Raw genomic sequence first — 227674 nt, forward strand, 5'->3', positions numbered from 1 at the left:
TCAGGAACGTGCCGTCCACGGCGCGCTCGGGCGTCGGGATGTACGTGTCCAGGGCTTCGGCCAGCTTCATGATGGCGCCTTCGCCCAGTTCGCCCTTGTCGCCTTCCAGGGCGAGCTTGGCCGAGCCGTGGATGATGGGGGTGTCGTCGCCGGGGAATTCGTACTTGTCGAGGAGTTCGCGAACTTCCATTTCGACCAGCTCGAGCAGTTCCTTGTCGTCGACCATGTCGCACTTGTTCAGGAACACGATGATGTAGCCCACGCCCACCTGGCGAGCCAGCAGGATGTGCTCACGGGTCTGGGGCATCGGGCCGTCAGCGGCCGAGCACACCAGGATGGCGCCGTCCATCTGGGCAGCGCCGGTGATCATGTTCTTCACGTAGTCGGCGTGGCCGGGGCAGTCGACGTGTGCGTAGTGGCGGTTGGCCGTTTCGTACTCGACGTGCGCGGTGTTGATCGTGATGCCGCGGGCCTTTTCTTCAGGCGCAGCGTCGATCTGGTCGTAGGCCTTGGCTTCGCCGCCGAACTTGGCCGACAGAACCGTCGCGATCGCAGCCGTCAGCGTCGTCTTGCCGTGGTCAACGTGACCGATCGTGCCCACGTTCACGTGCGGCTTGGTGCGGGTGAATTTACCTTTTGCCATTTTTCGACTCCGAAAAAAACGTTTCCAACGTATGCAGATGGGTTGCAAAGCTGCCGTTGCAACCCCCAAAAACTGGTGCCCTTTGCGGGAATCGGACCCGCGACCTCTCCCTTACCAAGGGAGTGCTCTACCACTGAGCCAAAAGGGCATTTGTAACAAAGTTACGAATTCACATCGCCTCAACAATGAACCGAGTCTCTGGAGCGGGAGACGGGAATCGAACCCGCGTCATCAGCTTGGAAGGCTGGGGTTCTACCATTGAACTACTCCCGCATCGGGGGCACTCAAGGCACCCAAAGCGCGAAATCCAATCGCTCTTAGAAACCAAATTCATCGCTGGTGGAGAGGGCTGGATTCGAACCAGCGTACTCGTAAGAGGGCAGATTTACAGTCTGCTGCCATTAACCACTCGGCCACCTCTCCGGCGAACCTCGAAATATAGCACGGTTTTGTGACTACTCAGAAATCCAAGCATCCAGAAGATGCGGGGGAACTGCTCAAGGTGTGAGCCTACGATTATCGCCCAACTTCACCCCTCCGCCCGCTGGGCCTCCCGCCACGCACGCGCTTCACCGAAGTGGCCGCAGCCGATGAACGGCACGGGCGGGCGCAACGCCGAAAGAGGGGACGGATGATTCGACATCAGCACCTTATGGCGCTTAACGTCGATCAACGCCCGCTTACTCTGCGCGTGCGAGCCCCACAGCATAAAAACAACAGGTTTTGCACCGTCTGAAACATGGCGAATGACGGCATCCGTCAGCACCTCCCAGCCACGGCCGGAATGGCTGGCCGGCTGCGCTTCCTCGACCGTCAGGCAGGTGTTGAGCAGCAGTACGCCATGCGTCGCCCACTTCACCAGACTGCCACCCGGATTCGGGAATGCTGGCGGCGGTGTGCCCAGGTCGCGCTGGAGCTCCTTGAAGATGTTGCGCAGCGAAGGCGGCAGTGCCACGCCGGGCGCCACGGAGAACGCCAGCCCCTCGGCCTGGCCGCGCCCGTGGTACGGATCCTGGCCCAGGATCACCACGCGCACGTCTTCCGGCGGCGTGAGTTCCAGCGCCCTCAGCGGCTGCGGCGGAAAAATCACCGCCCCCGCATCGAGACGCTCGCGCAAGAAGCCCAGCAGCTTTTGCCCCACGACACCGCCAAAGAAATCGTCAACCAGTGGCTGCCAGCCAGGCGCCACCGGCCAGTCGGCAGGATCGCTGCTCGACAGCTGATCGGGCCGGCTCATTTGAACAACGCAGCGAGGGCCTCGCCGGGTTCCTTGGCGCGCATGAATGCTTCGCCGACCAGGAAGGCGTTGACACCGGCCGCACGTAGCGTGGCGACGTCTTCGCGCGTGCCGATGCCCGACTCGGTCACCGGCAAACGATCGGAAGGTAGCTTCGGCAGCAAGTCGATGGTCGCCTGGATCGACACTTCGAAGTTGCGCAGATTGCGGTTGTTGACCCCGATCAGCGCCGTCTTCAGCTTCAGCGCACGGTCGAGCTCAGCCGCGTCGTGCACCTCCACCAGCACCGCCATGCCCAGCCCGCGCGCGATGGCTTCGTAGTCCTTCATCTGCGCATCGTCGAGACAAGCGACGATCAACAGGATGGCATCGGCACCCATCGCGCGCGATTCATACACCTGGTACGCATCGATGATGAAGTCCTTGCGCAGCACCGGCAGGTCGCACGAGGCGCGCGCCTGCTTGAGATAGTCCACACCGCCCTGGAAGAACTGCTTGTCGGTCAGCACCGAAAGGCAGGCCGCGCTGATCTCGCCGTCGCCCTCGGCGTAGCTCTGGGCGATATCGGCCGGAATGAAGTCTTCGCGCAGCACGCCCTTGCTCGGGCTGGCCTTCTTGACTTCGGCAATCACCGCGGCCTGCCCGGCGGCGATCTTGGCGCGCAGGGCGCCTTCGAAGTCGCGCGTCAGCACGCGGCTCTCGGCATCGAAGCGCACGGCCTCGAGCGGCGCTCGCTTCAGGGCCGCAGCCACCTCCTGGTGCTTGACGGCAACGATCTTGTCGAGGATGTCGGACATAGCTTCTGGGGTTTCCGGTTTCTTGGGACTCAGACTGTCGTGGAGGCCTTGATCAGCTCGGCCAGCTTGGCCTTCGCCGCGCCCGAGGCGATGGCGCTGCGTGAGCGCTCCACACCCGCTTGCACCGAATCGACCACGTTCGCCGCATACAGTGCCGCGCCAGCATTCAGCAGCACGATGTCGAGCGCAGGGCCTGCCTGATTGTCGAGCACGCCCAGCAGCATCGCCTTCGACTGCTCGGGCGTTTCCACGCGCAGCGCGCGGTTGCTCGACATCTGGAAGCCGAAGTCCTCGGGATGCAGTTCGTACTCGCGGATCTCGCCGTCCTTCAGCTCGCCCACCATGGTGGCGGCACCGAGCGATATCTCGTCCATGCCGTCGCGCCCGTAGACCACCACCGCATGCTCGGCGCCGAGCCGCTGCAGCGCGCGCACCTGGATGCCCACGAGGTCGGGGTGGAACACGCCCATCAGGATGTTCGGCGCGCCGGCCGGATTGGTCAGCGGCCCGAGGATGTTGAAGATGGTCTTGATGCCGAGCTCCTTGCGCACCGGCGCGACGTTCTTCATCGCCGGATGGTGGTTCGGCGCGAACATGAAGCCGATGCCGCACTCCTCGATCGAGCGCGCGATCTGCTCGGGCTTGAGGTTGATGTTCACGCCCAGCGACTCCAGCACGTCGGCACTGCCCGACTTGCTCGACACGCTGCGACCGCCGTGCTTGCTCACCTTGGCGCCCGCCGCGGCCGCCACGAACATCGAGCAGGTCGAGATGTTGAATGTGTGCGAGCCATCGCCACCCGTGCCGACGATGTCCACGAGGTGCGTCGTGTCCGCGACGGGCACCTTGGTCGACACCTCGCGCATCACCTGCGCGGCGGCGGTGATCTCGCCGATGGTTTCCTTCTTCACGCGCAGGCCGGTGATCAGCGCGGCCATCATCACGGGCGAGCACTCGCCGCTCATGATGAGGCGCACGATGTGCAGCATCTCGTCGTGGAAGACTTCGCGGTGTTCGATGGTGCGCTGCAGCGCTTCCTGGGGGGTGATCATGGAAAGTCTCCTCGAGAGTGAATCAGCGGCCGACGCGAACGGCGGGCGCGTCGGTGAACGCGAGCTTGAGGCCGAAGCCGATGAAAAGCACGCCGGCAGCACGGTCGAGCCAGTGCATGCCCTTCTGTACGGCACTGCGGTGCGCCATCCAGCCTGCTGCCAAAGCCCATCCCACGTTGACGGGAATGGCATTCAGGTTGAACAGCACGCCCAGCAGCACGAAGGCCAACGCCTTGTTGTCGGTGCCCGGCGCGATGAACTGCGGCACGAAGGCCAGGAAGAACAGCGCGACCTTGGGGTTCAACACGTTCGTCCAGAAGCCCCCGAGAAAGATCGCCTTGAGACTGCGCTCCCCGCCCGCATCGGCGGCCGCCTTGTCGAGATCCGCGGGCGGCGCCGCGCGCGACAGCAGCATGCGCACGCCCAGATACAGCAGGTACGCCGCACCGATGTACTTGAGCACCGTGAAGGCCGCCGCCGATGTCGCCATCAGGGTGCCGACGCCGACTGCGGCGGCAAAGATGTGAACGAAGCAGCCGGCCGTGATGCCCAGCCCCGCCACGATGCCGGCGCGCACGCCGGAGCGCAGCGAATTCGTCACGACGTACAGCACGTCGGGTCCGGGCGTGAGGTTCAGCAGCCAGCCGGCGGCGATGAAAGCGAGCAGATGGGGAAGATCAGGCATCGCGTCCTCGCAGGGCTCAGGCGTTGAAGAAGGCGCGGATCGCGGCGACGGCCCGGTCGACGCCGGCGGCATCGACGTCGAGGTGCGTCACGAAGCGCAACCGGTAAAGCCCCGTCGCCAGGATGCCCTGCTGGCTCAGGCTCGCGATCAGTTCCGACGAACGCGCCTGCGCAGCCCCGGTGAGATCCGCGAACACGATGTTCGTGTGCGGCGCCTCGACCGTCAGGCCCTCGATGCCTTCGAGCCCTTGTGCAAGCCGCTGTGCCAATGCGTGGTCGTCGGCCAGGCGATCGATATGGTGATCGAGTGCATGCGAAGCCGCCGCAGCCAGCAGCCCGGCCTGCCGCATGCCGCCGCCTGCCATCTTGCGAATGCGATGTGCGCGTGCTATGAATTCACGCGATCCCACCAGCGCCGAGCCGATGGGCGCGCCCAGCCCCTTGCTGAAGCACACCGACACGCTGTCGAAGCACTGCGCGATGCGGCGCGCCTCCGCGCGGATGTCGCTGCGCTTGTTCAACGCCGCCTGCGCGGTCGCCGCATTGAAGAGCCGTGCGCCGTCCAGATGCCGCTGCAGCCCCTTGCTCTTCGCCAGATCGGTCGCAGCCTGCACGTACTCGAAGGGCAGCAGCTTGCCGCCCAGCGTGTTCTCCAGCGCCAGCAGCCGCGTGCGCGCGAAGTGCGCGTCATCGGGCTTGATGGCCGCCTCGATCTGCGCCAGCGGCAGCGTGCCGTCGGGCGCGTGGTCGAGCGGCTGGGGCTGCACGCTGCCGAACACCGCCGCGCCGCCGCCTTCCCACCGATAGCAGTGGGCCTGCTGGCCGACGATGTATTCGTCGCCGCGGCCGCAGTGCGAAAGAATCGCGCACAGGTTGCTCTGCGTGCCGGTGGGCACGAACAGCGCAGCCTCGAAGCCCAGCATCGCGGCAATCTTTTCCTGCAGCGCATTGACGCTCGGGTCGGTGCCGAAGACGTCGTCGCCCAGCGGCGCCGCCATCATGGCCTCCCGCATCGCGGGGGTGGGTTGCGTGACGGTGTCGCTGCGCAGGTCGACGAGGGAGGTGCGATCGGTCATGGTGGCTCAGTCCAGGAAGTTCTTGAGCATCGCGTGGCCGTGCTCGGTGAGGATCGATTCGGGATGGAACTGCACGCCTTCGATGCGCACGTCATGCGCGAATCCGGTGTGCCGCACCCCCATGATCTCGCCGTCATCGGTCCATGCGGTGACAGCCAGTGCCTTCGGGCAGCTCTCGCGCTCGATGGAAAGCGAGTGGTAGCGGTTGACGATGAACTTCTCGGGCAGACCCGCGAACACGCCTTCTTGCGTGGTCGTGATCTCGCTGGTCTTGCCGTGCATGAGCTGCTGCGCGCGCACGATCTTGCCGCCGAAGGCCGCGCCGATGGCCTGGTGGCCCAGGCACACGCCAAGAATGGGCAGCTTGCCCGCAAAGGCCTCGATGGCCGCCACCGAAACACCCGCTTCCGCCGGCGAACACGGCCCGGGCGACACCACCAGCCGCGTCACGCCGGAGGCGATCAGCTCGCCGATCTGCTCCACCGTGATCTCGTCGTTGCGGTGCACCTGCACATCCGCACCCAGCTCGCCGAAGTACTGGACGATGTTGTAGGTGAAGGAATCGTAGTTGTCGATCATCAGCAGTTTCATGGCTTGCTCACAATCCGGTGCACGCCCTTGACGACGGGGAACACGTTGAAGTTGATCAGAAGGCCCAGCTTGAGGCCCGACAGGCGCAGCGCGGCAAGCACCTGCGCGCGATGCAGGTCGGTCAGCACGTCGACCGCCTTGAGTTCGACGATGACAGATTGCTCGATCACGAAGCCCGCACGGTACACCTCGCCGAGCGAGCGGCCCTTGTAGCTGGCCGACAGCGCCACGTCGCGCGTGAAGCCGATCTCGCGCTCGGCGAGCTCGATGGCCAGCGCAGCCGCATAGGCCCCTTCGTCGAGCCCCGTGCCGAGCACGCGCTGCACCTCGACGGCCGCGCCGATGATCTCGTGCGAGAAGTCGTTCTGAATATCGGGTGCGGTGCTCATTCCAGGCCTTCCTCGACCAGTTCGGCGGCACGCAGGAGTGCGCGCGCCTTGGCTTCAGTTTCTTTCCACTCCAGCTCGGGCACCGAGTCGGCCACCACGCCGGCCGCGGCCTGCACGTGCAGCATCTGGTCCTTCACGATGCCGGTGCGAATGGCAATGGCCACGTCCATGTCGCCCGCGTAGCTGATGTAGCCGCACGCGCCGCCATACAGCCCGCGCTTGGTCGGCTCCAACTGGTCGATGAGCTCCATCGCATGCACCTTCGGCGCACCGGTCAGCGTGCCCGCCGGGAAGGTAGCCTTGAGCACGTCGATGGCGGTCATGCCGTCCTTCAGCGTGCCTTCGACGTTGCTCACGATATGCATCACGTGGCTGTAGCGCTCCACCGCAAAGGCTTCCGTCACCTTCACCGTGCCGGTCTTGGCGATGCGGCCGATGTCGTTGCGCGCGAGGTCGATCAGCATCACGTGCTCGGCGCGCTCCTTCGGGTCGTTGATGAGTTCTTCCTCCGCCGCCTTGTCGAGCTCGATCGATGCGCCGCGGGGGCGCGTACCGGCCAGCGGGCGGATGGTGATCTTCTGCTCACCCTCGCCCGTGTTTTCCTGACGCACCAGGATCTCCGGTGAAGCGCCCACCACGTGGAAGTCGCCCAGGTTGTAGTAATACATGTAGGGCGAGGGGTTGAGCGAACGCAGCGCGCGGTACAGCGACAGCGGCGACTCGGTGTAGCGCTTGCTGATGCGCTGGCCCACCTGCACCTGCATGAAGTCGCCGGCGGCGATCATTTCCTTGGCGCGCTCGACGGCCGCAAGGTAGTCGGCCTTGGCAAAGCTTCGCTCCGGCGGATGCGGCTGCGTGGGCTTCACGACGGGGGCGCTCACCGAGTACTTGAGCTTTTCCTTCAGCTCGCGCAGGCGGCGCTTGCCCACAGCGTAGGCCTCGGGCTGCTTCGGGTCGGCATAGACGATGAGGTAGAGCTTGCCCGAGAGGTTGTCGATGACGGCCAGCTCCTCGCACTGCAGCAGCAGGATGTCGGGGCATCCCAGCGTGTCGGGCGGGCAGCTCTTTTCGAGCTTGCGCTCGATGTGGCGCACGGTGTCGTAGCCGAAGTAGCCGGCAAGGCCACCGCAAAAGCGCGGCAGTCCGGGCCGCAGCGCGACCTTGAATCGCTTCTGGTACTCGGCCACGAAGTCGAGCGGGTTGCCCTTTGCAGTCTCGACCACCTGCCCGTCGGTCACCACTTCGGTGACGGCCTCGGCGCCGAAGCCGCTGGCACGCAGCAGCGTGCGAGCCGGCAGTCCGATGAAGCTGTAGCGCCCGAAGCGCTCGCCGCCCACCACCGATTCGAGCAGAAAGCTGTGCTTGCCGCCGCCCTGCGAATGGGCCAGCTTGAGGTAGAGGGAAAGAGGCGTCTCGAGGTCGGCAAAGGCCTCGGCCATCAGCGGAATGCGGTTGTAGCCCTGGGCGCTGAGGCTCTTGAATTCAAGTTCGGTGATCACGGATTCGTTCTCCATTTGCCTGCGGCGCTCCTTCGGCCGGCGGCAAGGTCATTCACGGGTGGTCCGGCGTCGTAGTGTGTATCGACTCGGAACCGCGGGCGCACGGCGTGCGCCGTGCAATCAAACAGTCAGCGAAGTATGGCGACGCCAGGGCCAGGCTCCCCGGCTGCCTTCACCTGTTTGAATGATGTGATGAACGAACATATGAGGCGCGGAGTTTAGCCCACGAAAACGCCAAAGCGTGCAACGGTCGCCTTCATTGGCCGCTTTCAGGGTTCCCCCGAAGCCGTGAACGTAAAACAAAAAGATACATTCGCACGACCGTTCGCAAAACTCCAAGGAGACTCCGTTGACCGCTCTTTCGCTTCCGACCGTGCTCTTCTCCCGCCTCGCCCTGGCCGCCTGCCTGGCCACCGCCCTCGGCGCCTCGGCCGCGCAGGTCGACGTGGCCGGCGTCAAGCTCGAAGACCAGATGGATCTGCGCGGCAGCCCCTTGGTGCTCAATGGCGCGGGCATCCGCTACAAGGCCATCTTCAAGGTCTACACGGCCGGCCTGTACGTGGGCAAGAAGGTGTCGACCACCGAAGAGGCCCTGGCCGCGCCGGGCCCCAAGCGCGTGGCCATCACCATGCTGCGCGACATCGACGCGAACGAACTCGGCAAGCTCTTCACCAAGGGCGTGGAAGACAACTCGCCCAAGAGCGAAATGGTCAACCTCATTCCGGGCCTGCTGCGCATGGGCCAGATGTTCGCGGACCAGAAACAGCTGAAGACTGGCGACACTTTCACCATCGACTGGCTGCCCGGCACCGGCACGGTGATCACGGTGCGCGGCGTGCCTCAACCCGACCCGGTGAAGGAGCCGGCCTTCTTCAATGCGCTGCTGCGCATCTGGCTGGGGCCGAACCCGGCCGACTGGAAGCTGAAGGACGCGCTGCTCGGCAAGCAATAAGAAGAGCCGTTACCGCAACGCAGCCGGAGCAAGCTCGGCCAGCGAATCGACGAAGCCGTCGGCATCGACGCCGCGCACCGGTTCACCGTGGTTGTAGCCGTAGGTCACGAGCACAACGGGGCAGCCCGCGGCGCGTGCGGCGCGCGCGTCGTTGCTCGAGTCGCCAATCATCAGCGTGCGCGCGGGCGTGGTGCCCAGCGCTTCGCAGGTCTTCAGCAGCGGCATCGGATCGGGCTTCTTGCGCTCGAAGGCATCGCCACCGAACACCAGCTCGAAGAAACCGTCGAGGCCCTTGTCGACCAGCAAGGGCTTTGCGAACGACGTCGGCTTGTTGGTAAGGCAGGCCAGCCGCAGGCCGCTTGCACGCAACGCCTTCAGCCCGTCGATCACGCCGGGGTACACCGCCGAGTGCTGTCCGTTGATGGCGAGGTAGTGGTGCTGGTAGCGCTCCCATGCGCGGTCGAACAAGGCCCGTGCCTTCGCATCGGCAGCAGCATCTGGCGCCATCACATGCACGAGCGCCGAATGAATCAGGTGCTCCGAGCCCTTGCCCACCATCGTCTCGATGGCGGCAGGCGCCACATGCGGCAGCGATAGGTCGTCGAGCATGCGGTTCAGCGACGCAGCAAAGTCGCCGAGCGTGTCGACCATGGTGCCGTCGAGGTCGACGATGGCGGCGTCGAAGCGGGTGTGGTCGAAGCTGATGGAGTTCAAAACAAACAAATAGAGTTCAAAAATTGCCCGGTACTTTACTGGCCCTCAAAAAATAGAGTTCCAAAAAATTTCGAAAATCCTGGGTGAAAAGCGAAGGCTGCGAAGCCGGCCTGCGCAACCTCAGCCTCCCAGCCCCTGCAGGTCGCCCGCCTGCTCCAGCGACCAGATGTTGCGCAGCAGCGTCCGCGCTCGCTCGGTGCCGATCACCGGCGCCGCCAGTTCCAGCAGCTTGTCTTCCAGCTCCGCGTCCGACAGCGGCAGTTCGGGGTCGCCCTTGCGGTCGGGCTGCAGCCAGACGTGGCGCTGGCCGTCGATCGTCTCGACCTCCACCCGGGCAGAGCGGCGGCCCGGGAAGGCGGCGTCGATCCCGGGATCGACCACGGCCGTGATGCGCGCCATCAGCGCGCGCGTGTCGGCATCCGCCAGCCGCTCGGGCGTGTACGCCGCGAGCCGCACGCTGCCATGCACCAGCGCCGTGGCCACCACGAAGCGCAGGCTGAAGCGCGCCTCGTTCTCGGTGCGCGGATCTTCGTAGCAGGCGATGTCCAGCGCGGGACCATAGGTGGCCACGCGGACGCTGCGGATATCCGCAGCCCGCAGGCCATGCCGGCGCGCCAGTTCCAGGGCCCCGTCGATGGCAGCGAAGGCATGGCCGCAGCCGATGTGGTTCTTGAAGGTCAGCCGGGTGATGTGGAAGTCGCGCCCCAGCGTGTCGCCCACCGCCGACCAGTCCGGACCGTCGCTCATGGCGCGGCCGAAGCCCGCCTCGCCCTCGAGCACGTCCAGCGAGCCCGTCACACCCTGCGCGGCCAGTTGCGCGGCGAGCACGCCGCCTTCGGCAGCACGCCCCGCATGCAGGGGCTTGGACATCGAATCCATGCGGAAGGCCTGCTGCAGCCCCGCTGCAAAGGTGGCGGCCGTAGCCATCGCATGGGCGAAGGGCGCGCCGTGCAGCCCCAGCAGGCCGGCGGCGGAAGCGGCCGCGCCAAAGGTTCCCACGGTGCCGGTGTTGTGCCAATGGCGATAGTGCGCCCGCCCCATCGCCACACCGATGCGGGTCGAGACCTCGTAGCCGAGCACCACGCCGCGCAGGAATTCAAGGCCGCTGGCGCCCCGGTCCTGCGCAATGGCCAACGCGGCCGCCACCGTGGCCGCGCCGGGGTGGTACATGGCATCGCGGAAGCTGTCGTCCACCTCGGCCGCGTGGGCCGCCGTGCCGTTGAGCAGGGCGGCCGCGCGTGCCGGCGCCAGGCGGCCATCGGGCAGGCGCGCACGGCCACGGTCGAGATCGTCGGCAAGCAGCGCGCGAAGCTGCGGCATGGGCGCAACTTCCAGGCCGGGGAACAGCGCGGCATGCCAGTCGATCACGGCGCGCTTGGCGTGGTGGAGTACCTCGTCTCCCAGCCGGGCCTGGCGGAATTTGGTGGCGTAGCGGGCGAATACTTCGGTGGCGTACACGGGATGTCCGATCGGTTCGAGAAGAAAAGAAAAAGAAGAGCCGGGCCTGTCGCTCAGGCCAGCACGACCACGCCGTCGGCGGCGCGCACGCCCTGCCCCTGCGGCAGCACGAATACGGGGTTGATCTCGGCCTCGACCAGGCGCTCGCCAAGCTGCGCCGCCATCCTGGAGAAGGCGACGATCGCATCGACCAAGGCCTCGATGTCGGCCTTGGGCCGTCCACGGAAACCATCCAGCAGCGGCCAGGTCTTGAGGTCGTGCGCCATCGATAGCGCCTCGGCGCGGCCGAGCGGCTTCAGGCCACGCGCGCCCTGCGCCAGCAGCCGCATGGTGGTGTCCTTGAAAAGCTCCGCCGTCACGCCGCCCATGCCCAGCAGGATGGCCGTGCCCAGCGCATCGCGGTGCATTCCCAGGATCAGTTCCGTGCCGCCCGCAACCATCTCCTGCACGAGAAAGCGCTGCGGATGCACGCCGGTGCGGGCCTTCACGTCAGCCGCCATGCGGCCGATGCGCTCGCCGATGGTGTCGCCGTCCAACCCGACGGCAACGCCGCCCACGTCGCTCTTGTGCGTGATCTCGGACGACAGGATCTTGAGCACGACGCGCCCACCCAGCTCGCGCGCGGCGGCTTCCGCCTCGGCTGACGAAGCGACCACGCGTTCCGCGGCGCAAGGCACGCCGAAGCGCGAGAACAACTGTTTGGCCTGCGCCTCGTCGAGTGAACCGGAGGGCAGTTCGCCGGCCTCCACCGGCGGCAAGGCCGCGGCGTCTTCCCCGGACGCCACGAAGCGCTGCACGCGCAGCATGCCGGCCAGCGCGGCGGTGCAGCTCTCGGCTGCGGTGAATGCAGGCACGCCGCGCCGCGTGAGCAGCGCTCCCACTTCGGGCGCATGCGGGCTCACGTAGGCCATCACCGGCTTGTCGGAATTCGGCAGGCATTCCTGGATGGCGCCGGCCAGCAGTTCGGGCATGGCCAGGCTGGAGGAGCCGACGATGAGCACCAGCGCGTCATAGCTCGGGCTTGCCAGCAGTGCATCGATGGCGCCGCGCAGCAGGTCGGGGCGCAGGCCGGCGAGCGTCACGTCGATGGGGTTGCGGTCCAGCACGGCCTTGCTGCCGGTCTGCAGCGCGCGCAGTGCATTGGCGGTGGCCTCGTCGGGCGCAGGCGTATCGAAGCCAGCCACGCCCAGGTCGTCAGACACCAGCGTGCCGGCGCCGCCCGTGGAAGTGAGGATGGCGACGCGCCCGCCGCGCAGCTTGCGGCCCGTGGACAGCGCGGCAGGAATGTCCAGCAGATCCGAGAAGCTCTGCGCCCGGATCACGCCGACCTGCCTGAACAGCGCGTCATACATGCTGTCGGCACCTGCCATGGCACCGGTGTGGGACACGGCGGCCTTGGCGCCCGCCTCCGAGCGGCCGATCTTGAAGGCCACGACCGGCTTGCCCATGCGCGCGGCCTTCAGGCAGGCCGCGCGGAACTTCGCGGGGTCGCGCACGGTTTCGACATACAGCGCAATCACCTTGGTGGCCGGGTCGTCGGCCAGGTGGTCGATGAAGTCGGCCAGTTCCAGGTCAACTTCGTTGCTCGTGGAGATCAGCTTCGACAGGCCGATGCCGCGCGCCGAGGCGCGCGACAGCAGCGAGCCCAGGATGCCCCCGCTTTGCGAGACCACGCCGATCCCGCCGGCCTGGAACTCATCCATCTCCAGCGCTCCGGACGGCGACAGGACGATGTTGTCCGTGAGGTTGACGAGCCCGATGGTGTTGGGACCCAGGATGCGCATCGTCCCTGCTGCCTCGATCAACTGCTGCTGGCGCCGCGCGCCTTCCTCGCCGGTTTCGGTGTAGCCGCTGGCCAGCACGATGGCGGCGGCGCAGCCCCGTGCCGACAGCTCCTTCACCGCCAGGTGCGCGCGCTCGGCTCCCAGCAGCACGACGGCTACGTCGGGCACTTCCGGCAGCGAAGCGATGTCGGCGTAGCACGGCAGTTCGCCGATGCGCTCGACCTTCGGGTTCACCGGCATGATGCGGCCTGCAAAACCGTGCTTCTGCAGATAGGCCACGGGGCGACCGGTGGTTTTCTTCGGGTCTGCCGAGGCACCGATGACGGCGACGCTGCGCGGCGACAGCAGCTTTGCGATGGCTTCATTCATGGCTCAGTCCCTGGAGGCTGTCTTGGCCAGAAAAGCTTCCACCGAAGCACGGTGCTCGCTGCTGGTGTAGCAGATGCCCTGCGCCTGGCTGCCCTGTGCGAACACGTCGTGCGAGGTCAGCTCGAAGCTCTGGTTCAGGATGGTCTTTGTCAGCGCGAGCGCAGTGGAAGACGCAGACGAGAGTTCGACCGCCCACGCCCGCGCGTCGGCGAGCAGCGTGTCCGCGCCGGTCTTGCGGTCCACGATGCCCAGCGAGAGGGCTTCGTCCACCTTGACTTGGCGGCCGGTGAAGATCAGCTCCTTGGCCTTGGGCAGGCCCACGCGGCGCGGCAGGAAGTACATGCCGCCGCCATCGGGAATGATGCCGCGCAGCACATAGCTCCAGGCGAAGCTGGCCCATTCGCTGGCAATGATGAAGTCGCAGGCCATCGCGGTGTCCGCCCCCAGACCGGAGGCAGCGCCGTTGACCGCTGCGATCACCGGCTTGGGCATGGTGTGCAGCAAGGCCTGCACGCGATGCACGCGCTGCTGGCGATGCCAGCCGTTGAACCCCACTTCACCTGCCGGAGCGTTCATGCGCTTCTGCATTCCGCTGATGTCCCCGCCGGCGCAGAAACCCTTGCCTGCACCGGTCAGCACCATTGCCCTGATGGCCCTGTCGGCGGCCACGTGCTCCAGCACGTCGATGAATTCCGTGCGCATGTCGTCGCTCATGGCGTTGCGCTTGTCCGGGCGGTTGAATGTCACGGTCGCGATGGCGTCCGTCACCTGAAAGTCGATGAGGGTGTATGTCATGTGCTTTTTCCTGGGCGGCCGATGGCCGCAGTTCAATCGGCCTTGATGCCGTTTTCCTTGATGACGCGCGCCCACCGTTCTTCTTCGGCCCGCACGTAGTTGTCCAGTTCAGCCGGCGGCCCGGCGTTGATGACCAGCCCTTCGTGTTCGATCTTTCGCACGAAGTCGGGTGCACGGGCGGCCTTGCGGCCGGCGGCGTTGAGGCGCTCGACGACTGCTGGCGGTGTACCGGCCGGCACGAACAGGCCGTACCAGCTCTCCACCAGGTAGCCCGGCACGCTGGCCGCAATGGCCGGCACACCCTTGAATGCCGGCGAGGGCTCAGCCGTGGTCACGCCCAGCGCGCGCAGCTTGCCGCTGTCGACGAAGGTGGACACGGCCGCTGCGGTGGCGAACATCATGTCGACCTGGCCGCCCAGCAGATCGGTCAGCGCGGGACCTGCGCCCCGGTAGGGAATGTGCGAGAGCTTGACCTTGGCGAGGTTGGCGAACATCTCGCCGGCCAGATGGGCGGAGGTGCCCGCGCCTTGCGATGCGAAAGTCAGCTTGCCGGGATTGGCCTTCGCGGCGGTGAGCAGATCGGCCACGGACTTGTAGGGACTGTCGGGGCGCACCACCAGCACGTTGGGTCCGCGACCGACGAGGATGACCGGCGCAAAGGCCTTGTTGCTGCCATACGAAAGCTTGGGCTGCAGCGATGGATTGACGGCGTGGGCGAACGAGGCGACCACGACGCTGTAGCCGTCGGGCGCGCTCTTGGCCACGTTGTCCGTGCCGATCAGTGTTCCCGCGCCCGGCTTGTTGTCGATGATGACCGGCTGCCCGAGGTCCTTGGACATTTCCGCGCCCAGCGTGCGAGCAATCAGGTCGGTGCCTCCGCCCGGCGCGAAGGGCACGACGAAACGGATGGGCTTGTCGGGGTAGGCGAAGGCCGTGCCGACGACTGCGAAGCCTGCGAGAAGGAAGGCGAGCACGCGTGCTCGCCCGGTGGAAGGGGCTGCCATGGTCTGATGTCTCCAGAACTGTTTGATTTGAAAGTCCGTCACATGCCCGAGTTGCAGCGCGTGACAGCCGAACTCTAGGATCAAGCGGCTCGCAAAGGTGATTGCAATTCCACTGGATGGAACACAGGCAATGGATACTTCGATTCGATCCATTCACGGTGAATCCACGCGTCGCCTGTCCGCAAGGCTCCCATGACCGAACTTCCCAACTTCAATCTCGACCACAAACCCGGACGATCACCTGCCAATCGATCGCTGGAGCGAGGCATCGAAATCCTGCGTGCATTCCGGCCAGGCTCCGAGCTGTTGGGCAATGGCGAACTGGCCGAGCGCACCGGACTTTCCAAGTCCACGGTCAGCAGACTCACGCAGACGCTGGTGGGTGCGGGCATGCTGCAGCTGGACAGCATCGAACGCGCCTATCGCCTGGCGCCCGCCGTGTTGAGCTTGTCGCACGCGATGCGCACCGGATCGCGTGTTCTACAGGCAGCAACACCGCACATGCGCGAGTTGGCGCTGCAAAAGCGCATCAACGTCGGACTGGCCGCGCCGGACCGGGACGAGATGGTTTACCTTGAATCCATTCGCTATGCGAAGCGCGTAGCGCTCCGGCACGTGGTTTCGGGCCAGCGTGTGCCGATGGAACTCACGTCGCTGGGCAGGGCTTACCTGGCGGTCGCTTCGCAACCTCGCCGCGCCAGGCTGATGGAACTGTTCGCGCAACGCCGCAGGCACTGGCGCAAGATGGAGACAGAGATCAAGCAGGCGTGGGCGGACGTGCATGCCAAGGGTTACTGCGCCGCGGCCTGGCAACCCGAGGTGGTGGCGCTGGCCACGCCACTGCAGGTGGACGACGTCATCTACGTGCTGAATGTCAGCGTCTCGACCGAGGAGTCGATCGCCGTCGTATCGCGCGAGCTGGCGTCCGCTCTGCTCGAACTGGCGCAGAAGATTCGTCACGCGCTGATCGTGCAGGAACCGCGAGGCGCCTAGATGCCCGGTGCTTTCCAAAGCATCAGGCAATAGGGCTCAAGACATCGAGCCATTCGCCAAGTATGGCTCGCGGCTCCAGTCGCTGAACTTCGCAGCATTCGCAAATCTGCCTGCTCCCGTTCGCAGGAGTTCGCCCTTTCAGTCCTTCTGCAGTCGTTGCTTTCTGCGTAGATTGCGAACCATGACGACACCCGTTGGAACAACCGAACTCCGCGAACTGGTGCTGCCGGTGCATGCCAATCACCGCGGCACGCTCTTCGCCGGCCAGGGCCTGCAGCTCATGAGCAAGGCGGCCTTCCTGGCGGCGCGCGGCCTGGCGCAACGCGAAGTGGTGATGGCCGAGGTGACCAGCGTCAGCTTTCTCTCGCCCGTGCCGGTGGGTTATCAACTCGTCCTGCGCGGATGGGTCAGCCGCATCGGCCGCTGTTCGATGACCGTGTGCGTGACCGGCCTGGCCGACGTGCCGGGCGTTCCGGCGGAAGAAGTCCTCAAGGGCGTGTTCGAGATGGTGGCGGTCGATGCCGCCGGCCGCCCCGCCGCCATCGATCGCTCTTATCTGGACAAGGAAACCGCATGACCACCACGACCCTCATGACCCCCACGACCGAGATCGCCGCACCGGCCGGCTTCAAGGCCAAGAAGTCCGTCGCCCTGTCGGGCGTGACCGCGGGCAACACGGCGCTTTGCACCGTGGGCCGCACCGGCAACGACCTGCACTACCGCGGCTACGACATCCTGGACATCGCCGAGGTCTGCGAATTCGAAGAAATTGCCCACCTGCTGGTGCACGGCAAGCTGCCCACGCGTGCCGAGCTCAAGGCCTACAAGGCACGCCTGAAGGCCATGCGCGGCCTGCCGGCGAACGTGAAGGACGCGCTGGAGAGCCTGCCCGCCGGCGCCCACCCGATGGACGTGATGCGCACCGGCGTCTCCGCGCTAGGCTGCATCCTGCCCGAGAGAGACGACCACAACCTGCCCGGCGCGCGCGACATCGCAGACCGCCTGATGGCTTCGCTCGGCTCGATGCTGCTGTACTGGTATCACTGGAGCACGCAGGGCAAGCGCATCGATGTGGAGACCGACGACGACTCCATCGGCGGCCACTTCCTGCACCTGCTGCATGGCGAGAAGCCTTCCAAGGCCTGGGTGCGCGCGATGCACACCTCGCTGAACCTGTACGCGGAGCACGAGTTCAACGCCTCGACCTTCACCGCGCGCGTGATCGCCGGCACCGGCAGCGACATGTATTCGTCCATCGCGGGCGCGATCGGCGCGCTGCGCGGCCCCAAGCACGGCGGCGCCAACGAGGTGGCCTTCGAGATCCAGAAGCGCTACGACTCGCCCGACGAAGCCGAGGCCGACATCCGCCGCCGCGTGGAGGCCAAGGAGGTGGTGATCGGCTTCGGCCACCCTGTCTATACGGTGAGCGACCCACGCAACGTGGTGATCAAGGGCGTGGCCAGGCGGCTGTCCGACGAAGCCAGCTCGACCAAGATGTTCGACATCGCGCAGCGGCTGGAATCGGTGATGTGGGAGGCCAAGAAGATGTTCCCCAATCTCGACTGGTTCAGCGCCGTGAGCTATCACATGATGGGCGTGCCCACCGCGATGTTCACACCCCTGTTCGTGATCGCGCGCACCAGCGGCTGGGCCGCGCATGTGATCGAGCAGCGCGTAGACAACAAGATCATTCGCCCGAGCGCCAACTACACCGGCCCCGAGGACGTGAAGTTCGTGCCGATCGAGGCGCGGATCTGAGCCGCACGGGAGTCTCCGAGCGTTTGTCGCGGGTTTGCCATACGGGCGCAAACTAGCGCCTGCCACCGCGATGGCACGCCGTCGCGGGAGGCATGCACAACAACACTGGAGACAACCGCATGACCCTGAATCGCCGCGCCTTTTCATCAGCAGCCCTGGCCGGGCTGGCATTGCCCGTCGCCCGCACCGTCTGGGCCCAGGATGCCTTTCCGGCCAAGCCGCTCAAGATCGTCTGTCCCTTCGCACCCGGCGGGGGCTCCGACTTCATCGCGCGCGTTGCGTCGAACGTGCTCAGCCAGCGGCTGGGCCAGGCCGTGGTGGTGGACAACCGGCCGGGCGCCGGCGGCACGCTCGGCACCGAGTACGCATTGCACACGCCCGGCGACGGCTACACGCTGCTGCTGATTGCCGGCAGCTACACCGTCAACCCGTCCCTGTACAAGCTGCGCTTCGACCCGGTCGCCGACATGACGCCGGTGATCCAGTTGTCGAAGGGTGCATACGTGCTGTGCGTCAACCCGGCCAAGGTGCCTGCAAAGAACCTGAAGGAGCTGCTCGACTACGGGCGCCAGAACCCGGGCAAGCTGACCTTCGCTTCGGCGGGCAACGGCAGCCACCTGCACATCGTGACCGAGTACATGTTCGGCATGGCCAAGGTCAAGGCCACGCACGTGCCGTACCGGGGCACGGGGCCGGCTGTCACCGACCTGGTGGCAGGCAACGTGGACATGCTGGTCGCGGGCACCGAGGCCTTGATGCCGCACGTGCAGTCGGGCCGGCTGCGTGCGTTCGCGGTGACCACTGCGCAGCGCCTGCAGGCCTACCCCAACATTCCCTCGATCGCCGAGGCCGGCGGACTGCCCGAGTACGACGTGGTGGCATGGCACGGGCTGATCGCGCCCAAGGGCGTGCCGCCCGCCGTGCTCGCGAAGCTCAACGGCGCGCTCGACGCCGGCCTCAAGGCGCCCGAACTCAACGCCAAGCTGGAGCCCACCGGGGTGTCTGCTGCAGGCGGCACGGCGGAACAGTTCGGCGCGCTGATTCGCGCCGAAATTCCGCGCTACGCCAAGGTCGTGAAAGACAACGACATCCGCTCCGAGTAAGCCGCTTCCCGATTTGCCACGATGAATTCACGACACAGAAAACAACTCCCCGGCACCACGCTGGACTACATCGACGCCCGCGCCGCGGTCGATGCACTGCGCCCCGGCGCCTGGAACACCCTGCCCTACACCGCGCGCGTACATGCCGAGAACCTGGTGCGCCGCTGCGACCCGTCTATCCTCGATGAATGCCTGCTGCAGCTCATCGAGCGCCGGCGCGATCGTGACTTTCCGTGGTTTCCCGTGCGCGTGGTGTGCCACGACATCCTGGGCCAGACCGCGCTGGTGGACCTCGCGGGTTTGCGCGACGCGATAGCGGCCGAGGGCGGCGACCCCGCGCAGGTGAACCCGGTGGTGCCGGTGCAGCTGATCGTCGACCATTCGCTGGCCGTGGAGTGCGGCGGATTCGATCCGCACGCCTTCGAGAAAAACCGGCAGATCGAAGACCGCCGCAACGAGGACCGCTTCCATTTCATCGACTGGACGAAGCGCGCCTTCGCCAACATGGAAGTGATTCCGGCGGGTAACGGCATCATGCATCAGATCAATCTGGAGAAGATGTCGCCGGTGGTCTACGTGCAGGACGGCCTGGCCTTCCCGGACACCTGCGTGGGCACCGACAGCCACACACCGCACGTCGATGCGCTGGGCGTGATCGCGGTGGGCGTCGGCGGCCTGGAGGCCGAGAACGTGATGCTGGGCCGCGCCTCGTGGATGCGCCTGCCCGACATCGTCGGCGTGGAGCTGACCGGCCGACGCCAGCCGGGCATCACCGCCACCGACATCGTGCTGGCGCTCACCGAGTTCCTGCGCAAGGAAAAAGTGGTCGGTGCGTACCTGGAGTTCTTCGGCGAAGGCACGCACGGCCTGACCATCGGCGACCGCGCGACCATTTCCAACATGTGCCCCGAGTACGGCGCCACGGCCGCGCTCTTCTACATCGACGACCAGACGCTCACCTACCTGCGGCTTACCGGCCGCGAAGACGCACAGGTCGCGCTGGTCGAAACGTATGCGAAGACAGCCGGCTTCTGGGGCGATGCGCTGGAGACCGCCAGCTACGAACGCGTGCTGAAGTTCGACCTGTCGAGCGTGGTGCGCAACATGGCAGGCCCTTCCAACCCGCACCGCCGACTGCCCACCTCGCAGCTGGCCGAGCGCAACATCGCCGTCGGTCTTGCAGAGGCCAGGCGGCAGGAAGCAGCGGGCCTGATGCCCGACGGCGCCGTGATCATCGCGGCCATCACGTCGTGCACCAACACCTCGAACCCGCGCAACGTGATCGCCGCCGCGCTGCTGGCGCGCAATGCCAACCGCCTGGGCCTCAAGCGCAAGCCTTGGGTCAAGTCATCGCTGGCTCCGGGCTCCAAGGCCGTGGAGCTCTACTTGCGCGACGCCGGCCTGCTGCACGAGCTGGAGCAGCTCGGCTTCGGCATCGTCGCCTTTGCCTGCACCACCTGCAACGGCATGTCGGGGGCGCTGGACCCGAAGATCCAGCAGGAGATCATCGAGCGCGACCTGTACGCCACCGCGGTGCTCTCGGGCAACCGCAACTTCGACGGCCGCATCCATCCGTACGCGAAGCAGGCCTTCCTGGCATCGCCGCCGCTGGTCGTGGCCTACGCGATCGCGGGCACGATGCGCTTCGACATCGAGCGCGACGTGCTGGATGTCGTGAACGGCAAGGAGATACGCCTGCAGGACCTCTGGCCGAGCGACGAGGAAATCGACGCCATCGTCGCGGCCTCCGTCAGGCCAGAGATGTTCCGCAAGGTGTACGAGCCCATGTTCGCGATCCACGCAGACAGCGGCGAGAAGGTGAGCCCGCAGTACGACTGGCGGCCGCAGTCCACCTACATCCGCCGCCCGCCCTACTGGGACAGCGAGGGCGTGGGCGCGCTCGCGGCCAATCCGCGCACGCTGCGCGGCATGCGGCCGCTGGCGCTGCTGCCGGACAACATCACGACCGACCATCTGTCGCCGTCCAACGCGATCCTGCTGGACAGCGCCGCCGGCGAGTATCTGGCGAAGATGGGTCTTCCGGAAGAAGACTTCAACTCCTACGCCACGCACCGCGGCGACCACCTCACGGCCATGCGAGCCACCTTCGCCAACCCGCAGCTCGTCAACGAGATGGCGGTGGTCGACGGCGCGCAGAAGAAAGGGTCGCTCGCGCGCATCGAGCCTGAAGGCAAGGTCGTGCGCATGTGGGAGGCGATCGAGACGTACCTGAACCGCAGGCAGCCATTGATCATCGTGGCCGGCGCCGACTACGGCCAGGGCTCGTCGCGCGACTGGGCTGCCAAGGGCGTACGCCTGGCCGGTGTGGAGACCGTCGTGGCCGAAGGCTTCGAGCGCATCCACCGCACCAACCTGCTCGGCATGGGCGTGCTGCCGCTGGAGTTCAAGCCCGGCACCACGCGACTCACGCTGGGCCTGGACGGCACCGAAACCTACGACGTGATCGGCAAGCCCGCACCGCGCGCCGACCTCACGCTGGTCGTCCACCGCATGGGCGGCGACACGCTGCAGGTTCCGGTGACCTGCCGGCTGGACACGGCCGAGGAAGTGTCGATCTACGACGCAGGCGGCGTGCTGCAGCGCTTTGCACAAGACTTCCTGGCCGAGAACAAGTCGGCAGCCTGAAGACAACCACCACTCCATTTGCCATGGCATCCGTTCCCCAGATCAAGATTCCCGCCGTCTATATGCGTGGCGGCACCAGCAAGGGCGTGTTCTTCCGCCTGCAGGACCTGCCCGCGGCGGCGCGGCAGCCCGGGCCGGCGCGCGACGCACTGCTGCTGCGCGTGATCGGCAGCCCCGACCCCTACGCCAAGCAGATCGACGGCATGGGCGCGGCCACCTCCTCCACATCGAAGACCGTGATCCTGTCGCGCTCCACGCGGCCGGACCACGACGTCGACTACCTGTTCGGCCAGGTCTCCATCGACAGCGCCTTCGTCGACTGGTCGGGCAACTGCGGCAACCTGTCGGCGGCGGTCGGGCCGTTCGCAATTGCGCAGGGCCTGATCGACCGGACGCGCGTACCGCAGAACGGCACGTGCACCGTGCGCATCTGGCAGGCCAACATCGGCAAGACCATCGTCGCCCACGTGCCGATCGCCCGAGGCGAGGTTCAGGAAACCGGCGACTTCGAACTCGACGGCGTGACCTTCCCCGCGGCCGAAGTGCCGCTGGAATTCATCGACCCGGCCGACGAGGGCGACGGTGAAGGCGGCGGCGCGATGTTCCCGACCGGCAGGGTGGTCGAAGAGCTCGAAGTGCCCGGCGTGGGCACTTTGCGCGCCACGCTGATCAACGCGGGCATTCCGACCATCTTCGTCAACGCAGGCGACATCGGCTACACCGGCACCGAGTTGCAGGACGCGATCAACAGCGATGCGAAGGCACTGGCAATGTTCGAGACGATCCGCGCGCATGGCGCGGTGAAGATGGGCCTCATCAAGGACATCGGTGAAGCCGCCAAGCGCCAGCACACGCCCAAGGTGGCCTTCGTCGCAACGCCCAGGGACTACACGGCCTCCAGCGGCAAGGCAGTGAAGGCCGCGGACGTGGACCTGCTCGTGCGTGCGCTGTCGATGGGCAAGCTGCACCACGCCATGATGGGCACGGCCGCGGTCGCCATCGGCACCGCAGCGGCGATCCCCGGCACGCTGGTGAACCTTGCGGCCGGCGGTGGCGAGCGCCAGGCAGTGCGCTTCGGCCACCCATCGGGCACGCTGCGCGTCGGCGCCGAGGCCCGCAAGGTCGATGGCGAATGGGTGGTGACCAAGGCCCTGATGAGCCGGAGCGCCCGCGTGTTGATGGAAGGCTGGGTGCGCGTGCCTGGCGACAGTTTCTGATCGACAAGCCGGAGTGGGACGCGCTGGAAAGGCGCTACACCTGACGCGCCAGCTCGACAAAGGCCTTCAGGTAATCGACGTCGGTGTCCGCTTCCCGCGCGCCAAGAAAGATCTGCTTGGCGATGCCGCGCGAGCCCAGCCGGACCGGGACGATTTCCATCTTCTCCGCGTACTCCTCCACCAGCCAGCGAGGCAGCGCGGCCACGCCACGGCCGCTCGCCACCATCTGCAACATGATGTCCGTTGTCTCGATGGCCTTGTGGCGCTTGGGCGTCACGCCCGCGGGCATCAGGAACATGTTGTAGATGTCCAGCCGGTCCGTCGCAACCGGGTAGGTGACGAGAACCTCCTCGGTCAGTTGCGCGGGCTTGACGTAGGGCACGTTCGCCAGGCGGTGGCCGCGCGCGACCGCGAGCACCTGTTCGTAGTCGAACACGGGCTCATAGTGCAGGCCTGGCTTGTAGAGCGGATCGGGGGTCACCAGCAGGTCGATCTCGTAGCCGAAGAGCGCGCCGATGCCGCCGAACTGGAATTTCTGCTTCACGTCGACGTCCACGTCGGGCCATGACGCCAGGTACGGCGACACCACCTTCAGCAGCCACTGGTAGCAGGGATGGCATTCCATGCCGATGCGCAGCGACCCGCGTTCGCCCTGGGCGAACTGGCGCAGGCGTTCCTCCGCCAGCGTGAGCTGCGGCAGCACCCGGTTCGCTACCGCCAGCAGGTACTGGCCCGCCTGGGTCAGCCGCAGACTGCGCCCTTCGCGCTGCCAGATCTCCGTTCCGAGCTGGATCTCGAGCTTGCGGATGGAATGGCTCAAGGCCGACTGCGTCAGGTGCAGCACCTCGGCGGCGGCCGTGAGCGAGCCTTGCTTGTCCACTTCCTGGACGATGGCCAGATGCGTGCGCTCCAACATGACTAATGAGCAGTATTCATGGATACGTGAAATAAGACCATTTTACTTCAAGAGTCGTCAAACCTAGGATCCACCCTTTCTCTGACTGCCCGGACGTTCCGATACCCATGACCACCACCCACAACCTTGGCTTTCCCCGCATCGGCGCCAGGCGCGAACTGAAGTTCGCGCTCGAGTCGTACTGGAAGGGAGAGTCCTCGCGCGACGCACTCAAGGCCCTCGGCGCCGAGCTACGCCAACGCCACTGGCAAGACCAGGCCGGAATCGACCTGGTGCCGGTGGGCGATTTCGCGTTCTACGACCAGGTGCTGGACATGAGCTTCACGATCGGCAACCTGCCCGAGCGCGTGCGCGGCTTCCACGGCGACACCCTGGACAACTACTTCCGCGTGGCGCGCGGCCGCTCGGCGCAGTCCGCCGAAGACCACGCGGGCTGCTGCGGCGGCGTGGCCGCCGGCGAGATGACGAAGTGGTTCGACACCAACTACCACTACATCGTCCCCGAGTTCACTTCGGCAACCGAGTTCAAGCTCGACGCATCGCGCATCCTGGAGCAGCTCGCCGAAGCCAAGGCGCAGGGCGTGAAGGCCAAGCTCGTGCTGGTCGGCCCCGTGACGTACCTGTCCATCGGAAAGGCCAAGGACGACTCCGACAAGCTCGCGCTGCTGCCGCGCCTGCTGCCGGTGTACGCGGAACTGCTCGACGCACTGGCGGCACAGGGCGTCGAGTGGGTGCAGATCGACGAGCCCCTGCTCGTCACCGAGCTGGACGCCGACTGGCAGCACGCCTTCAACACGGCCTACCACCATCTCAAGGCCGCCAAGGTCAAGATCCTGCTCGCGACCTATTTCGGCCAGCTGCTGGAAAACAAGTACCTGGCCGCCAACCTTCCGGTGGCGGGCCTGCACGTCGACGCCATCAACGGCCGCGACGACGTGGTGCCTCTGCTGAGCATGCTGCCCGCGCACAAGGTGCTGTCGCTCGGGGTCATCAACGGCCGCAACATCTGGAAGAGCGACCTGACCGCCATCCTCGACTGGCTCGAGCCGCTGGCGCAGCGCCTGGGCGAGCGTCTCTGGATTGCACCGTCGTGCTCGCTGCTGCACGTGCCGGTGGATCTGGCCAGCGAGCAGAAGCTCGACGCCGAGGTCAAGTGGTGGCTCGCCTACGCACTCCAGAAGCTCGAGGAGCTGAGAGTGCTGGCCACCGCCCTGCGCCACGGCCGCGATGCCGTGAAGGATGAGCTGGCAGCCAATCAGGCCGCCGTTTCCGCCCGCCGCAACTCGCCGCGCGTGAACAACCCCGGCGTCAAGGCCGCCATCGCCAGGCTGAACGCAGCCTTGGGCCAGCGCAAGAGCGTCTACGCCCAGCGCGCGCCCAAGCAAGCCGCCCTGCTGAAGCTGCCGGCCTACCCGACCACCACCATCGGCTCATTCCCGCAGACCGCGGAAATCCGCCATGCGCGCAGTGAGTTCAAGGCCGGTCGCCTCGATGCAGCAGGCTACAAGGCCGCGATGCAGGCCGAAATCGGCCGCAGCGTGAAGGAACAGGAAGTCCTTGGCCTGGACGTGCTGGTGCACGGCGAAGCCGAGCGCAACGACATGGTCGAGTACTTCGGCGAGCAACTCGACGGCTACGCCTTCAGCCAGTTCGGCTGGGTGCAGTCGTACGGTTCGCGCTGCGTGAAGCCGCCGATCTTGTTCGGCGACATCAGCCGTCCGAAGGCGATGACCGTGGAGTGGATCAGGTACGCGCAGTCGCTCACGCAAAAGCCGATGAAGGGCATGCTGACCGGTCCGGTCACCATCCTGAACTGGTCTTTCGTCCGTGACGACCAGCCGCGCTCAGTGTCGTGCCACCAGCTTGCGCTGGCCATACGCGAAGAAGTGCTCGACCTGGAGAAAGCCGGCGTGCGCGTGATCCAGATCGACGAGGCGGCGCTGCGCGAAGGCCTTCCGCTGCGCAAGTCGCAGTGGCAGGAGTACCTCGACTGGGCTGTCGAGTCCTTCCGCATCACGGCCAACGGCGTGCGCGACGAGACGCAGATCCACACGCACATGTGCTACTCGGAGTTCAACGACATCATCGCGTCGATCGCCGACATGGATGCCGACGTCATCACCATCGAGACCTCGCGTTCGGACATGGAGCTGCTCGATGCCTTCGACAACTTCAAGTACCCCAACGAGATCGGCCCAGGCGTGTACGACATCCACTCGCCGAACATCCCGAGCCAGGAGCACATCGTGCAACTGATGAAGAAAGCGGCCGAGCGCGTTCCTGCCGAACGCCTGTGGGTCAACCCCGACTGCGGCCTGAAGACGCGCCAGTGGGCTGAAGTGGTGCCGGCGCTGACCAACATGGTGGCGGCCGCCAAGACGCTGCGCGCATCGGCCTGAGCTCAGCACGGACTCCACCGGCCCCTTCTAGGGATGCCAGGTGGAGACCACCGCCGGAGTCTGCGCGGTGGGCCGGCCGGCCAGTGCGTAGGAGAGTTCGTTCGCGGCCTTCATGATCGTCTTCGCGTGGCCGAGCAGCTTTGCCTTGGGCAACCGGTCCGCGGGGCCCGAGATGCACACCGACCCCAGCAGCGCCCAGCGCAGGCCGAAGACCGGCGCCGACACGGTCGCCACGTTCTTCTCGCGCTCGCCGATGGAGAAGTGATAGCCCTTCTTGCGGATGTCTTCGTACAGCTTTCCAGGCTCGCCGGAGAACGCAAGAATCACCCGCCCCGGTGACCCTTTTTCCAGCGGCAGCATCGCGCCCATGCGCGCGTGATGCCGGATGGGCTGCGGCCCTTCCACGCGCGCCAGGCAAGTCCTGGAATTTCCTTCGCGCACATAGAACGCTGCGCTCTCGCCCGTTGCATGCGACAGGGCAAGCAGCATCGGTTCCACGACATTGTTGGCATCGAAGCTGGCTTGGTAGCGGGCTCCGAGCCAGCCTGCCGCAGGTCCCAATCGCCATTCGCCGTCGTCACGCTGCACCACGTAGCCGGCAAGCGCCAGCGTGCGCAGCAGCCGCAGCGCGGTTGTCTTGTGCATGTGGCTGCGGCGGGTCAGCTCGGCCAGCGAGAGGCGCTCGTCCTGCATGCCGAAGGCATCGAGCAGCTGCAGGGCGCGGGTGACGGCGGTCACGCCACCCGTGGCGCCCGCGTCCACTTCACGCGGCTCTTCGATGACTTCGGTCGAGCGCTTTGCCGTCAGCAACTTGTTTCGCACAGTGGTCCATGGTCCGTTCAGTGGACCACCATTGTATGGAGCGGAACGCAAATCTAAAGTCGCTTCATGCCTCGGAGCACCACCGCTCGCAGGCACTGATTGATCGAACGATTCCGGAGACAACACAAATGCGCACCTCGAGCCCCAGCTCCATTCCTCGCCGCGCGGCCATCGGCCTCGCCCTTCTACTTTCTTGCGGCGTGACGCTGGCTCAAGGCTATCCGGCGCGCCCCATCCGCCTCGTCGTGCCGTTCCCGCCGGGCGGCGGCACGGACATCATTGCCCGCGAGGTGGCGAACAAGGTCGCGACCTCGGAGGGCTGGACCATCGTCATCGACAACAAGCCCGGCTCCGGCGGCAACATCGGCGTCGACGCGGCAGCCAAGGCCAACCCCGACGGCTACACGCTGGTGCTGGGGCAGACCAGCAACCTCGCGATCAATCCGACGCTCTACGCCAAGCTGCCCTACGACCCGGTGAAGGACCTCGCAGCTGTGGGCCTCGTCGCCTCCGCACCGCTGGTGCTGGTGGTCTCGGCCGCATCGCCCTACAAGAAGCTCGCGGACGTGGTCGCCGCCGCAAAGGCCAAGCCCACCGCACTCAACTACGCGAGCTCGGGCAACGGCACGGTGGCCCATCTGGCCACCGAGCAGTTCCAGAAGGCCGCGGGCGTGCAGTTCACGCACGTTCCCTACAAGGGCGCATCGCAAGGCCTGACCGACCTGGTCGGCGGCCAGATCCAGATGTACATCTCGTCCGTGCCGACCCTGATCGCGCAGATCAAGAGCGGCCAGCTGCGCGCGCTGGCCGTGACCTCTCTGCAACGCAACCGCGACTTGCCTGATGTGCCCACCATGGCCGAGTCGGGCTACAAGGATTTCGAGGCCGTCACATGGTTCGGCGTGGCGGGCCCTGCAGCCATGCCGAAGGACGCAGTCACCAAGCTCAACGCAGCTTTCAACAAGGCGCTCGCCACGCCCGAGGTGCAGAAGAAGCTCGCGGCGCAAGGCGCGGAGGTGATGTCCGGCCCGCCCGAGAAGTTCGCATCGCTGATTCGCACGGACGGTGTTCGCTGGGGCGCCGTCGTCAAGGTTTCGGGCATCAAGCTGGATTGAGCGCCCTTCTTTATTCCATCACTTCTGAAAGCACCCTCATGTCATCGCCCCTCCCCGACATCGTCCGCAACTTCGAGCGCGTGCCCGCGCACATCGTGGCGCAGGCTGCCGAATTCCAGCCAGCCATCCTGGCCGACGTGGCCGGGCGCCGCGGCGCGGTGGACGGCCGCATCAAGGCGTTGCGTCCCCGCATGAAGCTGGCCGGCACCGCGATCACCGTAGAAGTTCGCCCCGGCGACAACCTGATGATCCATGCCGCCATTGCCATGGCGAAGCCCGGCGACGTGCTCGTGATCGACGGCAAGGGCGACCAGACCTCCGCGCTCATGGGCACGATCATGATGACCGCCTGCAAGCAGGTCGGCATTGCCGGCGTGGTCATCGACGGGGCCTGCCGCGACAGCAACGAGATCGACGAGATGGACTTTCCGGTGTTCTCGGTCGGCACCAATCCGAACGGGCCCACCAAGAACATCGGCGGGCGCATCGGGCATCCGGTGTCGATCGGCGGCGTCACGGTGCATCCGGGCGACTTCATCGTCGGCGACGGCGACGGCGTGGTCGTGGTGGAGCGCGAGAAGATCGAATCGCTGCTGCCTCTCGCCGCGAAGAAGGTGAAGGACGAGGCCGCGCGCATCGCCGCCATCAAGGACGGGGACACCGCCGCCAAGTGGCTCGATGCAGCGCTGCGCACGGCCGGTGTGCTGAAGGAGGGCGAGACGCTGTGACAGCCATCCTGGTGACGGGCGCCGACCTCGCGCCACAGGCACTCGACCTCCTCGAGGGATACGAAGTCATCTACGCCGGCAAGACGCCGACCGAGGACGACCTCGTGGCGCTGTGCCGCGCCCACGACCCCGTGGCCATCATCGTGCGCTACGGCAAGGTGGGCCCGGCGGTCATGAACGCGGCCCCTTCGCTCAAGGTGATCTCCAAGCACGGCAGCGGCACGGACACGATCGACAAGGCAGCCGCACAGGCGCGCGGCATCGAGGTCGTCGCGGCCGTGGGCGCCAATGCAGCAGCGGTGGCCGAGCAGGCGCTCGCGCTGCTGCTGGCCTGCGCCAAGTCGGTGGTGGCGCTCGATGCGCGCATGCATGCCGGCCACTGGGACAAGGCAACGCACAAGAGCCTCGAGCTCGGCGGCCGCACCATCGGCCTCATCGGGCTCGGCGCCATCGGGCTTCGCTTTGCGCGCATGGCCGATGCGCTCGGCATGCGCGTGCTTGGGTTCGATCCGTACGCCAAGAATCTTCCGGCGTACGTACAAGCCGTGGACCTGGCGACCATCTGGGCCGAGTCCGATGCCATTTCGCTGCACTGCCCGTTGACGGACGACAACCGCGGGCTGCTCGACGAGCAGACGCTGGCACGATGCAAGCGCGGCGTGATCGTCATCAACACGGCACGCGGCGGCCTGATCGAAGAGGCCGCGCTGCTGGCGGCGGTCCGCTCGGGCCAGGTGGCCATGGCCGGGCTGGACAGCTTCGCTGTCGAGCCGATGGCACCCGGCCATCCGTTCCAGGGCGAAAAGAACATCGTGCTGAGCCCCCACATCGGCGGCGTCACCAGCGATGCCTACGTGAACATGGGCGTGGGCGCAGCGAAGAATCTGCTGCAGGTGCTCGCCCGCCAGACGACGAGCGTCTGAGGCGCAGCCGCAAGGCGGCACCATCCGGACCAGAACAAGGAGACAAAAAAATGAACAGAGGCAAGAACGCCCGCCGGGCGGTGGCCGTGCTCGGGCTGTCGGCCACGCTGGCGGCAGTAGCAACGGCGCATGCACAGACCTGGCCGGCCAAGCCCGTGCGCATCCTCGTCGGCTTTTCCGCAGGCGGCCCCACCGACGTGGTGGCGCGCGCCTTTGCCGACCACGCATCACGCGCCCTGGGCCAGCCCTTCATCGTGGACAACAAGCCCGGCGCCAACACGATCCTGGCGGCAGAGGCAGTGGCTGCCGCGCCGGCCGACGGCTACACGCTGCTGCTGGGCGCGACGAATCACACGATGATCCCGGCGCTCTACAGCCAGCGGGTCAAGTTCGACGCCGTGCGGTCGTTCGCCCCGGTGTGCTCGCTCGCCGTGAGCCCGACGGTGCTGGTCGTCGGGCCGTCGATGCCCGTCAAGTCGTTCGGCGCGTTCCTGCAGGCGGTGAAGGCAGAGCCGGGCAAGCGCACCTATGCCACGCCGGGCTCGGGCAGCTCGGGGCACTTCGCGAGCGCGCAATTCACGCGGCTGACAGGGACGTCGATGAACCACATCCCGTACAAGGGCGCGGCGCAGGCGACGACCGATCTCATGGGAGGCCAGGTCGACAGCTCTTTCGCTACGCTGGGCTCGGTGCTCACCCAGGTGCAGTCGGGCAAGCTGACGGCCCTGGCCGTGGCGGCGCCGAAGCGCTCGGCACTGCTGGCGGACGTGCCGACTTTCGAGGAGGTGGGCGTAAAGGGCTACACGGCCGACGCCTGGTACGGCCTGCTGGCACCGGCAAAGACGCCGCCGGAAGTCCTGGCCGTGCTGCGCCGCGCAGCCACCGAGTTTGCGCAAGCGCCGGCCACGCAGGAGAAGCTGCGTTCGCTCGGCATGGAAGCACAGAACACCTGCGCCGATGCCTTCGGCGCGCAGCTGGCGCGCGAGGTCAAGCTCTATGGCGAGTTGGCCCGAACGCTCGATCTCAAGACCGAATGAACGCACATCCCAGGAAACCAGAATGAAAGCCATCCAACGCATGCTCGCCGCGTGCCTCTTCGCTGCTGCCGCTTCCGCCCAGGCCGCCTTTCCGGACCGCCCCATCACGCTCGTCGTGCCGTATGCGCCGGGCGGCTCCGCGGACGCACTGGCGCGCGTGCTGGCGGTGCGCATGGGCGAGAAGCTGGGCACCAGCGTGATCGTCGACAACAGGCCCGGCGCCAGCGGAACCATCGGTGCGAGCTTTGCGGCCAAGGCCGCGCCCGACGGCTACACGGTGCTCTACGACGCAACTCCCTACTCGATCAATCCGCATCTCTTTCCCCGGATGCCGTACGCGGGCAATGCCCTGCAGCCGCTGGCGCTCGTCTCGCTGGCGCCCAACATCGTGATCGTCCGCGCGGAGTCGCCGGTGAAGAGCATCAAGGACCTCGCGGACAGAGCGAAGGCCGAACCCGGAAAGCTCAACTTCGCATCGGGCGGAAGCGGCACCGTGCAGCGGCTTGCGGCGGAATTGCTGCGCCAGCGGCTCGGGCTCGACATGGTGCATGTCGGCTACAAGAGCGGCGGCCCCGCCATCTCCGATGTCATGGGCGGACAGGTCGACTTCATGTTCAGCACCATCGCGGCGTCGTATCCGCTCGTGTCCTCGGGCAAGCTGCGCGCGCTGGCGGTGTCGTCGCCGCAGCGCTCCGCACGCCTGCCCGATGTGCCGACCATCGCCGAGACCGTTGCGCCCGGCTACGAGGCCTACGAGTGGAACGGCCTGCTCCTGCCGGCCGGCACGCCCGCGCCCATCGCCGACAAGCTCCACAAGGCGGTGGTCGATGTCCTGAAGAATGACGAAGTGAAGCGGCGCTTCGTGGACGTTGGCGTGCAGCCGGTCGGCTCGACGCCATCCGAGTTCGCCGACTTCCTGAAGAAGGAAGATGCGAAATGGGCGGAAGTGATCCGCAAGGGCAACATCAAGCTCGACTGAAGACAGCCATGGACCACACCTCTGACGCGCAGCCGGTTCCCCATTCGGTGGGGACGAACCGGCCCGCGACTGCACTGCCTGCCGACGCCTGCGACAGCCACATGCACATCTTCGACCCGCGCTTCGCCGCGTCGCCGCACTGGAAGCGCCAGCCGCCGCGGGCCGAGGTGGCAGCCTATCGGCTTTTGCAGCAGCGGCTCGGGACCTCGCGCACGGTGGTCGTCAATCCCTCGACCTACGGCACGGACAACGCCTGCACGCTCGACGCACTCGCGCAACTGGGCGAGAGCGCGCGCGGCATCGCAGTCGTCGGCCAGGACGTAGCCGACGACGAGCTCGACCGCCTGGCGGCGCATCGCGTCTGCGGCTTGCGCGTGAACTTCGTGACGCCGCAGTCCTGGGGCGTCACCACGGCGCAGATGCTGACGACGCTGGCGCGAAAGGTGGCCCGGCTGGGTTGGCACATCCAGGTCTTCCTGCAGCCCGAACAACTGGTGGAACTCGCGCCGATATTGGCGGCACTCCCGGTGCCGCTGGTGATAGACCACATGGCCCGCATCGACCCAGCCGACGGCGTCGATGGCGCCGCGTTTGCCGTGGCGCGCCGGCTGCTCGACGGTGGCAACACGTGGATGAAGCTGTCGGGCGTCTACATGCGATCGCGCGACGGGGCGCCCGCCTACCAGGATGCCTACGCACTGGGCCGTGCGCTGGTCAGGGCAGCGCCGGAACGGCTGGTCTGGGGCAGCGACTGGCCTCACACCACGGAGACTCCAGGCACCGTCAACGATGCCGACCTGGCCGACGTGCTCTCGGCATGGTGCGATGGCGCCACCGCCGTGCGCGACCGCATCCTGGTCGACAACCCGGCGAGGCTCTATGGCTTCGCGATGACCTGATTGCAGAGGAGACCGACTTGTACCTATTGCAAGCGCCCCAGGTGCTGGACCTGCAGACCTTCACCAGCATGCCCGAGTCCTTCCGCCGCCCGGAGCCCAGCGTCTGGGCCGATGCCAACCGCGGCGGCCAGGTGACCGATTCCTTTCTCGAAGGCCCTGTGTTCGACGACGACGGCAACCTCTACGTCACGGACATCCCTTTCGGCCGGATCTTCCGCATCGACACATCGGGCGAATGGACGCTGGTCGCCGAGTACGACGGCGAGCCGAACGGCATGAAGTTCGTCGACGCACACACCCTGCTCGTCACCGACTACAAGAACGGCCTGATGCGGGTGGATGTGCGAACCGGCCGCGTCACGCCGCACCTTCAGCGGCGCAACACCGAGAGCTTCAAGGGCGTGAACGACCTGGTGCTCGATGCGCAGGGAAACGTCTACTTCACGGACCAGGGCCAGAGCGGGTTGCACGACCCTTCGGGCCGCCTGTATCGCCTGAGGCCCGACGGGCAGCTCGACCTGCTGCTGTCCAACGTGCCCAGCCCGAATGGCGTGGCCCTCTCGCCGGACGGCAAGGTGCTCTATCTCGCGGTGACGCGCGGCAACTGTGTCTGGCGCGTGCCGTTGCTGGCCGACGGGAGCGTTGCCAAGGTGAGCCAGTTCTTCACGTCCTACGGACCCAGCGGCCCCGACGGGCTTGCGGTCGACACGCAGGGTCGGGTGCTGGTGGCCAATCCCGGCCTGGGCTATGTCTGGGTGCTCAACGCGCGCGCCGAACCCGTCATGGTGCTGCGCGGGCCCACCGGCGCCTCGACGACGAACATCGCCTTCGGTGGCGCTGGCAGGTCGACCTTGTTCGTCACCGACTCCACGCACGGCAACGTGCTGAAGCTGGCGCTCGACGCTCCTGGCGTGGAACTTCATCGCTGGTCGTCCTAGCCCCCAAAGCCCTTCCTGCAGGCTCGCAAGCGTCGATGGGCCGGTCTTTTTCGATTTGTTTCAAAAAAGGCCTTTACCTCCCGAAGGAAACTTTTCCCGGTCTTTTGCACACCTACCACGCATTGTTTGCAAAACCCAACACCGAGGAACACTCCATGCGTCTCACGACGAAGGGCGGCTTCGCCTTGACGGCCATGATCGATGTCGCCATGCGCGAACGGGATGGCCCCGTACCGTTGGCGTCGATCAGCCGACGACAGCACATTGCCCGCTCGTCGCTCGAACTGCTGTTCAGCAAGCTGCGCCAGCATGCGCTGATCAAGGCAACGCGCGGACCGGGCGGCGGCTACACGCTGACGCGCAGGGCGTCCGAAATCACCGTGGCGGACATCCTCGCTTCGGTCGATGGCCAGCCACTGGCCGACACCGAAGCCTCGCCGAACAAGGAAGACGCCGGCGGCAGCAGCAAGGGCTGCTACTCGACCGATGCGCTGTGGGCCTCCGCCAAGCACCATGTCATGGAATTCCTGGGCTCCGTCACGCTGCAGAGCCTGGTCGAAGACCAGCTGGCCAAGGGCGTGCGCGTCGAGCACGAGCCCCCGAAGAAGAAAGAAACCCCACCGAGCCCCGCAGCCCTGCCGATGCGCGTGAACGCGCCGAACTCGGTGTTCGCGTGGAACGGCGTGTTCGCCAAGCGCTGAAGACGAAGCAGGCTTTACATGGCTGACTGACCTGAAACGCAAGGCGCATTACGGGTTTTGAAAACTCGTACGGCAAGGGATCGATGCTTCCGGAAAACGCCGGAGGCCCTTGCCGGAGATCGCCTTGGTTTCTCTTTCTGCACGCCCACGCGCGGCCTGTGTCCGCCTGTCCGACATCGCTTTCACGCTGCTTGCCATCCTTGCGATCGGTGCGCTGGTCCCCGCCTGCGGAGGCGACAGGGGCAGCAGCAATAGCCACAGCAGCAGTGCCCCGACCCGTCCGGCGGCGTCCGCGAAAGCGCCCGACGACGCACCCCGCGACTGCACCGTCACCCTGGAGGGCGACTCGATCCTCTATGGCGCCTACAACAACAACCAGCGCTTCGACGAGCCGCCCGCGGCGATGCTCAAGCGCATGCGGCCGGCCTACACGGTGCTCGACAACAGCGTGGCGGGGTCGACGGCCGCCCAGCGCGCGCCCGCCTTCTCCAGCACACCGCTGACCACGCATTTCGTGGTGCTGCAACACGGCATCAACGACGGGCAGTTCGGCCAGCCCTACGAGCCGGCGCTGCGCCGCATGGTGGCGCACGTGCAGGCCCAGGGGCGCACGCCGGTCGTCACCGGCCTCAGCCGCCAGACGCACCCCGCCCCGGGCAGGGACGCGGCCGACACCATCGCCCGGCGCGTGGCCGGCGAGACCGGCGCGCTGTTTGCCGACTGGGGCGCCGTGTCCTTCAAGCCCGCCGAGATGGCGGACGTGCTGCACCCAGCCCCGGCCTACAGCGAGCGGCTGGTCGGGCGCATCGTGGCCTTGCTCGACCAGGCCGCGCCCGAGTGCAGGTACTGACACCCGCAACTTTTTTCGATACGCCATTACGGGTTTTGACGGCTTCGTTCGGCAAGGAAGTGCATTCACCTGAGACCGAAAGAGGAGCCGCCTCGCCATGCTTCAGAGCACTTTCCGCACGTCACCGCCATCGCCCGAATCGCCCCCGTCTCCCCGCCAGGAGGCGGCCCGATGAGCGCAAGCAGCCTTTGCGTCGTCGCGACCGCCTTCTTCGCGCTCGGCGTCGTCTGGTTCACGGGCAAAGCGCTCGGTGTGCGCACCGCGGGCACGCCGCCGGCCCACATCGGCGCCCGGCCGGAGCCTGTCGCCACGCGCGAGCGCATCGACCTGCGACAGCCGCTGCGCGCGCTCGCCGTCACCCACGGGGCAACGCTGGCGCAACGCGGCATCGGGCTCGACCTGCGCCTGCCGGAAGACCCGCTGCCGGTGGCCGTGATCGCGGGCGACCTGCCCCAGCTCATGGCGCACATCGCCGACGCGGCGGCTGCCACCTTGCCGCAGGGCGCGACGCTGCATGTGCTGGCGCGCGCCGAAGGGCACCAGGCGGTGATCAGCTGGCGCGAGGCCACTGTCGACAGCGACACCGACGCACCCCGCCTGTCGCACGCCTTCGAAACCAGCGCCAGCCGCGCGGCCACACCCCGCATCCATGCCTGCCAGGCCATCGTGGCGCGGCACGGCGCGCGCATCTATACCGCGCCCTCGCCCCTGGGCGACGGTTGTCTCACGCTGCGGTTTCCGCTGTACGGCGACCGCGCGGTACGTGCCCCGAAGGGGCTGCTGTGATGGCCGCCCCGTGGCTCTTCGTGCCGCCACCCACCCGCGTACGAACACGAGCGCGAGCCACCGTCGGCGCTCCAGGCTCCCTGCGCTCCTGGCTGGCCAGCGCGGGCTGCCTCGGTGCGGCGGCGGGCGGCCTTGCGCTGTCGATCGGCCTCGGGCGCTGCGAGGCTGGCAGCACCAGCGCCGCCAGCCTGTCCACGCTCGCGCCGATCATGCAGACCCGGGGCCATCCCCCGGCGGGATGCAGCCGCGGCAGTAAAGCTTTCACAAATGCCAACCCAGTGAGATAGATTCATGCCTGCAACGCTCGCTGCGTTCCCGAACGACTTCTCTTTCCCTTCCATGCCGGACCGTCCTCCCACGCGCAGTGTGGAAACCCTCTACGGCGACCACCACGGCTGGCTGCTCGGATGGCTGCGCCGCAAGCTCGGCCATGTGGGCGACGCCGCCGACCTCGCGCAGGACACATTCGTGCGCGTGCTGGGCCGTCCGGGCGATGTCGAAGAGGTGCGCGAGCCGCGTGCCTGGCTCACCACCATCGCGCACGGCCTCGTGGTCGACCACGTGCGCCGCCGCACGCTGGAGCGCGCCTGCATGGAAGCCATCGCGGCCCTGCCGGAGCCTCAAGCGCCCTCGCCCGAGACGCAACTGCTGCTGGTCGAGGCGCTGGTGCGCATCGACACCATGCTCGACGGCCTCCCGCCCAAGGCGCGCAGCGCCTTCCTGCTCTCGCGGCTCGACGGCCTCGGCTATGCCGAGATCGCGCAGCGCCTGAACGTGAGCCTGAGCTCGGTCGAGAAATACATGGCAACTGCCATCCGCCACTGCCTGGCGCTGCGATGAAACCTGCATTCCCCTCTTCTTCTCCTTCGTCCGGCGACGGCGGCAACGCCTCCGACCTGCTCGAACAGGCCATCGCCTGGGTCGTGCGGCTGGGCTCCGGCAGCGCGGACGAAACAACGCACAGCGCCTGCGACGCATGGCGCGCCGCGCACCCCGCGCACGAACAGGCCTGGCAGCAGGTGCAGGCCGTGGAAGACGCCTTCCGCCAGGTGCCGCGCATCGGCGGCAGTATGAGCAGCGACATGGGCGACGCAGGCGGCGCGCTGGCCCACGGCGCGCTGCAGGCCGCGGCCCTGATGCGCGCGCAACAGCAGCGGCAGCAGCAAAGCCGGCGCCGCGCGCTCGGCGTGCTGGGCCTGGCTCTCACGGGCGGCGTCGTCGGCCTGTTCGTCTGGCGCGAAACGCCCTGGGAGCAACGCACGAACTACGCCACCGCCGTGGGCGAGCGCCGGCGCGTGACGCTGGCCGACGGCACCGAGCTGAACATCAACACCGGCTCCGAGGTGCAGGTGATCTTCTCGCCGCGCCAGCGGCGCATCGTGCTGAGCCGCGGCGAGCTCTTCGTGCGCACCGGCGCCGACAGCGGCGCGCTGCTGGGCCACCGCGCCTTCTGGGTCGAGACGCCGCATGCACGCTTCGAGGCACTCGGCACGCGCTTCGGCGTGCGCGAACAGGACGACCAGACGCGGCTGTCGCTCACCGAAGGCCGCGTGGCCATCCATACCGAAGGCGCGCCGCCAGTGGTCGCACAGGCCGGCGACGGCTACATCGTGCGCGGCGGCGCGGCACAGCCGCAGCGCATCGTGGACCGCAGCTTCGAGCCCGACGCCTGGACCGACGGCGCGCTGGTGGCCCGGCAGATGCGCCTGGACGCCTTTGTCGCCGAACTGGCGCGCTACCACGGCACTCCGCTGCTGTGCGATGCGGACGTGGCCTCGCTGCGCGTGTCGGGCGTGTTCCAGCTCAACGGCCCCGACCCGGTCGGCCGCGCGCTCGAAGCGCTGGTTCGCACACTGCCTGTACGGCTCGAACATGGCACAGGAGGCACATTGACTGTTGCGCGACGTTGAGACGGCTTAATCCGGACCGCCCTCCCGGGTTCTGGCGGTTCCGGCCGGCAAGGCCCACCCTGCTTCCCGCGCTGCTGCTGGGCGTCGCGGCGGGATGGGCTGCGCCCGCAGGATCCGCACGTGCACAGGCGGAGGCCTCCGCACGCGCCGGTTTCGATGTTCCGGCCGGCGCGCTCGAAGACGCGCTCAGCACCTTCGCGCGCCAGGCCGGCATCACGCTGTCTTTCGATCCGGCGCTGGTGCGTGGCAAGAACGCGGCCGCGCTGCAGGGCAGCCGCACGGTGCCCGAAGGCCTGGCCGAGCTGCTGTCGCCCCACCAGCTGGAGGCCGTGCCCGGCAGCAGCGGCGCCTATGCGGTGCGCCCGGCCGTGGCCACGGCGGCAGCCCCGGGCACCGGCAGCACGCTGCCCACGCTCACCGTCACCGCACAGGGCGAGCGCGCTGACGGCCAGGTGCAGGGCTACGTGGCGCAGCGCAGCGCCACCGCCACACGCACCGACACGTCGCTGCTCGAAACGCCGCGCGCCGTCACCGTCGTCACTCGAGCGCAGATGGACGACCAGGCCGTGCACACCGTCGAGCAGTCGCTGCGCTATTCCGCCGGCGTGCTCACCGAGGTCAGCGGCTATGACCCGCGCTTCGCGTCGCTCACGGTGCGCGGCTTCACGCCCGCCGAATACCTCGACGGCTTCAAGCTCCCCACCACCAGCCTCGTCACGCGGTGGCTGGTCGAGCCGCAGGTGCTGGAGCGCGTCGAGCTGCTGAAAGGACCGGGCGCGGTCTACGACCCGTCGGCGCCGGGCGGGGCCATCAACATGGTGTCGAAGCGCCCTTCGGCGGAGGCGGTGCGCGAGGTGAGCCTTTCGGTGGGCAACCGCAACCGCTACCAGGGCAGCTTCGACCTCGGCGGCGCGATGAACGCCGACGGCAGCCTGCTCTTCAGGCTCAACGGCGTGCTGCGCAACAGCAACGGCCAGACCGACTTCTCGCGCGACGACCGCAACTTCATTGCCCCGTCGCTGACGTGGACGCCATCGCCGCGCACCAAGGTCACGCTGATGGCCGAGGCCACGCGCGACCGCATGACGCCCAAGAGCATCTGGCCCGAAGGCGCCCTCATCTCGCCCAACCCCAACGGCAGCATTCCGCGCGAGCGCTTCATCGGCGAGCCCGGCTTCGACCGCTACAACCGCGATGCGTTCTCGCTCACCTACCTGCTGGAGCACCAGCTGAACGACAACTGGACGCTGCGGCAGAACGCGCGCCACGCGACGCTCGACATCGACTACCGGCAGATCTACGGCACCGGCTTCGAGAGCGACCTGCGCACACTCGACCGCTCGGTGGTGCGGATGAAGGACAAGAGCCGCACCACCACGCTCGACACCCAGCTCGAGGGGCGCTTTCGCACCGGGCCGGTGGAGCACACGCTGCTGATGGGGCTGGAGTACCAGCGCCAGAGCAGCACCACGCAGACCAGCGTCGATCCGGCCTCCTCCATCGATGCCTTCGCACCGGTCTATGGCGCGCCCGTGCCCGAGCCCGCGTTCTCCGTTCAGTCGACCAACGGCATCACGCAGCGCGGGCTCCATGTGCAGGACCAGATGCGCGCGGGGCCGTGGTCCCTCGGGCTGGCCGTGCGGCAGGACCGGGCGCACAACAGCGCCAGCCCGGGGCCGCAGGCGGCGGCGTCGTCCATCGGCCTCGACACCAACACCAAGACCACCTACAACGCGGGCCTGCTCTACCTCGCGCCGAACGGCCTGGCGCCCTACTTCAGCTACTCGACCTCGTTCACCCCGCTGCTGGGCACCATCGCTGGCGGCGACCTCCTGAAACCCGAGCTCGGCCGGCAGTTCGAGGTGGGCCTGAAGTACCGCCCGCCGAACGTGGACGCACTGTTCACCGTGTCGGTCTTCGACCTGAAGAAGAACAACTCGCCCACGTTCACCCCGTATGTGCTCAACCCGGTTTCGCAGATCGGCGAGGTGCGCACGCGCGGCCCGGAATTCGAGGCGCGCGCCTCGCTGACCCGCCAACTCAAGCTGGTGGCCAGCTACACCCTGCTCGACGCAAAGATCACCCGCAGCCTGAACCCCGAAGAAGTGGGCAAGCAGCCGCTCAACACAGCGCGCCAGACCGCCGCGCTGTGGCTCGACTACCGCTTCGGCAGCCCCGAGCTGCAGGGCTGGAGCGTGGGCGGCGGCGTGCGCCGTGTCGGCAAGGTGCCGGCCAGCGTAGACAACAGCAGCTACAACCCGGCCTACACGCTGGTCGATGCGGCCATCCGCTACGAACGCGGCCCCTACAGCTTTGCGCTGAACGCCACCAACCTCTTCGACAAGAGCTACGTCGCGGGCTACGGCCAGTACTTCGGCCAGGGGCGCACGGTGCAGGCGAAGCTCACCTACCGCTGGTAGGCACCATGGCTCAGCGCAGCGTCGCGTGCGGATGCAGCGGATGCGCCAGCGTGTCCGCAATCAACCGCAGCGCCTGATCGCACTGCTCGCGCGACATCGGCCCGCCCAGGCAGATGCGCACCGCATCGGGCGGGTCACCATCGGTGGAAAAGGCCGCGCTCGCCACCACGCCCACGTTCTGCGTGCGCAGGTACGACGCGAACTCCACCGGGCTCCACCCCGGCGTGAGCGGCAGCCACGCATGAAAGCCCTCGGGGTGCGCCTGCAGGCCGCTGTCGCCCAGGTAGCGCGTGGCCAGCAGTTGCCGCGCCACCGACTCCGCGCGCACCGCCTGCAGCATCTCTTCGGCCGTGCCGTCTTCCACCCACAGCGTGGTCAGCGCATTGGTGATCGGCGACGCCATCACCGTGGTGGCGCGCATCGCGCCCGCCAGCCGCTGCGACTGCACCACGGTCGGCGAGCACACGTACGCGCTGCGCAGCCCCGCGCCGAAGCACTTGGAGAACCCGCTCACGTAGTACGTGAGCCCCGGCGCCAGCGTGGCCAGCGACGCGGGCGTCTGGCGCGGCAGCATGCCGTAGGCGTCGTCCTCGATGATCGGCACCGCATAGCGCAGCGCCACGTCGGCCAGCGCCTCGCGCCGTGCGCGCGACACGGTGGCGGCCGTAGGGTTCAGCAGCGTGGGGTTGCAGTACAGCGCCTTGGGCTTGAGCGTCTTGCAGGCGTGCTCGAAGGCATCGGCGATGGGGCCGTCGTCGTCCATCTGCAGCGCGTGCAGCTGCACGCCGAGCTGCGCGGCGATGGCCTTCACGCCCGGGTAGGTGAGCGTTTCCACGCAGATCAGCTCGCCCGGCCGCGCGAGCTGCGAGAACAGCGCGGTCAGCACGCCGTGGATGCCGGGACACACCAGGATGCGGTCGACGCTCGCGTCGGGCACGAAGGGCCGCAGCCAGTGCATTGCGGCGGCGCGGTCGTGCGCGGTGCCGCCGAAGTCCTGGTAGCGCAGCAGGTCGTGGAAGTCGACCTGTGCGAAGGCGCGGCTGGCGCTGTCGTGCAGCCGCGCCATCAGGTGCTCGTCGTCGGGCTCGGGCGGCATGTTCATCGTCATCTCGGCGCCGCTGCCGCCGCGCAGCCGCAGGCTCGGGCTGCCGGAGCGGATGAAGGTGCCGGTGCCGGCGCGCGAGTCGATCAGCCCGCGCTTGCGCGCCTCGGCGTAGCCGCGCGCCACCGTCGTGTAGTTCAGTTCCAGGTCGGCGGCCAGCTCGCGCAGCGTGGGCAGGCGGTCGCGCACGCCGAGCCGGCCGGTCTTGATGTCGTCGGCGATCAGGTCGGCCAGCAGCAGGTAGGCCGGCCGGGCGGTGTTGCGCAGCTGCTTGCGCCAGTGGGCGGTGATCGTGGTCATCGGTGATGGTCCGGCGAAGTTGATTGCATTCATTGATTGCATCTGGCCACCGATCAACATGCAGGATCCGCGCCCGCGCCAGAGGGGATGAATGCTTCGATCAGGTGCGATCAACCCCATTGATCGGGTGCATTGATCGCATGGCATGTGCGTCGTCGCGGTGCAGAACAGGCCACGCGGGCCCACCCCGAGGCGGCGTTTTCGGGTACCGGAAAAATTTTTGCGTGCACGCAGCCCGCACTGCTGCACGTTGATCGCGCATTGATCGCATGAACCCGGCAAACCGCTGGCACATCGCCTGCGAAGGAAAAGGCACGCAACACCTGCGTACCCATCACCCAACCGGAGTACCTCATGCCCAAAGTCACCCGCCCCCGCAACGAAAAAGGCGAGTTCCTCGTCGACTACGAAGAGAAGGTGTTCGAAGACGTCAAGGCCGAACCCGGCCAGAAGGCGCTCGTCACCTTCCACACCGTGGCCTTCGAGGGTTCGATCGGCTTCGTGAACCTGCTGCAGGCCACGCGGCTGCGTCGCAAGGGCTTCGAGACTTCCGTCCTGCTGTACGGCCCCGGCGTGACGCTGGGCGTGCAGCGCGGCTTTCCCACGCTGGGCGACGAAGCCTTTCCGGGCCACCAGAACTTCAACAAGCAGCTCGCCAAGTTCATGGAAGAGGGCGGCAAGGTGTACGCCTGCCGCTTCGCGCTGCAGGCGCTGTACGGCCATGGCGAAGGCGCGCTGATCGAGGGCATCACGCCGATCAACCCGCTCGACGTGCTCGACCTCGTGCTGCTGCACAAGAAGGCCAACGCCGTGGTCATCGACACCTGGACGCTGTAAGGCAGCACGAGCGATGGCTTCCACCTCCCGCATCGTGCGCGCAGCGGCGATCCAGATCGCGCCCGACTTCGAGCGGCCCGACGGCACGCTCGACCGGGTGTGCAGCGCCATCGACGAGGCCGCATCGAAGGGCGCGCAGATCGCGGTCTTCCCCGAGACCTTCGTGCCCTACTACCCCTACTTCAGCTTCGTGCTGCCGCCGGTGCTGCAGGGCGCGCCGCACCTGCAGCTGGTAGAGCGCGCGGTGGTCGTGCCCGGCCCCGTCACGCAGGCGGTGGCCGAGCGGGCCCGTGCGCGCGGCATGGTGGTGGTGCTCGGCGTGAACGAGCGCGACCACGGCAGCCTCTACAACACGCAGCTGGTGTTCGACGCCGACGGCACTCTGGTGCTCAAGCGCCGCAAGATCACGCCCACTTATCACGAGCGCATGGTCTGGGGCATGGGCGACGGCGCCGGCCTCAAGGTGGTCGACACCGCCGTCGGCCGCGTCGGCGCGCTGGCCTGCTGGGAGCACTACAACCCGCTCGCACGCTACGCGCTGATGGCGCAGCACGAGCAGATCCACTGCGCGCAGTTTCCCGGCTCGCTGGTCGGCCCGATCTTCGCGGAGCAGATGGAAGTGACCATCCGCCACCACGCGCTGGAGTCGGGCTGCTTCGTGGTCAACGCCACCGGCTGGCTCACCGACGAGCAGATCCGCAGCGTGACGCCCGACGCCAACCTGCAGAAGGCGCTGCGCGGCGGCTGCCACACGGCCATCGTCTCGCCCGAGGGCAAGCACCTCGCACCGCCGCTCACCGAGGGCGAAGGCATGGTGGTTGTCGACCTCGACATGGCGCTGATCGCCAAGCGCAAGCGAATGATGGATTCGGTCGGCCACTACGCGCGGCCCGAGCTGCTGTCGCTTGCCATCAATGACCGGCCGGCGCAGACCACCGTGCCCATGCACCTCACGCAACCTTTTGCCCAACGGAGCCCCGACCATGACGACAACACCCACGACGATGCAGCCGCAGGACAGCCGGCAGCTGATGACCGAGCTCCAGTCCTTCGGGTTGCGGCTGGTTGACCCTTCGGCCGGCGTCTCGAGCCGCCGCGGCGGCGCGGGCCCTTCGGACCACAAGGCCGTGACGGTCGACGGCCACACGATCATGGTGCCGGTCCACACCTCCACCGCCTGGCACTCGCCCTTCACCGCCGAGCCGCCCGACGCCACCGGCATGAGCCGCGTGATGCGCGGCAGCATTCCCATTGCGAGCATCAGCTTTCCGAAGCAGCCGCGCTTCTACGCGATGCAGACCTTCGACGGCGTGCCCTACTCGCACATCGCCACGCTGCACGGCAGCGACGTGCTCGCCACCACCGTGCTGCAGACCTGCATCCGCTACGAAAGCCGCAGGAAGAGCTGCAAGTTCTGCGCGATCGGCCAGTCGCTCGCGGCCGGCCGCACCATCGCGCGCAAGACGCCAGAGCAGCTCGCCGAAGTGGCGCGCGCCGCCGTGCTGCTCGACGGCGTGAAGCACATGGTGATGACCACCGGCACGCCCAACGCCACCGACCGCGGCGCGGCCGTGCTGTGCGAGAGCGCCTTCGCCATCAAGGCCGCGGTCGACATTCCCATCCAGGGCCAGTGCGAGCCGCCTGACGACGACCAGTGGTTCCACCGCATGAAGGCCGCTGGCATCGACACGCTGGGCATGCACCTCGAAGTGGTCACGCCCGAGGTGCGCGAACGCATCATGCCGGGCAAGGCCAGCGTGCCCGTCTCACGCTACATGAGCGCCTTCGAGGCGGCCGTGGGCGTGTTCGGGCGCGGGCAGGTCAGCACCTACATCCTGGCCGGGCTGGGCGACACGCGCGAGGCCATTCTCGACACCTGCGACCAGCTGCTCGCGCGCGGCGTGTACCCCTTCGTCGTGCCCTTCGTGCCGATCAGCGGTACGCCGCTCGAAGACCATCCCGCACCCTCGCCCGAGTTCATGAAGTCGCTGCTCGCGCCGCTGGGCGAACGCGTGGTAGCGGCGGGCCTGCGCTCGGCCGACATCAAGGCCGGATGCGGCAAATGCGGCGCGTGCTCGTCGCTCTCCGTCTACGAAAGCTGAACATGCTGTGCATCGACGACCTCTGCGAGATGCGCGAACGGATGGGCGACCACTACGCGCCCGTCGAATACCTGGTGCGCGAAGCCGCCCAGCAGTGGGAGCGCGACGAGGCCATGGCGCTGCGCCGCGCGGTGTTCTGCATCGAGCAGGGCATCTTCGTGCGCGACGACCGCGATGCCATCGACGACCATGCGCGCTTGCTGGCGGCCATGTCGTGCAACGGCGGCATGCCCGAGCAGGTGGTGGGCACTGTGCGAATCCATCGCGGTGAAGCCGAAGGCGAATGGTGGGGCTCGCGGCTGGCCGTGCACCCCGCGTTCCGCAGCCAGGGGCACCTGGGTGCGACGTTGATACGGCTGGCGGTGTCGCGCGCCAACGCGCTGGGTTGCGATACCTTTCTCGCGCAGGTGCAGATGCAGAACGTGCCGCTGTTCAACAAGCTCGGCTGGACGGTGCTCGAAGAAACGAGCGTGCACGGCCGCCCGCATGCGCGCATGCAGGCCGACCTGGGCCGCTATCCGCCCTGCCACGACCCCGTGAGCGGCTTCGTCACGCGCGCGAAGGTGCTGGCATGACGACGAACGTCCACGAGATTGCAGAAGCCTTGCGCGCCACGCGCGGCTTCGCCCTCAAGCGCGACATCAGCGACGTGGTGTCGGCGCTGGGCCGCTCGCTGCCCGGCGGCCATGCCGCGCTCGCGCAGGCCGTGCCCATCGGCGACGACTGCGCGGCCATCCCCGACGGCCATGGCGGCTACCTGCTGTTCGCCATCGAAGGGCTGGTGGAAGACTTCATCGTGCGCATGCCGTGGTTCGCGGGCTACTGCGGCGTGATGGTCAACGTGAGCGACATCTACGCCATGGGCGGACGCCCCACCGCTGTAGTCGATGCGCTTTGGAGCAGCGGCATGAGCCCCGCCGACGACGTGCTGCGCGGCATGGCCGAGGCCGCCGTGCGCTACGGCGTGCCCATCGTGGGCGGGCACAGCAACAACCGCAGCGAGCGGCCGCAGCTGGCAGTCGCCATCCTCGGCCACGCGCGCCGGCTGCTGACCAGCTTCGACGCGAAGCCGGGCGACCTGCTCGTGATGACCGCCGACCTGCGCGGCGCCTACGAAGAGCCCTTTCCGTACTGGAACGCCTCGACCCGCGCGCCCGCCGCGCGGCTGCGTGCCGACCTGGAGCTGCTGCCGGCCATCGCCGAAGACGGCCTGTGCGGCGCCGCGAAAGACATCAGCATGGCCGGTGCAGTGGGCACGGCCATGATGCTGCTCGAGTGCTCTGGCGTTGGCGCGCGCATCGATCTCGACGCGCTGCCAAGGCCCGATGGCGTGCCGCTGTTGCGCTGGCTGTCGACGTTTCCGAGCTACGGCTTCGTGCTCAGCGTGGCACCCGTGCAGGTGGCTTCGGTGATGGCGCGCTTTGCCGCGCGCGACATCGCCTGCGGTGTGATCGGCGAGGTCGATGCCACCCGGCAGGTACGGCTGCGCGCCGAAGGCGAAGAAGCGCTGCTGTGGGACTTCGGCAGCGACGCCTTCATCCAGCCACCTCTCGCCCTGCTGGAGCCCTCCGCATGCCTGTGATGCACTTCCGCGTGCGCTGGCCCGACGCCAGCGAAACACGCTGCTATTCGCCTTCCAGCGTGGTGCGCGACTACATTGCGCCCGGCGAGCGCTACGCCCTGGCCGACTTCATGCGGCGCACGCGCGAGGCATTGGGCATGGCCTCGGAGCGGGTTCGTGCGAAGTACGGCTTCGCCTGCTCGCAGGCCATGGACCAGCTCGCCGAGATCGAACACATCGCCGCGCGCTTCAGTGAAACCGCAGAGGCCCAGGTCACCGTCGTCGCCTTCGACTGACTGTCCCCACATCCAGAGAGAGAAAGAAACCCATGTCACACCCTTACGGCGGGCGCAGCCACTACAGCGTCGTCATCGTCGGCGGCGGCCAGGCCGGCCTGTCGCTGAGCCATTGCCTGCAGCAGCGCGGCATCGACCACCTCGTGATCGAGAAGCGCAGCCTCGTGCACACCTGGCGCACGCAGCGCTGGGATTCGTTCTGCCTCGTCACGCCCAACTGGCAGTGCCAGCTGCCGGGCTGGGGCTACATCGGCAGCGATCCGCACGGCTTCATGGTCAAGGACCAGATCAACGAATGGCTCGCGGGCTTCGTCGAGCACGTGAAGGCGCCGGCCATCGAAGGCGTGACTGTCGAACGCGTATCGCGCGATGGCGAACGCGAGCGCTTCAGCGTGCAGACCGACGCCGGCCTCTACACCGCCGACCAGGTGGTGGTGGCCTCCGGCGGCTACCACCGCCCCATCGTGCCGCGCCTGGCCGAGAAGCTGCCTGCAAGCGTGGCGCAGTTCCACTCGGCGCAGTACCGCAACCCGGCGCAGCTGCCCGAGGGCGCGGTGCTGGTGGTGGGCTGCGGCCAGTCGGGCGCGCAGATTGCCGAAGACCTGCACCTGGCCGGCCGCAAGGTCCACCTGGCCACCGGCAACGCCCCGCGCTGCGCGCGCTTCTACCGGGGCCGCGAGGTGGTCGACTGGCTTGCCGACATGAAGTACTACGACATGCCCGTCACCGAGCATCCGCTGCGCGAAGGCGTGCGCGACAACACCAACCACTACGTGACCGGCCGCGACGGCGGACGCGACATCGACCTGCGGCGCTTCGCACTCGAAGGCATGAAGCTGTATGGCCTGCTGAGCGGCTTCGACAACGGCAGCTTCGAGCTGCAGCCCAACCTGCGCGACAACCTCGACCAGGCCGACGGCACCTACAACCGCATCAACGCATCGATCGACAAGCACATCGCCGCGCAGGGCATCGAGGCGCCGCCGCCTTCGGTCTACGCGCCGGTGTGGGAGCCGCAGGAAGAACGCACGCGGCTCGACCTTGCGGCGGCGGGCATCACCAGCGTGGTCTGGTGCATCGGCTTCTCACCTGATTTCGCATGGGTCGACGCGCCGGTGTTCAACGGGCGCGGCGCACCGGTGCACCTGCGCGGCGTGACGAACGAGCCGGGGCTTTACTTTCTCGGGCTGCCCTGGCTGCACACCTGGGGTTCGGGTCGCTTCTCGGGCGTGGCGCGCGATGCCGAGTTTCTGGCCCAAGCCATTGCGCAGAGAAAAGAGGGGTTGCGCGGCAGTGCCGGTACCCCGGCGCCCGAATTGCGCGCAGCCTAGGCCTGCTGCGCCTCGGTCAGCGCCTGCGCAGCCACCACCGCCTCTGTGCGGTTGCGCACATTGAGCGCCCGAAAGATGGCTGCCAGGTGGATCTTCACGGTGCCTTCGCTGATGCCCAGGCTGCGCCCGATCAGCTTGTTGGGCTTGCCCTGCGACAGCAGCTGCAGCACCTCGACCTGGCGCTCGGTGAGCACGTTGCGCAGGTGCTCCAGCGTCTGGGTGCCGCCATTGCCGCCGCCTGCGCCGCGCGTCAGCGCCTCGGTGGCCGCCTGCGGCGCCATGCCGGCCACGATGCCCGGCGGCAGCGCCGTCAGCATCATCGGCGGCACATACACGCCGCCGGCCAGCACCAGCCGCACGGCCGACAGCATGACCTCGGGCGAATACGCCTTGGGAATGAAGCCGAGCACGCCGCGCTCGAGCGCGCTGCGCATGATGGCCGGGTCTTCGTAGCCCGACAGCACGATCACCGGCACGGCCGGATGGCGGCGGCGGATTTCGTCGATGTGGGCCTGGCCGTCGGCGCCTGGCATGTTGAGGTCGATCAGGGCCAGGTCGAGGTCGTCGGTGGCTCCGGCAAGCAATTCGTCGACGCTCATCGTCAGAACGAATTCGATGCCAGGCTCCAGCTCCGACAACTTGGCTTTGACCGCCTCGATGACGAGCCGGTGGTCGTCGGCGATCAGGATTTTCATGATGTCTTTCCCCGTGTCCCAGCGTGCAGTGCACTTGCAGACGCTGAAGATACCGGCGAATGCCCCGCGCAGCAAGGCCGCCCGCCCCACCAACGGCATAGACCCCAAGCGATATGGCGCCCGCCGCGCCCCCTTTGGAAGAATGAACGCCTACTCGAAGGAACCGGGGACATGGGCATGTGCCATCGCAGCAGACTCTGGCGCCGGGCATCCTTCGCAACGCATGGCTGAGCGGGCCCGCCCATGGCCCGCCTTCTAGACTGCTTCTCCAGCTTCATCTCGTTCGGCCTCGCACTGGACGCATCGATCGCGGCCGGCTCACCCATGCTGGCGCACGATGCTGCACAGCAGCAGGCCCGCCAGCGGCTCGATGCGGCCCGCGCCGCCGCCGAGGCCTCGGGCACGCCCGCGGGGCAGATCGAATCGGCGGCTTTCGCAATGGTGGCCTGGATCGACGAAATCCTCGCGCGCCACCCCGAGGCCACCTCGGCGGCAAGCACGGCGGCCCCGCTGCAGGTGCAGCTCTTCAACTCCAACAACGCGCACAGCGAGTTCTTCCACCACCTGTCGGCCCTGGGCGCGCGGGACGACGCGGTGCGCGAGGTGTACTGGCATGCGCTGGCGCTCGGCTTCAAGGGCCAGTACTACTTCGAGGACGGCGACCAGGGCGAGCTGGGCAAGCTGAAAGACCTGCACGGCAGCCAGCTGCTGCTGCGCCCGCTGTCCACCGGCAGCCTGGTGCAGGACCGCATCACGCCGCAACCCTACGAGGTGCCCGACCCGCGCGGCCCCAACGACACGCGCCGGCGCGACCGCACGCTGCTGCTGAGCAGCGCCGCGCTGGCGCTGGCGCTGCCCCTGCTCTACCTGCTGTGGCTGTGGTCCACCGGTCCGCCCGCGGCCGCCACCGGCCTGAGCCAGCGCGTCGAGCAGCACCTGCAGACTTTCGCCTGCGCCGACCTCACGGCCACCGTCGACCGGGACGGCCGCACGCAAGTGACCGGCTTCGTCTCGCTGCCGGGCGACCTGCCGCGCGTGGAGCATGAAGTGAGCGCGCTGCCCGGCGTGAAGGCGCCGCGCTTCGACATCGGCCTGCGCGTATGGCCGCACTGCGAGGTGTTCGCCATCCTCAAGCCCTACCAAATGCGCAACAACGAGAAGGTCTACGGACTGGACGTGACCGCGCCCTCGGCCCGCGAAGGCCAGCTGCGCGAGGGCGACAACGTGCGCGTGCAAGTGGTCGCGCCGCGCCACGACAGCTACATCTGGGTCGACTACTACACGGTCGACGGCTCGGTCATGCACCTCAATGCCGGGCAGGTGCCCACGCGGCTGCACGCCGGCGAAACGCTGGAGCTGGGCCGCGACATTCCGTCGAGCTGGCTGGTGAGCCCGCCCTTCGGCAACGTGCTGGTCACCGTGCTGTCGTCGCCGACGCCATTCAGCGAAACCTCCGACCGTCCGCCCTACGAGCTGGCCTCCGCCTACCTGCTGCGGCTGCGCGAAGCGCTCGCGGCCGGCAAGAGCAGCGAGCGGCTGATCGCCGACTTCGTCTTCCTCGAGACCGTTTCCCGATGAATGCCCTGCTCTCACCCACCCATCGCTTCTGGCTGCTGCTGGCGCTGTGCCTGCTCGGCTTCGGCCTGCTGTACGCGGTGGTGCGCGATGCGGGCCGAGGTGCGCGCAGGCGTGGGCTGCAGAAGCGCATCGCGGCGCTCAGCGCGCCATCCACCGGCGCCGACGAGGCTGCCATCGACGCCCTGAGGGACGGCATGACGCAGGCGCAGCAAGCCCTGCGCCGCTTGCCACGGCCGAACGCCGTGGTGCCCGCGCCGTGGTTCCTGTGCTTCGGCGACGCTGCGGCCAACCTGGCCGGCCTGTTCGCGACGGCGCGCGCCGACCGCGTGCCCCCGCCTGAACCTGCGAGCGGAGGTGGCGGCGAACCCTTCGGCGCAACGTGGTGGCACTGGTGGCTGACAGGCGCGACGGTGGCCATAGAGATCCATCCGGGCGCGCTCGGCGACACGGCCGGTACGCCGCCGCTGCGCGGCCTGTGGCTGCAGTCGCTGCTCGCGCTGGCCGAGCGGCGCGACCGGCTGCCGCTCAACGGCCTGGTGGTGGGCGTGGCGGCGGGCGAGTTGCTGCATGCCGATGCCACGGAGCTGAAGTCGCTGGCCGCACGGGCGCGCCGCCTGCTCGACGAAACCAGCGACACCCTGCGCCTGCAACTGCCCACCTACCTCGTCGTGACCGGGCTCGAACAACTCACGGGCTATGCGGCCCTGCGCGGCGCGCTGCCGCCCGAAGTGCTGGCGCAGGTGCTGGGGCATCGGCTGACCGATGCCTCGCCCTTCATCGAGACACCGGCCGGCGAGCGGCTGGATACCGTGTTCGATCCCATCGCGAAGCACCTGCACGCGCTGCGCATGGCACTGCTGCGCGAGCAGCCCGGCGCCGCGGGCCGGCTCGCCATTCACGAATTCGTGGAGGCCGTGCGCGCGCTGCAGCCCGGCCTGCGCCAGTTCGCGCAGGTGCTGTTCGAGAACCACGGCAAGTCCTCGCGCACGCCGCGCTGGCGCGGGCTCTACCTCACGGCAGCCGCATCGGACTCAACCGGCGGGGCCTTCGTGAACGATCTGTTCGAGCACTTCCTGCCCGCCGACCAACCGCTGGTGCGGCCAGGGCGGCCGTCATGAGCCGCCCCCGGGGCAAGGTCCGGCGACTACTTCGCGTCGATACGGATCGCGCGTGCGCCGAAGTTCACGTCGAGTGCCTGCGCCTTGCCCGTGGTGACCGGGCGCACTTCGCGCCAGCGCGCTCGGTCGAGATCGCGGAACGCCGCCATCACGCCGATGGACTTCGCGTCGGGCGGCAGGTTGAAGTCGAGCTTCTTCGTCTCGCCGGGCCGCAGCAGCACTTCTTCGCGCTGCACGAGTTCAGCGCCGAGCGTGGCCTGGTCTTTCTCGAACAGCGAGAAGAAGTCGGCACCCTCGAACGGGCCGGGCGACTTCAATGCATACACGCGCACGGTGAGCGGCGAGGCCCGTCCGCGCGCATCGGGGTTGGCATCGGCGCCCGCCGTGAGGGTCACGGCCACCGTGGTGACCACCGGTTTGCTCGCGCAGCCCGCGATGAAAAGACCCGCTGCAGCAAGGCCAAGAGCTGCGATGCGGCGCCGCGTTGCCGCGCCAAGGAGGCCTTCATAGGACGAATGGTGTGTACCCAGCGTGCGCATGCTATTCCCTTCGTTGCATTGACCGGTCAAGACGCATCTTTGATTATCACCAGCGAACTCCAACAGGCAACATGCTGACCAACGAACTCGCAGCCACACTGCTCGCGCCCATCGGCGAGGCCTCGCCGTGCGGCGACGATCTCGAGTACGACGCGGACTTCATGACGCTGGTCTCGGCCGCGCAGGGCAAGCCCGAGCAGCAGTTCGGCGACACCGTGATTCCCGCGGTCGAACCCGAGTGGCGCGAAGTGGGCGAACGGGCCGACGGCATCCTGCGCCGCAGCAAGGACGTGCGCGCCGCGGTGCTGCTGCTGCGCGCATCCACCCGCATGCAGGGCGTGGAAGGCTTCGCCGCCGGGCTGGGCCTGCTCAACGGATTGCTCGACACCTTCTGGGAAGGCATACATCCAAAGCTGGATGCGGACGACGACAACGATCCGACGATGCGCCTGAACGCGCTCGCGCCGCTGACCGACGAGAGCATGGGCCTGCGCGACCTGTACGAGGCGCAGATCGGCATCGCGCGCGGCGTGGGCCCGATCCGCGTGCGCGACATTGCCATTGCCCACAACACGCTCACCGCCGTCGGCGGCGAGGCCACGTACTCCGCAGCGCAGGTGCATGGCGGGCTCGAAGCCATCCAGGCCGAGCGGCCCGAGGCGATCCAGGCCGCCCTCGGCGTGCCCGCGCTGGTGGAGCAGCTGAAGAAACTCGTCGCCGATCACACCGGCCGCGCCGATGCCGTCGACCTCGAACCGCTTCGCACCATCGCCCGCGTGCTGCAGAAGGCCTGCGCCGCCGCCAGCGGCGCGCCGGCCGATGCCGCTTCGGATGCCTCCGGCGACACGGCCGCCGATGCACAGGCGAACGGCAGCGCGGCCGCCCGCCCCGCCGGCGCACGCGGCGAGATCCAGAACCGGCAGGACGCGGTGCAGATGCTCGACCGCGTCATTCGCTACCTCGAGCAGGCCGAGCCGGGCAACCCCGCGCCGCTTCTGATCGAGCGCGCCAAGAAGCTCATCGGCGTGAGCTTTCTCGAAATCATGGCCAACCTCGCGCCGAACGCGATGGACACCATCGAAACGGTCACGGGCCGCCGCCCGTCCGAGTAAGCCAGCACCACCCCACACCCGCCCCCATTCACACCCGCAAGGAGCATCTCCATGGCCAAGAGCAGTCAGAAATTCATCGCCCGCAACCGGGCGCCCCGGGTCCAGATCGAATACGACGTGGAGCTCTACGGGGCAGAGAAAAAGGTGCAGCTGCCCTTCGTGATGGGCGTGCTGGCGGACCTCTCGGGCAAGCCGGCAGACCCGCTCGCGCCGGTGGCCGATCGCAAGTTCCTGGAGATCGACGTCGACAACTTCGACTCGCGCATGAAGGCCATGAAGCCGCGCGCGGCCTTCGCGGTGGAGAACTCGCTCACCGGCGAGGGCGACCTGAAGGTGGAGCTCACCTTCGAGAACATGGAAGACTTTTCGCCAGCCGCCGTGGCGCGCAAGGTGGGTGCGCTGAACAAGCTGCTCGAAGCACGCACGCAGCTGTCGAACCTCGTCACCTACATGGACGGCAAGGGCGGCGCCGAAGACCTGCTGGCCAAGGTGCTCGAAGACCCGGCCCTGCTGCAGACGCTGGCCGCGAGCAAGAAGCCCGAAGACGCCGGCGGCACACCCGCCGCCTGACGACGACACCCATCCGACCGCCACACAGGATCACGAGGAGTAAACCACCATGGCCACCGAAGCACTCGAACAGAGCGCGCTGAAAGATGTCGCGTATGCGGGCAGCGACTTTTCGTCGCTGCTGCAAAAGGAATTCAAGCCGCGCAGCGACGAAGCCAAGAGCGCCGTCGAAGCCGCGGTGCTCACGCTGGCGCAGCAGGCGCTGGCCAACAGCACCGTCATCGGCAAGGACGTGACCAAGTCGATCCAGGCCATGATCGCCGCGATCGACGCCAAGCTCACCGACCAGGTGAACAAGATCATCCACCACCCCGAATACCAGAAGCTCGAGAGTGCGTGGCGCGGCCTGCACTACATGGTGAACAACACCGAGACCGACGAGAACCTGAAGATCCGCGTGATGGACATCTCCAAGACGGATCTGGCCAAGAGCCTGAAGAAGTTCAAGGGCGCGGCCTGGGACCAGAGCCCGATGTTCAAGAAGATCTACGAGCAGGAGTACGGCCAGTTCGGCGGCGAGCCCTTCGGCGCGCTGGTGGGCGACTACCACTTCGACCAGAGCCCGCCCGACGTGGAACTGCTCGGCGAAATGGCCAAGATCGCCGCGTCGGCGCATGCCCCCTTCATCACCGGCGCCAGCCCCAACCTGATGCAGATGGAGTCGTGGCAGGAGCTCGCCAACCCGCGCGACCTGACCAAGATCTTCCTCACGCCCGAGTACGCCGGCTGGCGCAGCCTGCGCGAGTCGGACGACTCCAAGTACATCGGCATGTGCATGCCGCGCTTCCTGGCGCGCACGCCCTACGGCGCCAACACCAACCCGGTGGAAGAGTTCGACTTCGAGGAAGACACCGCCGGCGCCGACCACAGCAAGTACGCCTGGGCCAATGCGGCCTACGCGATGGCGACCAACATCAACCGTTCGTACAAGCTGTACGGCTGGGGTTCGCGCATCCGCGGCATCGAGTCGGGCGGCGCGGTGGAGAACCTGCCGCTGCACACCTTCCCGAGCGACGACGGCGGCGTGGACCAGAAATGCCCGACCGAGATCGCCATCAGCGACCGGCGCGAGGCCGAACTCTCGAAGGCCGGCCTGCTGTCGATGATCCACCGCAAGAACTCCGACTTTGCCGCTTTCATCGGCGCCCAGTCGCTCAACAAGCCGGCCGAGTACGACGACCCGGACGCCACGGCCAACGCCAACCTGGCGGCGCGCCTGCCCTACCTCTTTGCCTGCAACCGCTTTGCGCACTACCTCAAGTGCATCGTGCGCGACAAGGTCGGCAGCTTCAAGGAGCGCGAGGACATGCAGCGCTGGCTGAACAAATGGATCATGAATTACGTGGACGGCGACCCGGCCAACTCGTCGGAAATCACCAAGTCGCAGAAGCCCCTGGCGGCCGCCGAAGTGGTCGTCGAGGAAGTGGAAGGCAACCCGGGCTACTACACGTCCAAGTTCTTCCTGCGCCCGCACTACCAGCTCGAAGGCCTCACGGTTTCTTTGCGCCTGGTGTCCAAGCTGCCGACGGCCAAGGGCGCCGGCTGAAAAAAATCTAGGGATTCTTCTTGAATTCCCGGTTCCGTTTCGTTCTATGAGTAGCTGCCGGGCATCGGAACTTACCTCCCACCGCCGGCAGCCATTTTTCTCGTTTCGATCATCAACCGCCCGAACGCAATCGGGTTCCAAGGAGTAGGAACATGTCATCTGACTTTCACATCAAGCTCGACGGCGTCAAGGGCGAGTCTTCCCACAAGGACCACAAGGACGAGATCGAGATTTCGTCGTGGTCCTGGAACGTGGCCAACTCGTCGGGCGCAGGTTCTGGCGGCGGCTCGGGCAAGGGCAAGGCCACGCCCGGTGAATTCCATTTCACGCACACCTACGACAAGGCCTCCCCGGTGCTGGCCAAGAACTGCGTGAGCGGCAAGCACTTCAAGGACATGGTCCTGACCTGCCGCAAGGCCGGCGAAGGCCAGCAGGAGTACCTGAAGGTCACGATGAAGGAAGTCTTCATCTCTGCCGTGAGCCCCGGCGGCGCGCAGGGCGGCGACGTGTACGAACAGGTGATGTGCTCGTTCAAGGACATCGAGTTCGCCTACAAGGCCCAGGACGACAAGGGCGCCGGCGGCGGCGAAGTCAAGTTCGGCTGGAACGTGGCGACCACCGAAACCCGCTGACGGGCGACGGACCGCCGGGCACGGCATCGGGCGCGCCAGTGCCCGGTGCGGTTTCCATGCGTCCTCACCGCACCGGAGCAATGCAATGGCATTCAGCACCCCAACCATCAGCAGCAGCGGCGCGCTGCTCACGACCTACAACACCGACTGGTCGGTCGGTCGGATCGGCTCCAACACACGTGAAGACGTGATGCTCGTGCAGGCGCTGTTCAAGATCTTCTACTACGAACTGCTCGGCTTCAACCACGATCTGGAGCCGCCTCCCGGCCAGACAGAGGTGATCGTCGTGGACGGCTACTACGGGCAGATCACGCAGAAGCACATTACGCACTTCCAGACGCAGGCGATAGCGCTCGGATACAAGGTTCTGCCGGACGGCATCTTCGATCCGTTCCGGGAGCCCGGTGCGTCCAGCACGATCAGCAAGACACGCTATGCGCTCGACCTGCTCAACAACGCCTGTGCCAACTGCTGCAAGGAGCAGGGCATCGACAACTACACCAACCTGCCGAACCGGGACGACATGCCCCTGTTGCTGCGCAGCGCGTTGAAGAAGGTCAAGAAGACGGCCAGGAAGTACAGCTGAGCGGCCCCAGCGACCGCCAGCCTGGCGCCCGTCCGATGGACGGGCGTTTTTCTTTTGGGGCTCAGGTGTCCGTCGATGCGGCGTTCTCGGGCATCAGCCGCGTCGCGTCGTCTTCGTCGTCCTCGATCACCCACAGCGTGAGCGCCGTGTAGTTGTCGTAGCCCGGCTTGGCATTCGCCTTGACCTGCGCATCGATCAGCTCGGTCCACTGGCTGGGTGTGCGCGAGGCATGCAGCGTGTCTATCAGGCACTCGTCGCCCAGCGGCTCCCACACGCCGTCGCTGCACAGCAGCAGCACGTCGCCGGGCAAGAGGCGCATGCGGTCCGACACCGCGATGTCGGGCGCCTCTTCCACCGAGCCCAGTGCCGACAGCAGCATGTTGCGCTGCGGATGCAGCCGCGCGCCTTCTTCGTCGAGCATGCCGCCGGCCACCATCTGCTGCACCAGGCTGTGATCGGTGGTGCGCGCCACGATGGCGCCGCCACGAAACAGGTAGGCCCGGCTGTCGCCGCTGTGCACCCACGCCAGAGCCTGGCTTTCGAGGTCGATGGCCGCGAACACGATGGTCGAGCGCATGCCCGCGAGCTTGCCGCCCTCGGCCTGGCGCGCCACCACGTCGAGGTTGGCCTGCTCCACCAGGCGGCGCAGCGTGGTTTCGTCGAGCCCCGGCGCCGCCGAGAAGCCGCCGAGCATGCTGCCGCGCGCGGTGGCCGCCGCCACGTCGCCGCCGCCGTGGCCGCCCGCGCCGTCGGCCACCAGGCAGGCGACATAGCGCTCGTCGTGCCAATGGCCGTGCACGTCCTCGTTGTAGGTGCGGCCTCCCTGCCGGGAGAGCGTGACGATTTCGATTTCCAAGCGGGGTGCCTCGCGGGTGCTGGGGTTGTTTTGATTCTTTTCAGGCGTCGGACTTCAGGCGTGCCATCTGCTCTTCGTAGGCCTCGAGGAAGGCCTTGCCGAAGAGGCTGTGGAAGTCGTCCTCCGCCTCGCTCGCGATGCCGCCATAGAGCGACACGAACTGGTCCCAGAGCTTGGCCTTGCGGTTGGCGCTGAAGAGCGCGTCGAGCGCCGACTTCGCGCTGATCTTCTTCTCCAGCTCCGCCGGCTCGAAGCGCCCGATGACATGGGCCAGCGCCGCGCGCATGCCCACCATCACGCCGAATTGATGCGCGCGCAGGTCGTTGAAGGCATCGCGCATCGCGGCCTCGGGCGGCATGAAGCCACGCACGCCGGGCCCCAGCAGATGGGCCAGCGCCACCTCGACCGTGGGCGAGAACTTCAGCGGGTTGTTGGCCTGCGCCGCGATCATCGTGACCTCGGCGCGCACCTCGCGCTTGAACTCCTGGCGCGTGAGCAGCAGCTGCAGCGTGCCCTCGGTGGCGCTGCGCAGCATCGAGCCGATGCGCTCCATCAGGCCCGGCGTGAGCATCTCGGGTGGCTGGTGCGTGCTGGCCAGGCCGCGCAGGAAGGCGGCGAGCAGCTCGTCATCGGTGGCGATGCGCTCTGGCGGCGGCGTTGCCGCGGTGCGCCTGGCTGGTGGCGCAGGCGCGATGTCGATGGGCGGCGGCAGCGACTCGGCGGGCCTGCCGGAATTCTCCGGCCCGCTGATGCGTATCGGCTGGCCGGTGATGTCGTCGAACTGCGCCAGCGCTTGCACGGGCGCCGGCGCAACTACCGGAGGCGGTGCAGGCGGCGGAGGCGGCGGTGGCGGCTCGATGGCCTTCGGCGGCGTGAAGCCGAACTGGTCGATCGGCAGATGGTCGGAGCGCGGCGTGGGCGTACGCGGCGCCGCGTGCTGCAGCGCGGCCAGCGGATCGGCTTCGGAAGCGGTGTTGGGCTGCAGCAGCGGATCGGCCAGCGGCGACAGCGCAAGCGGATCGCCGCCGATGCCGCCGCCACTATTGCCCATGCCGCCGAACAGCTCGTCGATGCCCGCGGCCTTGCCGTGCGCGGGCGGCGCGCCGAGGTCGGAGAAATCGTCGAGCGCGCCAAGACCGGCCGCCGGCGTCGACGACGGCGTGGGCCCCAGCAGGTTCGCGAACGGATCGATCTGCGCGGCTTGCACGTTGCGCGATCCGCTTTCCATCGGGTCGGGGAACAACAGCGAATCAGGCAGTGCCGTGGCAGGGGTTGGGGCGGGCGCTGCCGCTGGTGCTGCCGGCGGCGCGAGGCCCGCCAGCAGGTCGGCAAAGGGGTCGTCACTCGAAGGTGCGGCTGGCGCGGCCATGGCAGCCCCTCCAAGCACCGTGTTCGGGATGGCCAGCGACGGCGGCGCGGCGGCCGTCACGCGCACCGTGAGCTCGAAGCTGCCCACCACCAGCCGCGCGCCATCGGTCAGCGCGGCCTCCTTGCCCGAGCCCAGCGACACGCCGTTGCACTGCATAGGGTTGCTGCCCCGGTCGATGACGAAGTACTGCCCGTCGCGGCACAGCACCTGCGCATGCACGCGCGAGACCGTGCGGTCCGGGTCGTCCAGCACCAGCGTGTTGGTGTCGGCCCGGCCGATGGTCCCGCCATTGGGTCCGAAGTCCGCGGCAATGGCCTGCCCCGCCGGAGCGCCTTGCCGGGTGATGACAGCGATATGGATCATGAATCGGCCCCCGAAGGCTCTGTGCCTGAATGCGCCCGAACAAACTCGCAAGGAGTATTCATTCCGTGGGACATGTTGGCAATCTCGCCTTAAGAGGTATGCCATTGCAGCCAGGCAGCCACGGCGGTGAAGATGAGGGCGATGAGGAGCCAGGTGCGGGTGGCGGAGTCGACTCGGCGTGGCACGCCGCGCAGCCACCGCGCGGCAGCCGCCACCGCGAATGCGATGGCCACGGTCGCGAGGATGAACGGGGCGCGCATGGGTATTCAGGCCTCCGACTCGTCGAGCCAGCGCTGCTGGCGCCAGGCTGGCACATCCGTCGGGAAAAGCATCGTGCCGGGCCGCAGCAGGCACAGATATTCCGACGCCGCGCGGCGTTGCCGCTGGCAGCCCTCCTTGCGCACCCGCAGGGTGTGCTCCCACGATGGCGGCGCGCCCATGAAATGGCGAACGCCCGCCGTAAAGCTCTGCGCGCGGGCGGCCCACCAGTCGGCGACTTTCCCCGCATCGGGCCAGGGCAGGCCGTCGTCCTCGTCCAGGGCCCCATCGCCGTCCGCGGGGTCGTCCACCGGTCCGGTCTCGATGCCTTCGGGCGGCCTGCACTCCAGGTCGTGCACCGCGAGATCAATGCCGGTGATCAGCGTGAAAGACTCGCCCGCCAGGCGCGACAGCTCCGGGGCTTCCATCCGGTCGATCAACCACGGAACCCATTGCGGATCTCCACTCACGCCGAGGCTGCGGATCAATGCGCGGACATCCGCCTGCGCCTCGAACAGCGACTTCAGGATCGGCACCGCCTGCTCCGGTGCTGTGAGCTTGAGCAGCAATGCGATGGCTTGCGCGCGATGCGGTCGGCCTGTCTGCGCCTCCTGCTGCAGCACTTGGGTCGCCGCGTGCCGGTCGCAGAGCAGGACCGCCGAGCGCGCGGCCTGAAAGCGGCAGCCGGCGTCATCGTCGGCAAGGGCGCGCACACAGGCGTGTTGCAGATCGAGCCTGCCGCACTCGCCGGCAACGCGCAGCGCCTGTGCACGCAGCAACGGATCGGGGTCCCCGAGCGCCGTCACCAGCGCCGCGCCCGGATCGACGCGGTGCGCATCGCAGGCCAGGATGCCGACCATGCGCTGGAACGCCACCGGCGAGGCCAGCAGCTTGCCCGTGATGCCGCGCAGCGACGGCGCGGACACCCATGCAAAGGCCGACAACACGCCGGGCCGGCACTCTGGCAAGGCCTGCGCCAGTGCCAGGACCTTGTCGAGACAGGGCCCGTCATGCGTGTCGAGCGCCAACGCAGTGGCCGCGAAGAGTTCGCCGGGGCCGGGCGTGGCCAGCGCCTTCGCACACAAGTGCGCGCCGTACTCACCCGCCACGGCCAGCCCGTCGAGGTGCGCAGCCAGCCGGTCATCAAGGCGGCGCAGGTGATGCAGCCTGACATGCGGCGCGTCGACCATGCGCGCTCGCACGTGGAAGAGCACCGCGCACTCTTCCACATGCTGTGCAACGACAGCCGGAACGGGCCTGTTCAGGGCCACGCCGACCGTGTCCGCCGCGCCGGAGTTCATGGCCTTGCGCTCATTCCCAGCGGCGCCACGCGGCACCGTCGAACGAACAGATGTTCTGCTGCCCGATGGACCACAGCACGCCTTCGGCATCGGTGAGCTTGTAGCAACTGTCGGGCGCGTCGGGGCCGAAGTCGACCGGCACCAGCACGTCGCCCTGCAACTCGTACAGCGCGCTCATGCTCGCCACGTACAGGCGGCCCATGAACCAGCGCAGGTCCCAGAAGTCGTCGATCAGGCCGTCGGTCTCGAGCACATCCCAGTCCTGCCCCCGGCCGCGCAGCAGCGTGCCCGACTGGCCGCAGGCGTAGACGTTGCCGTCTCCGGCGCAGCACACGCCGCTGAGCACGACGTTCACCGGGCTCGGCCCCTGCGTCCACGCGCCGCTCTGCCAATGCCAGATCTCCCCTTCCCAGCCGACCGCATAGAGGTCGTCCGCGCCGAAGCCGTCGATAGCCTCGAAGCCCGCGATATCGTCGTCGCCGTCGGCACCGGGCGCATGCATCGCGGTCCATTTCCCTTCGCCCGCGCGCCGGAACACCTCGCGGTTCATGCCGCAGGCATAGGCATGGCCGTCGATGGCGGAGCAGGCACGCAGGTCGAAGGCGTCGCGGATCTTCTCGCTCCCTTCCTGTCCGCCTACATAGGTGAAGACCTTGCCGTCGCCCGACACGGCGACGAGCTTCTCGGCTGGCTTGCGCACGAAGCACATGCCCGCGGCGCGCCAATCCACATCGCCGGCGCCGCCGACGGCTCCCTTGTAGATACCGCCGATGCGGGTGTGCGGCACCTCCTTCTTGTGCAGTTTCTTGTCCTGCATGGCCACGTACACCAGCTCCGCCGTGCGGGCCGCGGCGCGACTGAACAGGTTGGCCTTGGCCATTTGCAGCGTCTGTGGTTTCGCCATCGTTCGATCTCCGTTGAATCAGGGAAGCGGCGGACCCAGCGCCTTGAGCGGGTTCAGCTTGGCCTCGCTCGCCACGTCCGACCCCGAGGGCGAATGCTTCACCTCGGCGTCCTTCAGGTCCTTCGAGCACATGTCCTTGTGCCCTTCGTTCAATTGCGCCTTCAGGCACTTGTTGCTGCAGTTCGATGACTTGAACACTTTCTGCGCGCTCTTCACGCAGAGGTTGAGTTCCTTGGCGAACGACTGCGTCGTGCCGGCACCCACCTTCTTGCCCATGAACTTGTGGGCGGCATGGCGCAGGCCGTGGCTGCCCTCGGTGTTGCTCGGCCCCTCGGCGCACATGCAGGGTGCGGCGCTCATCTTGTATTTCTTCCAGCCTGGCAGCTTCTTGCCCTTGGAGACCGAGCCCGTGTAGAAGGAGCTCTTCGGAATGACGTGGTCCGGCGTCTGGCTCGGGCAGCAGCCCTTCACGCCGTCTTTCTGCGCGTTGTAGGGCACCAGCCGGCACTTGCGCGCGCGCAGGCACTTGTCGGCCGCTTCCTTGCCCTTGATGGCATCGAGCGACATCTTGTTCCAGTCGGCGCCGCGTCCGCGCTGCTTCTTGATGCCGATGTTCATGCCCGCGGCGGCGCACACGTTCTTCGTGCCCTGCTTCTTGAAGTCCTTGCAGGCAGCCTTCTCGCGCTTGACCTCCTTGTCGCACGCCGCCTTGGCCGCACCGGGCGCCATGGACTCCAGGTGTGGCCACGGAATCGATTCGTTGCCCGGGTACGAACTGTGGTTGTGCGTGGTGATGTCGAGGTGACGCACCACGTTCTCTCCTTCCACAAGCACGTCCATCGACCAGCGCGAGAAATAAATCTTGCCCGTGTTGGTGCTCGTCAGCAGGCCCTTCTTGGGCGCACAGCCGGCTTCGTCGCCGCTGCTGCGCTTGAAGTAGCTCTTGTTCTTGAGCATCACCTGCTGACCGGAGATCTCGACGGTGGTCGAGCCGTCGGTGGTGTCCGACGAGAAGCCCGTGTTCGGATACGGCAGCGGCACGCCCGGCGGGGTGGCTGGCGTTTGCGGCGGGGTGAAGCAGACATCCGGGAATGCGCACATGGTCTTGCCGCTCGCGGCCTTGCACGAGATCTCCATGGCATTGGCGAAGACCTTGTTGCTCACCGGACGTCCTCCGCCGCGTCGCGCCACATCACAGCGCAGGCCCGCTGCCCTGAATCGTTCGCCATGTGCGCCAGCACGACTGGCCCGGGCGCATACCCCCGGCGGCATGCGGCATCTGCCACCGCCAGCACCGCGACGCCCGCCACGGCCCCCGCTTCGCCGATGCACTCCGCCGGATGCCAGATATCGAAGCTCTCCTTGCGCTGGCGCAGCGTGCGCGCGAGCGCAAGCGTCGCCTCCTTGAAGTAGTACTGCTCGCCCGAGAGATCGGTGACGCGGTAGTCGATGTCGTGCATGGCGCAGCCGGCTTGCGCCAGCCCCGCTTCGATGGCCGCGCTCAAGCCGTCGCCGCGCAGTGGCTCTTCCGTATCGATGTGCGCCTTCTCGATGCCGAACCCGATACCGGTGCACAGCAGGCCGCCCTCGCCCCCCGGCAGCCCCAGCAGCAGCGCACCGGCGCCTTCGCCGGGAATGAAGCCGTTCGAGTTCTCCGCGGTCAGCAGGCGGTGATCGCGATCGTAGGCGCCGAGCGTCGGCCAGCTCAGCAGGCTGTCGGCGGCAACCACCAGCACCTGCGGCACGCCTTCCTGTCCGATCAACCTCTGCGCCTGCGCCAGCGCCACCAGTGCGCCCACGCGACCATGCGCCACCACGAGCGAATCGCTCGAGAAGCGCGCGCCCAGCAGGTCCTGCAGTTCCTCGAACAGCAGGTCGTCCAGTCCTTCCAGGCGTCCCGGCCGCTCCTGCTCGGCCACGCACAGCAGCAGAGGAATTTCATCCCACCGCTCGCGCGCCACGCCTGCCAGGCATTCCTGCGCCGCCAGCGCTGCCATGCGCACGAGCTTGGCGCGCCCGCGCCACGGCTTTTCGAGCGGCACCTCGTGCGCCATGATCCGCTCGCCGTCCGAGTCGATGAAGCGCGTCTCGCTCGGGTTGGTGACCTTGGCGCGGATCGCCGCGCAGGACGCGGCCGCATTCAGCCCCACACTGGTCACGAGGCCGGTGCGCCGGATGGCGATGGCGCAGGGTTGCGTCGTGCTCATGCCAGTTCGTCCTCCTCGGCGTCCTCATTCTCCATCGGCACCATGATGACGGGGATGGGAAACGGCGTGGCATCGCGCTGCTGCCACCACTCGCGCCCCTTCTTGCCAACCATGACCTGCGCGATCTCGAAGATGTCCTTCCTCAGCGGCCGCGTCATGCGCCACGTGAGGCTGAAGCGTCCTTCGTCGGGCTCGATGACCACCGTGTCCAGCGTAGCTGTGTGGTCTTCGCGTTCGCCGTCGCGGGTGAACACATGCACCGGCGCCATCAGGTGCGGAATGGTGAAGCGTGTCAGCCCCTCGGGCGTCAGGTTGGCCAGCAGCACCTCGACCGGGCCGTGGCGGAAATGATCGAGCGGCACCTGCTGGTCGAGCGGCGCTGCCTGGAAATACTGTTCGTCGAAATCGGGCGGCAGGAAAGGAAAGTGCTTCTCCTGCCACGCCTGGTCGTAGGTGCCGGCAAAGCGATAGCGCGGGTCCCATCCGCGCCCGACCGGCCCGAGGGCCATCGGCCGGTAGTTGCCGTCGGGGCTGCGCACGGCACGGTCGATTTCTTCCGTAGCAGGCAGCGGCTGGCCTTCGACCCACTCCACCCGCATGTGCCTGTGGAAACCGCGGCCGACAGGGTTGGCCATGAAGGCGGCGTGCTGGCCCGGGTCTTCGTGCATCAGGTCGGTGCCGCCGAAGGCCACGTCGTATGAAACCGGCTGCCGTACGAACACGCCCGGCGGCGTGGCGCCCACACCGGCCAGCCCGCACTCCCACTGGCGCGGCCCCACCACGGCGAACGTCTTGCTCCAGTTGCCGACCCGCAGGCCCACCTCGACGCGCGCCGCGGGCCGCCCGCGCGGTGCGTACGCGCTGCCGAGCAGCAGGATGTCGCAGCGCGGCTTGCGCGGCGCGAAATCCACTTCGTACACCGGTGCGGACAGCCCCGGCGCGCCGGTGAAGGTGTCGGCCATCACCAGCGGCAACTGCGTCTCGTGCAGCGCGATGCTGTCCGGCGCATCGGGCGGCGGGATGCGGAAAGTGCCCTTGGCAACCACCACGAGCAGTTCCCGTCCGCTCTGCTCGACGCCCAGGTTGAAGCCCGCGACCATGCGGGTGGCATTGAGAAGTTCCACGCGCCGTCCTTCGCGCTCAGTTCAATTGCACCGAGCCACCCTTGACCCGGTTGACGCCCGTCGAGCGGCTCGACACATAGCTGCCCTGGATCAGCACCTTGCCAGCCCGTGTGAGCGTGATGCTGGCCTTGCCGCAGCGCAGCACCAGTTCGTCCTTCGCGCTCACCAGCATGCGCTCGCCATCGGCATCGACCTCCACCTGCGCCGGCGCATCGGGCAGCGGCCAGCCCTGCGCGCCACGCAGCACACCCATCACGATCGGGCGTGCCGGATCGGCGTGCTCGAACATCAGCACCACGCGCTGGCCGATATGCGCGCCGTGCAGGTCCACCACGCTGCGCGCACGCACGGCCGCCGTGCCGGGCTGCCCTTCGAACATGACGAGCGGCGTTAGCCCCTCGTCCGCGATGGCGATCAGCTCGCCGGTCGCCACCGGGCTCCATGGCGCGATGGCCGCGGGCTCTCCCACCACCGCCCCCAATTGCGCTTCGATCAGGTCCCTGCCACTCATGGTCGTTCTCCTTGAATGCCGTCAGTTCTGAAGGATCTTCGAACCCTTCATGAGGATGTTTCCGCCCGCCTTCTGGTTGATCTTTCCCGAGGCATCGATCGTGATGTCCTTGCCCTTGATGACGATGGTTCCGTCCTTCTTCATCGTGATGCTGGCGCTGCCCGTGGTGATGGAGATGGAATCGCCCGCCTCGATCACGAGGTTCTTGCCCACGGAAAGCGAGTCGTCCTTGCCTACGCTGGTGGTCCGCCCCGCGGTCACGGCGCGCGACTCGTCGGCGCCCACGTTGGTCGACAGGTTCGCCCCCACGTCCACCGACCGGTTGGCGCCGATCGTGCTCGACTGGTTGGCCCCCACATTGATCGTCTGGCTCGCCCCCACCGTCACCGCCTGCATCGCCCCCACGGTGATCTCCTGCGCCGCGCCGACGGTGATGGTCTCGTTGATCCCCACCGTATGCGTGCGCTGCAACGCCACCGTGGCCGTCTCGCTCGCCCCGACCGTGATCGTGCGGTTCTGACCGATGGAGATCGTCTCGTTCAGATCCACCGTCTCCGTGCGGTTCTGGTGGATCGTGATGGTCTCGTTCTTGTCCACCGTTTCCGTGCGCTGCCCGTGCACGGTGATGGTCTCGTTGTTGTCGACCGTCTCGGTGCGGTCGTGCTTCACGTGGGTGGTCTCGTCGTGGTCGATGGTCTTCGTGCGGTCGTGGCCGACCCAGTGCGTCTCGTCGTTCTCGACCTCTATGTCCTGGTTCTTCTCGGCATGCAGGTACACCTGCTCCGCGCCCTTCTTGTCCTCGAAGCGGAACTCGTTGCAGTTGGCCGCGCTGCCCTTGGGCGTGGAGCGCGTGCGAAAGCCGCTTTGCGTGTGGGTGCCGAAGGGAATGGGCTGGTCGTCGTTGTAGACGCGGCCGGTAATCAATGGCCGGTCGGGGTCGCCGTTGAGAAAGTCGACGATCACTTCCTGCCCTATGCGCGGGCAGAAATACCCGCCCCAGCCCTTGCCGGCCCAAGGCTGCGACACGCGCACCCAGCAGGTCGACTTCTCGTTGCTCTTGTCGTAGCGATCCCAGTGAAAGTGCACCTTCACGCGGCCGAAGTCGTCAGCGTGGATCTCCTCGCCGGCCGGCCCGACCACGATGGCCGACTGCGGCCCCGGCATCACCACGCGCGGCGTGAGGCGCGGCGGGCGGAACGGCATGTCGACCGGAAACACCGTTAGCAGGAAGGCGCTCGCGCCCAAGGCACCGGAGCGCAGCGACGGCATGCGCTCGGCCACGGCCTCGAACGCGGGCAGCGTGCCGTCGAGCACCGCGTCGTCGGCCAGCGCCTCGCGCAGCAGCTCGACCACCGGGGTGCGCGGCGTCTCGACGTCGGCGCCTTCGTAGCCGGGGTGGCTGACGACGAAGGTGCAGGCGGCAATCACGTAGTCGCTGTCGCGTGTGCCGTCGGGGTCGTTCTCGAACTTGAAGCTGCGGCCCGCCGCCGCGTCGGGCCACGGCGTAAGGGCCCAGTGGCGCTGGCGGCGCGCGCCGATTTCCTCGCCGCGCAGCTTGCCCTTGTCGTCGGCGTCGCCGCCGGTGAAGTAGCCGCCCGCGAACTCGAAGGCCTCGAACTCGGCCAGCTCGTGTTTGTCGGGCTCGCCTCCGGCGGCTTCGAGCTTCTTCTTGATGGCCTTGAAGTCGCTGTCGGCCGAGGCGTACTTGCCGGTGTCGAACTGCCGCTCGCTGACCCAGCGCGACACTTCGTTGAAGCGTGCCTCGGCCGCGTCGCCGGACACATAGCGCAAGGTGCTCGCCGCGGGCAGCTTGTCGTGTGCCATGTCGCTCGCATCGGACAGATGCATGGTGCCAGGCGCGTCGTGCGCGTCGAACCAGTAGTAAATGCCTTCGTCTTCCAGCAAGCGCGATACGAACTGATAGTCGCTTTCCTGGTGCTGCACGCAATAGCGGCGCGGCTTGTGGGTGCCGACCACGTTGTCGGTCCTGGTTTTCTTGAAGCGCTTGATCGGGCTGTCCTCGAACACCGCGTCGAGCACGTCGAGCACCGGCTTTTCCTGCAGGATGCGCGAGTTGCTGCGCTTGGTGAGCAGCCAGAACCACGAGCGCAGCGTGAAGCGGTATTCGAAGTAGCGGCCCACATGGCCCGCGCGCACGAAGCGCACCGCGTGGCCCTGGCAGTGCCGCTCATGCTTGCCGCCGTCGATGTCCTCGAAGTCGATCACCACGTCGAACGCCCGCCCGAGGATGTCCTTGGCGTCGATGGCCTTGTTCTCCGACAGCACGGTGAGTTCATACGTCGACGGGCGTGCCAGCGCCTCGTGCCCCACGATGCGCCAGAACATCAGGTCGTCCTTGGCGGGCGAATCGCTTTCGATGCGGAACTCATGATCAGCCATTTGCGGCTTTCTCCCCTTGCGCCGGTACGGCGGCCCGGCTTCGCTCTGTCAGTTCCTCTATGGCGCCAGCAGCAGCACCAGCGTCTGGCTGGGCACCACGCGCACACCCGGGCAGTTGGTGCTGTTCTGCAGCGATACGCTGGTCAGGCGCGTGGCGGGCATGCCGTTGAGCAGCACCGTGAAAGCGCCTGTCAGATGGCGCGAAGGCCCCATGACCGAGCCCGAGGCCACGCCCATGTTCACGCCCGCGTTGTCGCCATTGGTCATCGGGATGGTGGTGCCCAGGTTGTGCGCCGGCGTGCACATGAAAAGAATCGTGGGGCAGTTCGGAATGGCCATCGGCCCCATCGCGATGTTGGGGTACGGAATGGGCACTGGGCCTGCCGGCGTGGGCGTGAGGCACACGTCGGGAAAGCCCATGTCGGTGCCCATCATCTGGGTGTTGGCGAACATGGGATGGCCCTAGCCCAGGTGGATCTGCGCGCCGCGCGCCTTGACCAGCTTCTCGCCGTCGATCAGGGCGTGTTCGCTGTGGATCTGCAGCAGCTGCCGGGCCTGCAGTTCCATGTGCCCGGCCTGTGTGCGGTCCAGCCCCTCGGTGCTGCGCATGTGCTGCTGGCTGTGGTGCTGCACGCGGTCGAACAACGTGGAGAGCGTGGCGCCGATGGCCTTGACTGCGCTGCCCACGAGGTTGAGGCGCTCGCCCGTCGCATCGGCCTGCTCGCAATTCAGGCGCACCTGCGGCGCGGCCAGCGACAGGGTGTCCCGCGCGTTGACGCTGACCCGTTCGGCACACAGCTCGAGCGCGCCCTGGCCTTGCAACTGCATGTCCTGCGCTCCGCTGCGTTCGAGCACGGCCATCACCCACCACTGCTGCTGGTCGTCGAGCAGGGCGGCGACGGCATCGCCCGCCTGCAGTGCAACCAGGCAGCTGAAGGCCTGTCGTGCCTGGACCTGGCGGTCGCCGACGTGCAGCGAAACGGCCTGCGCCGAAACCTCGCGCACCAGGGCGCGGTGCCAGCCGGCTTGCGTAGAGGGCGGCTTGTGAGGCTTGTGCGGCGTGGAGGCCGCGCGGCGGGTGGAAAAGGTGGTGCTCATGATGGCCTCGGAGTGAATGGCATTCGATCGATGTGATCGGTCAGGCGGGCGCCCACTGCTCGGCCCGCGCGAGGTCGGCGTCGGTGCCCAGCGCCTGGGTGCGGTCCGTGAACTGCGCGTCTTGCAGCAGTGCGCCATGGAAGGCGGTGCGAAACAGCTTCGCGTCGCGCAGGTCGGCGCCTTGCAGGTCGGCGTGCTTGAAGTCGACATAGGTGCAATCGGCCTGCACGAACAGCGCGCGCGGCAGTTTGGCTTGCGCGAAGTGGCACTGGTGCAAATGAGCCGCGGCGAAGTTGGCGCCCGGCAGTGCGGCCTGCGTGAACAACGCCTGATGCAGACGGGCCTTTGCGAACCGCACCGATTCGCCCGCGACTTCGCAGAAAACGGCATGCGGTGCGTCCACATCGCTGAAGTCGCAGCCGTCCAGGGTGCTGCCCTGGAAGTTGCATTGCGCGAGCTGGGCGCCGGAAAAGCTGCTGCCACTCAGGTCAGCGCTCGAGAACTGGCAGGACGCATAGTTGCCGCCCCCGAAGTGCTTGTTGCGCAGGCTCACATTGGAGAAGACCACTCGGGTCATCGGCGCGCCCATCCATGTCATCTGGTCGAGATCGCACTCGCTCACCACCGTGTGCGTCCAGCGCGACTGGTCGGCGTTGACATCGATCAGCCGGCATTTCGACAGCACGGTGGCATCGAGCTGCGCACGCTGCATGCCGGCATGGTCGAGCGCACAGGCATGCAGCTTGGCCATGCCCATCCATGCATCGCCGAACTGCGCATGGGTCAGGTCGCACTCGTTGAAGGTGGTGGCATGCAGGTTGGCACCGCGAAAGTCCGCGTGGTCCAGCTTGCAGCGGTTGAACACCGCATGGCGCAGGTTGACGCCGGCGAAGAGGGCGCCGCCCAGGTCGCACTGGTCGAACACGGTTTCGCGCGCGTCGGCTTCGCGCAGGTCTGCACCGCCCCAGGTGCAGCGCGTGAAGATGCCGCCGCCCAGGAACGCCTTGGCATAGTGGCCGCCACTGAAGTCCTGGGCCTCGAAGGTTTCGCCCAGGCCCGCGCCCAGCGAGAGGAGTTCGGCGCTCACCCTCATGACGCACCGCCCCGGGCAGCGCTGCGGGTCGCGGCGAGCGCCTGTTGCTCTGGCGTCAGGCGCGGCCATGTGCGCGAACGCGTGATCAGCGCACCTTCGAACTGCGTGTCGCCGCTCAGGGCCACGCGCGTGAGATCGGCGGCGAACAGATTGGCTTTGCGAAAGTCCGCGCCGATCAGGTCGGCATGCGAAAAGATCGCGTCCTGGCAATTGATGCCCGCCATGCGTGCCTGGGCGCAGCGCGCCTTGCGAAAGAGCGTGCCCCTGGCAGAAGCCAGTCGCAGATCGGCGCCTTGCAGGTCGGCCATGCCGAGGTTCGCGGCATCGAGCCTGGCCCGGGGCGCACGCAGCCCTATGGCGCTGCACTCCCCGAGGTTGGCGCCGGTCAAGTCGGCGCCGCTGGCGTCCAGCCCGTCGAGGACGGTGCCTTTCACGAACACCACGCCCTTGGCCTGCGCGCCGACCATGCGCGCGCCTTGCAGCCGGCAGGTGACGAAGGTGGCTGACTGCAGCGTGGCCCCAGAAAAATCCACTCCGCGCACATCGCACTCGATGAAGCTGGCGCCGCTCAGATCGGCTTCGCGCAGGTCCAGACCTTGCAGGTCCAGCTTGTAGAAGACGCCGCCGGCCAGTTGCGCGCAGCCCCAATCGGCCGGGCCCCATGTGGTTTCGAGCAGGTTCGCACCGGCCATGGTGGCATGGCGCATCTGGGTCTGCGCCAGTGCGGTGTGCATCAGCATCGCGCCACCCAGGTTGGAACGGTCGAACACCGCGCCGGCCAACTTGGCGCGCCCCAGGTTCGCGCCGGTGAAATCCGATGCCACGGCAATGCAGCCCTGCATGTCGGCATGGGCCAGCACGGCGCCCGTGAAGTTGCAATCCGAGATGTTGGCACCGCGCAGGTTGGTGCTTTCCAGCCACGCGCCGGAAAAGTCGAAGCCGCTGAGGTCCAGCCCCGAGAGATCGACGCCCGTGAGATCCATGCACGGCAGCGTGCGGTGCCCGTGCTCCGCCAGCCACTGCGCCTCCTGCCTGCGCCCTTCGCCTTCCTTGCCTTGCAGCGGATACGCCGGCGGCTGCATGTGGGCCGACTGCAGGTAGCCCAGGCGCTCGACGCCTTCCTTCTGCCGCAGCTTGGCCAGCAGTTGCGCCTCGGGCATCGGCAGCCTGCCGCCCTGCGCCTTGAGTTCGGCCAGGTGCCTGTCGGCGGTGTAGAGCGGCGGTCCGCGATGCACCAGGTCGGCCAGCTTCACCTTGTGCTCGTCCTCGAAGCGCAAGACCTTCTCGAGCTGGGCGACCATGTCGTCCACCGCGGCCCAATGCTGCTGGTCGGCCTCCTTCTGCTTCGCCTTGATGTACGCCGGCAGTTCGCCCATGCCCGGCGGCTTTTCGCGCATCGGCATCTTCAGGCCCATGGCGTCGGGGTCCTTGCCATCGGCAATCAGCTTCTCGCGCGCCAGCGCCACGTCGATCTCGGCACGCCGGAACTGCGCATCGCCCTGCAGGCCGTCCATCTTGAAGACGGCGCTGGCCTGATCGAAATCGGGGTCGGTGGTGTCGATGCCGTCAGGCAGCAGGTCGGCATCGTTCAGGCTTTCGATGCCGCCATGCACCGGGTCCAGCCGCTTCGCAAGCACGTCGGCGTAATGAGCGTCGCCACGCGGCTCGCCAAGGCGCTCGACGGCGCACATCAGGTGCGCGATGTCGGTGCCGTCGTGCTCGGCCACTTCGGCCAGGCCGTGCCAGACCAGCACCATGCGTTCGGCCTCGGGGAAGAACCACACGGTGGTCAGGCGCATGGGCACTTCCTTGAGCTTGTGCACCTCCGCGCTCGAAGCGACCTTCTCGGGAGGCAGTCTGTAGTTGGCGAACACCCGCACCTTCAGGCCCGGCAGGTTGCCCTGCAGCAGAGGCGTGGCAGGGTGCATGTTCTCCAGCGCGAATGCTTCGTCGCCGCGCAGAGGTGCGTCGAGCCACTGGTCGCGCGGCGCCATGTTGAAGTGGCGCCAGTCGACATCGGGTGGAAAGCCCGGCGCATGCGTCTTCAGGTAGCTGTCGTCGTAAGTGCCGCGCAGCGCGGCGCGCTGCGGGTGCATCACATCCAGCGCGCCGAAGCCCGCGGGCCGCACCACGTCGCCCGGTGCGCTGACGCGCGAGTCCGGCAATTCGAGCAGGGGCAGCGCATGCACGCCGTCCACGGGGGCCGCCCCCATGCCCTGCATGTTGTCGGCAAAGCCGGGGCCGCCGTAGGCATGGGCCCAGTCCAGCGCCACGGGCTGGTAGACCTCGGACTGCACGACGCGGTCGCCGTCCCAGTGGCGCGGTGAAAAAGCCAGCACCGACTTGACCGCATTGCCGAGCCGCGCGCGCGCCACGGCGCCCCGTGCCTTCGGGTCGGCGGCATGGACGCGGCCGACGATCATGAACTCGGACGTCAGCTTGGCGACACCTTCATCGATAAGCGGCACCGCCATGTGCTTCGCCACGCAGTCCCACATCGACTGCTCGCGCAGCAGGCCGCCGGACGCCGACATCGGAACGAACAGCATCGTGCTCAGGCACAGGCCGGCCTTCGACCGGTACTCGATCGGCCTGAAGCTCAGCGCAGCGGTGTTCGGCTTCTGTATCTGCATCTCGCGCGTGTCCCTGCTATTCGGGCGCCGAGGGCAGCGCCTGATTGCCGGCCGGTGCGGGGGCCGATACCGGCATCGGCGGCGCCGGCACGGTGCTGCCAGGCGGTGCGGCCGGGCCTGACACGGCGTTGACCGGCGCGCTCAACGGGTTCCCGTCGGTCGTGAATGCCGCGGCGCGATCGGCGGGGTCCGAATGCAGCCTGGCGTTGTCCGGGTCGTACCAAGCCCTGTCGCGCCGCGCATCTGTAATGGACTTGGCAGCGGCCAGCCGCGCCGACAGACTGCTGAGCCCGAGGGTTTGCGCCTGGGCCGCCGCCTCATTCAGCGCCTTCGAGGCGTTCTCGTACTGCTCGTAGGTCGCGTTGATGTCGACCACCGAAGACACGGCTGAGTAGGCCACCGCACCGATGGCGGCTCCGATGGACGCGCCCATGGCAAACGCCCCGCCCGCGCCTCCGCCGGCACCGCCGCCCGGCATGATGACCTTGGTGGCCCGCTGCTCCACGTCCACCGGAGAGATGCTCAGGTCCACGCCCGCGAAGCCGAGCTTGAGGGCCGCCGCCGTCTCCATCTGTAGGGCCAGGCAGGAGGCCATGCTCAGGCCCATCATGGTGTCGATGGACAGCCCCATGAAGGTCGAGCGCGCCATCCCCATGTTGGCTTCGCTGTTCACGCCGATGTAGCCGCTGGAATTGGGCCCCAGCACCGTGGTGTTGGAGCCGGCCGACGTGGCGTTGATGTTGCCCACTGCGATCAGGTTCAGGTCGGAGTTCGACACCGCCTTGATCGCATTGGAAAAGATGCTGTGGCTTCCGGCCGATGCGTCGGTGCGATCGGCGTTGGTGGTCATCTTCATCGCGCCGACCGAGGCCATCGCGACGCCGGCGCCCGATGTCAGGTTGACCGCCGCCACAGAGTTGATCGTGATCGACTGCGAAGTCTGCGAATAGGCGCCCACGCTCGTCAGCGCATACGTGGCATTGGTGTGCGTCGACACCGCGCCCACGACCACCGTGCTCTGCGTGCCCTTGGTGCCGATGGTCTGGTTGCCCAGCGTGGTGGTGAAGGTGTTGTCGTCGAACTTGTTGGTCTGCGCCTTCACCACGTGGTTCATCTGGGTCTTGAGGACCGTGTGGCTTTCCTTGCCCTCGACGGTGATGGTCCGGTCGTGCTGGACGGTCAGGCTCTGGTCGTTCTCGACCACGGTGCTCATGTTCTTCTCGGCGTGGATGTTCAGGGCCTCGCTGCCCTTCTTGTCCTCGAACATGATCTCGTTGTAGTTGTTCACGCCGCCGCCGGGCGTGGAACGCGTCTTGAAGCCGCTCTGCGTGGGCGACTTGTAGGGAATGGGCTGGTCGTCGTTGTAGACGCGGCCCACGATGACGGGCCGGTCGGGATCGCCGTTGAGAAAGTCGACGATCACTTCCTGCCCGATGCGCGGCGCGAAGTACCCGCCCCAGCCCTTGCCGGCCCATGGCTGCGACACGCGCACCCAGCAGGTCGACTTCTCGTTGCTCTCGTCGTAGCGGTCCCACGGAAAGTGCACCTTCACGCGGCCGTGCTCGTCCACGTGCAGCTCATCGCCCTTGGGGCCAACCACGATGGCGGTCTGCGGGCCCGGCATGGTCACGCGCGGCGTGAGGCGTGGCGTGCGGAACAGCCGGTCCGTCGGGATCACCGTGAGCAGGAAGGCGCTGCTGCCGGTCTGCGCGGCATGGAGCGCGGGCGTGCTGGCGATCAGTTCGTCCAGCACCTGCAGCGTGTCGGCGTTGACTGCATCGTCGCGCAGCACATTGGCCAGTGCGCTGCGCACTGGCTGTGCCGCCGCGCTCGCGCTGACGCCTTCGTATCCGCGGTGGCTGGCGACGAAGGTGCAGGCCGCGATGATGTATTCGCCGTTGCGCGTGCCGTCGGGGTCGCCCTCGTACTTGAAGCCCCGGCCCGCGGTAACGTCGGGCCAGGTGGTGATTGCCCAGTGGCGGTCGCGGCGCGCGTTGAGTTCGTCGCCGCGCAGCTTGGCGCGGTTCTCGGCATCGTCGCCGGTGAAGTAGCCCCCCGGAAACTCGAAGATTTCTAGGCCCGCCAGTTCGTGCGAGGCCGATGCATCGATGTCCGAGCCCAGCTTCTTCTTGATGGCCTTGAAGTCGCTGTCGCGCGAGGCATGCTTGCCGGTGTCGAACTGGCGCCCGCTGACCCAGCGCGAGATTTCGTTGAAGCGCGGCTCGGCGGCGTTGGTGGCCATGTGGCGCAGGGTGTCGGCAGCGGGCAGCTTGTCGTGCGCCATGTCGCTGGCGTCCGAAAGGTGCATGGTTCCGGGGGCGTCGTGCGCGTCGAACCAGTAGTAGATGCCTTCGTCCTCGAGCAGGCGCGAGAGAAACTGGTAGTCGCTTTCCTGGTGCTGCACGCAGTAGCGGCGCGGGTTGTGGGTGCCGACGACGTTGTCGGCCTTGGTTTTCTTGAAGCGCTTGATGGGGCTGTCCTCGAACACGGCATCGAGCACTTCGAGAACTTTCTTTTCTTGCAGGATGCGCGAGTTGGCGCGCTTGGTGAGCAGCCAGAACCACGAGCGCAGGGTGATGCGATATTCGTAGTGCCGTCCCATGTGGCCGGCGCGCACGAAGCGCACGGCATGGCCCTGGCAGTGGCGCTCGTGCGTGCCGCCGTCGGCATCCTGGAACTCGATGACCACGTCGAAGGCATGCCCGAGGATGTCCTTGGCCTCGATGGCCTTGTTCTGCGAGATCACCGTAAGCTCGTAGGCCGACGGACGCGCAAGCGCCTCGTGGCCGACGATGCGCCAGAACATCAGGTCGTCCTTCGCGGGTGAATCGCTTTCTATGCGGAACTCGTGGTCGGCCATTTTTTTCTCTTGATGGTGGTGGCGTGTCAGTCAGTCAGGAAGACATTCGGGGTGCGTGCGAATGACACCGGGTACTCCCCTCCGCGAATGTCCCCCGCCTTCGGCTCCTCCTTTATTTCGCTGCGGGGAGCACCCGATGCCATTCGCACATGGACGCGGCTGTGGTGCTGGCCGATCAACCACCGATGCGAACAACGATCACGCCGATGGGGTGCCTTGCGCAGCGAAATAAAGGAGGAGGCCGCAGGCCGGGGGACATTCGCGGAGCAAGGCACCCCGTCGGCGTGATCGCACCCCGAACCAGCGCAGCGAATAAAAGAGCAAGACGACATCTCAGTCGAACGCGTAAGTGAAGTCCGCATCCTTCACGTCCAGCGCAACACGGCGGATCTCCCCACCAGAGGCCAGACGCTGCAGATACTCGACAGAAATCGTAGGCAGCACGGTGTTGGTAAGGATCGCGTCGATCACGCGCCCACCCGACTCCGGGTCCTGGCACCGCGCGACCACCTGCTCGACCACCGCTTCGCTGTACTCGAAGGGCACGCCGTGATTGGTCTCGACGCGCTTCTTGATGCGCCCGAGCTGCAGCCGCACGATCTTCTTCATCATCTCGGGCGACAGCGGGTAATAGGGAATGGTGACGATGCGGCCCAGCAGCGCGGGCGGGAACACCTTCATCAGCGGCGCCTTCAGCGCATCGGCTAGTGCGTTGGAGTCGGGCAGCAACTCGGGGTCGCGGCACATGCTCATCACCAGCTCGCTGCCGGCGTTGGTGGTCAGCAGGATGATCGTGTTCTTGAAATCGATCATGCGGCCCTCGCCGTCTTCCATCCAGCCCTTGTCGAACACCTGGAAGAAGATCTCGTGCACGTCGGGGTGGGCCTTCTCGACTTCGTCGAGCAGCACCACGCTGTAAGGGCGGCGGCGCACCGCCTCGGTCAGGATGCCGCCTTCGCCATAGCCCACGTAGCCCGGAGGCGCGCCCTTGAGCGTGGAGACGGTGTGCGCCTCCTGGAACTCGCTCATGTTGATGGTGATGATGTTCTGCTCGCCGCCGTACAGTGCCTCGGCCAGCGCCAGCGCGGTCTCGGTCTTGCCCACGCCGGAGGTGCCGCAGAGCATGAACACGCCGATCGGCTTCTGCGGGTTGTCGAGCCGCGCGCGCGATGTCTGGATGCGGCGCGCGATCATTTCCAGCCCGTGCTTCTGGCCGATGACGCGCTGGTTGAGCGTGTCGGCGAGCTTGAGCACCGCCTCCACTTCGTTCTTCACCATGCGGCCGACGGGAATGCCGGTCCAGTCGGCGACCACCGAGGCCACGGCCTGTTCGTCGACCGAAGGCAGGATGAGCGGCGACTCGCCCTGCACCGCGTGGATCCTGGCCTGCAGCTCGTGCAGCTCGGCGAGCAGCGCGGCTCGGTCGTGCGCGGGCTCGGCGGCGGCTGGTGCCGCATCGGTGGCAGCAGCAGGCGTATCCACCGGCTTGTTGCCCGCGCGCAGCTTGCTGCGCAATTCGAGCAGCCGGTCGACCAGCCCCTTTTCTTCCTGCCAGCGCGCATTGAGCGCATCGAGCTGCACCTTCGATTCGGCCAGCAGCGCGGTGACCTGTGCTGCGCGCTTGGTCACGTCGATGCCGATGGCTTCTTCGCGGCCGATGATTTCCTGCTCGACCGTGAGCCCTTCGATGCGGCGCATGCAGTCTTCCACCTCGGGCGGCGTTGCGTGCTGCGACACGGCCACGCGCGCGCAGGCCGTGTCGAGCAGGCTCACGGCCTTGTCGGGCAGCTGCCGCGCGGGAATGTAGCGGTGCGACAGCTTCACGGCCGCCTCGATGGCCTCGTCGAGCAGCTGCACGCGGTGGTGCTTCTCCAGCACGCTGGCCACGCCACGCAGCATCAGGATCGCCTTGGTCTCGTCGGGCTCCGGCACCTGCACCACCTGGAAGCGACGGGTGAGCGCCGGGTCTTTCTCGATGTACTTCTTGTACTCGGCCCACGTGGTGGCACCGATGGTGCGCAGGTTGCCGCGCGCCAAAGCCGGCTTCAGCAGGTTGGCCGCGTCGCCCGTACCTGCCGCGCCGCCCGCACCCACCAGTGTGTGGATCTCGTCGATGAACAGGATGATGGGCGTGGGCGAGCTCTGCACCTCGTCGATCACCTGGCGCAGGCGTTGCTCAAATTCGCCCTTCATGCTCGCGCCGGCCTGCAGCAGGCCGATGTCCAGCGTGAGCAGCTTCACGTCTTTCAGCTGCGGTGGCACGTCGCCGCGTGCGAGGCGCTGCGCAAAGCCTTCGACCACGGCCGTCTTGCCGACGCCGGCCTCGCCGGTGAGCAGCGGATTGTTCTGGCGGCGGCGCATGAGGATGTCGACGATCTGGCGGATCTCTTCGTCGCGGCCCGTGACCGGGTCCATCTCGCCCTTCTTGGCCTTCTCGGTGAGGTCGACCGCGAACTTCTTCAGCGCGTCGCCCTTGCCCATGGCGGCCGGCGCCATCGCGCCCGAATCTTCGCCGGGTGCGCCGCTGCCCATGCCGGTGCCGTCCTGCGCGCGCATCTGCGATTCGGGCGAGGCATCGCAGATCTTCGCGAAGTTGTCGGCCAGGTCTTCGACCTTGACCTTCTCGAACTGCTTCGACAAGCCGAACAGCGGGTTGCGCAGGCTCTGCGTCTTCAGCATGCCCACCAGGATGTAGCCGGTGCGCACCTGCGCCTCGCCGAACTGCAGGGTGGCATAGGTCCACGCGCGCTCGATGGCGTTCTCGATGTGCGGAGAAAAGTCGCTGATGGCGGTGGCGCCGCGCGGCAGGCGGTCGAGCGCGGTGGTCATGTCTTTCGCAATGACCGACACGTCGAGCCCGTAGTGCTGGATCACGCGGTGCAGGTCGGAGTCCTGCGCCTGCAGCAGCTGGGCGAACCAGTGCTCCAGCTCCACGTACGGATTGCCCCGCATCTTGCAGAACACGGTGGCGCCTTCGATGGCCTTGTAGGCCAGCGAGTTGAGTTTGCCGAAAAGGGCGGTGCGGCTGATTTCACTCATGAGGGACTCCGTATCTCTTCTGAACGAATGAAGATGGGTTTGTTGAAAGACTGGTTGCCGATGCGCACGTCCGCCGCATCGCGCGAACGCTTGCGCTGCCCGAGCCACGACACCCAGCCCAGGCGCGGTGCATTGCCCTTCGCGTCGCCAAGGCGCGTGAGCGGAACCTGCGCCTTCTCGAGCACCAGCTCGGCGTCCCACTCAAGCTCGTCGCCGAGCAGCTGCTGCATCCAGCGCTGCAGCACGGGGCGCGCATTTCCGATGGGAAGGAACATCCGGTACTGCTCCAGCGTGAGCGGGCCCAGGTGCAGGCGCACGCGGTGCTGGCGGTCCCAGGCGCGGGTGCCGAGCATGGCGCCCATGCCCATGGAGCGCGAGCTCTCGCCCTGCCCCAGCCGCGTGAGCTCTGCCACCGGCAGGCTCATCCAGTGGCCGACCCAGCGCTCCAGCTTCACGGGCACGCCGAAGTAGCTGCACAGCACCGACTCCACGCTTTCCACGTTGTGCACGCGGCGCGCGAGCCAGCCCGAGAAATGCAGGCGCGCGTCGTCATGGATCTCGTCGCGGTCCACGCGGCCCGGCGTACCGATGCCGACCAGCGCACCGACCTGCAGGCGGAAGCGGTCTTCGCCCGGCCGGTCGAGTGCCACGGCCGGCCGCGACTGTGCCCACGCGCGATAGAAGTGCAGCGAGAAGCGGTGCGAAAAACTGTCTAGAAAGGCCAGCCACGTCGGGTCGCCATGGTTCAGGCTGCGCTCGCGAATGAAGTCGCTCAGGTGCACCGGCAGCGGACCATTGGGGCCGATGTAGCTGAAGAAGTGCTGGCGCAGGCGCGGCGGCGAATAGGCTGTGGCGGGCTCGAAGCGGCTGAAGCTCGCGGGCGCGAACGAGAGCGATGGCTCCTGCCCCACGCGCACCGGCTCGGCGCTCGGCAGCAGCGCGCGGCCCCAGCGCGGCGTGGTCTTCGCGACGGACTCCAGCCGGCGCATGACGGCAAAGTAGTCGAACGACCACGGCTCCGCGGACCACCCGCGCAGCGCGTTGTCGACGCGGGTGCTCACAGAATCTGTCGCGTCCCGCACAGCGGCCTCCAGCGCATGGTCTCGCCCTTGCCCGCGATGCGCAGCACGGTCTCGACGAAATGGTTCACCTCCACATGGCGCGACAGGAAGCGCGCCAGCACGGCCCCGAACAGGAATGCGCTGTGGCCATGAAAGGCGTCCTTGTCGACTTCGAGCGTCACCTCGAGCCCGCGCCCGAAAGCGATCGGCCCCTTCAGCGGCAGGCGGCGCGCAACCGGCTTGCACTTCACCGACAGCAGGCCGCGCACCTGGCCCTGGCGCATCTCGTCGGCATGCACGGCATAGAGCATCAGCGTTTCGCGCAGCGCGGCCGCGCCCTGCTCCGGCGTGCTGTCGGACAGCGACAAGTAGTTCAGCGCAAGGTGATCGACCACGCGCCACCCCAGCCCCTGGCTCACCACCGGCGACACCGGCCGCGACGGCCCGCGCACCATGCGCACGCGCTGCACGGGAAATGAATCGACGCAGTCGAAGTCGTTCTCGCGGCCCAGCGGCATCAAAAGCGGCAGGTCGCGGTTGGTGCACAGCGCCGTCACCGCCAGCTGCCGCAGCGTGGCCGCATACGGCGCCTGCTGCGGATCGACGATCTGCATGTAGACCTCGGAGCCGATGTGGCTGCTGCGGTTGCCCTCGGTGCGCTGTCGCACCGACAGCATGCGCGGCTCGCGCGTGGTCGTGAAGTAGGCCGGGTGGCTGTTGCGGCTGCCGTGAAAGGCCGAATAGAAAGGCCTGAAAGGTTGCTCGGCCGCGACCGCATCGGCACCGGGCGCGCCGTGGCCGATGACCTCGGTGATGGTGTGCACCTCGAAGTCCTGGGGGCGCGTGCGATCGGGCACCAGGTGGAACTGGCTCACGCCCTCGGTCATGGGCACGCGGTCGAGCCGCTTGCTGAACAGGTTGACGGCGGGCACGCAGTGCAGCTGCACGTTGTCGGCGCTCACCAGCTTTTCGAGTGCTGCGTCGCCGCGCGAGAACAGCAGCACGATTTCGACGTCGGTCACCGGCATGGCCGCGAGCAGCGCCTGGAGCCCGCCGATGCGCACGAACTGGAAGCGCTGCGGAAACGCGAAGTACTCCTGCAGCAGCCTGAAGCCCGAGAAGCCGGTGGCGGTGGTGGGCAGCAGCGCTTCGTCTTCTTCGAAGCCGACCGCGCCGATGGCGCTGGCGGGCAGGCTCTGCGCCGCGCCTTGCAGCGCGCCGCTGGGCGCGAGCGGCCGCACCAGCACGCCGATGGGCTGGCCCAGCGCGCATTCGTGCAGTTGCCAGGCCACGTCTTCGGCACCGCCGAAGTGCAACACCAGATCGTCGAGTGCGATCTGGCTGAAGTTCAGGCCGGCCGTGGCATGCAGCGCAATGCGCAGGCCGCCGCGGATGGAACGCGACTGCGGGTGCGTGTTCAGCGGCAGGTCGGGCGCGTAGGTGAAGTACTGCGCGCGCTGCACTTCGATGGGCCAGATGCGCAGCGCACTGGCCGTGCGGAATTCGCAATGCGTGTTCTGCCCCACCGCTTGCCGTGCGCGCAGTCCGCTGCCGCGCGGCAATGTGGGGCCGGTCGCAAGGTTCGCGTCGTCGGGGTCGGGCACGAAAGACACGACCACCATCGCCGGCGTGGGCGAAAGAAAGTGCGGATAGACGATGTCGAGCAGGTGGCCCGTAAAGCGCGGGTACTCGGCATCGAGCTTCAGGCCCACCCGCGCCGAAAGAAACGCCGTGGCCTCGATGAGCCGCTCCACATACGGGTCGGCCACTTCCTGGCCCTCGATGCCAAGTCGATGCGCAATCTTTGGAAATGCCCGCGCGAACTCGGAAGCGCTTTCGCGGAAGTAGCGCAGCTCCTGTTCGTACAGGCTCAGCAGCCGAGGGTCCATGCGGGACTCACCTTGGGTTTTGCGCCATGTCCACTATCTCGATGCGTCCTTCTTCCAGGTCAACGCGGCTTCGCATCAGGAACTCCAGCGGCACGGGCTGTGCCCACAGCATGCCGCGTATCTGCAGGCCGATGCTGTTGTGGGAGTCCAGTGCCGGGCCTTCCATGACGAGTTCCACTTCGAGTGTGCGGGACAAAATGCGCGGCTCGAACTGCAGGATTGCGTTCTTCAAAGCCTGTTCCATGCTGACACGCTGCACCGACGAGGTGAACTGGCCAGACAGCATAGGCAATCCGTAGTTGATGACCGAGCGCGCCGCATTCGGGTATTGCTTGTCGTCCATCGAGAGGCCGTAGCCGGTGGCGTTGAACAGCCAGCCGAGGTCGCGCAGCACGGCCTGGCGCAGCGCCTGCTTGGTCAGCGTGCGCTTCTCGTCGCCCTCGCGCTTTTCGTCGGGTGCGTTGTCGACGAGGCGATCGAGCAGCGAGGGCTGCAGCCGCTCCTGCGCGGTGAGCTCAGCCATCGACGCTGCCCTCGGCCTCTCCGGCCTCTGCAGCGCTTTCGCTGGCCTGCGTGAACAGGATCTCGCGCACGTCCATCAGCGCGTACTCGCCCGCGTCGCTGCCGAGCACGCGCTGGCCGTAGCCGGCCCAGACTTCGGGGCGCAGCTCGCGCCACTCGGTCTTGCGCGCGAGACGCAGCTCGCCGTCTTCCACCTTCTCTGTGCCCTCGTAGCGCGTGGGAATCAGCGCAAGGGTTTCACCGCCGTTCTCGAACTGCAGGTGCGCGGGCATCCACACGCAGTCGCGCAGGTCTTCGGGCGGTTCGATCTTGATGTGCGCGAGCCGCGCGTACGGAATCCAGTAGTACTTGCCGTTGACGAAGGCCTCGAGCACCGGGCCCAGTCGCATGTCGGCATCGGCCAACCATTCGAAGGGTGCGCCATCGATGGTGCCGCTGATGGCGGGCGCGCCGTCGAAGGCGCGCTGGCGCAGGTCCTCGGCCAGTTCGCTCTCGCCGCGCCCCTGGCGCAGCAGCGACTCGATGAGCAGCGCCAGCCATTGGTCGGGCTGGCCGAAGATCATGGGCGTGCGCGTGCCGGCGAACACTTCGGCGCGCAGGCCCTCGCAGCGCACGGCCTCGCCGTAGACCTGTTTCATGGGCACGGCGAGCGCGTCGAGTTCGGCCGCAACGGTCAGCTGGTTGAGCGCGCGCTCCCACTGCCCGAGCACGCAGAGCAGCTGCGCCATGAACACGCGGTGCTTGCTGTCGGAAGGCTTGGCGCGCACGTCGTCGCTCAGGGCCTTGAGGGCGGCGGCCGGATCGGCGGCCTTGAGGAATTCGGCGGCGGTCGTCATGGTGTGCGGCTCCTGGGTGGGGTGATGAGGCTCAGGCGCGGGTGAACTGGCATTCGCGCACCGCGCCGCGCAAGCCGGTGGTCTTCTGCGGTGCCGACTTGACCTTCACCGTGCGGTAGCTGATGGAGATCAGCTCCGAGGGCACGCCCCAGTGGCCGCCGGAGTTGAGCACCAGCCGGCAGATGCGCGCGTTCTCCAGCACCAGCTCGAAGGTCGACTGCGCATCGGGCGAGCGCTCGTCGCCGCCCGACTTGAAGGCGCTGATGACGACCTTCAGGTCTTTTTCCTGCGCGCGCAGCAGGCTGGCGATGGTGGCGGTGGCCGCGTCGCTGCGACGCGCAACGATCAGGTTGTTGGGCACGACCTGGTTCTGGCTGGAAGACTCGGGCACCTGCACCGACCAGTAGTAGCCGCCGATGTTCATGCGCGCCTTGCCGTCGTCGAAGGGGCGGTCGAGTTCGCCTTCGACTGGCGCACCCTTGTTCTCGATCAGCATGACCAGGTCGGTTTCGGCTGAGCCGGTGCCGATCAGTTCGTAGAACCGCTGGGCGTCTTCAGGGCTCCAGGAGCCGTCGTCTAGAAATGCCATATCACCTCCGGAAATCGAAACAGGAAAAGGAAACCGTGATCTCGGACCGCGCCGTCATGGCCGGGCTCCGCCGTCCACTGCGCCGCCGCTCCTGCGCAGCAGGGCCGCGAACACCTGCCGCTCGCCGCTCTCCGCCGGCGGCTGGCCACCGCGCACGCGCACTTCGGACACATCGGCCTGCGCATAGGCCACGCCGAACAGGCGCGGCGCGCTGTAGGGCGTGGCGGGCACTGCCATGACCAGCAGTCGCGCGTCGCCGGCGGCATCGAGCCACGGCAGGTCGAAGCGCTTGACCGAGGGCTGATCGGGCGTGCCGCGCTTGAAGCGGTTGGTTTCGCCGACGAGCTCGTCGGGGTAGACCGACTGCAGGTTGCCGCGCGCGTCGATGCCGGCGATGACGAGGTCGAGCGAACGGCCGCTGGTGTTGCGCACGTTCAGGCGCAGGCGCTCGCCGGCGCGCAGCGAGGGCAGCGCGTTCGCCGCTTGGGCCTGAACTTGAACGATGGGCGTGCTGCGCAGCATGCGGTCAGCGCTCCACACTTCGAGCGCGGCATCGAAGCCGTCGAGTTGGCCGTCCTTGCCGTAGGCCTGCAGCTGCGCGAGCCACTTGAGCTGCGCCAGTGCCTGCAGGCGGCGGCGCAGCGCGGCGGTGTCGGGCAGCACCACGGTGGAGACAGTGGCGCCGAACAGCGGCGAGAGCAGTTCGAGGCGCTGGCCCGAGGGGCCGAGGTCGGTCCAGCGCACGTCGGCGGTGGCCGCATCGTCGGCCGGGCGGATCGCAGCCGGGTAGTCGAGGCTGAGGCCGGCGGGCAGCGGCTTGTCGGCGCGCACGCGCAAGGCGGTGGCGGCCGGTTCGCTCATGGGCGTGACGCTCCAGAACGCAGCGCCCGACACATCCTTCAGCGCCGTAGGCACGGCCAGCCACGCGCCGCCGAGCTTGATCTGCGACACGGTGGCCGGTGCGCTGCGCACGGCGCCGTCTTCGAGCGTGGCGAGCACGCGCAGCTCCTGCTGCTGCGCGAGGCCGTCGAGCAACCCGGCCTTGATAGCCAGGCTGTCGCCGCTGCGTTGCGCGCGCCATACGGGGCGCGTGGATGCGGGCGCGCCGCTGTTGGCGAACAGCGGCGCATCGAGGTTGCCTTCGGCCACCGGAGACGGCAGCTCGCGCGTAGGAAAGCGCTGAGCGAGCTCTTCGATGACCGGTGGATACTGCGCGAGCACGCCGTCGAACAGGTCGCGCCAGGTGGCGGGCTTGCGCGACAGCGCTTCGACCACGGCCCAGGTCAGCAGGCCCTGCGGCCGGGCATTGCGCGCCTTGCGGGGCAGGCGCAGCTCGGGCGTGATCTGGTGGCTTTCGGACGCGAAGAAGGCGACGTAGCGGGCGCGAGGCACGGCTTCGGCCGGCACGGGTGGCGTCTGCGGTCGCGCGGGTGGTGCCCCGCCGGTCAATTGCGTCACGCGCAGGCCGCGCCAGCGCACTTCGTCATCTGGCGGGCCTTCGGCTGTGGCGGGTGCATCGGCCGTGCCGCGCGTCATGGAGTTGGCCGAGCAGGTGTCGAACACCGAGGCGACGAACACGTTCTTCGCGAGGAAGGACTGGATCCACGCGTCGAAGTCGACGTCGCGCAGGTCGCCCGTGAGCACGTTGTCGCTGCCGAGCGTGCCGCGCACGTCGCGCGCGAGAAAGTTCTCCGACAGCCCATCAGGCTCCTGGTAGCGCTTGGCGATGTCGCGCAGGCGGGTGCCGTGGCCGGAGAAATACAGCAGCACGAAGTCGCCGCTCTTCGACTGCGCGAGCAGCCTGGCCAGCGCGTCGTGAATGGCTTGCGATTCTGGCAGCGCGGCGCCGATCACGCCGTCGGCGAGCACTGCGATGTCGGGCGCCGCGAAGCCCTGCCTGAGCAGCGCGTCGCGCATCAGCATCACGTCGTTGCGAGGCGCCTGCAGCCACAGCGCCTGCGGCTGGTTGACGAGTTCGGAGACGCCGACGAGCAAGGCGCGCTGGGTGGCGAAGGCCAGGGTGCAGCAGGCGAGCAGCCACAGCACGAGCAGCACCTGGAGAAAGCGCAATTGAGTGACGCCCTTCCCCTTGGGCCGCAGGTGAAGGTGCAGACGGGCGGCATGCCCGAGGGCCGCGGCGCGTGTCATGGCCGCTGCTCCCCAGCCGGCCCGGCTGACTCGACCAGCGGCGAAGCCGCGAGCACCGCCAGCGCATCCACTGGCTCCGGCACCCGCAGCCGCCATACGCCATTGCCACCCGGATCGCCCGGCCCGCCCACCACGTCGGCCGATATCGATTGCAGCAGCCGGTCGGCCTCGTCCATGCGCACGCCGGCTTTCCAGCGCATCACCAGGTCGGCGCGCGCCGGCGCGGGTGCGGCTGGCACGTCGCGGAAGCGCACCTCGTCTTCCTCGGGAGCACCGCGGCCGCCGAGCAGCCCGACGTTCTGGATCACCACGAACAGCGCCAGCACCGCGAAGGCCGGGCGCGTCCAGCCTTCCGCGCCGAACCAGCGGCGGATGCTGCCCCACCAGCCGCCTTCGGGCCTGGGCTGCGGCCGTGCAGGCGATGGAGCGGGAGAAGAAGAAGCCTCGTCGCCCTGCGGCCGCGTCAGCGCCTTCCCCAGCTGCAAGCCCACGTCGCGGTACAGCTCCTGGTAATCGGCACGCGGGTCCTGAGGCCCGAGCGGCGTGCCCGACAGCACCGAGAACACGCCGCCCACGCCGCGCAACGCGATGCGCCCCGGCTCCGGCGCAATGGCGAGCGATGCGTGCGCGGCCCACTCGTCGTGCACCGCGCGGATCGCGGCGAGCCGCGTGGCCGAAACCTCGCCGAGCACGCGCGCGCAAAGCTGCGGAGCAGGTGCCAGCGTGAGCACGTTCCAGGCCTGGATCACGCCGAACATCGGCTCGAAGGGCTCGTCGTCAGGCTCCAGCAGCACGTCGAAGGCAGATGCCCAGTCGGCCTCGCCGGCGGCCATCCAGCCCTGCCAGAGATCGCCCTGGATGCAGCGGTCGAGCAGCACGCCGAGCAGCCGCCCTTCGTGCACCACGCTGACAAGGCGGCCCGGCGCCCAGCGGGCCGGAAAGGCACGCTGGGCGACAGCCTCGCGGCGCCGGGCCAATTCGACAAGAGGCAGCAGCAGGTCGGATGCGGCGGCGGCCGGGGCCGGTGCTGCGCCCGTTGGAGGGGACGTGCCCGGCATGGCCACTGTGGCCGTGCCGGGTGCGCTGTCCGGCGCATCGTCGGGCACGGCCGCGCCGGTTTCCAACGCGTGGCGGATCACGCTGAGCGGGGGCCAGAGGTCGTGGGTCATGGCGTCTGTTCCTGAATGGCTATGTCTTCAGGCATAAGACGCTTCAGCACCGAGGATTTTAAAAACCTGCAGGATCGCGGCCATGTTGTCGGGCTCGATGGCGATGCCCAGCGTCTGCTGGAGCCAGCCGCCGATCCGGGTCTTGGCGTAGTCCGCGGTCAACCCCTCGCGCTTGTGCACGAGGCCGAGCCGGCCCGCGCGGTAGTGATAGGAAGCAATGGCGTGGCGCGAGGCAATGCCCGACAGCCCGCCCTCGGCCTCCTTGCCGAAGCCCTCGCACAGCAGCAGGCGCTCGGGCTCGGGCAGTTCGGCGATGAAGGCGCGCGCGGCCAGTTGCACGGCCTGCGCACTCAGGCCGTGCTCGGCCAGGCAGCCGTCGAGGTCTTCGCCCGCGCCGATCTCGTCTTCGAGCTGCGCCTCGGTGATCTGGTCGCCGATGGAGAGCTTGCGGCGGAAGGAGCTGGCGCGCGTGCAGTCGATGAGATAGCGGCGGAAGTAAGCGCACAGGGCAAAGGCGGTGGAAGGCGCGCTGTGGCTCGCGCGCTCGTCGGCTTCGTCCGGGTCGGCATCGAGCCGCAACACCTTCACATAGATGAACTGCGCCACCAGCTCCTGCCGGCCCTCGCCCAGCACCTGCAGCTCTGGCGGATTGCAGGCCACCAGCGCATCGCCCACGATGCGGTACATGGCGCCCATGTCGTTCGGAGACAGCGTCTGCCTGCGCCGCCAGAGGCGGACGAGCTCACTGCTTTCCGCGGACGAAAGGGTTTCCTGCATGAGGAGTCAAGGCGCCCGATCGATCAGTCGTCGACGCAGCTGCCCTCCGAAGGAACCAGGCACTGCGGCAGGTTCGCGCCCACCGGCCCGCCGCGCGTGCGGATGGCCGACGACACCGCGGCCTGCGCAACGGCAAGGCCGCGCGGCAGCAAGATCCACAGCTGGCCACGCTCCTTCATGCGGCGCGCGTTGGTCGCGGCCTGCTGGCCGTTGCCGAAGAAATAGTCGGCCCGCACCGCGCCGCGGATGGCGCCGCCGGTGTCCTGCGCGATCGTCAGGCGCTGCATCGGCGCGCCGCTGCCGGGCGTGCGCGTCGACACGAACACCGGGTAGCCCAGCGGCGTGCTGCGCGGATCGACGGCAATCGAGCGCCCCGCCGACAGCGGCACGCCGAAGGCGCCCACCGGGCCGCCCACGGGCGAGGTCGATTCCTTGAAGAACACATAGCTCGGGTCCTTGATGCCCGAGCCCGACACCGCGCCGGCCGCGCGCCGCCCCGGCACCACGACCGGGCCGCTGGCAACGGGCCGCGCGAGCGTGAAGCCGCGCGTGCGGATGGTGCCGCTGTCGACCGCGCCGACATCGTCGTCATCGCCGTCGTCCAGCTGCAGCTCGATGGACGAGCCGCGCACCTTCACCGGACTGCGCGGCTTGCCGTTGGCGGCCTGCGCCAGCGTCGGGCGGAAGGGCTGGCCGTTCTGCTCGGCGTAGGCGACGCGCACGATGTCGCCGTTGGCCAGCTTGATGCGCCCCGAGCCCTGGATCTGCATTTCGTACAGCGCGGTGGCGCTGCTCACGAAGGCCAGCACCTTGGCGTTGGGCGCGCCCTTGGTCTCGATTTCTTCGCGCGTGTAGTACGGCAGCAGCTGCTTGCCCTCGACCCGCAGGCGCACCTTGCGGTCGAGCGTGTCGCGCGAGATGGCCGAGAGGTCGAGCGCAAAGAGGCCCGGCGCGCCCATGTCGCGCGTGCTGAGACCGGTCTGCACCACCACGTTGCGCCCTTCCACGCGGGCCGCCACCGTGCCGTTGCCGGCGGGCAGCTTGCGCGCGTCGGCGAACAGCATGTCGTCGGGCTGGCCGTACACGGGGTAGATGAAAGGCGCGCCGTACTGGCGGGCGCCCGCGATCTCGGGCTCGAAGTAGCCGGTGACCACGCCGTCGGGCTTGCGGTCGTCGTCGCGAATCTGGTAGGCCGAGAACTCGCCCTCGAAGAAGCCCCGGATGGCGTTGTTGTTCTTGCCGTCGACCTTGAGCGCGCGGTCGCACACCTCTTTCCATTCGGCGCCGCGCCCGGTCAGCACCTTGCAGCTGCCGAGAAAGGCGGGCCAGCTTTCGGAGAAATCGTCGCGCGACCAGCCCGGCACCGAGTCGAAGCCAACCGAGGTGTAGGTGGCGAGCTGGGTCGAGAAGGTGCGCGCCTGGCCGGCCACGCTGGCGCCGGTCGGCGGTGGGCGCGAGGCGCTGCTGCTCGTGCCGGCGGTGTCGGTCGTGGCCGCGCCGGTGCCCGTGGTGGCCGGTGGCGGGGCGGTGCAGCCCGCCAGCGAGGCGATGACGGCAACAACGGCTGCAGTAGCGGCCCACTGGAGCACGTAGTTGAGGCGCTGTTGTCGTTGCTGCTGCAGTGCTTGCGAAGTGGTCATGAAAGTCTCCTTGTCCGGAAAGTGGCGACCCGAAGGGCCAACGCTCTACAGACGATTACTTCTCGACGATTTTGAAATTCCCGACGCCATAGACGTCGTTGCACGGGGCGCCGGGTGCGCACACGGGTTTGCCCAGCAACGGCGAGGGGCCGGTACCGCGCGTGGCTTCGAGCGCGGCCAGCACCGGCAGCGGGAACACCGGGAACACGCCGTCGTTCTGCACGCCGGCGGCACTGAAGTCGCGCTCGTGCTCGCTCACGAGCACCGCGAACTGGTCGGTGCCGGCCGGGCCGCCCGCATCCATCGGCCACGAGGCGCGCGGCAGAGAAAGCGAACCGCCCGCGGTGATCTTGTTGTACTTGTCGAGCAGGTTCGGGAACAGCAGGAACATCTCGCCGCCGCTGGACAGCAGGAACACGTAGACAAAACCTTCGCGCTTGCTGCGCACCTCGAAGGCAAGGCGGTCCTTGCCGATGGCGACTTCGGCCTTCTTCGGCGTAGCCGTCACCTCGAAGCCGGGTGCGGCACCGGTTGCGAGAGATTGCAGCGATTCGACGGGCGTGCGCGGGGCCGGAGGGGGCGGTGGTGGTGGCGGCGGTGCTGGAGGAGCCTCTGCGATCTTTGTGTCGGGTGGCGGGGCCGGCGTGGTGGTGACGACCTTCTTGTCATCGGCGTTCGTGTTGCCGCCGGTGCGGCCCTGGAACCACCACCAGCCGCCACCGGCCGCGGCTGCAAGCACGGCGACCGATACGAGTGCGGCAACGGTCTTGTTGCTCTTGCCCCCGCCGCCGGTGGGAGCGGGCGCGGGCGCCGGTGCCTTGCCACCTGCCTTGCTCTTTCCGCTCGCGATGACTGTCGCAGCGTCGGCGTTGCTGTTGCCGCTGCGCGCACCCGAAGGCGGCTGCGTGCGCGGCGTCGGCGCGATGCTGTGCCCCACTTCGAGATCGAGCGCGGCTCGCAGCTCGGCCATCGACTGCGGCCGCTGCTCGGGCCGCACGCCGAGGCCCGCGTCGATCGCCTCCAGCAGCCGCAGGCTGTAGCGCTGCCGCAGGATCTCGTTGCCCGCAAGCGGCACATAGCTGTCGGACAGCAGCCGCGCCACCGAAGGCGGCGGCGCGCGACCGCACACCGCCACGTGCATCACGGCCGCGAGCGCGTAGACGTCGGTCCACGCGCCCTGCGACATGTCGGGCATCTCGGCGTACTGCTCGATGGGGGCATAGCCGGGCTTGAGGATGACGGTGATCGCCTGGGTCTTGTCGGTGATCACACGGCGCGCGGCGCCGAAGTCGAGCACCACCGGGCGGCCCGAGCCTTCGAGCAGGATGATGTTGTCGGGGGCGATGTCGCGGTGGTAGCAGTTGGCGTTGTGCATCACCGCGAGCGCCTGTGTGACGCCGTCCATGATGCGGATGAGCCATGACTCGTCTACGCCTGCGGGGATGGCTACCAATGCTTCTCTCAGCGTGTCGCCTCTGTAGAAAGGCATGACCATGTAGGTGGTGCCTTTTTCTTGCCAGAAGCGGTAGACCTTCAGGAGCGACGGGTGGTCGAACTGGGCGAGCAGGCGGGCTTCGTTGATGAAGCTGCGCATGCCCAGGTCGAAGGTTTCTCTGTGGCGTTCGGACAGGGGGACTACTGTGCCGTCGTTCTGTCTTGTCGACAGTGACGTGGGGAGGTATTCCTTGATTGCTACTACGCGTTCCAGCGTGTGGTCCCACGCCTCGTAGACGACGCCGAAGCCGCCTTGGCCTATAACTCTTGTGACTTCGAATTCGGCCAGGCGGCTGCCTACCGGGAGCAGGCCGGCGTCTGTGCTTCCCGTGGCGGGGCTGGTGACTGGGGTAGCGCCTGCGGTGATTACGGTCGCGGCCGTGTCGCCGGTTGTTGTTGTTGTCGGCTGACCTGGCTTGGGGACTACGCGGGTGCGGTCGTCGTTGGAGTCGGTCATTGACTGGCTCCTTCTTTGTGTGTGCTGAGGGTTTGCTTTCCGGGGCCGGGTCTCGCCCCGGCGGGCGAGCTACTTTCTTTTGCTTCGCCAAAAGAAAGTAGCCAAAGAAAAGGCGACCCCACTGTCTGCGACCCCTTCGCTGTGCGAAGGGGCAACCTGCGGTGCTCGCGTTTCGCGGGGTCTCGCCCAAACTCGCTTCGCTCAGACAAGGGCGAGCCCTGATCCGCGAAACGCTGCGCTCCTCGGCGCAGCCAGAGGGGAGGTGGAGACAACACGGGCCTTTGCTTCGCTCGGCGCGGTGCGACTGCAGGCGCTGCGCGCCTGCAGTCGCATGGGGGCCGAGCGCAGCGATGGCCCGTTCGGTTCCCAAAATCCCTTCTGGCTGCGCCGAGGAGCGCAGACGTAGGAGGGATCAGGGCCGCAGCTGTTTGAGCGAAGCGAGTTCTGCGGACCCCCTCCGGAGTCGAGCACCGCAGGTTGCCCGTAGCGAAGCGAAGGGACGCAGACAGTAGGGTCGCCTTTCTTTTGCCTACTTTTCTTTGGCGAAGCAAAGAAAAGTAGGTCGCCCGCCGGGGCGAGACCCGGCCCCGGAAAAACAAACGAGAAGAGGCCTTCATCTCACCCCTCCTCCGCAAACCCGAAGAACAGGGCTTCAAACTGCTCATCCCGAGGCAACCCAGTACAGAGCATCCGAACCCCATGCTCAGCAGCAGGATCACTCAGCCAAAGCGACGCCCCCGCCAGCGGCAATTCCAGCGAATCGACACTACTCTCACGTCCGTCAGCAGAAGCGCCATCAACAAACAGCCGATGCAACACCGCATCAAACCGCAGCGCATCCAGATCCCCATCAAGCCCTTCCAACGCAGCCTGCGTAGCATGAGCCCACCACTGCAACGCCATAGCCAGCGCCTCCCCCTGCAGTTGCCCCGAAACGGACCGATCGAGCTCCATAGCCAGGGCAAACGGAAAGTACCGCCCCACCCCATCGACAGAAGGCATCAGCACCCCGATCCACGCCTGCTCCCCCGCCACCTGCCGCCCTAGCGCAAAGCACCAGATAGGCGCTTCGAGATATCGCTCAGTCCAATCCGCATGCCGATCCCGCAGCCGGGCCATGCCCCGCTGCAGCCATTGATCCCACACAGCACGAAACGCCTCCGGCAGCCGCCGATGCGCAAAGTCCCCCATGCCCGGCAACTTGCCGAACCACCCCGGCAACGCGGTCGAGGCAAAGAGCAGCGGTGAAGAAGAAGATGCAGCCTCGTTCACAGCCCCTCCGGACAAGAAAACTCCCGCAGCTCACGCAACCGGATCGGATGCTGCACGCTGTTCGTCGTCACCTCGAAGCGCGTCTTCCGGGCTCCGATCTGGAAGGTGATGAAGAACTTCTCAGGCGCATCGCCGGCCTCGAGCTGCCCGTCGTCGAGCGCACGGAACAGCGCCCACGGCCCATCCACAGCCGCACCCGAGCTGCCAGTGGTCGAAGGCGGACTGACCTGGATACGCACCTGGTTGCTGCCCTTCGGCCCCGGCCACTGCACGGCCATCGGCACCACAGGCCCGTGCGCGTACTTCACGAGCTGGCCGTCGACGTCGAGGATGAACTGGGTGATGCCCGCATCCATCTCCACCGGCTTGAAGTCCAGTCGCATCGATGGCCCACGGCCGCCGCCGCGGAAGAAGATGTCCTTGATGCGCGCGGCCCGCTCGAACTGCGCGAGCGCCTGCGTGGTGATGGCGCCGCGTTCGGCCACGGGCTTGTAGCGCCACGGCTTGGTGCTGGTGTCGACCAGCGCGGCCAGGCGCTTCTGGAAGAAGTCGTCCATGAGGCCACCGGGGCCGAACATCTGGCCGAAGTCTTCCGGCAGCACGTCGCGCTTGCTGGTGCTCACGAAGGGGTAGCGGCCCGCGATGGCGCGCGCGCAGAACTCGGCCACGGGGCGCAGGTCCTGGCTCAGGTTGCCGCGCTCCGCCGTCTGCGCCTGCGCGGCGCCCGACTGGCTGAGATTCTCGACCATCGAGCGCACCGGCTCTGGCAGGCGGCCCGCATCTGACTTGAGCTTGCCGGCCACGTCGCCGGGCGGCGGCGAGGTGCGGCCCTTCACGGCCGTGTCGACCGCGTTGAGGTACACGTAGACCTCGTTGAAGAGCTTCAGCGCATCGTCGATGGGCGCGGGTTGGTTGGGTCCGCCGGCGGTGACGAGGCGGCGCAGCGATTCGAAGCGGTCGTCGACGATGCTCTCGATGCGCTTGCCCGGGGCCACCTGCCGGCCGGGGTCGCTGCCGAACAGGTCTTCCAGGCCCTTGCGCGTGTTGCGCACCGTTTCGGTCGCCTTGCTGACGACGTCCTTGTTGGCGTCGGCCGCCGGGATCAGCGTGGTCTGCTTGACCACCGCGCGCAGGAAGTTCGCGAGCGGGGAATCGACGCCCGAAAGAATGCGCGCGGTCTCGATGTTCTTCTCCAGCCCGGTGGCGCGGATCAGGCGCACGTCGGCGAGCAGGGCCTCCCACTGCTTGACGTATTCCTCCAGGTACAGGCGGCGCACGCGATCGGTCAGCGCGCCGAGCGCGGCCACGTCGCGCAGGCGGTCGGCTGCGTTGCGGTCTTGCCCCAGCACCCACGGGTCTTCGTTGGCGAGCAGGCCGGTGAGCACGGTCACTTCGTTCTGGAAGCGCTTGTGATAGCCGTCGTAGGTGAACATGCCCGGCACGCCATCGGTCAGCGGCTTGCCGCTGATGCGCTCGAACACCAGCGGGCCCGAGGGGCCGGTGGCAGTGGCCACGCTGAAGGCCGGAATGTCCTTGGTGGCGCGCTGGCGCTTCAAGCGGCTGAACACGCGCTGCTCCAGCGGGTAGCTCGCGAGCACGGCGCGCACGCTGCGCACCAGGTTCTCGTCCATCTTGAGCGGCGAGCGCGGCGGGCCTTGGGCGATGAGCACGTCGAGCTGGTCTTCGAGCGCCTTGCGCTGGTCTTCGGGAATGCCTCGGTCGAGGTTGCGGGCCCAGTCGAGCGTGATCCAGGCCTTGAGCGCCTCGGCATCGAAGTGCTCGGGCTGGTAGAGCATCAGGTAGCTCTTGAGTGCCTCGTACGTGTACTCGAGGTTGTCCTTCTGCGCGGTGCGCAGCTGGTCTTCGATCCGCTTGGCGATCTGCGGCAGGAAGGCGTCGTTGAGCGCGCGCTGGTGCGTGAGCATGGCGGCGGCGTCGAGCTTGTCGCCCTGGTAGAGGCCCAGCGTCATCGACAGCGGCTCGTCGCCCTGGTGGTTGTCGGGCGTCTTCCAGATGTCGCGCAGGCTCTGCAGCACGGGCGCGACCTCGACCAGGTTCTGCACGCGCGCGGGCAGCGCCGCGAGGTTCTGCCTGGCGGGCTCGACACGGGCCTCGACCGACTTCAGGTAGTTCATGTTCTGCAGCGTGCTGTAGCCCCAGGCCGCGAGCAGGCCGACGGTGACCAGCGTCATCGCCGTCACGCCGATCACGCGCAGCGTGTGGCGGCGGCGCTCCAGCTTCACGTCGGCGCCGGCGAGGCGCTGCTCGGGGAACACCACTTCGCGCAGCAGCGAGGTGAGGAAGTAGCTGCGCCCGCTCGACTTCTGCGGCGCGAGCATGGCGCGCTCGATGCCGAAGCTGCGCGCAAGGCTGCCCATCACGCGGTCGATCGGGCTGCCTTCCTGCGTGCCGCTGGTGAAGTACACGCCGCGCACCCACGGCGGCTGCGCAAAGCGCGAACCGGTGAACACCTGCTCCAGCAGGTCGGACAGCAGCGAGCCGATGGAGCCGAACTGCGCCGGAAAACCGAAGATGGCCGCGCGGCGCGTGCCGTCGGTCTCGCGCTGCATGCGCGCGATGAGGCCATCGTTCACGCGGTTGTGCAGCAGCGCGAACTCGCGGTTGAAGGCTGTGGAGAGGCCCTTCTCTTCCAGCTGCACGTTCTCGTTGGCCGGCAGCGTGAAGCCGAAGACCTGTGCGCGCTGTTCCTTGCCGAGGTCGTCGAAGTAGTCGGTAAAGCCGTAGAGCAGGTCGCTCTTGGTGACGAGCACGTACACCGGCAGGCGCGTGGTGAGCTTGCCGTCGAGTTCGAGCAGGCGTGCGCGGATCGAGGCCGCAAGCTGGGTGCGCGCCTCGGGGCCCTGGCTCAGCAGGTCGGCCACGCTGACGGTGAGGAACACGCCGTTCAGCGGACGACGCGGGCGCGCCTTCTTCAGCAGGCCCAGGAAGCCTTCCCATGCGCTCTTGTCTTCCGACTGGTGGCTGTCCTGCGTGGTGTAGCGCCCGGCGGTGTCGATGAGCACGGCCTCGTCGGTGAACCACCAGTCGCAGTTGCGCGTGCCGCCCACGCCGCGAATGGCGCCGGGGCCGAACTTCTCGGCCAGCGGAAAGCTCAGGCCCGAGTTGACCAGCGCCGTGGTCTTGCCCGCGCCCGGTGCGCCGATGAAGACGTACCACGGCAGGTCGTACAGGTAGCTGCCGCCCGAGATCGACATCCAGTCGCGCAAGCCGGGCTTCTTGCCGGCGGCGTGCAGGCGCATCTGCTTGAGCGTGGCAACGGCTTCGCTGAAGCGCGTGTCGAGGATCTTCTGCTCGCCGTTGACCGGCGCATCGGTCTTCGCGGCCGGCGCCTTCATGAGGCCGTCGGTCAAATGCTGGCTCGCACGGCGCGCGCGCCAGCGGCGGTACAGCGCGCGCAGCACCACGATGAGCACGATGACGCCGATGACGATGCCGCGCGTCATTTCGCTTTCGAGCGGCGCGAGCGAGCCGATCTTCACCAGCGGGCCGATCCACCAGATCAGCAGCGCGACGACGATCAGCGCGAGCAGTGTCAGCAGCAGCGGGCTGAACAGGAAGCCGAAGATTTTCTTGATCATTTCGTCGCTCCTGGTGCGGGAGCAGCCGGTGTGGCAGCAGCGAGCCGATCGGGTTCGGTCAGCAGCACGATGTCGACGCGGCGGTTCTTCGCGCGATTGGCGGGCGTGTCGTTGGCGGCCACGGGCTCGGCGTCTGCCTTGCCGTCGGAGCGCATGCGCGCCGGGTCGACCAGCGTCGTCAGCGCGCCCTTCACCGCATCGGCGCGCGCGGCCGAGAGGTGCCAGTTGGAGGGATAGCGCAGCGAGCGGATCGGCTGGTTGTCTGAGTGGCCGGTGATCAGCACTTCGCCCTTCACCTCGGCCAGCGCCTGGCCGATGCGCCGCAGCACGGGCAGCGACTGCGCCATCGGCTCGGCGCTGCCGGAGCCGAAGAAGGAGTCGCCGCGCAGGCGCACCACGCTGCGGTCGGCCTCGTCGGTCACCGTGACCAGGCCCTGCTTGATCTCGGGTTCGAGAAAGCGTGCGAGGCGCGGCGTCTTCGCCGGCAGGGCGGGCGGCGCGATCTGGATGTTGGGCGCGCGCAGGCTCGACACCGCGGCGTAGGTGGTGTCGGAGCGGTAGTTGAGCGTGAGCCGCAGGCCGAACCATGCCAGAGCCAGCAACAACGCAAAGCCGGCCGCGAACACCCACAGCGGCAGCGACTCGCGCAGCCGCACCGTGCCCGCGCCCTGCCCGCGCCAGTGCGGAGAAAGCTCGGGCTCGACGGCCGGGCGGTCCTTCGCGATCAGGTCCGCGAGGCGCTGGCGCACCGAGTCGAGCTGCGCGCGGCCGTTGTCGACCACGCGGTAGCGGCCTTCGAAGCCGAGCGCGAGCACGCTGTAGATCAGCTCCAGAAGCTGGCGGTGCGTGGGCACGTCCTGCGCAAGCTTGGCAAGCAGCTGGAAGACTTTTTCGCCGCCCCAGGTTTCGTTGTGGAACTGCACCAGCAGGCTCTGCTTGTTCCAGCCGGCCTGCACGCCCCAGGGCGTGTTGGCCACGGCTTCGTCGAGCGCGGTGCACAGCACGTAGCGCGCGGCGAGCACCGATTCATTGCTGACGCCGGCGCGGCGCGCATTGGCATCGAACTGGTTGACGGCGTCGGCGGTGGAGGCGCGCAGCGCCGGCACGTTGGGCGGCTGCGCAAGGTTGCGCAGCTTGCCGATCAACACCAGCAGCTTGCCGGCGGCCGACACCAGCGGATTGAGCAGGCCGAGTTCGCCGACGTCGGCGGCGGGCGTGGGATCGGCACCGCCGAAGAAAGGCGCCGGTGCCGGCGCGGGCGGCGTGCCGCCGGGCGTGCGCGGCTTGGGCTTGATGACCGTGCGTTCCGACTCGAAGGCGGCGAAGGGGTCGGGAGGTGTGCTCATGATGGTGTTCCGTTTCCGTCAGCCCGGTGTGGCTAGGAACGAATGGCCCAGAACGCGAGGTCCAAGCCCGGGAAATCTCCGGCGATGTGCATCGCGATGCCGCCGGATTGCTCGAGCTGGCGCCACAGGTCGCTGTTGCGCGTTTCGAGTTCGAAGTAGTTGGCGCCGGTGTGGAAGGGAATCTGCCGCGGCGCGACCGGCATCGGCGTGAGCGTGACCCCCGGCAGCGCGAGGTTGACGAGGTCGCGAATGCGCTCGACCGGGCCGATCTTCACTTGCGTGGGGAAGCGCGCGCGCAGCGCTTCGCTGGGCATGTTCGCATTCACCGCGAGCACGAAGGTCGCCTTGCGCTGCAGTTCCACGTCCGTCACCATCGCCACGCGCACGCCGTGCTTGCGGTCGTGCAGCTCGATGCGGATGGCCGATTGCTCGAACACCATCGAGAGGCTGCGGCGCAGGTCGTCCATCACCGGGCGGAAGCTCAGTGCAAGGTCGTCGTGGATGTAGGGGCCGAAGCGCGCGACGCGGCGCGAATCGCGAAAGCTCGAAAGGTCGCCGGCCAGCCCCAGCGCATGCTCGAAGAAATGCTGCGGGTGCAGCATCGCGCTCTTTGCCAGGTGCGCAAAGATGGCCTCGTTGCGGTTCACGGCCTGCAGCAGCATGAAGTCTGCGATCTCGGCCACGCCGCCGGTGCCGCCCTGCGTCATGCGGCCCGCCAGCGCTTCGCCGCGCTGGCGCAGCAGGCCCAGCAGTTCGTCGAGCCAGGCACGGATGACGGCATGGCCGGCCACGTCCAGCAGCGGCGGCAGCATGGCGCGGTCGAGCTGCACCTGGTTGTCGACGCGGCGCTCGACCACGCGAGCAACGCCGATGGTGGTCCAGGCGTCGGTGGCTTCGCCGGCGCGCATCAGGCGCGTGTGGAGCTGGCCCAGCTGCAGCATCGCCGTGCGCTCGCCGGCGGTGTTCGAATCAGGCACTTCGGATTCGAGCACGCGGTGGCGCACCAGCTCTTCATATTCCTCGGCGTCGGCCTCACGCGCACCGGCGCGGCGCAGCGGCAGCGCGAGCACCACGGCCTCGTCGCGCATGGAAGAAGGAATGTCGATGGGCTCGGGCAGCGGGTCGACCGCCGGCATGTCGAAGACCGTGCCGTCGCCGAAGACGCCGACCGCCCGCACCAGCGCCAGCTTGCCCAGCGTGAGCGCGGCCGGGTCGATCTCCAGCTCGGCAAAGCCCCAGGCGTAGGGGGTGGTCGAACGCAGGAGCACATGCCTCGCATGATCGGCATGACGCTCGCTCTGCTGCAGGTGCTGAGGCTGCAACAGCATCCCCTCGCTCCAGACCACTTTTGTTCGCCAACTCATCCGCACTCCGTCAACGGCAAGGGTGCCTGAAAGAAACACGAAGTTTCCGGCGCGGGGGACGGGAGGCAAATCCGCCTTAAGGCCTAGCTAATGGCCTAGGCAGGGGGATTTGGAGCTACGGCGAAGGGACTAGGTTGAGAGTCGAACCGGGCGTTCAGCGCGCCGGAGCCGCGCGCAGGATCTCGACCTGCTCCGCATATGTCTTCTCGATGCGCTGCAGCCGCTGTTCGCGCGCCGCGTCGTTGACCCACGAGGCGGCCATGGCGCGCTGCTTGCCCAACTGGTGCTCCAGCCGCGCCTCCGGCAGCAGCGCGCTGTCGTCGGCCGCAACGTAGCCGTAGGCCGCGCGCAGGGTCTTGAGCACTTCGCGCTCGGCGTCCGCGCGCGGACCCTTGCCCTTGCCGTAGCCGGTCAGGAAGTTCTGCAGCCGCGCCTGGAACTCGGGCGGGAAGTCGCGCCGCACCACCATCGGCGCGCCAGGCGGCGGCTCCGATTGCCAGACCACCTGCAGCCGCTCGGCCTCCACCGGGAACTGCTGGCGAAAGCGCTCCAGGTCGGTGGTGTTGTTGGTGGCCACGTCGGCGTCGCCGTTGGCCACGGCCAGTGCGGTGGCCTGGTGGGTGCCGACGAATTCGCTGCGAAAGCGTGTCTCCATCTCGATGTTGTTCGGCAGGAAGAGCTGGCTCTGCGGCACGATGAAGCCGGTGACCGAACGGCTGTCGCCGCGCGCGAGCCGCCATTTCTCCGGCTGGGCCAGCACGGCTTCGAGGGTGTTGAGCGGCCCCGCCTTGCGCACCAGCAGCACGGCGCGGTGCTCGGGCACGCTGGGGTGCCGCGCGATCTGCGCCACCACCTTCATGCGCCGCTGCATCACGGCGTCGAGCGCCATCTTGGCCGAGAGGAAGGCCATGTCGATCTCGTCGCGGCCGATGGCGCGGTCGAGCTCTTCGTAGGTGGGCACCGAATAGGCGCTCACCGGAATGCCGAGGCTGCGGCTCATGTCGGCCATGAGCGGGGTCCACAGAGCGCGCGACTCGACGGTGCCGCCCAGCGGCAGCACGCCGAAGCGGATCATCCTGATCGGCACCGGCGCGGCCTTCTCTGCCGTCTTTTCGGTCGTCTTCTCGGATGATGCGGCGGCGCCCTGCGCCATGGCCGGCAGCGGCCCGGCCAGCATGGCGGCGAAGGCCAGCACCAGCACGGCAGCCACGCGCCAAGGCTTCATCACGGCGTCACGTCCTTGAGCACGCCGACCTGTTCTGCATAGCCGCTCTCGATGCGCTGCAGGCGGGCTTCGCGCGCGGCGTCGTTCACCCATTGCGCGGTCATGGCGTTCTGTTTGGCGAGCTGGTAGGCCAGCTTGGCCGCGGGCTGCAGCGAGCTGTTGTCGGCGGCCACGAAGCCGGCCAGGTCGTGCAGCGACTTGAGCACCACGCGCTCGGCATCGCCGCGCGGCCCCTTGGCGCGGCCGTAGCCGGTCAGGAAGGCCTGCACGCGCTTGCGCAGCTCGGGCGTGTATTCGCGGCGCACCACGATCTGCGCGTGCGGGATCAGGTCCGACTCCCACAGCACCTGCAGCCGCTCGGTCTCGGCCGGAAAGCGCAGCTTGAAGCGCTCGAAGTCGGCCGTGTTGTTGGTGGCCACGTCGGCTTCGCTATTAGCCACGGCCAGTGCGTTGGCCTGGTGGGTGCCCACGATCTCGCTGCGAAAGCGCGTCTCCATCGCGATGTGGTTCGGCAGGAAGAGCTGCAGCTGGGGCACGATGAAGCCCGACACCGACTGCTTCTCTCCGCGCGCCAGCCGCCAGCGCTCGGGCTGGTCGAGCATGTTCTTCAGCGAGTTGAAGGGCGGCGCCTTGCGCGACAGCAGCAGCGCGCGGTAGCCGGGCAGGCCGTCGTGCCGCACCACCTGCGCCACCACCTTCATGCGGCGCTGGGTCACGGCGTCGAGCGCCATCTTTCCGGACAGGAAGGCCATGTCGACCTCGTCGCGCTGGATAGCATGCTCCAGCGCCTCGTACGAGTTGACCGACAGCACGCTCACCGGGCGGTTGATGGCGCGGCTCAGCTCGGCCAGCAGCGGGTCCCAGTCGCTGCGCGACTCGAAGGCGCCTCCGAGCGGCAGGATGCCGAAGCGGATCGGCGCGTCCGGCGCAGGGGCGGCCTGGGCCGCGGCCCACAGCGGAAAGCCCGTGAGCAAGGCCAGTGCCGCCGCTCGGAGGACACCGGAGAAATCGACGAATCGGCGCATGGAAGCCTGCATTTGTGGTCCTAAAGAGATAGGGCCGTTGCGCATCGGCGGGTCTAACATGGGCAGCGCGGACGCCATTAAATATCAATTGCAAGCAATTTTTGTGATGTTTTTCCTGTCTTCCCGGTTCCGGACCGGCCTCCTAAGCTCGGCGCCCATGCGTCCGATGCCCCCATGAACTGGAACTTCCGCGTCCTGCGCGGCCTGGCCCGCCTGACCTTTGCCCAGCAGCTGATCCTGCTGGCGCTGGTGCCGGCGGCGCTGGCCACCGTGGCGGCCATCACCGTGCTGACGCGGCAACACCTGGGCAACCTCACGGAGCTGATGCGCGCCAATGCGCAAACGGTGGCCCTGCAGGTGGCCACGGTGGCGCAGGCGCCATTGGCGCGCATGGACCGCCGCGCGCTGGCGCGCACCGCCCAGTCGGGCACCTACCAGCCCAACGTGCAGCAGGTGCAGATCTGGACGGAAGACGGCGAGATCGTCGCCAACTCCGAAACCGTCGACCGCGCCCGCGCCGACGGCCTGCAGGTGGTGGTGCCCATCGTGGGCGACGACGGCCGCCACAACGGCCAGGTGATGGTCGAGATGAGCCTGGCCGCGGTGGAAAGCGCGCGGCGCTCGGTCTGGTTCAACGTGGGACTGGTGCTGGCGATCAGCCTCTTCGGCGTGAGCCTGGCAGGCTGGTGGGCGGCGCGGCGCATCAGCGAGCCGATCCGCGCGCTCGGCAAGGCGGTCGACCGGCTCGGCGCGGGCGAGGACGCAAGCGTGGCCATCGAGGGCACCTCCGAAGTGCGCCACCTGCAGCACGGCTTCAACCAGGCCGCGCGCGCGCTCGCGGAAAGCCACCGGCTGCTGCAAAGCCGCATCAACGAGGCCACGGCCGAGCTGGCCCGCAAGAACCAGCAGCTCGAAGTGGCCAGCCAGGCCAAGACCCGCCTGCTGGCCGCCGCCAGCCACGACCTGCGCCAGCCGCTGCATGCGCTCACGCTTTTCTCCGACGGGCTGGCCAACGGCGAGCACGACCCGGTGAAGCTGCAGCGCATCGGCCACATCCGCGAGTGCGTCGATTCGCTCGACCGCTTGTTCTCGGAGCTGCTGAACCTGTCGCAGCTCGACGCGGGCGTGCTGCAGCCGCAGTGGATCGATTTTCCGCTCGACCGGCTGTTCGATGAAATCAGCCGCAACTTCCGCCCGGTGGCCGAGCAGCAGAGCCTGCGGCTGGTGGTGCGCAAGACCGACATGTGGGTGCGCTGCGACTACGTGATGCTGTCGCGCATCCTGAACAACCTGGTGTCGAACTCGCTGCGCCACACCATCGAGGGCGGCGTGCTGATCGGTGCGCGGCGGCGCGGCAGGGGCGTGCGCATCGACGTGGTCGACACCGGCGTGGGCATTGCCGCGCAGCACCAGGCGCGGGTGTTCGAGGAGTTCTACCAGGTGGAGCCCACCGGCCGCCAGGCGGCGCGCGGCGCGCGCGGCATGGGGCTGGGCCTGGCCACGGTGCAGCGCCTGGCCGAGCTGCTCAACACGCGCGTAGAGCTGAGCTCGAAGCTGCACAAGGGCACCTGCGTGCGGGTGCTGGTGCGCTCGGCCCCGGCCGCACTGCCGCCGGCGGCGGGGTCGCAGGCCGTTGCCGCCATCGAGGAAGAAGAAAGCCTGGCCAACGTGCGCATCCTCGTGATCGACGACGAGCGCACCATCCTCGAAGGCCTGACGGTGGTGCTCTCCAACTGGGGCGCCGAGGTGCTGCCCGCACAGACCCGCGCCGAGGCGCTGGCGCTGGCCGACACCTGGGAGCAGCCGCCCGACGTGGTCATCAGCGACCTGCTGCTGCAAGGCGGCGACAACGGGCTCGACGTGATCGCCGCGCTGGAGCGCCATCCGCGCGGCATCGGCGCCGGCACCGCGCGCCTGCTCGTCACCGGCGAGACCAAGCCCGACCGCCTGCGCGAAGTGGCGAGCGCCGGCATCACGGTGCTCTACAAGCCGGTGTCGCCGCGCGTGCTGCGCCAGGCCATCCAGACGCAAAGGGCCGTCGCAGCCCTCGCGGTAGGTGCGTAGGTAGTCCATCGGACATAGGCCGTGCGGCTGCCACCGCGTGACATCCGTCACACGAGCAGGCCCTCGCCGACACGGACATAAGCCCTCCGCCTTATCGCGCCAAGCCGGGTCCGTCCTTACATTGGACTATCGCCCCTCGCTGCGGAAGCAGTCCATGTTTGTTGCCGTGAATTCCTTTCTCTCGCCCTTCTGCGGAAGGTTGCGCCGCGCCGTGCTGGCCGTGGGCTTCGTGTGGGCCGGTGCTGCTGTCTCGTCCGTCTTGTTCGCTGCCCCGGCCTCGGCCGCCAGCCTCACGGTGCTGATGGGCGACGATGCCGCGGCGTCTTCCGAGTTCGTGCAGCAGCTGCGCGCGGACCAGGAACCCGGCGGCAAGTTCGAGCTGGTGCGGCTCACTCCCGGCGGCGCCGATCCGCAACCGCCCGCGGAGGCAACGGACACCGAGCGCGCCGCGAACGCCGGCGTGCGCACGCGCAGCCTGCGCACCGCTTCCGACGCGCCGCTCACCATGGCCGTCGGCCCCGCCGCCGCGCGCGCCGCCGTCGAGCGACCAGGCCAGGAGCCGCTGGTGCTGGCAATGCTGAGCCGGCTCGAATACGAAACCCTGAAGGCCAGCAGCCCTGCCCTGCGGCGCGGCGACCGGCGCGTGGGCGTGCTGCTGCGCGACCCGGCCATGGCCGACCAGCTCGCGCTGATCACCGCAGTGCTGCCGCAGAAGCACCGCATCGGCGTGGTCGCCACGCCCGAGTCGGAGCCGCTGGTGCGCGAACTGCAGCGCGCCGCGCAGGGCGCGAACCCGCCCTGGGACCTGCGCGTGGAATACGCGCCCGACGCCAAGTCGCTCGCCAACGCCCTGCGCCAGGTGGTGCCGCTGAGCGACGCGCTGATGGTGCTGCCCGACCTGATCGGCGACAGCCAGGCGGCCACGCTCTCGGTGCTGCGCGCCGGCGCGAGCGCGGGCCTGCCGGTGTTCGGCGCAAGCGAAGGGCTGGTGCGCTCGGGCGGTCTGGCCGCGGCGGTCTCGACGCCATCGCAACTCGCGCAGCAGGCCCGGCTGCTCGGCCAGAAAGTGGCGAGCGCGGGCACGGGCAGCAGCAACAGCAATGCGCCGCTGGTGGAAGCGGCAACGCCCGCCACCGTGCGCGTCAACGCCACCGTGGCACGCGGACTCGGCCTGCGCATGCCGGAGGAACGGGAACTGACCGACCGGCTCGCAGCCCCGCGATGAGCACCGCACCGCCCTCTCAAGGCCCGCCGGGAACAAACGGGGCCGGTGCGCCCGCGCCCATGCCCACGCCGCCGCCCCAGTCGCCCCACACGCTGGTCGTGCGCGGCAACCTGCAGCGCGACCTGTTCCGTCTTGGCGTGGTGCCGTGCGCGGCGGTGGCGCTGGCGCTCACCGGCTGGTTTACGCACAACCGGCTGCAGACCCTCGAAGCCGCCTTCGACGCCGAAGGCCAGGCCGTGGCGCGGCAGGTGGCGGCCATGTCCGACCTGAGCCTCTACGCGGGCGACCTGCCGGCGCTGCAGAACGTGGCCAACGCCGCGCTGCGCGGCGGCCAGGTGACGCGCGTGGAGATCAGCAACAGCGCGGGCGTGTACGTCACGGCCGGGCCCAAGACGCCGTCGCTGGCGCAGCTGCGCATGTTCACCTCGCCGGTCACGCTGCGCGAGGCCTCGCGCGCCAGCGCCTTCGCGCCCGCCGGCTCCACCGCTGCGGGCGACACGCCCATCGGTCTCGTGCAGACCTTCCGCGACACCACCGCCTACACGCGCGAGCGCAGCCGCTCGCTCTTTGCAGGCATCGGCATTGCGCTGGTGGCACTGGTGGCCGCATGGGCCTCGGTGCGCCACATGGCGCGCACGGTGGCGCGGCCGCTGCGGCGCGTGTCGCGCACGGTGGCGGCGCTGGAGTCGGGGCATTTCGAGGTGCGCTGCGACGTGGTCGAGGGCGGCACGCGCGGCACGCACGAACTCGCGGTGCTCGCGCACGACATCGACCGGCTGGCCGAGCGACTGCAGCGCAACCGACAGGTCAGCGAAGAGCGCGTGCGCGAGGCCACCGCCGTCGCATTGCAGCGCATGGCCGAGGCCGAGCAGGCCGCGCTGTCGCGCGCGCGCTTCCTGGCGGCAGCGAGCCACGACCTGCGCCAGCCGCTGCATGCCATGGGCCTGTTCATCGACGGCCTGCTGCCCGGTGCCTCGCCCACGCAGCGCCCGGCCGTGCTGCGGCTGCAGGAGAGCACCGAGTTCATGGGCGTACTGCTCGACGACCTGCTCGAGATCTCGCGGCTCGATGCACAGGTGCTGACGCCTGCGATCGCCAAGGTGCCCCTCGCCGCGCTGTTCGACCAGCTCGATGCCCAGCACGCCGCCACCGCCGTCGAGGCCCGCGTGCGGCTGCGCTGGAGCGACCGCGGCCTGGCCGTGCGCACCGACGCGGCAATGCTGCGGCGCATCGTCGGCAACCTCGTGACCAACGCGCTGCGCCATGCGCCCGAGGGCGGCACCGTGCTGGTGGCCGCACGGCGCAGCCCGGCCGGCGTGCGTATCGAGGTGCGCGACAACGGCGTGGGCATCGCGCCGATCCATCAGGGCCGCATCTTCGAAGAGTTCTACCAGGTGGCCAACACCGAGCGCGACCGGCGCCGCGGCTTCGGGCTGGGGCTGGCCATCTGCGCGCGCATTGCCGCGCTGCTGGGAACCCGCATCACCGTGCGATCGGCGCTGCAGGCAGGCAGCACTTTCAGCTTCACGCTGCCCGAGGCGCGCCTGGCGGACATCACGCCACCCGAGCCGCCGCCGCTCGCCGTCGCGCCCCTGGCCGGCCTGCGCTGCCTGGTGGTGGACGACGACCCCGCCATCCTCGACGGCAGCCGCGCGCTGCTGGAGCAATGGGGCTGCCAGGTCGAATGCGTGACCAACGGCCCCGAGGCCATCGCGCGGCTGGGCACCGGCGACCTCCACTACGACGCCGTGCTGTGCGACCTGCAACTGGCGGGCGAAGGCGACGGCGTGGACGTGATCGACGCCGCCAAGCGCCTGCAGCCCGACGCGCTGGCGGTGCTGGTGTCGGGCGCCACCGGGCCCGAGGTGCTGCAGCGGCTGCGACATGGCGGGGTGATGCTGCTGACGAAGCCGGTTGCGCCGGCGAAGCTGCGGGCGTTGCTGACCACGCGGCGGCACGTGCACATCGCCTGACCCCGGCGCTTTCTACGCCCGCGAGAACTGCCGGCGATACGCAGTGGGCGATACCTTGAACGCCGACATGAAATGCTTGCGCAGCGACACCGCCGAGCCGAAGCCGGCGCCGGTCGCTACGCGCTCGACCGGATGGTCGGTGGTCTCCAGCAGCCGCTGCGCCAGCGCAAGGCGCTGGTTCTGCACCCACTGGCCGACCGTGGTGCCGGTGGATTCGCGAAAGCGCCGCGTGAAGTTGCGCCGGCTCATGAGTGCGCGCCGCGCGAGGTCGTCGAGCTCGTGCGGCGTGTCGAGGTGCCCGCCGAGCCACTCCAGCAGTGGCGCGAGGCGGTCGCGCTCGGCTGTTGCGGGCACGGGCTGCTCGATGTACTGCGCCTGCCCGCCCTGCCGGTGCGGCGCGACCACCATGCGCCGCGCGGCGCGGTTGGCCGTCTCGGCGCCGTAGCGCACGCGCAGCAGGTGCAGGCAGCAGTCGATGCCCGCGGCCGTGCCGGCGGGAGTGAGCACGCTGCCGTCGTCCACGTAGAGCACCTCGGGCTGCAGCTGCACCTTCGGATATTGCTTGGCGAAGGCCGGCGCCAGCTTCCAGTGCGTGGTGGCGGGCCGGCCGTCGAGCAGCCCCGCCTCGGCCAGCACGAAGGCGCCCAGGCACAGGCCGACCACGGTGGCGCCGCGCCGGTGCGCGGCCTGCAGCGCGCGGATCAGCTCGGGCGGCGCCGCGCTGCCGTCGTCGCGCCATGAAGGCACCACCACGATCTGCGCCCGGCGGATAGCCTCGAGCCCGTGCGGCACCACGAGCGTGAAGCCCGCGTTGGTCTGCAGCGCTCCGGGCTCCGGCGCGCACACCCGCATGCGAAAGCGCGGCGCGCCGGTCTCCGTGCGGTCTTCGCCGAAGACCATGCAGGGCACGGACAGATGGAAGGGGCTGATGCCGTCGAAGGCGACGACGGCGATGGTTTCGATGGCCGGATTGCGCATGGCCCGATCTTATCGATGAATGGCTTTCGGGCCACTGTCGCAAAACGGTGCAAAGGCGAAGAATCAGGCCATCCGAACAACCAGAGAGAAGGAGCCTTTCATGAGCAACAACACCGCCACAACCCCGCGCCGCGCCCTCGTCGTGATCGACGTACAGAACGAATACTTCGAAGGCGGCGGCCTGCCGATCGAGTTCCCGCCCATCGAAGACACGCTGCCCAACGTGACGAAGGCCATGGATGCGGCACGCGCCGCCGGCACGCCGGTGATCGTGGTGCGCCACCATGCGCCCAAGGGCGCACCGGTGTTCCAGGCCGACACGCACAACGGCCAGCTGCACCCCGAGATCGCGAAGCGGCCGCACGACCACCTCATCACCAAGAGCTTTCCGAGCGTGTTCACCGGCACCGACTTCGCCGACTGGCTCGCGCGCCACGAGATCGACACGCTGAGCGTGGCCGGCTACATGACGCAGAACTGCGACGCCTCCACCGTGTTCGAGGCCATGCACCGTGGGCTGAACGTGGAGTTCCTGGCCGACGCCAGCGGCGCTCTGCCGTACGAGAACGCGGCGGGCAAGGTCACGGCGGAAGAAATCCATCGCGTGTTCAGCGTTGTCTTCCACAGCAACTTCGCTGCGGTGACTTCGACCGACGCGTGGATCTCCGCGATGCGCGAAGGCCAGGTCATCCCGAAGGACAACGTCGTGATGTCCAACCGCCGCGCACGCGGCGTCGCCTGAACCGGGCGCGGATCAGAAGTCCGCGCAGCCGTTGCGCTTCTCGGTGTCCACGCAACTCGACAGGTTGGGCCGCGAGCGCACGCGCGACCATTCGCGCGCCAGCACGTCGCTGCCCTGCGTTGCGCGGTCGCCTTCCAGCGGCCCGGTGGCAAAGCAGATCGGTGGCGGGCCGATGTTGCGGTCGTACACCCAGGTGGCGGGCAGGTCGCGCAGCACATCGGGGCGCGGCAGGTTGGGCAGCCCGCCGACGAACAGGGTGCCCGGCACCACATTGACCGCATAGCCCTCGGCCGAGGTGAAGGTGCCATTGATCGGGTACGCGCCCTGCGGGCTGGCCTGCAGTGCCGGCGAGAACAGGAAGCCGGCGAAGCCCGCGCCCGTGTCGCCCAGAATGAGCCCGCCGATGCCGTAGCTGAACAGCGGGTTCGGATAGCCGAAGGGCCGGCTCGCGTTGGCGACGATCACCGTCGCCACCGGCTGCTGCGCGTAGATGAAGTGGTTGGCACCCGCGGGAATGCTCACCGCGCACAGGCCCGAGTAGGCGCAGTGGTACAGGTTGGGGTACAGCCCCGAACCCGCCAGGCCGCCGCGCGTCTCGCCCACCCAGGTGTCGGCCCACACGCGCCACGGCGCGCCGCCGATCGTGTAGCCGCCGGTGTTCTGGAAGCGCGAGGCCGCCACGAGATCGGTGCCGCTCGTGCTGCTCACGTTGGCGCCCAGCAGCAGGTCGCCGCTCAGCGTGCGCACGAACACCGTGTCGGCCGCCATCGAGGTGGCCGACACGACCTGCGGCGCATTGCCGGCGGCGTCGTAGCCGGTGACGCTCACCGAGCCCAGCTTCACGGTGTCGACATCGACATAGCGGAAGGCCCCGGCCGCGCCGCCGCCCACGGTGTCGGCGCTCACGTTGTTCGCCGCCTGGTCGAGCAGCACGCTGCCGCCGGTGGAGCGTGCCAGCAGCGTGCCGGCAGTGATTGGCGCAGCGGCTGTCTGCGTGATGTTGCCGCCCGAGATCAGCCCGACCTTCGACGCCGTGAGTGCGCCGCCAAGCTGGATGTTGCCGCCACCGCCGTTCTGCAGCGTGAGCGCGTTGGGCACGCTCAGCGGCCCGACGACGTTGATGTCTGCCGCATGGGCATTGCTGCCAGCGACGATGGTGGGCGCATCGAGCCGCGTGAACTCGTCGGCCGACACCGCGAAGCCCGTGGCCGCCGTGCCGCCCAGTGTGATCGGGTTGGCCGTGCGGTCGACCGCGTTGCCGGCAGCGTCCACGCCGCCGGGGCGAAGGTTGAGCACGTTGCCCGCGCGCACCGTGCCGGTCAGCACGAGCGCGTCGGTCGAACCGTCGTTGCTTGCGCGCAGCACCACATTGTTGTTGCCGTCGATGCGCCCGCCGGTGCCAAGGGTGATGCCCGTGCCGTTGGCCTGCGACTCGCCCGCGACGTCGATATTGCCCGCGCCGAGCGTGGTGACCAGCGCGTTGTTGGCGATCAGCACGCCGCCCGACGTGCCGCTCTGGGCACCTGGCGTCACGAGGCCGCGGATGCCGATATTGCCGTCGATGCTGCGCACCGTGACGTTGCTGAGATCGACGGCCTGCACGGCAAGCGGCCCTGTGCTGGGGTCCGTCACGCCGCTGCCGGTGCCGTAGATCGAGATGTCGCCGCTGGTGGTGAGGATCTGGCTGGGCCCGGTGCCCGCGCCGATGCGCACGCCGGTGCCGCCCGGAGCGGTGCCCGAGATCGACACGTCGCCGGTGCTGCTCTGGATGCCGACGCCGCTGAGCTGCACCGTCGCGGTGAAGCCCGAGAAGGTGGGCGTGCCGCGCTGGCCTGTGATCTGCACCGAGCCGCCGGGACCCGCATCGCCCAGCGCCGTGGTGCGCGTGTCGATCGTCGTGTTGGTCATCTGGATGGCCGTATTGCCCGTCGGGCGGGTGTCAGCCGTCATCGTGACGTTGCCGCCGTTGGTGGCGATCGTCATGCCGCTCAGGAAGATCGATCCGTTCTGACCACCCACGCCCGCGTTGAACACCACGTTGAGCGCACCGGAGTTGGACTGGATCGAGTTGTTGTTGAAGGCGTTGATGTTATGCGCCGCGTCGAGCTCGAAGGTCAGCGGCGCGGCGCCCTTGCTGCGCACGATGGCGGCATCGGCCGCGAAAGTGATGTTGCCGTCGAAGGCATTGCCGCCCGTGCCGGTGGTGATCGTCACGCTGGTGCCGCCGTCGAGCGCGTTGTTGATGTCGCCGTCCTGGATGGTCGAGTTGGCCAGCGGGTCGAAGGGGTTGCCCGTGAGGCTGCCCGAGGCGGTGCCGTGCGCGATGTTGACGTTGAACGGATCGATCACCCAGGAGCCCGCGCTGCCCACGGGCGCCGAGGCGTCCACGCGCAGGCCAGTCAGGTCGAAGTGCTGCGCCGAGGTCTCGATGCTGCCGCCGTTGCCGCCAGCACTGCCGCCGCGCGCCGACAGGCTGCCGTAGCCGCGCAGCGTGTCGCCCGCGATCACGTTCACCGTGCCGCCGTTGCCCGTGGCCGACTTCGCGTCGGCGCGCAGGCTGGCCTGATCGCTGATGGCGATGGTGCCGGTGGCGCGCACGTCGATGGTGCCGGACTGGCCCGCGCCGCCGGCGTCGATGGTGGTCACGTTGTCGAACGAATCGGTCACCAGCACGTTGCGCCCGTTGAGGCTGACGGTGCCGCCCGCGCCGGTGCTGCTCGAGACGTCGAGCACCGGCAGGATGGTGGTGCCCGACTCCAGGTCGCGCAGGTTCACGCGCCCCACGCGCACGTCGCCGCCGCGGCCGTCGATGGCAATGCGCCCGCCCTCGGCGCGCACGGTGCCGCCGGCTTCCATTCCGAGCACCACCGCCGATGCGTCGTTGCCGACGGTCGCGGCGCCGTTCGCCACGTCGAAGCCCTTGCCGCCCGCCGTGCCCGAGATCGACACGTCGCGCCCCTTGCCGGCCGTGATGCTGCCCCCGAGGATGGAAACGCCGTTGCCCGCGCCGTAGCTCACGCCGGCGCCGCCGTTGGCGGCCGATGCCGAGGTCAGGAAGGCGCTGTTCGCCGTCAGGCCCTGCATGTCGCTGCCGGTGCCGTCGATGGCCACGCGGCCGCCGGCATCGATGATCGCGCCGCGCATCGAGATGCCGCCGATGTTGCCCGTGGTCACGTCAGGGAAGGAACTGTCGACGAAGTCCACAGTGCTGCCGTACACCGCGACGGGGTCCGTGGCCGTCCAGCTGCGCGAGCTGCCGGTGATGTTCACATCGCCTGTGCCGGTGCGCAGCACCGTGTCGTTGCTCTCGGTGCCGTCCAGCAGCACGCCGCCCGCGCCGATGCCGCCCGCGCCGGTGATCGCGATGTTGCCCGCGCCGGTGGCCAGGCTGCTGCCCGAGACTTGCACGCCGTCAGCGCTCACGTAGTAGTTCGGATCGCCGGCCGAGCTGCTGGAGCCCTGCCCGCGCAGCACGATCGAGCCGCTGCCGCCGCAGGCGCCCGAGGCCATCGCGCAGGTGTTCAGCGTGCTGTCGAAGAGCGAGATGCCCGCGCGGCCGATATTCGGCCCGCCATCGGTGGGCGCGATGCCGCCGACCGCATAGCCGTTGGCCGCGTCGCTCTGCCCATAGAAGCGGATGTTGCCGCCGTTGGTGGCGATGCTCGCGTTGTTGAGCTCGATCACGCCGCCGTCGGTGCCGCCGCCTGAATTGGCGTTGAAGTCCACGTGCAGCGCGCCGCTTTCCGAGCGGATCGACGAGCCGCTGGACATCTGGATGTCGCGCAGCGAATCGACCGTGAGCCGCGCGTCGCGCCCCTGCGACTTGACGATGCTCGCGTTGTCCTGGAATCGCACGTCGTGCGACTCGCCATCGTTGGAGCCGGTGCGCAGCGTCACGTCGGTCGAGCGGCCCAGCGTGTTGCCGATGGCTGTCGTGCTGATGCGCGTGTCGGCCGTGTTCTGCGCGTAGTCCGACGGGTCGTAGGGCGGCACAGTGTTGTCCACATTGAGCGTGCCCTTCGATTCGACCACCCAGGTCCCGTTGGCACCGCTCGCACCGCCCGCCGCATCGATCTGCGCCAGCTCGGTCACCTCGACCTGCCGCGCCGTCGTGGTGATGGTGCCGCCCGCGCCGCTGCCCGCACCGCGCGCCTGGAGCTGGCCGGAGACGTGCGTGTAGTCGGCGCTCAGGTCTACCGTGCCGCCTTGCCCGTTGGCACCGGTTGCGTTCGCGCGCAGCACCGAATCGGACGACATGCTCACTGCGCTGTTGCCCGTTACCTGGATCTGCCCGCCCTTGCTGCCGCTTGCATCGGCGGTCAGGCCGGACAGGCGCACGTAGTCCGCGCTCGCGGTGATCGAGCCGCCGGCCACGCCCGCCTCGGTGCCCGTCGCGTCCAGAGTGCCGCCGAGCAGCATCTCGTTCGAGCGCGCCGGCGACTGGCCGCCGTCGAGCACGATCTCGCCGTTGCGCGTGGACAGCGAGAGAGCCCGGATCACGCCGGTCTGGCTCACCACGAGCTGGCGTGCATCGACATCCGCCGCAGCCGCCATCAGCACCACGCGACCGCCATTGGCCGTGATGTTGCTGGTGTTCATGAGCTGCGCGGTCGTCGACTTGCTCTCGTCAGCGGCCTGCAGGTCCGCGAGCTTGAAAGTGGTCTGCCCATCCAGCGGCACCTTGAAGGTCGTGAGCCCGTCGCCGTCGAAGTCGAGGTTCATCGTGAGCTTGCTGGCCGACACCAGGCCCACCGAACCGCGCGCGACGTTGATCTCGCCGTCGTTGCGCACCGAGCCGCCGACCAGCGCCACGGTGCCGCCCGGCGATGCGGTGATCGACGCGCCGCCCTCCACCCTCACCTGCGCAATGCTGCCCGAGGGACCGACGAAGACAAGCTGCTCGCTCTTGTCGAAGGCCTTGTTCTCCGAGCCCGCGGGCATGAAGTTGCTGTTGGCGATGTCCAGCGTGGACGCGACCAACCCGCCCACGTTGACCGACGAGCCCTTGCCGAACACGATGCCGCTCGGGTTGATGAGGAACACGCTGCCGCCGGGCAGGTTCGGGCTGCCGATCAGCGAAGTCTTCAGCGTGCCGTCGATGCGCGATGCCTGGATGGTGCCGCCGTCACCCACCACGCGGTTGAGCAGCACTGCACGCGTGCTCGGCTGCGCGATGTTGACCGTGTTGGTCGCGCCGATGGAGAAGGTCTGCCAGCTGGCGATACCGCGCAGGGACGGCTGGGTGATGCTCATCACGTTGCCGCTCTGCGTCATCGTGACGCCGCCGGCAATGGGCGTGAAGCCGGTGGGCAACACCTGCGCCATGGCCGGGGCCGCGCCCGCACAGATCAGCGACAGCGCGATGGGCCGCAGTTGAAGCCGCTGTGGAAATCGATTGCGTTGCTTCATGGTCAGAACGCCTTGATGAGCTGCACGTACAGCCTCGGGTTGCGGCCACCGCCATCGGTCTGCGCGGGCGGCGTACCCGCGCGCCAGGCGAGCGTGGCGTTGATCGAGAAATTGCCCGGCCGCGACCAGCTCAGGCCCACGCCGTAGCCGCGCAGGCTGTGGCTGTTGACGCCGTCGTAGGGCGTCGGGTTGCGCACGATCTTTCCGTGCGCCGCGTCGTAGAACAGAAAGGGCGTGAGCTCTTCGTTGAGCGACCAGCGCCATTCGACCGTGCCGATCACGCCCTGGTCCACCAGCAGTTCGCCCGAGGGATAGGCACGCACCGCGCGTGCGCCGCCGAGCGCGAGTTTTTCCGAGGCGTCGAGGTTCTTGCTGGCCCACTGGCCGCCCAGCGACAGGTACAGCGAGTGGCGCGGCACGATGGCCTGCAGGCGCGAGAGCTGGAAGCTCAGCTTGGTGAAGCCGCCTTCGGTGTTGTGCCCCGTGATGCTGCGATCGAAGTCGCGGCTTTCCGGGTCGCGGATCGAAAGGTTGCCGTGGTACAGCGTGCCCGAACTGGCCCAGTAGCCGCCGCCCAGAAGTTCGTCGCGGCGCTCCCAGGTCCATCCCAGGCTCAGGCCGTTGACGCGCTTCTTCGAGCTGAAGTCGGCCGCGCGCAGTTCGTCGGTGAGGTCTTTCACGTCGACACCCAGGCGCAGGAACAGGTTCTGCTGGCGCTGGCGGATCAGCGGATAGTTCAGCGAAAAATCGAGCACGTTGGCACGGCCGCGTGCATCGAGGTCGACGAACTGGCCGCCAAGCTCATAGCTCACCCGCGACAGGCCAACGCCCGCGCGCAGCCCGCTGGTGCCGATGGGCGCCTCGTAGGCAATGCGGCCGTATTGCAGCGCGTTGCTGTCGGACACCATCACGCGCATGTCGAGGTTGTCGCCGATGCCGAAGGGGCTGAGCCAGCGCGCCGTGCCGCCCACGCGGTAGCGGCCCGATTCCTTTGTGCCGTGGTTGTCGGCCTCGGCCGTGAAGGCCCAGCGCGGCGCGGCGGCCACTTCGACCGACAGGTCGGTGGTGCCGGCCTGCGCGCCTTCCTGCAGTCCCGAGGACACCTTGACGCCAGGCTGGTCGGACAGCAGCAGCATCGCGCGTTCATAAGCCGGCGCGCTCACGGCCTCGCCGGGCTGCAGTGGCGCGAGGAAGCCGCGCACGCGCGACTCGGCAATGGGCGCATCGGGCGCGACCACCACGTCGACCTTGCCGAGGCGGCCTTCGATGACGCTGATCTCGACGATGCCGTCGCGCACGGTCTGCACCGGCACCACGGCCTGTGCGAGGAAGTAGCCTCGTTCCTTGTAGCGGGCGGTGATGGCCTTCGCCAGCTCTTCGAGGTCGGTGAGCGTGACGTCGCGGCCGATGTAGGGGCCGGTGATGGTCTGCAGCTCTTCGTTGGTCAACGCTTTGACGCCGTTGAGCCGCAGGTCGTTGAGCTTGAATGTGGCGCCAGTGGGGCGCGGCGGTGCCGGAAGGCTCTGCGGTGCGACGGCGCCCGTTGCTTGTGCCAGCGGACGGTCGCAGGTGCCGCAGGGGTCCTTGATGGGCAGCAGTTCGGTGCTGTCGCCGGCATCGTTGGCCGACGTGGCTTGCGGCTCGGCCTGCGCCTGCTCCTGGGCATGCGCGCGATCGGCAGCCATGAAGAACATGGCCGACACCAGCGCGCCGGCGGCCCAGGCAACGGGACGCAGTGCGCTGCGCGGATCAAGAGCAAGAGAGCGGTTTCTTTTCATGGCATTGCGCATGGCTCAGCTCCCCACCGTCAGGCGCCAGTTACCGATCAAATTGAACGGCGCCCAGAAGAAGGGATGGGACATCTTTGGGTCCTTCAATACAGCGAGTTGCCCGGCCTGCATGGCCTTCTGGATGTCGCGTCCCTTGGCCAGCTCGCCGTAGAGCGTGCTCATGAGCACCGCGGTCGCGTCGTCAGACACCGGCCACAGCGAGGCGATCAGGCTGGAGCTTCCAGCCGAGAGAAACGAGCGCGTGAAGCCCAGCACCTCATCGCCCTGCGCGATACGCCCCAGTCCCGATTCGCAGGCCGACAGCGTGACCAGCGCGGTGCCGTCCATCGGCAGCTCGAGGATCTCGTGCGCCTCCAGAAAATTCTGCTTGCCGCCTTCGTTGGCCAGCAGGATGCGCGAGTACAGCGGATCGACCGCGTCCGCCTCGGCGTGCGCCGCCACGTGCATCAGCGGCGAGCGCGAGGCCACGTCGCGGAACTGCGTCTTGGTGGCGGCCGCGCCCATGTACACGGTGTTGCGCGGGAACAGCTGCGCGAGCTGCTTCACTTCGGTCTCGGCGCCGGGCAGGTCGTACTTGTCCTCGATGCGCGGATTGCCGAAGGCCGTGAGCGATGCGCTCACGCGCGGCGTGCGCTGAGCGAGCTGCACCGCGATGCTGATCGACGGCGCTACCGCCACCGGATGCGTCTCGATGACGTAGCGGCCATCGAGCCGCAGCGCCTGGAACGGCAGGTAGTGCAAAGGCCCGTGCGGCACCACGATCAGCCGCTGCCCCGGTGCCAGGCCGAGCGGCCCGAGCAGCGCGGCGCCCAGCTTGTCGGCGTTGGTGATGGCGGTGCGGCGGCCGCGCACGATGGAGTTGCGGAAAGTCTCGACCAGCTCGTTGAGCTCGTCGCGCTTCACCGCCACCGTCTTCTCGGTGATGTTGCCGGAGCTCACGACCCACACCACGAGCCGGTCGGGCAGCGAGTGGAACTGCACTACGCGTTCGTCGGGCGCCAGCGTGCGCTGCAGCGTGGCAAGGTCGACGGTGTTGGCGGCCTGCTCGTTGATCTTCGCGCGGCCGCGCACCGCGTCGAGCAGCGCGCGCGAGCGGCTGTGCTCGCTCACCTCGAATGCAGCCCGCGCATCGCCAGCGTCGCTGTAGACGGCCACGCCGCGCTCGAACACCGTCTGCAGGTCCGAGAACAGGCCCATCTTGAATTCTTCGCTGCGGAACTTGGCGCGCACCTTGTCGACATCGCCCAGCGCGCGGCCCACGGCCTCGGCTGCGGCCTGCTTCTGGCCCAGCGCGAGTTCGCTGCGCGCCACACCGTCCCAGGCCCAGAGGCGGTAGTACTCGGTGTCCGCGCCGACCTGGCGCGCCGTGAGCGCGCGGTACATGTCGCGCGCCTCGGCCGGCTTGTTTTCGGCCAGCAACAGACGGGCGCGAGTGCGGTCGAGCTGCGCGGTGAGCGGTGCGTCCTTCGGCGGCGCCATGGTGCCGAGCACTTCGCGTGCCCGTGCGGGGTCGCCCGATTCGATCAGCGCGTTGACCAGCGAGGCCTGCACCAGCGGCGCATAGCGCTGCGAACTGTTGGCCAGCGCCTCGTCATAGCTGAGAACCGCGCCGGAGAAATCGCCGCGGCGCGTGCGCACATCGCCGATCACCTTCTGCACGGGGCCGACCACCAGCTTGGGGTCGCGCGCCTGGTGCCTGAGCGCTTCGCGTGCGAACTCTTCGGCTTTTTCGAGCTGGCCCGAGTAGCTGTAGACGATGGCCAGGTCGCGATTGGCCATGGCCATCAGGTTCGGGTCGTTGGTGGCGTTGGCCAGGTGCAGCGCCTTGCTCGCGGCGCGCACGCTCTGGCGAAACTCGCCGGCCTCGGCCAGCGCAACGGCCTGGCTGCAGTACTGGTAGCCCGAGAGCTTGACCGCGTCCTGCCCATAGAGAACAGCGCCTTCGCTGGTCAATGCCAGCAAGGTGTCGGTGTCGGCCAGTCGGGCCTGCTCCATCTTGCTGGCCGCGGCTTCGGCGCTCGTCGCCTGCTGCGCCGATGCCAAAGAGCCGTAGCCCAGGAGAAGAATGCCAGCCAGACCGAGCGCACCTGCGAAGCCCGCACGATGACGTGCAGGGCGCTCCCATCCCCATCTTGAAAACCACGCCATTGAACCCCCTGCGTGCGGCCCATGCATCCGCTGCTGCGGATGTTCGACGCCGCGGGAGTGCGCGCCGTTCAGGCCTCGGGGGGAAAGTCTAGGAGCGGCCTCCTGCCGCGCCTATTCTCAATACGGTCTAGCGCTAAAGGACTAAGAGGGTGCTTGCGCCAGGTCAATTTACCGTGTGCGCGCCCAGGCCGTCGGAGGTGTCCTCCGGCAAACCGATCCATTGCACCGACGGATCGAAAGCGAGGCCCGGGTTGCGATCCCCCGCCTTGATATCGGGCTTGCGGCGCAGGGTCCGGTTCAGTGTGCCGACTCCGCCGACGGTCCATTCGGTTCCAGGGTCAAAGCCGACTTGACCGAAGCGATCGATGACCACGCCCGATTTTTCCAGCGTCAGGGCATCGTCGCCATTGAAGTTGACTACGCCGCTGGTGAGCGTGCCTGCGGGCTTGAAGGCAGCCGTCGCACTGGCGTTCGCCAGCACCAGAACACCACCAGCAGGCAGGGAGCCGGAAAGCACCTGGGAGTTGGTTGGCGGCGTGGCCGTGCCGTTGGAATACAGCCTGACGGTATACAGGCTCAGGTCCACCGCCGATGCGGTCGGGTTGTAGATCTCGATCGCCTTGTTGCTCGCCGTGCCTTCCACGTATTCGCTGAAGAACAGATCCGGCGCTCCGGGAGGTACTACCACGACCACCGCGCTCACGTTCACGCTGCTCGATTGCGTTGCGGTCTGGCCGGCGGAGTTGGTCAGCGTGGTCACCACGTTGTAGGTGCCCGCGGCCGCGTAGGTATGCGTCACCGTGCCGGTGCCGGGCGCTGTCGTGGCGCCGCTGCCGTCTCCCCAATCGACTGCAAGAGAAGTCAGCGTGGTCGCGCCGCCGGGTGTGGCTTCGAAGATGTTCACGCTGTAGGCTTCCCCGACCTTCGCGGCCGTCGGGACCGACGCACTGACGATGGGTTGCGTCACCGCGGCATCGGCCGCCAGGGTCAGGGCGACAAGCACAGGGTCATGGTCCGATGCCCGGAAGGGCGTGGGCGCATAGCGGTCGTCGGTCGTGAAGTCGGTGTTGTAGTCCAGCGCGGTGGGCTCGTCGGCGTTGATGTGCCACACGCTCACGCCGCTGACCTGCGAGCCCAGCGAAGACGATGCATAGGCATGGTCGAGTGCGCCGGTTTCGCCGCCGAAGACATAGGTGTACCGGTTGTCGGCGGGCATGCGCTTGAGCAGGCTTTCGTTGCCGGCGGCTTCGAGCACCTTGGTCGGGTCTTCCAGCAGGTAGCTGTTGAAGTCGCCCATCATCAGTACGTCGGTCTCGTCCTCGTCCATGGCCTTGAGCTTGGCGACGAAGCTGTTCAGTGCGTTCGCCTGCTGGGTACGCGCCAGGTTGAAGCAGCCCTGCCCCTGGTCGATGTCGCCCGTGGTCGGGCAGCTGCCCTTGCTCTTCAGGTGGTTGACCACGAACCAGAAGCCGCCGTTGTTGCCCACGGCGCTGAATCGCTGGGCCAGTGGCGGGCGTCCGCTTGCAGCGGTGTAGTCGGCCAGGTCCGTGCCCGTCGGAAGAACGGCGTTGCCCACGCGCTGGACTTTCGCGGGCTTGTACAGGATGTCCACCTTGATGGCATCCGTGCCGAACACGCCGCTGTTGACCGCGGCATAGGTGTTCGGGCCGACCTTGGCGTTGAGGGCCGCCAGCAGGTCGTTCGTTGCCACGTCGGAGTTCTGGATTTCCATCAGGCCCACCACGTCGGCATCGAGGCCTGCGATGGCGGCCACGATCTTGGCCTGCTGCCGCTGGAACTCGTTCAGGTTGTTCGCGCCGCGGCAGTTGGCCGCGGACGCGGGACCGGTGCCGAACGAGCAACCCTGGCCGGTCTGGCCCGATGAGGTTTCTCCGTTCACGAACGTGGTGAAGTAGTTGAGCACGTTGAAGCTGGCCACCTTGAGCGGGCCGCTGACCACCGGTGCGGTCGGCGAGCGCGGATTGGCCTGCGCGAACACGGGCGCCACCGTCGGCTGGATGCGATAGGCCGCAAAGTTGTGGCTCAGGATGCCGGTGATTTTCTGCGTCGTATCGCCGATGCGTCGGGTGCCGTCGGTGCCTGCTGCGCTCAGGTACGGAATGGGGTTCGGGTTCTGGCGCGATGAGCCATCGTCCAGCACGATGCGCGAAAGCAGGTTCTGCGCATGGGTTGCCGCCGCGTTGCCGTTGGTGGCGTTGAACTGCCGTCCGTTCAGTGCCAGCACCATCTGGCCATAGCGGCCCAGCTCGAACAGTTCCGTCACGGCCAGGGGCTGCGCAATTTCGACCAGCATGCCTTCGTAGCGCTCCAGCGTTGATTCGTTGGCCACCGGCAGCGTGATCTGTGTCGGGCTGATTGCAATGCCGGAAGCGCAGACGCTGATGGCCAGTGGGTCCGCTGTCGTGCCCGCAATCTGCGTGAGGCTGTCGGGCTTTGCCCCGGCGCCCGCGGTCTGGCCGAACTCGGTCACCACACCGGAGACCTGAACGAAATCGCCAACGGCCACACGTGTGGCGTTGTTCGGTGCATAGACAAAGACACCTTCCGAGGTCAGCGGATCGGCATCGGGCACGAGCTGCTGCATGAAGAATCCATTCAGCTTCACGGTCGTGATGCCGGTGTTCTGGAAGTCACCGACGACCACGCCACGCACGGTCACGGGTTGCGTTGCCAGAGGACTCGTGTCGCCCGTACCTTGAACGGATGAAATGGCCGTGACCGGGGCATTGGCCGGAACGGCGGCAGTACATGTGGGCGGTGGCTGCTCCGCAACCGGCGGCGGCGCGTCTGTCGACGGCGGCGTGTTCGGCTGCGTGGTGCCCGTAGAAGGCCCGGGGATCAGCGGGAAGGAGGTCCCGCCACCACCGCCGCCGCAGGCGGTCAGCGCAAGGACCAGTGTCAGTGCCAGAGCTTTGAACTGCCAGGTTGGCCTCAGTGCGGGATGAGTCATGTGGGTTTCTTTGAATGAAGGGGGAACAGCGAGCAGACAGCGCGCGTTTATATGGACCATGTGTGTAGCCCCCGAGAAACCCGGACTCGTCATGGGTGATTGCCTGCTTGATTGCCTGCGTCGGCGCGACGCGCCACGCGCTGCAGGCCGCATTGCGGCCTGCAGACAGGTACGTCAAAAGCTTGCTAGGCCGGTACCGCGTCGATGTTCACGCGATCCCAATGGCGATGCTTCGCGATGGCGGCGATGAAGTCATGCGCGATCTGCGTTGCGGCAGTCGCATCGCCCAGGTTGGTGACCGGCGTGGCGGCCACGATCACGCCTGCTGGAGCATCGGAGTCGGCGGCAATGCCCAGCGTCGAGAGCAGCTGCACGCCCTCGCCCACGGTGCAGATCGCCTTGCAGTGCTTGTAGGCCTCCAGCACGAAATGCACCGCATCGCCAATGCCCGCCAATGCAGCGACGCTTTCGCCGCCGGCTGGCACCAGCACCGCATCGAACATCACCGACGGCGTGTTCGCGAACGTCATGTCGACTTCGATCTGCCGCTTCGACGCGCTGGCCACGGTGCCCAGACGCGGCCCGACGACCTTGCATTGCGCACCAGCCTGTTCGAGCGCATCGCGTATCGGCTTCAGCGAAGCCGAGTCGACACCGTCGGCCACGAGGATCGCGATCTTGCGCGTGCGGATCGAACCGTCTCCGGTGTCGGCCATGCTGAGCGCGGGCGATTCGTCGATGGGCAACTCGATGCGGTGGTCACGAAAGCCCGCGCGGCCTGCCGCCGCCTTGGCATCGGGCTCGCCGATGCCAAGCGGCTCGGCCACGCGGCGCGCGAGCTTCTCGTCCACGTGCGCGAGGTTGTCGACCATGCGCTGGCGGATGGCGGGCACTTCGAGCTTCGACAGCTCGAAGCGGAAGGCCCCGATGATGTGTTCCTTCTCGGCCGCACTCTGGCTGTTGAAGAACAGGCGCGCCTGCGTGAAGTGGTCGTCGAACGACGGGCTGCGGCGGCGCACCTTGGGCGGATCGATCTCTTCGGGGAAAGACTGGAAGCCGTGCTGGCCGCCGTCCACGCGAAACTCCGTGCCGCTGCCCAGCGTGTTGGGCTCGTAGGCCACCTGCCCTCGTGCGATGGTCTGCCGGTGCATGCCGTCGCGCTGGAAGTTGTGGAACGGGCACACGCCCTTGTTGATCGGCAGCTCGTGGAAGTTGGCGCCGCCCAGCCGCGAGATCTGCGTGTCGGTGTACGAGAAGAGGCGGCCCTGGAGCAGCGGGTCGTTGCTGAAGTCGATGCCGGGCACCACGTGGCCCGGATGGAAGGCCACCTGCTCGGTCTCGGCGAAGAAGTTGTCGGGGTTGCGGTTGAGCACCAGCTTGCCGATCTTCTGCACGGGCACCATCTCTTCGGGAATCAGCTTGGTGGGGTCGAGCAGGTCGAAGCCGAGCGAGTGTTCCTTGTCCTGCGGAATCATCTGTACGCCGAGCTCCCATTCGGGGAAGTCGCCGTTCTCGATGGCTTCCCACAGGTCGCGGCGATGAAAGTCGGCGTCTTTACCCGCGATCTTCTGCGCCTCGTCCCATGCCAGGCCATGAATGCCGAGCCTGGGCTTCCAGTGGAACTTCACGAAGTGGCTCTCGCCGCGGCTGTTGACGAAGCGGAAGGTATGAACGCCGAAGCCTTCCATCATGCGCAGGCTGCGCGGAATGGCGCGGTCGCTCATGGCCCACATCAGCATGTGGGTGCTCTCGGGCATGAGCGAGGCGAAGTCCCAGAAGGTGTCGTGCGCGCTCGCGGCCTGCGGCATCTCGTGGTGCGGCTCGGGCTTCACGGCATGGATGAGGTCGGGGAACTTCATCGCGTCCTGGATGAAGAACACCGGAATGTTGTTGCCCACGAGGTCGTAGTTGCCCTCGCGGGTATAGAACTTGACGGCGAAGCCGCGCACGTCGCGCACCGTATCGGCGGATCCGCGCGAGCCGGCCACGGTCGAGAAGCGCACGAAAACGGGCGTCTTCTGGTCCGGGTCCTGGAGAAAGTCGGCGCAGGTGAACTGCGACATCGACTTGTAGACCTGGAAGTAGCCGTGCGCCGCCGAGCCGCGGGCGTGCACGGCGCGCTCGGGAATGCGCTCGTGGTCGAAGTGCGTGATCTTCTCGCGCAGGATGAAGTCTTCCAGCAGCGTGGGGCCGCGCACACCCGCTTTCAGCGAGTTGTGGTTGTCCGGTATCTGCAGACCCTGGTTGGTGGTGAGGGTCGTCGGATGCTCGACGGTGAAGCCTTCGAGTTGCTGCTGCTTGGCGTTGCTGCCGTCGCTCGCCTTGGTGGCGCTGGCGCGGCGGCCCGCAGCGGCCTTGTTCTGTGGCGTCATCGTGGATCTGCTGGAATCTTTCATGGGGTGGGCACTCAGCCTGTTTCGTTGTTGCTGTCGAGGAACATGTCGAGCACGTTGACCACGGCGACGAGGCATATGCAGCCTGCCACGGCGGCAACGGCCCACACGAGGATTTCGTCGCCCCAGGTGCTGGCGAGCGTGTCGAAAAACGATGAAAGCTCCATAGGTCCCTCCAGGGATGCAAGCGAATTGCAAGGTTATGTTTCGCACCGCGCGCGACCCGTAGTGGCCGCCCTCCCCCGTCTGTGGGAGAAAGAGTGCGTGCAAGGTAGGAGCGCACCGACAACGCATCGCACCCGCCTACGCTGCTTCGCGGGTACTGGCCGTGGAGCCTGAAAGATTCGTCGCATAGCATGGGCCCACGGGACGGCACTGATCGTGCTTGTCTTTCATCGCACTGCCTCGCGCACCGGCCGCACCGCCCGGATCCCCTCAGGGAAGAAAGAACCCCATGCAGATCAGGATCGGCTTCGACATCGAACTCGGCGTCACCGCCCCCACGGCGGTGATCTACATGCTGCAGGTGCACCCGTCGCGTGCCCAGGACCTGCAAGGCGGCGAGAACATCACCCTCAGCCCGCCGATGGCCACCGACCACTACCAGGACAGCTTCGGCAACAGCTGCGCGCGCGTGCACGTGCCCGTAGGGGTGAGCAGCGTGCGTTTGCGCAACCACGCGGTGGTGTTCGACACGGGCTGGCCCGACCCGGTGGACTTCAGCGCCAGCGAGCATGCGGCGGCCGACCTGCCGGTGGAGACGCTGCCTTTCGTGCTGCCGAGCCGCTATTGCGAGGTCGACGGCGAATTGCTGCAGTTCGCCTGGGCCAACTTCTCGAACGTGGCGCCGGGCTGGTCGCGCGTGCAGGCAATCTGCGACTTCGTGCACCGGCATCTGCGCTTCGACTACCAGAATGCACGGGCCACGCGCACCGCTTTGGAGGGTTTTCGCGAGCGCACGGGCGTGTGCCGCGACTTCGCGCACCTTGCAATCACGCTGTGCCGCTGCATGAACATACCGGCGCGCTACGTCACGGGCTACCTCGGCGACATCGGCATTCCGCCGGTGCGCTTTCCGATGGACTTCAGCGCGTGGTTCGAGGTGTACCTGGGCAACCGCTGGCACACCTTCGACGCGCGGCACAACACGCCGCGCATCGGCCGAGTGGTGATCGCGCGCGGGCGCGACGCGGCGGACGTGCCGATCACGATGGTGTTCGGCGCGAACACGCTGCAGCGGTTCGAGGTGACTACCGAGGAAGTGCTGCAGTAGCTCTTGCAGGTCAGGCCAGCGCCGCGGGCCTGGCGATGTAGCGCTCGCGGATCGCCTTGGCCGACCAGTAGGTCAGCGCCGCCACCAGGCCGGTCGGGTTGTAGCCCAGCCCCTGCGGGAAGGCCGACGCGCCGGGCACGAAGACGTTGTGCACGTCCCAGCTCTGCAAGTAGCGGTTGATCGCGCTGGTGCCCGGGTCGGTGCCCATGATCGCGCCGCCGTTGAGGTGGGTGGTCTGGTAGCTCGTCGTGTCGAAGTGCTCGCCGAAGTTCTTGACGAACACGCGCACCGCCTTCGGGCCCATCGCCTCGGCGATGCCGTGCATCTTCTCGGCCATGAAGCGGGTCATACGGACGTCGTTGTCCTTCCAGTCGAAGGTCATGCGCAGCAGCGGCAGGCCCCAGGCGTCCTTGTAGGTCGGGTCCAGGCTCAGGTAGTTGTCGTGGTAGCTCATGTGCGCGCCGTGCGCATCCATCGACATCGTGTGCGTGTAGTTGTCGGCAACGGCCTGCTTCCACGCACTGCCCCAGCCGGGTGCGCCCTCGGGCAGCGAGATGCCGCTGATCGGCTTCACGCCAGCCTGGTTGACCCACATCGGCGAGCCGCCGACGAAGCCGAACGGGCCGTGGTCGAAGTTGTCGGCATTGAAGTCGTCGATCGCCACGCCGTTGCCGCCCGCGCCGATGAAGGGGTTGGCGTACACGTCCTTGTCGAAGAAGGCCTTGATCGTCGCCATGTTCTGGTAGGCGAAGTTGCGCCCGACGGTGCCCTTGCCGGTCGCCGGGTCATAGGGCGTGCCGATGCCCGACAGCAGCATCAGCCGCACGTTGTGGAACTGGAACGCGCAGATGACGACGATGTCCGCCGGCTGCTCCACCTCGCGCCCTTGCGCATCGACATAGGTAACGCCGGTGGCGGTGCGGCGATCGGCCGCGAGGTTCACGCGCAGCACGTGCGCATGCGTGCGCAGCTCGAAGTTCGGCACCTGGCGCAGCGCCGGCAGCACATTGACGTTGGGCGAGGCCTTCGAATAGTTGTAGCAGACGTAACCGCTGCAGTAGCCGCAGAAGTTGCACGGCCCCATCTGGCAGCCGTACGGATTGGTGTACGGCCCGGAGGCGTTGGCCGACGGCAGGTCGTAGGGGTGATAGCCCAGCTTGCCCGCGGCATCGCCGAAGCGCTGTGCCGACACCGTGCGCTTTTGCGCGGGCAACGGAAAGGCGTGCGAGCGGTCTGCCGCGAACGGGTTGCCGCCCTTGCCTTCGCCCACTTTCTGGCCGGCCACGGTCCATGCGGTGCCCGAGGTGCCGAATACTTTCTCGGCGAAGTCGAAATGCGGCTCCAGCTCTTCGTAGCTGACGCCGAAGTCCTGGATCGTCATGCCCTCGGGAATGAACTTCTTGCCGTAGCGCTCTTCGTAGTGGCTGCGCAGGCGCAGCTCCGCAGGGTCGACGCGAAAGTGCACGCCCGACCAGTGCAGCCCCGCGCCACCGACACCGGTACCGGGCAGGAAGGCACCCAGCTGCCGATAGGGCAGTGCCGTGTCGTTCACGCCATGGCGAATGGTCACCGTCTCGCGCGAGATGTCCTGGAACAGCTTGCGGCGGATGTTGTAGGTGAGCTCGTCCAGCACCTTGGGGTAGATGCCGTCGGTGGCCGTGTCCTGCATCGGGCCGCGCTCGAGCGCGACCACGTTCAGGCCGGCCTCGGTCAGCTCCTTGGCCATGATCGCGCCGGTCCAGCCGAAGCCGACGATCACCACGTCGGCTTTCTTCATCGTGTTGCCGGCCATGCTCAGCCTCTCTGCCCGCTCAAGGCCACGGGTGGCAGCGGGTACTTCACGTCGCGCTCGACCCAGTCCATGAAGTCGGCGCGCGCACCGGGAAACCCGATCAGCTTCCAGCCCGCGAGACCGCGATTGCCGCCATGCACCGGATCAGCGAAGAAGCCTTCGCGCACGTTCTGCAGCAGCATCGAGAAGAACAGCTGGGCCGGCACGGCGTCGAACACGGCCTTGCCCGATTCGATTTCATGCAGCGCCGCATCTTGCGCGTCCGCCGCAAGTTGCACGAAGGATTTGCCTTGCGCCTTCTGCACGAAGCCGTTGGCGGCATCGATTCCCAGCCGATAGATCTGCTGCGGCGTGAGCTGGGACTGATAGCCCATCGTGGCCGGCGCGTCGGCGTTGAACGGCCCTTGCATGTACCAGAGCTTGCCGGTGGCCCAGGGCGTGTCCATCTGCCGGTCGATGTACTCGGGCACGCCGGCTTCCACCGCTCCCGGGCCCGATGCATCGTTCGGAATCAATCGCGCGCTGGCGGCGTTGACGAAGGCCCATTCGCCTGCGGTGAAGAAGCGCGGCGAATAGGTGCTCGGTGCCGGGTTGCTCGCGGCCGCTTCGCCTTGCGCGGCCGTCGCCTGCCGGGTGTCGCACCCGGGAAGCACCGCGACGGCGAGGGTGGCGGCGCCCAAGCCCTTGAACAACTGGCGCCTCGATGACGGTGGTTGCGATGAGTCCGGTGCGGTCACGGGCGTGCTCCTGTCTGGGTTCATGAGGCGATCGGTCAACGCGCGGGAGCGGCCTGCGCGGACCGCTCCTTCTCGATGGCGCTGCGGATCGCGCCGACTTGCGCGGCCTGCACGGCCGAAGCCTTGTTGCCCCAGCTCTGGCGCGTGAAGCTCGCGAGCTGTGCCACTTCGTCGTCCGACAGGCGCCAGCCGAAGCCGGGCATGCCGAGCTCCGATGGCGCGACGCGCGTGGCGGGCAATTTGCTGCCTTCGAGGATCAGGCGAATCACCGAGCTCGGGTCGCCAGCCAGCACGGTGGAATTGCCGGCGATGCGCGGAAACACCTGCGCGTAGCCCAGACCGTCGCTGCGATGGCAGGCCGCGCAGTTGTCGACGTACAGCTCGGCGCCGCGCGCCGAGTTGACGCCCTGCCACAGCGCCTTGGCGGTCGCAGGGTCGGCATTGAACGACGATGGCGAGTGCGCCGAGGGCGGCAGCGCCTTGAGGAATGCGGCAATCGCCTTCAGGTCGTCGTCACTCAGGTGCTGCGTGCTGTGCACGATGGCATCGTTCATCGCACCGCCGACCACTGCATGCGATGCATTGCGTGCGCTGCGCAAGGTCGAGACGATGTCGGCGGCCGACCAGGCGCCCAGTCCGTCCGCCGGATTGCCGCGCAGGTTCACCGCCACCCATCCGTCGATGAGCGGACCGCCGGCCAGGTACTCGGGGCTGGACTCGTCCAGCGCCTTCTCCTGCATCGTCGGCGCGCGCGGCGTATGGCAACTGCCGCAATGCCCCAGGCCCTGCACCAGATATGCACCGCGCGCCACCGACATGTCGGCATAGCGGGCGGGGTCGAAGGCCACTGCATCCGGCTGCGGCGCGAATGCCTTGCGCCACAGCGCCATCGGCCAGCGCATCGACAGCGGCCAGGGAATGCCGCGTGGATGCGCCTGGGATTGGGCCGGCGCCACGCCGTGCATGAAAAAGGCATACAGCGCGCGGACGTCGTCGTCGCTCATGCGCGCATACGACGGGTAAGGCATCGCGGGGTACAGCGAATCGCCGTCGATCCGGATGCCGTGGCGCACCGCGCGATCGAAGTCGGCGAGCGTGTAGTTGCCAATGCCGCTGTCGCGATCCGGCGTGATGTTGGTGCTGTACATCGCACCGATGGGCGAAGCCAGCGGCAGCCCGCCGGCGAATGGCGTTCCGCCCGGCGACGTGTGGCAGGCCACGCAATCGCCGGCCTGGGCCAGGTAGCGGCCCTTGTCGACCAAGGCTTTCGAATTGCTGTCGGACGCGGCGGCGATGTCCCGCGTGGTCGTGGGCCACAGCGCAAGAGCCAGCACTGCAATGATGATGAGTACGGTGATGCCTGCGAAAGGCCACAGAAGTTTCTTCATCGTCATCGCAGTCTCCGTTTGCCGCTGAATGACGTCAAGCAAATGATGAGCTGCAGATGGTTCTTGATGCTTTCGACTCAGGGTCGCGTTGGAACTACTGCGCCGTGCACTTCACCCCGGCTTGTAGCCGAGCAGCTTCATCGCCGCAGCAAGCCCCTTGCGGCTGCGCTCCATCGCGGCCCAGGGCTTGTTGCCGATGTCGAAGCGCTGCGCCGCATTGGCGACGGTCCACTGCGAAGCACTTGTGAGCTCGGGCAACTCTTCCCACGCAAGCGGCACCGACACGCCCAGCCCCGGGCGCGAACGCGCCGACCACGCGCTGACGGTGGTCGCGCCGAAGCCATTGCGCAGGTAGTCGACGAAGACCTTGCCCACGCGGTTGCGCGGCCCGCTCTTGGCGACGAAGCGCGCCGGTATGGTCTGCGCGAGATGCGCCACCACGGCCTGCGAGAAGCCCTTGACGGCATCCCAGTCGTACTGGCGCCGTATCGGCACGACCACGTGCAGCCCCTTGCCGCCGCTGGTCTTCAGGAACGAGGGCAGGCCAAGCTCGTCAAGCAGCGTTCGCACCAGCATCGCGGCCTCCTGTATCTGCGGCCATGCCACGCCTTCGCCGGGGTCGAGGTCGAAGGTCATGCGGTCGGGCTTGCCGATGGCGCGCGAGGTGGCGTTCCAGGTGTGCAGCTCGATGACGTTCATCTGTGCGGCGCCGAGCAGGCCCTGCTTCGTGTCGATCTGCAGCAGCGGCTCGTGGCCCGGGTCGAGCGCGGGATCGAGCAGGCGCACGCCGGGAATCTCGCGGTTCTGCACGTGCTTCTGGAAGAACAGCTCGCCGCCCACGCCCTCGGGCGCGCGCACCAGCGACACCGGCCGGCCGCGCAGGTGCGGCAGCATGAGCCTGGCCACGCCGTCGTAGTAGGCCGCGAGCTCGCCCTTGGTGATGCCGCTGTGCATGTCGATCACGCGGTCGGCGTGGGTGATCTTCTGGGACATGGGGGTGCTCTTTCTCTTTCCTTCCTCCGGCCGCTCGCGGCGGATGTCGCGCGCGGGCTTGTCGGCGCGCAGGCCTTGAAAGACGGCCTGGCGCACGCGGTCTTCGCGCGTCCATTCGCCGAATGAAATTTCAGCCACGAGTGATGGCTTGACCCACTGCGCCTTGATGCCGCGCGGCGTGGGCGTGAACGGGCAGTCTTCGGTGGCCAGCCTGTCGAGCTTCGCCTTGATGTCGGCGAGGCGGTCGGCGTCGAAGCCCGTGCCGACGTTGCCGCAGTAGCGCAGGCGCCCGGTGGCCTCGTCGTGCACGCCGAGCAGCAATGAGCCGAAGCCCGAGCGCGTGCCCTTGGGCGTGGTGTAGCCGCCGATCACGAATTCCTGGCGCTGCTGGTTCTTGAGCTTGATCCAGTCGGGCGAGCGGCGCGACACATACGGCGAGCCCTTGCGCTTGCCGACGATGCCCTCGAAGCCGATGCGCGCCGACGACGCGAGCAAGTCGCGCGGCGAGGCGTCGAAGGTTTCGCTCAGGCGCAGCAGCGCGGGCGGCTTCTTGCCGAGCAGCTGTGCGAGCCGTGCGCGGCGCTCCTCGACCGGCAGGTCGCGCAAGTCTTCGCCATCGAGAAAAGGCGCGTCGAACAGCCAGTAGACGATGGACGATGTCGCACCGCTGTCGAAGGCGTTCTGCAGCGCCTGGAAGTCGGGTGCGCCGTTTTCGCCGTCGACGGTGATCTCGCCATCGAGCTAGGCCGAATCGGTGGGCAGCTTCGCGAGGGCCTTGGCGAGCGCAGGCAGCTTCGCGGTCCAGTCATGGCCGTTGCGGGTGAAGCAGCGGACCTTGCCCCTGTCGATGCGCGCGAGCAGGCGGTAGCCGTCGAACTTGAGCTCGTAGAGCCAGTCGTTGGGGGACGGCGGTGGCGAAGCCGCGAGAGTGGCGAGCTGGGGCTGGAAGGTGGCGGGCAGTGCTGTCTTCTTCGCGGGCGCCTTCTTTGTTGCGACTTTCTTCGGCGGCTGGTCCACCTCGTCCACGTCGCGCCCAGTAATCACGCTGGCCGGTTGTTCTTCGAGCACGTCGTAGTCGTCGAGCGCACGCGCATCGCCGTCGCGCTCCTTGATGAGCAACCAGGGCTCGTGCTTCTCGTCGCCCTTGCCGTGCATGCGCACCAGCGTCCAGTGGCCGTGCAGCTTCTCGCCGCGCAGCTCGAACTTGAGCTTGCCGGCCGCGAGCGCCTTGCGCGCATCGCCGTCGGGCAGCCAGTCGCCGCGGTCCCAGACGATGACGGTGCCCGCGCCGTACTGCTTCGGCGGGATCGTGCCCTCGAAGCCGGCGTAAGAGATCGGATGGTCTTCGACGTGCACGGCCATGCGTTTCACGGTCGGGTCGAGGCACGGCCCTTTAGGCACGGCCCAGCTCTTGAGCGTGCCGTCGAGTTCGAGCCTGAAGTCGTAGTGCAGATGGCTCGCGTGGTGCTTCTGGATGACGAAGGACAGCACGCCCTTGCCATTCCTGCCGCCGGCCTTGGGTTCGGGCGTGCGGGTGAAATCGCGCTTGCCGTGGTAGCGCGCCAGCGCCTTGCGCGCGGTCGATGCGGTGGTACCCATGGCGGCAGGCCGGCGTCAGGCGGCGCGGCGATGTCGGACCGGGGCCTTGCGCGCTGCTGTCTTGGCGGCGGGCTTGCGCTTCTTCGCCGCGGCCTTGGGTGGGGGAGCTTCTTCTTCGCCGGCAGCCTTCGCCTTGCCGCGCAGGCTGCGCTGCAGCAACTCGGTCAGGTCGATGATCTTGGCGCCGCGGCCTTCGGTGGACTGCTCTTCTTCAGGCTCGGGCTGCGTCACGGTCTCGGTCTGGCCGGCCTTCACCTTCTTGTCGATCAACCGAAGGATCTCGTCCTTGAACTCGTCCTTGAATTCGTTCGGGTCCCAGTCGGCGCTCATGTCGTCGACCAGCTGCTTCGCCATCTTGAGCTCGCGCTCGCTCAGGCCTGCCTTCTTCGCATCTTCGGAGGGCAATGGCAGGTCGGTCCACGGGCGGATGTCGGCGCCCCAGCGCAACAGGTTCAGCACGAGGCCGGGGCCGACGGGCACCAGCACGGCGAGGTGCTGCTTGGTCTGGATGACGACACGCGCCACGCCCACGCGCTCGCTGCGCTGCAGGGTTTCGCGCAGCAGCGCGTACACCTTGGCGCCGCGGTTGATGGGCGCCACGTAGTACGGCCGCTCCAGGTACACGAAGGGAATGCCGTTGGCCGGCACGAAAGTCTCGATCTCGATGGTCTGCGTGGTCTTGGGGTAGGCGGCCGCGATCTCCTTGTCGCTGATCACCACGTACTCGCCGTCCTCGTATTCGACGCCCTTCACGATCTGCTCGCGCGCGATCTCCTTGCCGGTTTTCTTGTTGATGCGCTTGTAGCCGACCGGGTCCATGGTCCGCTTGTCGAGCCAGTCGAAGTCGATGCCGTGGTCGGTGGTGGCCGAATAGAGCGCCACCGGGATGTGGACGAGGCCGAAGCTGATGGCGCCCTTCCAGAGGACGCGCGGCGCGGGGGCTTTTTTCGAGACTGGCATGGGCACACTCCTTCAGTCTTGGAATGTGCGCCGCCCCTGTGCGGGCGATGTAGGAGCGCGGCGTCAGGCTTCGTCAGGCCGCGCCGGCCACCGGCCCAAGCCGGCGCTCGCTCGGGCGCGCGAAATAGAACCACTCGGCACCGGGCAGCGCCATCGCGTTGGGGAACACGATGAAGCCGTCTTCGGGCGCGCTCAACAGCGTGCCGTCGTGGCGCATGCCGATGGGCTCGCCGCGCTGCACTTCGTCGAAGGTGGCCCAGTCGCGCACGAAGCTGTCTTCCTCGTGCAGGCGGTCGGTCACGCTGGCCAGGCGCAGCAGCTTGGGAGGCTGCACCGGCGCACCCGACAGCCCTTCGGGCAGCGCCGCCATGCCCAGCAGCGCAAGCGTGCGTCGGATGGCGCGCCACGCCACCTCGGGTGCCTGCGGGTCCAGGTGCTGGCCGCATTCGAGCGTGACGCCGTAGCCGCCGCGGCTGCGGATGTATTCGTTGGTGCCGCGGCCGAAGTCGAGCGCAGCCTCGTCTGCCGGCGTGCCGCCCGCGCGCTGCGCGAGGCCGGCGGCGTAGATGTCGAGCCAGCCCTCCACCACGATGGGCGTGCCGATGTGCAGCGCGAGCTGGCCCTCTTCATACGAACGGGCGAAGGGCTCCAGCGTGCCGGTGTTGTCGCGCGGACCGATCATGGCAAAGGCCTCGCCCTCGCTCTGGAAGGAATGCAGGTCGAGCAGCACTTCGTGGCGCGCGATCAGCGGCGCCAGCACGTTGGTCACGCGGGCTTCGTAGTCGGCCGGTGCCTCGGTCGGGCGGAACAGGCGGTTGAGGTTGCGCTCGCCCTCGCGCTGCAGTCGGCGCCGTGCGAGCGGATTGGCGACGGGCACCAGGGTCAGCTCGCCGCGCCGCAATTGCAGGGTGCCGGCCTCGAACTCGCCCAGGATGCGCTCGATGCCCAGGGTGCCGGAGACTTCGTCGCCATGCACGCCGCCCATCACGAGCAACCGGGGACCGGGGTTCAGCGAGGCGAAGGCGTGGATGCGCAGGCTGTCGGTGGCAATGCCGGCAAATGGATCTGAGGGATCGGAGGACATCCGGGGATTATTGCGGAGCCCCTTCCCTGCGCGCAAAGGCGCTATTTATTTCATAGCATCATGGTGGCCCACGCCCGCCTACAGGGGCTGCCTTGCATGTCCTACCGCCCCGGCGGCAGTCGCGACACAGGCTCGTTCTTCATTGAAGGAGCCCCGCATGAGCAAGAGCAGCAAGAGCAAGACCGCGCCGGCCGATCCTCAAAAGGATGCCGGCGGCGGCAAGACCAAGGTGGAGCAAGGCGGCGAATCGGCGCCGCGCCTGCCGCACGAGCACGACCAGTCGTCCGACAGCCAGCAGACGCCGGACGGCCGTCCGACCGAGGTGGGCCGCCAGGCCCATGAAGACGTGGAGCGCGGTTTGGTCGATACCGACCGCGGGCTGGAGGCCAACCGCGTCTACAAGAGCGGGAAGATCAAGCGCTGACGACGCCCGCCAGCTGCTTGCGCATGTCGGTGATGACGGCGCCGTAGTCCTTGGCGTTGAAGATGGCGCTGCCCGCCACGAAGGTGTCGGCGCCGGCCGAGGCCACGCGGGCGATGTTGTCGGCCTTGATGCCGCCGTCCACCTCGAGGCGGATGTCGCGCCCGCTCTGCTCGATGCGCTTGCGCGCGAGTTCGATCTTGCGCAGGGCCGAGTCGATGAAGCTCTGGCCGCCGAAGCCGGGGTTCACGCTCATGATCAGGATCAGGTCGATGTCGTCGATGGCCCAGTCGAGCGCCTCCAGGCCCAGCCCCGGGTTGAACACCAGCCCGGCCTTGCAGCCGGCCGCCTTGATGGCCTGGATGCTGCGGTGCGTGTGGGGCGAGGCGTCGGGGTGGAAGCTGATGTAGTCGGCGCCCGCTTGCGCGAAAGAGGCCGCCAGTGCGTCGACCGGCTGGATCATCAGGTGCACGTCGACGGGCACCGGGGTGCCGTCGGCGGTCTTGGCGTAGGGCTTGAGTGCCTGGCAGATCATCGGGCCGAAGGTCAGGTTCGGCACGTAATGGTTGTCCATCACGTCGAAATGGATCCAGTCGGCGCCGGCCGCAATCACGTCGGTCAGTTCTTTGCCGAGGTGCGCGAAGTCGGCGGACAGGATGGAGGGCGCGATGCGAAACGGGGTGCTCATGCCCCCGATTGTCGCTTCAGCCCCGCCCGCTTGTCCTTGGAGCAAGGAGTACTTCCCGATACATTTGTGTGGCCCGCAGAGGGCGGCACTACAAGACGGGGGAGCTTCCATGGACGAGGGCTGGTGGTACGCACGGGGCGAAGACAGGCAGGGTCCGTTGTCGGTCGCGCAGATCCATGAACGCATTCGCACGGGCGTCATCGACGCGCAGACGCTGGTCTGGCGTCCGGGGCGGCTGGCCTGGAAGCCCCTGCACCAGGTCGAGGAACTGATGCTGCCCGGCATGCGCATGGAGCCCGTGCTGCTGCCGGACTTCGGGCCCGCCGCCGTGCGCGAGGCGCCGCCTTTGCCCGACGAGCAAGCAGCCTCGGACCACCCGATGCCCGCGCCGCAGTCCGCGCGCCCCGACCCGGAACCGTGGCTGTCCGACGGCCCCCTGGAGGCACCAGCACCGCAAAGGCGCGACCCCGGCCTGCCGGCGGCCGGCCCGTGGCGCCGCTTTTTCGCCCGTCTCTTCGACGTCTGGACGATGTGCTTGCCCGCCGGCTTCTTCATGGCCGCGGTGGTGGGCCGCATCTGGCCGGCCTTCGGCCTGTGGATGGAAAACCCGTCGTCCACGCCGACGCTCGGGATCATCTTCCTGCCCGTGGCGCTGGTCTTCGAAGCCATCGTCTTCGGCCTGTTCGGCACGACGCTGGGCAAGCTGCTGTTCGGCGTGCGGGTCAGGCTGCGCGACGGCGGGCGGCCAACCTTCCTCCAGTACCTGGGACGCGTGGCGTGGATGTACCTGTCCGGCCTCGGCCTGGGCATTCCCTTCGTCACGCTGTTCACCATGGGCCGCCAGTTCTTCGAGGTGAAGGAGGGCCGCCCCGCCACCTACGACGCAAAGCGCTACCTGGTGCAGGCGGCTGGAACCGGCGTGTTGCGCACGGGCCTGGCCGTGACCGCACTGGCGGGCCTCGTGGCCGGCGTGGTCTTCATCAACCAGCGCGAGGCGCAAAGAAGCATGCGCTTCTACGCCGGCTTCGAGTGGACGAACCCCGTCACGAAGCTGCGCGCGAGCATCCCGCGCGGGTGGCAATACCGGGAGCAGTCCAACACCACCGGCGACGTGGTTCACACCTTCTTCTCGGACACCGTGGTCGCGGTCTTCGCCGTGGAAGGTGGCATGGAGCAGGTGAGCCTGGACGAGTACCAGCGGATCTGGGCGATGGCGGTGCGCCCGTCGATGGAGCTGGACGCACGCGCGCGCCCCATCAACGTCAAGGGCCGCCTGGGCCTGCAGATGAAGGGTGCGATGACCGCGGACGCCTCGCGGCACGTGGACGCCACGCTGCTGAAGAGCGGCACCCAGGTCTGGCGCATCGTGCTGGTCGGCACCTCGGACCGGGACCCGGACACGGCCGCCACCGCGGCGCTGCGCGACCTGCTGTTCCAGACCGTTCCGGCCGCAGCGCCCGAGAACACGCCGAAGGGCAACACGATCTGACATCGCCCGGCGGACCCGGGGGGAGAGGGCCTGCAGTTACCATCGCGCCCATGTCACACAGCCCCTTCAGCGTGCAAGTCGAACCGCGCTACCTGGCCGAACAGTCGTCGGCCAAGGACAACATCTACACCTTCTCGTACACGGTCACCGTCACCAACACGGGGACGGTGGCTGCCCAGCTGATCGCCCGCCACTGGCTCATCAACGATGCCTCGGGCCATGCGCAGGAGGTCAAAGGCCTCGGCGTGATCGGCCAGCAGCCGCTGCTGGCGCCCGGCGAATCCTTCCGCTACACGAGCGGCTGCCGCCTGCAGGCGCCCAGCGGGACGATGCATGGCAGCTATTTCGTGGTGACGGAAGAAGGCGAGCGCTTCGACGTGCCGATTCCGATGTTCGTGCTCGAAGCGGACGTGGGCGGAGCCCCCGTCTCCCGCGTGCTTCACTAGGTACTCCCCCAGGCTTCGCGCACTTCGTGTCGCTTCGCCACCCCCCTCGCCGGGGGCAACACCTGCGGCCCGGCAAAGCCGGTTCCGCGGCGTTCCCCGGCGCTTGACGAGATCGTTCCATGGCTGCCGCATCGCGCGACTTGCAGGGGCTGCTTGCCGGCCTCGACCCGACAGCCGACGTGGCACAGCGCCACATCTGGCTCATCAATATCTTCGACTGGCTGCGCGGCGACCGCGCCTCGCCCCAGGCGGCAATCGGCCGCGTGCAGCTGCTGCTCGACGCCATCGAGGCGCGGCCCGAATTGCGCGAGCGGCTGCGCGCCTGGTGGCGCGTGTTCACGCAGGCGGTCGACCTGACCACGCTGCTGGCCGACTACGGCTTTGCGCCGCGCACCGCCTTCGCCAGCGAGCTGGGCGAGCGGCTGCGCCGCAAGATCCTGCCCGGCACGCCCGAGACCACCGACGCGTCGGACCTGTTCCGCATGGTGCTGCCCGGCGTGTTCGACGCGGGCTGGATCGCTCTGCTCGACGAAACGCAGCTGGCCCGCATCGGCGCGCTGCTGGCCGATGCGGCGCTGGACGACGACGGCGCGCCGCGCTGGCGCCACACGGTGATGGATGCCGTCACCTACTGCAGCAGCCAGGTGGTTGCGGCCGGTTTCTCGCCGGAGCTGCGCCTGCGCATGAGCACCGAGGTGCTGGGCCAGGGGCGCCCTTTCCATTCGCTGATGGCCGACCTCGACGAACTGCGCGAGCAGATGTTCGACCGGCCCGGCGAGCCCCGCGACGAGGAGGCGCTGCAGGCTGCCTTCTTGGCCTTCCGCGACCGGCTCGACGCCTGCCGGGCCGGCGCCGCCTCGGTCTACACGCACCTGGAAGACAACGGCATCTCGGTCGGCCTGGTGTTCCGGCTGCGCCAGTTGCGCGAGCGGGTGTTGCGCATTCGCGAGCTGCTCGACTGCCTGATGGCGCCCAACCCCGCGCCCAGCGTGGCGCGACTGGTAGGCCGGCTGGTGCTGGCGGGCGGCGAGCGCAACAGCATCCGCGCGCTGATCGCTTCGAACTCATCGATGCTGGCCGCCAAGGTGACCGAGCGCAGCGCCGAGACCGGCGAGCACTACATCACCCGCGACCGCGCCAGCTACCTGCAGATGGTGAAGAAGGCCGCGGGCGGAGGCGCCCTCACGGCCATCACAGTGCTGCTGAAGTTCGGCATCTACGCGCTGGGCCTGTCGGCCTTCTGGAGCGGGCTGGGCGCGGGGCTGATGTATGCGGCCAGCTTCGTCGCGATCCAGCTGCTGCACCTGACGCTGGCCACCAAGCAGCCCGCGATGACGGCGCCGGCCATGGCGGCGCGGCTGCGCGACATCGATTCGGACGGCGCGGTGAACGATTTCGTCGACGAGGTCGCGAACCTCGTGCGCTCGCAGGTGGCGGCGGTGCTGGGCAATGTGCTGGTCGTGGTGCCGGCGGTGGTGAGCATCGCGCTGCTGGCCCAGCTGGCGCTGGAACGACCGTTGCTCGACGCCGCGCATGCCGCAGCCACGCTGAAATCGCTTTCGCTGGCGGGGCCGACCGCGCTTTACGCGGCAATCACCGGCATCCTGCTGTTTTCGGCCAGCATCGTCGCCGGATGGACAGAAAACGCCTTTGTCCTGCATCGCATGGACTCCGCCATGCGTTACAACCCCCGCATCGGCGCTTTTCTCGGCGCCGCACGGGCCCGCCGCTGGGCCGATTTCATGCGCACACACATCTCAGGCTTCGCCTCCAACATCTCGCTGGGACTCATGCTCGGGCTGCTGCCCGCGTTCGCGGGTTTCTTCGGGCTTGGCCTTGATGTGCGGCACGTGACACTCTCGGCCGGACAGATCGCCGCAGCCGCGGCATCCACCGGCCTCGGGGTGCTGCAGCAGCCCGCGCTGTGGTGGGCGGTAGCGGCGATCCCGGTCATTGGCGCGCTCAATGTGAGCGTGAGTTTCTACTTTGCTTTCCGCCTGGCGCTGCGCGCGCACAGCGTGAGCCTCGGTGACCGCGCCCGCATCCGCAGCGCGATCTGGGCCCGCTGGCGCAGCCGGCCGGTGAGCTTTTTCCTGCCTGGATGAATTTGACGAGCTTCCTCAACGATCTGCTGGGCTTCTGGTCCGAATGGGTGCGCCCCTCGGCGGGCCTGCCCACCGTGCTGTGGTCGCTGCTGCTGGCGGCGGCGGCGGCTTCCGGCCACCTGGTGCAACGCTATCTTGGGTTTCCCAAGGTCATCGGCTATTCGCTGGTGGGCGCGGTGGTGGGCTTTGCCGGCTTCGAAGGCGCGATCTGGCCGCTGCGCGGCATCAGCCTCTTTCTGCTCGAACTCGGCGTGGCCGTGGTGCTGTTCGAGGCCGGCGGGCGGCTGCCGCTGCGCTGGTTCCGCCATAACCCGATGGTGCTGGTGCAGAGCCTGCTCGAAGCCACGCTGACCTACTTCGGCGTGTACTGGGTGCTCACGCTGCTGGGCCTGCCCGAGCCGGTGGCCAACCCGATCGCGCTGATGGCCATCGTCGCCTCTCCGGCGGTGCTGAGCCGCGTGATCATCGACACCCGCGCCGCCGGCCCCGTGACCGAACGCGCGATGACGCTGGCCACGCTCAACACCTTCTACGCACTGGCACTTGGCTATGCGCAGGCCGGGCTGATCGAGCGCGCGCCGCAGACGATGCTGCAGAAGCTCTATCCGGTGGCGGTGGTGCTGGGCCTGTCGTTCGTGGTCGGCGGGATCATGGCGCTGGCGCTGCGTTCGGCCCTGCGGGTGATGAGCCCGTCGAGCGAGAACACGTCGATCCTGCTGCTGGCGATCATCGCGGCGGGCGCCGCGCTCACCGCGCACATCGGCGGCTCGGCGCCGCTGGCAGCGTTGATCGGCGGCGTGCTGTTGAAGACGCTCAACCCCAAGCCCTGGGCCTGGCAGCGACAGTTGGGTACTGCCGCCTCGCTGCTGACCATGCTGATGTTCGTGCTGGTGTCGATCGTGGCGGCGCAGGCCGACTGGACATTACCCGTGGCCAGCGTGGTGCTGGCCGTGATCGGCGTGCGCCTGCTGGCCAAGATTTCGGGCGTGGCCATTGCCAACCCGGGCAGCGGCGCGAGCTGGAAGCAGGCCTTCTGGGTCGGCTGTGCGATGTCGCCGCTGTCGTCGATTGCGCTGCTCATTGCCTCCAATTTCGCCACGGCATCGCCGCTGCTGGGCACGATGATCACGCAGGTGGCCCTGCCCTCGATTTTGCTGATGGAGGTGGTGGGCGCGATGCTCGCCACGGTGGCCATCCATGCGGTGGGCGAAAGTTCGGTGCCCTGGATGCCCCAGGCGTTCAGCATCACGGAGGACACGCAGCGATGAGCACCGCAACCAACAACCACAACAACACGCCTATCGACCCGGACAGCGACGACGTCCGCTCGGCGCCGCTGCCTTCGGACCCGGAGAGCCGCGCGGTCAAGCTCGAACCCTTCAACAAGTCGGAAGCGCTGTCGCTCGGCGTGGAGCTGGAGCTGCAGCTCGTGAACACGCACGACTACGACCTGGCCCCGTACGCCGAGGACATGCTGCGCCTGATGGCGCAGACCCCGCTGCCCGGCAGCGTGGTGCCCGAGATGACGTCGAGCATGATCGAGATCTCGACCGACATCTGCCACTCGGCGCAGGACGTGATCACGCAGCTGTCGCCCATTCGCGAGGCGCTGATCCGCAATGCCGACAAGCTCAACATCGCGGTGGTGGGCGGCGGCACGCACGCGTTCCAGCAATGGCACGAGCGGCGCATCTATGACAAACCGCGCTTTCGCGAACTGTCGGAGCTGTACGGCTACCTGAGCAAGCAGTTCACCATCTTCGGCCAGCACGTGCACATCGGCTGCCCCGATGCCGATTCGGCGCTGCTGATGCTGCACCGCATGTCGCGCTACATCCCGCACTTCATTGCGCTGTCGGCGTCTTCGCCCTTCGTGCAGGGGCAGGACACGCAGTTCGACTCGGCGCGGCTGAACTCGGTGTTCGCGTTTCCGCTGTCGGGCCGCGCGCCCTTCACGCTGAGCTGGAAGGAGTTCGAGGCGTACTTCGAGCGCATGACCCGCACCGGCGTCGTGCGCAGCATGAAAGACTTCTACTGGGACATCCGCCCCAAGCCCGAGTTCGGCACCATCGAGATCCGCGTGTTCGACACACCGCTCACCGTCGAGCGCGCCGCCGCGCTCGCGGGCTACGTACAGTCGCTGGCAGCGTGGTTCCTGCAGGAGCAGCCCTTCGAGCCGACGGAAGACGACTACCTCGTCTACACCTACAACCGCTTCCAGGCCTGCCGCTTCGGGCTCGACGCGGTGTACGTCGACCCGGCCACCGGCCAGCACATGCCGCTGCGCGACCACATCCTGATGACGATGACCCAGCTCGAATGGCACAGCGAGGCGCTCAACGCCACGCAGGCGCTGGGCGAGCTGCGCACCAGCGTGGAAGCCAACCGCAACGACGCGCGCTGGCTGCGCGAGAAGCAGGGGAAAGAGCGGCTGCTGGCCGAAGTGGTGCGGCAGGCGTCGCTGCGCTTCCGCGGGCAGGCCTGAGCACGGCCTCAGCCCTTATGCTCACCCCCCATGGGTGAATTCGACCTGATCACGCGCTACTTCAAGCGCCCCGCCACGCGCTCCCCGCTGGGCGTGGGCGACGACTGCGCGCTGCTTGCGCCCGCTGCGGGCATGCAGCTCGCCGTGTCCTCCGACATGCTGGTCGAGGGCCGGCACTTTCTTTCCACCGTCGATCCGGCGCGGCTGGGCCACAAGGCGCTGGCGGTGAACCTCAGCGACCTGGCGGCCTGCGGTGCGAAGCCGCTGGCCTTCACGCTCGCGCTCGCGCTGCCGGGCGTCGACGAGCCCTGGCTCGAGGGCTTCTCGCGCGGCCTGTTCGCGCTGGCCGATGCGCATGGCTGCGAGCTGGTGGGCGGCGACACCACGCGCGGCCCGCTCAACATCTGCATCACGGTGTTCGGCGAAGTGCCGGCCGGCGCGGCGCTGCTGCGTTCGCGCGCGCGCGCGGGCGACGACATCTGGGTGAGCGGCACGCTGGGCGATGCGCGGCTGGCGCTCGAGGTGTTTCGCGGCACGATCGTGCTGTCGGCCGAGGCTTTCGAATCGACGCGCATGCGCATGGAGCAGCCCACGCCGCGCGTGGCGCTGGGGCAGGCCTTGCGCGGCATCGCCTCTTCGGCGGTGGATGTGAGCGATGGGTTGATCGGCGACCTGGGCCACATCCTCGGTTCGAGCGGCGTGGGCGCCACGCTCGATGCCGATGCGGCCACGGCCCTGATCGCTGCCGAGGCGCCCGGCCTGCGCACCGAGCTCTTGCGTACCTGCGCGCTCTCGGGCGGCGACGACTACGAGCTGGTCTTCACCGCTCCCGCCTCGGCGCGCGACGCGGTCACGCAAGCCGGCTTGAACAGCGCCACGCGCGTCACGCGCATCGGCCGCATCGAGGCCGATGCCGGCCTGCGCATCGTCGATGCAACCGGCGCGCCGGTGTCACAGCGCTTCGGCTCGTTCGACCACTTCGTCTGAGCTCTTGTCGTTGCTGCGCTGCTCCGGTCAGGAGCCGCGCACCATCGCCTGCATCTTCTGCTGTGCAGCGTTGATGGCTGCCGACTGCCCGTTGAGCTGCTGCAGCATCTTGTTGAGCTCGGCCTGCACCGCCGGGTCGGTCACGGTGACCGAAGAGCCTGCGACCTGGATCTTCGACTTGTTCTTCTCCATGAAGTCGCCGATGGCCAGCGCGCTGTTGAACACGGTGTCGAGCGCGGGGAACACTTCCTTGAAGGTGGTGGACGGCGCAGTCACGGTCTTGTCGAAGGCCTTGTCGTAGACCTGCTTCAGGTCGTCGGGTTGCTTGAGCTGCGCATGCGCGGCATCGGCCTTGGCGGTCTGCTGGTCGAGCGCGGTGCGCAAGCCGGTCAGGCCATCCTTCGCGGCCTTGAGGTCGTCGCGGCGCGCCGGCAGGTCGGCAATGGAACGCAGCGCGCCCTTGGCCATGATCTGCGTCATGGGCTGGCTCACCGACTTGTTCATGCCTTCGTTGAAGTCGGTGATCACGGCGTAGTGCTTCGCGTAGTCGCCGAACGAGGCTTTCTCTTCCTCGTTAGGCACCGGCACGCGCAGGCCGGGCTTGTCGAGCACGCGGGTCTGCAGGAAGGTGGTGAAGGCCTTGCGCTGCTCGGCTTCCTTGTTGCCGCAGGCCACCAGCGCGAAGCTGAAGGCCACCAGGAGCGACAGGGCCCCGAGACGTTGAATGAAAGTTCTCATGGGGACTGGCCCTCCCGTGTGTTGTGGATCTAAAAATTATAGGGAGCGCTTCAGAGCCTCTATGAAGGCACGCGCCGCGGCCGAGAGCGAGTGGCCGCGCTTGGTGACGATGGAGATGTCGCGCGCCACGCGCGGCGAACTCAGTATCTTGATCACCAGAGACGGATTGGCCTCCGCGCGCGCGAAGGCCGAGGGCATGATCGACGCGCCCATGCCGGCGGCCGTCATCCAGATGGCGGTCGAGAGAAACGAAACCTCGTTCACCACGTCAAGCGCCACGCCCGCATCGGCCGCGGTGCCGTCGATGAGCGGGCGCACGCCGTAGCCCGGGCGCACGGTGATGACGGGATGGCGCGCCAGGTCGGTCCAGCGCACCACGCGCGCCTTGGCCAGCGGGTGGTCTTCCCGGCACACCAGCGCAAGGTGGTCGCGCATGAGCCGCTGCACCTCGACTTCGGCGCCGGGCCGCTCGGGCGTGCCGATGCCGAAATCGACGTGCTCGCCGAGGATGCGCGAGATGAACTGGTCGGGCGCGCAGTCGTTCACCAGCACGCGCACGCCGGGGTGCTGCTCGTTGAACGCGCGCATGGCATCGGGCAGAAGAAAGGCCGAGAGCGTGGGCGTGATGGCCAGCGTGACGCGGCCGCGCTCGAGCGTGGCCAGTTCGCGAAAGTCGGCCGAGAGCGAATCGACGTCGCGCAGGATGCGCTCGACCGTGACCATCATCTGCTCGGCCGCCGCCGTGGCCTTGAGCGAACGCGTGGTGCGGTCGAACAGGCGCGTGTCCAGTCCGTCCTCGAGCTGGCGGATCAGCATGCTCACCGCCGACTGCGTAACGAACAGCCGCTGAGCCGCCGCGCTGAGCTTTTTCAGCTGGTAGACCGCCAGGAATGCACGCAGCTGGCGGATCGTAGGACTGAAGTTCGTATTCATCAGAAAAGATGATATTTCATTAGAAATATCTTGATTTACGAATGAATGCTGTCATCGTTCAATCGTTGAAAAGACACATCACATTCAAGGAGCCTCGATGGCAGTACCTCTTGCCGACGGGAAGAGCGTGCTTCGCAGGCAGCTCATGCTTGGCGCAGTCGGCGCGGCATTGACCGGCGGCTCGGCTTTTGCGCAGGCACCTGCGCCATCGCCATCTTCGACCGTCGGCGATTTCCCGAACAGGCCCATCCGCATGATCGTGACCTTTCCGCCGGGCGGCAGTGCCGATGCGGTGGTGCGCCTGATGGTGCCGCGGCTCAACGAGAAACTGGGCCAGCCCTTGGTGGTCGACAACCGGCCCGGCGCGGGCGGCAACGTGGGGCTCGCGCTGGTGGCCAAGACACCGGCCGACGGCTACACGCTGGGGCTGGGCGCAGCCGGTGCGCTGACGGCCAACGCGAGCCTGTACGCACAGATGCCCTTCGACCCGGTGAAGGACTTCAAACCCGTGGGCATGGTCGCGGCCACGCCCTTCGTGATCGTGGGACACCCTTCCCTTCCGGCGCGCACGCAGCGCGATCTGATCGCGCTGGCGAAGGCGAAGCCGGGCACGCTGTCGATCGGTCATGGCGGCAACGGCACGGCCATGCACCTGTCGGCGGCGCTGTTCGCGCAGATGGCCGACGTGAAGCTGGTTGAAGTGCCCTACCGCGGCTCGGGCCCCGCGGCGCTCGACACCATGGCGGGACAGATCCAGCTCGCGCTGGTCGACTTGCAGGCTTCGCTGCAGCAGATCCGCGCGGGCAAACTGATCGCCTTCGCGGTGACCAGCGCACAGCGCGTGCCGATGCTGCCCGAAGTGCCCTCGGTGGCCGAGGCCGGCCTGCCCGGCTACGACTCCACGGGCTGGTTCGGCGTGGTGGCGCCCGCGGGTACGCCCGCACCCATCGTTGCGCGGCTCAACGCCGAGATCAACGCCGCGCTCGCCGACGAGCAGATCAAGGCCGCGATGCGCAACCTCGGCGCGGAGCCCGCGCCGAGCTCGACCGAAGCCTTCGAGGCCTACATCCAATCCGAGACGAAGAAGTGGGCGAAGGTGATCCAGACCGCCCACATCCGGCTCGACTGACGGCACGCTCCCTTCCGCCCTCTTGCGAACATGACCGACCACCACACCGCAGCAGCACTGCAGGCCGACGTGATGATCGTCGGCGCCGGCCCCGTGGGCCTTACGCTGGCCATGGACCTCGCCTCGCGCGGCGTCTCGGTCGTCATCTGCGAGACGCGCCGTTTCGCGGAGCCGCCGAACGTGAAGTGCAACCACGTGGCATCGCGCACCATGGAGCAGTTCCGCCGCCTGGGCGTGGCGCAGAAGCTGCGCGATGCGGGGCTGCCCGCCGACTACCCGAACGACGTGGTGTTCCGCATCAGCGTGACGGGCACCGAACTCACGCGCATTCCGATTCCGTGCCGCCGCGATCGCTACACCGAGACCGAAGGCCCCGACGCGTGGTGGCCCACGCCCGAGCCGCCGCATCGCATCAACCAGATCTACCTCGAGCCCATCCTGCTGAAGCACACGGCCGCGCTACCGGGCGTGACGCTCCTGAACCGCACGCAGTTCGCGGGCTTCACGCAAGACGACGAAGGCGTGACGGCCATCGCCACCGACATGGACAGCGGCGTGACGCGCAGCATCCGATGCCGCTACATGGTGGGCTGCGACGGCGGCGCCTCCACCGTGCGCAAGCAGATCGGCGCAAGGCTCGAAGGCACGGCCGTGATCCAGCGCGTGCAGTCGACCTTCATCCGCGCGCCGCAGCTGCGCGCGCTGATTCCGGGCAAGCCGGCGTGGTCGTACTACGCAATGAACCCGCGCCGCTGCGGCACGATGTTCGCCATCGACGGGCACGAGACCTGGCTGGTGCACAACCACCTGAATGCCGAAGAGCCCGAGTTCGATTCGGTCGACCGCGACAAGTCGCTGCGCGAAATCCTCGGCGTGGGCCCCGACTTCAAGTACGAGATCATCAGCAAGGAAGACTGGATCGGCCGCCGCCTCGTGGCCAATCGCTTCCGCGAGGGCCGCGTGTTCATCGCGGGCGATGCGGCGCACCTGTGGGTGCCCTATGCGGGCTACGGCATGAACGCGGGCATTGCCGACGCGCTCAACCTCTCGTGGCTGCTGGGCGCGGTGGTGCAGGGCTGGGGCGACGAGGCCATCCTCGACGCCTACGAGGCAGAGCGCCAGCCGATCACCGAGCAGGTGTCGAACTTCGCGATGGACCATGCGCAGAAGATGATCCGCGCGCGCCGCGCCGTGCCGCCGAACATCGAGGAGCCCGGCCCCGCCGGCGATGCGCTGCGCGCCGACATCGGACGCGAGGCCTACGAGTTGAACGTGCAGCAGTTCTGCTGCGGCGGCCTCAACTTCGGCTACTTCTACAGCGGTTCGCCGATCATCATTGCCGACGGCGAGCACATGGCGCCACCCTATTCGATGGGCGAGTTCACGCCGTCCACCGTGCCGGGCTGCCGCGCGCCGCACTTCTGGCTTTCGGACGGCCGCTCGGTCTACGACGCCTTCGGCCCCGGCTACACGATGCTGCGCTTCGACCGCAGCGCGGACGTGCGGCCGCTCGAACGGGCCGCGGCCGCCTACAGCATGCCGCTCACGGTGCTGGACATCGAGACCGAGGACGTGCCCAAGGCCTACACGCACCGCCTCGTGCTGTGCCGCCCCGACCAGCACGTGGCCTGGCGCGGCGCGCACCTGCCGGCCGAGGTCTACGACCTGGTGGGCCTGCTGCGCGGTGAAGGCCTGCGAGTGCGGGCGCGCCGGCGGGCGCTGGCCTGGGAAGGCGTGGTGGCCTGAGCCTTCTCTTCTTCTAAGGCTGGCCCGCTCACCAGCCGCGCCGTGCGACGGCGCGGTACGCAAGCCACACCGCCAAGGCCGGCGCGAGCGCAAAGCTCGTGAACAGCCACACGGCCGCCGAGCGCGCGCCCTCGACGCCGCCCGGCACGGTGAGGCCCGCCGCATTCGCGACCAGCCCCGCCACGGCCGCACCAACGGCCATGCCGTAGAGCTGCACGGTGGTGATCGAGGCGGAGGCCAGGCCTTCCTCGCCCCTGGGCGCGAGCGCCATCACGCGCGTGATGAGGTGCGGCCAGCCGATGCCCACGCCAAGCCCCACGGCCGCCAGTGCGACGGCGATCAGCAATGTCTCGAAGCCGTCGGCGAAGAACCCCGGTGACGGCAGCAGCCACGCCAGCGCCGCCAGCCCCAGCGTGCAGATCACCGGGCCGGCGCGCAGCATGCGGTCGGCCCCCGTGCCGCTGCGGCCCGAGGACAGCAGCGAGCCCGCGCTCCAGCCGCCCGCCATCGCGGCGGTGAGGTAGCCCGCCGCCAGCGGCGAGTGCCCGTGCAGCAGCTGCAAAAAGTACGGCACGAAGATTTCGGTGGTGCTGCCGATCAGCAGCAGCGCCACGCTCGCGTAGATGGCGCCCAGCGGCGCGCTCATCGAATAGGCGCCGCTCGGCAGCACGCGCACAGTGGCACGACTGTCGATGCGCGTGGCCGCGAAGCCGATGGCCAGCCCCAGTGCCACGCCGACGGCCTGCCAGAGCAGCTCGGGCCACAGGCCGCTGGCCGCAATCACCAGTACCGACAGCGCGAGCAGGCCGATCTGCATCCCCGGCACGCGCGGTGGAACCTCGGGCCGCGCGTGCTTCACGCCCATCGAGGGTCGCAATTGCACGAGCACCAGCAGCGCCTGCGCCGCCGCCACTGGCAGCAGGAACCAGAAAGCCCAGCGCCAATGCCCGGCCTGCGCGAACAGGCCGCCCACAGCCGGCCCGCACAAAGTGGCGACGCCCCACATACCCGACACCAGCGCCACCGCGCGCGGCCACAGCCGCTGCTCGAACACCAGCTGGATCAGCCCGTAGCTCAGCGCCGCGAGCAGCCCGCCGCCCAGCCCCTGCACCGTGCGGCCCGCGAGCATCCACGGCATCGCCGGCGCGAGCGCGCAGCCGACCGAGCCGGCGCTGAACACCGCCAGCGCCGCCAGGCACGCGCCGCGCGGGCCGAGCACCGCGAGCAGCCGCACCGACAGCGTGGCGCCGAGGATCGAGCCGACCACGAAGAGCGTGGTGCTCCAGGCGTACCAGTCGAGCCCGCCGATCTCGCCCACCACCGACGGCAGCACGGTGGTCACGATGTGCACGTTGACGGCATGCAGCGCGACGCCGCCTGTCAGGGCCAGCGCGCGCCAGCCATTGCGGCCGCTGAACAATTCGCTCCAGGCGGCGGTGGCAGGCGGAGGACGCAGGGCGGCGGAAGAGGAAGACATGGCGCGAAGACGAAGCTTGGAAAGGAGTCCGGATACTAGGCGGCCGGCGCCAATTAAACAAGTTATTGCTTTGATAAATAAATCGCACCGAACCGGTGCCGGCGCAGATGCGCGACACTTCTGCCCCGATGCACGCCGCTTCTTCCTCTCCTTCTTCCTTGTCCACCACGACCACCGGCGCCATGCCCCAACCCCCGATGCGCCGCGCCACGCTGCGCTTTCTGCTGTCGCACCCCGCGCATTTCATCGCGCTGGGCTTCGGCTCGGGCCTGTCGCCCTTCGCGCCCGGCACCGTGGGCACGCTGTGGGCCTGGGTGGCTTTCGCGGTGATGCAGCTTTGGTTCACGCCGGCGACCATCGGCTGGATCATCGCGGCCTCGCTGCCCATCGGCTGGTGGGCCTGCACCGTGGCCGCGCGCAACATGAACGTGGCCGACCCAGGCGCCGTGGTGTGGGACGAGGTGATCGCCTTCTGGATCGTGCTCTGGCTGGTAACGCCGGCCGGACTCTTCGCGCAGGCCATCGCCTTTGCGCTGTTCCGTTATTTCGATGCCGCCAAGCCCGGCCCGGTGGGCTGGGCCGACGCGCTGTTCAAGCAGCGCGATGCGGCGCAGGTGCGCTGGTGGCGCGCGGGCTTCGGCATCATCCTCGACGACTTGGTGGCGGCGTTCTGCACGCTGCTGGTCATTGCACTCTGGCGCGCATGGTGAACCCGATGGACTCTTCCTCTACAACGGCGCTCGCCGACCAGGACACGCCCGAACTGGTCGTGGCCCTGGCCGGCTTGCTGCAGAAAAAAGGCTGGATGCTGGCCACCGCCGAAAGCTGCACGGGCGGGCTGATCGGCGCGGCCTGCACCGAGCTGGCGGGGTCGAGCGTGTGGTTCGAGCGCGGCTTCATCACGTATTCCAACGAAGCCAAGACCGAGCTGCTGGGCGTGGACGCAACGGTGATCGCGGCGAACGGCGCGGTCAGCGAGCCGGTGGCACGCGCCATGGCCACGGGCGCGATCGCGCATTCGCCGCCGTCGCGCGTGGCGCTGGCCGTGACCGGCGTGGCGGGCCCGACCGGCGGCACGCCCGACAAGCCGGTGGGCACGGTGTGGTTCGGCTGGTCGGTCGATGGCGATGTGCGCACCGAGCGCCGCCGTTTCGACGGCGACCGCGCCACGGTGCGCGCGGCCACGGTGCATCACGCGCTCAAGACGCTGGTCGAGCTGCTCTCGCGCTGAACGCGCGGGCAGGCTCCGGCCTTCAGGCCTTCAGGCCGTCATGAAGTCGCCGAGCGGCCGGCGCGGCGCGGCAGGCACCGGCGCCATCGGGTAGCCGAGGCGGCACATCATCTGCACCGTCGGGCTGTGCCTGTCGCCCGGCCGCGCGGTGCCCAGCAGCAGGTCGTGCGCGACCGCACGGCACGGCGCCATCTCCGCGAACTCTTCGAGCGGCTGGCTCATCGGGTGCATGCCCAGGCCCAGGTCGGTGGCACGCAGTTGCTGGCGCACATGGGCGCGGCCCGCCGCAATCTGCTCGGTGCGGCTGTTGCCGCGCGTGCTGAGCCAGACGAAGCCCATCGCGGTTTGGGCCTGGTCCTCGAACATCTGCAGGGCCTGGCGGAACGAAGGGCTGTCTTCGGGCGCGGGCGTGCTGCGGCTGAACTGCCCCAGCGCAACGGCGATGCGCAGCGCCGGATCGTTGACCGAGAAGCCGTCGCGGTGTTCGAGGATCTCCTGCGGGCCGATGCGCAGCAGCTGCAGGTTTTCCATCGCGGTGCCGGGCGTGGCGAGCTCCACGCGCGCGGCCGCCGCGCAGAGCCTGCGCAAGGGCAGCACGCGCGCCATCTCGACCGTGCCGGATGAGCTCACCATGCCGCCCACCGGCACCACCGAGGTGAGGCCCTGCAATATGTCGGCCGACACCGGCCGCGTGAGGTCGAAGCGCTGCTTGGGCGTGCGCCGCCGCAGCACCTGCGCGAACAGCGGATCGGGCACGCCGCCGTCCGCCAGCCGCAGCCGTGCCACCGGAATGTGCGGCCAGTGCCGCGGCTCGCCGATCAGCTCGCCCTGCGGCCATAGCTGCACGCTGGCCTGCACGCCCTGTTGCGCGAGCGCCATCACCAGCAGCTCGATGAAAGCGCCGTGGCCGATGACGACCTGCCGGCCGAAGGGATCGGACTCGGGCTGCACGCGCTCGCGGTCGCAATAGACCACGATGGCTTCGGGCTCGCGCAGGTCGACCAGCCAAGGCTGGCAGTTGTACGCGGTGGGGGCCGTGACGGCATAGGCGACGGCGCGCTTGCGCACGTCGGGCTCGTTGCCGGGGCCGTTCCATACCTCCAGCGCGGCCGCCGGCATGTCGGAGTTCAGCCACCAGGCTGCCAGCGCGGCCGCACCCGCCGCTACGACAACGCCGCCTCCCAGCAGCCGGACAAAGTTTCTTCGCTCATCCATTGCGCGGATTATCGAAAGCGCGCCCGCAGTTCACAATGCGTCAAGCTTCGATAACTGCTATTCAAAACTGAATACCGATGAGACCCGACAAGGAACTGGGCTTCGACTGGCGGCTGGTGCGCGCGTTTCTGGCCGCGCTCGACCATGGCAGCCTGCTGGGAGCGGCGCGCGCCGTGGGCGCGAGCCAGCCCACGCTGGGCCGCCACATCGCCGAACTCGAAGCGCAGCTGGGCGTGGTGCTGTTCGAGCGCACCGGCCGGGGCCTGCGGCCGACCGAAATGGCCACGCGGCTCGCGCAGGCCGCGCGCGCCATGGAAAGCGGTGCGCTCGCGCTGTCGCGCAGCGTGTCGGGCGCCAACACCGCGCTGGCCGGCACGGTGCGCATCTCGGCGAGCCAGGCCACGGCGCGGCACCTGTTGCCGGCGCTGCTGGCCCAGATGCGGCGCGAGCTGCCCGAGATACAGGTCGAGCTGGTGGCAACCAACGAAGTCAGCAACCTGCTGCGGCGCGAAGCCGACATCGCGCTGCGCATGAGCCCGCCCGAGACCGGCTCGGTGATCGCCCGGCGCGTGGGCCGGTTCGCGCTCGGCACCTTCGCCCAGCGTGACTACCTGCGCCGCCGCGGCACGCCGCGCCAGATCACCGACCTGCTCAAACACGACCTGCTGGGCTACGACCGCGACGACAGCATCCTGCGCAGCTCCGCCCAGCTCGGCGCGCCCCTGAAGCGCGAGGACTTCTGCTTTCGCACCGACGACGTCAGCGTGTACTGGGAGGCGCTGCGCCAGGGCGTGGGCATCGGCTTCGTGAGCGAGTCCTTGGCCCACACCGACGGCGAAGTGGTGCGCGTGCTGCCTTCGATCAAGCTGCCGGTGCTGCCCGTGTGGCTGGCGGTGCACCGCGAAGTGCGCACCGACCGGCGCATCCGCTCGGTCTATGATTTCCTCGCCCGCACCATTCCCCAGGTGCTGTGACCCCCCGCCAACCAACCCGAAGGCCTCATGACAGCAGCCACCAATGCCCAGACCATCGAGCGCTTCTACAGCGCGTTCGCCAAGCTAGACGCCGCCACCATGGAAGCCTGCTACGCAAGCGACGCAGTGTTCGACGACGAGGCTTTTTCGCTGCGCGGGAGGCGCGAAGTGGGCGGCATGTGGCGCATGCTGGCCACGGGCACGAAAGCCAAGGGCGCCGACGTGTGGCGCCTGACCTGGCGCGACGTGAAGGCCGACGACAGTACCGGCAGCGCCCACTGGGACGCGCACTACCGCTTCAGCGCCACTGGCCGCCTCGTCGACAACAGCATCGACGCGCGCTTCACCTTCACGCCCGAGGGGCTGATCGCGACGCACCGCGACAGCTTTCCGTTCTGGACCTGGTCGCGCCAGGCGCTCGGCACGCCGGGCCTGCTGCTCGGCTGGACACCCATGCTGCACAACAAGGTGCGCGCCACCGCCGCAGCCAACCTCGCCACTTTTCTTGCACGCCAGCCATGAGCAACAACACCGCCCTCACCTTTTCCAACAACGAAACCCAGCACCGCTACGAGGCCACGCTGGATGCCAAGCTCGCGGCCTATGCCGAGTACAACCTGCTGACCGACGCGATCATGTTCACGCACACCGAGGTGCTGCCCGAGCACGAGGGCAAGGGCGTGGGCTCGGGCATCGCGAGGCACGTGCTCGACGAGGCGCGCGCCAAGGGGCTGCATGTGATTCCGGTGTGCCAGTTCATCGCGGGCTATATCCGCAAGCATCGCGAGTACGCCGACCTGGTGCGGCCGGACATTCAGCGCGCCTTCAAGATCTGACGGAATCGGCCTTCGGCGCGGGCAGCCACGCGAAGGCCGCGATGCCAATCACCAGCAGCGCGGCGATGGTGGACAGCACGGCCGTCAGCGGGTCGCCGCCATGCGCCGACGCGACCGAAGCGGCGACGCCCGTGCCCCACTGCATGAGCGCCACGCCAAGGAACATCGCCATCGTGAACACGGCCATCGCGCGGCCGGTGAGCGTGGCCGGATAGGCGCCGCGCACGTCGGCGTATTGCCAGACGATGAAGCCCGAGAGCACGCCGATCAGCACCATGCCGGCGATGTCGAGCCAGGCCGAGTGCAACACCGCGATGAGCGCGAAGAGCCCCGCATAGCCGAGCGCGCAGATCACGATCCAGCGGCGGCGCCCGGCGCCGTCGCGGTCGAGCCGGCCGAAGAGCGGCGCGCCGAACAGCGAGATCACCGACACCGCCAGCGCGACGTTGCCGCTCTGCACCAGCGAATAGCCGTGGCGCTCCATCATCAGCGGGCCGAGCCACAGGCCGCGCAACGAGATGAAGGCGGCGTAGGTGACTGCCCCCAGCACCATGATGCCCAGCGTGTGCGGCATGGCGAACAGCGCGCCGAACTGGCGGATCGCCTCGGGGATCGACTCCTTGACCTGCGGCACGGCCGAGGCCGGCTCGTGCACCCAGTACCAGATTGCGAGCCATGCCAGCGCGGCCGCCACGGCCAGCACCAGGAAGCCCGCGCGCCATGAATAGGCCTGCACCAGCCACGCCAGCGGTGTGCCGGTCGCCAGCATGCCGAGGCCGCCGACGGCCAGCACCATGCCCGACACGGTGGCGAAGCGCGCCGCCGGAAAGTGCCGCGCGATGAACACCGTGCACACCAGGAAGGCTGGCGCGCAACCCACGCCGATCAGCGCCTGGCCCGCCACCAGCACGAGGTAGCTGGACGACACCGCCGACAGCAGCGCGCCCGCGATGGCGACAGGAAAGGCCACCAGCACCGTGCGGCGCACGCCATGCAGGTCGATGCCGATGCCCATGAACAGCTGCATGGCGCCGAACGCAAAGTGAAAAGCCCCCGAGAAGATCCCGAGGGCCTGGGCGGAGAGATGAAAGTCGGCCTGCAGCGGGCTCGCCATGATGGCGCCGACCGTGCGGAACGCCTGGCTCAGCGCGACCCCGGCGCACAGCGCCAGGACCATCACCCAGGCCGCGCGCGGCGTCAGGGGTGCACTGTCAGAGCCAATGCCGGCGCTAGGTGGCACCGTGGCACTTCTTGTATTTTTTTCCGCTGCCGCAGGGGCACGGGTCGTTGCGGCCGGGAGCAGCTTCCTTGCGGATGGTCTCGGCCTTCGGGCCCAGGCTCTTCCAGAGCTGGCGCAGGTCGTACACGGCCCAGATGGCGGCGCCGAAGTCGTCCAGCCGCTGCTGGCTCACGCTGGGCGGGGCGTCGTCGCTGTACATCGACAGCGTGGGCTTGGCGTTGTCGTCCTCGGTGAGGGCGACGATGTTGTCGAGTGCGTCGTCGAGCATGCGCGCAGCATCTTTGTCGCGCGGCGTGGCCCAGTCTTCGGGCCAGTTCTCGACCGCGTACATGAAGCCCAGCGCCCAGACCTGTGCGAAGGAGGGGATCGCTTCGCCGGCCACTTCGGCACGTTCTTCCTCGGGCAGCGAGGCGATGGCGCCGCGGGTGTCGAGCACCTCGGGCTGCCAGCTGCGTTCGTCGTCGAGGGTTTCGACGGGGGCATCGAGACCCTCTTCGATCTCGACCCAGCGGCGCTTCCAGTTCCAGACGAACTCCATGTGCTGCGCGGACGAGAAGCTGTCGCCCAGCAGCACGGGCCAGTATTCGGACGGCATGATGGGGCGGCGGGTACAGATCAGCGCGGCCATGAAGCCCTCGCAGAACTCCCATTGGGGGATTTCCTCGTCGTGCTCGCGCATGGCGTCGAGCGCCTGGTCGAGTGCGTCGAAATCGTCGGGGCCGAGGGGGGACTGGGCTGCGGAGGTGGCCTCTGGGGGCGAAATGGGGTCGGGAATGGTCGTCATGGCAAGTTCGGGGCAGCCCTCTATGATGCAGCAGGCTCCGGTCGAGACTATTTCTATGCCCACGATTATTCCGTTTCCGACGCGCTACAGCGCCTTCGCCCTGTGCGTGGTCGGTCTGGTGGCCTGCCTCGCGTTCGTGCTGGTGTCACCGCACCTGTGGCTGGCCTGGATCGGCGTGGCAGTCTTTGCGGTACTTACAGGTACCGGCGTGCACGACCTGCGGCAGGCCCGCCACGCCATCCTGCGCAACTACCCGGTCATCGGCCATTTGCGCTTTCTGCTGGAGTTCATCCGGCCAGAAATGCGGCAGTACTTCATCGAGAGCGACTCGGAAGCCGCACCCTTCTCGCGCGCCCAGCGCTCGCTGGTGTACCAGCGCGCCAAGGGCGACCCCGACAACCGGCCCTTCGGCACGCAGCTGAACGTGACCATCGCGGGCTACGAGTGGATCAACCACTCGATGCAGCCGACGAAGCTCGAGAACCACGATTTCCGCATCGTGATCGGCGGCACGCCGCAGCCGGTGGGCGCCAACCCGGCGCAGGTCTGCACGCAGCCCTACAGCGCGAGCGTATTCAACATCTCGGCCATGAGCTTCGGCGCGCTGTCGGCCAACGCCATCCTCGCGCTCAACAAGGGCGCGATGATGGGCGGCTTTGCGCACGACACCGGCGAGGGCTCGATCTCGCAGCATCACCGGGTGCACGGCGGCGACCTGATCTGGGAAATCGGCTCGGGCTACTTCGGCTGCCGCAACGACGACGGCACCTTCAACGAAGAGCGCTTCACCGCCAACGCGCGCGACCCGCAGGTGAAGATGATCGAGATCAAGCTGAGCCAGGGCGCCAAGCCCGGGCACGGCGGCGTGCTGCCGGCCCCCAAGGTCACGCCCGAGATCGCGGCGGCGCGCGGCGTGCCTGTGGGCGTGGACTGCATCTCGCCCTCGTCGCACAGCGCGTTCTCCACGCCGACCGAGATGATGCATTTCGTCGCGAAACTGCGCGAGCTGTCGGGCGGCAAGCCGACTGGCTTCAAGTTCTGCCTGGGCCATCCGTGGGAATGGTTCGGCATCGTCAAGGCGATGCAGGCCACCGGCATCACGCCCGACTTCATCGTGGTCGACGGTGCCGAGGGCGGCACCGGCGCGGCGCCGGTCGAGTTCAGCGACCACGTGGGCGCGCCGCTGCAGGAAGGCCTGCTGCTGGTGCACAACACGCTGATCGGCGTGAACCTGCGCCACCGCATCAAGATCGGCTGCGCCGCCAAGGTGATCACCGCCTTCGACGTGGCCCGCATGATGGCGCTGGGCGCCGACTGGTGCAACGCCGCGCGCGGCTTCATGATGGCGCTGGGCTGCATCCAGGCGCAGAGCTGCCACACCGGCCATTGCCCCACGGGCGTGACCACGCAGGACCCGCTGCGCCAGCAGGCGCTGGTGGTGCCCACCAAGGCCGACCGCGTGCGCAACTTCCACCGCAGCACGCTGCATGCGCTGCAGGAGCTGGTGCAGGCCGCGGGCCTCGACCATCCGCAGCAGATCACCGCGCACCACATCGTGCGCCGCATTTCCGACACCGAAGTGCGCCTGTTGAGCAACCTGGTGATGCAGGTGCAGCCGGGCGCACTGCTCGGCCCGCTCGACGAGCAGCACAATGTTTTCCGTACCTACTGGCCGCTGGCCAGTGCTGAGAGTTTCCAGCCCGTGACACAGGGCCCGCAAGGGCTTGTGACGGGCTTTGCAATGGCCGCATGAGTGCAGCGCCGGGCCGCCCCAAGCAAGCTCGTACCGCAGCACGGAGTGCGGAGGTATCGACCTGATGAATCCTTTGAGACGAGGCGCCAACGCGCGCCTGCAAACGCGCAAGGGCGCAGCTTCGGCGCCCGCGCCCCTCGACGCGCTTTCCCCGAACCCGCCAGCGCCCAGCGACTACGCGGAGTTCCTGCGCACCACCCTGCCCCAGCAGAAGAAGAACGTGGCCAGCCACCGCTTCGGCAGCGAACGCGTGTGGCTCAAGAAGGCCGGCCCCCGGCATGGCAAGTGGGGCTACCGCGTGATGGCGGCGGTCGCCCGCATGGCGCGGCTGGACATCATCAAGCCGGTGCCCAACCCGGGCGGCGAAGCGGCCATCGCCACCGAGGCGCGTCGGCTGAAACAGCTCGCGGCCGCCGGCCTGCGCGTGCCGGTGGTGCTGGCACAACAGGCCGATGGCCTGCTGATCTCGGACCTGGGCGAAAGCGGCCGCGCAACGGTCGTGCTGCAGGAGCGGCTCGACCAGGCCGCCGCAGCGGGCCCCGCGGCGCTGCTGGCTGTTTGGCGCGAGGGCCTGACAGCAATCGCCGCCGTGCACGTGCGCGGCCAGCACCTGAGCCAGGCCTTCGACCGCAACCTCGTGCAGTGCCCTGACGGCGTGATCGGCTACATCGATTTCGAGGATGACCCGGCCGAGGTCATGACACTGGCCGAATGCCAGGCGCGCGACTGGCTGAGCTACCTGCACTCGACGGCCATGATGCTGGAAGCCGCCGCGCCGCAGGCTGCCGGGCAGCACTGGCATGCGGCGCTGTCCGGCGTGAACGAAGAGGTACGCGAGCGCATCGCGAACGCAGCGCGGCGCATGAAGTGGGCGCAGAAGCTGCCGGCGAGCCGGCGGTGGGGGCGCGATACGCAGCGGGTGCGGGCGGTGGCGCGGTTGCTGGGGCGGTGGTATCTGGCGCCTCTCCCGAATTAGCGACAGTCGTTGCGCGAGTTATTGGCGATCAATTTGCTTCTTTGAGTTCATACCAATGGCCCACGGGCCCGATGAGCTTGTAGAAGACAAAGCCGAGCGCAATCGCTCCGGCACCGATGGAGAGGATGCGAGCGGCAGATCTCACGGCCCAAACGCCGCCTGCACCGCCACCCCACGCAGCGCCAGCCTCTTCTTCATCGACAGCACCGCCCGATCCTTGCTCAGCAGCAGCGCCCGGTGCGCCACGGCCAGGTCGATGAACACCTGGTCATCAGGATCGCTGCACACGCAAGGTGCGCGCGGCGGAATGCCCTCGACCATCTGCACCCGCGCGTCGAAATCTGCCAGCACCACCGGCACCTGCAGTTCGCGCTGCGCCATGCGCCTTGCAATCAGCGGATAGCCCAGCACGCGTTCGAGCTCCATGCGCATGGCGGCCGTAACCAGCCAGCGCAGTTCTCCCGCGGCCAGCCGCGCAGTCAGCGGCTCCCAGGCCGGATCTTCGAAGACCAGCAGGTCGAGCGCGATGTTGGTGTCGATGACGACGGGGGCGGAGGATTCTGTCAACGTCATGGAATGTGCGGGGGATATCGCCGATGTTGCACCATGCAGGGCCGGCGTCAGGCCCGAGTCGGTTCGGCCGACGACAATGCTCCCGGGCGCTTGCGCGCCCTGCCTCATCACAGCATCCGCCCTCTTTCATGAAACGTCTCCCGCTGCTCTGCCTCGTCCTGCTCGCCTCCGTGGGTGTCCGGGCCGAGTGGTTCACGCTGTCGGGCACGCCCGGCGACGCCACCAGCAGCTACGTGCAGGTCGAGCCGACCAGCGTCGAGGTGGACGGCTCGAACCGCCTCGTGAGCCTGCGCATGAGCCTGCCGGAAGACCGCACGGGCCGCGACGGCATCAGGTTCCGCTCTTTCCAGGCCCGGGCCAAGGTCGATTGCGAGGCCCGCAGCGCGCGCTACGTGAGCGCTACCTACTTCGGCCATCCGGATTTCGTCGGCGAGCCGGTCGCGGTAAGGCATTTCGAGGAGAGCGACGTGCGCACCGTGACCCTGGCCGGCGCACGCGACCTCGTCACGCGAACGATCAACGCGGCCTGTGCCGTTCGCCCCAAGGAAGCCAAAGAACAGCAGCCCAAGCCCGAAGGCGAGCTACTTCCGCGCTGAGCCCGCGACCATGTCGAAGCGGAACAGGCGGCATTCGATAGGGCCGTTCCACATCGGCACGCGGCGCGATTCCTTCAGGCGCATCTGCTTGGGCAGCTTGAGGTCGGGCGTGAGCACCCAGGCGGTCCAGCCGGCGTAATTCTTCTTCCAGTGGGTGGCGAGCTGCGGGAAGAATTCGCCGCCATCACCCCCTTCGCCTGCTTCGGTCTGCGCCGATTCGCGCGCACCCGAGCGCCCCGTGCCGGCCACGCCGCCCACCTCGATGCGCTCGCCGTACGGCGGGTTGAGCATGATCACGCCGCCCTCGGCCGGCGGCATGCGCTGCAGCGCGTCGCCGCCGCGGAACTCGATGGCCTGCGCCACACCGGCGCGCTCGGCGTTGCGTTCGGCAAAGTCGACCATGCGGTGCGACACGTCAGAGCCGAAGATCGCCACGCCGCCCTCGCGCACGGTCGTCTCGGCCTCCTGCCTGATGGCGGTCCACACGTGCGCCTGGAACGGCAGCAGCTTCTCGAAGCCGAAGCGCCGCAGCGACCCGGCCGCGATGCCGCGCGCGATCTGCGCCGCCTCGATGGCAATAGTGCCGCTGCCGCAGCAGGGGTCGTACAGCGGCTGGGTCGACACTTCGCCCGTTTCGGGATTCCACCAGCCGCTGGCGGCCAGCATGGCGGCGGCCAGGGTTTCCTTCAGCGGGGCGTCGCCCTTGTCCTGGCGCCAGCCGCGCTTGAACAGCGGCTCGCCCGAGGTGTCGATGTAAAGCGTGCAGGTGTCGGTGGTCAGGTGGGCGAACACGCGGCAGTCGGGCCACTGGGTCTCGATGCTCGGGCGCACGCCGTTGGCCTTGGCGCGGAAGCGGTCGGCAATGGCGTCCTTGATGCGCAGGGTGGCGAAATTCAGGCTCTGCAGCGGGCTGTGCTGGGCGGTGGTCTCGATCTTGAAGGTCTGCTTCGGGGTGAACCAGATCTCCCAGGCCACGCCGTTGGCAATGGCGTACAGGTCGTTCTCGCTGCGGTAGGGCGCGTGGGCCAGTTCGACCAGCACGCGCTGCGCGAGCCGGCAGTGCAGGTTGAGCTTCAAGGCGTCGCGCCAGTCGGCGCGCACGCGCACGCCGCCGCGCAGCGTGAGCAGGTCCTGGCCGACGCGGCCGGTCAGGGCGTGCACCTCCTGGGCGAGGAATTCCTCGACGCCGGCGGCGCAAGGCAGGAAAAAGGAGAGATCGTTCACGGAAATTTGACCATCGGGGAACCCGACTAGGGGACTCCATTGTCGCCGCGTCACGCACCTTCTCTATATAGTCGATTCGCCGATGACCCCCACCCCCGCATCACCGACCGCGCCGGCCGCCGCCAGCGACAGCAGCGACGACCGCTTCGCGATCCAGTGCGAGGTGCTGCGGCTGTCGGTCCGGCCCATCGGTCCGGTGCTGCTGGTGCAGTACCTGCTGAACTGCGGCGTGGCGGCGCTCTTCGCCTGGCAGTACTCGCTGACGCGCGCGCTGGTCTGGATCGCGCTGGTCACGGGGGTGACGGTAATGCGCGGCTTCTTCCCGCAGCGCCTGCCAGAACCCTTCACGCCCGAAACGCTGCGCGAGGCGCAGCGCACGCACACGCTGCGCACGGCCATCTGGGAGCTGGCGCACGGGCTGGCCGGGGTGCTGCTGTTCAACCCCGCGAGCGCCGACCTGCAACTGCTGCTGGGCCTGATCCTGATGGGCATGACGCTGTCGTCGGCCTTCTCGGTGTCGTTCTACACACCGGCCACGCAGCTCGCCATCACTCTGCTGCTGGCGCCGATCATCGTTACCGGCCTATGGATGGGCGCGCCGGTGATGATGGCCGTGGCAGTCATCGGCATCGGCCTGATCGCGATGATGTGGAAGCTGGTGGCCGAGCGTTCGCGCCAGCTCGAAGAGAACATCGGCCTGCGGCTCAACGAGCGCACCCTGCGCGAACAGGCTCTGGCCGGCCTGCGCGCCTCCGAGCATGCGCAGGCCGAGCGTCTGCGCTTCTTCTCGGCCGCCAACCACGACCTGCGCCAGCCGGTGATGGCCATCGGCCTGCAGGCCGAGGTGCTGCGCCAGCAGCTGAACAACGGCGCGGACATGGAGGCGGTGCAGCACACGGTGGGCTCGCTGGCGCGGGCGCAGCAGGCGCTGGAGGGGCTGACCAACCAGCTGCTGGAAATCGGCCGCATCGAGGCCGCGGTCGATCCGCTGCGCCCGGCGGCAGTGGCGCTGGCACCGCTGCTGCAGGAACTGGCCCGGCAGGCGGGCGACGGCCGGGTGCTGGTGCGCTGCCCGCGCGACGCAATCGCCTGGAGCGACACGGTGTCGCTGCGCCGCGTGCTCGCCAACCTGGTCGACAACGCCGTCAAGTTCACACCGCGCGGGCGCGTGCTGCTGGCGGTGCGGGCGCGGCGGCGAGGCGCCGGCAGGGCCTGGCGCGTGGAGGTGCGCGACAGTGGCATCGGCATCGCGGCCGACGCGCAGCAGCGCGTGTTCAACGACTTCGAGCAGATCGGCAACGTCGAGCGCAACCTGCAGCGCGGCCATGGGCTGGGCCTGGCGATCGTGCGGCGGCTGGCGGCGCAGCTCGGCATTGCGGTGTCGCTGCGCTCGGCGCCGGGGCGGGGGTCGGTGTTCAGCTTCGAACTGCCTGCAGCGCCGGAAGGCGCGGTGGTGGCGGCGCGCCCTGCTGCGGTGGCGCAGGACGATGGCGACGAGGCGGCGCGCACGCCGTTGCGCCCCGGGCTCGCCGTGCTGGTGGTGGAAGACAACACGGTGGTGGCCGACAGCCTCTCGGCCCTGCTGCTGCAATGGGAAGTGGAGCCGCGCGTCTATGCCAGCGCCGCCGAGGCGCTGGCGCTGGCCGACCTGCGCGCGCTCGACGCGGCGCTGTGCGACATCCGCCTGCCGGGTGCGCTCGATGGCATCGCGCTGGCCGAGAAGCTGCAGCGGCAGAAGCCCTCATTGGCGATCGCGCTGATTTCGGCCGACATCAACGAAGCCACCCAGCGGCTCGCCGCCGAGCGCGGCTGGCATGCGCTGCGCAAGCCGGTGCAGCCGGACGAACTGCGCGGCGTGCTGCTGAAGGCGCAGCTGCTGCGGGGCTGACCGAGGCCACCGGGCTGGCACGGCCCCTGCTGTGCTGTCATGGCTTCCGATATATGCTCCGCGCACAGGCCGCCAGCCCTGCCTTCGATGTCCACCGACACATCCCCCCCTCCCCCCGCCGCCGACCCGCGCTACGACCCGCTCGCGATCGCGCTGCACTGGCTGCTTGCGGCCCTGATCGTCGGTTCGTTCGGCGTCGGGCTCTACATGACGGGCCTGCCGTTCTCGCCGCTGCGGCTGAAGGTGTACAGCTGGCACAAGTGGGCGGGCATCACGATCCTCGCGCTCTCGGCGCTGCGGCTGCTGTGGCGGCTGGGGCACCGTCCGCCGGCGCTCCCGCCGGGCATGACGCGGCTGCAGCTGGCGAGCTACCGCATCAGCCACACGCTGATGTACCTGCTGTTCTTCGCGGTGCCGCTGTCCGGCTGGGCTTACAGCTCGGCCATGGGCATGCCGGTCGCGTGGTTCGGCGTGCTGCCGCTGCCCGACTTCGTGCCGGTCGACCACGACTTCGCCGAGGCGGTGCTGCAGCCGTTGCACCGCAACTGCGCCTTCGTGCTGGCGGGCGTCACGCTGCTGCACGTGGTGGCGGTGCTCAAGCACCACTGGATCGACCGCGACGGTCTTCTGAAACGCATGTGGCCCGGGCCACGCAAGGAATCTGCTCGATGATGAAGCGACTGTTTTTCCGCCTCTTGCCGCCGCTCGCGGCGCTGGCCTTCGCCATCGCGCTACCAGCCAGCGCCGAGCCCGCGGCCGCGAAGCTCGTTGCCGACAAGAGCCAGATCGTGTTCGTCACCAAGCAGATGGGCGTGCCGGTGGAAGGCACGTTCAAGAAGTTCGACGCACACGTCGCCTTCGATCCGAAGAAGCCCGAGGGCGGCAGCGTCGCGCTGCAGATCGACACGGCCAGCGCAGGCTTCGGCGTTCCGATGAGCGATGCCGAGTTGCCCAAGCAGCCATGGTTCGACGCCGCGCATTTCCCGCAGGCAAGCTTCCAGTCGAGCGCCATCAAGGCGCTGGGCGACGGCAAGTTCGAGATGGCGGGCAAGCTCACCATCAAGGGCACGGCCAAGTACGTGACGGTGCCCGTCAGCATCGCGGCGGCCGGCGGCAACTACGCGGTGGCCACCGGAAGCTTTACGATCCAGCGGCTCGACTACAAGGTGGGCGACGGCGAATGGACCGACACCTCGATGGTCGGCAACGAGGTGCAGGTGCGCTTCAAGTTCACGCTTACAGGCCTCGGGCCGCTGTGAACGGCCGAATGGGCCTGCCCTCCCCTCACTCACTTTTCTCTTTCATGACCCACACAACCAACGCCATGAAAAAGCTCCTTCTCGCCGCGGCCCTGTCGGCCGCCGCGTTCACCGGCGCCACGGCACAGCAGCAACCACAAGGGCCCGAATACACCGCGCCGGCCGTGGCCGCCAAGCCCGCGGGCGGGCCGGTGAAAAACGCCAACTACGTGGTCGACCCGACGCACACCTTCGTGATGTATGAAATGGGCCACTACGGCACCACCACCAACCGGGGCCGCTTCAGCACCAAGGACGGCTCCGTGCAGATCGACGGTACCGGCGCCAGCGGCAAGGTCGACATCACGATGGACATCAGCTCCATCAACACCGGCGTCGACCTGCTCAACCGCCACGTGCAAAGCAAGGACTTCTTCAACGTGGCCGAGTTTCCGACCGGCCGCTTCGTGGCCGACCGCATCGACTTCAGCGGCGGCAAGGTGGTCGACGTGCCGGGCACGCTCACGCTGATGGGCCAGACCAAGCCGGTGACGCTGAAGGCCGTGCGCTTCAACTGCTACCTGAGCCCGCTGATCAACCGCCAGGTGTGCGGCGGCGACTTCGAGACGACCGTGGAGCGCAGCGACTGGGGCATCACCTGGGGGCTGAACTTCGGCTTCGAGAACAAGGTGAAGCTGCTGGTGCAGGTCGAAGCGGTCAACGTGCAGTGACACCGGAGAAGGCAAGGCCATGATGGACACCACCCTTTCGCTGCTCGGCATCGCCGGCGCCATGACTGTGGGCGCGATGAGTCCCGGCCCCAGCTTCGTGATGGTGGCCCGCACCGCCGTGACCTCGCGCACCGACGGACTGGCCGCAGCGCTGGGCATGGGTGCCGGCGGGCTGGTCTTCGCGATCGCCGCGCTGGCCGGGCTGCAGGCGGCGTTCCTGGCCGTGCCGGCGCTGTACGTGGCCATCAAGGGCCTGGGGGGCGCCTACCTCGTCTACCTGGGCTTTCGCATCTGGAGCGGCGCGCGGCAGCCGCTGGCCGTGGCGGCGCAAGAGACGGACGGGTCGCCGCGCCAGCAGGGCCGCAGCGGCCGCACCTTCCTGCTGGGCCTGGCCACGCAGGTCAGCAACCCGAAGACTGCCGTGGTCTACGCCAGCATCTTCGCGGCCTTCCTGCCGCGCGAGGTGCCGCTGGTGCTCGCACTGGCGGTGCCGGCGGTCATCTTCTGCATCGAGACGGGCTGGTACGCCATCGTGGCGCTGGCGCTTTCCTCGGCAGCGCCACGCTCGACCTACCTGCGCTACAAGGTCTGGATCGACCGGGCCGCCGGCGGCGTGATGGGGCTGCTGGGCCTGCGGCTGATCTGGTCGGCCGTGCGCGGCAACTGAGCCGACGCTACAACAGGCTCTCCGGCGTCAGCGGCGCCAGCAATTCGAGCATGGTCCGGTCCCAGAAGCCGGAGTCGGGCTCCTCGCTCAGCACGGTGAGCTTGCCGGCGTCGTCGCTGACCCATTCGATGCGCGACTCGTTGCTGCCCTCGGCAAAGCGCAGCCGGTAGGCGCCCTGCTGCTTGAGCACGTCGATGAGCTTGAGCGCCTGTTGCGCCATCTCGGGGCTGCGGATGAAGAGACCGATCTCGGTGTTGTGCGTCTCCGAGCGCGGATCGAAATTCATCGAGCCGACGAAAAGAATGCGCCGGTCGATCACCGCCGACTTGGCATGCAGCCTGCCTACCGAGGTGCCGAACAGGCCGAGCCGCACGCTGCGCCGGGTGCGCGTGGAGCTCAGTTCGTAGAGGTCGGCGCCGAGCTTGAGCATGTCGGGCCGGTAGCGGCGGTAGGCGGTGTGCACCAGCGGCTCGTCGGTGGCGGCCAGCGAATTGGTGACGACGCTGATCTTCACGTTGCGGCCGCGGATCTCGCGCATCACCTCCAGCCCCGAGGCGCCCGGAATGAGGTAGGGCGAGACGATGGTCACCTCGGAGCGCGCACGGCGCATCTGCTCGACCACGTTGTAGCGCACGCTGTCGACGTCCAGCAGCGGCACGCCGCCGTAGGACGTGGTCTTGCCGATCACGCGCTCGGGCGAATCGGCGTAGGCCTCTGCGGTGGCCCAGATCAGTCCGAGCTTGCCGGCGTTCAGGTCTTCCGCCATCGGGCTGTAGCCAAGCAGGTCGTTGGGCGCGGGCGGCGGCGGTGGTGGCGTGGTGTCGAGGCCGGTGGCGACGTCGAAGCGCTTCTGCAGCTCCTCGCGCGACAGGTCGCTGGCCACCACCGACTGGATCGGCCGCACGTAGATGCTGTTCCAGTACTGGTCGAACAGGCTGCCCAGCCGCGGGATCAGCGCGCCGGTGACGAAGGTGTCGAGGTCGAGGAAGTTCTCCCCCGCCGTGCGCCTGAAATACTGGTTGCCGATGTTGCGCCCGCCCGCCACCGCCATCGCGCCGTCGGCAATGAACAGCTTGTTGTGCATGCGGCGGTTGACGCGGCTGAAGTCGAAGAGCGACGCGCTGAAGCGCTTCAGCAGGCTGCCGCGCCCGGCCGGGAACGGGTTGAACAGGCGCAGCTCCACGTTGGGCGTGGCGGCCAGGCCGAGCAGCAGCTCGTCTTCGCCGGAGGTGTAGAGGTCGTCCATCAGCAGCCGCACGCGCACGCCGCGCTGGGCGGCGTCGCGCAGGGTGCGCATCAGGTAGCGGCCGGTCTCGTCGTTCTCGATCTGGTAGTACTGCACGTCGAGCGTGAGCTGCGCGCGGCGGGCCAGCTGGATACGGGTGTCGAAGGCGAAGTCGCCGCCGGGCATGAGGCGAAAGCCGCTCAGGTCGGGGTCGGGCTGGGAGGCCAGCGCGATCTTGCCGAGCGCGGTGTCGGCTGACACGGCCATGGCCTTGGTGGGCGGGCGCGGCGCCTCGTCGGGCAATGTGGCGCAGCCTGCGAACAGCAAGACCGCAGCCATGACGAAAACCCAATGCCCACAACGCGAAAGCGACGGCAGGCGACGGGTCATCGGTGGCTTTCTACAGGGCCTTGCGCAGGTTGGCGGGCGCGATGCGCAGCGCCTCGCGGTACTTGGCCACGGTGCGGCGCGCGCACTCGATGCCCTGCTCTTTCAGCATCTCGGAGATCTGGCTGTCCGACAGCGGCTTCTTGATGCTCTCGGAGCTGACGAACTGCTTGATCAGCGCGCGCACCGCGGTGCTCGACGCATTGCCGCCGGTTTCGGTGCCCAGCGCCGAGCCGAAGAAGTACTTGAGCTCGACCGTGCCGAAGGGCGTGGCCATGTACTTGGCGGTGGTCACGCGCGAGATGGTCGATTCGTGCAGGCCCAGTTCGTCGGCGATCTCGCGCAGCACCAGCGGGCGCATCGCGAGTTCGCCGTGCACGAAGTAGCTCTTCTGCCGCTCGACGATGGCGTTGCTCACGCGCAGGATGGTGTCGAAGCGCTGCTGGATGTTCTTGATGAACCAGCGCGCCTCCTGCAGCCGCTGCGACAGCGCCTGGCTGCCTTCGCCCTTGTGCGACTTGAGTGCGCCGGCATAGATGTCGTGCACGCGCAGGCGCGGCATCACCTCGGGGTTCAGCATGACGCGGAACTTCACATTGGTGCCGCGGCCCGTCTTGGTGACGATCACGTCGGGAATGACGATGTTGCGCTCGACGTCGACGAAGCGCCGACCCGGCTTGGGCTCGAGCCGCGCGATGATCTGCAGCGCCGAGCGCACCAGCTCCTCGTTGCTGCGGGTGAGCGTGGCCAGGCGCTTGAAGTCGCGGCGCGCGAGCAGCTCCATTGGCTGCTTGCAGATGGCGATGGCGGTCTTGCGGACCAGCTCTTCCTCGTCGGTCTCGTCCTCGCGGGCCAGGGCACGCAGCTGGATGCCCAGGCATTCGCCGAGGTCGCGAGCGCCGACGCCGGCGGGTTCCAGGCTTTGCAGCAGGCCGAGCGCCACCTGAAAGTGATGCACGAGGTCGTCGAACTGGTCGTTGTCGTCGCCGGCCAGGCCCGAGGCCAGTGCGGGCAGCGAGTCTTCCAGGTAGCCGTCGTCGTTGAGCGATTCGATGAGAAAGCGCAGCGCGGCGCTGTCGTTCTCGTTCAGGCGCAGGCTCAGGGCCTGGCGGTGCAGGAAGGACTGCAGCGACTCCTGGCTGCGCGCGAGTTCGGTGGCGTCGGCACGTTCGTCGTCGCCGAGGTTGTTCTGGCGCGCGGGCGCATCGCTGCCCCATTCGCTGTCGTCGGGCGCCATGTCGACGGTGCCGTCGCCTTCCCAGTCGGGCTCGCGCTCGGTGATCTCGGCAGCGGGGCCGTCGGTGTCGGCCGTGGTGGTGGTGCTGGTTTCGGTGGAAGCAGTGGACGCGCTGGCGGCGGGCGAAGCGAAGTCGCTTTCGCCGTCGCCGCTATCGCCGCCGTCGTCGCGCGGCACCGGGGCATCGGCCGTGTCGAGCCCGAATTCCTCGCGCGCCGCTTCTTCAGCCGTGCGCTCGAGGAACGGGTTCTCGTCGAGCATCTGCTCCACCTCCTGGCTCAGTTCGAGCGTGGAGAGTTGAAGCAGCCTGATCGACTGCTGCAGCTGTGGCGTCAACGCCAGATGCTGCGAGACGCGAAGGGATAGCCCTTGCTTCATGGGAACCGCTCCCGCCCTTACATGCGGAAGTGTTCGCCCAAGTACACCCTGCGTACTTCGGCGTTGTCGACGATCTCCGAGGGTGTGCCTTGTGCCAGCACATGCCCGTCGCTGATGATGAAAGCGTGATCGCAGATGCCCAGCGTTTCACGCACGTTGTGGTCGGTGATGAGCACGCCGATGCCGCGCTCTTTCAGGAAGCTGATGATCCGCTGGATCTCGATCACCGCGATCGGGTCGATGCCGGCGAAGGGCTCGTCCAGCAGGATGAAGCGCGGCTGCGTAGCCAGCGCACGCGCAATTTCGACGCGGCGGCGCTCGCCGCCCGACAGCGCGAGCGCGGGCGAATCGCGCAGGTGGTCGACGCGCAGGTCGGCCAGCAGCTCGGCCAGGCGCTCGTCCATGTGCTGCTTCGACAGCGGCGCCATCTTGCCGTTCTCGTCGGGCTCGCTCTGGAGCTCGAGCACGGCGCGCACGTTTTCCTCGACCGTGAGCTTGCGGAAGATCGAGGCTTCCTGCGGCAGGTAGCTCAGGCCCATGCGGGCGCGGCGATGGATCGGCATGTGGGCGATGGGCTCGCCGTCGATGCTGATGTCGCCCGCGTCGGCGCGCACCAGCCCCACGATCATGTAGAACGAGGTGGTCTTGCCCGCGCCGTTCGGCCCGAGCAACCCGACGACTTCGCCCTTCTGCACGTCGAGCGAGACGTCTTTCACGACCGTGCGGCTGCCGTAGCTCTTCTTCAGGCCGCGCGCGATCAGGCGGCTGCCCGGTGCGCCGTTGGCGTCCTGCGTTCCTGCGGTTTCGATCACTTGCGGGTTTCTCCCTGGTCACTGAGCGTGGTGCTCTGGCGCAGGCCCTTGCCGGGTGCGGGCGTGGGCGCCGGCGGCGCCGCCTTCGCGCCGGCCGGAGCTGAGGCACCGGCTGCCGGTGCGGTGGCGGCCTTGGGGGTCAGGATGGTCTTGACGCGCCCGCCCGGGGTGGACGCGTTGACGGCGGTGTTCGGCGGCACAGTGGAACCGTTGACCGTGTAGGTGTCGTTGCTCTGGTCGTAGACAATCAGCGCGCCCTGGCTCTCGTCGTTCGGCGTAGCGCCAAGCAGGCGGCGCATGGTGGCGTTGCGGATGAACTTGACGTTGTCGGCGCGGCTGTCGTACTCGATGACTTCCGACTCGCCCTCGATCCACTCGTCGGGCGCATTGCGTTTCTGCTTGTAGTAGGCCCGCTTGCCCGGTGCCGCCGTGACCACGCCGTACTGGTAGCCCTCGGGGTCCTGGCGTACATCCATGCGTGCGCCGCGGATGATGATCGTGCCCTTCGTAACGAGCACGTTACCGGTGAACACGCTGGTCTGCTTCAGGTCGTCGTAGCGCATCGAGTCCGACTCGATGTTCATCGGCTTGGTGCGGTCGGCGGTTTCGGCCAGTGCGCCCGAGGCAAGGCCGGCCAGCAACAGCGCGCCGGCGGCCAGGCGGCCGATGCGACGGAGGAAGGTAGTGGTGGGGTGAGAGTGCAATGTCATAGAGGCACGAAACTTGCTCGGCATTGTATGCGGCTGATTGCGTCAGCCCCGCACGCACAGATGAAAAAGCCCGCCGATGCGGGCTTGACTTTCTTCCTGGAACACCGCGGAACCGGCTCCGCCGGACCGCGATCCTGGGGGGTCAGCCCTTCTTCGCTTCGCCGATCAGATAGTTCACGACCTGAAGCACTTTGGTCATGTTGCCGGCGGTTTCGCCGTCCACGTACCAGCGGCCGGCCACGGCCATTGCCGGCACGCCAGCCACCTTGTAGGCGTCGGTCATTTGCGAGGCGCGCTTGGCCTTGCTGGCCACGCCGAAGGAGGTGAAGACTTCCTTGAACTTGGCGCCGTCCAGGCCGTTCGCGGCGGCCCAGGCAATGATGTTGGCGTCGCCGTTCACGTTCTGGCGCTGCGCGTGGATCGCGTTGAACACCTTCGGCTGATATTCGTCGACCTTGCCCATGGCTTCGAGCGCGTAGTACAGGCGCTGCTTGGCTTCGACGTCGTTGCCCACGAAAGGCACGGGGATGCGGCGGAAGGCGACTTCCTTGGGCACCGTCTTGATCCAGGCTTCCAGCGCCGGCTCGAAGTCGTTGCAATGCGGGCAGTTGTACGAGAAGAACTCGACCACCTCGATCTTGCCGGCGGGCGCGTCGACCGGCACGCGCTTGTCGAGCACCAGGTATTCGGTGCCGGCCTTGGGCGCACGCGCCTGGGCGTGGGCAGGGTTGGCAGCCAGGGACAGCAGCCCGAGCGAAGTGGCGGCCAGCGAAAAGTCACGACGTTTCATTGAAAGAGCTCTCCAGTTGTTACGGCAGACTGAGCCGGCGCGCGGCGGGGAGTTCCCCCTCATCCGGCGCGCCCGAGGCAGTGGATGGTGGCGGCAAACGCCGCGCGGCGAAGCTTAGGGGCTATTTGTGTCGGCTGCCGGGTCAGCGCTGCACGCGAACCAGCGCCGAATCCATGCCGCCGCCGTCGAGCCGCTCCTTGAGGCGGTCGGCGTCGTCCTTCTTGTTGAAGGGGCCCGCGCGCACGCGGTAGACGGTGCGGCCCGCCTGCTCGCGCTCGGTGACCTTGGCCTCGACGCCCATCAGCGACAGCTTGGCGCGCTGCGCCTCGGCGTCGTCAGTGGTGCGGAAGGCGCCGGCCTGCACGAAGTACATGAACGGATCGGGGCCGGAACTGCTGCCGGCATTGCTGTTGCTGCTCGGTGCGGCCGACGCGGTGGTCGTGCTGCCGGAGCTGGCGCCGCCGCCCGAGCGCGCCCGGGCCAGGTCGCCCAGCGGATCGTTCGAAGGCGGCAGGGCATTGGCTTCGGCCGGCACCGGCGCAGGGCGCGGCGGCTTGGGCGCCACCACCACGGGCACCGGCGGTGCGGTCGTGGGCGGGGCGGTGGCAGGGGCCACGGCGGTGGTGGCCGGCTCGCCGGTGACGGGGTTGACCGGGCCGGTGGGTGCGGGCGCCGGCTTGGCGGCGCCTGCCTTGCCGGCCAGCGGCGCGTTCGGGTCCCAGTCGCGGTTCTTGCGGGCCTCGGCCTCGTCCTGCTCGGCGCCGCCGCGCTGCGTCTTGGTCACGAACGGGATCGGCACCTTGGTCACGTAGACCGCGATGCCCAGCGCGACGCCCAGGCCGAGCACCAGCCCGATGATCAGGCCGATGACGATGTTGCCGCGTTGTCTGGTTGTCTTCTTCATGGTGAGGAGGTTCACATCTTGCTCGGCGCACTGACGCCGAGAATCGCGAGGCCATTGTGCAGCACCTGCGCGGTCGCGGCGACCAGCGCCAGGCGGGCCAGCTTGACCTTTTCGTCGTCGACCAGGATGCGCTCGGCGTCGTAGTAGCTGTGGTAGCTGGCGGCCAGCTCGCGCAGGTAGAACGTGACGTCGTGCGGAGCGAAGTCCTTCGACGCGGCCGTCAGCATGGCCGGGTACTTGGCCAGCAGCAGCATCAGCGCCTGGGCGGCCGGGCTTTCGAGCGGCGACAGGTCGACGTCCTTCAGCGTGGCCGCGTCGCCGCCCCAGCCGGCCAGCACCGAGCAGATGCGCGCATGCGCGTACTGCACGTAATAAACCGGGTTGTCGTTGTTTTTCGTCACCGCGAGGTCGACGTCGAAGGTGTATTCGGTGTCGGGCTTGCGGCTGAGCAGGAAGAAGCGGATGGCATCGGTGCTGGTCCACTCGATCAGGTCGCGCAGCGTGACGTAGCTGCCGGCGCGCTTGCTGATCTTGACCTCTTCGCCGCCCTTCATGACGCGCACCATGGTGTGCAGCACGTAGTCGGGGTAGCCCTCGGGAATGCCTTCGCCGGCCGCCTGCAGGCCGGCGCGCACGCGCGCGATGGTGCCGTGGTGGTCGGTGCCCTGGATGTTGATGACCTTGTGGAAGCCGCGCTCCCACTTGGCGATGTGATACGCGACGTCGGGCACGAAGTACGTGTACGTGCCGTCCTGCTTTTTCATCACGCGGTCTTTGTCGTCGCCGTAGTCGGTCGACTTCAGCCACAGCGCGCCGTCTTGTTCGTAGGTCTTGCCGGCGGCCACGAGCTTCTGCACGGCAGCTTCGACGCGGCCGCTGGTGTAGAGGCTGGACTCCAGGTAGTACTGGTCGAAATGAACGCGGAAGGCCTGCAGGTCGAGGTCTTGCTCGCGGCGCAGGTAGGCCACGGCGAACTCGCGGATCGCGTCGATATCGTCGATGTTTCCGCTGGCGGTGACTTCGCGGTCTTCCGACTTGACGGTCTTCTTCGCCTTGAAGTCTTCGGCGATGTCGGCGATGTAGTCGCCGTTATAGGCAGGGGCCTTCTCGCCGCTGGGCCATTCGGCGTCGCCGGGCTTGAAGCCGCGGGCGCGCAGCTGCGTGCTGGTGGCCAGCGTCTGGATCTGCACGCCAGCGTCGTTGTAGTAGTACTCGCGCCAGACGCTTTCGCCCTGCGAGGCGCGCAGGTTGCAGATGGCGTCGCCCAGTGCCGCCTGGCGGCCGTGGCCGACGTGCAGCGGGCCGGTCGGGTTGGCCGAGACGAACTCGACCAGCACCTTCTCGCCGGTGGCGGGCTGTTGCCCGAAAGTATTCCCGGCCGACAGCACCTCGCGCACGATCTGCTGCTTGGCCGTTGTCTTCAGGCGGATGTTGAGAAAGCCGGGCCCGGCGATCTCGATGGCCTCGACCCATTGGCCGAAAGCGGGGGTGGCGAGCAGCGCAGCGCTCAGTTGCTCGGCCAGCTCGCGGGGCTTGCGCCCCAGCGGTTTGGCGAGCTGCATGGCGGCCGTGCTGGCGAAATCGCCATGCGCAGCCACCTTGGGCGACTCGAACGCGGCTTTGGAGCCAGCGCCGGGCGAGAAGGATTCGAGCGTGTTCGCGAGCGCCGCGAGCAGCTCCTGTTTGACCAATAGCATCCGGGAATTTTACCGGGGGCAAACCCGGGTGCAGTTGACGATGGTCATCCGATTGTTGGCTTGGCCCGTTAGGATGGTCGGCCCCGAGGCGGGGCTCCTGTCACAACCCAACCTTGCAAGGACACATCACCATGAAGAAGCTCCTTTCCCTGCTCGCACTCGGCGCCTGTCTTTCCTTCGGCGCCGCACAGGCTCAAGACAAGGCCGCCACCCCGGCACCAGCCCCCGCCGCCGCTGCTGCACCCGCTGCCGCCGCCGGTGCAAGCTGCGAATCCAAGGCTGTGGACAAGAATGGCAAGGCCCTCGCTGGCGCGGCCAAGGCCAGCTCCATCAAGAAGTGCGAGAAGGACACCAAGGCTGCAGCTGCTCCCGCCTGCGCCGCCAAGGCCGTCGACAAGAACGGCAAGGCACTGGCCGGCGCCGCCAAGAACAGCTTCATGAAGAAGTGCGAGAAAGACGCCAAGGCCTGAAGCCACGCTGCACTGACAATTGTGAAAAGAGGCCCGCCACGTGCGGGCCTTTTTCATGGCCGCGCCAATGCACCACGCTACTTCAGCACGCCCAGCAGGTTGTTGAAGTCGTCGGTCCAGGGCCGCTGGCCCGGCTTCGTGGCGATCGGCGTCGCGGCCTCTCGTATCAGCTCGCGCGCCAGCACCTGCGGATCGCGCGCGACCAGCACCCAGTCGGTACGGTGCAGCCAGTCGGACTGCTCGGCCTCGTCGTGCACCAGCACCGCGTGCAGTCCCCGGGCCTCGGCCACTTTGGCGATCACGGGAGCGAGCGCCAGGAACCGGTTGGTCACGTGAAAGGCGATCACGCCCTCGGGCTTCATGTGCCGCAGGTACACGTCCATCGCCTCGGCCGTGAGAAGGTGCACCGGCACCGAGTCCCCTGAAAAGGCGTCGACCGCGAGCACGTCGAAACCCTGCGCCGGCTCTCGCTCCAGCGCCAGCCGGGCATCGCCGAGCACGCGCTCGATGCGCGCTTCGCTGTCGCGCAGGAAACTGAACTCCTTGTCCGCCAGCGCGAACACCTGCGGATTGATCTCGTAGAAGCGGTAGACGTCGCCGCTGCGGCCATAGGTCGCGAGCGTGCCCGCACCCAGTCCGATCAGGCCCACGCGGCGCGGCCCGGCCGGCGCAGAGTCGATCGCGCGGCCGATGCCGGAGGTTTCGCCGTAGTAGGTGGTGGGCTCGTGCCGGCGCTCCGGGTCCAGGAACTGCGAGCCGTGCTTGATCGACCCATGCGCCAGCTGGCGCACGTTGTCGGACGGAGGATCGCCCGTCGTGTCGTAGACCAGCAGCGCCCCATAGAAATTGCGCTGCAGGCTGCGCGCGCCCGACCGGTCGCTGCCGACCTGCAGCAGCAGGAAGAGCGTGCAGCAGGCGGCCAGCACCACGCAGCAGACCCGCAGCCACACCCGCTGGCGCAGCACGGCCGCCGCCGCCAGCGCGGTCAGCATCAGGCCGAGCCCCAGCTCGTAGTACGCCACCAGCACATGCGGCGCGACCAGCCCGACCGTCACCCCGCCCAGCGCCCCGCCGAGCGACATCATCAGATAGAAGCGCGTGAGGTAGCGCGGCCCCGGCCGCAGCTTCGCGGTTTCGCCGTGCAGGAACATGCACAGCACGAACAGCCCCGACACATACAGCGGCAGCGCAATGCGGACCTCGGCGCCGATGTGGTGCTGCAGGCCGAAGGCGCACAGCAGCAGCATGACGGCCGCCAGCGGCAGGAACACGCCGCGCCTGTACCAGCGGTCGCTCTCGAAGCACAGGACGAAAGTCAGCAGATACAGCGACAGCGGCAGCACCCAAAGGAATGGCACCGCGGCAACGTTCTGGGTGATGTGGTTCGTCACGGCCAGCAGCAGCCACGACGCCAGCGCCGGCAGCGCGAGCCACAGCAGGTAGTCGGCGACGCGCGGCGGCTTGTCCTCCACGACGGCTTGGGTGGCCTGGCCCGGCGATGACTGCTGCGGCACTACCTCGGCCGTCAATCGCCGCGCCATGTACAGCGTCGTGCCGGCACACAGCACCACGAAGGCGGCGTAGCCCCACGACCATCCGTGCGCCTGCTGCAGCAGCGTGCTGCGCGGCTCGATCAGCACGGGATAGCTCAGCAGCGACAGCAGCGAGGCCAGGTTCGACAGCGAGAAATAGCGGTACACCTGCGCGCCCCACGGCGTGCGCGCTACCCATGACTGCACCAGCGGCCCGGTGGTCGAGAGCAGGAAATACGGCAGGCCGATGGTGCCGAACAGCAGCCCCAGGATGCGCCAGGCTGGGTCTTCGGTGCCCGTCGGCTTCCAGTTCGCGCTCACCACGATCGGAAGAAACGCCAGGCTCGCGAGCAGCAGCGCCACGTGCAGCACGGCCTGTGCCCGCATGCGCAGATGGCGCGTGACCCAGTCGGAATACGCGTACCCCGCGAGCAGCACCACCTGGAAGAACACCATGCAGATCGACCACACCGCGGCCGAGCCGCCGAACCACGGAAGAATCTGCTTTGCGATCAGTGGCTGGACCAGGAACAGCAGGAACGCGCTGCTGAAGATGGTGCCGGCAAACAGAAGCTGGATGCCGGGGTGTCCCATGCCGGGCTTACTTGCCGAAGCCGCGGGCCAGGAACACCGCCACCAGCGGAATCAGTGCGATCAGGTGCGCCTGCACCATCACCAGCTTGCGCGTTTTCTTGATGTCGGCCTCGGCCGGCAGCTTGCCGGTGGCGCGCAGCGTCTTGCGCCAGCGGAAGTAGGTGAGCGTCGGGAAGATCGAGAGCACGCCCACGATGATGAACAGCCCCAGCTTCACGTGCAGCAGCGGGTTGGTCCAGTACCAGGCCGTGCCCTTCACGCCCCACCAGGTGCGCGCGATGCCCGTGGCGAGCACCGCGATGGCGGCAATGCCGTAGACCATGTCGACCTTGGCCAGCCGCTCGACCACTGCGGCGTTGAGCCACTGCACGCGGCATAGCGCCGCTTCGCTGGAAATGAAGACAACCATCGTGAGGATGGCAAGCAAGTGCAGGTACGCGAGGATGGCTTCGAGCGTCATCGATGGCTTTCTTCCGAGTGGGGTTGCAAATGCAAACAGATTGTGACGCCGCTGATGCGCCTCAGGCCCTTCCACCCCAGAATTCCGGGTTGCCGTATTGCTCCTTGAGGAAATCAAGCCACAGTCGCACCCGCAGCGGCAGGTGCTTGGCGCCCGCGAACACCGCGTAGATGCCGTTGGGCGGCGCGGCGAACTCGTCGAGCAGGGGCACGAGCAGGCCGGCATCGATCTCGGCCTCGACCTCCCAGGTGCTGCGCCAGGCGATGCCGTGGCCGGCCAGGCACCAGTCGTGCAGCACCTGGCCGTCGGAGCAATCGAGCGGGCCGCTGGGGCGCAGGTGGATCAGCTCCTGGGTGCCTTCCTCGTTGACGATGCGAAACGCCCAGCCGCGCGTCTGCGAGGCATCGCTCGACAGCGTGAGGCAGGCAAAGCGCGAGAGCTCGCCCGGGTGCTTGGGCATGCCGTGGCGGCGCACGAACTCGGGCGTGGCAACGCAGCGGCGGCGGTTGTCGGCGAGCCGCACGCTCACGAGCGATGAATCGGGCAGGTCGCCCACGCGCACCGCGCAATCGAAGCTCTCGCCGGTGACGTCGACCACGCGGTCGCTGAGGTTCAGCGAGATCGTCACTTCCGGGTGCAGGGCATGAAATCGCGGTACCAGCGGCGCGACGTGCCTGCGGCCGAAGCCCGCCGGCGCCGTCACGCGCAGATGGCCGCTGGCCTTGATGCCGCCGGCGCTCACGCTGGCTTCTGCGTTGGCGAACTCGGCCAGGAGACGCTGGCAGTCCTCGAGGAATGCGCTGCCTTCGTGCGTGAGCGTGATGCGGCGCGTGGTGCGCACCAGCAGCTTGACGCCCAGGCGCTCTTCCAGCGCATCGAGCCGGCGCCCCATGATCGCGGGCGCCACGCCCTCGGCCTTGGCCGCGGCCGTGAGACCGCCGCGGGTCGCGACCGAGACGAAGGATTCGAGCTGCTTGAGGCGGTCCATGGGGCGGAAACTATATCGCCCGCCGGTTTGCTGGTTAGCTGGGGGGCGCCTATTCGGGCCGTACGCCCGCCTCGCGCACCGCCGCGCCCCAGCGCGCATGCTCGGCCTTGACGTACTGCGCCGCCTGCTCCGGACTGCCGCCCACGGGCGTGCTGCCTTCGGCCAGCAGCTGCGAGATGGTCGCGGGCTTGGCCAGCGCCTTGTCGACGGCGGCATTGAGCTTCTTCACGATGTCGGCGGGCGTGCCGGCCGGCACCACGAGCGCCTTCCAGTCCACCGCCTCGAAGCCCTTGTAGCTCTCGCCCACGGTCGGCACCTCGGGCATCACCGGCAGGCGCTTGGCCGAGGTGACGGCCAGCGCGCGCAGCTTGCCGCCCTTCACCATGGCGAGCGCGCCCTGCGGCGTGGCGAACATGTAGTCGGTCTGGCCGCCAAGCAGGTCGGTGATGGCCGGCGCGGCGCCCTTGTACGGCACGTTGAGCACCTGGAACCCCGCGCGCTTCGCGAGCACCTCGCCGGCCATGTGGCCCAGCGTGCCGGTGCCGGCAAGCGCCTGCTTGATCTCGCCGGGCTTGGCCTTGGCGGCCGCGACCAGCTCGGCCAGCGACTTGTACGGCGCGTCCGCGCGCACCACCAGCACCACGGGCTGCGAGGCCACGACCGACACCGGCACCAGGTCCTTCAGCGCGTCGTAGGGCATCTTGGGGAACAGCGTCGGGTTGATCGCGAGGTTGGCGGTCTGGCCCAGGCCGATGGTGTAGCCATCGGGTTTGGACTTGGCGACCACGTCCATGCCGATGTTGCCGTTGCCGCCCGCACGGTTGTCGACGATGAAGGTCCACTTGGTGTCGTCGACGAGCTTCTGCGCGATGAGGCGCGCCACGATGTCGGTGGCGCCGCCGGGCGTGTAGGGCACGACGAGACGCACGGGCTTGTCGGGCCAGGCCGTGTCGGCAAGAGCGGGAGCGGCGTTCAGGCATGCGGCGGCCGCGGCGCACGCCAGCAAGGCGCGCCGTGTGATGAAAAACATGGGGTCAGTCTCCGAGGGTGATGTGTTGTGTTTCGAGCGCGGCGATTTCTTCGTCGCTGTAGCCCACTTCTTTCAGCAGCTCGCGGCTGTGCTCGCCGATGTGCGGCGGCTGCAGCCGGATGCCGGGCCGTTCGCCTCCCAGCGTGAACGGCATCAGCGGCACCTTGGCCGTGCTGCCGTCGTTCATGCGCACCGGCGCAAGGCCGCCGGTGGCGTTCAGGTGCGGGTCGTCGAACAGCTCCTGCGGCTTGGTGATGGGCGCGAAGGGCAGCTCGTTCTGCTCGAACACCGCGCTGAGTTCGGCCGCGCTGTGGTTCGCGAGGTGCGAGCGCAGGATGGGCATCATCCATTCGCGCGCCAGCACGCGGTCGTTGTTGGTCTTCAGGCGCGGGTCGGCCAGCATGTCCTCCAAGCCGAAGGCCTTGCAGAAGATGGCCCACTGCTTGTCGCTCACGGCCGCCAGGAAGATCTGCTCGCCGTCCTTCACGGTGAACACGTCGTACACGGCCCAGGCCGAGATGCGGCTGGGCATCGGGTCGGCCGCCTTGCCGGTGGCGGCGAACTGCATCATGTGCTGCGCGACCAGGAACACGTTGTTCTCGAACAGCGCGGACTGCACTTCGCAGCCCTTGCCGGTGAGGTCGCGCTGGCGCAGCGCGGCCATTGCGCCGATGGCGCCGAACATGCCGCCCATGATGTCGTTCACGCTGGTGCCCGCGCGCAGCGGGTCGCCCGAGCGGCCCGTCATGTAGGCGAGGCCGCCCATCATCTGCACCACTTCGTCGAGCGCGGTGCGGTGGTCGTACGGGCCGGGCAAGAAGCCCTTGTGGCTCACGTAGACGAGGCGCGGGTTGAGCTTGCTGAGCGTGTCGTAGTCGAGCCCCAGCTTCTTCATGGTGCCGGGCTTGAAGTTCTCGCTGACGACGTCGGCGGTGGCGACGAGGCGCAGCGCGGCCTCCACGCCCTCGGGCTTCTTCAGGTCGAGCGCGATGCTCTTCTTGTTGCGGTTGAAGGTCGGGAAGAAGCCCGAGCCCGAGCCGAGCAGGCGGCGCGTGTTGTCGCCCTCGATGGGCTCGACCTTGATGACCTCGGCGCCGAGGTCGGCCAGCAGCAGGCCGCAGGTCGGGCCCATGACCATGTGGGTGAACTCGACGACGCGGACGCCGGCATAAGGAAGAGGATTGGCTTCAGACATGTTGTGCGGTGTGTTCCTGGACGAAGCCCTTGGGCAATCCGGCTTCCGGCGTCATGCCGTAGACCGGCTCGCCCGGCAGGCCGGCCATGAGCGGCGCGCGCGCCGCGATGAGTTTCTGGATGTCGATGCCGGTGCGCACGCCCATGGCCTCGAACATGAACACAAGGTCTTCGGTGACGGCATTGCCCGAGGCGCCCGGCGCATAAGGGCAGCCGCCGAGACCGCCGAGCGATGCGTCGAAGGTACGCACGCCCTCGTCCCAAGCCGCGAGGCAGTTGGCGATGCCAAGTCCGCGCGTGTTGTGCATGTGGGCCGCACCGGCGTGCCTGCCGATCTCCGCGCGCAGCCGCTTGAAGAGGCGGCGCACCTGCGCGGGGTTGGCGTAGCCCACGGTGTCGGACAGGCCCGATTCGTCAGCGCCGGCCTCGATGCATTGCGCGGCCAGGCGGATCACGTCGTCTTCGGGCACCAGGCCCTGCAGCGTGCAGCCGAAGGCGGTGGAGATGCCGGCTTCGAGCTTCACATGCGGCGCAATGGCGCGGCGTAGATCGGAAATGGCGCGCACCTCCTCGACCATTTCGGTCGGTGTCTTGCGCACGTTGGCCAGCGAGTGCGCCACGCTGGCCGACACCGGCATCGTGAGCTTGTGCACGCCGGCTTCGAGCGCGGCCTGCGCGCCCTTGCGATTGGGCACCAGTGCCATCACGGTGAGGCCGGGCAGCGTGACGGCGTGGCGCACCACCTCGGCGGCGTCGGCCATCTGCGGCAGCAGCTTCGCGGGCACGAAGGACGCGACCTCGATCTCGCGGATGCCGGCGGCGTAGAGCGCGTCGATCCAGCGCAGCTTGTCGGCCGTGGGCATCGTGGCCTTGACCGACTGAAGGCCGTCGCGCGGGCCGACCTCGCTGATGAGGACGTCGGGGGGTGTCATCGGACTTGTCTCCTTCGATGGAATCGTGGAATCGCTTGACTGTTCTATCTTACAGAACTATATTCCGTTAAACAGAATTAGACCGTCGATCCACCCGACTGTCAAGCCGACCCATTCCCTCCCTCCTCCTCATGCCCCGCAAAGCCCAGACCGAATCCGTGTCCGACCTCAATGCCGCCCCCGGCGGCGCGGCGGCGGTCGACCGCGCGCTGAGCCTGCTCTCGGCCTTTCAGCCGGGCGACGAGGCGCTGTCGCTCGCGCAGTTCGCCGAGCGCACGCAGCTCTACAAGAGCACCGTGCTGCGACTGCTGGCCTCGCTCGAACATGCGCGGCTCATCCGCCGGCAGGACGACGGGCGCTATGCGCTGGGCATGGAGATCGCGCGGCTGCACGGGCTGTACGCGGCGTCGCAGTCGCTTGACCGCATCGTGCTGCCGGTGCTGCGCTCGCTCGCTGCAACAACGGGCGAAAGCGCGGCGTACCACGTGCGGCAGGACCAGGGCGACAGCTGGGTGCGCCTGTGCCAGTTCCGGGTCGATTCATCGCACGTGGTGCGCGACCACGTGCGCGTTGGCGATCTGCTGCCCAACGACCGGGGCGCGGGTGCGCGCGTGCTGATCGCCTTCGGCCCGGAGGCCGAGCAGCCGCGTGGCACGAAGGAACGCAAGCTGTACGACAGCATTCGCGCGCAGGGCTACTGCGCGCTGGTGGGCGACCGCACGGCCGAACTGGCGGGCATCTCGGCGCCGGTGTTCCATGCGGACGGCAGCCTTGCCGCGGCAGTCACGCTGACCATGCCCACGCACCGCTACGACGAGCGCTATATCGAGCCAGTGCAGGCTGCAGCGCGGGAGCTCGGCGGGCAGGTCTGAGCGGGCGGCGAATCAGGACTCGGCCTTGAAGCCCGAGTTCTTGATCGGCATTTCCCAGCGCTTCAAGTGCGCTGCCTGGATGGCTGCCAACTCGGCCGGCCCGGCATGCGCAGGCACCAGCCCCAGCGAATAGATCTTCTCCTGCACATCGGGCATGCGCAGCGCATCGGCCACGGCCTTGTCGATCCGTGCGACCACTTCGGGCGACATCCCCGGCGGGCCATAGAGGCCGAAGAACGCATCGGCCGTCACGTTGATGCCCGACTCCTTCAGCGTCGGCACGTCGGGCAGCGCGCGGCTGCGCTGCTCGCCCGTCACCGCGAGGATGCGGACCTTGCCGGCGCGGTGGTGCTCGATGGTTTCCGAGGCCGTGTCGACCATCAGCGGCACCTGGCCGCCGATCAGGTCTTGTGCAGCCGGCGCGCCGCCGCGGTAGGCCACGTGCGTCATCGGCACGCCGGCCGCCTGGGCGATCAGTTGTCCGGCAAAGTGCGGCACCGTGCCCGCGCCCGAGGTGGCGTAGTTGGCCTTGGCCGGGTTGGCCTTCATCCACGCCAGCACCGTCTTCAGGTCGCCGGCGGGCGCGCCGGGCCCGGCCGTCACCGCGAAGTCGAAGGTGCTGCCGAGCGCTATCGGGGTGAAGTCCTTCGCCGGGTCGTAGCCGAGGTTCGGATACAGCCACGGATGGATCACCATCGCGCCGCTCGGCGAGAACACCAGCGTGGTGCCGTCCGGTGCCGCGCGCTTGAGTTCGCCCAGCGCGAGCCGGCCGGCCGCACCGGGCTTGTTGTCGATGATGACGTTCTGCCCGAGCGACACGCGCATCTTCTCGGCGAGCACCCGCGCCACCACGTCCGCCGAGCCGCCCGGCGGAAAGCCGACCAGGATCCGCACCGTGCGGTCTTGCTGCGCGAACACCAGCGGCGCAGCGGCCGCGACGGCAAAGGCGGCAGCGGACTGCGCTGCGAACTGACGGCGTTTCATGGTCTTGTCTCCTCGGGGCGTTGTTGAAAAAGGAGTGCCGCCCTGCTCAGCGCAGCGCGGCCAGCACCGCGCGGTTCTGCTCGGGCAGGCCGATGCTGATGCGCAGCCACTGCGGCAGGCCGTAGTTGCCGAGCAGCGAAACCTCGATGCCGGCCGCCAGCAGGCGCGCATGCACGGCCTGCGCGTCGCCGACCTGCACCATCAGGAAATTGCCCGACGAGGGAACGTACTCGAGGCCCAGTTCCTTGAAGCCCGCAGCGAGCTGGTCGCGCCCGGCCGTGTTGAGCTCATAAGTGCGCGCGAGGAAGTCCGCATCGCCCAGCGCGGCCACCGCCGCGGCCTGCGCTGGCGTCGTCACGTTGAAGCGCGGGCGGTGCGCGTTCATGCGCGCCGTGAGCGCCGGCTGCGACACGCCGTATCCGATGCGCAGCCCGGCCAGGCCGAAGGCCTTGGAGAAAGTGCGCGCCACGACCAGGTTGGGCAGGCGTCGCACCCACTCGATGCTGTCGTAGCGCTGCGCAGGCGACAGGTACTCGGTGTAGGCCTCGTCGAGCAGCACCGTCACGTGCGCGGGCACCGATTGCAGAAAGGCCAGCAGCGGCGCAGCATCGATGAAAGTGCCGGTCGGGTTGTTCGGGTTGGCCACGAACACCAGCTTCGTGTCGTCGCCGATGGCAGCGCGCATGGCGCCCAGGTCGTGGCCGAAGTTGAGCGAGGGCACGACAGTTGCGTGCGCATGGACCTGCGCCGTGGCCTGCGCGTAGACGACGAAGCCGTACTGCGAATAGACGACGCCCTCGCCGGGCTTCAGGCTGACCTGCGCCGCGAGATGGAGGATTTCGCTCGATCCGCTGCCCAGCGTGAGCCAGTCGGCCGGCACGTCGAGCCGCGCGGCCAGCGCGTTCTTCAGCGCGGTGCCGTTGCTGTCGGGGTAGTTGCCAGCGCCTGCGAGCGCGGCGGCGGCCGCGCGGCGGGCCGATTCGGGCATGCCGAGGGGGTTTTCGTTGGAGGCCAGGAGGATCATGGAAACGGGTCGGGATTTATTTAAGAAGTTAAATATATCCCTCGCCTGCGGCGTTCTTATCAGTGCCTACCCTTTGCGCCCCAGGCCGCTCGCCAGCGATTACCTTCATTTTTGTCACGGATAAATCCCGCTTCCGGCTCTTACTCGCCAGCAAAGTATCGAATAAAGTTCGCCCCAGGATTGCATTTTTCTCAAGGAGAAACCCCATGACCGCCCGCACCACCGCCCACGGACTCCAGGTCGCGACCGAGCTCCACCGCTTCATCGAAGACAAGGTCCTGCCCGCCAGCGGCGTGGCCAGCGACGTCTTCTGGAAGGGCTTCGACGCCATCGTCAGCGACCTCGCGCCGAAGAACATCGCCCTGCTCGCCGAGCGTGACCGACTGCAGAGCGAACTCGACGCCTGGCACAAGAAGAACCCCGGCCCGATCGCCGACATGCCGGCGTATCGCGCCTTCCTCGAGAAGATCGGCTACCTGCTGCCGCAGCCCAAGGGCACGAAGGCCAGCACGGCCAACGTCGACTCCGAACTCGCGCTGCAGGCCGGCCCGCAGCTGGTGGTGCCCATCCTGAACGCGCGCTACGCGCTCAATGCCGCCAACGCACGCTGGGGCTCGCTGTACGACGCGCTCTACGGCACCGATGCCATCTCCGAAGCCGACGGCGCCGAAAAGGGCAAGGGCTACAACCCCGTGCGCGGCGCCAAGGTCATCGAGTTCGCGCGCAACGTGCTCGACCAGGCCGCGCCGCTGGAAAACGGCTCGCACAAGATGGCCACCGGCTACAGCGTGAAGGACGGCAAGCTCGTCGTCACACTGCAAAGCAGCAGCACCGGCCTGGCCGATGCCTCGCAGTTCATCGGCTACCAGGGCGACGCCGCCGCGCCGTCGTCGGTGCTGCTCAAGCACAACGGCATTCACCTCGACATTCGCATCGACCGCAGCACGCCGATCGGCAAGAGCGACGCGGCCGGCGTGAGCGACCTGGTGCTCGAAGCCGCGCTCTCGACCATCCTCGACCTCGAAGACTCGGTGGCCGTGGTCGATGCGGCCGACAAGGTGGTCGCGTATTCGAACTGGCTCGGCATCGTCGAAGGCACGCTGACGGAAGAAGTCGCCAAGGGCGGCAAGACCTTCACGCGCGGCCTCAACCCCGACCGCGAATACACGGGCGCCGACGGCAAGCCCGTCAAGCTGCACGGCCGCTCGCTGATGTTCCTGCGCAACGTGGGCCACCTGATGACCAACCCCGCCGTGCTGTATGCCGGCGGCAAGGAAATCCCCGAAGGCATCCTCGATGCCGTGGTGACCACCACCATCGCCACCATCGACCTGAAGCGCAAGGGCAACTCGCGCACCGGCAGCATCTACATCGTCAAGCCGAAGATGCACGGCCCGGCCGAAGTGGCCTTCGCGAGCGAGCTGTTCGGCCGCGTCGAGCAGTTGCTCGGCCTGCCCGCCAACACCGTGAAGCTCGGCATCATGGACGAGGAGCGCCGCACCAGCGTGAACCTGAAGGCCTGCATCGCCGAGGCCGCCGCGCGCGTGGCCTTCATCAACACCGGCTTCCTCGACCGCACCGGCGACGAAATGCACACCGCCATGCAGGGCGGCCCGATGATCCGCAAGGGCGACATGAAGTCCAGCGCGTGGATCGGCGCCTACGAAAAGAACAACGTGCTGGTCGGCCTGTCGTGCGGCCTGCGCGGCAAGGCGCAGATCGGCAAGGGCATGTGGGCCATGCCCGACCTGATGGCCGCCATGCTCGAACAGAAGATCGGCCACCCCAAGGCCGGCGCCAACACCGCCTGGGTGCCCTCGCCCACCGCCGCCACGCTCCATGCGCTGCACTACCACCAGGTCAGCGTGACCGCGGTGCAGCAGGAACTGGAAAAGATCGACGCCGACGGCGAGCGCGACAACATCCTCAACGCGCTGCTGCAGGTGCCGATCGCGGCCGACGCCAAGTGGACTGCCGAAGAGCGCCAGCAGGAAATCGACAACAACGTGCAGGGCATCCTCGGCTACGTGGTGCGCTGGATCGACCAGGGCGTGGGCTGCTCCAAGGTGCCCGACATCCACAACGTCGGCCTGATGGAAGACCGCGCGACGCTGCGCATCTCCAGCCAGCACATCGCCAACTGGCTGCTGCACGGCGTGGTGACCAAGGCGCAGGTCGACGAGACCTTCCAGCGCATGGCCAAGGTGGTCGACGAGCAGAACGCGGGCGACCCGCTGTACCAGCCGATGGCCGGCAACTTCACGACCTCGTCGGCCTACAAGGCGGCGCAGGACCTGGTGTTCAAGGGCATCGAGCAGCCGAGCGGGTATACCGAGCCGCTGCTGCATGCGTGGCGGTTGAAGGTCAAGGGCGAAGCCTGAGACCCGATCAGGCAAAGCAAGCCAAGCCACACAAACGGCACCTTCGGGTGCCGTTTTTTATGCGCCCGGCGCTTTCTTCCTGGAGGCCCTCTTGAGCTGCGGCGTCATGGATAACTGCCGGATTTCCCGGCGCAACTCTCGTTCGAGTTCCTGCTCGGTCGGCAGGTGCAACTGGTAGCGGCTGGCGAAGATATTGCGCTCCTGCTGCTCGCCCAAGGTGTACTTCACCACGGCATCGTTCTTGTCCGGGCAAAGGATCACGCCCAAAGTCGGGTTGTCGCCTTCAGTGCGACGCTCGCGGTCGTAGTAGTTCACATAGAACTGGATCTGACCGAGGTCGCCATGAGTCAGCTTGCCGACCTTGAGATCGATGAGCACATAGCACTTGAGCACTGCGTGATAGAAGACCAGATCGATGTAGAAGTGGTCGCCGTCGATGGTGATGCGCTCCTGACGCGACACAAATGCAAAGCCCTTGCCCAGCTCGAGCAGGAAGGTTTGCAGGTTGTCGATGAGCGCCTGCTCCAGCTTGGACTCGACCAGCCTCGGGGACTCCGGCAGGCCGAGGAACTCAATGACTACCGGGTCTTTCAAGGCATCGAGCGGCTGCATCACCTCCTGGCCGTGAGTTGCCAATCGCATCAACCCCCTCTTGTCCTTGCTTTTGGCCAGGCGGTCGTACAGCAGGCTGGCCGTCTGGCGCTGGAGCTCACGCACGGACCACGCGCTTCGGATCGCTTCGATCTCGTAGAAGGCACGCGCTTGCGGCCTCGTCACACGCAAGAGTTGGCGGTAGTGACTCCACGAAAGAGACGGGTGCAGCAATCCGGGGCACCAGTCCGTGCCGCCATCGGATTTCCGAGACGGCGTCTCGGAACTGGCTTGAAGAGGCAGCACCAGCGGTGCGGTCGATTTCCGAGACGCCGTCTCGGAAATCAGTTGCGGATAGTCCAGATAGAACTGCCTGAACGCTTCCAGGTTGTCCACGGAATAGCCGCGACCAAACTCGGCATTCAGGCGGGTCGACAGATCGGCAAGCAGCTTGGCGCCATAGCCCGCTCGGCGCCGCCCTCGCTGCTCTTCCTCGACGATCTCGCGTCCGATCAACCAGTTGGCCGCGACCTGTGTCGTGTTGACCGTACGCGCTACACCGGCACGTGCAGCATCCAGGATCTCGCGCACACGGCTGAAAAGCGGCTGCGCGGCTGGCGCACCCTTTGCCGTGCGGGTACTGGGGGAGGTGGAGGGCGTTGGCAATGCGAAGCTCTGAAGAGTTGTCTGGAAATTATGGGGGTACCTGTCATGCTCAGTCGAATGCGCACAAAGCGTCGCCGCCGCGACTACGCGCGCTCCATGATCAACTAGCATCCAGGTCGCCCATCCTTCCTGGCCTCTCGCCCCATGAACCCGAACGCGGCATCCAAGCCCGCGGAGCGCACCGGCAACCCCGGCTCCAGCTCACGCTTTTTCCGCTGGTCCGACTCGACCACCGCGATGCTGATCGCCCTCGCCACCGCCTTCGCCCTGAGCCAGGCCTTCCGCACCGTTGGCGCCATGATGGCCACGCCCCTCAGCGGCTACTTCGGCCTGACGCCCCAGCAACTCGGCATGTGGGCAGGCACCTTCCACTTCGCCTTCGGGATCATGCAGCTCGCGATGGGCGTGTCGATCGACATCTTCGGCGTGCGCCGCACGGTGCTGACAGCCTTTCCCCTGGCCATCGCTGGCGCAGCGCTGTGCGCGGTGGCGCCGAACTTCCACGCACTGCTGCTCGGGCAGGCGTTGATCGGCGTCGGTTGCGCGCCGGCGTTCCTGGCCTGCACGGTGTTCATCGCGCGGCATTTCGATGCCTCGCGCTTCACCGCGATGTCGGGGCTGGTGATGAGCATGGCCGGCATGGGCATCCTGTTCACCGGCACGCCGCTGGCCTTGCTGATCGAGGCTGCGTCCTGGCGCGCCGGCTACGCGGTGCTGGCCGCATTCGCGGTGCTCTCGTGGCTGGTCATCTTCTGGCGCGTGCGCGAGCCCGCTGCACTCGCGAACCCGCAGCCCGTGCCAGCCGAGCGCCAGTCGCTGCGCAAGGCCGTGCGCGAACTGGTGCCTCTGTTCGCGATGCCCCATACGTTGGGGCTGGTGTGCTTCGCCTGCGTGTCGTACGCGGCATTCATCACGCTGCGAGGCCTGTGGCTCGGCCCGGTGCTCCACGACCGCCACGGCCTCTCGCTGGTGGCCAGCGGCAACGTCGCACTGGTGATGACCGTCGCCGGCATGATCAGCCCGATGCTGTTCGGCCGCATGGACCCGGGCGGCGCGCGGCGCACGCGCTGGATGATGGGATGCGCGTTCGCCGGTGCGCTGATGTTCGGCGCGATGGCGCTCACGCATTCGCGCATCGTGGACATCGGCCTGCCGATCATCTATGGCCTGCTGTCCGGCTACAGCGTGCTGCAGTACGCGTACACCAAGAACGCCTACCCGGCCGCCATGACGGGGCGCGCGATGGCGCTGATGAACATGGCCATGTTCCTCGGCGTCTCGCTGATGCAGTGGACGACCGGCGTGGCCGCATCGTGGGCTGTGGCGCATGAGGTCGAGCCGTACCGCGCGGTGTTCCTCACGGTGGCGGGCATGCTGGCCGCGGGCACGATTGCGTTCCTCGTGCTGCCGCGGGCGCCGGCGCGAGCTGGCTAGCGCTTGATCGCCAGCATCAGCACGCCGCCGGCGATCAGCCAAAACGCTTTCGCACCTCCCATTGGCTGAGTCTGCGCATGGCGGAGGCGTACACATGATCGCGCCCATACATCTCCCGATGATCGGCTGAACCGAAGGCCGGCTTTTCGCAACCGCCGCGCCGCGTGACCGGGCAGCGGCGCAACAGGTCGTAGTACGTCACATCGAGCATCGTCCGCCGCAACTCGGGCAGCGGCGCGAGCGTGACCTCGAACCAGCAGCCATCGATGCGGTGCCATTGCGTGACCTCGTCGATCACATGAAAGACAGGCGCCTTGCCGGCCGGCGGCCTGCTCCACGCGGCGCGATAAGCCAGCTTCTGCGCCTTGCGCGCTTCATGCAAGCGCCGGTTGGGCAGCAGGATGCCGGTGACCGGATGCACGAAGAGTTCCACATGTGCCGCTTCACTCAGTAGCGTGCGAAGGCGGCTCCGCCACCGCTCGGCAGGCACCCACCCCTGGCCGTCGCGCAGTTCGGCCCTGCGCTCCACGAAGCCGTCGATGTGCTCGAAGATGTGCGCCTGCACCGTGCTGCGGCGGTCAATGCCGCTACAGAGTTCGGCGTACACCTTGTTCCACGGCCGGTGCACCTGCTTGTGCAACCAGCGCTTGAGCGGCGCGAGGTTTTCGCTGAGCCACTTCGGGTGGGCATGGCCGCGCTTCATGCCCAGGTGCGACCCCCGGTCCTTGCTGTTGCGCCACTTGCGCCCATCTCCCTGCACGCGCCAGCCGCCTCGCGGCCGCTCGACGATGACCTTGTCCATGTCTTCACGCATCGTCGCCCCTCCCGCCCAGGCTGCGCGCAGCCTTCTGCAGCGCCACCTTCTGCGCACGCCGTTCCGCGCGGTGCGTACGCAGGTGACGTCCCGCGCCCTGGCTCGATTCGCCGCGCGCCATCGCAGCCACCACTGGATTGCGAGGTGCCGCAGTCGGCACCGAAAAATAGAACCGGCCCAGACGCTTGTCGTCGTCGCGGGCCTTTCGTTGAGCACTCATGTGCACACACTCCAAAAACAAAAAGGCCCCGGCGAATGGCTGCGCGGGGCCTTTGTCGACGGGCCTCGGCGGATGCGTGGATGCACGTCCGGCCGGGGCGGTCGGTGTGCGGGTCAGGTGTTCAGGAAACGGTTCATTGAATTGGTTTGTCGCCCGGGAGGTTGGTCGTCGCCAGGCGCGGTGAAAAGAAAATGTTGCTGAAAAACGAAGGGCGGATTCTGTCGAGCGCGCTCGTGATGCGCAAGCGCCGCACGCGCGGTTGTGGCGCAAAGCCGACGCGTGAATCCAGTTGCGCGGCCGCGCCGTATTCGACTCAAGCGCATCGCGCCTCCGAGCTGCCGGCGGTTTCCGCAGAGAACTTCAAGAACCATTCTTTTCAGGAGCCTTCAATGAAAAAACTCATGATTGCAGTCGGCGTTTCGGTCCTGCTCGGCGCTTGCGCGGGCGGCATGGGCGGCAGCAGCGGCGGCATGTCGTCGACGAACCCGATGGTCGGCGGCGCCGCGATGTACCCGACGAAGGACATTGTCGACAACGCCGTGAATTCGAAGGACCACACGACGCTGGTGGCCGCAGTGAAGGCCGCGGACCTGGTCGGCACGCTGAAGAGCCCCGGCCCGTTCACCGTGTTCGCACCGACCAACGCGGCCTTCTCCGCGCTGCCGGCCGGCACTGTCGACACGCTGCTCAAGCCCGAGAACAAGCCCACGCTGACCAAGGTGCTGACCTACCACGTGGTGCCCGGCAGGATGGACGGCCCGGCGCTCATGAGCGCCATCAACGCAGGCGGCGGCAAGGCCACGCTGAAGACCGCGAGCGGCGGCACGCTGACCGCGACGATGAGCGGCAGCAACGTGATGGTGACCGACGCCAAGGGCGGCACGGCGATGGTGACGATCGCCAACGTCTACCAGTCGAACGGCGTGATCCACGTCGTCAACAAGGTGCTGCTGCCGGGTTGATCGTCGGTCAGCTTCGCTGCGCGGCCTCGGCTTCGTCGCGCAGCCACTGCGCGAAGTCCTGCGCGTCGCGGTTGCCCGCGGCGCGCCTCGACATCTCGATGAAATAGCCGCGGTGCGATGCGGCGCCTTCGCCGAGCGGCGCCACGAGCCGGCCATCGCGCACCAGTTCGCTCAGCAACGGCAGCCGGCCGATCACCACGCCCTGCCCCGCCACCGCGGCGGCCACGGCATCGGCGTACTGCGTGAAGCGCAGCGTGCTCTTCATGCGCAGGTCTTCCAGCCCCATCACCTTGAGCCAAGGCTCCCAGTCGGCGGTCGGGGCTTCGCTGTGGTCGGGGTATTCCACGGTCAGCAGCGTGAGCTTCGAAAAGTCCGAGAGCTGGCGCAGCGATGCGGCAAGCTGCGGCGAACACAGCGGGATGACGGACTCCTCGAACAGCGCCGGTCCGATGCCGCGGCCGATGGGCGCGAAGCGCACGGCCAGGTCGATGCGGCTGCTTTCCAGGTCGAGCACGTCGAGCGTGGCCGACACGCGCACGTCGACCTGCGGATGGCTGCCGGTGAAGCGCGCCAGTTTGGGAATGAGCCAGATCGATGCAAAACCCGGCGTGGTGGTGATCGCCACCTGGCGCGGCGCCGAACTCGCACGCACGCGCGCCGTGGCGTCGCGCAGCCGCTCCAGGCTGTCGGTAACGGCTCGCTGCAGCACGCCGCCGGCCTCGGTGAGCGCCAGCGCGCGGTGGCGGCGCTCGAACAGCAGCACGCCCAGGCTGGCTTCGAGTTGCTGGATCTGCCGGCTGACGGCCGATTGCGTCAGGTGCAGTTCGCCAGCCGCCAGCGTGAAGCTCAGCCGGCGCGCGGCCGCCTCGAAACTGCGCAGAAGTTCGAGCGGCGGTAGCTCGCCGCTCATGGCGCCTGGGGCTTTCGCATTCTCTGAGTGCATGCAACGAGTTCCGAATGACCGTGTGCAAAGGGGAGGTCGGCTCACTATATTCATTCGTATCACGAATGCAATGGAGCTTGCCATGAGCACCTCTTCTTCCAACACCTCCCGCTTCCACGTCAACCTGCCGAAACGTTCCGTCTTCACCGTGCCCGACGGCGCGGGCGTGGGCATCGAGTGCCGCAGCGGCTCGGTGTGGGTCACGCTCGACCGCGATACGCGCGACATCGTGCTGGAGCCCGGCGACCGCTTCGAGAGCACCGACCACCGGCGCGTGCTGGTGTCGGCGCTGGAGCCGTCGTGCATCACGGTGTCTGACGCACAGCCGGCCGCGATGCCGCTGCCCGCGCGTTCGCGTGCATGGTCGCCTTGGCGACTTCTGCCCCACGGGTTGTCCCCGGCTTGACCGTGCTCCATGGGCGCCGAACCATCGATGCCCATGAGCCCCGACGCACCGACACAACCCTTCATCCTCCAGGAACAGGCCGACGGCATCGCAACGCTGACGCTGAACCTGCCCGCCAAGCTCAACCCGATCGCGCACGGCCTGCAGGTCGAACTGCGTGATGCGCTGGAACGCATACGCGACGACCGCTCGGTGCGCGCCGTGATCCTCACGGGCGCCGGCAAGGCCTTCTGCGTGGGCGCCGACCTGAGCGCGATGGCGCCGGGCGACAAAGACAAGTCACTGGGCACACAGACTGCCGAGTGGATGCAGGAGCTCAGCAACCCGCTGATCGAAACGCTGCGCAGCTTGCCGGTGCCGGTAGTTGCCGCAGTCAATGGCCCGGCGGCCGGTGCCGGCGTGGGCCTGGCGCTGGCAGCCGACGTGACCATCGCGGCACGCAGCGCCTACTTCTACCTGCCCTTTTTGCCGAAGCTCGGCATCGTGCCCGACCTCGGCTGCACCTGGGCCATTCCGCGCCGCGCCGGCCGGGCACGTGCAATGGGCATGGCCCTGCTCGACGAGCGCGTGGGCGCGGGGCGTGCCGTGCAGTGGGGGCTGATCTGGGCCTGCGTGGACGACGAGCAGTTGCTGGAAGAAGCCAAGGGCATCGCGCAGCGCCTCGCCCGCCTGCCGGCGCATGCCGTGCTCGAAGCGCGCGAAGCCTTCGAGGCCTCCGAGCACCACACGCTGAAGGAGCAGCTGCACTACGAGAGCGAGCGCCAGCGCGAGCTGATCGACCGCCCCAGCTTCCGCGAAGGCGTGAGTGCTTTCCTGCAGAAGCGGCCGCCTGTCTTCGAGAGCCGCTGACATCCTGACACGCCGGCACTGGCGCCTGCCTTAGGGCTGCGGGAGAATCCCGCGCATGCCCATCCTCAACGCCTTCTACGCCCAGTCGGGCGGCGTCACCTCGGTCATCAACGCGTCGGCCTGCGGCGTGATCGAAACGGCGCGCCGGCACCCGGACCGCATCGGCAAGCTCTACGCCGGGCGCAACGGCATCATCGGCGCGCTGACCGAGGAGTTGATCGACACCGGCGCCGAAACTGCCGAAGCAATCGCGGCGCTGCGCAGCACACCTTCGGGCGCCTTCGGCTCGTGCCGCTACAAGCTCAAGTCACTGGAGAAGAATCGGCGCGAGTACGAGCGGCTGATCGAGGTGTTCAAGGCGCACGGCATCGGCTACTTCTTCTACAACGGCGGCGGCGATTCGGCCGACACCTGCTTCAAGGTGAGCCAGCTGTCGCAGTCGATGGGCTATGCGCTGCAGGCCATCCACGTGCCCAAGACCATCGACAACGACCTGCCGCTGACCGATTGCTGCCCCGGCTTCGGCTCGGTCGCGAAGTACGTGGCGGTGTCGACCATCGAGGCTTCGTTCGATGTGCGCTCGATGGCGGCTACGTCGACCAAGGTGTTCGTGCTCGAAGTGATGGGCCGGCACGCGGGCTGGATCGCCGCGGCGGGCGGCCTGGCGGCGGACCAGGGCATTCCGGTGGTGGTGCTGTTCCCGGAGATCGAATTCGACAAGGCACGCTTCATCGCACGTGTCGACGAACTGGTGAAGCAGCACGGCTACTGCTCGGTGGTGGTGTCCGAAGGCTGCCATCACCCCGACGGCACCTTTCTCGCGGAGCAGGGCACGCGCGACGCCTTCGGCCATGCGCAACTCGGCGGAGCCGCGCCGGTGGTGGCGCAGATGGTCAAGGAAGCGCTGGGCCACAAGTTCCACTGGGCCGTGGCCGACTACCTTCAGCGCGCGGCGCGCCACATCGCCTCTGCCACCGACGTGAAGCAGGCCTACGAGCTGGGCCAGCGCGCGGTGGAACTGGCGCTGGAAGGCCGCAACGCGGTGATGCCGACCATCGAGCGCACGTCCGACGTGCCGTATGCCTATCGCATCGGCAGCGCGCCGCTCGAATCCGTCGCCAACGTCGAGAAGCCGATGCCGCGCGATTTCATTTCGGACGACGGCTACGGCATTACCGAGAAGTGCCGTCGCTACCTGCTGCCGCTGATCGAGGGCGAGGACTACCCGGCCTACAGCGGCGGGCTGCCGGTGTACGTGACGCTGCAGAACGTGGCCGTGCCGAAGAAGCTGCCGGCCTTCGAGATCGCATGACCACTCTGGCGGCAGTCCCGGGTCTGATCGACGCCACGCGCTGTCCGCTGTGCGGCGAGCCGAACCGCTGCGCGATGGAGATCGAACGAGAGATGGGGCAAACGCAGCCACCCTGCTGGTGCATGCAGGTCGACTTCAGCAGGGCGCCGCTCACGAACCTGCCGGAAGACATGCGCGGGCTGGCGTGCATCTGCATGCGCTGCGCGACGGGCGAGTCGCCGCCTCAGGGCTGACCGGAGCTTTGCGATTGCGTCTGTGATTGCACCTGCTCGGGTGCAGGGTCGGCCACATCGCCAGCCACCACCATCGTCGGCGCATCGCCCGGCCGCTGCTGTGTGATCACGCGGTGAATGAACTGCAGCTTTCCCACCGCCACGCGCGGCAGCACGAAGGGGTAGTAATCGGGCTGGCCCATGCTGCGCGACAGTTCGTTGAGCACATTGGTGAGCAGCACCCAGCCATTGATGAAGTCCAGGAACTTGCCGGCATCGGGATCTTCCGGCTCCCACAGGTCGTCGAGGGTGAACAGGTCGCTCGTGAGCTCGACGTTGGTCGCGTCGACGCCAAAGCTCATGGCTGTGTCTGCTGTGTCGGCCATGTGCAGGTAGTGGGCCCAGGTCTCGGCCCAGTCTTCCCACGGATGGGTGCTCGCGTAGCTGCTCACGAAGCGGTCGGCCCAGTCGGGCGGCGGGCCCTGCTCGTAGTGGGTCTGCAGCGCGGCGGCGTAGTCGGCGCGGTCGTCGCCGAAGAGCGCGCGGAAGTCGTCGATCCACGGCGTGGGCAGCACCAGCAGGTCCCAGTAGTAGTGGCCGATCTCGTGGCGGAAGTGGCCGAGCAGCGTGCGGTAGGGCTCGCGCATCTCGGCGCGGATGCGCTCGCGCACGGCGTCTTCGGCCTCCTCGGCGTTGAGGGTGATCACGCCGTGCTGGTGGCCGGTCATCACGTGCGGGCCGCCCGGCATGTTGCTGAGGAAGTCGAAGGTCAGGCCGTGCACGGGATCGACATGGCGGCTCACCACCGGCAGGCCGAGCGCGAGCAGCTGCGAGATGAGCCGGCGCTTGGCGGTTTCGAGCTTGCGCCAGAGTTCTCCGTTGCTCTCCAGCGAGAGATCGGGGATGGTGCGCGTGACGCTGCAGGCCAGGCAGTAGCCCGGCGCAAGGCCTTGGGTATCGGGAGGCAGTTGTTCGCCGTCGCGCGCGGCGGGCACCATCCAGCTGCAGGCGGCCGGCGTCATGAGGTTCGCACAGCGGCGGTAGGTGTTGCCGTGCGGATCGCCGAACACGGTGAAGGTGTCGGGCTGCGCGCCTTCGCCCACTGCCGGTGCGAGCGGCATGACGCCGAGCCGGTCGATCACGTAGCCCAGCGGCGTGTGGCAGGCCAGGCATTCGCTGTTGCGCAGGAAGACGGGGCGGCCGCACTGGCAGCGATAGGCGCGGCTGACGGTCGGCGAGGCCAGTTCGGCCGCAAGCGTAGGCGCGCCTTCGGGCTCGATGGCAGCCTGCTGGGCATTGGCTTGTTCGTCGGGTGAAGAGTCCATGTTCTTGTCTTGATCTTCTTGACGCGGAGGGGACAGCGGATGCATTGTGCGGCCGCCTCGCGCAGTCCCGGCCGTGCAAAGACCGATATGCTTGTAGGACGACGGACCCCGAGACATTCCGCCGCCCCATGACCTCCCCACAGACTTCCGAAGCCGCGATCGCGCCGGCCCCGCCTTCCATCGGCTCGCTGCGCGAGCGCTATGGCGAACGCTACCGCTGGTACTTGCTGCTGTCGGTCATGGTGGGGACGATGGCGTCGATCATGTCCTCGACCATCGTCAACGTTGCGATTCCGGGCATGAGCCATCACTTCTCGCTCGGCCAGGAGCGCGCGCAGTGGGTGAGCTCGGGCTTCATGGTGGCGATGACGGTGTCGATGCTCACCACGCCGTGGCTGCTGTCGCGCTACGGCTACCGGCGCACGTACGTGGGCACGATGCTGTTGCTGCTGGTGGGTGGCATCGTGGGCGGCGTGGCCAACGACTTCTCGCTGGTGCTGTTCGCGCGCGTGGCCGAAGGGCTGGCGGCGGGGGTCGTGCAGCCCATTCCGGCCATCATCATCCTGCGCGCCTTCGAGCCGCACGAGCAGGGGCGTGCGAGCGGCATCTTCGGCATGGGCGTGGTGCTGGCGCCTGCCATCGGGCCGAGCATCGGCGGAGTGCTGGTCGACCTGTTCGGCTGGCGCTCGATCTTCTTCATGGTGGTGCCGTTCTGCCTGGCCTCGCTCTGGCTGGCCTACAAGTTCGTGCCCAAGACTGCGCCCGGCGGCGTGGCCGCGGTACGCGGCAGCGGGCTCGACGCGCGCGGGCTGGCGCTGGGCACGGTTGGCACGCTGTGCCTGCTGAACGGGCTGGTCGCGCTGCGCGGCGATTCACCGCTGCAGGCGGGCCTGCTGCTGGCCGGTGCGCTGCTGGCGTTCGGCATCTTCGTTTGGTGGCAGCGGCGACTCGCGGCCTCGGGCGGCACGCCGCTGATGAACCTGGCGCTCTTCCAGTACCGGCAGTTTGCGATGGGCAGCGTGGTCGCCTTCATCTACGGCACGGCGCTGTTCGGCTCGACCTACCTGCTGCCGGTGTACATGCAGGTGGGGCTGCATCTTTCCGCATCGCACGTGGGCACCATCCTGCTGCCGGCGGGCATCGTGCTGGCGCTGACCATCGCCGGCGTGGGCCGGCTGGCCGACAAGCATCCGACCTGGGTGCTGGTGACGATCGGGCTCGTGCTGCTGGCGGCCTCGTTCGCGCTGATGATGGTGCTGCGGCTCGACAGCGCGCTGTGGCTGCTGGTGGCCTTCGCGATCATCGGGCGCATCGGGCTGGGCTTCATCCTGCCTTCGCTCAACCTGGGCTCGATGCGGCCGCTGGCCAAGCCGCTGATTCCGCAGGGCGCGAGCGCCATCAACTTCGTGCGCATGCTGGGCGGCGCGGCCGGCGTGAGCCTGTGCGCCATCGTGCTCGAGTGGCGTCTCGCGGCGCATGGCGATTCGCTGGCCAATCCGATGAGCAGCCAGGCGCGGCTGGCGGCCTTCGACGAGGTCTTCGCGATGCTCGCCGGCCTTTGCGCGCTGGCCATCTGCGCAGCGTGGCAATTGCGCCGCCCGCCACAGTCAGGGTAAGCACCAAGTAGTACGAAAGAACCCATCGTCTCTAATTGTGAGAATTTGTTAAATCAGTTGGGATGGGTCTTACATGCAACGCAGAAGTTTTATCGCCTCGACGGCCGTGGCGGCCGCCGGGCTCGCTCGGCTCTCTTCCGCGCAAGCCGCCGAAACGGGGGTGAGCGACAGTGAAATCGTGCTCGGCAGTTCGGCCGTGCTGAGCGGGCCGCTCGGATCGCAGATCAAGGTCGTGCACAACGGTGCCGCGCTGGCGTTCGATGCCGTCAACGAACAGGGCGGCGTGAACGGGCGCAAGATCAAGATGGTGGCGCTGGACGACGAGCTGAAGGCCGACAAGGCGGTAGAGAACTACACCAAGCTGCTGAACGACCATCGCGTGTTCGCCTTCTTCGGCTGCGTGGGCTCGGGCACCACGGCCGCCGCGGCCAAGCTGCTGCAGCAGAGCGGCGCGCCCAGCGTGGGCGGCTACGGCGTGGGCGACAGCGCGCGCGAACGCGTCGCGGGATCGGCTTACTTCGTGCGCGCCAGCAACGCCCGTGAAGCGCAGGCCCTGGTCGAGCACCTGGCGACCATCGGTGTGAACAAGATCGCGATCGCCCACCTCGACAACCCCGGCGGCGCCGAGGCGGTCAAGCTGATCGAGGCGGCCATGGTCCCCCACAAGCTGGTGCCGACGGCCAAGGTGGTCGCCAAGGGCGACGGCTCCGACGCCGCCGCCGCCGGCAAGGCGCTGGCCGACAGCCAGTCGCAGGCCATCCTGATGTACCTGGCCGGCACCGTGGCCGGCGAGGTGATCAAGGCCACCTACGCCGCCGGCAGCAAGCCGATGTTCTACGGCATGTCGATCGTGCCGGGCGAAGTCACGGCCAAGGTGGTGGCCCTGCAGGCGGGCGGCCTCGCGATCTCGCAAGTCATGCCCTATCCCTGGGGCGAGGTGGAGACGGTGACGCGCGACTATCGCCGGCTGGCGGAGCGGGCACAGGTACCGGTGGGTTACGGCAGCTTCGAGGGCTACCTGAACGGGCTGGTGATGATCGAGGCACTCAAGCGCACCGGCCGCGACCTGACGCGCGCCCGCCTGCATGCGACGCTGCGCGCGCTCAAGTTCCGCCTGGCCGGCATGGACATCGATTTCTCGACCGGCAACACCACCGGCTCGCGCTTCATCGAAATGGTGCGCGTCACGCCCGAGGGCCGCTTCGTGCGCTGAGCGGCGAGCGGATCCGCCGCACGGCCGGCCGGCACTCGCGCTCTAATAGCGCCATGTGCCAATTGCTAGGAATGAACTGCAACACGCCGACCGACGTGACCTTCAGCTTCACGGGGTTCGCGCAACGCGGCGGCCGCACCGACCACCACGCCGACGGCTGGGGCATCGCGTTCTTCGAGGACCGCGGGCTGCGCCATTTCGTCGACCACCAGCCGGCGAGCGAATCGCCGGTTGCGGAGCTGATCCGGCGCTATCCCATCCAGAGCCGCAACGTCGTGGCGCACATCCGCAAGGCGACTCAGGGCGAGGTCAACCTGCAGAACTGCCACCCGTTCGTGCGCGAACTGTGGGGGCGCTATTGGGTGTTCGCCCACAACGGCGATCTGAAGGAATTCCGCCCGCGGCTGCACGGCAACTTTCATCCGGTGGGCAACACCGACAGCGAACACGCCTTCTGCTGGATCATGCAGGAGCTGGCCAAGTCGCATGCGGGCGTGCCGAGCATCGAAGAGCTGACACTCACGCTGCGCGAGCTGGCGCCACAGCTCGCGAGCCACGGCACCTTCAACTTCATGCTGTCCAACGGACAGGCGCTGTGGGCCCATGCCTCGACCAACCTCTGGTACGTGGAGCGCCGCCACCCCTTCGTGACCGCGCAGCTGTCGGACGAAGACGTGGAGATCGACTTCGCGCAGCACACCACGCCCAACGACCGCGTGGCCGTGGTCGTCACCGCGCCGCTGACCACCAACGAGACCTGGACACCCTTCGTGCCGGGCGAGCTGCATGTGTTCGTGGACGGGCAGCGATCCGGGTTCTGACGCAGATGTGAAGTCTTTCGACTGACACTTTTTTGCAACATTGCAAGAAAGTATCAACAGGTGGATGCAATCGAGTGAACAATAACCGTTCTCATTTGCATCTTATCTGGATCGTCCATGCCCGCTCCCCGCTTCTTCCTCCGGCCAACCGTGGTCGCGTCGCTGCTCGCGCTCAACACCGTGGCCGCCCTGGCCCAAACCACCACTGCCGAGCCGGCTGCGGCAGCGGCCAGCGGCACGCTCTCCACGGTGACCGTGGAGGCCAGCGCCGATGCATCGGCCCAAGGCCTGACCAAGCCCTATGCGGGCGGCCAGGTGGCGCGCGGCGGGCGGGTCGGCATCCTGGGCAACCAGGACATGATGAGCACGCCGTTTTCCAGCACCAACTACACCAACGAACTGATCCAGGACCAGCAGGCCAAGAGCGTGGCCGACGTGCTGCTGAACGACCCGTCGGTGCGCCAGGCGCGCGGCTTCGGCAATTTCCAGGAGCTGTACGTGGTGCGCGGCTTCCCCGTCTACTCGGACGACGTCTCGTACAACGGCCTCTACGGCATGCTGCCGCGCCAGTACATCGCTTCTGAGTTCTTCGAGCGCGTGGAGGTGTTCCGCGGCGCCAACACCTTCCTGAACGGCGCCGCGCCCGGCGGCAGCGGCATCGGCGGCGCGATCAACCTGCTGCCCAAGCGCGCGCCCAACGAGCCGCTCACCCGCGTCGGCTTCGGCGTGCAGACCGGCGGCCAGGGCTTCGTCAACCTCGACCTGGCCCGCCGCTTCGGTCCCGACGACAGCCTGGGCATTCGCGTGAACGCTGTGCGCCGCGAAGGCGGCACCGGCGTGAAGAACGAAAGCCAGCAGCTCAGCGCCTTCGGCGTGGGCCTCGACTGGCACAACCGCAACGTGCGCCTGTCGGCCGACTTCGGTTACCAAGACTACGACCTGAAAGACGGCCGCCCGAGCCTGACGCCCTCGTCCACGCTGCCGATCCCCCGCGCGCCCGACGCCCGCACCAACTTCGCCCAGCCCTGGACCTACTCGAAGGAAAAGGACAAGTTCGCCACCTTCCGCGGCGAAGTCGACATCACCGACAACATCACGGCCTGGGCCGCCGGCGGCGTGCGCCGCAGCAGCGAAGACAACGTGCTGTCGAACCCCACGCTCGCCGACTCGTTCGGCAACACCAGCAACACTCGCTTCAGCAACACCCGCAAGGACCGCATCGGCACCGCCGAACTCGGCGTGCGCGGCAACTTCGCGACCGGCCCGGTGAAACACACGGTGGTGGCCTCGGTCGCCAAGTACAGCAACGACCGCGACAACGCGTACACGATCTCGCGCGGCACCATCCGCAACAACATCTACGCACCGTACGCAACGGCATACCCGGTCGCCAACGCCTTCACCGGCAATACGCTGGAAGACCCGCGCCTGACCGACAAGATCGACACCTCGAGCGTGGCCATCGCCGACACCATGTCCTTCATGGACGACCGCCTGCTCGTCACCCTCGGCGCGCGTCGCCAGACCATCGAGCAGACCAGCTTCGCCTACACCACGCTCAAGCAGACGAGCACCTACGACAAGAGCAAGACCACGCCGGTGGCCGGCGTCGTGTTCAAGATCACGCCGACTGTCTCGGCCTACGCCAACTACATCGAAGGCCTCGTCAAGGGCAACGTGGCGGGCACCACGGTGAACAACCGCCCCGTCACCAACGCCGGCGAAATCTTTGCGCCCTACCAGGCCAAGCAGAAGGAAGTCGGCGTCAAGTACGACGGCGGCACGCTCGGCGCCAGCGCCGCGTTCTTCACCACGGACCAGCCCACCTACTACTACTCGGGCCAGACCTACGGCCTCTACGGCAAGCAGCGCAACCAGGGCCTGGAGTTCTCGGTGTTCGGCCAGCCCACCAAGGGCCTGCGCTTGCTCGGTGGCCTGACGCTGCTCGACGCCAAGCAGAAGAACACGCAAGGCGGCGCGACCGACGGTCTCACCGCCATCGGCGTGGCCAAGCAGCAGGCCAATCTCGGCGCCGAATGGGACGTGCCCGGCGTGCGCAACCTGTCGCTGAACGCACGCGTGCTGTACACATCGAAGCAGTACGCCAACGCCACCAACACGCAGTCGGTGCCGTCGTGGACGCGCTTCGATATCGGCGCGCGCTACCTGGTCGACCTCGGCAACGGCCGCGCGCTCACGCTGCGCGCACGCATCGACAACCTGTTCAACAAGTCGTACTGGGCCTCGGTGGGCGGCACGCAGGGCAGCAACTACTTGGTGCTGGGCGCGCCGCGCACCTTCGCGGTGAGCGGCACCATCGACTTCTGACCTGCTGCGTCAGCGGCCCTGCTTGCGCAGGGTCTCTTCCAGCGCATCGATGAACATCGCCGGCACGTCGAAGCCGGTCTGTTCGGTGATCTCCTGAAAGCAGGTCGGGCTGGTCACGTTGATCTCGGTCACCGAGTCGCCGATCACGTCGAGCCCGATCAGCAGCAGCCCGCGCGGCGCGAGCGCACGGCCCACGGTCTCGGCGATCTCGCGATTGCGCGCGGTCAGCGGTTGCGCCACGCCCTTGCCGCCCGCAGCCAGGTTGCCGCGCACCTCGGTGCCCTGCGGAATGCGCGCCAGCACGAAGGGCGCCGGCTCGCCCGCGATGATCAGGATGCGCTTGTCGCCCTGCACGATCTCGGGCACGAAGCGCTGCACCATGATCGTCTCGGCGCCGTCCTTGTTGAGCGTCTCGACGATGGAGCCGAGGTTCAGCGCGTCCTGCCGCACGCGGAAGATGCCCATGCCGCCCATGCCGTCGAGCGGCTTCAGGATGATGTCGCCGTGCTCGGCATGGAAGTCGCGCACGGCCTGCGAGCTGCGCGTTACCAGCGTGGGCGTGGTGAACTGCGGAAACTCCATGATCGCGAGCTTCTCGGGGTGGTCGCGCAGCGCGCGCGGCTTGTTCACCACCTGCGCGCCCTCGCGCTCGGCCTGCTCCAGCAGGTGCGTGGCGTAGATGTACTCGGCGTCGAAGGGCGGGTCCTTGCGCATCAGCACGGCGTCGAAGTCCTTTAGTGCCTTGGCCTCGGTGATGTCGACGCTGTACCAATCTTTCGGGTCGCCGGTCAGCGTGATCTGCTGCACCGTGGCCGTGACCACGCCGCCCGACTTCCACTGAATGTCCTGCGGCAGGCAGGCCGCGATGCGGTGGCCGCGGCGCTGCGCCTCGCGCATCATCGAGAAGGTCGTGTCCTTGTAGATCTTGAAATGATCAAGCGGATCGGCGACGAAGAGGATGTTTTTCATCAGGCGTTCTTTCTTGCGGTGCCGGGAGCGGCGGCTGCCACCGGGATATCGGGCGCGATGTTGCCGGAAGCGGCGATGTCCTTGCCGGGCGGGGCCTTTTCTTCATGCGTCCGGCCGAGCTTGGGGAATCGCATCGGGCGATTGTGCCGGGAGGCCGGCAGCACCAGATTGTCAACAATCTGAATTCCATAATGTCAACCATCAGGCACGGGAATTGCACGAACCCAGTCGCGACATCCCGCCGTGCACCGCCATGGCCCAGCAAGATTGGAGAACCCCGTGGACGCATCCGTTTCGCAGCAGAGCAACCCCGCGCTCGACCCCGCCGCCGTGGTCGACGAGTTCCTTCGCCTGGTGATGATTCCCGACCCGGAGTCGGCCTCCCGCTTCACCGCGCCCGGCATCCGCATCCGCTTCACCGGCAACCGGCCAATGCAGGCGCCCGGCGACACCTCCGCCTTCAACGCAAAGCGCTATGCGTGGGTCAAGAAGAAGATCGAGCGCACCGAAACGGTGGCCGGCGGCACGCCCGAGGAAACGGTGGTCTACAGCCTCGGCACGCTCTACGGCGCGTGGCCCGACGGCACGGCCTTCGAAGGCAATCGCTATGTCGACCGCTACGTGGTGCGCCACGGCCTGATCGTGCAGATGGACGTGTGGAACGACAGCGCCGAATGGCTGCTGGTGCGCGCCGGCCTCGCCGTGCTGTGATGAGGCCCCAGGCATGACGACGCGCTGGCCCGACCGGCTTCCCACACACGACCGCTTCGACTACCGGCCCATCACGCGGCGGCCCGACTACGTGTGGCCGAACGGCGCGCGGCTGGCGGTGTACATCGGCTTCAACATCGAACACTTCGCCTTCGGCGACGGGCTGGGCGCATGCATCGGCCCGGCCTCGCCGCAACCCGACGTGCTCAACCACGGCTGGCGCGAGTACGGCAACCGCGTCGGCGCGTGGCGCTGCCTGGAGCTGTTCGACGCGCTCGCGCTGCCCACCGGCGCGCTCGTCAACACCGCGCTGTACGACCACTGCCCCGAGCTGGTCCAGGCGCTGGTGGCGCGCGGCGACGAGCTGATCGGCCACGGCCACAGCAATGCCGAGCGCCAGGGCGCGCTCGACGAAGTGCACGAACGCGCGCTGCTGCAGCGCTGCCGCGAACGCATGGTGCGCGGGAGCGGGCAGGCACCCGCCGGCTGGCTCTCGCCATGGATCTCGGAAAGCGCCGTCACGCCCGACCTGCTGGCCGAGACCGGCTACAGCTACACGCTCAACTGGTGCCACGACGACCAGCCGCTGCGCATGCGCACACGCAGCGGCGGCTCGCTGTGGTCGGTGCCGTATCCGCAGGAGCTCAACGACATCCCGATGATCGTCGGCCGCCTGATGGACGCAAAGGACTTCAGCTCGATGGTGATCGACAACTTCGAGGAGATGCTCGAACAGTCGCGCACGCAGCCGCTGGTGATGGGCCTGGCGCTGCACCCGTACATCGTGGGCCAGCCCTATCGGCTGCGGCACCTGCGCACCGCACTCACGTACCTGGCGCAGGCGCGCGACCGGGGCGAGATCTGGTTCACCACGCCGGGCGCGATCGCCTCGCACGTGGAAGGGCTCGCGAAGGAGCGCCCAGGAGAATTCGACTGAGGCGCCCTGCCTGAGCCTCAGATTTCGATCTTCGACCCCAGCTCCACCACCGCGTTGTTCGGCAGCCCCAGGAATGCCGCCGCCCCGCTCGCGTTGTGGTGCATCTGCGCGAACAGCTTCTCGCGCCACGGCGCCATGCCGCTGCCGAGCGTCGGAATCACGACGTCGCGCGACAGGAAGTAGCTGGTCGTCATCGGCTCCAGCTGGCAGCCGCGCATACGCGCGTTTTCGAGCGCGCGCGGCAGGTCGATGTCGTTCTTGAAGCCGTAGTGCACGATGATCTGCCAGCAGTGGTGGCCGAGCGCCTCGATCTCGATGCGCTTGTCCATCGGAATCCACGGCACCTCGTGGTTGCGCACGGTGACGAACATGTTCTGTTCGTGCAGCACCTTGTTGTGCTTCAGGTTGTGCAGCAACGCATTCGGCACGGTGCCCGGCTCGGCCGTGAGGAACACCGCCGTGCCGTCGACACGCGCCGGCGGGCTCACGAACACCGAGTCGAGAAAGGACTTCAGGTCGATCGCATCGGCATGCTGCGCCTCGCCCATCAGGCGGCGTCCTTCCTTCCACGTCATCATCAGCGTGAAGACGAATCCGCCGATCAGCAGCGGGAACCAGCCGCCCTCGAACAGCTTGAGCAGGTTCGACGCGAAGAACAGGAAGTCGACCACGAAGAAGACCGCTGTCGATGCGATGCACAGCGCCAGCGGAAGCTTCCACGCGTAGCGGATCACGAAGAAGGTCAGCACCGTGGTGATCAGCATGTCGGTGGTCACGGCAATGCCGTAGGCCGCGGCCAGGCTGCTCGACGAGCGGAACATGACCACCGCCAGAACGATGGCCACGAACAGGCCCCAGTTGACCAGCGGAATGTAGATCTGGCCCGCCGTGCGCACGCTGGTGTGCTCGATGTTCAGGCGCGGCAGGTAGCCCAGCTGGATGACCTGGCGCGTGACGCTGAAGGCGCCCGTGATGAGGGCTTGCGACGCGATCACCGTGGCCGCCGTGGCCAGCAGCACCAGCGGAATCAGCGCCCATTCGGGCGCCATCATGAAGAACGGGTTCTTCACCGCCTCGGGGTTCTCCAGCAGCAGCGCGCCCTGGCCGAAGTAGTTGAGCGTCAGCGCCGGCATCACGACCGAGAACCACGCAATGCGGATCGGGCTCTTGCCGAAGTGGCCCAGGTCGGCGTACAGCGCCTCGGCACCGGTCACGCACAACACGGTGGCGCCCAGCAGGATGAAGCTGGTGCCCGGGTTGTCCCACATGAACTTCAGCGCATAGAACGGGTTCAGCGCCTTCAGGATCTCGGGGTGGTGCAGGATCTGCGACACGCCAAGCACGGCAATCGCCAGGAACCACACGAGCGTGATCGGCCCGAAGAACTTGCCGATGCCCGCCGTGCCGCGCTTCTGCACCACGAAGAGACAGAACAGCACGACCAGCGTGAGCGGGATCACGTAATGCGTGAAGTGCGGCGACACCACCTCCAGGCCCTCGACCGCCGAGAGCACCGAGATGGCCGGGGTGATGACCCCGTCGCCGTAGAAGAGCGAAGTGCCGAAGATGCCGACCACCAGCAGCAGGTGGCGCAGCCTGGGCTTGTCGGCCACCGCGCGGGAGGCCAGCGCCAGCATGGCAACGAGGCCGCCCTCGCCTTCGTTGTCCGCGCGCAGCACGAGCACGACGTACTTGATGGAGACGATGACGGTGAGTGTCCAGAAGAACATCGAGAGGATGCCGTAGACGTTCTCGACGGTGAACGGCACGTGGCCGTGGCCGAACACTTCCTTGACGGCATACAGCACGCTGGTGCCGATGTCGCCATAGACGACGCCGATGGCGCCGACGATGAGGCCGGCTGAGAGATTTTTGGGGGCTGACACGAAGTCGATGGGAAAAGGGCAGGCTGCTGGAATCGACGCGTCAGACACGCCGGGGCGAGGCAAGTGTGAACTTTAGTCCACCTGCGTCACCCTCCCGCCCTTTTGTTTCCGTTGCTGTGGGGCCGCTATTTTGCCGTTGCTTGTGGTCGGCGCAAGCCGCCACAAGCCGCCCCCGGCAATCATTCGTAGATTTCGGCGTCCGGATCGGTCGCTTCCATCTCGTAGCTGGCGGCCACCATGGCCAGCCGGCCGACCACGCCATACATGTAGAAGCGGTTGGGCGCGCTGGCGCCAGGCTTGGCGCCGGGCTGTGGCAAGTGCGCACTTTCAGAAAAAGCCAGCGGCACGAAGCTCGCGCCCGGCAGCTTGAGGTTTTCGTCGGCGGCGCGCTCGGCATGCACGCGGTAAAAACCGCCGACAACGTAGCGATCCATCATGTAGACCACCGGCTCGGCCACGCCGTTGTGCACGCGCTCGTTGGTGAGCACGCCTTCCTGGACGATCAGCTCGGTGGGCTCGCGCAGCTCGCGGCCGGCGCCGGTCTTGCCGGCCGGGGCGCTGCTGGCGGTGTCGCGCGGCTTGCCGATCAGCGCCTCGACGTCCTTGGCATCGCGCACCGTCACCACGCCCGGGCTGCCGCTGCCGCTGTGGCCGCCCTTGACGACCACGAACGGCTTCTCGTTGATGCCGTATTCCTTGTACTTGCGGCGCACCTTGGTCAGCACCGCATCCACATGGCTGGTCAGCACGTCGATGCCGCGGCCCTCGGCCACATCCACGCCTTCGGCGCGCGCATAGATCGGGTTGATGAGCCACGGGTCGATGCCCAGCAGCTTGCCGAGACGCTTGGACAGCTCCTCGTAGCTGTGCAGGTGGTTGCTCTTGCGGCGCACCGACCAGCCTGCGTGCAACGGCGGCAGCAGATACTGCTCATGCAAATCTTCGAGGATGCCGGGCGTTCCCGCAGAAAGCTCGTTGTTGAGCAGAATTGTGCAAGGATCGAAGTTCTTCAGGCCCAGGCGGCGCTTGCTGCGCACCACCGGTTCGAGCGTCACGGTCTCGCCGTTCGGCAGTTCGATCTTCTTGGGCGACTTGATGGCCGGATCGATCGACCCAATGCGCACGTTGAGCCCCGCCATGTGGAAGATGCGCACCAGTTGCGCGACGTTGGCGAGATAAAAGGTATTTTTGGAGTGATTTTCCGGAATGACGAGCAGGTTGCGCGCTTCCGGACAGATCTTCTCGATGGCCGCCTGAGCAGCCTGCACCGCCAGCGGCAGCATCTCCTTGGTGAGATTGTTCCAGCCGCCCGGAAAGAGGTTGGTGTCGACCGGGGCCAGCTTGAAGCCGGCGTTGCGGATGTCGACGGCGCTGTAGAACGGCGGCGTGTGCTCCATCCACTCGAGCCGGAACCAGCGCTCGATGGCGGGCATCGAGTCGAGCACCCGCTGCTCCAGTTCGTTGATCGGGCCGGTCAGGGCGGTGACGAGATGCGGAACCATGCGGCGGCCTTGTTGGTTTTGTGCTTAAAGGTGGAGCGGAATTGTAGGATTTGGGGATGGCCGCCCCAATGACAAGACCGCACGCGGGCGCATCGGATCAGGTCCGGACTTCGCCCTGCCCCAGCACCACGTACTTGAGCGAGGTCAGCCCTTCGATGCCCACCGGACCGCGGGCGTGGAACTTGTCAGTGCTGATGCCGATTTCGGCGCCCAGCCCGAACTCGAAGCCATCCGCGAAGCGTGTGCTCGCATTGACCATCACGCTGGCCGAATCGACCTCGCGCAGAAAGCGCTGCGCATGCACGTGGTCGCGCGTGACGATGGCATCGGTGTGATGGCTCGAATAGCGGTTGATGTGCGCGATGGCCTCGTCCACGCCGGCCACCACCTTGATGCTGATGACGGCGGCCAGGTATTCCTCGGACCAGTCGGACTCGACCGCATCGACCACCCGGGCCTTCGGATCGAGCGCCTCGTCGGCGCGCAGGATGGCGGCAGCGGCCGGGTCGCAGCGCATTTCCACACCCTTGGCCGCGAAGATGGCGGCAATCTCGGGCAGGAAGTCGTCGGCCACCGACGCCGACACCAGCAGGCCTTCAGCGGCGTTGCAGGGGCTGTACTTCTGGGTCTTGGCGTTGTCGACGATGCGCAGCGCCATGTCGAACTCGGCCGTGTCGTCCACGTAGACGTGGCAGTTGCCGTCCAGGTGCTTGATGACCGGCACCTTGGCGTCGCGGCTGATGCGCTCGATCAGCCCCTTGCCGCCGCGCGGAATGATCACGTCGACGAACTCGGGCATGGCGATGAGCTGGCCGACGGCCTCGCGGTCGGTGGTCTGCACCAGCTGCACCGCCTCGACCGGCAAGCCGGCTTCGGCCAGCGCCTCGGACACCAGCAGCGCCAGCGCCTTGTTCGACTCGATGGCTTCCGAGCCGCCGCGCAGGATGGCCGCGTTGCCGCTCTTGATGGCAAGGCTCGCAGCCTCGATGGTCACGTTGGGCCGGCTCTCGTAGATCATGCCGAAGACACCGATCGGCACGCGCATCTGGCCCACGCGGATGCCGCTGGGCTGCTGCTTCATGCCGATGATTTCGCCGATGACGTCGGCCATGCCGGCGAGCTGCTCGCAGCCCAGGGCCACGGTCTCGATGACCTTGGGCGTGAGCTTGAGACGATCGACCATCGGCGCCGAGAGGCCGGCGGCGGTGGCGCGTTCCAGGTCCTTCTGATTGGCGACCGCCAGCACCGGGCCGGCTTCGCGCAGACGCCGGGCCAGCGCCTTCAATGCTATGTTTTTGGTAGCTGCATCCGCACGGGCCATGAGGAATGCAGCGGCTTTGGCTTGCAGACCCAGGGTCTGCATGTGCTCGCTGACGTTGAACGCATTCATGTGTTCATTTTCCCACGCCGACCTGTGACCCGGCTTACACGGGCCTTTTGATGGCTGGAGCCATCGTGCGCGGGCCGAGTCAGGCGCGTCGCGGAGCGGTCGCCGCGCTGCTGCAGGCGCGGCACAGCATCAGCGCCAGCCGCTGCAGGGCCTGCCAGCCGCTGGCTGGCCAGTCGGGCTGCTTCAGCCCCTTCACGATGCCGTCCACCACATGCGCCGCGCGCAGCAGCCGGGTCAGCATGCGGTCGTCCAGCCGCGGCAGCACACGCTCGAAGGCACGCTCGCGCGGGCCCCAGATGCGGTTCTCGCGCAGCGCCATCGGCAGCGGGCGTCCCGAGGCCATGGCGTCCTTCACACGCTTGAGCGCGCGGATGTCCTCGGCAATCGTGTAGTGCACCAGCACCTCGGCCTCGCCCTCGGCCTGCAGGCCATCGAGCATGCGCGCCACGCGCTGCGGATTGCCGGCCAGCACGGCTTCGGACAGCTTGAACACGTCGTAGCGAGCCACGTTGTTGACCGCACCTTCGACCTGCTCCCAGCTCAGCTCGCCGGCCGGATGCAGCAGCGCGAGCTTCTGGATTTCCTGGTGCGCGGCGAGCAGGTTGCCCTCCACGCGATCGGCAAAGAACTGCAGCGTGCGCTGGCCTTCGTCGCCGGGCATCACGCGCTGGCCCTGCTGGCCCAGGCGCTGCGCGATCCATTGCGGCAGCGCGCCGCGCTCGATCGGGTCGACCTGGATACTCGCGCCGTTGTTCTCCAGCGCCGAGAACCAGGCGCCGGTGCGCGTGGCCTTGTCCAGCCGCGGCAGCATCACCAGCGTGAGCGTGCTGTCGTTGCCGGGCGCGGACTCGGCCATCTGCTGAAGGGCCGCGCTGCCGTCCTTGCCGGGCTTGCCCGAGGGGATGCGGATCTCGACGATCTGCTTGTCTGCGAACAGCGAGAGCGAGCCCCCGGCCGCGAGCACCGCGCTCCAGTCGAAGTGCGCGCCGGCCACGGTGTAAGAACTGCGCTCGGTGTAACCCTGCGCGCGCGCGGCGGTGCGGATGGCGTCGGCCGCTTCCTGCGCGAGCAGCGGCTCGTCGCCGTGGATCGTGTAGAGCGGCTTCAGGCCCTTCTGCAGGTGGGCTCCGAGCTGGGCGCTGGCAAGTTGCATGGAAATGGAATGGCCGGAGCGCGCAGGCTCAGAGTTCCTTGACGGCCGCCAGGCGGCGCATCAGCTGCTGCGCGATGTCGGACTGCATATCGCGGAACAGCAGGTCGGCTTCGCCTTCCTTGGCCAGCGCGTTGGTTTCGTTGAAGCTCAGGTCGCGCGTCTGCGAGACGTCGGTGGCCGGCAGCAGGTCTTTACCGCCCGGCGTGCGCAGGCGGAAGCGCACCTTCAACTGAAGCTGCAGCTCGCGCACCAGGCCGGCCGAGTTGGTCGAGATCACGATGCGGTTGCGGTCCTCGCTCAGGATCTCCAGCACCACGTCGGCGGCCGGCGACGAACCACCGGCGGTGGACGTGTCGGGCGTCACCAGAGTCACAGTGCCCGTCGCCCGCAACTCGCGCCGGATCTGGTTGATCATGGCCGAGTTGCCCGACACCTGCAGCGTCTTGAACGCGAAGACAGGCGCCTTGCGCAGCTCGAAGCCGCAACCGGCCAGGCCGAGCGAAGCGCCCGCCGCCGCCAATCCGAGAAGAAAGCCGCGGCGCGGCAGCGAGACATTGCGAGTGTTCATGCTTGAGTCGTTCAAAGGACCACGTTGACCAGGCGGCCGGGAACCACGATCACGCGCTTGGGCGGCGCGCCTTCGGCGAAGTTGACGAAATCGTCGCAGGCGAGCGCGAGCTTCTCGATCTCGTCCTTCGATGCGCCGGCCGGCACGCTGAGCTTGCCGCGCAGCTTGCCGTTGACCTGCAGCATGAGCTCGATCTCGTCCTGCACCAGCGCACCGACGTCGACCGCGGGCCAGGGCGCGTCGAGCAGGCCGCCCAGGTCCTTGTCGTAGCCGAGTTCGTTCCAGAGCTGCTGGGCGATGTGCGGCGTGGCCGGGTAGAGGCAGCGCAACAGGATGCCGAAGCCCTCGCGCATCGCGGCCGCGTCGCCCGCGCTGCCGTCGGGCTTGAAGCCTTCCAGCGCGTTGAGCAGCTTCATCGCGCCCGACACCACCGTGTTGTATTGCATGCGCTGGTAGTCGTAGTCGATCTGGCGCAGCACGGTGTGCACCTCGCGGCGCAGCGCCTGGGCATTCTTGCCGAAGGTCTGGCCGCTGACAGCCACCGGCGCCACGTCCGCCTGCGCCACGCCGAAATTCCACACCCGGCGCAGGAAGCGGTAGCTGCCTTCGACGGCCGCGTCGTTCCACTCGAGCGTGGCTTCGGGCGGTGCGGTGAACATGGTGTACAGGCGCGCGGTGTCGGCGCCGTATTTCTCGATCAGGTCCTGCGGGTCGACGCCGTTGCGTTCGCTCTTGCCCATCTTGCCCACGCCGCCGTACTCGACCTTCGTGCCGTCGGCGGTGGTGCCGCCGGTGATGCGGCCCTGCGCATCGAGCACCGTCGCGACTTCGCTGGGCGGGAAGTAGTCCTTGCCGCCCTTTTCATTGCGCTTGTAGAAGATGTGGTTGAGCACCATGCCCTGGGTGAGCAGCTTGCTGAAGGGCTCGTCGGCCTTCACGAGGCCAAGGTCGCGCATCACCTTGGTCCAGAAGCGCGCGTACAGCAGGTGAAGAATCGCGTGCTCGATGCCGCCGATGTATTGGTCCATCGGCATCCAGTAGTCGGCGCCGCCGGCCACCATCGCCTCTTCGTTCTTCGGGTCGCAGTAGCGCATGAAGTACCACGACGAATCGACGAAGGTGTCCATCGTGTCGGTCTCGCGCCGCGCGGGCTTGCCGCAGACGGGGCAGACCACGCCGGCGTGGAAGCCTTCGTGCTTGTGCAGCGGGTTGCCCGAGCCGTCCGGCACGCAGTCGGTGGGCAGCACCACGGGCAGGTCTTTCTCGGGCACCGGCACTGCGCCGTGTTCGTCGCAATGGATGATCGGGATCGGCGTGCCCCAGTAGCGCTGGCGGCTCACGCCCCAGTCGCGCAGGCGCCAGGTGGTCTGCAGCTCACCCAGGTCCTTCTGGCCCAACGCATGCGCCACGGCGGCCACGGCCTCTTTGTACGACATGCCGCTGAAGTTGTCGGAATTGATGGTCACGCCGCGCTGCTTGTCGGCGTACCAGTCCTGCCACTTGTGATAGTCGAAGTGCGGCTCGTCGTCGACCAGCACCACCTGGATGATCTCGATGCCGTACTTGTTGGCGAAGGCGAAGTCGCGCTCGTCGTGCGCGGGCACGCCCATCACGGCGCCGTCGCCGTAGCCGATCAGCACGTAGTTGCCGACCCACACGGGCACCTGCTCCTCGGTGATCGGGTGCTTGACAGTCAGGCCGGTGGGCACGCCCTTCTTCTCTTGCGTGGCGAGTTCGGCCTCGGTGGTGCCGCCGCTCTTGCACTCCTCGATGAAGGCCGCGACCTTGGGGTCGAGCGTGGCGGCATGCGCGGCCAGCGGATGCTCGGGCGCCACGGCGCAGAAGGTCACGCCCATGATGGTGTCGGCGCGCGTGGTGAACACGTACATGCGTCCGTCCTGGATCAGCTTGCCGCTCGCGTCCTTGATGTCATGCGTGAAGGCGAAGCGCAGGCCCTCGCTCTTGCCGATCCAGTTTTCCTGCATCAGCTTGACGCGCTCGGGCCAGCCCGGCAGCTTGTGCTGGGTGTGTTCGAGCAGTTCCTCGGCGTAGTCGCTGATCTTCAGGTAGTAGCCCGGGATCTCGCGGCGCTCGACCGTCGCGCCGGTGCGCCAGCCCTTGCCGTCGATCACCTGCTCGTTGGCCAGCACGGTCTGGTCGACCGGGTCCCAGTTGACGACCTGGGTCTTGCGGTAGGCAATGCCCTTTTCGAGCATCTTCAGGAACAGCCACTGGTTCCACTTGTAGTAGCTCGGATCGCAGGTGGCGATCTCGCGGCTCCAGTCGATGGCCAGGCCCATGGCCTGGAGCTGGCCCTTCATGTAGGCGATGTTCTCGTAGGTCCACTTGGCCGGCGGCACGCCGTTCTTCAGCGCTGCGTTCTCGGCCGGCAGGCCGAAGGCGTCCCAGCCCATGGGCATCAGCACGTTGTAGCCGCTCATGCGCAGGTGGCGCGTGAGCATGTCGTTGATCGTGTAGTTGCGCACATGGCCCATGTGCAGCTTGCCGCTGGGGTACGGCAGCATCGAGCAGGCGTAGTACTTCTTGCGGCTCGTGTCCTCGGTGACGCGGTAGGCATCGGCGGCGCTCCATTGCGCCTGGGCAGCGGACTCGACGTCGCTGGGTTTGTAGCTGGGATTCATGGCGGTTCGGCAAGAGCCCGGCTCGGAGCGGCCGGGAACGCGGGATTATCGCGCCCGGGCGAAAGCCCCGGCCGGCAGACTCTAGACTCGGGGCACGTAACCTGCGTGTTGCGCGGGTAACGCCTGCCGTCCGACAGGTTTTTCGCACCGCCTGGAACACCATGAAACTGCGCCTGAAACACCTCGCCCTGGGCCTAGCGGCCGCCGTCGGCCTCGCCGCCACGCCCCTGTGGGCCCAGCAGAACGACAAGCCCCTGCGCATCGTCGTGCCCTTCGCCACCGGCGGCGCGCAGGACGTGATCGCGCGCTACCTGGGCGCCAAGCTCACCGACAAGCTGGGCCAGCCCGTCATCATCGACAACAAGGCCGGCGCTGGCGGCATCGTGGCCGCCGACGCGGTGGCCAAGGCGACCGACGGGGCCACGGTGCTGCTGGCCACCGGCGGCGCGATCACGATCGCCCCCCACCTGCAGCCCAAGCTCCCCTACGACCCGGTGCACGAGCTGGTGCCGGTGGCCCTGGTGGCCGACACGCCGATGACGCTGTCCGTGCGCACCGAGAGCCCCTACAAGACGGTGGCCGACGTGCTGCGCGACGCCAAGGCCAGGCCGGGCCAGGTGACCTACGCCTCGACCGGCAACGGCACCGTCTCGCACCTGACCGGGGCGCTGCTGGCGCAGGCGAGCGGCACGAACCTGCTGCACGTGCCCTACCGGGGCGCCGCGCCCGCCATGACGGACCTGCTGGGCGGGCAGGTAGCCGCCATCGTCACCAGCGTGGCCTCGATCGAACCCATGGTCGCCAGCGGCAAGGCGCGCGTGCTCGGCACCTTCTCCCGGGTTTCCCTTCCCAGCATGGGTTCGGCCCCCACCATCGGCGAGGCCACCGGCCTGCCGGGAATGGAAGTGCCGGTCTGGGTCGGCGTGATGGCACCTGCGCGCATGCCGGCGGCGAGCGTCGAGAAGCTGTCGGCGGCGCTGCTCGAGGTGTGCAACCTGCCGGAGACGAAGCAGCGCTTCGCCCAGTTGGGCGCGGTGAACACCTGTGGCGGCCCGGCTGCCTTGGGCAAGGTCGTGACGGAAGACAGCCAGCGCTGGGCGAAGGTGATCAAGCAGGGCGGGATCAAGGTTGACTGAGGTTCCGGGCAAGAAGTACCGCGTCGGCATCGCGGGCGCCGGGGCAATCGCGCTGGCCAGCGCGGCTTGGCTGCGGCAGGCGGGCCACAGCGTCACCATGTGGTCGCCGGGCGGCCAGGGAGCAGAAGCCTTGCGCACGCAGGCACTGGAGGCCAGCGGCATCCAGTCGTTTTCAGTGACCGTCGAGGTTGCCGACGACGCGGCCGGGCTGTGCGCGGCCTCGGACGTACTGCTGCTGGCCCTGCCGGTCAACGGCCACAAGCGCGTGATGGATGCGCTCTTGCCCTCTCTGCGCGACGGCCAGACCGTGATCGTCAGCTCAATGGCCTCGCTGTCGTCGCTCTATCTTCATGAAGCAGCCCGCCGCGCCGGCCGGCAGATCAATGTCGCCAGCTTCGGCACGACCGTTCTGACCGCGCGCCGCGAATCGGGCACGCAGGTCAGGGTGATGACGCGACGCAAGGCCGTCGGCGTCTCCGCCCTGCCCGGCTCAAAAGTCGGCGAAGCCGTCGCGCTGTGCACCGCCCTCTTCGGCGACGGCTTCTCCGCGCAGGACGGCGCCCTTGCCAGCGCCCTGGCCAACGTCAATCCGCAGTCGCACGGCCCGCTCGCGGTCTTCAACTGGACCCGCATCGAGCGCGCCGAGAACTGGGCGCAGTACCACTGCATGACGCCCGGCGTGTCGCGCGCTATCGAGGCGCTTGACCAGGAACGCCGCGCCGTGGCGGCAGCCTTCGGCATCGAGCTCGGCCCCATCGAGGCGCACTTCGCGCGCTCCTTCGGCACCACGTCGGAAAAGCTCGAAGACATTGCCGCCGAACTGCACGCCAAGCGCGGCGGCCCGCCCGGCCCCACGCAGGTCGACACCCGCTACGTGACCGAGGACATGCCCTACGGCCTGGCGTTCGTCGAGGCGCTGGGCGCCATCGCCGGCGTGCCGACACCCGCGACGCGCACCATCGTGGAAGCAGCCTCGCTGGTCAACGGCGTCGACTTCCGCCGCGAAAACGACCTGCTCGAACCGCTGGGCCTGGCGAACGAAACTGTCGCCGGGCTGCTCGCGCGCCTATGAACCGTCTGCTTCGGGGAACACCGGCTCCCCGAGGTTGAGCATCAGCCGGTTGGCCCAGGCGAAGATGGCAACCGAATGGATCAGGTCGAGTATTTCCAGCTCGGTCAGCCCGACCTCCTTCAACCCGCGCACGTCGTCGGCCGAGACCTTGTCGGGTTCCGCGCCAAGACGGATCGAAAACTCGACGATGGCCTTCTCGCGCGCCGTGGTGCCGGCGCCCGCCGGCTCCTCGAACACCTGCGAGATCACGTCGTTGCGCTTGGCCAGCTGCTCGAAGCGCTGCGCATGCACCGAGGCGCAGTACACGCAACCGTTGACGCGCGACTCCACCGTGGCACCCAGCTCGCGCTCGGCGCGCGGCATGCCGCCCGGAGCGAACATGATCGCGTTGAAGGCGATCGAGCGCTGCAACAGTATCTCGGGCTGATGCGCCAGCACCAGAAAGTACGGCGACGTGCGCGCCTGCGGGCTCATCTCGTCCAGCGCCGCCAGTTGCGCCGGCGTGGCGGTGTCGACGTTCACCGTGTCGAGCCACGGCTTCCACTTCAGCACCTCGTTGGTGAAGCCCTTGATGCGGATCGGGGCCATCATGCCGCCACCTCCACCGCTGCCAGTGCCTTCAGGCCCGCGGCAACGCGGATCTGGTACGACAGGAAGGCGATCAGCTGGCTCATCGCCACGATGGCGGGCGTCGAAAGGCCGCTGTCGACCAGCGATTGCACAGCCGCCTTGTCGCCCTCGATGGGGCGTTCGATCAGCTTGCCGGTGAAGGCCCGCACGGCCTGCAGGCGCGCATCGGCCACGGGCTTGCCGGCGTCCACCGCCGCCGTCAGGGCGCTGTCCGCGCCTTCGGCCGCCAGCCGGTCGCGGTAGTGCGCGGCAAGGCTGTCCGCCTTCGACACGCGGCAGGCATGCAGCGCCACCAGCAGCCGCTCGCTCACTGACAGGCCTTCGACGGCCGGGGAAAACATCGCGTCGTAGCTGCCTTGCGTCGCGGCGACGACCTTGTCGCGCTGGCGCCGCAGCGCCCAGGTGGGGTGGTCTGGCGCCAGCGGGACGGCGGCATCGATCACATCGGAAGTGGGAGTGCTGGTTGTCATGGTTCAGTTTCTTTCCTGAGGCGGCAGCGCGGGCGTCCATTCGTCGCCGAAGAGTTCCGGCTCGGCGTAGGCCTCGAGGTTGGCGTAGTGGTGGTCGAAGTCTTCGCGGTAGAACAGGCTGGCGATGCCGCTCGCCAGCCGCTTGGCGCCGTCGCTGATGGCCGGGATGTCGCCCGACACCGTGCCGTGCGACAGCGCCGCCGGGTAGCAGAAGCAGTGGATGCGCCCAAGCCCCGGGCATTCGCCCGGCACGCGCTCCTGGAATTCGAAGACCGGCCCGAGGTCGGGCGAGTCGGCCAGTTCCTGGTCTTCGTCGCCGGGGGCGGGTACGAAGCGGTCTTTCCAGGTGCGCACCTGGGCGGCGATGCCGTCGAACTCGGGGCGGTTCGGCCAGTCGACCTTGAAGCCGGTCGAGACGATGAGGAAGTCGAATTCGAAGTCGCCCTTCGGCGTCCACACGCGCATCGAATCGCCCTTCGGCTCGATGGCCAGGATCGGACAGCCGAAGTTGAAGAAGGCATTGGCGTGCCCCGACACCCGCAGCGTGCTGCCGTGCGGCGGCGGCACGTTCGCCACGTTGATGTAGTGGCGGATGCGCCACTTGAGTTCGTCGGGCAGGTCGTAGTGACCCTGCGTGAGCCCCGGCACGCCCGCGCCCTTGCCCTTGTTGACGCGCGGCAGGTCGGGCCGGCGGATCAGCAGCTCGACGCTGTGCGCGCCGGCCTCCAGCGCGGTGCCTGCGCTGTCCATGGCCGAGGAGCCCGCGCCGACCACGCCCACGCGCAGGCCCTTGAGCCGGCCGTAGTCCATCTCGTCGGAGGAGTGCGCCCATTTCGAGCGCGGCAGCGCGTTGACGAAAGCGGGAATGGCCGGCCCGCCGAGGCCGTCTCGCCCGGTGGCGAGGACGACCCGGCGCGCCAGCACGCTGCGTTCGCCTTGCGGCGTGCGCAGGTCGAGGCGCACGCCGGTGGCATCGGTCAGCGGATGAATGCCGGTCACGGCCGTGTCGTTGCGCACGTCCACGCCCATCACGCGGCGGTACCAGACCAGGTAGTCCATCCACTGCAGGCGCGGGATCTTGTCCATCGCCGTCCAGGCCTCCAGCCCGAACTGGGCCTCGAACCACGCCCGGAAGGTGAGCGACGGCAGGCCCAGCGCGGGACCGGTGAGCTCCTTGGGCGAGCGCAGCGTCTCCATGCGCGCCGTGGTCGCCCAGGGGCCTTCGCTGCCCGCGGGCGAGCGGTCGAACACCACCGCGCGAATGCCCAATTGCGCCAGCGCGACCGAGGCAGCCAGGCCGGCCTGCCCGCCGCCGATGACGGCCACGTCGAGCACCGGTTCACCGCCGACTTGCCGCGCGGGCATCCAGTTGCGCCCGGGCCAGCCGAGGTATTCGAGGTCCTGGGCGAGCCGCGCTTCGAGCGCGGCGAGGGAAGAAGAGGCGGAATCTGATGTCGTCATTTTGAAAAGCGGGAGCGGCGCCCAGTGTAGAAAGCTTCACGGGTCTTCGCGCCATGCACCACCGCCCCGCACCTGCGTATCACTGGCCCGAATTTCGCATGCCACAATGATTTCAGACCACAGGGACCGGCATGGGCAGCAATACCGACAGCAGCGAATGGTGGCGCGGTGCGGTGATCTACCAGATCTACCCGCGCAGCTTCATGGACAGCGACGGCGATGGCATCGGCGACCTGCCGGGCATCACGTCCCGGCTCGAGCACGTGGCCAGCCTCGGCGTCGATGCCATCTGGGTTTCTCCTTTCTTCCGTTCGCCGATGAAGGACTTCGGCTACGACGTGGCCGATTACCGCGCCGTAGACCCGATGTTCGGCACGCTGGCCGACTTCGACGCCATGCTGGCGCGGATGCACGAACTGGGCCTGAAGCTCGTCATCGACCAGGTGTTGTCGCACACGTCCGACCAGCACGCTTGGTTCGCCGAGAGCCGCTCGAGCCGCGACAACCCCAAGGCCGACTGGTACGTGTGGGCCGACCCCAAGCCCGACGGCACGCCGCCCACCAACTGGCTGTCGGTGTTCGGCGGCTCGGCCTGGCAGTGGGATTCGCGCCGGCGGCAGTACTACCTGCACAGCTTCCTGGCGGAGCAGCCCGACCTCAACTTCCATTGCCCCGAAGTGCAGGAGGCGCTGCTGGGCGAGGTGCGCTTCTGGTGCGAGCGCGGCGTGGACGGCTTTCGCTTCGACGCCTGCAACCACCAGTTTCACGACGCGCAGCTGCGCGACAACCCGCCGGCCTCGCTGGCCTCGATAGGCGAAGTCAGCACGGTGCGCGCCGACAACCCCTATGCGATGCAGCAGCATCTGTACGACAAGAGCCAGCACGAGAACCTGGCGTTCCTCGAGAGCCTGCGCCGGCTGCTCGACGGCTACGGCGCGGTGGCGCTGGGTGAGGTCGGCGACGAGAACGCGCCTCCCGTCATGGCGCAGTACACCGACCGCGGCAAGCGCCTGCACCAGGCCTACAGCTTCAGCCTGCTGACGGCCGACCACAGTCCCAAGCACCTGCGCCACCAGGTCGAAGCCCTTGACGAGGCGCTCGAACCCACGAACGGCTGGGGCTGCTGGGCAATGTCGAACCACGACGTGCCGCGCGTCGCCACGCGCTGGAGCGACGGCGGCGCACCCGACACGCGCCGCGACCGGCTCTGGCTGACGCTGCTGCTCGCGCTGCGCGGCAGCGCGAGCATCTACCAGGGCGAGGAACTGGGCCTGCCCGAGGCCGAAGTGCCGTTCGAACTGCTGCAAGACCCGTACGGCCGCGCCTTCTGGCCCGAGTTCAAGGGCCGCGACGGCTGCCGCACACCGATGCCATGGACCGCCGAGGCGCCGAATGGCGGCTTCACCACCGGCGCGCCCTGGCTGCCGGTGTACGGCGCCCACCTGCCGCTGGCCGTCGAACGACAGGCCGCGGACCCTGGGTCGATGCTGGCCTTCAGCCGCACGCTGCTGCACTGGCGGCGCACGCAACCGCTGCTGCGCACCGGTGGCATCCGCTTCATCGACGCACCCGAGCCACTGCTGCACTTCGAGCGGCGCGACGGAAAACTCTCGCTGCGGGCGGTCTTCAACTTAGGGAGCGAGCCGGTATCGATGCCGTTGCCCGACGGGCTGATGCCTCTCGTCGGACAGCCGCTTGAGCACACCGCCGTCATGCAGACCGTGGATGAAAAGCGCATGCTGACGCTGGCGCCGTACGGCGTCTTCTTCGGCACACCCGCCGTTGAAGGACGAAGCTGACCACCATGCCCTTGAAGCCGCTGCCCGAGTCCGAAGTCCATGCGCTGATGCGCGCGGAGCACGGCGACCCGTTTGCCGTGCTGGGCCCGCACGAGAGGCCCGAAGGCCTGGAAGTGCGCGCGCTGCTACCCGGCGCGCAGCGCGTGGCCGTGGTGCATTCGCGCACCGGCTGGCCGCTGGCCATCCTCGCGCGGCACGAAGGCTCGGACCTGTTCAGCGGGCTGGTTCCGGCGGCCGAAGCCCGCATGGGCTACTCGTTCCAGGTCGACTGGGAGGCGCACACCTCGCGGCTGGAAGACCCGTATCGCTTTCCGTTCGTGCTCGGCGAAACCGATGTTTGGCTGCTGGCCGAAGGCACGCACCTGCGACCGTGGGAGCGGCTGGGCGCGCACATCCGCGAGATGGACGGCGTCAAGGGCGTGGCCTTCGCAGTCTGGGCGCCGAATGCGCGGCGCGTGTCGGTGGTCGGCAACTTCAACAACTGGGACGGCCGGCGCCACATGATGCGGCTGCGCCGCGAGTGCGGCGTGTGGGAGATCTTCGCGCCGCACGTGACCGTCGGCGACAGCTACGAGTTCGAGATCCTGTCGGCGCAGGGCGAGGTGCTGCGCAAGGCCGACCCCTTCGCGTTCTCGTCGCAGCTGCGGCCCGACACGGCCTGCGTGGTGCAGCCCCTGCCCGCGCCGGTAAAGATGCCCGAAGGCCGTGCCGCCGCAAACGAGCGCCACGCGCCGATCAGCATCTACGAAGTGCACCTGGGCTCATGGCGCCGCAAGAACGGTCACGAATGGCTGGACTACCGCGACCTGGCCGACACGCTGGTGCCCTACGTGCGCGACCTGGGCTTCACGCACATCGAGCTGCTGCCGATCACCGAGCACCCCTTCGACGGCTCGTGGGGCTACCAGCCGATCGGCCTGTACGCGCCGACCTCGCGCTTCGGCACGCCGGGCGACTTCCGGCATTTCGTCGAGGCCGCGCATGCGGCCGGGCTGGGCGTGATCCTCGACTGGGTGCCCGCGCACTTCCCGACCGATTCGCACGGCCTCGGCCGCTTCGACGGCACGGCGCTGTACGAGTACGCCGACCCGCGCGAGGGCTTCCACAACGACTGGCAGACGCTGATCTTCAACTACGCCCGCACAGAGGTGCGCAACTACCTGGTCGGCAATGCGCTCTACTGGCTGGAGCGCTACGGCGTGGACGGCCTGCGCGTGGATGCGGTGGCATCGATGCTGTACCGCGACTACAGCCGCAAGGCCGGCGAGTGGGTGCCGAACGTGCTCGGCGGGCGCGAGAACCTGGAGGCCATCGACTTCCTGCGGCGCATGAACCGCGTGGTGGGCGTCGAGCGGCCGGGGGCGGTGACGCTGGCCGAGGAGTCGACGAGTTTTCCCGGCGTGACCCGTCCGCCGGAAGACGGCGGGCTGGGGTTTCACTACAAGTGGAACATGGGCTGGATGAACGACACGCTGTCGTATGCGGGCACAGACCCGGTCTATCGCAAGCACCATCACCAGCAGATCACCTTCGGGCTGATGTACGCGCACAGCGAGAACTTCGTGCTGCCGCTGTCGCATGACGAGGTGGTGCATGGCAAGGGATCGCTGATCGGGCGCATGCCCGGGGACGAGTGGCAGAGGTTTGCTGGCCTGCGCAACCTGTACGGGTACCTCTGGGCGTATCCCGGCAAGAAGTTGTTGTTCATGGGCGGGGAGTTCGCGCAGTACGCGGAGTGGAATGCGGACCGCGGCCTGGACTGGCATCTGCTGGAGCATGCCTCTCACCAAGGAGTGCGGCGGCTGGTGCGCGACTTGAACAACGTGTATCGGCACTTTCCTGCGTTGCACGAGCTTGACCATGACGGGGCGGGGTTCGAGTGGATCGTGCATGACGATGCGGATCAGTCGGTGTTTGCGTTCGTGCGGCGGGGGCGGGATGGGGCGTTTGTTGTGGCTGTTTGCAACTTCACGCCTGTGCCTCGGCATGGGTATCGGTTGGGGGTTCCTGCTTCGGGTTCCTACCGGGAGGTCATCAATACGGATGGGGCGGTTTATGGGGGGAGTGGCGTGGGGAACGGGGTTGTTGAAAGTGCTCCTGTGCCTTGGCATGGGAAGGCGGACTCTGTTTCTGTCAGCGTGCCGCCGTTGGCTACCGTGATGTGGGTGTTGGCTTGAATTGCCTGGGTCTGGTTTGTTTTCCGGGGCCGGGTCTCGGCCCGGCGGCCGACCTACTTTTCTTTGCTTCGCCAAAGAAAAGTAGGCAAAAGAAAGGCGACCCTGCTGTCTGCGTCCCTACGCTTCGCTACGGGCAACCTGCGGTGCTCGACGTAGACGGGGGTCCGCAGAACTCGCTTCGCTCAAACAGCTGCGGCCCTGATCCCGTCTACGTCTGCGCTCCTCGGCACAGCCAGAAGGGATGGGGGAACCCAGCAGGCCTTCGCTGCGCTCGGCCCCCGAACATCCAACAGCCAATACCAAGCCGAGCGAAGCAAAGGCCCGTTCCGTTTCCCCTCCCCTCTGGCTGCGCCGAGGAGCGCAGCGTTTCGCGGATCAGGGCTCGCCCTTGTCTGAGCGAAGCGAGTTTGGGCGAGACCCCGCGAAACGCGAGCACCGCAGGTTGCCCCTTCGCTACGCGAAGGGGTCGCAGACAGTGGGGTCGCTTTTTCTTTGGCTACTTTCTTTTGGCGAAGCAAAAGAAAGTAGCTCGCCCGCCGGGGCGAGTCCCGGCCTCGGAAAGCAAACCCACCCAAAGGCCAGCCAAATGCTGAGCCCAGGCACCCCCTTCCCCTTGGGCGCAACACCTTCACACCAAGGCGTGAACTTCGCCTTGGCAGCCCCAACAGCAGAAGCAGTAGAACTCTGCATCTTCGACACCACAGGCAAAAACGAACAACAACGCCTGAAACTGCCAGCACAAACAAACGGCATCTGGCACGGCCACCTCCCCAGCGCATCTCCAGGCCTGGTCTACGGCTACCGAGTCCACGGCCCCTGGTCCCCTCAAGAGGGAACCCGCTTCAACCCAGCCAAGCTCCTGCTCGATCCCTACGCCAAAGAGATCGTGAGCAACTACGACGGCAGCGACATCTTCCTGGGCCACGACCCAGCGAACCCAGACAAGAGAGACACCCGAGACAACGCCGCAGTAGCCCTCAAGGCCCGGGTAGCTGCACCCGGTCCGGCACCAGCAGCCCCTCCCGGCCACGCGCGCATCGCAGCAGGCGACCGAGTCCTCTATGAGCTGCACGTAAAAGGCCAGACAAAGCTCCACCCCGCCGTCCCCGCAGCCCTGAGAGGTACCTACGCCGGCCTGGCAGAACCCGCCGTACTCGACCACCTCCAGGCCCTGGGCATCACAACCCTGAGCCTCATGCCCGTCCAGCACCGAGCAGACGAGCAGCGCCTGCAGCACATGGGCCTGAGCAACTACTGGGGCTACACCACCATCGGCTGGTTCGCCCCCGAAGCCCGCTACTGGAGCGGCCGCCCCGGCACCACCCCCGCCGGCGAATTCCGCGCCATGGCCGACGCCATCCACGCGCGCGGCATGGAACTGGTGATAGACGTCGTCTACAACCACAGCGCCGAAACCGACGAGCTCGGCCCCACGCTCTCGCTGCGCGGCATCGACAACGCCCTTTACTACCACCTGCGCCCCGACGACCGCGCCCTCTACGAGAACTGGACCGGTTGCGGCAACTGCCTCAACCTCGGCGAGCCGCGCGTGCTGCAGCTGGTGATGGACAGCCTGCGCTTCTGGGCCTGCGAGATGGGCGTGGACGGCTTCCGCTTCGATCTCGCCCCGGTGCTCGGGCGCGATGCACAACGGGGGTTCGATGCGCGCGCGCCCTTCTTCGCCGCCATCGCCCAGGACCCGGTGCTCTCGCGCACGCTGCTCATTGCCGAGCCATGGGACATCGGCCCGGGCGGCTACCGCCTCGGCGAGTTCCCACCCGGCTGGCTCGAATGGAACGACCGCTACCGCGACACGCAGCGTGGCTTCTGGCTGCGGCAGGACCACGACGACAAGGCCAGCCTCGGCGACTTCGCCCATCGCTTCACCGCCTCCAGCACCCAGTTTGCGCACAACGGCCGCGCGCCGACCGCGAGCGTCAACTTCGTCACCGCGCACGACGGCTTCACGCTGCGCGACCTCGTGAGCTACAACGAGCGCCACAACCTCGCCAACGGCGAGGACAACCGCGACGGCCACGGCCACAACATGAGCAACAACTGCGGCGTCGAGGGCCCGAGCGACGACCCCGCCGTGCTGGCCTTGCGCAGTCGCCTGCAGCGCGCGCTGCTCGCCACGCTGATGCTGTCCCAGGGCACGCCCATGCTGCTGGCCGGCGACGAGCTCGGCCACAGCCAGCAGGGCAACAACAACGCCTACTGCCAGGACAACGAAACCACCTGGCTCGCATGGATAGGCGCGTCCGCCCCCGGCAGCGACGCCGCCCGCATGAGCGCCTTCGTGGCGCGCCTGGCCGCCTTGCGCCGCGAGGCCCCGGCCCTGCGCAGCACCCGCTGGTGGCCGGCCGAAGCGCCGCAGGGCACGCCACCGGGCATCCGGTGGCTGCGCCCCGACGGCGAGCCGATGACGCCCGCCGACTGGAGCAGCACGGGCACGGCCCTTGCAGTCCTCTTCGGCGATGGCACCGACGAGGACGGCAGCGCGTGGCTGGTGATGGTGAACGCAGGCCCGCAGGCCGTGTCCTTCACGCTGCCCGCGGGCACGTGGCGCCTGAGCCTTTCCACCGACCCCGGGCTCGACCCGGGCGAGGTGGGCCAACCGCTCGGCGACACGGCACAAGTGCCTTTTTCAAGCATCGGGATTGCAAGAACGTAGGAGCCAGGCGCGCGGCGCGGTGCTAGTCTCGATGCAGAAACTCTGACGGCGAATTCCAACAAGCGAACGATCGAACGAACGGAGACACAGGATGGACAACCTCACACCGCAAGCGCACCCGCAGCAGGAGCTGCAGGCCCATCAACTGGTACGCCGCACCATCGCCCTGGTGCTGGCCGGCGGGCGCGGCTCCCGCCTCAAGCAGCTGACCGACCGGCGCGCCAAGCCGGCCGTGTACTTCGGTGGCAAGTTCCGCATCATCGATTTCGCGCTGTCCAACTGCCTGAACTCGGGCATCCGGCGCATGGCGGTGGTCACGCAGTACAAGTCGCACTCGCTCATGCGCCACCTGCAGCGCGGCTGGAGCTTCTTGCGCGCCGAGCTCAACGAGATGGTCGACGTGCTGCCCGCGCAGCAGCGCGTGGGCGACGAGCACTGGTACCGCGGCACGGCCGATGCGGTGTTCCAGAACCTCGACATCATCCAGACCCGCTCGACCAAGCACGACTACGTGGTGGTACTTGCCGGCGACCACATCTACAAGATGGACTACTCGATCATGGTGAAGGACCACGCCGAGCACGGCCTGGGCTGCACGGTCGGCTGCATCGAGGTGCCGCGCATGGAAGCCACGGCCTTCGGCGTGATGGCCATCGACGACGGCCGCCAGATCACGGCCTTCCTCGAAAAGCCCGCCGATCCGCCCGCCATGCCCGGCCACCCCGACGTGGCGCTGGCGAGCATGGGCATCTACGTGTTCGACTCCGAGTACCTCTACCAGCTGCTCGAAGAAGACAGCGTCAACCCCGATTCGAGCCACGATTTCGGCAAGGACATCATTCCCCGCGCCGTGGCCCAGGGCCGCGCGCTGGCCCATCCTTTCGGCATGTCGTGCGTCACGCGGGCCTCGCGCGGACCCGACGCCAAGGCCTACTGGCGCGACGTGGGCACGATTGATGCATTCTGGGCAGCCAACCTCGATCTGGCCTCCATCACCCCGGAGCTCGACATCTATGACACGGACTGGCCCATCTGGACCTACCAGCGGCAGCTGCCACCGGCCAAGTTCGTGCTCGACCGGCACGGCCAGCACGGCATGACGGTCAACACCATCGTCTCGGGCGGCTGCATCGTCTCGGGCTCCAAGGTCAGCAGCTCGGTGCTGTTCTCGGGCGTGCGCATCCATTCCTTCTGCGAGATCAACGAGGCCGTGCTGCTGCCCGACGTGGAAGTCGGCCGCGGCGCCCGGCTCAACCGGGTGGTGATCGACCGCGCCTGCGTCATACCCGACGACATGGTGATCGGCGAAGATGCCGCGGCCGACGCCGCCCGCTTCGAGCGTACCGAGAACGGCGTGGTGCTCGTGACACGCGAGATGCTCAAACGACTGGCCGCCTGAGGCCACAACGCCCCACGATGCGAATCCTCCAGGTCAGCGCCGAGCTCTTCCCCCTCCTCAAGACCGGCGGCCTGGCGGACATCGCCGGGGCCCTGCCCCTGGCGCTCATGGCCGAAGGCGAGGACGCGCGCGTGCTGCTGCCGGGCTTTCCGGCCATCGTGGCGGGCGTGCGCGACCTGGCGCCCGTGGACGGTTTCAACGCGCCCTGGGGCGAGCGCTTCGGGCTGCGCCTGGGGCACATCGACATCGACGGGGCGCCCGGCATCCCGGCCTACGTGATCGACGCACCGGCGCTCTACGGCCGGCCCGGCAATCCTTACGAAGACACCTCGCGCCAGCCCTACGGCGACAACCACCGCCGGTTCGCGCTGCTCGGCTGGGCCGCGGCGCAACTGGCGCAAGGGCTCGATCCGCAGTGGCGGCCGGAGGTGGTGCACGCGCACGACTGGCACGCCGCGCTCGCGCCGGCCTACCTGCACTTCGCGCGGCAGGCCGGCGGCCCGCACGTAGGCAGCGTCTTCACCGTGCACAACCTGGCCTACCAGGGCATCTTCGCGCCCTGGAACTTCACCGAGCTCGGCTTGCCCGGCGCTGCGTTCCAGATGAACGGGCTCGAATACCACGGCCAGGTCTCGTTCATGAAGGGCGGCCTGTATTTCGCCGACCGGCTCACCACGGTCAGCCCGACCTACGCGCTCGAGATCCAGACGCCCGAGCAGGGCTGCGGACTCGACGGCCTGCTGCGCCAGCGCAGCGGGGTGCTCAGCGGCATCCTCAACGCGGTCGACGACAAGGTCTGGAACCCGGCGACCGACGCCGCGCTGATGCAGGGCTATCACACGCCCGAAGGCCGCCACATGGCCGGCAAGGCGCGCTGCAAGTCGGTGCTGCAGCATCAGCTGGGGCTGGCCGAGCGGCCGGATGCGCCGCTCTTCATTCTCGTGAGCCGGCTCACCGAGCAGAAGGGCCTGCACCTGGTGCTGGGCGGGCTCGATGCGCTGCTCGCCCAGGGCGGCCAGCTGGCGCTGCTGGGCAGCGGCGAGACCTGGCTGGAGGAAGCCTTCCGGCAGCGCGCGGCTGCCACGCCGCAATCGGTCGGCGTCACCATCGGCTACAACGAGACGCTGGCGCACCAGATGTTCGGTGCGGGCGACGTGACGCTGGTGCCCTCGCTCTTCGAGCCCTGCGGCCTCACGCAGATGTACGGCCTCAAGTACGGCAGCCTGCCGTTGGTGCGCCGCGTCGGCGGGCTGGCCGACACGGTGGTCGACAGCTCGCTCGAAGACATGGCCAGCGGCGAAGCCACGGGCTTCGTGTTCGACAGCTTCGAGGTTGCCGACTACGAGCGCGCCGTGCGCCGCGCCTTCGCGCTCTACGAGCGTGCGCCCGACTGGCGGCGCGTTCGCGGCAACGCCATGCGGCGGCCGGCCGACTGGGCCACTGCAGCCGCGCAGTACATCGATGTCTACCGGCAGGCGCTCGAACAGCCGCGTGCCTGACCACCACAACAACTTCCACGCAACAAGGGCGCCCATGACGATCAAAGACTTCGCCTATGACCACCCCGACCGCGACGTCGCGGCCTTCAAGCGCGCGGTGGCCAACAAGCTGATCTACGCGGTCGGCAAGGACCCGGTCGCCGCCAGCCAGGACGACTGGCTCAACGCCACCTCGCAGGCGGTGCGCGACCAGCTGGTCGAGCGCTGGATGATGACCACGCGCGCCAACTACGCGCAGGACCTCAAGCGCGTCTACTACCTGTCGATGGAATTCCTCATCGGGCGCACCTTCACCAATGCGCTGCTGGCCGTGGACCTCTACGACACGGTGCGCGAGGCGCTGGCCGACTTCGGCGTCGACATGGACGCGCTGGCCGAGCGCGAGCCCGACGCTGCGCTGGGCAACGGCGGCCTGGGCCGGCTCGCAGCCTGCTTCCTCGACTCGATGGCCACGCTCGGCGTGCCGGGCATGGGCTACGGCATCCGCTACGAATACGGCATGTTCCGCCAGCGCATCGTCGACGGCCAACAGGTCGAGACGCCCGACTACTGGCTCACGCGCGGCAACCCGTGGGAATTCCAGCGGCCCGAGGTGAACTACCGCGTGCGCTTCGGCGGCCACGTGCAAAAGCGCGAGGGCACCAACGCCCCCTACGGCGCGGCCGACTGGGTCGACACGCACGACGTGCTGGCCGTGGCCTACGACACCATCATCCCGGGCTACGGCACGCAGGCCACCAACACGCTGCGCCTGTGGTCGGCGCGCGCCACTGAGGAAATCGACCTCTCGGCCTTCAATCGCGGCAACTACATGGGCGCGGTCGAGAGCAAGAACCAGTCGGAGAACGTCTCGCGCGTGCTCTACCCCGACGACTCCACGCCCTCGGGCCGCGAGCTGCGGCTGCACCAGGAGTATTTTTTCTGCAGCGCCAGCGTGCAAGACCTGCTGCGCCGCTACCTGCGCAACCACAAGACCTTCGACCAGCTGTCCGAAAAAGTCAGCATCCACCTGAACGACACGCACCCCGTGCTGGCGGTGCCCGAGCTCATGCGCCTCTTGCTCGACGAACACGGCCTCGCATGGGACGTGGCCTGGGCGCACACGCAGAAAGTGTTCAGCTATACCAATCACACGCTGATGCACGAGGCACTGGAGACCTGGCCGGTCGAGATGCTGGGGCGCATCCTGCCGCGGCACCTGCAGATCATCTACGACATCAACGCGAAATTTCTCGCCACCGTGACGCAGAAGGTCGGCAACGATGTGGAGCTGATGCGCAGGCTGTCGCTGGTCGACGAGGCCGGCGAGCGGCGCGTGCGCATGGCCTACGTGGCGGTGCTGGCCAGCCACTCGATCAACGGCGTGTCGGGGCTGCACTCGGAGCTGATGAAGCAGTCGATCTTCTCGGATTTCGCGAAGATCTTTCCCGAGCGCTTCAACAACAAGACCAACGGCGTCACGCCGCGCCGCTGGCTGGCGCAGGCCAACCCGCCGCTGGCGGCGCTGCTCGACCAGCGCATCGGCAAGGGCTGGCGGCGCGACCTGTCGCAGCTCGAGGCGCTCAAGCCCATGGCCGCGCAACCGGCCTTCGTGCGCGCATTCCGCCATGCCAAGCGCGAGAACAAGCTGCGGCTGGCCAACTGGGTCGAGCAGCACCTGAAGCTCGACATCGATACCGACGCGATGTTCGACGTGCAGGTCAAGCGCATCCACGAATACAAGCGGCAACTGCTCAACGTGCTGCACGTGGTGGCGCGCTACCACCGCATCCTCGACGCGCAGGCGGCGGGTGGGCCGATCGACATCGTGCCGCGCGTGGTGGTGTTCGCGGGCAAGGCGGCTTCGGCGTATGCGATGGCCAAGCTCGTCATCCGGCTCATCAACGACGTGGCGAGCACCATCAACGCCGACGCGCGCGTGGGCAAGCTGCTGAAGGTGGTGTTCCTGCCGAACTACAGCGTGAGCCTGGCCGAGATCATCATGCCGGCGGCCGACCTGTCGGAGCAGATTTCCACGGCGGGCACCGAGGCCTCGGGCACCGGGAACATGAAGTTCGCGCTCAACGGCGCGCTCACCATCGGCACGCTGGACGGCGCGAATGTGGAAATGCGCGAGAACGTGGGGCCGGAGAACATCTTCATCTTCGGCAACACCACGCCCGAAGTGGCCGACATCCGCGCACGGGGCTACCAGCCGCGCGAAATCTACGAAGAGAACGCCGAGCTCAAGCGCGTGCTCGACGCGATCCGCGACGGCGCGTTTTCAGCGGGCGAACCGGCGCGCTACCAGGGCATCTACGACGCGCTGGTGAACTGGGGCGACCACTATCTGCTGCTGGCCGACTACGCGAGCTACGTGGCCAAGCAGGCCGAAGTCGATGCGCTGTACCGCGACTCGGATGCGTGGACGCGGATGGCGATTCTCAATGTGGCGGGTATGGGTGCGTTCTCGTCGGACCGCACGATTGCGCAGTACGCGCATGAAATCTGGCACACCAAGCCCGTGGTGCTGGGCTAGGCTAGCTTCCGGGCTTCTTCGGCGGCTCGGCCTCAGTCACGAAGCCGATGCGGCTCAGCCCGGCCTTGTTCGCAATGCCCATCAGCGCGACCACCTTGCCGTAGGGCACGGTCTGGTCGGCGCGCAGTTGCACTTCGGTGTCCTTGTTGTCGGTAGCGGCC

189 protein-coding genes, 3 tRNA genes and 1 pseudogene (1 of these 193 cut by a window edge) are annotated in these 227674 nt (G+C 67.9%); 85 read left to right on the forward strand and 108 right to left on the reverse strand.

All coding sequences use genetic code 11. The features are described from left to right. The 12 genes from ACZYSP_RS12920 to trpE form a co-directional block, all read right to left on the reverse strand. Positions 1–643: GTP-binding protein (locus ACZYSP_RS12920; protein WP_489014545.1), on the reverse strand; the 643-nt coding region annotated here is incomplete at its 3' end. A 73-nt stretch (positions 644–716) separates the two neighbouring features. Then, a tRNA-Thr gene (locus tag ACZYSP_RS12925) sits at positions 717–791 on the reverse strand. A 51-nt stretch (positions 792–842) separates the two neighbouring features. After that, a tRNA-Gly gene (locus ACZYSP_RS12930) sits at positions 843–916 on the reverse strand. Positions 917–980: 64 nt separating this feature from the next. Next, positions 981–1066: transfer RNA gene (locus tag ACZYSP_RS12935), tRNA-Tyr, on the reverse strand. 106 nt (positions 1067–1172) lie between these two features. Then, positions 1173–1880 (reverse strand): uracil-DNA glycosylase, encoded by a 708-nt coding sequence (locus ACZYSP_RS12940; protein WP_093077153.1) that lies wholly within the window; start codon positions 1878–1880, stop codon positions 1173–1175. Next, complete coding sequence (trpC, locus tag ACZYSP_RS12945) at positions 1877–2677, reverse strand: indole-3-glycerol phosphate synthase TrpC (protein ID WP_093077151.1); 801 nt, start codon at positions 2675–2677, stop codon at positions 1877–1879. The genes ACZYSP_RS12940 and trpC overlap by 4 nt, the downstream gene beginning before the upstream one ends. Before the next feature lie 29 nt (positions 2678–2706). Further along, complete coding sequence (gene trpD, locus ACZYSP_RS12950; protein ID WP_093077150.1) at positions 2707–3729, reverse strand: anthranilate phosphoribosyltransferase; 1023 nt, start codon at positions 3727–3729, stop codon at positions 2707–2709. Positions 3730–3751: 22 nt separating this feature from the next. Continuing rightward, positions 3752–4414 (reverse strand): LysE family translocator, encoded by a 663-nt coding sequence (locus tag ACZYSP_RS12955; RefSeq protein WP_093174959.1) that lies wholly within the window; start codon positions 4412–4414, stop codon positions 3752–3754. Between the two features lie 16 nt (positions 4415–4430). After that, positions 4431–5489 (reverse strand): low-specificity L-threonine aldolase, encoded by a 1059-nt coding sequence (gene ltaE / locus ACZYSP_RS12960; RefSeq protein ID WP_489014549.1) that lies wholly within the window; start codon positions 5487–5489, stop codon positions 4431–4433. A 6-nt stretch (positions 5490–5495) separates the two neighbouring features. Beyond that, entirely contained in the window at positions 5496–6080 is a 585-nt protein-coding gene (locus tag ACZYSP_RS12965) for an aminodeoxychorismate/anthranilate synthase component II (protein WP_093058808.1), read from the reverse strand. Beyond that, positions 6077–6469: a GxxExxY protein gene (locus tag ACZYSP_RS12970; RefSeq protein WP_093058807.1), complete on the reverse strand. Its 393-nt coding sequence runs from the start codon at positions 6467–6469 to the stop codon at positions 6077–6079. The genes ACZYSP_RS12965 and ACZYSP_RS12970 overlap by 4 nt, the downstream gene beginning before the upstream one ends. Continuing rightward, the gene (gene trpE / locus ACZYSP_RS12975; RefSeq protein ID WP_093058806.1) at positions 6466–7968 is read right to left on the reverse strand and encodes an anthranilate synthase component I; all 1503 of its coding nucleotides are present in this window, start codon (positions 7966–7968) and stop codon (positions 6466–6468) included. The genes ACZYSP_RS12970 and trpE overlap by 4 nt, the downstream gene beginning before the upstream one ends. A 349-nt stretch (positions 7969–8317) precedes the next feature. Here trpE and ACZYSP_RS12980 point away from each other — a divergent pair, with 349 nt between their 5' ends. After that, complete coding sequence (locus ACZYSP_RS12980; protein WP_093077145.1) at positions 8318–8920, forward strand: chalcone isomerase family protein; 603 nt, start codon at positions 8318–8320, stop codon at positions 8918–8920. Between the two features lie 9 nt (positions 8921–8929). On the opposite strand, the gene ACZYSP_RS12985 is transcribed toward ACZYSP_RS12980, so the two are convergent. From ACZYSP_RS12985 to ACZYSP_RS13005, 5 genes are all read right to left on the reverse strand, one after another. Then, positions 8930–9634, reverse strand: a complete 705-nt coding sequence (locus tag ACZYSP_RS12985; protein ID WP_093174964.1) for a phosphoglycolate phosphatase — start codon at positions 9632–9634, stop codon at positions 8930–8932. 120 nt (positions 9635–9754) lie between these two features. Then, positions 9755–11092, reverse strand: a complete 1338-nt coding sequence (locus ACZYSP_RS12990; protein WP_489014553.1) for an MmgE/PrpD family protein — start codon at positions 11090–11092, stop codon at positions 9755–9757. Positions 11093–11145: 53 nt separating this feature from the next. Beyond that, positions 11146–13245 carry an acetate--CoA ligase family protein gene (locus tag ACZYSP_RS12995; RefSeq protein ID WP_489014555.1) on the reverse strand — a complete coding sequence of 700 codons (2100 nt, stop codon included), beginning with the start codon at positions 13243–13245 and terminating at the stop codon, positions 11146–11148. Between the two features lie 3 nt (positions 13246–13248). Then, positions 13249–14040, reverse strand: coding sequence for an enoyl-CoA hydratase/isomerase family protein (locus ACZYSP_RS13000; protein WP_489014557.1), 792 nt, complete (start codon positions 14038–14040; stop codon positions 13249–13251). Between the two features lie 32 nt (positions 14041–14072). Further along, positions 14073–15044, reverse strand: coding sequence for a tripartite tricarboxylate transporter substrate binding protein (locus ACZYSP_RS13005; protein ID WP_093174975.1), 972 nt, complete (start codon positions 15042–15044; stop codon positions 14073–14075). 192 nt (positions 15045–15236) lie between these two features. Here ACZYSP_RS13005 and ACZYSP_RS13010 point away from each other — a divergent pair, with 192 nt between their 5' ends. The 6 genes from ACZYSP_RS13010 to prpF all read left to right on the forward strand — a co-directional run bounded on the left by ACZYSP_RS13010 (position 15237) and on the right by prpF (position 22761). Beyond that, positions 15237–16037: an IclR family transcriptional regulator gene (locus tag ACZYSP_RS13010; RefSeq protein ID WP_354337057.1), complete on the forward strand. Its 801-nt coding sequence runs from the start codon at positions 15237–15239 to the stop codon at positions 16035–16037. A 181-nt stretch (positions 16038–16218) separates the two neighbouring features. Beyond that, complete coding sequence (locus tag ACZYSP_RS13015; RefSeq protein ID WP_093058793.1) at positions 16219–16614, forward strand: acyl-CoA thioesterase; 396 nt, start codon at positions 16219–16221, stop codon at positions 16612–16614. Then, a complete protein-coding gene (prpC, locus tag ACZYSP_RS13020; protein ID WP_354337058.1) occupies positions 16611–17795 on the forward strand; it encodes a bifunctional 2-methylcitrate synthase/citrate synthase in 1185 nt (394 codons plus the stop codon). The genes ACZYSP_RS13015 and prpC overlap by 4 nt, the downstream gene beginning before the upstream one ends. Before the next feature lie 119 nt (positions 17796–17914). After that, positions 17915–18898 carry a tripartite tricarboxylate transporter substrate binding protein gene (locus ACZYSP_RS13025; protein WP_489014561.1) on the forward strand — a complete coding sequence of 328 codons (984 nt, stop codon included), beginning with the start codon at positions 17915–17917 and terminating at the stop codon, positions 18896–18898. A 21-nt stretch (positions 18899–18919) separates the two neighbouring features. Next, the gene (gene acnD / locus ACZYSP_RS13030) at positions 18920–21544 is read left to right on the forward strand and encodes a Fe/S-dependent 2-methylisocitrate dehydratase AcnD (protein WP_489014563.1); all 2625 of its coding nucleotides are present in this window, start codon (positions 18920–18922) and stop codon (positions 21542–21544) included. A gap of 23 nt (positions 21545–21567) precedes the next feature. Continuing rightward, a complete protein-coding gene (prpF, locus tag ACZYSP_RS13035) occupies positions 21568–22761 on the forward strand; it encodes a 2-methylaconitate cis-trans isomerase PrpF (protein ID WP_489014565.1) in 1194 nt (397 codons plus the stop codon). Between the two features lie 34 nt (positions 22762–22795). On the opposite strand, the gene ACZYSP_RS13040 is transcribed toward prpF, so the two are convergent. Beyond that, on the reverse strand, positions 22796–23677 hold the full coding sequence (locus tag ACZYSP_RS13040) for a LysR family transcriptional regulator (protein ID WP_093058789.1): 882 nt from the start codon (positions 23675–23677) through the stop codon (positions 22796–22798). A 107-nt stretch (positions 23678–23784) separates the two neighbouring features. Here ACZYSP_RS13040 and metE point away from each other — a divergent pair, with 107 nt between their 5' ends. Then, entirely contained in the window at positions 23785–26076 is a 2292-nt protein-coding gene (metE, locus tag ACZYSP_RS13045; protein WP_489014567.1) for a 5-methyltetrahydropteroyltriglutamate--homocysteine S-methyltransferase, read from the forward strand. Between the two features lie 27 nt (positions 26077–26103). On the opposite strand, the gene ACZYSP_RS13050 is transcribed toward metE, so the two are convergent. Then, positions 26104–26856 (reverse strand): IclR family transcriptional regulator, encoded by a 753-nt coding sequence (locus ACZYSP_RS13050; RefSeq protein ID WP_093077188.1) that lies wholly within the window; start codon positions 26854–26856, stop codon positions 26104–26106. A gap of 170 nt (positions 26857–27026) precedes the next feature. Here ACZYSP_RS13050 and ACZYSP_RS13055 point away from each other — a divergent pair, with 170 nt between their 5' ends. The 13 genes from ACZYSP_RS13055 (at position 27027) to ACZYSP_RS13115 (ending at position 40184) form a co-directional block, all read left to right on the forward strand. Next, entirely contained in the window at positions 27027–28013 is a 987-nt protein-coding gene (locus ACZYSP_RS13055) for a Bug family tripartite tricarboxylate transporter substrate binding protein (protein ID WP_093058787.1), read from the forward strand. 38 nt (positions 28014–28051) lie between these two features. Beyond that, positions 28052–28741 carry an RraA family protein gene (locus tag ACZYSP_RS13060; protein WP_093058786.1) on the forward strand — a complete coding sequence of 230 codons (690 nt, stop codon included), beginning with the start codon at positions 28052–28054 and terminating at the stop codon, positions 28739–28741. Further along, entirely contained in the window at positions 28738–29664 is a 927-nt protein-coding gene (locus ACZYSP_RS13065; protein WP_489014570.1) for an NAD(P)-dependent oxidoreductase, read from the forward strand. The genes ACZYSP_RS13060 and ACZYSP_RS13065 overlap by 4 nt, the downstream gene beginning before the upstream one ends. A gap of 50 nt (positions 29665–29714) precedes the next feature. Continuing rightward, complete coding sequence (locus ACZYSP_RS13070) at positions 29715–30701, forward strand: Bug family tripartite tricarboxylate transporter substrate binding protein (protein ID WP_489014572.1); 987 nt, start codon at positions 29715–29717, stop codon at positions 30699–30701. Between the two features lie 22 nt (positions 30702–30723). Continuing rightward, positions 30724–31680 carry a tripartite tricarboxylate transporter substrate binding protein gene (locus ACZYSP_RS13075; protein WP_489014574.1) on the forward strand — a complete coding sequence of 319 codons (957 nt, stop codon included), beginning with the start codon at positions 30724–30726 and terminating at the stop codon, positions 31678–31680. Positions 31681–31688: 8 nt separating this feature from the next. After that, complete coding sequence (locus ACZYSP_RS13080) at positions 31689–32579, forward strand: amidohydrolase family protein (RefSeq protein WP_489014576.1); 891 nt, start codon at positions 31689–31691, stop codon at positions 32577–32579. A 17-nt stretch (positions 32580–32596) separates the two neighbouring features. Further along, positions 32597–33517 carry an SMP-30/gluconolactonase/LRE family protein gene (locus tag ACZYSP_RS13085; protein WP_489014578.1) on the forward strand — a complete coding sequence of 307 codons (921 nt, stop codon included), beginning with the start codon at positions 32597–32599 and terminating at the stop codon, positions 33515–33517. A 155-nt stretch (positions 33518–33672) separates the two neighbouring features. Further along, positions 33673–34218, forward strand: coding sequence for an Rrf2 family transcriptional regulator (locus ACZYSP_RS13090; RefSeq protein ID WP_307615260.1), 546 nt, complete (start codon positions 33673–33675; stop codon positions 34216–34218). Between the two features lie 124 nt (positions 34219–34342). Then, positions 34343–35068 (forward strand): SGNH/GDSL hydrolase family protein, encoded by a 726-nt coding sequence (locus ACZYSP_RS13095; protein WP_489014581.1) that lies wholly within the window; start codon positions 34343–34345, stop codon positions 35066–35068. Positions 35069–35239: 171 nt separating this feature from the next. After that, on the forward strand, positions 35240–35854 hold the full coding sequence (locus tag ACZYSP_RS13100) for a hypothetical protein (protein WP_489014583.1): 615 nt from the start codon (positions 35240–35242) through the stop codon (positions 35852–35854). A 339-nt stretch (positions 35855–36193) separates the two neighbouring features. After that, a complete protein-coding gene (locus tag ACZYSP_RS13105) occupies positions 36194–36694 on the forward strand; it encodes a sigma-70 family RNA polymerase sigma factor (RefSeq protein ID WP_489014585.1) in 501 nt (166 codons plus the stop codon). Further along, positions 36691–37764: a FecR family protein gene (locus ACZYSP_RS13110; RefSeq protein WP_489014587.1), complete on the forward strand. Its 1074-nt coding sequence runs from the start codon at positions 36691–36693 to the stop codon at positions 37762–37764. The genes ACZYSP_RS13105 and ACZYSP_RS13110 overlap by 4 nt, the downstream gene beginning before the upstream one ends. Further along, complete coding sequence (locus ACZYSP_RS13115; protein ID WP_489014589.1) at positions 37761–40184, forward strand: TonB-dependent siderophore receptor; 2424 nt, start codon at positions 37761–37763, stop codon at positions 40182–40184. The genes ACZYSP_RS13110 and ACZYSP_RS13115 overlap by 4 nt, the downstream gene beginning before the upstream one ends. A 10-nt stretch (positions 40185–40194) precedes the next feature. Here ACZYSP_RS13115 and ACZYSP_RS13120 read toward each other — a convergent pair whose 3' ends face one another. After that, a complete protein-coding gene (locus ACZYSP_RS13120; protein WP_093077113.1) occupies positions 40195–41586 on the reverse strand; it encodes an aminotransferase-like domain-containing protein in 1392 nt (463 codons plus the stop codon). A gap of 354 nt (positions 41587–41940) precedes the next feature. On the opposite strand from ACZYSP_RS13120, the gene ACZYSP_RS13125 reads away from it, so the two are divergent. From ACZYSP_RS13125 to ACZYSP_RS13155, 7 genes are read left to right on the forward strand one after another with little or no spacing between them, the layout of a single operon-like run. Then, positions 41941–42423, forward strand: a complete 483-nt coding sequence (locus tag ACZYSP_RS13125; RefSeq protein ID WP_093058775.1) for an MSMEG_0572/Sll0783 family nitrogen starvation response protein — start codon at positions 41941–41943, stop codon at positions 42421–42423. A 13-nt stretch (positions 42424–42436) separates the two neighbouring features. After that, positions 42437–43492: a Nit6803 family nitrilase gene (locus tag ACZYSP_RS13130; RefSeq protein WP_489014592.1), complete on the forward strand. Its 1056-nt coding sequence runs from the start codon at positions 42437–42439 to the stop codon at positions 43490–43492. Beyond that, a complete protein-coding gene (locus tag ACZYSP_RS13135) occupies positions 43455–44525 on the forward strand; it encodes an MSMEG_0568 family radical SAM protein (RefSeq protein WP_489015001.1) in 1071 nt (356 codons plus the stop codon). The genes ACZYSP_RS13130 and ACZYSP_RS13135 overlap by 38 nt, the downstream gene beginning before the upstream one ends. A 2-nt stretch (positions 44526–44527) precedes the next feature. After that, positions 44528–45100: an MSMEG_0567/Sll0786 family nitrogen starvation N-acetyltransferase gene (locus ACZYSP_RS13140; protein ID WP_489014594.1), complete on the forward strand. Its 573-nt coding sequence runs from the start codon at positions 44528–44530 to the stop codon at positions 45098–45100. Beyond that, positions 45097–46107, forward strand: coding sequence for a sll0787 family AIR synthase-like protein (locus ACZYSP_RS13145; RefSeq protein ID WP_489014596.1), 1011 nt, complete (start codon positions 45097–45099; stop codon positions 46105–46107). Before ACZYSP_RS13140 ends, ACZYSP_RS13145 begins: the two co-directional genes overlap by 4 nt. After that, positions 46098–46382 (forward strand): MSMEG_0570 family nitrogen starvation response protein, encoded by a 285-nt coding sequence (locus tag ACZYSP_RS13150; protein ID WP_489014598.1) that lies wholly within the window; start codon positions 46098–46100, stop codon positions 46380–46382. Before ACZYSP_RS13145 ends, ACZYSP_RS13150 begins: the two co-directional genes overlap by 10 nt. Before the next feature lie 32 nt (positions 46383–46414). Continuing rightward, the gene (locus tag ACZYSP_RS13155; RefSeq protein WP_489014600.1) at positions 46415–47713 is read left to right on the forward strand and encodes an MSMEG_0569 family flavin-dependent oxidoreductase; all 1299 of its coding nucleotides are present in this window, start codon (positions 46415–46417) and stop codon (positions 47711–47713) included. On the opposite strand, the gene ACZYSP_RS13160 is transcribed toward ACZYSP_RS13155, so the two are convergent. Next, the gene (locus ACZYSP_RS13160) at positions 47710–48408 is read right to left on the reverse strand and encodes a LuxR C-terminal-related transcriptional regulator (protein WP_489014602.1); all 699 of its coding nucleotides are present in this window, start codon (positions 48406–48408) and stop codon (positions 47710–47712) included. The genes ACZYSP_RS13155 and ACZYSP_RS13160 overlap by 4 nt on opposite strands. 243 nt (positions 48409–48651) lie before the next feature. On the opposite strand from ACZYSP_RS13160, the gene ACZYSP_RS13165 reads away from it, so the two are divergent. Together ACZYSP_RS13165 and ACZYSP_RS13170 are read left to right on the forward strand one after the other, a co-directional pair. Beyond that, positions 48652–49986 carry a DotU family type IV/VI secretion system protein gene (locus ACZYSP_RS13165; protein ID WP_489014604.1) on the forward strand — a complete coding sequence of 445 codons (1335 nt, stop codon included), beginning with the start codon at positions 48652–48654 and terminating at the stop codon, positions 49984–49986. Further along, positions 49983–51104: a type VI secretion system protein gene (locus tag ACZYSP_RS13170; RefSeq protein WP_489014606.1), complete on the forward strand. Its 1122-nt coding sequence runs from the start codon at positions 49983–49985 to the stop codon at positions 51102–51104. The genes ACZYSP_RS13165 and ACZYSP_RS13170 overlap by 4 nt, the downstream gene beginning before the upstream one ends. 26 nt (positions 51105–51130) lie before the next feature. Here ACZYSP_RS13170 and tssJ read toward each other — a convergent pair whose 3' ends face one another. After that, the gene (gene tssJ, locus ACZYSP_RS13175) at positions 51131–51643 is read right to left on the reverse strand and encodes a type VI secretion system lipoprotein TssJ (RefSeq protein ID WP_097200372.1); all 513 of its coding nucleotides are present in this window, start codon (positions 51641–51643) and stop codon (positions 51131–51133) included. Positions 51644–51714: 71 nt separating this feature from the next. On the opposite strand from tssJ, the gene tssA reads away from it, so the two are divergent. The 5 genes from tssA to ACZYSP_RS13200 all read left to right on the forward strand — a co-directional run bounded on the left by tssA (position 51715) and on the right by ACZYSP_RS13200 (position 56089). Next, complete coding sequence (gene tssA / locus ACZYSP_RS13180) at positions 51715–52755, forward strand: type VI secretion system protein TssA (protein WP_489014609.1); 1041 nt, start codon at positions 51715–51717, stop codon at positions 52753–52755. A 51-nt stretch (positions 52756–52806) separates the two neighbouring features. Continuing rightward, positions 52807–53325, forward strand: a complete 519-nt coding sequence (gene tssB, locus ACZYSP_RS13185) for a type VI secretion system contractile sheath small subunit (protein ID WP_093058765.1) — start codon at positions 52807–52809, stop codon at positions 53323–53325. Between the two features lie 49 nt (positions 53326–53374). After that, the gene (gene tssC / locus ACZYSP_RS13190) at positions 53375–54871 is read left to right on the forward strand and encodes a type VI secretion system contractile sheath large subunit (RefSeq protein WP_307615271.1); all 1497 of its coding nucleotides are present in this window, start codon (positions 53375–53377) and stop codon (positions 54869–54871) included. Positions 54872–55023: 152 nt separating this feature from the next. Then, on the forward strand, positions 55024–55503 hold the full coding sequence (locus ACZYSP_RS13195) for an Hcp family type VI secretion system effector (protein WP_093058763.1): 480 nt from the start codon (positions 55024–55026) through the stop codon (positions 55501–55503). Positions 55504–55588: 85 nt separating this feature from the next. Further along, entirely contained in the window at positions 55589–56089 is a 501-nt protein-coding gene (locus ACZYSP_RS13200) for a peptidoglycan-binding domain-containing protein (protein WP_258351490.1), read from the forward strand. 61 nt (positions 56090–56150) lie between these two features. Here the strand turns inward: ACZYSP_RS13200 and ACZYSP_RS13205 are convergent, their stop codons facing one another. The 32 genes from ACZYSP_RS13205 to phnD (ACZYSP_RS13360) form a co-directional block, all read right to left on the reverse strand. After that, positions 56151–56945 (reverse strand): PP2C family protein-serine/threonine phosphatase, encoded by a 795-nt coding sequence (locus ACZYSP_RS13205; RefSeq protein WP_489014613.1) that lies wholly within the window; start codon positions 56943–56945, stop codon positions 56151–56153. A 40-nt stretch (positions 56946–56985) separates the two neighbouring features. Next, positions 56986–58677, reverse strand: a complete 1692-nt coding sequence (gene tagH / locus ACZYSP_RS13210; protein ID WP_489014615.1) for a type VI secretion system-associated FHA domain protein TagH — start codon at positions 58675–58677, stop codon at positions 56986–56988. Between the two features lie 89 nt (positions 58678–58766). Beyond that, positions 58767–58937 (reverse strand): hypothetical protein, encoded by a 171-nt coding sequence (locus ACZYSP_RS13215; RefSeq protein ID WP_489014617.1) that lies wholly within the window; start codon positions 58935–58937, stop codon positions 58767–58769. 6 nt (positions 58938–58943) lie between these two features. Continuing rightward, a complete protein-coding gene (locus ACZYSP_RS13220; RefSeq protein ID WP_489014619.1) occupies positions 58944–60236 on the reverse strand; it encodes a TIGR02270 family protein in 1293 nt (430 codons plus the stop codon). Between the two features lie 10 nt (positions 60237–60246). Beyond that, positions 60247–61140: a hypothetical protein gene (locus ACZYSP_RS13225; protein WP_489014621.1), complete on the reverse strand. Its 894-nt coding sequence runs from the start codon at positions 61138–61140 to the stop codon at positions 60247–60249. A gap of 18 nt (positions 61141–61158) precedes the next feature. Further along, positions 61159–62304 carry a PAAR-like domain-containing protein gene (locus ACZYSP_RS13230; RefSeq protein WP_489014623.1) on the reverse strand — a complete coding sequence of 382 codons (1146 nt, stop codon included), beginning with the start codon at positions 62302–62304 and terminating at the stop codon, positions 61159–61161. After that, positions 62301–63347 carry a hypothetical protein gene (locus ACZYSP_RS13235; RefSeq protein ID WP_489014625.1) on the reverse strand — a complete coding sequence of 349 codons (1047 nt, stop codon included), beginning with the start codon at positions 63345–63347 and terminating at the stop codon, positions 62301–62303. Before ACZYSP_RS13235 ends, ACZYSP_RS13230 begins: the two co-directional genes overlap by 4 nt. Continuing rightward, entirely contained in the window at positions 63344–64471 is a 1128-nt protein-coding gene (locus tag ACZYSP_RS13240) for a DUF2169 family type VI secretion system accessory protein (protein WP_489014627.1), read from the reverse strand. Before ACZYSP_RS13240 ends, ACZYSP_RS13235 begins: the two co-directional genes overlap by 4 nt. 16 nt (positions 64472–64487) lie before the next feature. Continuing rightward, positions 64488–64982 (reverse strand): DUF6484 domain-containing protein, encoded by a 495-nt coding sequence (locus tag ACZYSP_RS13245; RefSeq protein ID WP_489014629.1) that lies wholly within the window; start codon positions 64980–64982, stop codon positions 64488–64490. 21 nt (positions 64983–65003) lie between these two features. After that, positions 65004–67382: a type VI secretion system Vgr family protein gene (locus tag ACZYSP_RS13250; protein ID WP_489014631.1), complete on the reverse strand. Its 2379-nt coding sequence runs from the start codon at positions 67380–67382 to the stop codon at positions 65004–65006. Positions 67383–67439: 57 nt separating this feature from the next. Next, on the reverse strand, positions 67440–67835 hold the full coding sequence (locus ACZYSP_RS13255; RefSeq protein WP_489014633.1) for a DUF4150 domain-containing protein: 396 nt from the start codon (positions 67833–67835) through the stop codon (positions 67440–67442). Between the two features lie 9 nt (positions 67836–67844). Next, entirely contained in the window at positions 67845–68480 is a 636-nt protein-coding gene (locus ACZYSP_RS13260) for a DUF3540 domain-containing protein (RefSeq protein ID WP_489014635.1), read from the reverse strand. Between the two features lie 40 nt (positions 68481–68520). Further along, positions 68521–69567: a pentapeptide repeat-containing protein gene (locus ACZYSP_RS13265; RefSeq protein ID WP_489014637.1), complete on the reverse strand. Its 1047-nt coding sequence runs from the start codon at positions 69565–69567 to the stop codon at positions 68521–68523. A 2-nt stretch (positions 69568–69569) separates the two neighbouring features. After that, on the reverse strand, positions 69570–72206 hold the full coding sequence (locus tag ACZYSP_RS13270) for a DUF2169 family type VI secretion system accessory protein (protein ID WP_489014638.1): 2637 nt from the start codon (positions 72204–72206) through the stop codon (positions 69570–69572). 16 nt (positions 72207–72222) lie between these two features. Beyond that, positions 72223–75066, reverse strand: a complete 2844-nt coding sequence (locus ACZYSP_RS13275; protein ID WP_489014639.1) for a type VI secretion system Vgr family protein — start codon at positions 75064–75066, stop codon at positions 72223–72225. 333 nt (positions 75067–75399) lie between these two features. Then, entirely contained in the window at positions 75400–78105 is a 2706-nt protein-coding gene (tssH, locus tag ACZYSP_RS13280; RefSeq protein WP_489014640.1) for a type VI secretion system ATPase TssH, read from the reverse strand. Further along, positions 78102–79166 carry a type VI secretion system baseplate subunit TssG gene (gene tssG / locus ACZYSP_RS13285; RefSeq protein WP_256216773.1) on the reverse strand — a complete coding sequence of 355 codons (1065 nt, stop codon included), beginning with the start codon at positions 79164–79166 and terminating at the stop codon, positions 78102–78104. The genes tssH and tssG overlap by 4 nt, the downstream gene beginning before the upstream one ends. Continuing rightward, positions 79163–81055, reverse strand: a complete 1893-nt coding sequence (gene tssF, locus ACZYSP_RS13290; protein WP_307615282.1) for a type VI secretion system baseplate subunit TssF — start codon at positions 81053–81055, stop codon at positions 79163–79165. The genes tssG and tssF overlap by 4 nt, the downstream gene beginning before the upstream one ends. A 7-nt stretch (positions 81056–81062) precedes the next feature. After that, positions 81063–81578: a type VI secretion system baseplate subunit TssE gene (tssE, locus tag ACZYSP_RS13295; RefSeq protein ID WP_093058744.1), complete on the reverse strand. Its 516-nt coding sequence runs from the start codon at positions 81576–81578 to the stop codon at positions 81063–81065. After that, entirely contained in the window at positions 81571–82413 is an 843-nt protein-coding gene (locus ACZYSP_RS13300) for a type VI secretion system accessory protein TagJ (RefSeq protein ID WP_489014644.1), read from the reverse strand. The genes tssE and ACZYSP_RS13300 overlap by 8 nt, the downstream gene beginning before the upstream one ends. A 31-nt stretch (positions 82414–82444) precedes the next feature. After that, positions 82445–83002: a type VI secretion system tube protein Hcp gene (locus ACZYSP_RS13305; protein WP_093058742.1), complete on the reverse strand. Its 558-nt coding sequence runs from the start codon at positions 83000–83002 to the stop codon at positions 82445–82447. 54 nt (positions 83003–83056) lie between these two features. Then, a complete protein-coding gene (locus tag ACZYSP_RS13310) occupies positions 83057–85150 on the reverse strand; it encodes a caspase family protein (protein ID WP_489014647.1) in 2094 nt (697 codons plus the stop codon). After that, on the reverse strand, positions 85147–86319 hold the full coding sequence (locus ACZYSP_RS13315) for a hypothetical protein (protein WP_489014649.1): 1173 nt from the start codon (positions 86317–86319) through the stop codon (positions 85147–85149). Before ACZYSP_RS13315 ends, ACZYSP_RS13310 begins: the two co-directional genes overlap by 4 nt. Before the next feature lie 27 nt (positions 86320–86346). Beyond that, positions 86347–87096 carry a hypothetical protein gene (locus tag ACZYSP_RS13320; protein ID WP_093077075.1) on the reverse strand — a complete coding sequence of 250 codons (750 nt, stop codon included), beginning with the start codon at positions 87094–87096 and terminating at the stop codon, positions 86347–86349. A 23-nt stretch (positions 87097–87119) separates the two neighbouring features. Beyond that, positions 87120–88736, reverse strand: coding sequence for a murein transglycosylase A (gene mltA / locus ACZYSP_RS13325; protein WP_093077073.1), 1617 nt, complete (start codon positions 88734–88736; stop codon positions 87120–87122). A 55-nt stretch (positions 88737–88791) separates the two neighbouring features. Beyond that, entirely contained in the window at positions 88792–90687 is a 1896-nt protein-coding gene (locus tag ACZYSP_RS13330; RefSeq protein ID WP_489014652.1) for a protein kinase domain-containing protein, read from the reverse strand. A 618-nt stretch (positions 90688–91305) separates the two neighbouring features. Next, the gene (tagF, locus tag ACZYSP_RS13335; protein ID WP_093077070.1) at positions 91306–91959 is read right to left on the reverse strand and encodes a type VI secretion system-associated protein TagF; all 654 of its coding nucleotides are present in this window, start codon (positions 91957–91959) and stop codon (positions 91306–91308) included. Then, entirely contained in the window at positions 91956–95558 is a 3603-nt protein-coding gene (gene tssM / locus ACZYSP_RS13340; protein WP_489014655.1) for a type VI secretion system membrane subunit TssM, read from the reverse strand. The genes tagF and tssM overlap by 4 nt, the downstream gene beginning before the upstream one ends. Continuing rightward, positions 95555–96904, reverse strand: a complete 1350-nt coding sequence (locus ACZYSP_RS13345) for a DotU family type VI secretion system protein (RefSeq protein ID WP_097200396.1) — start codon at positions 96902–96904, stop codon at positions 95555–95557. The genes tssM and ACZYSP_RS13345 overlap by 4 nt, the downstream gene beginning before the upstream one ends. Positions 96905–96936: 32 nt before the next feature. Continuing rightward, positions 96937–98268 carry a type VI secretion system baseplate subunit TssK gene (gene tssK, locus ACZYSP_RS13350; protein WP_093077066.1) on the reverse strand — a complete coding sequence of 444 codons (1332 nt, stop codon included), beginning with the start codon at positions 98266–98268 and terminating at the stop codon, positions 96937–96939. A 154-nt stretch (positions 98269–98422) separates the two neighbouring features. Then, entirely contained in the window at positions 98423–99493 is a 1071-nt protein-coding gene (gene phnD / locus ACZYSP_RS13355; RefSeq protein WP_093175068.1) for a phosphate/phosphite/phosphonate ABC transporter substrate-binding protein, read from the reverse strand. Further along, positions 99493–100530 carry a phosphate/phosphite/phosphonate ABC transporter substrate-binding protein gene (gene phnD / locus ACZYSP_RS13360; protein ID WP_093077063.1) on the reverse strand — a complete coding sequence of 346 codons (1038 nt, stop codon included), beginning with the start codon at positions 100528–100530 and terminating at the stop codon, positions 99493–99495. Before phnD (ACZYSP_RS13360) ends, phnD (ACZYSP_RS13355) begins: the two co-directional genes overlap by 1 nt. A gap of 162 nt (positions 100531–100692) precedes the next feature. On the opposite strand from phnD (ACZYSP_RS13360), the gene ACZYSP_RS13365 reads away from it, so the two are divergent. From ACZYSP_RS13365 to ACZYSP_RS13375, 3 genes are all read left to right on the forward strand, one after another. Then, positions 100693–102582 carry an ATP-binding response regulator gene (locus tag ACZYSP_RS13365; RefSeq protein ID WP_093077061.1) on the forward strand — a complete coding sequence of 630 codons (1890 nt, stop codon included), beginning with the start codon at positions 100693–100695 and terminating at the stop codon, positions 102580–102582. Between the two features lie 166 nt (positions 102583–102748). After that, positions 102749–103807 (forward strand): ABC transporter substrate binding protein, encoded by a 1059-nt coding sequence (locus tag ACZYSP_RS13370; RefSeq protein WP_489014659.1) that lies wholly within the window; start codon positions 102749–102751, stop codon positions 103805–103807. A gap of 59 nt (positions 103808–103866) precedes the next feature. Continuing rightward, on the forward strand, positions 103867–105780 hold the full coding sequence (locus tag ACZYSP_RS13375) for a hybrid sensor histidine kinase/response regulator (protein ID WP_307615293.1): 1914 nt from the start codon (positions 103867–103869) through the stop codon (positions 105778–105780). Between the two features lie 12 nt (positions 105781–105792). Here ACZYSP_RS13375 and ACZYSP_RS13380 read toward each other — a convergent pair whose 3' ends face one another. Further along, the gene (locus ACZYSP_RS13380) at positions 105793–106758 is read right to left on the reverse strand and encodes a GlxA family transcriptional regulator (protein ID WP_489014662.1); all 966 of its coding nucleotides are present in this window, start codon (positions 106756–106758) and stop codon (positions 105793–105795) included. A 100-nt stretch (positions 106759–106858) separates the two neighbouring features. Here ACZYSP_RS13380 and ACZYSP_RS13385 point away from each other — a divergent pair, with 100 nt between their 5' ends. Continuing rightward, complete coding sequence (locus ACZYSP_RS13385) at positions 106859–107500, forward strand: cysteine hydrolase family protein (RefSeq protein WP_093077060.1); 642 nt, start codon at positions 106859–106861, stop codon at positions 107498–107500. Between the two features lie 12 nt (positions 107501–107512). On the opposite strand, the gene ACZYSP_RS13390 is transcribed toward ACZYSP_RS13385, so the two are convergent. The 6 genes from ACZYSP_RS13390 to ACZYSP_RS13415 form a co-directional block, all read right to left on the reverse strand. After that, positions 107513–112909 (reverse strand): two-partner secretion domain-containing protein, encoded by a 5397-nt coding sequence (locus ACZYSP_RS13390; RefSeq protein WP_093077058.1) that lies wholly within the window; start codon positions 112907–112909, stop codon positions 107513–107515. Between the two features lie 2 nt (positions 112910–112911). Next, positions 112912–114687, reverse strand: a complete 1776-nt coding sequence (locus ACZYSP_RS13395) for a ShlB/FhaC/HecB family hemolysin secretion/activation protein (protein ID WP_256216771.1) — start codon at positions 114685–114687, stop codon at positions 112912–112914. A 15-nt stretch (positions 114688–114702) separates the two neighbouring features. Continuing rightward, complete coding sequence (locus ACZYSP_RS13400) at positions 114703–116847, reverse strand: CHAT domain-containing protein (protein WP_354337092.1); 2145 nt, start codon at positions 116845–116847, stop codon at positions 114703–114705. 163 nt (positions 116848–117010) lie between these two features. Then, positions 117011–119818: an ExeM/NucH family extracellular endonuclease gene (locus tag ACZYSP_RS13405; RefSeq protein WP_177192772.1), complete on the reverse strand. Its 2808-nt coding sequence runs from the start codon at positions 119816–119818 to the stop codon at positions 117011–117013. A 185-nt stretch (positions 119819–120003) separates the two neighbouring features. Further along, on the reverse strand, positions 120004–122190 hold the full coding sequence (katE, locus tag ACZYSP_RS13410; RefSeq protein WP_256216770.1) for a catalase HPII: 2187 nt from the start codon (positions 122188–122190) through the stop codon (positions 120004–120006). A gap of 35 nt (positions 122191–122225) precedes the next feature. Further along, on the reverse strand, positions 122226–122378 hold the full coding sequence (locus ACZYSP_RS13415) for a hypothetical protein (RefSeq protein WP_176928769.1): 153 nt from the start codon (positions 122376–122378) through the stop codon (positions 122226–122228). Positions 122379–122665: 287 nt separating this feature from the next. Between ACZYSP_RS13415 and ACZYSP_RS13420 the strand changes: the two genes are divergently transcribed. Next, positions 122666–123484 carry a transglutaminase-like domain-containing protein gene (locus ACZYSP_RS13420; RefSeq protein ID WP_093077051.1) on the forward strand — a complete coding sequence of 273 codons (819 nt, stop codon included), beginning with the start codon at positions 122666–122668 and terminating at the stop codon, positions 123482–123484. A gap of 10 nt (positions 123485–123494) precedes the next feature. On the opposite strand, the gene ACZYSP_RS13425 is transcribed toward ACZYSP_RS13420, so the two are convergent. The 6 genes and pseudogenes from ACZYSP_RS13425 to ACZYSP_RS13450 all read right to left on the reverse strand — a co-directional run bounded on the left by ACZYSP_RS13425 (position 123495) and on the right by ACZYSP_RS13450 (position 132037). Continuing rightward, positions 123495–125276: a GMC family oxidoreductase gene (locus tag ACZYSP_RS13425; protein WP_218149752.1), complete on the reverse strand. Its 1782-nt coding sequence runs from the start codon at positions 125274–125276 to the stop codon at positions 123495–123497. A gap of 2 nt (positions 125277–125278) precedes the next feature. Then, positions 125279–126013, reverse strand: a complete 735-nt coding sequence (locus ACZYSP_RS13430; protein ID WP_256216769.1) for a gluconate 2-dehydrogenase subunit 3 family protein — start codon at positions 126011–126013, stop codon at positions 125279–125281. A gap of 35 nt (positions 126014–126048) precedes the next feature. Beyond that, a complete protein-coding gene (locus ACZYSP_RS13435) occupies positions 126049–127401 on the reverse strand; it encodes a c-type cytochrome (protein WP_093077178.1) in 1353 nt (450 codons plus the stop codon). A 111-nt stretch (positions 127402–127512) separates the two neighbouring features. Then, a pseudogene (ligD, locus tag ACZYSP_RS13440) lies at positions 127513–129993 on the reverse strand (DNA ligase D). Positions 129994–130008: 15 nt separating this feature from the next. Next, the gene (ku, locus tag ACZYSP_RS13445) at positions 130009–130953 is read right to left on the reverse strand and encodes a non-homologous end joining protein Ku (RefSeq protein ID WP_093077048.1); all 945 of its coding nucleotides are present in this window, start codon (positions 130951–130953) and stop codon (positions 130009–130011) included. A 73-nt stretch (positions 130954–131026) separates the two neighbouring features. Next, positions 131027–132037, reverse strand: coding sequence for a succinylglutamate desuccinylase/aspartoacylase family protein (locus tag ACZYSP_RS13450; RefSeq protein WP_093077046.1), 1011 nt, complete (start codon positions 132035–132037; stop codon positions 131027–131029). Positions 132038–132194: 157 nt separating this feature from the next. On the opposite strand from ACZYSP_RS13450, the gene ACZYSP_RS13455 reads away from it, so the two are divergent. Then, positions 132195–132461: a hypothetical protein gene (locus ACZYSP_RS13455; RefSeq protein ID WP_093077045.1), complete on the forward strand. Its 267-nt coding sequence runs from the start codon at positions 132195–132197 to the stop codon at positions 132459–132461. On the opposite strand, the gene rpe is transcribed toward ACZYSP_RS13455, so the two are convergent. After that, positions 132451–133146: a ribulose-phosphate 3-epimerase gene (gene rpe / locus ACZYSP_RS13460; protein ID WP_093054169.1), complete on the reverse strand. Its 696-nt coding sequence runs from the start codon at positions 133144–133146 to the stop codon at positions 132451–132453. The two genes, ACZYSP_RS13455 and rpe, sit on opposite strands and share 11 nt — an antisense overlap. A 109-nt stretch (positions 133147–133255) precedes the next feature. Between rpe and ACZYSP_RS13465 the strand changes: the two genes are divergently transcribed. The 6 genes from ACZYSP_RS13465 (at position 133256) to thiL (ending at position 140658) form a co-directional block, all read left to right on the forward strand. Then, the gene (locus ACZYSP_RS13465; RefSeq protein ID WP_177192771.1) at positions 133256–134635 is read left to right on the forward strand and encodes an RDD family protein; all 1380 of its coding nucleotides are present in this window, start codon (positions 133256–133258) and stop codon (positions 134633–134635) included. A 50-nt stretch (positions 134636–134685) separates the two neighbouring features. Beyond that, positions 134686–135081, forward strand: a complete 396-nt coding sequence (apaG, locus tag ACZYSP_RS13470) for a Co2+/Mg2+ efflux protein ApaG (protein WP_093054165.1) — start codon at positions 134686–134688, stop codon at positions 135079–135081. A gap of 119 nt (positions 135082–135200) precedes the next feature. Next, positions 135201–137186 carry a site-specific recombinase gene (locus ACZYSP_RS13475; protein ID WP_093175118.1) on the forward strand — a complete coding sequence of 662 codons (1986 nt, stop codon included), beginning with the start codon at positions 135201–135203 and terminating at the stop codon, positions 137184–137186. Continuing rightward, positions 137183–138454, forward strand: coding sequence for a cation:proton antiporter (locus tag ACZYSP_RS13480; RefSeq protein ID WP_093077040.1), 1272 nt, complete (start codon positions 137183–137185; stop codon positions 138452–138454). The genes ACZYSP_RS13475 and ACZYSP_RS13480 overlap by 4 nt, the downstream gene beginning before the upstream one ends. After that, the gene (locus ACZYSP_RS13485; RefSeq protein WP_093077038.1) at positions 138451–139671 is read left to right on the forward strand and encodes a YbdK family carboxylate-amine ligase; all 1221 of its coding nucleotides are present in this window, start codon (positions 138451–138453) and stop codon (positions 139669–139671) included. The genes ACZYSP_RS13480 and ACZYSP_RS13485 overlap by 4 nt, the downstream gene beginning before the upstream one ends. A gap of 30 nt (positions 139672–139701) precedes the next feature. Next, a complete protein-coding gene (gene thiL, locus ACZYSP_RS13490; protein ID WP_093077036.1) occupies positions 139702–140658 on the forward strand; it encodes a thiamine-phosphate kinase in 957 nt (318 codons plus the stop codon). A 27-nt stretch (positions 140659–140685) separates the two neighbouring features. On the opposite strand, the gene ACZYSP_RS13495 is transcribed toward thiL, so the two are convergent. Both ACZYSP_RS13495 and ACZYSP_RS13500 read right to left on the reverse strand, forming a co-directional pair. Then, positions 140686–141396 (reverse strand): DUF3053 domain-containing protein, encoded by a 711-nt coding sequence (locus ACZYSP_RS13495; protein WP_489014672.1) that lies wholly within the window; start codon positions 141394–141396, stop codon positions 140686–140688. A 36-nt stretch (positions 141397–141432) separates the two neighbouring features. After that, positions 141433–142329 carry a LysR family transcriptional regulator gene (locus ACZYSP_RS13500; RefSeq protein WP_093054151.1) on the reverse strand — a complete coding sequence of 299 codons (897 nt, stop codon included), beginning with the start codon at positions 142327–142329 and terminating at the stop codon, positions 141433–141435. Positions 142330–142426: 97 nt separating this feature from the next. Here ACZYSP_RS13500 and ACZYSP_RS13505 point away from each other — a divergent pair, with 97 nt between their 5' ends. Both ACZYSP_RS13505 and ACZYSP_RS13510 read left to right on the forward strand, forming a co-directional pair. Beyond that, on the forward strand, positions 142427–143458 hold the full coding sequence (locus ACZYSP_RS13505; RefSeq protein WP_093077033.1) for a Bug family tripartite tricarboxylate transporter substrate binding protein: 1032 nt from the start codon (positions 142427–142429) through the stop codon (positions 143456–143458). 30 nt (positions 143459–143488) lie between these two features. Beyond that, positions 143489–145204 carry an FAD-dependent oxidoreductase gene (locus ACZYSP_RS13510; protein ID WP_093077031.1) on the forward strand — a complete coding sequence of 572 codons (1716 nt, stop codon included), beginning with the start codon at positions 143489–143491 and terminating at the stop codon, positions 145202–145204. Between the two features lie 28 nt (positions 145205–145232). Here the strand turns inward: ACZYSP_RS13510 and ACZYSP_RS13515 are convergent, their stop codons facing one another. Continuing rightward, positions 145233–146681: an MFS transporter gene (locus ACZYSP_RS13515; protein ID WP_093077030.1), complete on the reverse strand. Its 1449-nt coding sequence runs from the start codon at positions 146679–146681 to the stop codon at positions 145233–145235. A gap of 182 nt (positions 146682–146863) precedes the next feature. Here ACZYSP_RS13515 and ACZYSP_RS13520 point away from each other — a divergent pair, with 182 nt between their 5' ends. After that, positions 146864–147391, forward strand: a complete 528-nt coding sequence (locus ACZYSP_RS13520) for a phosphatidylglycerophosphatase A family protein (RefSeq protein ID WP_093077177.1) — start codon at positions 146864–146866, stop codon at positions 147389–147391. Next, complete coding sequence (locus ACZYSP_RS13525; protein WP_093054143.1) at positions 147385–147912, forward strand: CinA family protein; 528 nt, start codon at positions 147385–147387, stop codon at positions 147910–147912. The genes ACZYSP_RS13520 and ACZYSP_RS13525 overlap by 7 nt, the downstream gene beginning before the upstream one ends. A 30-nt stretch (positions 147913–147942) precedes the next feature. Here the strand turns inward: ACZYSP_RS13525 and ACZYSP_RS13530 are convergent, their stop codons facing one another. Beyond that, positions 147943–149127, reverse strand: a complete 1185-nt coding sequence (locus tag ACZYSP_RS13530) for an Acg family FMN-binding oxidoreductase (RefSeq protein WP_256216767.1) — start codon at positions 149125–149127, stop codon at positions 147943–147945. A gap of 77 nt (positions 149128–149204) precedes the next feature. On the opposite strand from ACZYSP_RS13530, the gene ACZYSP_RS13535 reads away from it, so the two are divergent. The 3 genes from ACZYSP_RS13535 to ACZYSP_RS13545 are packed head-to-tail and all read left to right on the forward strand — an operon-like array spanning position 149205 to position 150937. Further along, the gene (locus ACZYSP_RS13535) at positions 149205–150101 is read left to right on the forward strand and encodes a LysR family transcriptional regulator (RefSeq protein ID WP_093077027.1); all 897 of its coding nucleotides are present in this window, start codon (positions 149205–149207) and stop codon (positions 150099–150101) included. 27 nt (positions 150102–150128) lie between these two features. Next, a complete protein-coding gene (locus ACZYSP_RS13540) occupies positions 150129–150623 on the forward strand; it encodes a nuclear transport factor 2 family protein (RefSeq protein ID WP_093077025.1) in 495 nt (164 codons plus the stop codon). After that, a complete protein-coding gene (locus tag ACZYSP_RS13545; protein ID WP_093077024.1) occupies positions 150620–150937 on the forward strand; it encodes a GNAT family N-acetyltransferase in 318 nt (105 codons plus the stop codon). The genes ACZYSP_RS13540 and ACZYSP_RS13545 overlap by 4 nt, the downstream gene beginning before the upstream one ends. Here the strand turns inward: ACZYSP_RS13545 and ACZYSP_RS13550 are convergent. Continuing rightward, positions 150927–152114, reverse strand: a complete 1188-nt coding sequence (locus tag ACZYSP_RS13550; RefSeq protein ID WP_093077022.1) for an MFS transporter — start codon at positions 152112–152114, stop codon at positions 150927–150929. The two genes, ACZYSP_RS13545 and ACZYSP_RS13550, sit on opposite strands and share 11 nt — an antisense overlap. Positions 152115–152166: 52 nt before the next feature. Beyond that, positions 152167–152961: a YecA/YgfB family protein gene (locus ACZYSP_RS13555; protein WP_093054132.1), complete on the reverse strand. Its 795-nt coding sequence runs from the start codon at positions 152959–152961 to the stop codon at positions 152167–152169. Positions 152962–153016: 55 nt separating this feature from the next. Here ACZYSP_RS13555 and ACZYSP_RS13560 point away from each other — a divergent pair, with 55 nt between their 5' ends. Beyond that, positions 153017–154714, forward strand: coding sequence for an FMN-binding glutamate synthase family protein (locus ACZYSP_RS13560; protein WP_489014680.1), 1698 nt, complete (start codon positions 153017–153019; stop codon positions 154712–154714). Positions 154715–154778: 64 nt separating this feature from the next. Then, positions 154779–155690 carry a BUD32 family EKC/KEOPS complex subunit gene (locus ACZYSP_RS13565; protein ID WP_093054128.1) on the forward strand — a complete coding sequence of 304 codons (912 nt, stop codon included), beginning with the start codon at positions 154779–154781 and terminating at the stop codon, positions 155688–155690. A 141-nt stretch (positions 155691–155831) separates the two neighbouring features. Here the strand turns inward: ACZYSP_RS13565 and ACZYSP_RS13570 are convergent, their stop codons facing one another. Then, the gene (locus ACZYSP_RS13570; RefSeq protein WP_093077019.1) at positions 155832–156263 is read right to left on the reverse strand and encodes a putative toxin-antitoxin system toxin component, PIN family; all 432 of its coding nucleotides are present in this window, start codon (positions 156261–156263) and stop codon (positions 155832–155834) included. Between the two features lie 128 nt (positions 156264–156391). On the opposite strand from ACZYSP_RS13570, the gene ACZYSP_RS13575 reads away from it, so the two are divergent. Continuing rightward, positions 156392–156859 (forward strand): surface-adhesin E family protein, encoded by a 468-nt coding sequence (locus ACZYSP_RS13575; protein WP_307615320.1) that lies wholly within the window; start codon positions 156392–156394, stop codon positions 156857–156859. Here ACZYSP_RS13575 and ACZYSP_RS13580 read toward each other — a convergent pair. Next, on the reverse strand, positions 156845–158083 hold the full coding sequence (locus tag ACZYSP_RS13580; protein WP_093077016.1) for a THUMP domain-containing class I SAM-dependent RNA methyltransferase: 1239 nt from the start codon (positions 158081–158083) through the stop codon (positions 156845–156847). The two genes, ACZYSP_RS13575 and ACZYSP_RS13580, sit on opposite strands and share 15 nt — an antisense overlap. An 82-nt stretch (positions 158084–158165) precedes the next feature. On the opposite strand from ACZYSP_RS13580, the gene ACZYSP_RS13585 reads away from it, so the two are divergent. From ACZYSP_RS13585 to ACZYSP_RS13605, 5 genes are all read left to right on the forward strand, one after another. Further along, positions 158166–159971: an ATP-binding response regulator gene (locus ACZYSP_RS13585; protein ID WP_093077014.1), complete on the forward strand. Its 1806-nt coding sequence runs from the start codon at positions 158166–158168 to the stop codon at positions 159969–159971. An 87-nt stretch (positions 159972–160058) separates the two neighbouring features. Beyond that, a complete protein-coding gene (locus tag ACZYSP_RS13590; protein WP_093077013.1) occupies positions 160059–160643 on the forward strand; it encodes a cytochrome b in 585 nt (194 codons plus the stop codon). Continuing rightward, positions 160643–161230 (forward strand): YceI family protein, encoded by a 588-nt coding sequence (locus tag ACZYSP_RS13595; protein WP_093077175.1) that lies wholly within the window; start codon positions 160643–160645, stop codon positions 161228–161230. The genes ACZYSP_RS13590 and ACZYSP_RS13595 overlap by 1 nt, the downstream gene beginning before the upstream one ends. Before the next feature lie 65 nt (positions 161231–161295). After that, positions 161296–161940 carry a YceI family protein gene (locus tag ACZYSP_RS13600; protein ID WP_093054276.1) on the forward strand — a complete coding sequence of 215 codons (645 nt, stop codon included), beginning with the start codon at positions 161296–161298 and terminating at the stop codon, positions 161938–161940. Between the two features lie 19 nt (positions 161941–161959). Beyond that, complete coding sequence (locus ACZYSP_RS13605) at positions 161960–162607, forward strand: LysE family translocator (RefSeq protein ID WP_093077011.1); 648 nt, start codon at positions 161960–161962, stop codon at positions 162605–162607. A gap of 7 nt (positions 162608–162614) precedes the next feature. On the opposite strand, the gene ACZYSP_RS13610 is transcribed toward ACZYSP_RS13605, so the two are convergent. From ACZYSP_RS13610 to argS, 7 genes are all read right to left on the reverse strand, one after another. Beyond that, the gene (locus tag ACZYSP_RS13610; protein ID WP_093077009.1) at positions 162615–164222 is read right to left on the reverse strand and encodes a phospholipase D family protein; all 1608 of its coding nucleotides are present in this window, start codon (positions 164220–164222) and stop codon (positions 162615–162617) included. 10 nt (positions 164223–164232) lie between these two features. Beyond that, a complete protein-coding gene (gene rpoN, locus ACZYSP_RS13615) occupies positions 164233–165834 on the reverse strand; it encodes an RNA polymerase factor sigma-54 (protein ID WP_093077007.1) in 1602 nt (533 codons plus the stop codon). 17 nt (positions 165835–165851) lie between these two features. Beyond that, positions 165852–166646 carry an LPS export ABC transporter ATP-binding protein gene (lptB, locus tag ACZYSP_RS13620; RefSeq protein WP_093054106.1) on the reverse strand — a complete coding sequence of 265 codons (795 nt, stop codon included), beginning with the start codon at positions 166644–166646 and terminating at the stop codon, positions 165852–165854. After that, a complete protein-coding gene (lptA, locus tag ACZYSP_RS13625) occupies positions 166643–167356 on the reverse strand; it encodes a lipopolysaccharide transport periplasmic protein LptA (protein WP_093077006.1) in 714 nt (237 codons plus the stop codon). The genes lptB and lptA overlap by 4 nt, the downstream gene beginning before the upstream one ends. A gap of 142 nt (positions 167357–167498) precedes the next feature. Further along, complete coding sequence (locus ACZYSP_RS13630) at positions 167499–168146, reverse strand: thiol:disulfide interchange protein DsbA/DsbL (protein WP_093054102.1); 648 nt, start codon at positions 168144–168146, stop codon at positions 167499–167501. A gap of 142 nt (positions 168147–168288) precedes the next feature. After that, complete coding sequence (locus tag ACZYSP_RS13635) at positions 168289–169050, reverse strand: SPOR domain-containing protein (RefSeq protein ID WP_093054274.1); 762 nt, start codon at positions 169048–169050, stop codon at positions 168289–168291. Between the two features lie 11 nt (positions 169051–169061). Further along, positions 169062–170747 (reverse strand): arginine--tRNA ligase, encoded by a 1686-nt coding sequence (argS, locus tag ACZYSP_RS13640; protein WP_093175169.1) that lies wholly within the window; start codon positions 170745–170747, stop codon positions 169062–169064. 131 nt (positions 170748–170878) lie between these two features. Between argS and ACZYSP_RS13645 the strand changes: the two genes are divergently transcribed. Then, the gene (locus ACZYSP_RS13645) at positions 170879–171217 is read left to right on the forward strand and encodes a hypothetical protein (protein WP_093077002.1); all 339 of its coding nucleotides are present in this window, start codon (positions 170879–170881) and stop codon (positions 171215–171217) included. A gap of 77 nt (positions 171218–171294) precedes the next feature. Here the strand turns inward: ACZYSP_RS13645 and ACZYSP_RS13650 are convergent, their stop codons facing one another. From ACZYSP_RS13650 to ACZYSP_RS13675, 6 genes are all read right to left on the reverse strand, one after another. Continuing rightward, positions 171295–173343 (reverse strand): spermidine synthase, encoded by a 2049-nt coding sequence (locus ACZYSP_RS13650; RefSeq protein ID WP_093077001.1) that lies wholly within the window; start codon positions 173341–173343, stop codon positions 171295–171297. 7 nt (positions 173344–173350) lie between these two features. Next, positions 173351–173803, reverse strand: coding sequence for a DUF2214 family protein (locus tag ACZYSP_RS13655; protein ID WP_093054094.1), 453 nt, complete (start codon positions 173801–173803; stop codon positions 173351–173353). A 61-nt stretch (positions 173804–173864) separates the two neighbouring features. Continuing rightward, complete coding sequence (locus ACZYSP_RS13660) at positions 173865–174791, reverse strand: LysR family transcriptional regulator (RefSeq protein WP_093076999.1); 927 nt, start codon at positions 174789–174791, stop codon at positions 173865–173867. 49 nt (positions 174792–174840) lie between these two features. Beyond that, entirely contained in the window at positions 174841–175821 is a 981-nt protein-coding gene (locus ACZYSP_RS13665; RefSeq protein ID WP_093076998.1) for a Bug family tripartite tricarboxylate transporter substrate binding protein, read from the reverse strand. A 4-nt stretch (positions 175822–175825) separates the two neighbouring features. Beyond that, complete coding sequence (locus tag ACZYSP_RS13670; protein ID WP_093076996.1) at positions 175826–177016, reverse strand: CaiB/BaiF CoA transferase family protein; 1191 nt, start codon at positions 177014–177016, stop codon at positions 175826–175828. Continuing rightward, a complete protein-coding gene (locus tag ACZYSP_RS13675) occupies positions 177009–177947 on the reverse strand; it encodes a hydroxymethylglutaryl-CoA lyase (protein ID WP_093076995.1) in 939 nt (312 codons plus the stop codon). The genes ACZYSP_RS13670 and ACZYSP_RS13675 overlap by 8 nt, the downstream gene beginning before the upstream one ends. A 131-nt stretch (positions 177948–178078) precedes the next feature. Between ACZYSP_RS13675 and ACZYSP_RS13680 the strand changes: the two genes are divergently transcribed. Beyond that, the gene (locus tag ACZYSP_RS13680; RefSeq protein WP_093076993.1) at positions 178079–178819 is read left to right on the forward strand and encodes an IclR family transcriptional regulator; all 741 of its coding nucleotides are present in this window, start codon (positions 178079–178081) and stop codon (positions 178817–178819) included. Positions 178820–178831: 12 nt separating this feature from the next. Here ACZYSP_RS13680 and ACZYSP_RS13685 read toward each other — a convergent pair whose 3' ends face one another. Then, on the reverse strand, positions 178832–179803 hold the full coding sequence (locus ACZYSP_RS13685) for a Bug family tripartite tricarboxylate transporter substrate binding protein (protein ID WP_093076992.1): 972 nt from the start codon (positions 179801–179803) through the stop codon (positions 178832–178834). A gap of 46 nt (positions 179804–179849) precedes the next feature. Next, positions 179850–180827 (reverse strand): histidinol-phosphate transaminase, encoded by a 978-nt coding sequence (gene hisC, locus ACZYSP_RS13690; protein ID WP_093076990.1) that lies wholly within the window; start codon positions 180825–180827, stop codon positions 179850–179852. A 206-nt stretch (positions 180828–181033) separates the two neighbouring features. On the opposite strand from hisC, the gene ACZYSP_RS13695 reads away from it, so the two are divergent. Continuing rightward, complete coding sequence (locus tag ACZYSP_RS13695) at positions 181034–183208, forward strand: malate synthase G (RefSeq protein ID WP_093076988.1); 2175 nt, start codon at positions 181034–181036, stop codon at positions 183206–183208. A gap of 57 nt (positions 183209–183265) precedes the next feature. Here the strand turns inward: ACZYSP_RS13695 and ACZYSP_RS13700 are convergent, their stop codons facing one another. Then, the gene (locus tag ACZYSP_RS13700; protein WP_354337114.1) at positions 183266–184465 is read right to left on the reverse strand and encodes a PDDEXK nuclease domain-containing protein; all 1200 of its coding nucleotides are present in this window, start codon (positions 184463–184465) and stop codon (positions 183266–183268) included. Between the two features lie 144 nt (positions 184466–184609). On the opposite strand from ACZYSP_RS13700, the gene ACZYSP_RS13705 reads away from it, so the two are divergent. Next, the gene (locus ACZYSP_RS13705) at positions 184610–185899 is read left to right on the forward strand and encodes an MFS transporter (RefSeq protein WP_093076987.1); all 1290 of its coding nucleotides are present in this window, start codon (positions 184610–184612) and stop codon (positions 185897–185899) included. A gap of 34 nt (positions 185900–185933) precedes the next feature. Here ACZYSP_RS13705 and ACZYSP_RS13710 read toward each other — a convergent pair whose 3' ends face one another. Continuing rightward, entirely contained in the window at positions 185934–186713 is a 780-nt protein-coding gene (locus tag ACZYSP_RS13710) for a hypothetical protein (RefSeq protein WP_093076985.1), read from the reverse strand. Beyond that, positions 186706–186933 (reverse strand): hypothetical protein, encoded by a 228-nt coding sequence (locus ACZYSP_RS13715; RefSeq protein ID WP_093076983.1) that lies wholly within the window; start codon positions 186931–186933, stop codon positions 186706–186708. The genes ACZYSP_RS13710 and ACZYSP_RS13715 overlap by 8 nt, the downstream gene beginning before the upstream one ends. Before the next feature lie 389 nt (positions 186934–187322). On the opposite strand from ACZYSP_RS13715, the gene ACZYSP_RS13720 reads away from it, so the two are divergent. Beyond that, complete coding sequence (locus tag ACZYSP_RS13720) at positions 187323–187895, forward strand: fasciclin domain-containing protein (RefSeq protein ID WP_093054272.1); 573 nt, start codon at positions 187323–187325, stop codon at positions 187893–187895. 7 nt (positions 187896–187902) lie between these two features. On the opposite strand, the gene ACZYSP_RS13725 is transcribed toward ACZYSP_RS13720, so the two are convergent. After that, complete coding sequence (locus ACZYSP_RS13725; protein WP_093076982.1) at positions 187903–188838, reverse strand: LysR substrate-binding domain-containing protein; 936 nt, start codon at positions 188836–188838, stop codon at positions 187903–187905. A gap of 82 nt (positions 188839–188920) precedes the next feature. Here ACZYSP_RS13725 and ACZYSP_RS13730 point away from each other — a divergent pair, with 82 nt between their 5' ends. The 4 genes from ACZYSP_RS13730 to ACZYSP_RS13745 are packed head-to-tail and all read left to right on the forward strand — an operon-like array spanning position 188921 to position 191638. After that, the gene (locus ACZYSP_RS13730) at positions 188921–189244 is read left to right on the forward strand and encodes a DUF2917 domain-containing protein (RefSeq protein ID WP_093054270.1); all 324 of its coding nucleotides are present in this window, start codon (positions 188921–188923) and stop codon (positions 189242–189244) included. Positions 189245–189277: 33 nt separating this feature from the next. Next, positions 189278–190093 (forward strand): enoyl-CoA hydratase-related protein, encoded by an 816-nt coding sequence (locus ACZYSP_RS13735; RefSeq protein ID WP_093077172.1) that lies wholly within the window; start codon positions 189278–189280, stop codon positions 190091–190093. A 55-nt stretch (positions 190094–190148) separates the two neighbouring features. Further along, on the forward strand, positions 190149–191405 hold the full coding sequence (locus tag ACZYSP_RS13740; RefSeq protein ID WP_093076980.1) for a 6-phosphofructokinase: 1257 nt from the start codon (positions 190149–190151) through the stop codon (positions 191403–191405). Beyond that, positions 191402–191638 carry a cysteine-rich CWC family protein gene (locus ACZYSP_RS13745; protein WP_093076979.1) on the forward strand — a complete coding sequence of 79 codons (237 nt, stop codon included), beginning with the start codon at positions 191402–191404 and terminating at the stop codon, positions 191636–191638. The genes ACZYSP_RS13740 and ACZYSP_RS13745 overlap by 4 nt, the downstream gene beginning before the upstream one ends. On the opposite strand, the gene ACZYSP_RS13750 is transcribed toward ACZYSP_RS13745, so the two are convergent. Next, positions 191629–192942: a zinc-binding metallopeptidase family protein gene (locus ACZYSP_RS13750; protein WP_489014697.1), complete on the reverse strand. Its 1314-nt coding sequence runs from the start codon at positions 192940–192942 to the stop codon at positions 191629–191631. The genes ACZYSP_RS13745 and ACZYSP_RS13750 overlap by 10 nt on opposite strands. A gap of 128 nt (positions 192943–193070) precedes the next feature. Between ACZYSP_RS13750 and ACZYSP_RS13755 the strand changes: the two genes are divergently transcribed. The 4 genes from ACZYSP_RS13755 (at position 193071) to ACZYSP_RS13770 (ending at position 198920) form a co-directional block, all read left to right on the forward strand. Further along, entirely contained in the window at positions 193071–194558 is a 1488-nt protein-coding gene (locus ACZYSP_RS13755; protein WP_093076977.1) for a DHA2 family efflux MFS transporter permease subunit, read from the forward strand. 73 nt (positions 194559–194631) lie between these two features. After that, positions 194632–195771: an ABC transporter substrate-binding protein gene (locus tag ACZYSP_RS13760; RefSeq protein WP_093054036.1), complete on the forward strand. Its 1140-nt coding sequence runs from the start codon at positions 194632–194634 to the stop codon at positions 195769–195771. A 53-nt stretch (positions 195772–195824) separates the two neighbouring features. After that, a complete protein-coding gene (locus ACZYSP_RS13765) occupies positions 195825–196592 on the forward strand; it encodes a class II glutamine amidotransferase (RefSeq protein ID WP_489014700.1) in 768 nt (255 codons plus the stop codon). Positions 196593–196709: 117 nt separating this feature from the next. After that, positions 196710–198920 carry a TonB-dependent receptor gene (locus ACZYSP_RS13770; protein ID WP_093076975.1) on the forward strand — a complete coding sequence of 737 codons (2211 nt, stop codon included), beginning with the start codon at positions 196710–196712 and terminating at the stop codon, positions 198918–198920. 9 nt (positions 198921–198929) lie between these two features. Here the strand turns inward: ACZYSP_RS13770 and gshB are convergent, their stop codons facing one another. Both gshB and ACZYSP_RS13780 read right to left on the reverse strand, forming a co-directional pair. Continuing rightward, positions 198930–199889 carry a glutathione synthase gene (gene gshB, locus ACZYSP_RS13775; protein ID WP_093076974.1) on the reverse strand — a complete coding sequence of 320 codons (960 nt, stop codon included), beginning with the start codon at positions 199887–199889 and terminating at the stop codon, positions 198930–198932. Then, positions 199889–200023 carry a hypothetical protein gene (locus tag ACZYSP_RS13780; RefSeq protein WP_256216760.1) on the reverse strand — a complete coding sequence of 45 codons (135 nt, stop codon included), beginning with the start codon at positions 200021–200023 and terminating at the stop codon, positions 199889–199891. Before ACZYSP_RS13780 ends, gshB begins: the two co-directional genes overlap by 1 nt. Before the next feature lie 145 nt (positions 200024–200168). On the opposite strand from ACZYSP_RS13780, the gene ACZYSP_RS13785 reads away from it, so the two are divergent. Beyond that, positions 200169–200600, forward strand: coding sequence for a hypothetical protein (locus ACZYSP_RS13785; protein WP_093077170.1), 432 nt, complete (start codon positions 200169–200171; stop codon positions 200598–200600). Between the two features lie 13 nt (positions 200601–200613). Next, a complete protein-coding gene (locus tag ACZYSP_RS13790; protein ID WP_093076972.1) occupies positions 200614–201537 on the forward strand; it encodes a polysaccharide deacetylase family protein in 924 nt (307 codons plus the stop codon). A gap of 17 nt (positions 201538–201554) precedes the next feature. Here the strand turns inward: ACZYSP_RS13790 and ACZYSP_RS13795 are convergent, their stop codons facing one another. From ACZYSP_RS13795 to leuS, 6 genes are all read right to left on the reverse strand, one after another. Then, positions 201555–203423 (reverse strand): potassium transporter Kup, encoded by a 1869-nt coding sequence (locus ACZYSP_RS13795; protein WP_093054026.1) that lies wholly within the window; start codon positions 203421–203423, stop codon positions 201555–201557. A 179-nt stretch (positions 203424–203602) separates the two neighbouring features. Continuing rightward, the gene (gshA, locus tag ACZYSP_RS13800) at positions 203603–204925 is read right to left on the reverse strand and encodes a glutamate--cysteine ligase (RefSeq protein ID WP_093076971.1); all 1323 of its coding nucleotides are present in this window, start codon (positions 204923–204925) and stop codon (positions 203603–203605) included. A 97-nt stretch (positions 204926–205022) separates the two neighbouring features. Then, positions 205023–206315, reverse strand: coding sequence for a glutamate-5-semialdehyde dehydrogenase (locus ACZYSP_RS13805; RefSeq protein ID WP_093076969.1), 1293 nt, complete (start codon positions 206313–206315; stop codon positions 205023–205025). A gap of 79 nt (positions 206316–206394) precedes the next feature. Continuing rightward, positions 206395–207468 (reverse strand): DNA polymerase III subunit delta, encoded by a 1074-nt coding sequence (gene holA / locus ACZYSP_RS13810; RefSeq protein ID WP_093076968.1) that lies wholly within the window; start codon positions 207466–207468, stop codon positions 206395–206397. A 28-nt stretch (positions 207469–207496) separates the two neighbouring features. Further along, a complete protein-coding gene (locus tag ACZYSP_RS13815; RefSeq protein ID WP_093076966.1) occupies positions 207497–208036 on the reverse strand; it encodes an LPS-assembly lipoprotein LptE in 540 nt (179 codons plus the stop codon). A gap of 11 nt (positions 208037–208047) precedes the next feature. Continuing rightward, positions 208048–210678, reverse strand: a complete 2631-nt coding sequence (gene leuS, locus ACZYSP_RS13820) for a leucine--tRNA ligase (RefSeq protein WP_093175222.1) — start codon at positions 210676–210678, stop codon at positions 208048–208050. Positions 210679–210839: 161 nt separating this feature from the next. On the opposite strand from leuS, the gene ACZYSP_RS13825 reads away from it, so the two are divergent. Together ACZYSP_RS13825 and ACZYSP_RS13830 are read left to right on the forward strand one after the other, a co-directional pair. Continuing rightward, positions 210840–211814, forward strand: a complete 975-nt coding sequence (locus tag ACZYSP_RS13825) for a Bug family tripartite tricarboxylate transporter substrate binding protein (protein WP_489014707.1) — start codon at positions 210840–210842, stop codon at positions 211812–211814. Further along, complete coding sequence (locus ACZYSP_RS13830; protein WP_093076961.1) at positions 211807–212886, forward strand: NAD/NADP octopine/nopaline dehydrogenase family protein; 1080 nt, start codon at positions 211807–211809, stop codon at positions 212884–212886. The genes ACZYSP_RS13825 and ACZYSP_RS13830 overlap by 8 nt, the downstream gene beginning before the upstream one ends. Here the strand turns inward: ACZYSP_RS13830 and ACZYSP_RS13835 are convergent. Genes ACZYSP_RS13835 through ACZYSP_RS13845 form a run of 3 tightly spaced genes read right to left on the reverse strand, consistent with a single transcriptional unit; the run spans position 212881 to position 215447 of the window. Beyond that, positions 212881–213477 (reverse strand): peroxidase-related enzyme, encoded by a 597-nt coding sequence (locus ACZYSP_RS13835; RefSeq protein WP_093076960.1) that lies wholly within the window; start codon positions 213475–213477, stop codon positions 212881–212883. The genes ACZYSP_RS13830 and ACZYSP_RS13835 overlap by 6 nt on opposite strands. Then, the gene (locus ACZYSP_RS13840; protein WP_093076958.1) at positions 213474–213986 is read right to left on the reverse strand and encodes a CMD domain-containing protein; all 513 of its coding nucleotides are present in this window, start codon (positions 213984–213986) and stop codon (positions 213474–213476) included. Before ACZYSP_RS13840 ends, ACZYSP_RS13835 begins: the two co-directional genes overlap by 4 nt. Positions 213987–213989: 3 nt before the next feature. After that, positions 213990–215447 carry an NAD(P)-binding domain-containing protein gene (locus ACZYSP_RS13845; protein WP_489014710.1) on the reverse strand — a complete coding sequence of 486 codons (1458 nt, stop codon included), beginning with the start codon at positions 215445–215447 and terminating at the stop codon, positions 213990–213992. Between the two features lie 131 nt (positions 215448–215578). Here ACZYSP_RS13845 and ACZYSP_RS13850 point away from each other — a divergent pair, with 131 nt between their 5' ends. From ACZYSP_RS13850 to ACZYSP_RS13875, 6 genes are all read left to right on the forward strand, one after another. Next, a complete protein-coding gene (locus ACZYSP_RS13850; protein WP_093076955.1) occupies positions 215579–217246 on the forward strand; it encodes an alpha-glucosidase in 1668 nt (555 codons plus the stop codon). A gap of 5 nt (positions 217247–217251) precedes the next feature. Further along, a complete protein-coding gene (glgB, locus tag ACZYSP_RS13855; RefSeq protein WP_093076954.1) occupies positions 217252–219423 on the forward strand; it encodes a 1,4-alpha-glucan branching protein GlgB in 2172 nt (723 codons plus the stop codon). Positions 219424–220009: 586 nt separating this feature from the next. Continuing rightward, positions 220010–222097, forward strand: coding sequence for a glycogen debranching protein GlgX (glgX, locus tag ACZYSP_RS13860; protein ID WP_093076952.1), 2088 nt, complete (start codon positions 220010–220012; stop codon positions 222095–222097). Between the two features lie 91 nt (positions 222098–222188). Beyond that, positions 222189–223496, forward strand: coding sequence for a glucose-1-phosphate adenylyltransferase (gene glgC / locus ACZYSP_RS13865; RefSeq protein ID WP_093053999.1), 1308 nt, complete (start codon positions 222189–222191; stop codon positions 223494–223496). Positions 223497–223513: 17 nt separating this feature from the next. Continuing rightward, positions 223514–224995 (forward strand): glycogen synthase GlgA, encoded by a 1482-nt coding sequence (gene glgA, locus ACZYSP_RS13870; protein WP_093076951.1) that lies wholly within the window; start codon positions 223514–223516, stop codon positions 224993–224995. A 34-nt stretch (positions 224996–225029) separates the two neighbouring features. Continuing rightward, positions 225030–227513: a glycogen/starch/alpha-glucan phosphorylase gene (locus ACZYSP_RS13875; RefSeq protein ID WP_093053995.1), complete on the forward strand. Its 2484-nt coding sequence runs from the start codon at positions 225030–225032 to the stop codon at positions 227511–227513. A 1-nt stretch (position 227514) separates the two neighbouring features. Here the strand turns inward: ACZYSP_RS13875 and ACZYSP_RS13880 are convergent, their stop codons facing one another. After that, a protein-coding gene (locus ACZYSP_RS13880; protein ID WP_093076949.1) for an ExbD/TolR family protein crosses the window boundary here: on the reverse strand, positions 227515–227674 show its end. 311 nt of this gene lie beyond the right edge of the window; the window shows 160 of its 471 coding nt (coding positions 312–471); its start codon lies off the right edge, out of view — the gene reads right to left on this strand; the stop codon is at positions 227515–227517.

The organism is Variovorax sp. F042, assembly GCF_057814215.1.

Bases quoted from the DNA above. Each gene is read 5' to 3' on its own strand.
- ACZYSP_RS13455 (WP_093077045.1), top strand. From the start codon at position 132,195: ATGAGCAAGAGCAGCAAGAGCAAGACCGCGCCGGCCGATCCTCAAAAG.
- ACZYSP_RS13385 (WP_093077060.1), top strand. From the start codon at position 106,859: ATGAGCAACAACACCGCCACAACCCCGCGCCGCGCCCTCGTCGTGATC.
- glgB (WP_093076954.1), top strand. From the start codon at position 217,252: ATGCCCTTGAAGCCGCTGCCCGAGTCCGAAGTCCATGCGCTGATGCGC.
- ACZYSP_RS13400 (WP_354337092.1), bottom strand. From the start codon at position 116,847: ATGGCGTGGTTTTCAAGATGGGGATGGGAGCGCCCTGCACGTCATCGT.
- ACZYSP_RS13485 (WP_093077038.1), top strand. From the start codon at position 138,451: ATGAGCACCGCAACCAACAACCACAACAACACGCCTATCGACCCGGAC.
- ACZYSP_RS13840 (WP_093076958.1), bottom strand. From the start codon at position 213,986: ATGACAACCAGCACTCCCACTTCCGATGTGATCGATGCCGCCGTCCCG.
- ACZYSP_RS13825 (WP_489014707.1), top strand. From the start codon at position 210,840: ATGAAACTGCGCCTGAAACACCTCGCCCTGGGCCTAGCGGCCGCCGTC.
- ACZYSP_RS13090 (WP_307615260.1), top strand. From the start codon at position 33,673: ATGCGTCTCACGACGAAGGGCGGCTTCGCCTTGACGGCCATGATCGAT.
- phnD (WP_093175068.1), bottom strand. From the start codon at position 99,493: ATGAAGCCTTGGCGCGTGGCTGCCGTGCTGGTGCTGGCCTTCGCCGCC.
- ACZYSP_RS13200 (WP_258351490.1), top strand. From the start codon at position 55,589: ATGGCATTCAGCACCCCAACCATCAGCAGCAGCGGCGCGCTGCTCACG.
- ACZYSP_RS13680 (WP_093076993.1), top strand. From the start codon at position 178,079: ATGCCCCGCAAAGCCCAGACCGAATCCGTGTCCGACCTCAATGCCGCC.
- glgX (WP_093076952.1), top strand. From the start codon at position 220,010: ATGCTGAGCCCAGGCACCCCCTTCCCCTTGGGCGCAACACCTTCACAC.
- ACZYSP_RS13255 (WP_489014633.1), bottom strand. From the start codon at position 67,835: ATGTTCGCCAACACCCAGATGATGGGCACCGACATGGGCTTTCCCGAC.
- ACZYSP_RS13605 (WP_093077011.1), top strand. From the start codon at position 161,960: ATGATGGACACCACCCTTTCGCTGCTCGGCATCGCCGGCGCCATGACT.
- argS (WP_093175169.1), bottom strand. From the start codon at position 170,747: ATGCTATTGGTCAAACAGGAGCTGCTCGCGGCGCTCGCGAACACGCTC.
- ACZYSP_RS13465 (WP_177192771.1), top strand. From the start codon at position 133,256: ATGGACGAGGGCTGGTGGTACGCACGGGGCGAAGACAGGCAGGGTCCG.
- holA (WP_093076968.1), bottom strand. From the start codon at position 207,468: ATGCAACTTGCCAGCGCCCAGCTCGGAGCCCACCTGCAGAAGGGCCTG.
- tssJ (WP_097200372.1), bottom strand. From the start codon at position 51,643: ATGCGCACGCTGGGTACACACCATTCGTCCTATGAAGGCCTCCTTGGC.
- ACZYSP_RS13010 (WP_354337057.1), top strand. From the start codon at position 15,237: ATGACCGAACTTCCCAACTTCAATCTCGACCACAAACCCGGACGATCA.
- ACZYSP_RS13375 (WP_307615293.1), top strand. From the start codon at position 103,867: ATGCCCACGCCGCCGCCCCAGTCGCCCCACACGCTGGTCGTGCGCGGC.
- ACZYSP_RS13665 (WP_093076998.1), bottom strand. From the start codon at position 175,821: ATGTTTTTCATCACACGGCGCGCCTTGCTGGCGTGCGCCGCGGCCGCC.
- ACZYSP_RS13425 (WP_218149752.1), bottom strand. From the start codon at position 125,276: ATGGCCGGCAACACGATGAAGAAAGCCGACGTGGTGATCGTCGGCTTC.
- hisC (WP_093076990.1), bottom strand. From the start codon at position 180,827: ATGATCCTCCTGGCCTCCAACGAAAACCCCCTCGGCATGCCCGAATCG.
- ACZYSP_RS13475 (WP_093175118.1), top strand. From the start codon at position 135,201: ATGGCTGCCGCATCGCGCGACTTGCAGGGGCTGCTTGCCGGCCTCGAC.
- metE (WP_489014567.1), top strand. From the start codon at position 23,785: ATGACCACCACCCACAACCTTGGCTTTCCCCGCATCGGCGCCAGGCGC.
- trpD (WP_093077150.1), bottom strand. From the start codon at position 3,729: ATGATCACCCCCCAGGAAGCGCTGCAGCGCACCATCGAACACCGCGAA.
- ACZYSP_RS13845 (WP_489014710.1), bottom strand. From the start codon at position 215,447: ATGACGACATCAGATTCCGCCTCTTCTTCCCTCGCCGCGCTCGAAGCG.
- ACZYSP_RS12970 (WP_093058807.1), bottom strand. From the start codon at position 6,469: ATGAGCACCGCACCCGATATTCAGAACGACTTCTCGCACGAGATCATC.
- ACZYSP_RS13565 (WP_093054128.1), top strand. From the start codon at position 154,779: ATGAATCCTTTGAGACGAGGCGCCAACGCGCGCCTGCAAACGCGCAAG.
- ACZYSP_RS13510 (WP_093077031.1), top strand. From the start codon at position 143,489: ATGACCGACCACCACACCGCAGCAGCACTGCAGGCCGACGTGATGATC.
- ACZYSP_RS13480 (WP_093077040.1), top strand. From the start codon at position 137,183: ATGAATTTGACGAGCTTCCTCAACGATCTGCTGGGCTTCTGGTCCGAA.
- ACZYSP_RS13505 (WP_093077033.1), top strand. From the start codon at position 142,427: ATGGCAGTACCTCTTGCCGACGGGAAGAGCGTGCTTCGCAGGCAGCTC.
- ACZYSP_RS13520 (WP_093077177.1), top strand. From the start codon at position 146,864: ATGCCCCAACCCCCGATGCGCCGCGCCACGCTGCGCTTTCTGCTGTCG.
- ACZYSP_RS13040 (WP_093058789.1), bottom strand. From the start codon at position 23,677: ATGTTGGAGCGCACGCATCTGGCCATCGTCCAGGAAGTGGACAAGCAA.
- ACZYSP_RS13515 (WP_093077030.1), bottom strand. From the start codon at position 146,681: ATGTCTTCCTCTTCCGCCGCCCTGCGTCCTCCGCCTGCCACCGCCGCC.
- rpe (WP_093054169.1), bottom strand. From the start codon at position 133,146: ATGAGCACCCCGTTTCGCATCGCGCCCTCCATCCTGTCCGCCGACTTC.
- ACZYSP_RS12940 (WP_093077153.1), bottom strand. From the start codon at position 1,880: ATGAGCCGGCCCGATCAGCTGTCGAGCAGCGATCCTGCCGACTGGCCG.
- ACZYSP_RS13275 (WP_489014639.1), bottom strand. From the start codon at position 75,066: ATGGCCGACCACGAGTTCCGCATAGAAAGCGATTCACCCGCGAAGGAC.
- ACZYSP_RS13570 (WP_093077019.1), bottom strand. From the start codon at position 156,263: ATGACGTTGACAGAATCCTCCGCCCCCGTCGTCATCGACACCAACATC.
- ACZYSP_RS13780 (WP_256216760.1), bottom strand. From the start codon at position 200,023: ATGCGATTCCCCAAGCTCGGCCGGACGCATGAAGAAAAGGCCCCGCCC.
- ACZYSP_RS13165 (WP_489014604.1), top strand. From the start codon at position 48,652: ATGGCCCGCCTTCTAGACTGCTTCTCCAGCTTCATCTCGTTCGGCCTC.
- ACZYSP_RS13745 (WP_093076979.1), top strand. From the start codon at position 191,402: ATGACCACTCTGGCGGCAGTCCCGGGTCTGATCGACGCCACGCGCTGT.
- thiL (WP_093077036.1), top strand. From the start codon at position 139,702: ATGGGTGAATTCGACCTGATCACGCGCTACTTCAAGCGCCCCGCCACG.
- ACZYSP_RS13300 (WP_489014644.1), bottom strand. From the start codon at position 82,413: ATGACGACCGCCGCCGAATTCCTCAAGGCCGCCGATCCGGCCGCCGCC.
- ACZYSP_RS13760 (WP_093054036.1), top strand. From the start codon at position 194,632: ATGCAACGCAGAAGTTTTATCGCCTCGACGGCCGTGGCGGCCGCCGGG.
- ACZYSP_RS13320 (WP_093077075.1), bottom strand. From the start codon at position 87,096: ATGCAGGAAACCCTTTCGTCCGCGGAAAGCAGTGAGCTCGTCCGCCTC.
- ACZYSP_RS13245 (WP_489014629.1), bottom strand. From the start codon at position 64,982: ATGAGTGGCAGGGACCTGATCGAAGCGCAATTGGGGGCGGTGGTGGGA.
- ACZYSP_RS12955 (WP_093174959.1), bottom strand. From the start codon at position 4,414: ATGCCTGATCTTCCCCATCTGCTCGCTTTCATCGCCGCCGGCTGGCTG.
- ku (WP_093077048.1), bottom strand. From the start codon at position 130,953: ATGCCAGTCTCGAAAAAAGCCCCCGCGCCGCGCGTCCTCTGGAAGGGC.
- ACZYSP_RS13875 (WP_093053995.1), top strand. From the start codon at position 225,030: ATGACGATCAAAGACTTCGCCTATGACCACCCCGACCGCGACGTCGCG.
- ACZYSP_RS13060 (WP_093058786.1), top strand. From the start codon at position 28,052: ATGTCATCGCCCCTCCCCGACATCGTCCGCAACTTCGAGCGCGTGCCC.
- ACZYSP_RS13450 (WP_093077046.1), bottom strand. From the start codon at position 132,037: ATGTCCTCCGATCCCTCAGATCCATTTGCCGGCATTGCCACCGACAGC.
- ACZYSP_RS13080 (WP_489014576.1), top strand. From the start codon at position 31,689: ATGGACCACACCTCTGACGCGCAGCCGGTTCCCCATTCGGTGGGGACG.
- ACZYSP_RS13770 (WP_093076975.1), top strand. From the start codon at position 196,710: ATGCCCGCTCCCCGCTTCTTCCTCCGGCCAACCGTGGTCGCGTCGCTG.
- ACZYSP_RS13250 (WP_489014631.1), bottom strand. From the start codon at position 67,382: ATGGCTGATCATGAGTTCCGCATCGAAAGCGATTCGCCCGCCAAGGAC.
- ACZYSP_RS13215 (WP_489014617.1), bottom strand. From the start codon at position 58,937: ATGCGCGCCCCGTTCATCCTCGCGACCGTGGCCATCGCATTCGCGGTG.
- ACZYSP_RS13850 (WP_093076955.1), top strand. From the start codon at position 215,579: ATGGGCAGCAATACCGACAGCAGCGAATGGTGGCGCGGTGCGGTGATC.
- rpoN (WP_093077007.1), bottom strand. From the start codon at position 165,834: ATGAAGCAAGGGCTATCCCTTCGCGTCTCGCAGCATCTGGCGTTGACG.
- ACZYSP_RS13765 (WP_489014700.1), top strand. From the start codon at position 195,825: ATGTGCCAATTGCTAGGAATGAACTGCAACACGCCGACCGACGTGACC.
- ACZYSP_RS13160 (WP_489014602.1), bottom strand. From the start codon at position 48,408: ATGAAAATCCTGATCGCCGACGACCACCGGCTCGTCATCGAGGCGGTC.
- ACZYSP_RS13070 (WP_489014572.1), top strand. From the start codon at position 29,715: ATGAACAGAGGCAAGAACGCCCGCCGGGCGGTGGCCGTGCTCGGGCTG.
- ACZYSP_RS13660 (WP_093076999.1), bottom strand. From the start codon at position 174,791: ATGGACCGCCTCAAGCAGCTCGAATCCTTCGTCTCGGTCGCGACCCGC.
- ACZYSP_RS13110 (WP_489014587.1), top strand. From the start codon at position 36,691: ATGAAACCTGCATTCCCCTCTTCTTCTCCTTCGTCCGGCGACGGCGGC.
- ACZYSP_RS13750 (WP_489014697.1), bottom strand. From the start codon at position 192,942: ATGGACTCTTCACCCGACGAACAAGCCAATGCCCAGCAGGCTGCCATC.
- gshA (WP_093076971.1), bottom strand. From the start codon at position 204,925: ATGGTTCCGCATCTCGTCACCGCCCTGACCGGCCCGATCAACGAACTG.
- ACZYSP_RS13500 (WP_093054151.1), bottom strand. From the start codon at position 142,329: ATGAATACGAACTTCAGTCCTACGATCCGCCAGCTGCGTGCATTCCTG.
- ACZYSP_RS13395 (WP_256216771.1), bottom strand. From the start codon at position 114,687: ATGAAAAGAAACCGCTCTCTTGCTCTTGATCCGCGCAGCGCACTGCGT.
- ACZYSP_RS13495 (WP_489014672.1), bottom strand. From the start codon at position 141,396: ATGAGAACTTTCATTCAACGTCTCGGGGCCCTGTCGCTCCTGGTGGCC.
- tssF (WP_307615282.1), bottom strand. From the start codon at position 81,055: ATGGACCCTCGGCTGCTGAGCCTGTACGAACAGGAGCTGCGCTACTTC.
- ACZYSP_RS13005 (WP_093174975.1), bottom strand. From the start codon at position 15,044: ATGGCAGCCCCTTCCACCGGGCGAGCACGCGTGCTCGCCTTCCTTCTC.
- ACZYSP_RS13610 (WP_093077009.1), bottom strand. From the start codon at position 164,222: ATGACCCGTCGCCTGCCGTCGCTTTCGCGTTGTGGGCATTGGGTTTTC.
- prpF (WP_489014565.1), top strand. From the start codon at position 21,568: ATGGCATCCGTTCCCCAGATCAAGATTCCCGCCGTCTATATGCGTGGC.
- ACZYSP_RS13125 (WP_093058775.1), top strand. From the start codon at position 41,941: ATGCCCAAAGTCACCCGCCCCCGCAACGAAAAAGGCGAGTTCCTCGTC.
- gshB (WP_093076974.1), bottom strand. From the start codon at position 199,889: ATGAAAAACATCCTCTTCGTCGCCGATCCGCTTGATCATTTCAAGATC.
- tssC (WP_307615271.1), top strand. From the start codon at position 53,375: ATGGCCACCGAAGCACTCGAACAGAGCGCGCTGAAAGATGTCGCGTAT.
- ACZYSP_RS13225 (WP_489014621.1), bottom strand. From the start codon at position 61,140: ATGGCGAAACCACAGACGCTGCAAATGGCCAAGGCCAACCTGTTCAGT.
- tssM (WP_489014655.1), bottom strand. From the start codon at position 95,558: ATGATCAAGAAAATCTTCGGCTTCCTGTTCAGCCCGCTGCTGCTGACA.
- ACZYSP_RS13105 (WP_489014585.1), top strand. From the start codon at position 36,194: ATGCCGGACCGTCCTCCCACGCGCAGTGTGGAAACCCTCTACGGCGAC.
- ACZYSP_RS13685 (WP_093076992.1), bottom strand. From the start codon at position 179,803: ATGAAACGCCGTCAGTTCGCAGCGCAGTCCGCTGCCGCCTTTGCCGTC.
- ACZYSP_RS13790 (WP_093076972.1), top strand. From the start codon at position 200,614: ATGACGACGCGCTGGCCCGACCGGCTTCCCACACACGACCGCTTCGAC.
- ACZYSP_RS13390 (WP_093077058.1), bottom strand. From the start codon at position 112,909: ATGAAGCAACGCAATCGATTTCCACAGCGGCTTCAACTGCGGCCCATC.
- ACZYSP_RS13170 (WP_489014606.1), top strand. From the start codon at position 49,983: ATGAATGCCCTGCTCTCACCCACCCATCGCTTCTGGCTGCTGCTGGCG.
- katE (WP_256216770.1), bottom strand. From the start codon at position 122,190: ATGACGCCACAGAACAAGGCCGCTGCGGGCCGCCGCGCCAGCGCCACC.
- ACZYSP_RS13645 (WP_093077002.1), top strand. From the start codon at position 170,879: ATGAAGAAGCTCCTTTCCCTGCTCGCACTCGGCGCCTGTCTTTCCTTC.
- ACZYSP_RS13705 (WP_093076987.1), top strand. From the start codon at position 184,610: ATGAACCCGAACGCGGCATCCAAGCCCGCGGAGCGCACCGGCAACCCC.
- ACZYSP_RS13150 (WP_489014598.1), top strand. From the start codon at position 46,098: ATGCCTGTGATGCACTTCCGCGTGCGCTGGCCCGACGCCAGCGAAACA.
- ACZYSP_RS13670 (WP_093076996.1), bottom strand. From the start codon at position 177,016: ATGTCTGAAGCCAATCCTCTTCCTTATGCCGGCGTCCGCGTCGTCGAG.
- ACZYSP_RS13235 (WP_489014625.1), bottom strand. From the start codon at position 63,347: ATGAGCACGACGCAACCCTGCGCCATCGCCATCCGGCGCACCGGCCTC.
- ACZYSP_RS13420 (WP_093077051.1), top strand. From the start codon at position 122,666: ATGCAGATCAGGATCGGCTTCGACATCGAACTCGGCGTCACCGCCCCC.
- ACZYSP_RS13575 (WP_307615320.1), top strand. From the start codon at position 156,392: ATGAAACGTCTCCCGCTGCTCTGCCTCGTCCTGCTCGCCTCCGTGGGT.
- ACZYSP_RS13220 (WP_489014619.1), bottom strand. From the start codon at position 60,236: ATGAACTCCGGCGCGGCGGACACGGTCGGCGTGGCCCTGAACAGGCCC.
- ACZYSP_RS13000 (WP_489014557.1), bottom strand. From the start codon at position 14,040: ATGACATACACCCTCATCGACTTTCAGGTGACGGACGCCATCGCGACC.
- prpC (WP_354337058.1), top strand. From the start codon at position 16,611: ATGACCACCACGACCCTCATGACCCCCACGACCGAGATCGCCGCACCG.
- acnD (WP_489014563.1), top strand. From the start codon at position 18,920: ATGAATTCACGACACAGAAAACAACTCCCCGGCACCACGCTGGACTAC.
- ACZYSP_RS13715 (WP_093076983.1), bottom strand. From the start codon at position 186,933: ATGAGTGCTCAACGAAAGGCCCGCGACGACGACAAGCGTCTGGGCCGG.
- ACZYSP_RS13270 (WP_489014638.1), bottom strand. From the start codon at position 72,206: ATGCAGATACAGAAGCCGAACACCGCTGCGCTGAGCTTCAGGCCGATC.
- ACZYSP_RS13435 (WP_093077178.1), bottom strand. From the start codon at position 127,401: ATGAAGAAACTTCTGTGGCCTTTCGCAGGCATCACCGTACTCATCATC.
- ACZYSP_RS13380 (WP_489014662.1), bottom strand. From the start codon at position 106,758: ATGCGCAATCCGGCCATCGAAACCATCGCCGTCGTCGCCTTCGACGGC.
- glgC (WP_093053999.1), top strand. From the start codon at position 222,189: ATGGACAACCTCACACCGCAAGCGCACCCGCAGCAGGAGCTGCAGGCC.
- ACZYSP_RS12965 (WP_093058808.1), bottom strand. From the start codon at position 6,080: ATGAAACTGCTGATGATCGACAACTACGATTCCTTCACCTACAACATC.
- ACZYSP_RS13535 (WP_093077027.1), top strand. From the start codon at position 149,205: ATGAGACCCGACAAGGAACTGGGCTTCGACTGGCGGCTGGTGCGCGCG.
- ACZYSP_RS13310 (WP_489014647.1), bottom strand. From the start codon at position 85,150: ATGACACGCGCCGCGGCCCTCGGGCATGCCGCCCGTCTGCACCTTCAC.
- ACZYSP_RS13100 (WP_489014583.1), top strand. From the start codon at position 35,240: ATGAGCGCAAGCAGCCTTTGCGTCGTCGCGACCGCCTTCTTCGCGCTC.
- ACZYSP_RS13560 (WP_489014680.1), top strand. From the start codon at position 153,017: ATGCCCACGATTATTCCGTTTCCGACGCGCTACAGCGCCTTCGCCCTG.
- ltaE (WP_489014549.1), bottom strand. From the start codon at position 5,489: ATGACCGATCGCACCTCCCTCGTCGACCTGCGCAGCGACACCGTCACG.
- mltA (WP_093077073.1), bottom strand. From the start codon at position 88,736: ATGACCACTTCGCAAGCACTGCAGCAGCAACGACAACAGCGCCTCAAC.
- ACZYSP_RS13630 (WP_093054102.1), bottom strand. From the start codon at position 168,146: ATGAAACGTCGTGACTTTTCGCTGGCCGCCACTTCGCTCGGGCTGCTG.
- ACZYSP_RS13655 (WP_093054094.1), bottom strand. From the start codon at position 173,803: ATGACGCTCGAAGCCATCCTCGCGTACCTGCACTTGCTTGCCATCCTC.
- ACZYSP_RS13305 (WP_093058742.1), bottom strand. From the start codon at position 83,002: ATGGCATTTCTAGACGACGGCTCCTGGAGCCCTGAAGACGCCCAGCGG.
- ACZYSP_RS13015 (WP_093058793.1), top strand. From the start codon at position 16,219: ATGACGACACCCGTTGGAACAACCGAACTCCGCGAACTGGTGCTGCCG.
- ACZYSP_RS13595 (WP_093077175.1), top strand. From the start codon at position 160,643: ATGAAGCGACTGTTTTTCCGCCTCTTGCCGCCGCTCGCGGCGCTGGCC.
- apaG (WP_093054165.1), top strand. From the start codon at position 134,686: ATGTCACACAGCCCCTTCAGCGTGCAAGTCGAACCGCGCTACCTGGCC.
- ACZYSP_RS13590 (WP_093077013.1), top strand. From the start codon at position 160,059: ATGTCCACCGACACATCCCCCCCTCCCCCCGCCGCCGACCCGCGCTAC.
- ACZYSP_RS13805 (WP_093076969.1), bottom strand. From the start codon at position 206,315: ATGAATGCGTTCAACGTCAGCGAGCACATGCAGACCCTGGGTCTGCAA.
- ACZYSP_RS13730 (WP_093054270.1), top strand. From the start codon at position 188,921: ATGAGCACCTCTTCTTCCAACACCTCCCGCTTCCACGTCAACCTGCCG.
- ACZYSP_RS13140 (WP_489014594.1), top strand. From the start codon at position 44,528: ATGCTGTGCATCGACGACCTCTGCGAGATGCGCGAACGGATGGGCGAC.
- leuS (WP_093175222.1), bottom strand. From the start codon at position 210,678: ATGAATCCCAGCTACAAACCCAGCGACGTCGAGTCCGCTGCCCAGGCG.
- ACZYSP_RS13720 (WP_093054272.1), top strand. From the start codon at position 187,323: ATGAAAAAACTCATGATTGCAGTCGGCGTTTCGGTCCTGCTCGGCGCT.
- ACZYSP_RS13525 (WP_093054143.1), top strand. From the start codon at position 147,385: ATGGTGAACCCGATGGACTCTTCCTCTACAACGGCGCTCGCCGACCAG.
- ACZYSP_RS13755 (WP_093076977.1), top strand. From the start codon at position 193,071: ATGACCTCCCCACAGACTTCCGAAGCCGCGATCGCGCCGGCCCCGCCT.
- lptA (WP_093077006.1), bottom strand. From the start codon at position 167,356: ATGACATTGCACTCTCACCCCACCACTACCTTCCTCCGTCGCATCGGC.
- ACZYSP_RS13545 (WP_093077024.1), top strand. From the start codon at position 150,620: ATGAGCAACAACACCGCCCTCACCTTTTCCAACAACGAAACCCAGCAC.
- ACZYSP_RS13345 (WP_097200396.1), bottom strand. From the start codon at position 96,904: ATGAGCACACCTCCCGACCCCTTCGCCGCCTTCGAGTCGGAACGCACG.
- ACZYSP_RS13405 (WP_177192772.1), bottom strand. From the start codon at position 119,818: ATGACTCATCCCGCACTGAGGCCAACCTGGCAGTTCAAAGCTCTGGCA.
- ACZYSP_RS13260 (WP_489014635.1), bottom strand. From the start codon at position 68,480: ATGAGCACCACCTTTTCCACCCGCCGCGCGGCCTCCACGCCGCACAAG.
- ACZYSP_RS13550 (WP_093077022.1), bottom strand. From the start codon at position 152,114: ATGGTCCTGGCGCTGTGCGCCGGGGTCGCGCTGAGCCAGGCGTTCCGC.
- ACZYSP_RS13585 (WP_093077014.1), top strand. From the start codon at position 158,166: ATGACCCCCACCCCCGCATCACCGACCGCGCCGGCCGCCGCCAGCGAC.
- ACZYSP_RS13835 (WP_093076960.1), bottom strand. From the start codon at position 213,477: ATGATGGCCCCGATCCGCATCAAGGGCTTCACCAACGAGGTGCTGAAG.
- ACZYSP_RS13365 (WP_093077061.1), top strand. From the start codon at position 100,693: ATGAACTGGAACTTCCGCGTCCTGCGCGGCCTGGCCCGCCTGACCTTT.
- ACZYSP_RS13725 (WP_093076982.1), bottom strand. From the start codon at position 188,838: ATGCACTCAGAGAATGCGAAAGCCCCAGGCGCCATGAGCGGCGAGCTA.
- ACZYSP_RS13735 (WP_093077172.1), top strand. From the start codon at position 189,278: ATGAGCCCCGACGCACCGACACAACCCTTCATCCTCCAGGAACAGGCC.
- ACZYSP_RS13130 (WP_489014592.1), top strand. From the start codon at position 42,437: ATGGCTTCCACCTCCCGCATCGTGCGCGCAGCGGCGATCCAGATCGCG.
- ACZYSP_RS13135 (WP_489015001.1), top strand. From the start codon at position 43,455: ATGACCGAGCTCCAGTCCTTCGGGTTGCGGCTGGTTGACCCTTCGGCC.
- ACZYSP_RS13330 (WP_489014652.1), bottom strand. From the start codon at position 90,687: ATGACCGACTCCAACGACGACCGCACCCGCGTAGTCCCCAAGCCAGGT.
- glgA (WP_093076951.1), top strand. From the start codon at position 223,514: ATGCGAATCCTCCAGGTCAGCGCCGAGCTCTTCCCCCTCCTCAAGACC.
- ACZYSP_RS13530 (WP_256216767.1), bottom strand. From the start codon at position 149,127: ATGGATGAGCGAAGAAACTTTGTCCGGCTGCTGGGAGGCGGCGTTGTC.
- tssK (WP_093077066.1), bottom strand. From the start codon at position 98,268: ATGAGTTGGCGAACAAAAGTGGTCTGGAGCGAGGGGATGCTGTTGCAG.
- ACZYSP_RS13415 (WP_176928769.1), bottom strand. From the start codon at position 122,378: ATGGAGCTTTCATCGTTTTTCGACACGCTCGCCAGCACCTGGGGCGAC.
- ACZYSP_RS13555 (WP_093054132.1), bottom strand. From the start codon at position 152,961: ATGACGACCATTCCCGACCCCATTTCGCCCCCAGAGGCCACCTCCGCA.
- ACZYSP_RS13120 (WP_093077113.1), bottom strand. From the start codon at position 41,586: ATGACCACGATCACCGCCCACTGGCGCAAGCAGCTGCGCAACACCGCC.
- ACZYSP_RS13650 (WP_093077001.1), bottom strand. From the start codon at position 173,343: ATGGGACACCCCGGCATCCAGCTTCTGTTTGCCGGCACCATCTTCAGC.
- ACZYSP_RS13740 (WP_093076980.1), top strand. From the start codon at position 190,149: ATGCCCATCCTCAACGCCTTCTACGCCCAGTCGGGCGGCGTCACCTCG.
- ACZYSP_RS13145 (WP_489014596.1), top strand. From the start codon at position 45,097: ATGACGACGAACGTCCACGAGATTGCAGAAGCCTTGCGCGCCACGCGC.
- ACZYSP_RS13055 (WP_093058787.1), top strand. From the start codon at position 27,027: ATGCGCACCTCGAGCCCCAGCTCCATTCCTCGCCGCGCGGCCATCGGC.
- tagH (WP_489014615.1), bottom strand. From the start codon at position 58,677: ATGATCCATATCGCTGTCATCACCCGGCAAGGCGCTCCGGCGGGGCAG.
- trpC (WP_093077151.1), bottom strand. From the start codon at position 2,677: ATGTCCGACATCCTCGACAAGATCGTTGCCGTCAAGCACCAGGAGGTG.
- tssE (WP_093058744.1), bottom strand. From the start codon at position 81,578: ATGGCTGAGCTCACCGCGCAGGAGCGGCTGCAGCCCTCGCTGCTCGAT.
- ACZYSP_RS13075 (WP_489014574.1), top strand. From the start codon at position 30,724: ATGAAAGCCATCCAACGCATGCTCGCCGCGTGCCTCTTCGCTGCTGCC.
- ACZYSP_RS13025 (WP_489014561.1), top strand. From the start codon at position 17,915: ATGACCCTGAATCGCCGCGCCTTTTCATCAGCAGCCCTGGCCGGGCTG.
- ACZYSP_RS13815 (WP_093076966.1), bottom strand. From the start codon at position 208,036: ATGAACACTCGCAATGTCTCGCTGCCGCGCCGCGGCTTTCTTCTCGGA.
- ACZYSP_RS13315 (WP_489014649.1), bottom strand. From the start codon at position 86,319: ATGACCCACGACCTCTGGCCCCCGCTCAGCGTGATCCGCCACGCGTTG.
- ACZYSP_RS13710 (WP_093076985.1), bottom strand. From the start codon at position 186,713: ATGCGTGAAGACATGGACAAGGTCATCGTCGAGCGGCCGCGAGGCGGC.
- tssH (WP_489014640.1), bottom strand. From the start codon at position 78,105: ATGAGTGAAATCAGCCGCACCGCCCTTTTCGGCAAACTCAACTCGCTG.
- tssA (WP_489014609.1), top strand. From the start codon at position 51,715: ATGCTGACCAACGAACTCGCAGCCACACTGCTCGCGCCCATCGGCGAG.
- ACZYSP_RS13540 (WP_093077025.1), top strand. From the start codon at position 150,129: ATGACAGCAGCCACCAATGCCCAGACCATCGAGCGCTTCTACAGCGCG.
- ACZYSP_RS13155 (WP_489014600.1), top strand. From the start codon at position 46,415: ATGTCACACCCTTACGGCGGGCGCAGCCACTACAGCGTCGTCATCGTC.
- ACZYSP_RS13600 (WP_093054276.1), top strand. From the start codon at position 161,296: ATGAAAAAGCTCCTTCTCGCCGCGGCCCTGTCGGCCGCCGCGTTCACC.
- phnD (WP_093077063.1), bottom strand. From the start codon at position 100,530: ATGCAGGCTTCCATGCGCCGATTCGTCGATTTCTCCGGTGTCCTCCGA.
- ACZYSP_RS13195 (WP_093058763.1), top strand. From the start codon at position 55,024: ATGTCATCTGACTTTCACATCAAGCTCGACGGCGTCAAGGGCGAGTCT.
- ACZYSP_RS12995 (WP_489014555.1), bottom strand. From the start codon at position 13,245: ATGAATGAAGCCATCGCAAAGCTGCTGTCGCCGCGCAGCGTCGCCGTC.
- ACZYSP_RS13695 (WP_093076988.1), top strand. From the start codon at position 181,034: ATGACCGCCCGCACCACCGCCCACGGACTCCAGGTCGCGACCGAGCTC.
- ACZYSP_RS13635 (WP_093054274.1), bottom strand. From the start codon at position 169,050: ATGAAGAAGACAACCAGACAACGCGGCAACATCGTCATCGGCCTGATC.
- tssB (WP_093058765.1), top strand. From the start codon at position 52,807: ATGGCCAAGAGCAGTCAGAAATTCATCGCCCGCAACCGGGCGCCCCGG.
- ACZYSP_RS13675 (WP_093076995.1), bottom strand. From the start codon at position 177,947: ATGACACCCCCCGACGTCCTCATCAGCGAGGTCGGCCCGCGCGACGGC.